The sequence below is a fragment of the Rahnella sp. JUb53 genome (genome assembly GCF_004346065.1).
Taxonomy (GTDB): Bacteria; Pseudomonadota; Gammaproteobacteria; order Enterobacterales; family Enterobacteriaceae; genus Rahnella; species Rahnella variigena.
The window spans coordinates 56,542-287,227 of the sequence record NZ_SLYT01000003.1 but is presented as its reverse complement, the minus strand read 5'-3'; the positions used below and the strand labels follow the sequence as shown (position 1 = coordinate 287,227).

Here is a 230,686-nt window from a genome sequence, read left to right as displayed (position 1 = left end):
GCTAACTCTTCCGGAGAGTCGCCACGTTCGCGGATTTGTTTCTTCTGATCTTCAGAACACAGGTATGCCCAGACGGTGTCATCAAGTTGCAGATAACGACAACCGGCATCATAAAACGCCTTAATCGCGTCACGGTAAACCTGCGCCAGATCGTCAAAGTAGTCTTTCAGATCCGGATACACTTCTTTACTGATCGCGTTACGGCCACCGCGGAAATGCATCACGCTCGGGCTTGGAATGGTCATTTTCGGCACTGCACTTCCGCTGATGCTTTTCAGGAAACGGAAATCTTCCAGCATCGGGTGTGAGCCGAAACCGAGTTTGCTGACGACTTTGATGCTGCGTGCTTTAGTCTGTACGCCGTTGAACTGGATCCCCTGCACCGCATCGTAACCTTCAACGCCTTCCAGACCTTCGAAGAAATCAAAGTGCCACCATGCGCGGCGGAATTCCCCGTCAGTGACCACTTGCAGACCGGCTTCACGCTGCAAATCCACCACCCGGCGGATTTCGGTATCTTCTACGGCACGCAGTTGCGCGGCATCAATTTCACCGGACTGAAATTGCTTACGGGCTTCTTTAATAGCGGCCGGGCGCAGGAAACTGCCAACGACGTCAGCGCGGAATGGAGGTGTTGTACGTTGCATGAAGAACTCCTTATGACATCCCGCCATTGGCGAAATGCGAATGATTCATTAAGTAAATAATTACCTTACGTTATATTTAGACATCTGGATGTCTAAACGTCTTTAACAGGATACTGTCATGCAGATGCTTCACGGGCAACAGAGGAATCTTCATGGGACGTGAATAAAATTCATGTTCACTTAGCGATGTTTCATGATGCTGAACAATATTTGCAGCCTTGCGATCTGTAGTAATAAATACTATAGTTTATTTTACCAGGGACGATGGCATGAACGGTTTACGTATTTTTGTTACAGAGGATTTTCACGACTTCATGACCGATAGCAAACTGTGGGAAAAGGATATCCTCAAGTCTGCACATGAACTGGCAAACGGACTTTTTGATGCAGATTTTTCTGGCAACATTTACAAGAAAAGAATTGCACCGACAGGAAGGTCGAAATCAGGGTTTGGCCGGGCACTGATTGCTTTCCGCTTTGACGAGCGAATCTTTTTTATGGCGGGATGGGAAAAGAAAAATGTCCCAAAATCAGGGCGTGAAATCTCAGAGCCTGCCTTAAGAGTGTTTAAATCACTGGCTCGCGAACTTTTAAATATTTCAGATATGCAGCTCTCTAAAGATTTAAATCTGGGACTGATAATCGAGGTAAAACAACATGACTGATGAACTTCTGCTCAAGGCACAGCGCATAGCTCAGCGTTTTCATGAGTCGGGCACCGTTTCACAAACCACGATGCGCGAAATTAACAACATTGTGGATGAAGCCGTACAGGAGGAAAGGCTGAGAGCCTTTGCAGAAAGCTCTGCCGAACGTATACGCGCGCTGCGGGAAAAAGAAAAAATCAGCCAGGGCGTGCTGGCCAGACTCATCAATATGTCGGCTAACAGCATTCAAAAATGGGAGCGGGATGAAACCAAACCCACCGGTGCTGCTCTGATCTTACTGATGCTGATCGAAGAAAAAGGTTTACAGATCATCTGCTAAAAGAAGCCACAGCGTGGGCTGTGGCTTCTTTTTATCCCTTCACATCGCTTTGGCTGGCCTGTTCCTGAGGAACAATCAGTTTCGGTGCCAGTGTAAATATAAAGCGGGTACCGACGCCGACTTCACTCATCACTTCAAGTTTGGCGTTGTGATGACTCAGGGCATGTTTGACGATGGCCAGCCCCAGACCGCTGCCGCCCGTCTGGCGCGAACGCGCTTTATCGACACGGTAGAAACGTTCAGTCAGGCGCGGCAGGTGTTGCGGCGCAATACCCGGCCCGTTATCACTGATCTGGAACTGTGCGCCATGCGGCGTTTGTTGCCAGCTGACTTCTATCCGCGTCCCCGCCGGGGTGTGGTTGACGGCGTTGTACACCAGATTCGACACCGCGCTGCGTAACTGATCTTCATTGCCAAAGACCTTCAGTTTCTCGTTTACACGGAACACCACTTCGTGACGGCCACCGCTTAAAGATTGCACTTCGCGCTCCAGCATGCCGAGCATTACCGGAATATCGACTTTCTCGTGCATATCGATATTTGCTGACGCTTCGATTTTCGACAATGTCAGCAGCTGCTTGACCAGCCCGTCCATGCGCCGCGTCTGCTCCTGCATGGTGTCCAGCGCTTTGGTACGAAACGGCTCTTCCAGCTTGGCGTCTTCCATCATTTCCAGATATCCCTGCAATACAGTCAGCGGGGTTCTCAGTTCATGACTGACGTTAGCGAAGAAGTTACGACGCGCACCTTCGAGCTGACGCATCTGGGTAACATCACGCGCCACCATCAGCAATTGCCCTTCGGAATAAGGCATAACGCGAAACTCGACGTAATGCTCGTTATTGAGTTGCAGATTCAGGGCACGGCTGAAATCACGGGTCTGGATCCAGGTACGAAACTCGGGATAACGCAGCAGGTTAAAGATGTGTTGTCCGTTATCTTCCGGCCAGCGGAAACCGAGCAAATCTTGCGCCAGCCCGTTACACCAGAAAATATTGCCCTCTTCCGTCGTCAGTACCACCGCATCGGGTAATGATTCGGCACCACTGCGGAAACGTTTAATGAGCTGACCTAATTCGCGACGGCGACGGCGGTTACGCATCTGCATCTGGTTTAGCCCGTAAAACAGAGGCTCCCAGCTCCAGCGGCCATTCGGCGGGGTTATGCTGCGGTCAAGCCACAGCCAGTGAGAGAGTTTGAGCTGGTTGTAATAATTCCAGCCCAGCGCCGCCAGCAGCGACGCAAAGAGGAGCCAGCCGAAATGGCCGACGAAGATACCGAGGATTAACGCGGGCAGGCAAAAGAGAAAGAATTCACCGGCCAATCGTTTCCATGACAAACGTTCTAGCACACAGATTCTCCGCTGTGGGGACTCAATAACGCGTTGAAAAACGGTATCCGGTTCCACGAACAGTCTGGATCATTCTGTCATGTCCACTGGTTTCCAGCGCTTTACGTAAACGACGAATATGCACGTCTACCGTGCGATCTTCCACATAAACGTTAGTGCCCCAGACGTTATTGAGCAACTGTTCGCGGCTGTAAACACGTTCGGAGTGGGTCATAAAGAAGTGCAATAATTTAAATTCGGTCGGCCCCATATCGAGCGCCTGCTCGTTGGCCATCACACGGTGAGACGACGGATCCAGGCTTAAACCCTGCATGTCGATCACTTCTTCCACCGCCATTGGCGAGATGCGTCGCATCACGGCTTTAATGCGGGCAACCAGTTCTTTTGGAGAAAACGGTTTGGTGATGTAATCATCGGCACCGACTTCCAGGCCGCGCACCCTGTCTTCTTCTTCACCGCGGGCGGTCAGCATCATGACCGGAATTTCGCGGGTCAGCGCTTCACGTTTGAGATGTTTGATAAACTGAATACCGGAACCGCCGGGTAACATCCAGTCGAGCAGGATAAGTTCAGGGTAAGGTTCTACCAGCTGGCCAACGGCTGAATCAAAATCTTCAGCTTCTACTGCCTGATAGCCATTCTGTTCCAGTACAAAACACACCATTTCACGGATTGGAGCTTCGTCTTCAACCACCAGTATACGTCTTGCCATCGTAGGTCCTGCCAATAGGTTAGCGATCTTTTATTTGATTGCGGGCGCCATTATGCGTCAGTTTTGTGACAGATTTATGAATAGAAAGGATGGTTCATTACAGTCAAATATGACAGAGACATTTCTTCTATTCAGCTGCCATCTCGCTGAAATTGGTCTGATTTATCGGGGACAGCGTCCCCCGCCGACGTTTATACTTTGCCCCATTGTCGTCATCCAGATCCATACGGGAGTCTCATGCGCCTGATCCACACGTCAGACTGGCACCTCGGCCAGTACTTTTTCACCAAAAGCCGCGCCGCCGAACATCAGGCATTTTTGCGCTGGCTGACCGGTCAGGTGCAGCAACATCAGGTAGATGTCGTGATTGTGGCAGGCGATATATTCGATACCGGTTCGCCGCCCAGCTATGCCCGAGAGCTTTACAACCGTTTCGTCGTCGAACTGCAACAAACCGGCTGTCAGCTGATTGTACTGGCCGGGAATCACGATTCTGTCGCCACGCTCAATGAATCGCGAGAACTGCTTTCCTGCCTGAATACGCGGGTGATTGCCACCGTCGGTGAAAACCTCTCAGAACAGATTCTGGTGCTCAACCAGCGTGACGGAAAACCTGGCGCGGTACTTTGCGCTATACCCTTTTTACGTCCGCGTGATTTGCTCGCCAGTCAGGCGGGACAATCCGGCAGCGACAAACAGCTGGCATTACAGGAAGCCATCGCCGCGCATTATGACGCATTGTGGCAGGCCGCGCAGACCAAACGGGACGAACTCGGCGTTTCGCTACCGATCATTGCCACCGGCCATCTGACCACGGTTGGCGTCAGCACCTCCGATTCCGTGCGCGACATCTATATAGGCACACTCGATGCCTTCCCCGCGCAGGCGTTTCCGCCGGTCGATTACGTGGCACTTGGTCATATTCACCGCGCACAGTGCGTCGCCAAAACCGAACATATCCGTTACAGCGGTTCGCCGATTGCGCTGAGTTTTGATGAACTGAGTAAAGCCAAAAGTGTGTACTTACTGGACTTTGAGGGCGCGACGCTCAACGCCATCGACACGCTGGAAATTCCCGTTTTCCAGCCCATGCAGATAATCAAAGGCTCGCTGGCAGAAATCGAAAAACAACTGGCGCAGTTCGAAGGCGGCGATCCGGCCAAACCGGTGTGGCTGGATATTGAAGTCGCCACGCAGGATTATCTCAGTGATATTCAGCGCCGCATTCAGGCTCTGACGGCAGATTTGCCAGTAGAAGTGGTGCTTTTACGCCGCAGTAAAGAACAGCGTATCAACAGCATTGAGCAACAGGAAAAAGAGACACTCAGCGAACTGAGCGTCAGTGACGTCTTTGAAAGACGGCTGGCACTGGAACCGGATCCTGACGAACCGCGTCAGGCGCGGATGCGCACGCTGTTTGCGCAGGTTGTTGAACAGGTCACCAGTGGTCAGAATGCGGAGGACAGCGCACAATGAAAATTCTCAGTTTGCGTTTAAAAAACCTGAACTCGCTGGAAGGCGAATGGAAAATTGATTTCACCGCTGAGCCTTTTGCCAGCAACGGATTGTTCGCCATCACCGGTCCGACCGGCGCGGGGAAAACCACCCTGCTCGATGCCATCTGTCTGGCGCTGTATCATCAGACGCCACGGCTGAACATCACGCCAAGCCAGAACGAGCTGATGACGCGCCACACCGCCGAATCGCTGGCCGAAGTGGAGTTTGAAGTCAAAGGCGTCGGTTATCGCGCGTTCTGGAGTCAGCGCCGCGCCAAAAACTCGCCGGACGGCAATCTGCAGGCACCGAAAGTAGAGCTGGCATTGCTGGCCGACGGCAAAATTCTGGCCGATAAAGTGCGCGATAAACTCGATGCCATCGCCACACTGACCGGGCTGGATTTCGGTCGCTTCACCAAATCCATGATGCTGTCTCAGGGGCAATTTGCCGCATTCCTGAATGCCGATGCCAATGACCGCGCCGAACTGCTGGAGGAACTGACCGGCACAGAAATTTACGGGCTGCTGTCTGAGCGAGTATTTGAGCAACATAAAGAAGCGCGGATAACGCTTGATGGTCTGCACCAGCGCATGGCCGGGATCGAACTGCTCAGCGAAGAACAGCGCCAGACGCTTGAAGCACAACTTGCTGAACTGAACGCGCAGGAAATCACGCTCAGTCAGCAGGCGCAACAGCGCCAGCAGGATCTGAACTGGCTGCAACAGTGGCAGCAGGTGCAGCAAAAACAGCAGCAATCTCAGCAACAACTGACCGCCGCCGAGCAGGAAAATCTGGCCGCCGCGCCGCAGTTACAGCAACTGGCGCGCAGCGAACCGGCAGAAAAACTGCGTCCGTTGCTCAACGATCGCCAGCGTTGTCAGGATGAATCGCAACGTCTTCAGCAGCAACTGGCGCACCTGACGCAGCAGCAGGAACAGCAAATCGCGCAAATGACGCCGCTGAATCTGGCTGTGGAGCAGTCGCAAACGGCACGTCAGAAACAGGCGGAAGAACAGCGTCAGACCCAAACGCTGATCGAAGAAAAAATCCTGCCGCTAGATGGCGAAATCACCCGTTTGCGTAAATCACTGACTGAAACACAGCAGTCTGTCACTGATGTGCAGAAACTTGTCAGTGAGCATAACGCGACGCTGGTGCAAATGACCGCCGAACGACAGAAGCTGGACGAAGAAAGCCGCCAGCATACGACCCGCCAGACAGCGCTGACCGGCGCACTCAACACTGCGCAACAGCGTCTGACTGAGCTGGAAAAACAGCACCCGCTGGCAGCATTGCAGAAACGACAATCCGAACTCACGCAGCTGCGTCCGGTGCGGCAACAGCTGTTTTCACTCGCGCAAATTTTCCCGCAGCTGAATCAGCGCGTGCAGCAACAGCAAAAAGATTTCGTTCAGTATCAGACGCAACTGGCTGAAGAAGAACAGCGTCTGGGCACCATCCGCCTGCAATGTCAGAAACAGCTGGAGCATCTCAACGACGTTAAGGCACTGCATAAACAGGAAATGCTGATCGTCAGCCTCGAAGCCGAACGTGCGAATCTGCAAAGCGGCAAAGCCTGCCCGCTGTGCGGTTCCACATCGCATCCGGCGATTGAACATTATCAGGAGGTCAAACCCTCTGAAACGGCGCAGCGCCTCGAGAAAATGCAACTGGAGTTCGATGCGGCAAAAGCCAGCGGTATCGAACTGGCAACAAAAATTAAAAGTCTGAAAGAACAGCAAACGCGGCTGCAAATCCAGCTGGAGCAAGACCAGCAGCAACTGAATGCGCATACCGCAAACTGGCAACAGCTCAGCGCACCGCTGAACCTGACGTTTACGCTACATGATACCGCCGACATCACTCAATGGCTGACTGCCCGCGATGAAGAAGAACAACAATCGCAGGCGCTGATTAGCCAGCACGAACAGCTGGCCCGGGCGCTGCAACAGGCGAAAGATGCCCTGAATGACGCACTGAACGCGCAGCAGAAAGTGCAGCAGCAAAGCGCATTGCTGACCGAACGCGTTACCCGGCTGGAAGAGACGCAGGCGAAATCTCAGCAAGACGTCGAACGGCTGCAAAAGTTGTTTGCAGAAGGCGAAAAAAACCTTTCAGAACTAACTGCTCAACGCCTTGAACTGTTCGGCAACCGCCAGGTGGCGCAGGTTCGCGAGCACTTACATCAGCAACAACAGGCGGCAGAAAAAGCGGTCAGTGACGCGCAAACCGCATTGCAAAAAGCGCAGGAACAGCGCGATCAGCTGGCCGGGCAACTGGCGAGCACGCAACAGCAACAGTTGCAGGCCACAGAACAACTGACGCAGGCGGAGCAGGCGTGGCAACAGGCGCTGAGTGCCAGCGGATTTGCCAATGAAGCCGCGGTGAAACTGGCGCTGCTGGATGACGCACTTCGTCAGCAGCTTCAGCAACGCAAAGAAAATCTGCAACAACAACTGGCGCAGGCGCAGGCGTTACTGGCGGATGCCGGTCAGCAGCTCGAAAAACATCGTCTTGCCCGCCCGGCTCATCTGAGTGAAACAGAAAGCGATCTTGACGTTCTGACAGCGCAGCAGGCAGAACTGACGCAACAGCTGAAAGCTTTACAGCAACGTCTGGGCGAAGTGAAAAACCAGCTGGAAAGTGACACATTACGCCACAGCGGACAACAGGCGCTGATAGCTCAGATTGCCCAGGCGCAGCTGACCTGCGATGACTGGGGTTATCTGAATCAGATGATTGGCTCCAGCGACGGCGCAAAATTCCGTAAATTCGCGCAGGGACTGACGCTCGACCATCTGGTGTATCTGGCGAACCTTCAGCTCGAAAAACTGCACGGGCGATATTTGTTGCAGCGCAAAACCAGCGATGCGCTGGAATTACAGGTGGTCGATACCTGGCAGGCGGACGCCGTGCGCGATACCCGCACCTTATCCGGCGGTGAAAGCTTCCTGGTCAGTCTGGCACTGGCGCTGGCGCTGTCTGACCTGGTCAGTGATAAAACCCGCATCGACTCGCTGTTTCTCGATGAAGGTTTTGGCACACTCGACGCCGATACGCTGGATACCGCGCTGGACGCGCTCGACAGCCTGAATGCCTCGGGCAAAACCATTGGCGTGATCAGCCATGTGGAAGCGATGAAAGACCGTATTCCGGTGCAAATCAAAGTGACTAAGGTGAACGGTCTGGGCGTCAGCCGCCTGAGCAGTGAATTTAAAGTCTGACAGATTATCCTGCGGAGCAACTGGCGGGTAAATTGCTAGCCATCTGCTCCGCAATGGATCCTGATTGTGAGCAACTGCGCAAAATTCGCACCAGCGCAGTGCGCTCATTGTTCCCAACCCGCTGAATTCCCGCTTATTCCCTCCTGCCGATAAACTGGCACGCCCTGTGCTTAACGTTATGTATACAAGTTGCAGTACAAGTTGCAGCGCCTGCATAACCGTTAAGGGAACCGCCCATGAATAACATCAAACCTGAAGTCGATAAAAAACGCCGCCAGCTGATGAAATGGCTCGCCATCACCGGCGGCGTCTCCACGCTTGGCGGTATGATCCCGACCTCGGTCTTTGCAGCTGATGACGATGAAATCCGCATTGGTTACTGGCCGATTGTCGGCGGTTTACCGTTATATGTGGCGCTGGAACAGGGCTTTTTTAAAGAAGCCGGACTGAATGTAAAAGGCGTTAAATTCGCCAGCGCACAGCAAATTGTCGAGGGGATGATTACCGGCAGGATCCAAGGGTGCGCTAACGGCACGGCCACAGGCGCGCTGGGTCTGGGGGCTATCACCTCACCGGATTTGTTCAAAATCATCTGCTCGAATCCGTCCAATCATCAGCTGGTTCTGGATGAATTTCTGGTGCCGCTGAACAGCACTGCGAAAGCGATCAGCGATCTGAAAGGTAAGAAGATCGCCTGCGGGCCGGGGATCCAGAACGTGACGATGGCGAAGATCATTCTGGAGAAAAATGGTTTCACTAATCCTTCAGTGATCGAACTGCCGGTCGGGCAGCACGCACCTGCGCTGGCCGCCGGACAAATTGACGGCGTGTATACACTCGAACCCACCGGCACCGTCGGGCGCATGAAAAACCTTTCCCGCACGCTGGAAACCGGCGTCATTTCTAAATACGTGCTCGGCAATGAAGACGCGCCCTGGTTCGGCGGCGCCGCGGCGCTGAACTCCAGTTTTATCGCCAGCAAACCGGAAGAAACCAAAAAGTTTATTGCCGCTTATCAGAAAGCGGTGGAATTCATTGCGGCACATCCTGACAAGGCTCGCGAAAACGTCGCCGGTTACACCAGCATAGAACCGGCACTGGTGAAAGAGGTGCCGCTGCCGGGCTTTGTGATGTATCCCGATTTAAAAGGCGACAACCTGCAATGGTTCCAGAAATTTTATGACGTCTTTACGGAAAGAAAAATCTTCAGCAAACCGGTCGATGTTGCTTCGCTGATTTATAAAGGATAAGGAGAAACAGGATGACTTCACGCTGGTCTTCAAGGTTACTGCCGCTGGTCGGCCCGGTGCTGCTGTTTTTATTCTGGCAACTGGCCGTCAGCGCAAAATGGCTGAACCCGGTGCTTCTGCCCTCGCCCGTCGAGACGATTGGCTACATGTTCCAGTCATTTTTCGATGCTTCCATGCGCACCGACATCGGCGCAACCCTTTACCGCACGCTGGTATCCTTTGCTTTTGCCGCAGTGATAGGCGTGCCGCTCGGCGTCATTTTAGGCAGCAATGAAAAGATCTATCGCAGCCTGGAATTTCTGATCGACTTCTTCCGCTCCACGCCGTCATCAGCGCTGATCCCGCTGTTTATGCTGATTTTCGGCATTACCGATGCTAATAAAATTGCCATCGCCGCCTTTGCCGCGGTGCTGGTTATCCTGTTTAACAGCGCGTACGGCGTGATGAATGCCAAGAAAACCCGGCTGATGGCGGCCAAAGTGATGGGAATTTCCCGCTGGCATATTTTTAAAGACATTCTGCTGATGGAAAGCCTGGCGCAAACCTTCGTTGGCCTGCGCACCGGTGTGTCAATTGCGCTGGTGATCGTGATCGTCGCTGAAATGTTCATCGGATCGGAAACCGGCCTCGGCCACCGGATCATCGATGCCCAGCAGGTGTTTAACATCAAAGACATGTACGCCTCAATCCTGATCACCGGCGCGCTGGGTTATCTGCTGAATCTGGCTTTTTTGCTGATCGAGAAAAAAACCGTCCACTGGAGTAGCAAAGCATGACGCAACCTCTCTCGCTGAACCCCGATTACAAAGGCCCGCAGTTGCCGCAGTACGCCACGCGCCCGGATACCCATGTGACGATCCGCGGACTGAGCAAGGCGTTTGCCGGACAGCCGCTGTATACCGATCTCAATCTCGACTTACCGCGTGGAAAGATCGTGTCGATCTTCGGCCCGAACGGCTGCGGTAAATCGACGTTAATGAACATGATCGCCGGGCTGATCCCGGTGGATAAAGGCGACATTCTGTTCGACGGCAAAACGCTGGCGCAGACCACCATCGGTTATGTGTTTCAGAACTACCGCGACGCGCTGTTTCCGTGGATGAGTGCCCGCGCCAATATCGCCTACCCGCTGATCCGACACGGCATGAGCAAAGCGGACGTCAATGCGCGGGTCGAAGAACTGACGCAAATGTTTGATATCCGCTTCGACCTGAAACGCTATCCGTATGAGCTTTCCGGCGGCCAGCAGCAAACCGTGTGCATCATGCGGGCGCTGGCGACGCGTCCGGAAGTGATGTTCCTCGACGAGCCTTTCTCGGCGCTGGATTTCGAGATGACGCTGTTTATCCGCGATAAATTGCAGGAAGTGCAGCTGGCGACTGGCGTCACCATGCTGATTGTGTCGCATGATCTCGAGGATGCAGTGTTTCTGGCGGATGAGATTTTACTGCTGACACGACGACCGACGCAGATTGCAGAAATTGTGCCGTTTGACCTGCCGCGTCCGCGTGGTTCTGAAATCATGAGCCACCCGGAATTTATCCGCGTGAAGGCGCACACGCTGGACGTATTTAAACGGGAGATGGCGCTTTAACTGCTGGATTATGAATGAGATCAGGGGCGCAAACTCTGCCCCCTGAAAATTGATGAAGAACTTACAACGCAAAACGCGATTGCGGCCACAGCCAGGCAGCGCCACGCACTCCGCTCGAATCACCGTGAACCGCTTTGAGCATTGGCGTTTCACATTCCCCGCCAAATACCCATTGTTTAACCAGCAGCGGCACGGTCTGATACAAACGATCCACATTACTCATGCCGCCACCGAAGACAATTACGTCCGGATCGAGAATATTCACTACGTTTGCCAGCGCCTTAGCCAGACGACGCTCATAACGACCCAGCGCCAGTTCCGCCGTTTCATCGCCCCGCTCAACCAGCGCAATAATCTCTGCGCCGTTTAAACGCTGACCGGAATGACGGAAGTAGTCTTCGGCAAATCCGGTGCCGGAAACAAACGTTTCGACGCAGCCTGATTTTCCGCAGTAGCACGGGACTTCGCGGGCAAACTGGATTTCTTCCTCATCCTGCCACGGCAGCGGATTGTGGCCCCACTCGCCTGCGTTGCCGTTGCCGCCCGCGTGCGCCACGCCGTTAAGCGCAATGCCGGAACCGCAGCCGGTGCCGATAATCACGGCGAATACGGTGTGACGGCCTGCACCTGCCCCGTCGGTGGCTTCGGAAACCGCCAGGCAATTGGCGTCGTTTGCAATATGCACTTCGCGTTTGAGCAACAGCGCCAGATCCTCATCCAGTTGCTGACCGTTCAGCCAGACCGAATTGGCATTCTTCACTTTGCCGGTAAACGGCGATAACGTGCCGGGGATCCCCAGCCCCACGCTGCCGCGCTGTCCGGTGCCTTTCTCGGCGTCCAGCACCAGCCCTTCAATCGCCTTGAGTGTGCGCTCGTAGTCATTTCTCGGCGTATCGACCCGTTTGCGAAACAGCTCTTTGCCTTCATCCGATAACGCAATGACTTCTATTTTTGTGCCGCCTAAATCAATGCCAATTCGCACGTTTTATTCTCCTTTTTATGTCCTGCAGGGTCAGTTTTTCTGAGTCTGTTCAGTTTAGAAGCCAGTGGCCTCTGTCACCAGAATAAGCTGTTATGCAATGTTACAGGCCACGGCGATTTCTTAACGACGACCGGCGCTCAATTGGTTATCATGCCGCCCTGCATTCATTTATTCAGCGTACCACGAGTGCGCCGGGACAGGGATAACGCCATGTTATGGTTTAAGAATTTGTTGGTTTACCGTTTGAGCCGTGAAGTTTCGTTATCTGCTGACGAAATGGAAAAACAGCTCAGTGCTTTCACCTTTACCCCGTGCGGCAGCCAGGATATGGCGAAAACCGGCTGGGTTTCACCGATGGGTTCTCACGGTGGCGACGCGCTGACTCACGTCAACGGCGGGCAGATCCTGATCTGCGCACGCAAAGAAGAAAAAATTCTGCCTTCTCCGGTTATCAAACAAGAGTTACAGGCCAAAATTGATCAGCTCGAAGGCGAACAGCACCGTAAGCTGAAAAAGACCGAAAAAGATTCCCTGAAAGATGAAGTGCTGCACAGCCTGATGCCGCGCGCATTCAGCCGCTTCAGCCAGACGTTCATGTGGATTGATACCGTTAACGGCCTGATCATGGTCGATGCCGCCAGCGCCAAGAAAGCCGAAGATATGCTGGCGCTGCTGCGTAAAAGCCTCGGTTCGCTGCCGGTGGTGCCGCTGACCATGGAAAGCCCGATCGAGCTGACGCTGACCGAATGGGTACGTTCAGGCGAAACGCCTGCCGGTTTCACCTTACAGGACGAAGCCGAGCTGAAAGCAATTCTGGAAGAAGGCGGCGTGATCCGCTGTAAAAAACAGGCGCTGGTCAGTGACGAAATCGCCACGCATATCGAAAATGGCAAACTGGTCACCAAGCTGGCCGTTGACTGGCAGGAACGTATCGCCGTGGTGCTGGCCGACGACGGCAGCATTAAACGCCTGAAATTCAGCGACGTTATTCGTGATCAAAATGAAGACATCGACCGCGAAGATTTCGCCGGACGTTTCGATGCTGATTTCGTGCTGATGACGGGTGAACTGGCGGCGCTTATCCAGAACCTGATCGAAGCATTGGGCGGCGAAGCACAACGCTAAGACCGGATGCAGAACGTAAAAAAGGCGCTCATGAGCGCCTTTTTGTTTGTACTGTGTCTGTATATTATTTGGTCAGGTATTTACACAAGTACGAAGTCGTTTCGCCGACCTGTAAGTTGAATTCACTTTTACCCGGAATATAGAAAGTTTCGCCTGGCTTAAACACCTGCCAGTCCGGAGATCCCGGGATCAGCACTTTCAGTGAGCCGCTGATGACGGTCATTTCTTCCGGCTTTGCGGTACCGAACGTGTATTCACCGACGGCCATCACGCCAACGCTGGCTGAACCCGTACTTTCGCTGTCGAAACCAATCGACTTCACTTTCCCGTCAAAATACTCATTATTTTTCAACATAGATTGGCCCTTTGCGATAATTTTCAGAGCCTTCATATTAGGGGCAGAAAGCGTCTTCTGTCACTGATTATTACCGCTTTATCTGCACCAGACGACACCGCCCGCAAAGCGGCGTCACTGATTTGATTTTACGGTCACACAGTGCCATTGTGGATAGCTGTATGCCCTGTCCGTCACATCCTCAGACCACCAGCTCCGCCGCCAGTTTTGCCATCAATACATTCGATAACACCACCGGAATATTCAGATGCTTTTTCAGCACATCCTCGTGATGCCGGTTAAAGCCGATGCAGTCGAGCACCACCACTTCCGCACCCTGTTCAGCCAGACGCATCGCGGCTTCCGTCAGGGTCTTGTCATCAGAAAGATACGGGCTGGCGACCGCAAAACACGGCGCTTTGGCTAATTTGCGCCACTTGTTGGCCTGTTCAACCACCTGGGATTCTACCGGTACCACAATGCCTGCGCGGTGCTGGCCGATAATCGAGCTAATCAGTGGCGGGATAATGCGGTCAGGTTCGAGAAGCAGGGCATTATTTGCGTGCAGATGGTTAAACTCGCCGGTACACAGCAGCAGAATGGTCATGCAGCCCAGCGCTTCGAGCACATCAATCTTTTCCTGTAAGCCTCGCTCTACGCGCGGCGCGGCAAGATTTACTTGCGAACCATCCAGCAAACGGGTGACCAGCACAGCGTCGCCTTCGGCAGGCGCATAGCGCTGCTCAATTTGCCCGGTGCTTAACCCGTCCAGTAAGCCAACATGCGTGACTGACCCGGCTGGCAGATGCGCCATCAGCAGCGGCATAATATCGCTGCGTGGCGCCTGTCCGATGGTTAACGTTGCAAAGGATGTCATCATGGTGTTACTTCCGGTTTTGCAGGTGACGCAAGCTTCCGTACAGCGACAACAGGAGTTGATATTCATCGGCATCAAAGAACTGACAGGTGCCGCGGCCAAACTCTTTCGCGACTTCAACGGCGAACTTCGCCGCCAGTGCGATATCCACTTCATGACTTGCGCCGGTGCCACAACCGGGCACCACAGATTCCGCTGTAATCGCCACACCGACAACCGGAACGCTGGTCGCCGTTGACGGTTGCAGAATGCTGTTCAGGTGATGTACACCATTGCCGTAAGGCGTGATGTCCTGCGTGGTGATCGGGAAAGTGACTGCCGGTTTGCCGCTGGTCATTTCCATAATGCGCAGTAAATCTTCGGAAACACGCAGGATGTAGCCCTCTTTCACCGTCGGCGAAATCGCGAATCCCTTGTGATTGATAATGCGGTTGCCTTTGGTGGTGTCGATAGAAAGTATCGCGTCCACGCCTTCAACCACTTCGTTATCATTCATGGTCACGTCATCAATCGGCGAATCCATAAAATCAACCGGATCGTGCGGACGGGTCGGCGCGTTCGGGCAAATGTGCGTCGTGATAATCACATCGCCTTCCAGCACATCACCTTTGCGCTGCATGTCGGCCAGCTTCAGTGCGCTGGTGACGGCGGCAATGGCGCCGTCGGCATCGGATACCAGCCCGATACGCGTCGGACGCGCACCGATGCCGCCCAGACGACCAATGATTCCGAGCGTGGGCGCAGTGCCGCCGCTGCTCTTCCCTTTGCTGCCCGGCACGGTAATGCGGACAAAATCGGTACCGCCTTTCGGGCCCTCCGCACGGTGTGTACTGGCGGTGATCCCCGGATAACGGGCGAATAAGTCCACAATGTCCTGGCCGCTGACATGTGCACTGTCAATCAGTTCGAATACGGTTAATGTCTGTTGCAAACTCATCACAAAATCCTCTTAAAACCCCGCAACCGGCGCATAAGGCGCAGTGGCAAAACGGTCGCGGGCGCTGTTCATCGTGGAACAGTCGGTGTGTCGTGCTGGCTGATTAAGCCCTGGTGTTGGTGCGGTACTCACTACTTTTTGGCGCTGAAAACCGAGGTGAAGAAGCTGTAAAGTGCGTCTCCGGCAATAAATCCTGCCGCCAGCACTTCCATTGGTGTACGCCCTTTTTCACCCCAGATTCGAATAATGATAATGCGCAGCACGATGCCGCAGACGACTGCCCAACCGGCCATCACGCTGTTGATCAGCAAACCGGTGGCGAGCAGTACGCCGAGCTGACGTTTCGGGCCGCCAATCAGCTGTATTAATGCGCCCGGAATGGCCCAGATCAGCAAACTGTGCGCAATTCCAGGCTGTGCGCCGGCCTGAATGGTTTTGGCATAAACCCGCGCAACTGGCGGTACTAAATCCTGCGCGAAGTAGCCGTAATGGGCGTACCAGACCACAGGAATGGCGATAATAAAGGCGAGTAAAGCGGCGAATAACTGGATACGGCGGCCATAAAGTTCGGCACGCAAATCTTTGCCGTAACCGCGCAGAATGAATCCGGCTTTCAGATCGAAGCCCATGTCGGCGAACGCCGGGCCGGTCGCGGCTGTAAAGCCGGTCAGCACGCACAGCGCCATAGGCGGGAAGCCAATCAGTATGCCGATAATCAACGTGATCAGCGCCACGGCAAAGGCCGGGAACCAGCCAGAATGCATCGCGGCAATTCCGACAATCAGCTCATGGAAGAACGCGGCAAAGGCGGCGTAAATCACAAATGCAATCAGCATGCTGACTGACATTTCGCTGTACAGCCCGCCCCCCAGCGCCAGCAGTGCGGCAATAGCGATATAGCCGAATGCGCCCAGCCCGAGTGCTTTGCGCACTTCTTTCGCTGGTTGGGTAAAAGTGGTTTTGGCGTCGGCGTTTTTAGCACGCACCACCTGAATCACCTGCAGCAGCGATACCAGCCCGGCACCGACCATCATGCCGTGCGGAATATACATCGCATTAAGATCTAAACCGGCAAGCGGCTGGGCATAAGCGCGGATAAGCAAACCGATGCCAAACATGCTCAGCGCCCAGATATTGCCGATAAACGCCGTGCCGAAGGCCGCCATCGGAATCTTAAGCATCGCGCCCGCCAGCCCGACCACCACACCCGCGACCAGCAACCACGCCTGACGCCCGCCGTTATCACCGGCTTTGATGGCTTCAGCGGCAGCAACGCCCGGTGGCCACGCATTACTGGCCGGGAACACTTTGGTATCAAACAGACGATAAAGCAGGTAGGCATCGAGCAACATCGCCACCGCTACGCCGGTAAACATCGGCATAATCAGTTGCGGCTGGCCCATGACATAAGGGATGGCGATCGGCATCAGCAAGCTGTTTGCCGCACCAAAGGTCGCGGAAGAAATCACAGTTTGCGCCAGATTCTGCGTGTGAACAGAACGGTAACGCTGAAAAGCCTGCATCGGGATGCGCGCCAGTAACATGGCAAACAGCGCACCGATAATCGACGTATTAGGCGTCACGCCCAATGTGGTAATCAGCTGAACTCCGATGATTGCGCCCAAAACAGACAGCAGGATCATCACGATGAGAGTGCCAATATCCTTTAGCGGATTTTCCTTATTATTTTTAGCAGGTTGATCTGACATAAGGCCCCTGGTGTTGGCAAATATTGAAAACTGCGATTTTCCGGGTCCGTTATTAGTCATTACTTTCGCGGTTAATTACCGCTCTGGTAAATGCCAATACTCATCACCCAATTTTTCGGCGAGTTGCCGGGTTACGGCAATCAGCCCTTCCCTGATCCCTTCCGGAATTTCTTTTCCCTGCGCGGGGGAAGGAAAAGATAAACACAACCCCACGAGTTCATTGCGATGCTTATTAAAAATGCTGGTCGCTAACGTACTTATTCCCAGCAGCGTTTCATTATTGGCAAAAGACACGCCGGTCAGTCGCACTTCAGCCAGGCGAGATAACAAAACGTCCAGACTTTTCGGTGCATTCACAGAATGCGCTTCATAGTTACCGCTAAAACGCTCACGGACTTCTTCATCGGAATAACGCGATAAAATGGCCCGGCCAATCGCCGTTTCATGCGCGGGTAAAAGGCTTCCCGCCGGAGTGACCACTTGCAAATAGGTTCTGCCGGGGAACATACGCATCACCATAATGTCACGCCCTTCCAGCATCGAGATGTAACCGGTACATTGCGTAAGCTGACTGAGTTGCGTCATATAAGGCGACGCCAAATCCACCAGCGGCGCCGATAAATAATGGCTTGAGACGGCCAGTAATAACTTTCCAATCTGATAAAGACGGCTGTCCGGATCACGCTCCAGCAACCCTTGCGTTTCCATGGTCATTAGCAAACGCGATACCGTGCTTTTAGGTAATTTTAAATTTTCGACGACATCACTGAATGACAAACCGGGATGTCCCTGTCGGACCCCCTTTTTGGAAAATAACTTCAGCACTGCTGCTGCATTTTCTAAAGTAGTCATAAGGAGGCAGTTCCGGTATATGGAACAGGGTTCCTGTTAAGTTAATTAAAAACTAAAGCTGATACGTGTCAGCGTCAAGCCGTTTATTTTCCACGCACAAGAAGAAAGATAAATGAATATGCTTAAAGAAATTCCTAAAGCCATTCAATTCACAGAAAGAGAGGTTGAATGCCGAGTAATAATGAGGTGACGGACGTAAAACTCAGCAGATAATTTTGATTAAATATTGCGCAAAATATAGAGTGCGATAGAGGCTTCAACAAGAATGATCGTCACTGACCATATCGCGGGCATCGCTTTCGCATGCTGGCTGAAGAAGTGTTTCAGGATTTTCATCATGGGTTCCGTTGCAGAAGTGGACGTAAAAATTAATAACCTGAGTGATTACTTTACGCCTGCACATCACTGCGTACAATACTTAAGCACCCGTGACATTCATCACAAAAATGGCCCGTTTAATTTACACCTTCCGCCACTTCAGGATTTTGGGGCATAAAAAAACGAGCCACAGGGGCTCGTCTTCAGAGTTGGTGGCGGAGGATTTAACGCGCGACCGGCAGTGCCAGCGCATCAAGAATTGCATTCACCACACCCGCAGGATCCAGCGTTCCGTCTACGACATGATGCGCAGCCTGCTGATAAAGGGCTTCGCGCTCATTCAGGACTTCCATCATTTCTTCGGTAATCGGTTTACCCGTCAGCGTAGGTCGCTGATCTTCCAGCGGGGCATCTTCCAGACGGTTGGCCAGCGTCGAAGCCGGCGAACGCAGATAGATAACCGTTCCTGCATCACGCATGAAATCGCGGTTTTCCTGCGCCAGCACCACGCCGCCACCGGTCGCAATCACCGTGAAGGGCGCGCAAATCGCTTTCAGCGTTTCAGTTTCACGGCAGCGGAAACCCTCCCAGCCTTCACGCTCAACGATGTCCGCCACGCTCATGCCAGAGGTGCGCAGCAATGTCAGATCGGTATCGACAAATTTATAGCCCAGTGCTTTCGCCAGAGCGCTGCCGACCGTCGTTTTACCCGCACCGCGCGCGCCTACCATGAAAATGGGTTGTGTCATTACCGCTATCCTTTATTCCCCGGGAGCCGTTAGCCCGCCTGATGAAAATCCATCATCAATATGAAGTGTGAACATCAAAAATGGTCATTGTACTGGCCTGAAAATGTACTCGCCAGATAGTACAACAAAAAAGCCTCACTGGCAGATTTTTATCACCTGCCGGTGAAGCTTCTGTAGCGTTTTATTTACGCTATGGTGCTCATCATACTGAAAAATCCTTGTTCCGCAAAGGCCTGCGGGCAGCTTTGCGATCCAGCTTCCATAAGTAACTGTATCAGCGAGGTTTACAGATATACACCAGCGCCGGCGGAAAATTCTTCACCACACGAATTTTTTTCCAGGTGAAGTAGCGTGACAGTAATTTCTCAGAGAGATGGCTGTACTGGAACAAAACAAGTACCCCGTCCTTTTCTTTCAACTGCTGGCGGGTAGCCTGCAAAATCCGGATGCTGGTTCGCACTGGCATCGACAGCAGCGGTAAACAGGAGAATACAGCGTCGTACTGCGTACTCATATGCTCAGCAGAATGCGCCATCACCTGCAAACGGGGATCGTCCATCTGGTTTAGCTTGCGGACAAACGCAGGCTGAATTTCAAATGCTTCGAGTTTCGCGTCAGCACGCATCCGGCTGAGAATGCGGCGGGTCAGCACCCCGTCGGCTGCGCCCAGTTCAGCTATCTCCAGCGACGTCGCCCAGTCAATCTGGCTAAGCATCGCATGGCACAACCACGGGGATGACGGCATCAGCGTCCCCATCGTTCTTGGTGAAGTAATAAAATTCTGTAAATAGAAAAATTGGTTCTGAATCGAGACCCCGGTGTTCTTGATTGTCATTCTTGCGGCATTCAGCATATTAACTCCTCCTGAGGACATAGACCCTTATATAACGCAAAAATTCTTACGAAATGATTAATAAGAGAAATTATTATCAAAAAGAAGAGGATAAATTAAAACACATGGGATGATTCTCAAAAGAAGCTATAAATGATGGTAATAAAAAGGCCAATGTCAGATGACATTGGCCTTCTCGCTACGGGAAATAACCTTAATCAGATTTTATAAAAAAGGCTTTCTATAAAAGCTGAGTTTATTTATACAACTCAACGCTTGCACGGTTCAGGCTTGAATCGCCCGGCGTACCCTGGCCGATGACACGGTAGTGTGTTGCACCTTTGTCGCTGGCGACCTGGTTCAGCTGGTCACGCATGCTGCCCGGGACGGTATTAGGTGCGCTCACTGAAACAACACCCAGGGACTGGAAATTACCACTTTGCGCCTGCATTTCTGAAATTGGCGTAGCAGCAAGAGCAGAGAATGAAGCAACGGTAATAGCAACAGCTGTGATTGCAGGTAAGAGTTTCATAATACGCACCTTTCTTTCGTTAGTTTAGTTAATTAATGGAGCGGAAGTTATCCGTTGAGTTAATTATCAGCGAAGCAATGAAAGGCGACGTAATCGAACGTAAAGAAATTTAACCTTTGTGGTAAAAATGAGGAGAGAATGCAAAGAAATATTTCTGCCGGTATAACTGCTGGAAAAATGAGGATATTTAATGGAGAAACTATGAAGAGATTTCAAAGTTATTTAAGAACGGGACAACATTCGCACAAATCGACGCCGCTATGCAATCACTGATATGATTATTTTTTATGAATTTTCTGTTGCTGTGATCTGATGCAAGGTCGGAACAGCAGAGTTCAGGCTCCGCGCGTGCGGAAAGCCTTTGCACAATGATAAAAGGGAGTATTTATGGCGGGTGGAAGTCTTCTGGCATTGATCGATGATATTGCATCGATTCTTGATGATGTCGCGGCGATGAGTAAAGTCGCCGCTAAAAAAACAGCCAGCGTGTTGGGCGACGATCTGGCGCTGAACGCACAGCAGGTTACCGGAGTAAAAGCCGACCGGGAATTACCGATCGTCTGGGCTGTCGCAAAAGGTTCCATGATCAATAAAGCGATTCTGGTTCCTCTGGCGTTACTGATCAGCGCCTTTATTCCCTGGGCGATCACACCTTTACTGATGATTGGCGGCGCCTATCTGTGTTACGAGGGTTTCGAAAAAGTCGCCCACAAATTCATGCCCGGTGACCATCACGAAGAAGAAAAACCGGCGTCGGCTGAGGTAAAAAATGAAGCCGATGCTAAAAAGCAGGAAAAAGAAAAGGTCAAAGGTGCCGTTCGCACTGACTTTATTCTCTCTGCTGAAATCATTGTGATCTCACTGGGGATTGTGTCATCAGCACCTTTCCTTAATCAGGTCACTGTGATGGTGCTGATTGCCGTGGCAATGACTATCGGTGTATATGGCCTGGTGGGAGCGATTGTGAAAATTGACGACGCCGGTTTGTACCTGAGTAAGCTGAACGGCGAAAGCGGCATGATGAATGCTGTACGCGCCTTCGGACGCGGTATTGTGAATCTCGCGCCCTGGCTGATGAAGATACTGTCGGTTGTCGGCACCATCGCGATGTTCCTGGTCGGCGGCAGCATTATCAGCCATGGTTTACCGTTCATGCACAGCCTGATTGAACCGCTGACACACGGCCATGAGAGTTGGGTTAATACGCTGATTACCGGCGCGACTGATTTGGTCGTTGGTCTGGTGGTGGGTGCCGCGGTACTGGCGCTGGTACTGCTGGGCAAGAAAATGTTTGGTAAGAAGTAAGAAGTAAGAAGTAAGAAGATAATTTCACGCCCTCCGTTCAACGGAGGGCGCATCACACCGCAATTATTTAGTTTTTCGACGCGACCAGCATCATAATATCGCTGGTAAATGAGCCGTCAGTTTGGATATCAAAGTGTTTTATCACATCCTCAGACATCACTTTTTGCAGCTCGCGGATAGCGACGGCGAAATGCTCCGGCGTGCGCATACGCGCTATCCAGCTGGTGAATTCCAGCGGCAGGCGGTCGGTAGTGACTTCGCGGGCAATCAGACCGGCTTCTGAAGCCATGTTCAGCCATTCACCTGGGGAATAGTTGCGGACATGAGAAGTATCGCGCAGCACTTCAATCGTTTGCAGATAAATATCCAGCAACGGGTGCCCCGGCGATACCACATCCATCATGATGAACTTTCCGCCCGGTTTCAGCACACGCGCCACTTCACGCAGCGCCTGCCCGACATCATGCCAGTGGTGTGCCGAATAACGGCTGATAATGATATCCGCGCTGCTGTCGTCAAACGGCAGTGACTCCGCAACGCCCTGCTGTACCGTAATGTTATTCAGCTCTTTATCTTTTGCCGCCTGCGCCACGACGTCCAGCATCTGCGCCGACAAATCGTAGGCAACCACATTTTTAACGACGCGGGCAGCCACAAAACTGGCGTGCCCCGCGCCACATCCCAGATCGACCACATGCGCATCCGGAAAAGGTGCCAGCAGCGTCGCCAGACGTTGCAGATCCGCGCCCTGTGAGTGAACGGCACTGGTCAGATAATCTTTTGCCTGCGAGCCAAACTGCTTATCAACGGCCTGAGTATGGGTGTTTTTAATGTTCATCATTGCTCCTGTCTGTCTTGTTTTTTTATTGATTTATTAGGGAAGAACGCGGTTTCAAATGACCTCAAAATCACTATAGGCATTGTTTTATACGGGTACAATATGAGCGTTTATACTGGTATAAGTAAGTTCCTGTCTAAGAACTCACGTTTAAGAGGATGTCATGATTGATATCGCAGAGTCGCTCAGTGGCCCCAGGGCGCTGGGAACCTTTTTACGCACACACCGCGAACGGGTGACGCCGGAAATGGTGGGTTTACCAGGCTCACCCCGTCGCAGAACCAGCGGGCTGAGGCGTGAGGAGCTGGCACAAATCAGCGGTATCAGCGCAACCTGGTATACGTGGATTGAACAGGGACGCGATGTGTCGATTTCAGCCGCCACGCTTGACCGGCTGGCGAAATCGCTGCGTATGGAGCCTGCCGCACGCGAGTATTTATTCAGCCTCGCATCGGTGAAAGACCCTGAAGCGTTGCCGTCTTCCGCCGCGCCGGACGCGGGCCTGAAAGATTACGTCAATCAGCTGACCTGCCCCGGTTATCTGCTCGACAGTTGCTGGAATGTGCTGGCGTGGAATCCGCAGGCGGGTGTGCTCTTCAGCGGCTGGCTGGGCGTGGATGAAAATCCTAATTTGCTGGATTTTATGTTTCTGCATCCGCTGGCGCGCCAGCTGGTGACAAACTGGCCGGAGCGCGCCAAGCGCGTGGTGGCAGAATTTCGGGCTGAAACCAGCCATTACCCTCATTCCGAAGCGGTCCGCCAGGCGGTGCAGCGGTTACGGGAACGCAGCGCCGAATTCAGCCAGTGGTGGACACAACAGGAAGTGCTGGCTCGCGAAGGTGGCGAGCGGCGCTTTAACCATCCGCTGAGCGGTGAAATTCGCTACCGGCAGCAGACATTTTTTCCGGCGGGATATGCCGAATGCAAGCTGGTGATGTTGCTGCCGGAAGAGTAAAGCGTTTAGCAGACAGCCTGCTGTTTTTCTGGCTTATTTTTTCTGACTTAACCGGTATTTTCGCCAATTGACAGACGGACACATGATATGTGAGGCTGACTTATTGGTCTCCTCAATAACAGGATAACGCCCATGCTGACACGCCAGATTTATCAGGATGAAGAAATAGAAATCCGCGTTGCTACGGAGCTGGAAGCCATCACCCACTTTGCCGCCGTTCAGGCCTCGGTGGCTGAAATTGGTGCCTGGGAAAGCTGGTGTACCGATAAATATTCCCCTGATGACAGCCGCAAATATCTCACCGACAGTGAGCAAAAGCGTCATCGCGGGGCAGAATTCAATTTCTGTGTTTTTGAACGCTCCGGCGGGAATCTGATTGGCAGCGTGGGCATCAACCGCATCGTTCAGGAATATAAGTTTTCCAATCTTGGCTATTGGATCCGCACCGGTTATACCGGCCGGGGACTGGCAACGCTGGCGGTCAAAGCCGCTGCGCGTTTTGCGTTTACTGAACTGGAGCTGACCCGTCTGGAAATCGTCGTGATGGACGGCAATGAAAGCAGCCGCAGGGTGGCAGAAAAAGCGGGCGCGACGTCCGAAGGTCTGCACCGCAACCGGCTTTATTATCACGGTCAGCCGCGTGACGCCTGGATGTATTCTTTGATCCCGGGCGATCTCTGAGGCTGGTTTCACAAAAAAGATAAGGCAACAGAACATGACTTTTTCTACCCATACCGTTTCTACACAATGGCTGGCAAAAAATCTGAACTCACCGGATGTCGTCATTATCGATTGTCGTAAATCCAAACCGGGCATTACGCCGCCGGTGGATTTTCATGGCAAATATCTTGAAGCGCACATTCCCAACGCGATTTATGTGGAAGTCGACAGCATTTCTGACTGCTCCACCGGTCTGCCGCATATGATGCCGACCGCAGAGGAATTCGCTGCCTCAATGAGCCGTTTGGGCGTTGCGGATACGCAAACCATCGTGCTGTATGATGAGGGCGATCTGTTCTCCGCGCCCCGCGTATGGTGGATGCTGACCAGCTTTGGCGCGAAAAGCGTACGCGTGCTGGATGGCGGCCTGAATGCGTGGATTGCTGAAGGGAAACCCACACAAAGCGGCGAGCACATCCGCGTCCCGACCACCTTTAACGCCAAACTGGTGCGTCCGGTCGTCGTCAGTGCGGAGCAGGTAAAAGACGCGCTTGGCAAGGTACAGATTATCGACGCCCGTTCTCTGGCGCGTTTTAAAGCCGAAGCGCCGGAACCGCGTCCAGGGCTGCATGGCGGCCATATTCCTGGCAGCCTCAGCGTTCCGTTTACCGAACTGACACAAGACGGGCATCTGAAATCGCCACCTGAGCTGAAAGCGACGTTCGAACGGCTGGGCGTTGATCTGAATAAACCGGTGATCACCAGTTGTGGTTCCGGTGTAACCGCAGCGGCGCTGGCGTTCGGACTGGATTCTCTGGGTGTTAAAGATGTGCAGCTTTACGACGGTTCATGGGCTGAATGGGGCGATGTGAACGAAGATTTCCCTATCGAAACGCACTGATTTATCGCTACTCAGATATCACTACCGGGCGCCCAGGCCCGGTTTTTATGCAATATTCAGAGCGTTATGACGTGGTCAGTTCGCGGACGCCAAACTCCTGAGCAATATTTTTCATCAATGTAATCACGCTATATGCCTGACGCGGCACTTCACTGAACTCTTCAATCAGCAACGGTTTAGCGACCGACTCATGCGAGATTTCATGCAATGCCTGACGCAAAATGGACAGATGTTCCGGAGACGTTTGTGACGAAGTGATCAGCGGCAAACCCGGCACGGCCGCCGTCTGGCCGATAATCACCAGACCGCTGAGCGCTGACGGATCGTGGCGGTGCAATAGCGCCAGCGTCACGCAGTCGATCGCCGCCAGATCTGCCCGGTTTTGCTGAACATAATGCAGGGATTCACGATGGCTGCCGGTTGCTGTGGCCTGAGAGAAAAATTTTCCTGCCTGCGCCAGGGGTGCCACCAGCGCCCGCAGGCTGTTGTATCCGGACTGAGAATCGGTGCTGTTGAACGCCAGCCGCCGGTGACGAAAATCAGGCAAATGCAGTTTTGCATCTTCATCACGCGCCAGCAAAAAACTGCGGTATCGATACCCGTCGCAGCCCGGCGCGCGGTAACTGAAAGTGCCGACCAGCTGAACATCCGGCAGGCTTTCTACCAGCGGAAAACCACAGGTCTGGCTCAGAAGCAAATCCGGCTGCTGCCAGTGCATCAATAAATTCTGCGGCCAGCTCAGCGATTGCGGTGTGGCAATCAGACCTGCGCGCTTCAGTTTTTCCCGCAGAACACCGGCAAAAGCTTCCACGTCCGGTACAGAAACAGCATACATCGGTAAAGACATCAGCATCATCTGGCCACTCCGTCAGGGGGTTTCCTGCTGATAATCATAGTCGCTGCGCGCGGTTTGCACCGGCTCACGAGTGCTGGCAAACGGATGCGCTTCTACACAAACCGGTTTCTGCGAATGTTGCCTGAACCATTGCCGGTAACCTTTCACCACAAACCCCTCGCTGCGCGCAATATAAGCTTCGCGTTCAGCAAAATACACCTGACGCAGTGCGAACCACGGCACGCCCGGCAAATCGTGATGTACCAGATGATAATTGAGATTAAGAAACAGCAGCCGCCAGATAAAACCGGCCTCATTTAGGGTTGAGCGTGCCTGTGGCGAATGTTCGGCGCGATGTTCATAAAAAGAACGGACTTTGGTCAGGCTCAGCGCCGGATAGCTCACCGCCAGAATGAAATATCCGGCAGACAGGCCGTGCAGCGACATCCAGTACAACAAACCTGTCAGCAAAACCCCGTGGAAATCCCACATGCCGACTGTGCGCCAGTCACCGCGCAATAACGCCGTCAGGGCGCCGGTCAGCGTGGCGGAAATATCCAGCAGTGGCCCGATCAGCATCCGTCCCGGCAGTGTGTTACGCAGACGAACAACGGCTTTCATCAGCGGCGACAAGCTTTCCCAGCTGGCGCGGCTGAAATAATAGGCCTCGGGGTCATCGCCCGGCAGCGTCAGATGTTCATTACGATGATGCTGTAAATGCGTGTCGCGGTATAAACCATAGGGATACCAGACCGCCAGCGGCAGCGTGCCGAGCAGCTGATTCAGCCAGGGTTTACGGGTCGGGTGCCCGTGAATGAGTTCGTGTTGCAGCGACATATACCAGGCCGTGAACCAGATAAGCGCAGGCGTGGCAATCCACGGACCGAGATCTTCCCAGAAATAGACCAGCGCAAACCAGCCGCTGTAAACCGTGGCGATCAGTGTCCAGGTGGGGATTTCCAACCGCCACCAGAAACGGGCGGAGCGGGAAGCAATCTCTGCCCGCTGACGGGCGCTAAGGTAAAACGAAGAGGACGCCATAATGTGCCAGAGTGAGGAAACTTTGGCACATTATCTGGCTGAGGAAAGCTGCCGCTAACTAACTTAAAACGCTATCTATTGCCAGTTAGCGGCTTAAGGCATCAGCCCTGTAAATCCTTTTGCACGGCCTGATTAAATTGCTCCATCGGGCAGAAACCTTGCTTATCAACGGTACAACCTTCGATTTGCAGCGTGACGCGTTCCGGTGGATTTTTCAGGCTCAGCGCTACATTGTTGCGCAACTGACGGGCGGTCGGATATACATACTCGATTTTCATCAGGTCTTTATCGGTCTTTTTATCGTGCCAGCGCTGGAAGACCACGGTCCCGTTGATTGGCGTACGTTCGTACTGACCCGGCAGCTGGTAATCCTGGGTTTTCAGTGCCGCAAGCAGTGACGCGATATTGGAATCATGCCCGACCAGCACCGCCAGTTTTGCCTGCTGCGCGGCTTTCTGATCGGCGGTCGTTGCCAGTTTCGGATCCAGCACACCGGAAATAAAGGTCAGCAACGGTTTAGCGGCGTTGGCAGCAATCGCCGGGGAGCCGAACAGCGTTTCGTGATAAAGGTTTTTGATATCCTCCAGTTTCTTCCACTGCTCCGGCGTCGTTATTTTCCCCCACGCCACGTCTTTCATCGGGTAACCCTCGTAGTATTGCAGCATAAACGCATCCGCCGCGCCGGTCGCCATTCGCAGCGGCCCCGTAATACCCGGTTCTTTACCCTGCGTCAGCACGACTTCTGATGGCTGCGAAGCCAGATCGCACTGCTGTTTTTCTTTGCAGGTTTTACTGTTTTTATAATCGAGGATACTTTCCAGCAGCTGGTAATTTGGCTTGAGGCGCTGATTCAGCCCCGCCAGACCGCCCTCGCCAGCATGCTGGTTAACAGAATTCAGCGCGTTGGTTTTGAAAGTATCGTTCACATCAGCGGTAATAATCGGGTTGAACACCGGATCCATTTTGCCGATTTCTACGCGATTAATAACTGAAACGTCGCAGCCCGGGAAAGCACCGGTGGAGAAATGTTTTGCGGTATCAATGGTGCGCGGCAAGCTGTTGGCATAAGTAAAGACCTGCGCACTTTCCGGGCAGCCGGTTGCAGGCAGCAATTTATCTTTCGCCAGCCATGCGCGGAAGTACTGGCCCATATGTTCAGAATTCTGGCCGCCTTTCGGCGTCAGCAACCCGCCTTCCGTTTTCCACACCGGCCAGGTGTGCGTCGTGGATTCGGCAAGCACGTCACCGTAATTGACCAGCGGCGCACGGATACCGTGACGGCTGAGCACCAGGACTTGCTGGAGTTCTAAATTATCAGACTGAGCCGCCTGAGCGGCAGGAAGCGAGAGGGGGAAAACGCAGGCAAGTGCAGATAACGCAAGATAACGGGATGCTTTTTTCACGAGTGATCCTCTTGATGAAGTGTTTTACAGATTCCCTGAAAACAAAAAATCACCGCAGAACCCAACAGATTGATTCTTGCGGTGAATTTTTAGCATAGTGGAATATTCATCAAAATTGGGGGATCAGGTTCACAACCTGTGCCCGGACTTTGTTCAGTCACAAAACTCATTCATAAAGAAAGCGCTTCAGAACTGATACCGCAGCCAGGCAAAGAAAACGTTGCCGTTATTGTAGGTTCCCGGAATATACGTCGCCTGAAAGGTCAGTTTGTTATAGCCGATGGAAGCCAGCGGTAACACGATCGGAATAGGAATATAGTTATAGTCGTCACGCGCCGTCACCGCCGCGGTATAACCTAAACCTAACCGAAAGTTTTTATCTTCTGCAGGTGTCCATATTTTTTCCCAGCCATAACCGCCGATCGGTTCCCATTTATTATGGGAGTCTTTAAACGCCATAAAATAAATGCCGTTCCAGTTGCCTTTTTCATCATAACGGGAAATACCATAACCCCCGCCCCATGGACGTTCGTTATAACGATCGGTTTTCTCTTTATCGTATGTCAGACGGTTATGCCAGGTGATCACCGGCAGATACAGATCCTGTGAATCAGAATCATTCCATGTCGTTGAGACTTTATCTGTAAAGTCTGACCACACGTTCGCAGCCAGCGATTTATACTGGATGGTATCCGGATCGCTGACCGGATTAATCCCGCTGTTATTTGCCCACACGGATGAGCTCATACCCAGCGTTAGTATCATACCTGCACAACCGATTACTTTCTTGATCATCATATCTGTAATAGCTCCCTGCGTCAGGAGAGTATCATAGACAAATAATGTCTTTATAAACTAAACAAAGAAGTAACAAAAAACGTCTGTTTATTCAATCTCATGAATTTAAAGTCTTTCCGTAATTCATTATAGGAATTATCCCTAAAATATGTAGGGTCTGTTTAGGCAATTAATTTACTTAAAAAACTCACCAATAAGAATAAACCGAAAAACATAACGGGGATTTTCTTAATACTTTCCCCTCACCTTACTCAGACGATTAAAACTGAAAACGGAACCAGCCGAACAGGACGTTCCCTTTGCTGTTGGTTCCCGGCACGTAGGTTGTCTGGAACGTCAGCCTTGAATAGCCTGCTGATACCAGCGGCAGCACCATGGGAAAAGGAATGTAATCATAATTGTCACGGGCTGAAACGGCGGTAATGTACCCTGCCCCTAAGCGGAATTCTTTATCATCAAGCGGCTGCCATATCTTTTCATAAGCGTAACCGGCAACAGGCTCCCATTTATTAAAAGAATCTTTAAAGGCCATCGCATAAATGCCGTGCCAGTTTCCTTTCTCATCATAACGCGAAATACCGTAACCTCCGCCCCACGGATGTTCGTTATATCCTTCGATTTGTTTTTTGCTGTGTGTATGCCGGTTATGACGAGTTAATACCGGAAGAAAGAGATCTTGCTGCTGCGGTGTATTCCACGTTTCAGCAATATTATTGGTGAATGAATCCCATAAGCCTTCATTATTTTCCTGCGGGGAAAAATTCTCCACCGTGGAATTACCAGGGTGATCCTGTGCCTGCACATTAAGGGATATTAATAATGAAAGCATAAAAATTGGGCAAGCGAGTGCTGCACGAATATTCGCGAAAATGATATTTTTCATTGGCGTATAAGCCCTGTTGAGTTGACCTGGGCATTATATGACGATGATTACATATAAATAGTTAATGATTAATTAAGCAACAATCAATTTAATGAATATTAAATGACATAACTATTAAAAAACAGAGAGTTAGCGTTACTTCCGTTGCGGTAAGTCAGACAAAAAAATCCGCAGGCTTTCGCACTGCGGATTTTTATTACTGGAGCTTATTTAGCATCAGCCAAGCTGTTTACGCGCATTACGGAACATGCGCATCCACGGGCTGTCTTCACCCCACTCTTCCGGATGCCAGGAGTTACTGACGGTACGGAAAACACGCTCAGGGTGCGGCATCATCACAGTAACGCGACCTGACAGGTTGGTCACAGCAGTGATCCCGTTCGGGGAGCCGTTCGGGTTCGCCGGATACGCTTCGGTTGCCTGACCGTTATTATCCACAAAGCGCAGCGCCACCAGATTGCTGTGCTCGATTTGTGCCAGATGCGCAGCGTCACGCACTTCCACATGGCCTTCGCCGTGGGAAACCGCGATTGGCATACGTGAGCCGGCCATCCCCTGCATGAACATCGACGGGCTGGCAGTCACTTCAACCAGGCTGAAACGCGCTTCAAAACGGTCTGACAGGTTACGCACGAAGCGTGGCCAATGTTCTGCGCCCGGGATCAGCTCTTTCAGGTTCGACATCATCTGACAGCCGTTACATACACCCAGCGCCAGCGTTTGCGGGCGGTGGAAGAATTCTTCGAACTCTTCACGCACGCGGTCGTTGAACAGCACTGACTTCGCCCAGCCTTCACCCGCGCCCAGCACATCACCGTAAGAGAATCCGCCGCACGCCACCAGCGTATGGAAATCCTGCAAATCACGGCGACCCGCCAGCAAATCACTCATGTGGACATCAACCGCATCGAAACCGGCACGATGGAAGGCCGCAGCCATTTCAACGTGGGAGTTCACGCCCTGCTCGCGCAGCACGGCAACTTTCGGACGCGCGCCCTTCGCGATGTAAGGTGCAGCCACGTCTTCGTCAGGGGCAAAGTTCAGTTTGACGTTCAGGCCCGGATCCAGATCGTTGGTTTTGGCCTGATGTTCCTGATCGGCACATTCAGGGTTGTCGCGCAAACGCTGCATCTGCCAGGTCGTTTCAGCCCACCAGGTACGCAGCGTGGTGCGGCTTTCGCTGTACACAGGCTTATCACCCGACGAAATGATGAAACGGTCACCGGTTTCGACGCTGCCGAGGTAATGCGTGCAGTCTGCCAGACCAAAATCAGCCAGCGTTTTCTCAACCGCCTCACGGTCAGATTTACGAACCTGGATCACCGCGCCCAGTTCTTCGTTAAACAATGCCGCCAGCGAATCAGTGCCCAGCGCTGCGATATCTGCGGTCAGACCGCAATGTCCCGCGAAGGCCATTTCAGCCAGCGTCACCAGCAGACCACCGTCGGAACGGTCGTGATAAGCCAGTAATTTCTGCTCAGACACCAGCGCCTGCATAGCGTTGAAGAAACCACCCAGTTGCTGTGCGCTGCGCACATCCGCTGGCGTATTGCCGAGCTGACGGTAAACCTGTGCCAGCGCCGTCGCGCCCAGTGCGTTATGACCGGCACCTAAATCGACCAGCAGCAACGCAGTGTCACCTTTATCGGTGCGCAGTTGCGGCGTCACGGTGTGGCGCACGTCTTCGACGCGGGCAAACGCGGTGATCACCAGTGACAGCGGTGACGTCATCTCACGTTGTTCATTACCTTCCTGCCAGCGGGTTTTCATCGACATGGAGTCTTTGCCCACCGGAATGGTGATACCCAGCGCCGGACAAAGTTCTTCACCCACCGCTTTTACTGCGGCATACAGACCCGCATCTTCGCCCGGGTGACCGGCCGCAGACATCCAGTTAGCAGAAAGCTTAACGCGTTTCAGGCTGCCGATTTCGACGGCGGCAATGTTAGTCAGCGCTTCGCCAACGGCCATGCGGCCAGAAGCGGCGAAATCCAGCAAGGCAATTGGCGCACGTTCGCCCAGTGACATCGCTTCGCCGTGATAGCTGTCGAGGCTGGCGGTGGTGACCGCACAGTCAGCGACCGGGATCTGCCACGGACCAACCATCTGGTCACGCGCCACCATGCCGGTGACGGTGCGGTCGCCGATGGTGATCAGGAAAGTTTTCTCTGCCACGGCTGGCAGGTGCAGAACGCGTTTTACCGCTTCTGCAATCTGAATGTTTTCCGCATTCAGGTCGTCGCCTTTCGCTTTCAGCGTGGTGACATCGCGGGTCATTTTCGGGGTTTTACCCAGCAGAACGTCCAGCGGCATATCAATTGGCTGGTTGTCGAAATGGCTGTCTTCCAGAGAAAGATGCATTTCTTCAGTCGCTTCACCAATCACGGCATAAGGTGCACGCTCACGCTGGCAGATAGCATCGAACTGTTCCAGCTGAGCCGGAGAAACAGCCAGTACATAGCGTTCCTGCGATTCGTTACACCAGACTTCCAGCGGGCTCATACCCGGTTCGTCGTTCAGGATGTCGCGCAGCTGGAAACAGCCACCACGGTTGCCATCGCTGACCAGTTCCGGCATGGCGTTGGATAAACCGCCGGCACCGACGTCATGGATAAACAGGATCGGGTTGGCTTCGCCCAGCTGCCAGCAACGGTCGATCACTTCCTGACAACGGCGTTCCATTTCCGGGTTGTCGCGCTGTACGGACGCAAAATCCAGATCCGCGTCAGACTGTCCCGATGCCATGGAAGAAGCCGCACCGCCGCCCAGACCGATATTCATCGCCGGACCACCCAGTACAATCAGTTTTGCGCCAACGGTGATTTCACCTTTCTGCACGTGATCCGCGCGGATGTTGCCAATACCACCGGCCAGCATGATCGGTTTGTGGTAACCGCGCAGCTCAGGGCCGTTGTGGCTGTTGACGTTTTCTTCGTAAGTACGGAAGTAGCCCAGCAGCGCCGGACGACCAAATTCGTTGTTAAAGGCTGCGCCGCCCAGCGGGCCGTCGGTCATGATATCCAGCGCAGTAACGATACGATCCGGCTTACCGAAATCTTCTTCCCACGGCTGTTCAAAGCCAGGAATGCGCAGGTTGGAAACAGAGAAACCAACCAGACCGGCTTTCGGTTTTGCGCCGCGCCCCGTTGCACCTTCGTCACGGATTTCACCGCCTGAACCGGTTGCCGCACCCGGCCATGGAGAGATCGCCGTCGGGTGGTTATGGGTTTCAACCTTCATCAGGATATGCGCCTGCTCCTGATGGAAATCGTACAAACCGTCTTTCGCATCGGCGTAGAAACGACCGACCTGCGAACCTTCCATCACGGCGGCGTTATCTTTATACGCGGACAGCACGTGATCAGGGGTCTGTTCGAAGGTGTTTTTAATCATCTTGAACAGGGATTTCGGCTGGGTTTCGCCGTCGATAATCCAGTCTGCGTTGAAGATTTTGTGGCGGCAGTGTTCTGAGTTGGCCTGTGCGAACATATACAATTCGATGTCTGTCGGGTTGCGCCCCAACGACGTAAAGGCTTCCATCAGGTAATCAATTTCATCCTGCGCCAGCGCCAGACCTAATTTGGTGTTGGCGGCTTCGAGTGCGCCACGGCCAACGCCGAGGATATCCACATGTTGCACCGGGGTTGGCTGATGCTGCGCGAACAGCGCGCTGGCGTCTTCCAGACGGGTAAACACGGTTTCCATCATGCGGTCATGCAGCAATGCGCCCAGTTCGTTCCACTGTGCTTCGGTCAGTTGCGGTGCCTGAACATAAAATGCCAGACCACGCTCAAGGCGCAGAACCTGTGACAAACCGCAATTGTGGGCGATGTCGGTAGCTTTGGAAGACCAGGGAGAAATGGTGCCCGGACGCGGGGTGACCAGCAATAAACGACCAGAAGGAGCGTGTTCAGCGAGAGAAGGACCGTATTTCAGGAGGCGTTGTAACTTGGTTTGTTCGTCCGAATTCAGCGGTGCGCTGACGTCGGCAAAGTGTACATATTCGGCGTAGATATCGCTGACCGGAAGACGTGCTTCCTGACAACGGGACAACAATTTGTTAATGCGAAAAGCCGACAAAGCGGGCGAACCACGCAGTATTTCCATAATCACAGATCTCTCGTCTTCGAAGACACTGACCACAGTGCTTCATTGGGCGCAACAGGGGGAAAACGCGGGCTATTATAAAGAAAGCTGGCGTCCGACGAAACCGTTTGCGTCGGGAAACTTCATATTCCTTTATAGCCTTACCGTTATCATGGCTATTATGAATAAAGTTGCAGACTGCCGTTTTGTTGAGCAAAATGCGTCAGCACTGGGGATATAACCATACTAACTGCACAGCATAGCGTAAAAAAACAAGAGCGCCGCAGCGAGATAACTATTTGACGCGACTAAAAATTAATTATGTTCTGATGGGGATCGCCGCCCTGTTACTGGCACTGGCCTTGTGGCCTGCCGTGCCGTGGCACAGAGGTGAAGGTGACCAGCTGGATCAGATAAAATCCCGTGGAGAATTGCGCGTCAGCACGCTCAATTCTCCACTGACTTTTATGGACTCCCCTGAAGGCAATCTGGGCTTCGATTATGAACTGGCTAAACGCTTCGCAGATTATCTGGGCGTGAAGCTGGTGATTTCTCAGCACACCACCATCGAGAGCATGTTCGACGATCTTGATCATGGTAAAACCGACATGCTGGCTTCCGGTCTGGTGTACAACAATGAGCGCCTGAAAAACTACCGCGCCGGCCCGGAATACTATTCCGTATCGCAGCAGCTGGTTTACCGGCAGGGTGCTGTGCGCCCGAAAAGTTTCGCCGACATCAAAGGCTCGCTGGTAGTGTCTGCTGGCAGTGCGCATATCGCCACGCTGGAAGCTGCCAGCCAAAAATATCCAGACCTCAACTGGACCACCACCGATAAATTGTCACCCCGCGACCTGTTGCAACAGGTTGAAAACGGCAAACTCGATTATACGCTGGGGGATTCGGTCACCATCGCCCTGATGCAGCGCGTCTATCCGCGCCTTGCGGTGGCCTTTGATGCCACAGACGATGAACCGGTCACCTGGTATTACCGCAAACAACCTGATGACGACAGCCTTGCTGCCGCTATGCTGGATTTCTTCAGTCAGATTTCAGAGGACGGTACGCTGGAAAAACTGGAGGAAAAATACCTCGGGCACGTGGGCGATTTCGATTATGTCGATACCCGTACTTTCCTGAACGCCATCGACACGACGCTGCCGGATTTGCAGCCGCTGTTTGAAAAATATGCTCAGAACATCGACTGGCGTTTGCTGGCCGCTATCGCTTATCAGGAATCTCACTGGGATCCGCTGGCGAAATCACCGACCGGTGTGCGTGGCGTAATGATGCTGACCCGCGCGACGGCTGGCGGGCTGAATGTCGATGACCGGACAGATGCCGAACAAAGTATCCGTGGCGGTGCGCAGTATCTGTCGCATCTGATGGATAAAATGCCGGGATCTATTCCGCAGGATGAACGGATCTGGTTTGCACTGGCGGCATATAATATGGGCTACGGCCATATGCTGGACGCCCGCAAGCTGACCGCACAGCAAAAGGGGAATCCGGACAGCTGGGCGGATGTGAAGCAACGGCTGCCGATGCTTAATCAGAAACGCTTCTTAAGCCGGACGACTTACGGTTATGCCCGCGGCACGCAGGCGTATAATTATGTGGAAAATATCCGCCGCTATCAGCTCAGTCTGGTGGGGTATCTGATGGAAAAAGAGAAGCAGCAGGCGCAGAAGGCGGCGCTACAGGCTCAGCTGGGTCAGGGATATCCGGTAGTGGATGCACAGGAAGCACTGGGGAAATAAGGCCTGAACAGCCTTATTCTTTAGGATTATCAGAAATGATGTCACCGGCCTGAGCTGCGCGCTCTGCCAGCCGCAGCGCTTTTTTCTGGCTGCGGCGAAAACGAAAGAACGCACTCAGCTGTTCAGAACAGGCATCAGCCAGAACGCCCGACGTGATTTCTACCTGATGATTCATGCCGGGATGGCGCAGAACATCCATCAGGGAACCCGCTGCACCGGTTTTGGCATCGGCTGCGCCATACACCACCCGACGGATCCGGCTGTGGACCATCGCGCCGGCGCACATCACGCAAGGCTCAAGAGTGACATACAGTATGGCATCCAGCAGTCGGTAGTTTTGCACCGCGCTGCCGCCCTGACGTAACGCCATGATTTCCGCGTGCGCCGTCGGATCATGATGTCCGATAGAACGGTTCCAGCCCTCGCCAATCACCTGATTGTCCAAAACCAGCACGGCGCCCACCGGCACTTCGCCCTCCTCCTGCGCCTTCAGCGCCAAAGTCATTGCGTATTGCATCCAGCGTTCGTCGTCATTTATTTCTGCTAATTCTGTCACTGCCACTTCAACCTCAGTCATTTTAATCCGCGCCATTATACCTTTGTTCGTGCCGCCCGCCCACGGGCCATAATCGATATCGCGCGTACAGTTCATCAGCGGTAACAGGAAGTATTACTTAATGATGATAACCCGCGGTTCTGATAGCAGAAATGGCTTATGCCAACAGATAATAACCTTACATTTCATAGTCATTAGATCAGGAAATTAGCCGGGTTAATCTGCGTATTCTTGCGCCAGATCAAATGATGTTACCGGTAACAACATTAAGGTTTCCTTGTACCTACCAAGAGCTGACAACAAGGAAAACAATTATGGCTACTGCAACTTTCTTTATCCCGTCCGTTAACGTTATTGGTTCTGGCGCGCTTAATGATGCGGCTACCGCTATCGCGCAGCATGGTTTCCGCCATGCCCTGATCGTCACGGATAAAGTGTTATTCGATATCGGCGTGGTTAAACAGGTTCAGGAATTACTGGCAAAAAGCGACGTGCAAAGCAGCGTTTATCATGGAACAAACCCTAACCCAACCACCCGCAATGTGCGTGAAGGGCTGGAGATCCTGAAAAAAGATGCCTGCGATTGCGTGATCTCACTTGGCGGCGGTTCACCGCATGACTGCGCCAAAGGTATCGCGTTGCTGGCCACTAACGGCGGCAACATCAACGATTACGAAGGCGTTGACCGTTCTGCTAAACCCCAGTTGCCGCTGATTTCTATCAACACGACTGCCGGTACGGCTTCAGAAATGACGCGTTTTTGCATCATTACCGATGAAGAACGCCATATCAAAATGGCTATCGTGGATAAAAACGTGACGCCGCTGATGTCAGTCAATGACCCGCATCTGATGGTCGGCATGCCAAAAGGGCTGACTGCTGCCACCGGGATGGATGCGCTGACTCACGCGATCGAAGCCTATGTATCCAGCGCGGCAAACCCGATAACGGATGCCTGTGCGCTGAAAGCGATTACCATGATTACCGACTCACTGCGCACTGCAGTGAAAGACGGTAAAAATATGCAGGCTCGCGAAGACATGGCTTACGCACAGTTTCTCGCCGGGATGGCATTTAACAATGCGTCGCTCGGTTATGTACACGCCATGGCGCACCAGTTAGGCGGTTTCTATAACCTGCCGCATGGCGTTTGTAATGCCGTCCTGCTGCCGTTTGTGCAGGAATACAACGCCCGCGTTGCCAGCCCGCGTCTGAAAGACGTTGCTGCCGCGATGCACATTGATGTTTCAGCGATGAGTGATGCAGAAGGTGCAAAAGCCTGTATCGATGCTATCCGTCAGCTGGCGCGTGATGTCGATATTCCTGCCGGATTACGCGACCTGAACGTGAAAGAAGAAGATTTTAATACACTGGCGACCAACGCCCTGAAAGATGCCTGCGCACTGACTAACCCGATTCAGGGTACGCATGCCGATGTGGTAGGGATTTTCAAAGCTGCGTTCTGATTACTAAAGAATATGCCCAAATAAAAACAGGCCAGAAATGGCCTGTTTTTTGTCTGAAACATCCTGCGGTATTTATTCCAGTTGCTGCAATTCGCCCTGCTTACTGACACGAAAACGGTGCTCGCAAAAGAACAACAGCGGGTTGTCCTGTTTGCTGTCGCTGTAACCACTGTAAAGTTTCAGCGGTGAGCCAATCCGGCTTTCGAGCTGTACAACTTTTTCCTCACCGAGACAGCGCAGAGGCAGCACCCAGCCGCCTTTACCCCGCGCGATACGGCTGCCCACCAGACGTACCTGCGGTAAAAACAGCGATGCGTTATAAACCTGCTGCACCAGGTTCTCAGGAGAACCGGTGATCAGCCACACTTCGGTATCATCGCTGTCCAGATATTCGCGCAACCGGCGTTGTACCACCGGAAACTCCACCACTTTTTCGCGAAACGCAGTCACGAATTGCAGCTCCAGCGCTTTCAGGCGTGCCTCACTGTGACCAAAGGTAATGGCCCACAGCAACAGACTCATCGGCCAGCGTGTTGCACGCCCCTGAAAGAATAGTCCTGCGCCAATCAGCGGCAATAAAGGCACCACCAGAACCAGGTTCTGCGGCATTTTTTTTAGCAAAAAACGCAGGAAGGTTCCGAACATGTCCTGCTGATGCAGCGTTCCATCCAGGTCAAAAAAGACCACCCGTCGATCAGGCTTCGTACTCAATCCATTACTCCTCGGGATCGTTAAACCCCATCAGCCAGGTAAAAATAAAACCAGCTAATACCGTAATGACTAAACCGGCCAGATACAACATCACTTTGCCAGAAATAATGGTCAGCGCCAGCGGCAACCCGGAAATACCAAACGTGATGACCGTAGCGACTTTCCAGTAACAGATTAGCGCGCCGCCCACGGCTCCGCCCAGACAGGCGCCAATAAATGGCCGGCCAAGCGGTAGCGTCACCCCGAAAATCAACGGCTCACCAATGCCCAGTATTCCCACCGGCAGCGCACCTTTAATCACTTTTTTCAGCCGTGCGTTACGCGTTTTCATGTAAACCGCAATCGCCGCGCCGACCTGTCCGACACCCGCCATCGCCAGAATGGGCAACAGCGGATTGGAACCGTGCGCCTGAATAAGCTCTACGTGGATAGGCACCAGCCCCTGATGAAGCCCGGAAAGCACCAGCGGCAGAAAGGCTCCGGCCAGCACTGCACCGACCAGTAATCCGCCTTTGTCGATAGCAATATTGACGCCGTGCGCGATGCCGTCAGAGATATAACCGCCGATCGGCTGGAGGATAACAATTGCCAGCGTCGCAGTGATCAGCGTGGTGATCAGCGGATTGAGGATCAGTTCGACCGATTCAGGCAGCCACTGGCGCAGCCGTTTTTCGAGCCAGCACATCAGCGCGACGACCAGCAAGACCGCAATCACCCCGCCACGCCCCGGCTGTAATGTTTCGCCAAACAGCGTAATTTGCGCCAGCGCCGGACTGGAAAGGATCCCCGCCATCACGCCGCCCATGGCCTGTGAACCGCCAAACACGCGGGCAGCATTCACACCGACCAGAATATTCATGATGGCAAATACAGCGCCGCCGAATATCGCCAGCAGGCCGAGAATATTAGGATAATCAGTCGCAATGGAACCGGCGATATCAGGCCGTTTGAGCAGATTAATAATGCCCATAATCAGACCTGAAGCGATAAATGCCGGGATCAGCGGAATGAAAACATCCGCCAGTTTTCGCAGCGCGCCACTCATCGGCGCTGAGTATTTGGCTTTGGCACTGGCTTTGTTGCGGGCTATATCACTTTCACCCGCCGCACTGGCTGTTCCCGCAGGGCTCAGCAACAGGCGCATGGCGTCCACGACTTTGGCTGCTGCCCCCGGCCCGACGATAAACTGATGCTGCTCGCCCTGCCTGAGATAACCTTTAATCCCCTCCAGCGTTTTCAGGCTGGTCAGATCCAGGCACGCATCGTCAAAAACTTCCACGCGTACACGGGTCATGCAGTTTTCCAGCTTGCTGATATTCCCTTCGCCGCCCACACCCTGCAAAATCTTAGAAGCCAGCAGGTGAGTTTTATCCATTGCTGTCGCCATGCTTTTCTCCTGATTTAGCCCGCCAGCGCGGCGCGAAGGTAGCCGTTATGTTGCTCCAGACGCGCTTTTGCCTGTGGTGCATCAATGCCCGCCAGTAACATGAGAATGGCCGGTTTCACTTCGAAATCAGTCTGAGAAAGCGCCAGTTCAGCATCACTGCGTGCCGCGCCGGTGGCTTCCACAACAATGCGGCAGGCACGATCGACTAGTTTGACGTTGGTCGCTTTCACGTCGACCATCAGGTTCTGATAGACCTTGCCGGTTTTCACCATCGCACCGGTAGAAATCATGTTCAGTACCAGCTTCTGCGCAGTACCGGATTTCAGACGAGTGGAACCGGTCAGCGCCTCGGGCCCGACAACGGGAGAAATGGCGATCGTCGCTTCCTGCGCAATCGGTGAATCCGGATTACAGGAAATCGCCACCGTGGCACAACCCAGTTCCGTGGCGTAGCGCAACGCGCCGATCACGTAAGGTGTGCGGCCGCTCGCCGCTAATCCGACAACGGTGTCATCCGCGCTCAGATGCAGATCCTTTAAATCTTCAACGCCCAGCGCTTCGCTGTCTTCGGCCCCTTCTACCGCTTTGAGTAATGCACCGGGACCACCGGCAATCAGGCCGATAACTATGCCGTGCGGCACGCCGAACGTTGGCGGACATTCCGATGCATCGAGAACGCCCAGACGCCCGCTGGTCCCCGCGCCGAGATAAATCAGACGACCGCCCGCTTTAAATGAGGCCGCGGCTTTATCGATCGCCTGCGCAATTTGCGGCAGAACTTTACTGATGGCCTCAGGAACTTTGCGGTCTTCCTGATTGAAACAGGTGGCTAATTCCAGTGAAGACATTTCATCTAAGTTGATCGTATCCGGATTACGGCTCTCGGAAACGAGTGCGCCTAAGTTAAGGGGGCTGTTCATGTTTTTCTCCTGAATTTTTAATTCAAATTTATTGCATAATACTTGAATATTTTATTCATCATTGCGAGGAATATTTGCTATTTTAGATAACATAATCCGCAAAACGTGACCTACGTATTCTGAGAAGCCGGGATAAGCCACCATGAGTTGTATGATCCGTATCCGCCAGCTGTATCCGACACTGGCACAAAATGACCGTAAACTGGCTGATTTTTTACTGGCTCAGCCAGAAAAAGCGCGTCATATGAGCTCACAAAAACTGGCCGAAATGGCGGGAGTCAGCCAGTCTGGCGTGGTGAAGTTCGCGCAAAAACTCGGTTATAAAGGCTTTCCTGCGCTGAAACTCGCCATGAGCGAATCCCTTGCATCCCCCAAAAACAGCGAACCTGTCACCGTACACAATCAGATCCTGAGCACCGACAGTCTGCACGTTGTGGGCGAGAAACTGCTGACAGAAAAACAATCGGCTTTGCGCGCAACGCTCGATATCAACAGCGAGCCCCGTTTGCAAATCGCATTGTCGATGCTGAGCAGTGCCCGAAAAATCATTCTGACGGGCATCGGGGCATCCGGACTGGTGGCTAAGGATCTGGCGTATAAACTGTTGAAAATTGGCGTCACAGCCATCGCAGAGTCGGACACACATGTGCTGATTGCTACAGCTCAGGCGCTTTCAAAAGAAGATTTATTGCTGGCGATTTCGTTCAGCGGTGAACGCAGCGAAATCAATCTGGCGGCACGGGTTGCCCGGGAAAGTGGCGCTAAGGTGCTGGCGATCACCGGGTTTTCACCCAATACCCTGCAACAACAGGCCGATCATTGTTTGTACACCGTCGCAGAATTACCGACCACACGCGGAGCCGCTTTGTCGGCCACAACGGCACAATATTCACTGACCGATCTGCTGTTTGTTGCGCTGGTTCAGCAGGATACCGAACATGCACCGGAGCGGATCCGCCACAGCGAAGAACTGGTCAAAAAGCTGGTTTGATCAGGATCATTCAGGGAGCGGAAAGGCACTGACGTAGACCCTGTGCCAGCGCAATTCTGCTATACTGCGCGCCCTGATGACTGAACGATATGAGAAAACGCCATGGCCCTGCTGATCACACACAAATGCATTAATTGCGATATGTGCGAACCGGAGTGCCCGAATCAGGCGATCTCGATGGGCAATGATATTTACGAAATTGACAGCGATCGTTGCACGGAATGTGTCGGTCATTACGACAAACCGACCTGTCAGAGCGTCTGCCCAATCGACAATACCATCATCATCAATCCGCAACACACCGAAACTAACGAACAGCTTTGGGATAAGTTTGTGGTATTGCATCACGCCGTTTAACTGACGGAATGATGCAACAAATCAGTTTTCAATAATAACCGTCGCACAGGCATAACGGCGCTCATCGGCAAGCGTAACATGCACGGATTTCACGCCCATTTCCGCCGCCATTTCTGCCGCGCGGGCATGAAAAACCAGCCCCGGCTTACCCAGCACATCATTGACGACTTCAAACTGCTCAAATGCCAGGCCGTTGCGAATACCGGTTCCCAGCGCTTTAGCTGCGGCTTCCTTGACGGCAAACCGCTTCGCCAGAAAACGAACCGGCTGCTGATGTTGCTGATAAACAGCCCATTCATTGGCGCATAAAATACGCTTCGCCAGCCGGTCGCCGCTGCGTTCAATCACTGCTTCGATACGGGAAATTTCAACAATGTCCGTACCTAAACCTAAAATGCTCATTACCGGCGGGCTTCTCTCATCAGATTTTTCATTTCACGTACTGCACCGGATAAGCCGTCGATAACCGCCTGACCGATGATAGCGTGGCCGATATTCAGCTCATGCATTTCCGGCAGTGCCGCGATCGGCTGCACGTTATGGTACGTCAGCCCGTGACCGGCGTTTACTTTCAAACCTTTGCCTGCTGCATAAGCTGCACCCTGCTTAATACGTTCCAGCTCAGCCTGACGCTCAAGATCAGTCTTCGCTTCCGCATACGCACCGGTATGAATTTCGATGTAAGGCGCACCGACCGCGACGGCAGCATCAATCTGGCGCAAATCCGGGTCGATAAACAGGGAAACCAGAATGCCCGCTTCGCTCAGACGGGAAACGGCAACGGTCATTTTATCTATCTGACCGGCGACATCCAGACCGCCTTCGGTAGTCACTTCCTCGCGTTTTTCCGGCACCAGGCAGCAGAAATGCGGCAAAACTTCGCAGGCAATCCCGACCATTTCATCGGTGACAGCCATTTCAAGATTCATGCGGGTTTGGATAGTCTGACGCAGTAGGCGCACGTCGCGGTCGGTGATATGACGGCGATCCTCACGCAGGTGGACGGTGATCCCATCAGCACCAGCCTGTTCAGCGATGAATGCCGCCTGAACCGGATCAGGGTAAGCCGTACCACGTGCATTACGCAGTGTCGCGATGTGATCAATGTTAACGCCCAACAGCAACTCAGCCATAACAGCTCCAGATTTGAGAATGAATTGATTTATGAGTGGATCAGAAAAGCTACTTTCTGCAGTTTACACCCTTGAGAGTAGCGACGTGTAGCCCGGAATCTGAATTAGCTGGAAGAATTGTCAGAAGGTGAGACAGGCTTTTTGACCTGAAACTGGCGAAATAGCTCACGACTTTTCAGGGGCTTGCCGCCGAGATAGGGTTTCAGTGCCATGCGGGTAAAACGTTTTGCAGCACGCAGCGTGGAAACATCCGGAAAATCCCGGCTGGCCAGCGCTTTCAAATCACGCCCGGTGAAGCTGGAATTATCAATGACCAGACTGGCGATAAAGCCTTTTTCTTCACGATAGCGGTAGGTCATGGTGTCGCTGACTTCTTCGCCACTGCCCGCGCAATGCAGGAAATCCACGCCATAGCCCAGATGGTGTAAAAGCGAGAGTTCAAACTGACGCAAAGCGTACTCAGGCGAACCACTGGCGCTGGCAAGATTTTGCAGACAATTAAGATAGTCGAAGAATAACGAAGAGTAATTAGCTTCCTGCTCAAGTACGCGGGAAACGAGTTCATTGACGTACAGGCCGCTGTAAAGCATCAGACCTGAAAGGGGAAGTGCCAGAGAAACCGGCTCGGCATTACGCAGGGTTTTGACTTCTCCCCGCCCGCTCCAGCGAACCAATAAAGGCGTAAAAGGCTGCAGGCAGCCTTTTAAATTGGACCGGCGGCCACGCGCACCTTTAGCCAGTATGCGTACCCGCCCTTGTCCCTCAGTGAATAAATCCAGCATGAGACTGGTTTCACTGTAAGGTCGCCCATGCAAAACAAATGCGCGTTGCCAGCCTTCCATAGGCGCGGACCTTATAAGTCGTCTACATAACCCAGGCTACGCAGCGCACGTTCGTCGTCTGCCCAGCCGGATTTGACCTTAACCCACAACTCAAGATGGACTTTCGCTTCAAACATGTTTTCCATGTCCTGGCGGGCTTCAATGCCAATCGTCTTGATTTTAGAGCCTTTGTTGCCGATAACCATTTTCTTCTGGCCTTCACGTTCTACCAGAATCAGGCCATTGATATCGTAACCGCCGCGTTCATTGCTGACGAAGCGTTCGATTTCTACGGTCACGGAATACGGCAATTCTTCGCCGAGGAAACGCATCAGTTTTTCACGGATGATTTCAGAGGCCATGAAGCGCTGTGAACGGTCAGTGATGTAATCTTCCGGGAAGTGGTGAACCGCTTCCGGCAGACGTTTGCGCACCAGAGCTGCAATGGTATCCACGTTGGTGCCTTTCTCTGCTGAGATAGGCACGATATCAACGAAGTTCATCTGCTCACTCAAGAATTGCAAATGTGGCAGCAATTTAGACTTATCGGTGACGTTATCAATCTTGTTGATTGCCAGCAGAACCGGTGATTTCAAATCACGCAGTTTGTTGACCACCATTTCGTCATCCGGAGTCCAGTGAGTGCCTTCAACCACGAAGATCACCAGTTCTACATCACCAATCGAGCTGCTTGCAGCGCGGTTCATCAGACGGTTAATGGCACGTTTTTCTTCGATGTGCAGCCCCGGGGTGTCCACGTAGATAGCCTGGTATGGCCCTTCGGTGTGGATACCCATGATGCGGTGACGCGTGGTTTGCGGTTTGCGGGAAGTAATGGAGATTTTCTGCCCCAATAATTCATTCAGCAAGGTAGATTTACCGACGTTAGGACGGCCTACGATTGCAACAAAACCACAGTAATTCTTTTCTTCGCTCATTCAAGCTCCAGCTGTATCAGCGCTTGTTCCGCTGCCGCCTGCTCGGCTTTACGGCGGCTTGAACCGGTTCCTACAACCGGCTGGTTCAAGCCACTGACCTGGCAGTGGATGGTAAACTCCTGATCGTGCGCTTCACCGCGAACCTGCACAACCAGATAAGAAGGCAACGGCAGATGACGACCTTGCAAAAACTCCTGTAAACGGGTTTTTGGGTCTTTCTGCTTATCACCGGGACTGATTTCGTCTAAACGACTACGGTACCAATCGAGAATCAGCTTTTCGACGGTCTGGATATCACTGTCCAGGAACACGCCGCCAATGAGTGCCTCCACCGTATCCGCAAGAATCGACTCGCGGCGGAAACCACCACTTTTCAATTCGCCCGGCCCTAAGCGTAAGCATTCGCCGAGATCGAATTCACGTGCCATTTCAGCTAACGTATTTCCACGTACCAGCGTGGCACGCATACGACTCATATCGCCCTCGTCTACACGAGGAAAACGATGGTACAGCGCGTTAGCTATTACATAACTAAGAATTGAGTCACCCAGGAACTCTAAACGCTCATTGTGTTTACTGCTTGCGCTGCGGTGAGTCAGTGCCTGCAATAAAAGCTCCTGCTGTTGAAAAGTGTAGCCCAGCTTCCGCTGAAGCCTGTTTATTACGATGGGATTCATGAGTTACCAATAGATCAAGAATGCGTCAAAAACTTCAGCATACGGAACAGGCCTGCTTCGCCCTAAGCCAATCCAAAGCTGTTTCGTTTGCAGTGGCTCCTCCTGTTCGTTTTAAATAAAAACGTAAAATCAGGGGAGCCAACTTTTATCGCCCGAAAGGATATTCTACAACGAGTGGAAATATAATGCTGCGCTAACGGGCACCATTAATTAATGAATTCCACCGATACGGCTTAAACGAACACCGGTAGGCCATTCACCTTCCTGTTTTTTAAAGCTCATCCAAATTGCAGACGCTTTACCCACTAAATTCTTTTCAGGTACAAAGCCCCAATAACGGCTGTCAGCGCTGTTATCACGGTTATCGCCCATCATGAAATAATGGCCGGCAGGAACGACCCATGTCCCCAGCGGTTGGCCCGGTTGCTGATAATACGCACCCAGTTGGTCACGCGCGCCCGGCACAGTCAGAATACGATGCGTGACATTGCCCAGCGTTTCATTACGCTGAACAAGACGGACACCGTCTTGCGGAACATTGCCTGTCGGTGGCGTTTCAAAGAAACCACTGCTGGCTTCGCCACCAGAAGACTGACCAAAAGTCTGCACGAAATCGCTGGCAACGCCGGTGTCATAAGTCACCGCCAAAGCCGTGTTGCAATTTTTGCCGCTGTCGCAGGCTGGCTGAACGGTCACCTGCTTGCTGAACGGATCGTAAGTCACCCGGTCGCCTGGCAAACCGACCAGACGTTTAATATAGTCCACGCTTGGATTAAGCGGATATTTAAATACCACCACATCGCCGCGTTTTGGTTCACCGGTCGGGATAAGCTTGGTCTGGGTAATAGGATCCTTCAGGCCATAAGCATATTTCTCAACCACAATGAAATCGCCAATAAGCAACGTTGGCATCATAGAGCCAGATGGGATCTGGAACGGTTCATAAATAAATGAACGCACCACAAACACAACTAACAATACCGGGAATACAGAAGCACAGGTTTCCACCCAGCCTGGCTGCTTCGCGACTTTGCTCAGCGTTGTATCGTCAACCGCCCCGCCCGTTTCAGCCTTAATTTTCGCAATTTTAGCCCGGCGTGCAGGTGCCAGCTTGAAGCGATCAAGGCACCAGATAATCCCTGAAACCAGCGTTGCAATCGCCAGGATCAGGGCAAACATGTTAGCCATGCATACTCCCTACAACTCAATGAGGATTTATTTGCTTTCTTTACCCACGTGAAGAATGGCCAGGAACGCTTCCTGCGGTAACTCAACGTTACCCACTTGTTTCATGCGTTTCTTACCGTCTTTCTGCTTCTGCAGAAGTTTCTTCTTACGGCTGACGTCACCGCCATAACATTTGGCGAGAACGTTTTTACGTAATTGCTTCACGGTGGAACGGGCAATGATGTGAGCACCAATTGCCGCCTGAATAGCAATGTCGAACTGCTGACGCGGGATCAGTTCCTGCATCTTCTCAACCAGCTGGCGTCCACGGAACTGTGAATTGCCACGGTGAGTAATCAGTGCCAGTGCATCCACACGGTCGCCGTTGATTAGAACATCAACACGCACCATGTCAGAAGTCTGAAAACGTTTGAAATTGTAATCGAGGGACGCATAGCCGCGCGATGTTGATTTCAGACGGTCGAAGAAATCGAGGACTACTTCAGCCATCGGAATTTCATACGTCAGCGCAACCTGATTGCCGTGATAGACCATATTGGTCTGCACGCCACGTTTCTCAATACACAAGGTGATCACGCTGCCCAGATATTCCTGCGGCATCAGCATGTGACACTCAGCAATTGGCTCGCGTAATTCCAGAATGTTATTCAGCGCCGGAAGCTTAGACGGGCTGTCGACATAGATGGTTTCGTTGCCGGTGGTCAGAACTTCGTACACAACGGTCGGTGCCGTGGTGATCAAGTCCAGATCGTATTCACGTTCCAGACGTTCCTGAATGATTTCCATGTGCAGCAGACCGAGGAAGCCACAACGGAAACCAAAGCCCAGCGCGGTAGAACTTTCCGGTTCATAGAACAGGGAAGCATCGTTGAGGCTCAATTTGCCTAACGCATCGCGGAAGTTTTCATAGTCATCGGAACTGACCGGGAACAGACCAGCATACACCTGAGGTTTCACTTTCTTGAAACCAGGCAAAGCCTTTTCTGCAGGCTGACGAGCCAGCGTCAGGGTATCGCCCACTGGTGCGCCAAGGATGTCTTTGATCGCACAAACCAGCCAGCCTACTTCGCCGCAGTTCAGAATGTCTTTATCAACACGTTTAGGCGTGAAGATACCCAGACGATCGGCGTTATACACCTGTCCGGTACTCATAACTTTGATTTTGTCGCCTTTTCTCATGGTGCCGTTTTTGATACGCACCAGAGAAACCACGCCAAGATAGTTATCGAACCAGGAGTCGATGATCAGAGCCTGCAATGGCGCATCAGGATCACCTTCCGGTGGCGGAACATCACGCACCAGACGCTCCAGAACTTCAGGCACACCCACACCGGTTTTAGCTGAACAACGGACTGCATCCGTCGCATCAATTCCCACGATGTCTTCAATTTCCTGAGCTGCGCGGTCAGGATCAGCAGCAGGCAAATCGATTTTGTTCAGAACCGGAACTACTTCCAGATCCATTTCCATCGCAGTGTAGCAGTTCGCCAGCGTCTGCGCTTCTACGCCCTGACCCGCATCCACAACCAGCAATGCGCCTTCACAGGCGGCCAGTGAGCGGGAAACTTCGTAGGAGAAGTCGACATGTCCGGGAGTATCGATAAAGTTCAGGTGGTAAATCTGCCCATCTTTCGCTTTGTAATCGAGCGTCACGCTTTGCGCTTTGATGGTGATACCGCGCTCGCGCTCAAGATCCATAGAATCGAGAACCTGCGCTTCCATTTCACGATCGGACAAGCCGCCGCAAATTTGAATAATACGGTCTGACAGCGTCGACTTACCGTGGTCAATGTGGGCAATAATGGAGAAATTTCGTATATGCTTCATTATAAAAGTTTTTCTACCTTGGTATTTCTGAATCATTCGCCATGAACATACAGCGACGGTTTGTAGGTTGGCTGTCTTTCGCCTAAGTCGCAGCATTCTACATGCCAGCACCGTGAAAACCTAGTATCGGTACATCCTAACTCCAGATTATGCGTGCTTTTTCTGAAGGAAATCCCCACATTTTCATTTGTTTTCATTCCCGGACTGTTCTTTCAGCGTCGCCCTGACTTTTTTTGGGCATTTCGTCTGTGTTTTTTAGACTCAGGCAGGTTTTAGGAAAATGCCCATATACAAAAACGCACTTGCACACCTAATATATTGTTATAAAAGAAATTACATTATTTCAATTCACAAAGTTTTAATTCTCATTCTTCCTATTCATTCGTTTTTTTATTATTAATTCAATCCGGTCACAAGGTTATCAATATGATCAATGAAGGGCGGCTGCTCAGTCAGCATGGCTTTGCCAAAGCCAACTCTTGGATCACTCTGGTCCTTTCAGTGCTTTTGCTGGTGGGCGGTGCCGTACAAATCGCTTTTTTCCTCGCCTTCGGCCATACCGCTGACGGGCTGCATAGCGTGGTGGTATCTGCCTTGCTGAGCATTGCGCTCGGTGTCGTGCTTATTTTATTGAGACGTTTGATTCGACCGAATCAGGTCTATCAGCTTCATGAAAATGGTATTTTGGTTATAAGCCAGCTAGATAAAAAGAACCGGTTTATTCCGTTCGACAGAATCTCGGATATATACCGTTTCAGAACGGGTAAATATACACGTCGCATTTTAAATACGATGATGTTCCGTGAGGAAAATAGCAAAACATGGCACCGGATCACGCCGAACATTGCTAATTCAGAACGGCTGATTGATGTTATTAAGAATGAACAACTGATGTTTCGTGGCCCCTGGGCTTTGAATACGCTAGCGCAGGGCGGAGACATTCTTTTTACCTGCATGGTAAATTCGCACTGCGGACTGAAACGCTTTATCGGTTCTAACCTTCTGACAATGAACGAGAAAAGGATCCGGTTGAGTGCATTAATGCTGACCACCGAAGAAGGAAAGACAATACCCGTTGAAGACATTCAGTTTATCAGCGGCGGGAGCAACAGCCCGTTAATCAGATTGCTTGATAAACACGGCCGGATTTTGTTCTCTGTTGCCTATACTTCACTCTCCAGTGCCGATCTTTTCATCGCCCTGATTGAGCATATGATTCAGAACCGTATCCCGGTCAGAAACTAAAAATGCCACTGGCTCGTCTGAGTCAGTGGCATTTGTTTTCGCATCGTTCCGGGTAGCACGAAAGAAGTCACATATTACGAAGGAAGCTCGTTATCCGCAGAATAACGGAATGCGTTCGGCGGTAATCCCACCTGCAAAACCACCGGCTGATAGCCCGATTTACCGTCGACTTTTGCCGCCAGTGCTTTGGCGATGATAAATCCCAGACCGCCGCCCAGCACGGCACCGATCACTGCGTACATGTCTGCTTTAAACAGAGCCTGCAGTATTCCGCCTCCGGCAATCACCCCAAACAGCGGTGTCATATAAACCAGAAATGCAGAGCGCAGCAAACTGCCCTCCGGTATTCCCAGTTCAACTTTCTGACCCGGCTCAAGGGGCTCAGCAAAACTGACCTGAAGATTATGGCCAGTCTGTGGTCCCAGTTCATTCAGCACCCGGGCACCACAACCTGAACGCGAATGGCAGCTACTGCAACCGGACTGCGTTTCACAGCGCAGTGATGCAATACCGTTTTGCCACGACACCACAGTGGCCCATTCTTTCATCATACAATCACCCGGATTTATTTAGCCAAAAGTCATTTGGCAGAGAAAACAATGCTTTCAGCAATACGTTTTGCTGTGGAAGGCGGCAATTCACCGACGACAGTAATCTCATTACCGTTACGAACTTCCGTTTGTACGGTTCTTCGCCCTTGTCTGATTAACTGCTCAGAGGGGCCGTTAGTGGTAGCACTGATATTGACAGAGAAGCTGAACAATCCGTCAGTATACAAACGGGATTCTATCGTGACTGGCATATTTGGCAAGCTTCTGCGACTGCTCGCCACTTCAGCTACCCCCGCCGGAAGCCATTTCACTTGCCATCCAAACTTAATCGGCTCAGAAGCAGGTAACGAAAGTACCGGCGGCAGATTGGCTTTCTCAAGATCAGCAAGAGCCACTATGACTTGATTACCATCATCAAAGCTGATGACCCTGAACTGTTCCAGCGTTTCGCCATCGCGATCTAATAAATCCACACGCATTGGCAACTTAGTCTGCTCATCAATCCAGATAACATAGCTGAACCTTGTGCCATCACGCGAAACCACGCGGATCACCTGGCTCAGACGGTCTGCGGCACGCGCGCGACCTACGGCGATGAAATCATAGTATTTTGACAGCTGGGAGAAATCGCTGAATACAATGGAGGGCAGGGAATCAACAATATGATCGCCATCCAGAGTAAAAGGCTGAAGCCCGGTCTCGAAGTAGCTGATGTCTTTTCCGCGCTGGACAATTTCACGGCGCGGACCATCCATCAGTACCAGTTGAGCGAGCGAGGATTGATTAGAAACAGCATGACGATAGCGAAAGGAATCAATCCCTTGCTTCGTGATGTTGATAAAACCCATTTCATAATTCAGCGACTGACTGGCTTTACCCATCCCTTGTAATAACGCCTCGGAAGTGGGATCTGCCGAGGCGATACTTGGAGTAAGCAGGCTGCCCGTCACTAAACAAGCGGCAAACCAAAATTGCTTCATTACTGCGTTTGCGTTCCTAAAGACTGAGTTCCTGGGACCTGAACAGCGGCTTGCTGTGGAGTAACAGGTTCGAGCTGAAGTTGCTCAGAATGCAAGCGGCGTTGCAGTTCGTAATCCTGCAACATAGCATTGATACGCTTACGTTGCTCCTGCACATTTTGTTGCCCGCTGGTGGTATTGCCTTCATTTGGCACGCCGAAGCTGACCGGAGAGGCTTTACCCATCATTGGCAAAGTATTAAATGCTGGCGTTTCCGGAGAAGCGCCCGACGCGTCAGGCTGGTTATAGTGCTGCACACCGACAATCACAGCCAGCGATACGCAAGCAGCTACGCCAACCTGAGTCAGCTGGCTCGCCCAAGGGCGCACCTTCTGCCAGAAAGGCATTTTTTGCCAGGTATGAGGCTGAGGCTGCGATTCTGTTGCGGAACCCGGCACCAGTTTAACCGGCTCGTTTGCCAGCGCTGCGGCCACACGGTCTGCGATATCCAGATGCACCACATTCCCAATATCACCGCGTAAGGTATCGCGGATCAAATGATAACTCTGCCAGTCTTGCTGAAGCTTGGAATCTGTTGACAAAGAACTCAACAGTTCAGAATCAATGGCTTCACCATCCATCAGAGCGGAAAGCTTTTCTTTCTGCATGCCTAAGTACCCTTCCTGTGTCCGTCATCTCTAACGCTGGATGAGCGGCTGAACCTTGTTATCAATTGCTTCCCGGGCACGGAATATACGGGATCTTACCGTACCCACCGGACAATCCATGATGGCGGCTATTTCTTCGTAGCTCAATCCATCTAACTCCCTTAAGGTGATCGCCATGCGAAGATCTTCAGGAAGTGCTTCAATAGTACGGAAAACTATCTGTCGTAATTCTTCAGACAACATTAAGTTCTCAGGGTTCGAAATTTCTTTCAGGGCACCGCCACTTTCGAAATTCTCGGCTTCGTTCGCATCGACATCACTGGATGGCGGACGACGCCCCTGAGCGACCAGATAATTTTTCGCTGTGTTGACTGCAATACGATACAGCCAGGTATAAAAAGCACTGTCGCCGCGGAAAGATTCCAGCGCACGATACGCTTTGATAAAAGATTCCTGAACCACATCAGGCACATCGCCTTGTGGCACGTAGCGGGATACAAGGCTCGCTACTTTATGCTGGTAACGAATAACCAGTAAATTGAACGATTTTTGATCACCCTTCTGGACCCGCTCAACCAGAACTTGATCGGCTAACTGCTCGCTCATCCGAGGTAAAATCTCCCCAAAACTATCTCCGCGCTTAGAATCGTACTGCCAGCTTTCATCATTATATTCCTGAGCAAGTACTGCTTGGAGTTCACATGGAACGATTAGTTCCACATCGCCATTGTTTTTTCTATTGAAGTCTTAAGCCCGTGGCTTTTGCACGGAGGTTTAGGCTAACATGAATTTCCCTCTTCTTCTGCAAACATCATACGTTATGCAACCTTCATCTGAATTTGTTAGCGATGTATTGATAATCGGAAGTGGCGCTGCGGGCCTTTCTCTGGCTTTGCGACTTGCAGACCACTGTCACGTCACTGTTCTCAGTAAAGGCCCCCTCAACGAAGGCTCTACGTTTTACGCCCAGGGCGGAATTGCCGCCGTTTTCGACGAAGCAGACAGCATTGCCTCACATGTTGATGACACATTAATTGCCGGCGCAGGCTTATGCGATAAAGAAGCTGTTGAATTTATCGCCAGCAATGCACGACATTGTGTGCAATGGTTGATCGACCAGGGCGTCCTGTTTGATACCGAAACCAACGCGAGCTCAGAAGAGCGTTATCATCTGACACGCGAAGGCGGTCACAGCCACCGTAGGATCCTGCATGCTGCTGATGCTACAGGTAAAGAAGTAGAGACTACGCTGGTTGGGAAAGCAAGGGCGCACGCCAATATTTGCGTGAAAGAACGCTATAATGCCGTTGATTTAATTACCTCAAGCAAACTTGGATTACCGGGCACCCAACGCGTGGTCGGTGCCTATGTCTGGAACCGCGACAAAGAGCATGTAGAAACACTGCGAGCCAAAGCCGTTGTTCTCGCCACAGGCGGTGCCGCTAAGGTGTATCAGTACACCACTAACCCGGATATCTCTTCAGGCGATGGCGTCGCCATGGCGTGGCGTGCAGGTTGTCGGGTTGCCAATCTGGAATTCAATCAGTTCCATCCGACCTGCCTCTATCATCCTCAGGCGCGTAACTTCCTGCTGACCGAAGCGCTGCGTGGCGAAGGTGCCCTGCTCAAACGTCCGGATGGCACGCGGTTTATGCCTGATTTCGATGAACGAGGCGAACTGGCGCCGCGTGATGTTGTTGCACGTGCTATCGACCATGAAATGAAACGTCTCGGTGCAGACTGCATGTATCTCGATATCAGCCATCGCCCGCCGGAATTCATTAAGCATCATTTCCCGATGATTGATGAAAAGCTGCAATCGCTGGGCATCGACCTGACCAGACAGCCCATTCCGATCGTGCCGGCTGCGCATTATACCTGCGGCGGCGTGATGGTAGATCAGCACGGTCGTACCGATCTCGATGGTTTGTATGCGATTGGCGAAGTCAGCTATACCGGTCTGCATGGCGCTAACCGTCTGGCTTCTAACTCACTGCTGGAATGTGTGGTGTACGGCTGGTCGGCAGCGGAAGACATTATTAAGCGCCTGCCTCATGCCAAGCTGGCAAAAAACATTCCGCAGTGGGATGAAAGCCGGGTGGACAATTCCGATGAACAGGTGGTTATCCAGCATAACTGGCATGAGCTGCGCCTGTTTATGTGGGACTACGTGGGAATTGTGCGTACAACGAAACGCCTGGAGCGCGCACTGCGCCGCATCATGACGCTGCAACAGGAAATTGACGAGTATTACGCCAACTTCCGTATTTCCAATAATCTGCTGGAATTGAGAAATCTGGTGCTGGTGGCTGAACTGATCGTCCGCAGTGCGCTGGAGCGTAAAGAAAGTCGTGGCCTGCATTACACGCTCGATTATCCTGATTTACAGGAAAATCCGCAGCCCACTATTTTGCAGCCATAGGTTTTACAGTGTTAGTTTCGAAAGAGTGCGAAGGAACGCACTTTTCGGCCCCTCACCCTTTGCCCCGTTAATAATTCAGATAGAAATCGGTGATCAGCGTGCAGAACTCTTCGCTGTAAACGCCTTCCGATTTCCGCAATGCCAGTTCCTCATCCGTGCGTTCAACAAATTGCCTTGATAATGTCAGCAGCAAACGGTTAAGCGGTTTTCCCGGCCGGTCTCGAACGGCCATGCGCCACGCACTGAACCAGCCGTTCTGGTGAGCCAGCGTTTCAAATGCCAGACCGATGTCATAGGGCAGAACAACGCTGAACAGCCCTTCCGGCGCAATCAGCATCTGCGCGCATTCAAGCAGCGCTTCATGTGTCAGGGTTTCTGTGTAACGGGCAGCATTACGGGCTTCATCGCGGCAGGCAACGGCCGATTCAAAATAAGGCGGATTGCTGACAATCAGATCATACTGAGCAGGATATTTTTGCGCGTACTCATTAATATCCTGCGCATGGACAGACAATCTATTCGCCCAGACTGATTCGCGGAAGTTTTCAGCTGCCTGTCCGGCGGCCGCAGGTTCCAGTTCTACGGCATCGATAACAGTGTTAGATTCGCTGCGCTGTGCCAGCATCATGGCAATCAGACCGCTGCCACAGCCAATATCAAGAACACGTCGTGCCTGAGTGACCGGCGCAGTCGCACCCAGCAGAACACCGTCTGTGCCAACTTTCATCGCGCAACGGTCATGTGCGACGAAAAACTGTTTAAAGGTAAAACCATTGCGCCGTAAAGGCTGTGCGGAACTGACTTCTTTTGTCACTCATTTCACCGTAATAACGCCAGCCAGCAGGGCCGGGAACGAAAACTGTCGTAGCATAGGGCAAAGAGAAGCAGAGTAAAAGCCACGCAAACCGCTTAAATAGGTGAAGATCGCGTCTAACACGTCTATAATCGGCGCCCCAAGTAGAGGTAGACCATGACTGTAACCACTTTTTCCGAACTCGAACTCGATGAACGCCTGATTGAAGCCCTTGGCGACAAAGGCTATAGCCGTCCTACTGTCATTCAGGCAGAGGCCATTCCGCCAGCAATGGACGGACGCGATGTGTTGGGTTCGGCTCCTACCGGCACCGGCAAAACAGCGGCGTTCCTGCTGCCTGCATTGCAGCATTTGCTGGATTTCCCGCGTAAGAAATCTGGTCCGCCACGAATTCTGATCCTCACGCCAACCCGTGAACTTGCTATGCAGGTTGCTGAACAGGCGCGTGAGTTAGCCAAACATACCGAACTGGATATCGCGACCATCACTGGCGGCGTGGCTTATATGAACCATGCCGAAGTGTTCAGCGAAAACCAGGACATTGTCGTTGCGACAACCGGACGTTTGCTGCAATACATTAAAGAAGAAAACTTCGACTGCCGCGCAATCGAGACGCTGATCCTCGACGAAGCCGACCGCATGCTGGACATGGGTTTTGCGCAGGACATCGAAACCATTTCTGCCGAAGCACGCTGGCGCAAACAGACGTTGCTGTTCTCCGCAACGCTGGAAGGGGAAGCCATCCGTGAATTCGCAGAACGCATTCTGACTGAGCCGGTAGAAATCGAAGCCGACCCGTCACGCCGCGAACGCAAAAAGATCCTGCAATGGTATTACCGTGCCGACGATCTGGTGCATAAAACCCAGATGCTGATCCATTTGCTGAAACAGGAAGATGTCACTAAATCGGTGATCTTCGTGCGTAAGCGCGAGCGTGTGCATGAACTGGTTGCCTGGTTACGCGAAGCAGGGATTAACTCCTGCTATCTCGAAGGCGAAATGGTACAGGTTAAACGTACCGAAGCCGTTAAACGTATGGTCGAAGATCGCGTTAACGTGCTGGTTGCCACCGACATCGCCGCGCGCGGTCTGGATATCAACGACATCAGCCACGTCTTCAACTTTGACCTGCCGCTGACCGCTGATATCTATCTGCACCGCATCGGCCGTACCGGTCGTGCTGGCCGCAAAGGCACCGCGATTTCCTTCGTGGAAGCGCATGACCATCTGCTGCTCGGTAAAATCGGTCGTTACCTGAATGAACCACTTAAAGCGCGCGTGCTGGAAGGCTTCCGTCCTAAGACCAAAGCACCTAGTGAAAAAGTGACCGGTAAGCCATCGAAGAAAGTGCTGGCGAAACGTAAAGAGAAGCAGAAAGCGGATCAGGAAAAATCGAAGGTGAAAGTGAAAGTTCGCCATCGTGACAGCAAAAACGTCGGCAAGCGCCGCGTTAAACCTGACGCAGCAAAAGACGCCTCCTAATCAGGCCTGATTTGATGCAAAGAAAAACCGCCCCTAAAGGCGGTTTTTTTATTCCTGCTATTACCTGAAAACTGAAACGCTCAGAGGCGATTACAGGCTTTCAGTGAAAGTACGGGTAATCACGTCACGCTGCTGTTCAGCAGTCAGTGAGTTGAAACGTACCGCATAGCCAGACACACGAATAGTCAGCTGTGGGTATTTCTCAGGATGTTTAACCGCATCTTCCAGCGTTTCACGACGCAGTACGTTAACGTTCAGGTGCTGACCACCTTCCACGCGCACGGTCGGCTGAACTTCCATTGGCACTTCACGGTATTCAAACTTGCCAAGATCGCTGACAGCCACAATCTGGTCTTCCGCAAAACCCGCTTTTGCACATACACAGCGAGCTTCTGCTTTTTCATCATCGAGCAGCCAGAAAGAGTTTTTCAGCGCTTCGTTGTCGGTTTTAGTAATTTGGATCCCGGTGATCATATGTTGCCTCCAAGTTGGCTACGATACTGTTAATTGATTGATGTCAGGCTGAATCACAACCTGTTTTCCTGTTGTCAGATATAACAGCAGAGCACCCCGCATTCTTTGATAAATATCAATCTTTTCCCTGTGGGTATTTCTCACCCTCGGCATATTTATGTTTTATATCAATTTTCTCAAGGCGCCTGATTAAATTATTTTTGTAAATTATCAACAAATTCTGCATAGAACGTTAAGTCGCAGATAAACATCAGCAAAAGCGCGTGCGGGTTTCACTCAGCAGAATGAGCAGGTAAGCTACTGCCAGTTTAAAATTACCTTCAAAAGGAGAGCGTCAATGTCTACTACTCTCACCTGGCATGACGTGATTGGTCAGGAAAAAGAACAATCCTATTTCGTTGATACATTGAAGTTTGTCGCGGCAGAACGCGCGGCAGGCAAAACCATTTATCCGCCACAGCAGGATGTGTTCAACGCCTTTCGTTCCGCTGAACTGGCAGACGTCAAAGTGGTGATCCTGGGTCAGGATCCTTACCATGGCCCCAACCAGGCTCACGGATTATCATTTTCTGTCCGTCCGGGTATCCCTGCCCCGCCTTCTTTAGTGAACATGTATAAAGAACTGGCCACCGACATTCCCGGCTTCGTACGACCGTCTCACGGCTATCTGCAAAGCTGGGCCGATCAGGGCGTGCTGCTGCTGAATACGGTTTTGACCGTCGAAGGGGGTCAGGCGCACTCACATGCCAAACTAGGCTGGGAAACCTTTACCGATAAAGTTATTGCCGCGCTGAACGAAAATCGTGAAGGAATTGTCTTTTTGCTGTGGGGCTCTCACGCGCAGAAGAAGGGTAATATTATCGACCGCAACCGCCATCATGTTTTGAAAGCGCCGCACCCTTCTCCGCTTTCTGCACATCGCGGTTTTCTGGGATGTAAACATTTCTCACAGGCGAATGTCTTACTGGAACAACAGGGTCTGGCACCGATTGACTGGGTGCCGGTATTGCCTGAACAGGCATAAATGCGACCTGAACAGGCATAAAAAAGAGGCACCCGCGAAGGTGCCTCTTTCGTTATATCAGTCTGCTAAACACAGAATCAGGCTTTTGCTTTGGAAACCGCAACCATTGCAGGGCGTAACAGACGGCCGTTCAGCGTGTAACCCTTTTGCATCACCATCATCACGTAATTAGGTTCCAGCTCTTCGGATTCCATCATCGTCATCGCCTGGTGCAGTTCCGGATTGAAAGGCACGTGGATATCGCTCACCACTTCCATACCGAACTTACGCACAGCATCCAGCAGAGATTTCAGGGTCAGCTCGACGCCTTCAATCAAACCTGCCAGTTCTGAATTGGATTTATCAGCCAGATCCAGAGCACGTTCCAGATTATCGATAACAGGCAGCAGCTCGCCGGAGAATTTCTCCAGAGCGAATTTATGCGCTTTCTCGATATCCAGTTCGGTGCGACGACGGATGTTTTCCACTTCCGCTTTAGCACGCAGCAGGCTGTCACGCTCGCGCTGCTGGAGTTCTTTCAGCTGTGCTTCCAGTTCAGCAATACGTTCATCGCGCGGGTCAACGACATCTGCCGCCTGGGTTTCCGCTTCCGCTTGCAGCTCTTGTTCCTGATTCAGTTCTTCAGAGACTTGCTCGTCAGGTGTCTTATGTTCTTTACTACTCATGAATCTCTCCGCGTTTTAGCATTAATCTTGCTACTTGGCTTATTATGGGGATCAAAACCGGGGTTTCAAGGTTTGGTTTTTAATGAAACCGGTCATAATGCAGGGGTCATCACACCCTGCTGAGGATAACCACAGCGATGAATAAAAAATTTGAGTGCATTGGGATTGTCGGACACCCTCGTCATCCTTCAGCACTTGCCACCCATGAAATGCTTTACCACTGGTTAATCTCAAAAGGTTATCAGGTCATTGTTGAGCGACAGGTGGCACAAGATTTAGCCCTTGAAAACGCCACGACCGGCAGTCTGGCAGAAATCGGTAAACTGGCCGATCTGGCCGTTGTTGTCGGCGGCGACGGTAACATGCTGGGCGCCGCACGCGTTCTGGCACGCTATGACATCAAAGTCATCGGCATCAACCGTGGCAATCTCGGTTTTCTGACCGATCTGGACCCGGATAACGCTTTGCAGCAACTCGATGACGTTCTGCAGGGCGAATACATCAGCGAACAACGTTTCCTGCTGGAGGCCATGGTACGCTGCAAAGACCAGCAATGTCGCGTGAGCACTGCTATCAATGAAGTCGTCCTTCATCCGGGAAAAGTCGCACACATGATTGAATTTGAAGTCTATATTGACGACAAATTCGCCTTCTCCCAACGTTCGGACGGTCTGATTATTTCGACACCAACCGGCTCTACCGCCTATTCGCTATCAGGTGGCGGTCCGATCCTGACGCCGACGTTAGAAGCTATTGCGCTGGTGCCGATGTTCCCGCACACACTTTCTGCGCGCCCGCTGGTTATTAACAGCAGCAGTACGATTTGTCTGCGGTTCTCACATATGAGCAATGACCTTGAAATCAGCTGTGACAGCCAGATTGCCCTGCCGATTCAACCGGGTGAAGAAGTGGTCATCCGCCGCAGCGAGTTCCACCTGAATCTGATCCACCCGAAAGACTACAGCTATTTCAATACATTAAGCACAAAACTCGGATGGTCAAAAAAACTCTTCTGATCAGATAAAAATAATTCGCCAGCCCCTTTACTGTATATAAAACCAGTTTATACTGTATGTAATTACAGGTCTGTTGTTATGTACAGGAAGGTGATCATGCTGGCGCAATTAACTATCAGTAACTTTGCCATTGTCCGCGAATTAGAAATCGATTTTCATGCCGGTATGACGGCAATCACCGGTGAAACCGGTGCCGGTAAGTCCATCGCTATTGATGCGCTCGGGCTTTGCCTTGGCAGTCGCGCAGACGGCAGCATGGTGCGCCTGGGTGCGAGTCGTGCCGATATCTGCGCCCGCTTCACTCTGGCTGATACACCTTCTGCAAAACACTGGCTGGCAGAAAACCAGCTCGACGAAGGGCAGGATTGCCTGCTGCGCCGTACCATCAGCAGCGATGGTCGTTCCCGCGGTTTCATTAACGGCACGCCCGTGCCTTTGTCACAGCTTCGCGAGCTGGGTCAGCATCTGATCCAAATTCACGGACAACACGCCCATCAGCTTTTACTCAAGCCTGAGCATCAGAAAGATCTGCTCGATGCTTATGCCGATCAGCCCCTGCTGTTGGCTGAAATGCGCAAAGCTTACCAAAACTGGCATCAGAGCTGCCGTCAGCTGGCACAATATCAGCAGCAAGTCAGCGAGCGCGAATCGCGCCGTCAGTTGTTGCAATATCAGTTGAAAGAACTGAACGAATTCGCCCCTCAGGCCGGTGAGTACGAACAAATCGATGAAGAATACAAACGTCTGGCAAACAGCGGACAGCTGCTTTCCCTGAGCCAAAGCGCGCTATATCTTCTGGCCGATGGCGAAGAGCAAAACATTGTCAGTTTGCTTTATACCGCACGTAATCAGCTGACTGAACTTGCTGAGCTCGACAGCAAAATGAACGATCTGATCGTCATGCTCGACGATGCCTCCATTCAGGTCAGCGAAGCCAGCGATGAACTGCGCCACTACAGTGAACGCCTGGAAATGGATCCAAACCGCTTATACGAACTGGAACAGCGCCTGTCCCGCCAGATGAATCTTGCACGCAAGCACCATGTCAGCGCAGAAGAACTGCCAGAATTGCATCGCCAGTTGCTTGAAGAACAGCAGGCACTGGATGATCAGGAAACCAATCAGGCAGAGCTGAGCGAAGCGGTACAGCGTCATTATCAGCAGGCAGTAGCGGTTGCTGAACAGCTGCATGAAAAACGCCAGTATTTCGCCGATGAACTTACACATCTGATTACGCAAAGCATGCAGGCACTTTCCATGCCGCACGGTAAATTCAAGATTCAGGTGCAGTTCGAACCAGAACACCTGAACATGGAGGGGGCTGACCGTCTGGAATTCCAGGTCACCACTAACCCGGGTCAGCCGCTTCAGGCGCTGGCCAAAGTAGCCTCCGGTGGTGAGCTTTCCCGTATTGCACTGGCGATCCAGGTTATTACGGCGCAAAAAATGGAAACTCCGGCGCTTATCTTCGATGAAGTTGACGTTGGCATCAGTGGACCAACGGCAGCCATTGTTGGCCGGTTGCTGCGCCAGTTAGGTGAATCCACGCAAGTTATGTGTGTGACTCACTTACCTCAGGTTGCAGGTTGCGGACATCAGCATTATTTTGTCAGCAAAGAAACCGACGGCGAAGTGACAGAAACGCAAATGAACCGGCTTGATAAAAAGGCGCGTTTGCAGGAACTGGCGCGTCTGCTGGGCGGAAGTGAAGTCACCCGAAACACGCTGGCCAATGCAAAAGAGCTGCTCGCTGCGTAAAAAGCTCAACTTTTTTACATTTAAGCGGTCATACAGGTGCCCCGCAAAGGTTTCAAACTGATGAAAGGTCTATTATCATCGGCATCTTATGCCCTAAAGGAATGTAATGACTATGCGCTGTAAAACGCTAACTGCCGCCGCTGTAGCTCTTGTAATGCTTACTGCGGGCTGTTCCACTCTGGAAAAGGTGGTTTATCGGCCTGATATCAACCAGGGGAATTACTTATCTCCTGCGGATGTTCAAAAAATTCATACCGGTATGACTAAACAACAAGTTGCTTATGTTCTTGGCACGCCGATGCTGCACGACCCGTTTGGCAGTGATGTTTGGTTCTACGTGTTCCGTCAGGAGCCAGGCCACGAAGGTGTAACACAGCAAACATTGACGCTGACCTTCAACCAGGCGGGTGAACTGACCAATATCGACAACAAACCGAAGTTGAGCGATCAAAAATAAATCGCCCCGGTGTGATGGTCTCTGGTAACTACCAAAAATCATCTTTCAGGGTAAAAAAATAAGGCGCCTGAGGCGCCTTATTTTTTAGAACGTTCGGCGCGAATCCGCCGTAACTCTTTCGGGTCAGCAATTAATGGCCGATAAATCTCAATACGATCTCCGTCACTCACCGTATCGGCAAGCTTTACCGGGCGGCTGTAGATACCCAGTTTATTCTGCTTCAAATCGATATCACTGCGTAACTCAAGCAAACCGGAAGCCTTGACCGCCTCCTCTACGCTACTCCCTTCTTCCAGTTTCACCGTGCGCAGGTACTGACGTTCCGGCAGTGCATAGACGACTTCAACGCGGATCTCAGACACTGTAAACCTCTTTTGCGCGCATCGTGAACGCCTGAACCATACTGCCTGCCAGTTCTTTAAAGATTTTTCCGAACGCTAACTCAATCAATTTATTGGTAAATTCGAAATCAAGGCTAAGCTGAACTTTACATGCGTCGGGGCTAAGTTCGATGAAATCCCATCCTCCGGTCAGTTTGCGGAAAGGACCATCAACCAGCTGCATATCAATGCGCTTATTGCTGATTAACGTATTTTTGGTTGTAAAAGTCTTACTGATGCCCGCTTTCGAAACATCAACGGCGGCGGTCATGGACGTATCGCTGTTTTCTAAAATGCGGCTGCCGGTACAACCGGGCAGAAACTGCGGATAAGCATCGACATCATTAACCAGGGTGTACATCTGCTCCACGCTGAAGGGTACAAGCGCAGAACGACTTATCTGTGGCATATCATTTTCCAGGTGTCATAAAACGTACAGATAATACCATTTATCCGCGCGGTAATAAAAACTACGAAGCACAGCTCGCCACAAACATGAAAAACACCCCACTCTGACAGCGTGGGGATTTCAATCGGCATCGCTTACAGTATAATAAGTATCACTATGACAAAGAAAAAAGCACATAAACCCGGTTCCGCGACTATCGCGATGAACAAACGCGCTCGCCATGAATATTTCATTGAAGATGAAATCGAGGCGGGGCTTGCTTTGCAGGGATGGGAAGTCAAATCGATGCGCGCTGGTAAAGCAAACATCTCTGACAGCTATGTCACATTCCGCGACGGTGAAGCCTATTTATTTGGCGCAACCATTCAACCTCTTAACGTGGCGTCGAGTCATATCGTCTGCGACCCTACCCGTACGAGAAAATTACTGCTGAAGAAGCGAGAATTAGAAACGCTTTTCGGAAAAGTCAGTCGTGATGGTTACACCGTCGTGGCGCTTTCCTTGTACTGGAAAAATGCCTGGTCAAAAGTGAAGATCGGTCTGGCTAAAGGTAAGAAAGAGCACGACAAGCGCGATGACATTAAAGATCGTGAATGGAAAGTAGACAAAGCACGTATCATGAAGAACTCAAACCGCTAAGTCTCTGGCTTAGCGTGTTCTTTTTCTGGTATACTGCATAACAGTACTTGGGGCTGATTCTGGATTCGACGGGATTTGCGAAGCCCAAGGAGCATGCCGAGGGGCGGTTTGCCTCGTAAAAAGCCGCAAAAAAATAGTCGCAAACGACGAAAACTACGCCCTAGCAGCTTAATACCCTGCTTAGAGCCCTCTCTCCCTAGCCTCCGCTCTTAGGACGGGGATCAAGAGAGGTCAAACCCAAAAGAGATCGCGTGGACACCTTGCCTGGGGTGAAAGCGTTAAACCCAATCAGGATAGTTTGTTAGTGGCGTGTCCATCCGCAGCTAACCGGCGAATGTAAAGATTGGACTAAGCATGTAGTGCCGACGGTGTAGTAATTTCGGACGGGGGTTCAAATCCCCCCAGCTCCACCAAATTCTTGGTTGATGGTTACCAGAGCCATCCAACGAAGTCCTGAAAGCCCGCAAGGCGTAAGCCCTGCGGGCTTTTTTGTATCTTTAATTTTCCCCGGGACCTCTGAAAAAGAGCCACCGATGTGAATTCGTTATTGAGCTGTTCCAAAATAATCGGAATGTCAGGATTTTCTTAGTCCTGCATCGACTTCACTGATTCCCATCGCGTATTTTGTACCCAATATGGTAGGGTTTCAGGCACATCGTCGAAGCTTTTAATAAAAAATCGTAAGTATTTTTAAGACTCATTTAAATTAAAATAAACAAGTGAAGTTCTATGGCTTTCATTATAAAAACAATAAGACACAAATACTTTTTAAAAACGACCGCATACTAGTCCTCCTGCATCCAAACCAATATGATTCAAGAGAAATAGCTATAACATCGTCTAATGGTAAAGTTTTACGCTTACCCGCTACCTCGCTCAAAACGGGTCTTTTCAGATCCACAATTTATGATTGAGTGAACCCCAAAACCGCCCCGTTTTGACTCACTACTGCCAAGATCAGGGCCTTTGAGGAGTCTGTCTTTGGCATCCAAAGAAGCTGATAGTGAGCTCAGTTTCTGCACCTATTATCAATAATTACATTTAATTATAATTGACATCAAAAACATTTATTTAAATGATGAATATATCTTTATTGTTTAAATACATATGGGTAAGTTTGATTTATTCGTTCTTAATATATAATTAAATACTATGCAGACAATGTAAATGATATAAAGGCGCGTATTTTTTTTGCATCCCTCGTGAATAACGAGTTTATGGACAAATTTGGAAGCTATTTATGCGCTTAAATAAATTAACTGCGGCAATCCTGTTTTCAGCTATTGGATTCCCGATAATTTCGTCAGCTGCCACCGTGGCGGGAAATGACGAGACGAACACCTTCTCAGGCCTCGATTACTCGATGATGATCACCAAAGATGGTGGTCACACCTGGACTGCGTATACCGAAGCATCGCAAAACAACTTCCCTGGTACTGTTTTAGCAGAAGTCGCGCCGAAACAAGAACTGGCTATTATCTCCGAAGACTACGATCCGAACCGCACCTATAAAGGCGGTGATACCGTTCGCTTCCTCGGATATTACTGGACTGCACAATGGTGGGTTGATCAGGGCATCAGCCCGGGCACTGATCCGGTTTGGAAATCCGGCGATGCGATTAATATCAAGCCTTACGCCACCTTCCAGTTCACGCCGTATACCGGCCAGAACGCAATCGATCTGCAGACCCGTGAAAAGGCCCGCGTGGCTGCTGAGCGTAAAGTGATTGGCTACTTCCCGGAATGGGGTGTGTATGAAGCACATAACTTCTTTACCCCGGATAAAGTTGACTACTCTGGCCTGACCCACCTGAACTACGGTTTTGCGGTGGTCAAAGACGGTGTAGTGACCATGCATGACACCGACAAAGCTCCGAGCCTGATCAAAGATCTGGATAAACGCACAGAAGCGGCCAACGTGGCGCATATGATTTCTGTCGGTGGCTGGAATAACTCTCAGGAAGGTGTCTTCGAAAACGCAACTGCTACGGATGCAGGTCTTGAGAAACTGGCCAACAGCATGGTCAGCTATATGGCGCAGTGGAATTTCGACGGCCTGGACATTGACTGGGAATACCCGGACACCGAAGCTGAAAAAGCGCAATTCACCAAGCTTATCCAGTCTCTACGCAGCAAGCTGGATGCACAGGGTCTGAAAGATGATAAGTACTATCAACTTTCTGCGGCAGTCACCACCAACCACAACAACATTCAGTACATCAACCCGGCTGTGACCGCGCCATTGCTGGATAGCGTAAACGTGATGGCGTATGACATCCACGGTGCTTTTGATCCATTAACCGGTCATAACGCACCACTGTATGAAAACAGCCATGATGAAGATAAAGAGCTGAACGTGGCCGACACCATGACTGCTTACGTCGAAACCTGGCAAGTACCAAAAGCCAAGCTGATGATGGGGATCCCTTATTACGGTCGTGGCTGGGGCCATGTCCCGGGTACGGAAATCGTTGCTGGTTTACCGGGCATGTTTAACACCGGTGCCGCGACAGTCAAAGGCGCATGGGACGACGGAGATCAATTAACAGGTACTAACCCTTGGTATGTGCTGAAGCAAAAACTGTCCAGCGGTGATTACACCCGTTACTGGGATTCAGAGTCACACGTTCCGTACCTGTATAGCGAAACTAAGCAAGAATTCCTGACCTATGACGATCCGCAGTCCATTCGCGAGAAAGTAGACTTCATCAATGCGCAAGGCTTTGGTGGCGCGATTCTGTGGGATATCAGCGGTGACACACCAGAACACGAGCTGGGTAATATCGTCAAGGCTCTTGTGACCACCCCGCTGCCGACACCAGATCCAACACCAGATCCAACACCAGATCCAAAACCAGTTATATCGGTCATTGGAAGCGTGAAAGACTTCAGTGTGGTCATCAAAAATGGCACGCCTTCAGTACACTTAACCTTAGATCGTGCTGCGCATGAAGCTAAGAATATGAACTACACCATTCAAATTAATAATAAATTCTATGGTAAAAGCCAGAATGGCGAATGTACTGATCATGCCATCAAAGATGTTAATGATGCCGCTAATACCGTGACTTGTTCATGGACGCCTACCTTAAATCAAGGCGACGAGCTTTATCTGTATAACTATTCGAATGGTGTCACTACGCCGATTGAAACAATTAAACTTGATAAAGAGCAGATGGCACGTGCGGAGATCGCAGGTGAATTGATCAGCTTTGACATGGCGATTCAGAACGGTCAACCAGCTCTGGTTCTTACCGAAACGGATAATGCATATCGTTCATATGGTAACTACACCATTCAACTTAACGGTAAATTTGTAGGTAAGAGTCAGAAAAGCAGTATTATGAACGGCAGTGTCGCTATTGATGATGCCAGTCAGACTGTAAAAGGAACCTGGAAACCTACCATGAGAGTGGGTGACGAAATCAAATTGTACCGCTACAAAGACGGCCTGCAGGTTGATATTGTGACTATGACATTAACCGATGAACTTCTCAGCAGCGGTGGTAACATCTATAAAGTATTCGATACTGAAACAACTCCGCAGCCAGAGCCAACTCCAGAGCCAACTCCAGAGCCGACTCCAGAGCCGACTCCAGAGCCAACACCTGTGACCGGTCTTAAAGCCACGCTGTTCCAGAACGGTGGTTATACTGGTGATAGCCTGGATATCACTGGTGACATCGCTTGCTTAACCGGTGTGAAGATGAAAAACGGTTTTGAAGCCAATGACGAAGTGTCGTCCGTGACAATACCAGAAAGTTCTTTGGGTATACGTTTATTCTCTGACTGCCAGTTCAAAGGAACTACGCACATATATAACTATGATAAAACTCAATCTAAATATGATATGACCCGGATAGGCATCGATATGAACAAAGCTGCATCATCTGTTCAGGTTGTTAAAGCGATTGGTTATACAGAAAGCTTTTATCGTGGCGACTGGGTAAACATTATGGGGGATACTCCATTGCTCGATGGGGGTTATGAATATTGGGAATATATGCCTAATTTCGGTGGTAAGATGTCTTCAGTAAAGGTTGCTGAGGGTTATACCGCACGCGTGTATGATAAACGTGACTATCAGGGGTCTTATATTGATGTGAAGTCAGGTGAAATGATCCCCGACCTTTCAAATAGGTCATTTGATAACAAAGCCCTTTCAATAAAATTCTTCATCGATAAAGCCAAGTAATCTTCAATGAACAGCCTTTGACAATGTCATATTAAGTCAAAGGTAAACCTTAAATCGCCTTTATCCCTTTGGATAAAGGCGATTTTTTTGCCTGTTAGCTTCAGACATCTTCAGATTTACCCTGTTGTTTTTAAAATGAAAAATAAAACTTCCCCTGCAACCTACCCCGTAAATCCCTCATTTGTTCTGCCCAAAAACCAATCGTCGTTATGTCTCACTGCTGCCCGTTTTGAACATAAGTTCGCCGCTTGACCACAATCAGTCCGGTCGTCATATTCAAAATAGAAAACACTCTTTGACCTTCGTCACAGCCTGGCGGGGTTTGTTTTTATTGAGTACCAGCGGAGAACACTTGTGAAAAAAATCACCTTACTGATCATCGCGACTTTAACGGCCACCGGCGGCTGACATAGGCAGAAACGGGCTTTCTAAAAACGCCTGAAGGCACGGGTTATGCTTTTGCAGGTGAGCCATTGACGGATACCAGTTACTTAGGTGAAGGCACGGCAATTGGCCTGCGCAAAGATGACCAGGCGCATCTCACACTGATTAATAATGCACTGGCAGAAATCTACAAAAACGGCACTTATCAGACGCTGGAAAAGAAATACTTCACCTTTGAAGTCTATAACAAAAAATCCTGATTGCTTTCCCGTCGCCGCAGGCATCTTGCTCTGCGGCCAACTTTTTGAATACCGCTTCCACTTATCAATAGCTGTTACTGAAAAAGCTAAAATCTTCCTCGCGCGTCTGCGCAATCCTCAGTTGTGCCCGTATCTTTTAGTCATCAGCAGCCATAAAGTCAGCACAGGTTGAAGTCAGAAACCGGATAAAGATTAAACAACAATAATCTCTGTCGACGTTTGCTGAAGCGCCTGCAGCACATTATTGCTGATACCCGCGTCAGTAATGATGGTGTCAATTTTTTCCATAGGCAGCACCAGGTTATATCCGCGTCGTCCAAATTTTGTGGAGTCGGTGACGACCACCACATGCTGAGCGGCCTCGGCCATAATTCCGCTGATGCTGTAGCCTTCATTAAAGGTAGTAATTCCGGTAGCCGCATCAAGACCATCAGCGCCGACAAACATCAGGTTAGCGACGATACCCTGCAACGCATATTCCGTGATATTGCCATGTAAGGAGCGGGTTTTATGCCGCAACGTTCCGCCGCAAACGACCAGTGTAATGTCTGGATTTTCAGACAAAACAAAAGCAGCAGGAAGATTATTGGTAATAACCGTGATGTCTCCTGATTTTACTAACTCCTCGGCCAGTAACATCGTGGTGCTACCACTGTCGAGGATCACGGTATCGCCGGGCTTAACCATGCCAGCCGCCGCCTGCGCGATACGTTTTTTGGGGTCACTGGCCTGAAGGTAGCGTTCTTCCAGTACCAATTCCCCCGGCTGTTTGTCGTGACCGGAAGCGTTCTTCGCCGTCCATCTTGCCGCACCACCATGAAAACGGCTAAGTGCGCCTTTTTGCTCCAGCAGACTCAAATCCGAACGAATGGTCACTTCTGAAACTTCGAAAGCACTCGAAAGATCAGCCACTAAAACACTGCCATTTTCATTCACTAACTCAATGATTTTATGGCGACGTTCATAAGTATTCATTATGAGTAATCCGAAAGGTCATATTCCCCACAGTGTAAACAAAAGCCCCCTCAATGAGGAGTAAAAATTCCCGGCGCTGTGAATCATAGCAACTCCGGATGTGTCTTGGCTGCATTCTCAGACTTTATCTTCTCATTTCCCGAGACACCACTTAAAACGAAAGAAAACGAATGCAATAAACTTACGAAACATTTCGATCACCATCACATAATGCGGAAAACGCTATTGTTTGCCTTTCGCAAAGGTACGATCCTCTTCGGAAACAAACGGAGGCAGAAAATGAAAGACATTATTGCTAAACACAAGACAAGCGAAAGAATTGGGATTTGCTCAGTGTGCTCTGCACATCCTCTGGTGATTGAAGCGGCGTTACGCGAAGACCTGCATACAGACCGCAAAGTGCTGATCGAAGCGACCTCAAACCAGGTCAATCAATTTGGCGGATACACCGGGATGCTGCCGATGGATTTTCGAGATTTCGTTCTCGCGATCGCCGAAAATATAGGATTCCCGATGCATCGTTTGATTTTAGGTGGGGATCACCTGGGACCAAACTGCTGGCAGAACGAAAGCGCTGAAAGTGCGATGGCAAAAGCCGAGGTGCTGATTGCCCGCTATGTCGAAGCGGGGTTCAGCAAAATTCATCTGGATGCGTCTATGTCATGCGCAGATGATCCTGTCCCTCTGGATCCACTTGTTGTGGCTCAACGCGCTGCGCGCTTATGTCAGGTCGCAGAAAGGGTAGCCACTCCACAGCAGAAAAAGCAGCTGACCTATGTCATTGGTACAGAAGTTCCTGTGCCCGGCGGTGAATCCTCCTCTATCGAGCAGGTTCATATCACGAAAGCCGCAGATGCCAAAGCCACACTCGATATGCACCATCAGGCATTTAGTGAGCTTGGGCTGAATGATGCAATAAACAGGATTATCGCCGTCGTGGTCCAGCCCGGCGTGGAATTCGATCATAGCCGTGTAATCCACTACCAGCCGGAGCTCGCCCGGGATCTGTCCGCGTATATTGCGACAACTCCGCTAATTTACGAGGCACATTCTACCGATTACCAGACCCGTGATTCCTACCGCAGCCTGGTGAACGATCACTTCGCCATCCTGAAAGTGGGGCCGGCGTTGACTTTTGCCTTACGGGAAGCCGTTTTCGCGCTGGCAAACATTGAACAGGTACTGATTGCGCCCGAGTCCCGCAGCCAGATCCTGACGGTTATAGATAGCGTTATGCTGGATGAGCCCGGTTACTGGAAAAAATATTACCATTCGACATTCAGCCTCTCGCTCATCGACCTGCATTTCAGCCTGTCCGATCGCATTCGCTATTACTGGCCTCACACCCGCATTAACCGGGCGATGGAAGTCTTAATCACCAACCTGCAATCAGTGGCAATCCCTCTGGGATTACTGAGCCAGTACCTCCCCGCTCAGTTTGAAAGGGTGATGAACGGCGAACTAGCCAGCGATCCGCACGAACTTATCATCGATAAAATCCAGGATGTTTTACGCGCTTATCATTTCGGCTGCACACCTGCGCAATCCCTTAAGGAAGGAGCCTGCCATGCATAACTGCGAGGTTTTCGTCAAAACCGGCATCAGTTTTGCGGATCATCACGAGGCGCTTACGCACATCGGTGAACGTATGGTGCAGGAAGGCATAGTGGAAACGACGTATCCGCAAGCCCTGGTAAACCGCGAAGCTGAATTCCCAACAGGCATCCAGCTGGAACACCATGCCGTCGCCATTCCCCACTGTGAAGCGACACATGCCCGCTGTCCGGCGATTTATCTCATCAGACCCGATACCGCAGTGGAATTTTTTCAGGCAGATGACGACGGAACCATTCCGGCCTCACTGATTATTGCCCTGATAGTCACTCATCCGGCAGAACAGCTGAAGTTACTACGCCAGTTATTCAGCCAGTTACAAGATCCCGTTTTTTGCGAAAGCTTGCTGACGGCGCCTGAAGAGCAGCTTTCCACGCTGTTTAGAAGCCGCATTTTTATCTCATCACCGGAGAAGCGTTCCGAAGCGTGCACCTGAGCGCATTCTCAACATTGAACCCGACGTCTTACCTAAAAAAATAATATCAAAAACAACCTATTGAGGAGTTTTACCGTGAAGCGAAAAATTATAGTCGCCTGTGGCGGAGCTGTTGCCACCTCTACGCTGGCAGCAGAAGAAATCAAAGAACTGTGTGAAGCACATGGCATACAAGTGGATCTCGTGCAGTGTCGCGTAACGGAGATCGAAACCTATATGGACGGTGCTCATCTGATTTGTACCACCGCCAAAGTCGACCGCACATTCGGCAGCATTCCGGTCGTTCACGGGATGCCGTTTATCTCAGGTGTAGGCATGGATACGTTGCGCCAGCAAATACTGACCCTGTTACAGGAGTAAGCCATGTTTACTGAAATAATGCGCTACATCCTCGACCTCGGGCCAACAGTCATGTTGCCCGGCGTCATCATCGTTTTCTCTCTGATACTGGGGATGAAACTGGGGGATTCTTTTAAATCAGCAATTCATATTGGCATAGGTTTTGTCGGGATCGGATTAGTCATCGGCCTGATGCTCGATTCCATCGGGCCAGCGGCAAAAGCCATGGCAGAGCACTTCGAAATCAACCTGCAGGTGGTTGATATTGGCTGGCCAGGTTCAGCCCCAATGACCTGGGCTTCACAAATTGCACTGGTTGCCATCCCGATTGCCATCGGTGTGAATATTGTGATGTTGCTGACCCGTATGACGCGTGTCGTCAATGTGGATATCTGGAACATCTGGCACATGACGTTCACTGGCGCCATGCTGCATCTCGCCACCGGCTCTTACTGGCTGGGGATTATGGGTGTCGTTATCCATGCGGCGTTTATCTACAAACTGGGTGACTGGTTTGCGAAAGATACCCGGGATTTCTTCAATCTTGAAGGCATTGCGATCCCGCATGGTTCTTCGGCCTATCTCGGCCCGATCGCTGTGCTGGTTGATACTGTTATCGGGAAAATCCCGGGGCTGAACAAAATTCACTTCAGCGCTGACGATGTGCAAAAGCGTTTCGGGCCGTTTGGTGAACCGGTGACTGTCGGTTTTGTGATGGGGTTGATTATTGGTTTCCTCGCCGGTTACGACGCAAAGGGCGTGCTGCAGCTGGCGGTGAAAACAGCGGCAGTGATGCTCCTGATGCCACGAGTGATCAAACCGATCATGGACGGCTTAACCCCCATTGCCCGCCATGCCCGTACCCGTTTGCAAGCCCGCTTTGGCGGACAGGAATTCCTGATTGGTCTGGATCCCGCGCTGCTGCTCGGGCACACCGCCGTGGTATCTGCCAGCCTGATCTTTATTCCGCTGACCATCCTGATTGCCGTACTGGTACCTGGCAATCAGGTCCTGCCGTTCGGGGACCTCGCCACTATCGGTTTCTTCGTTGCCATCGCCGTAGCGGTACATCAGGGTAACTTGTTCCGCACGCTTATCTCCGGCTGCATCATCATGAGCATCACGTTGTGGATTGCTACTCAGACTATTGATCTGCATACACAACTGGCTGCCAATGCTGGCGCACTTACCGCAGGGGGAAGAGTAGCATCTATGGATCAGGGCGGCTCACCTGTCACCTATCTGCTGATTCAGCTCTGCACACTGAAGAATATCGCAGGACTGAGCGTGATCGGCGTCGTCTATGCCATCGGGGTCTTCCTGACATGGCGTCGTGCCCGCCAGTTTACGCAGGCTGAAAAACAAGCAGTGATTGCACAGGCCAATTCTTAACTTCATCTCAGCGGGGGGGATCCCCCCGCTCAAGGAAACCGACTATGAAATCTGTTGTGGTACACACCGGCGGGAAGATGACAGTTGAAGATCGCCCGGTTCCGGAACTCAAAAGCTCCGGTGATGTGCTGGTTCGCATCGCCTATTCAGGTCTTTGCGGGTCAGATATCCCGCGTATCTTCGCAAACAGTTCGCATTATTATCCCATTACCCTCGGCCATGAATTTAGCGGTCATGTCGTCAGTATCGGGAAGGATATTCACGACCTACAGGAAGGTGATGCCGTGGCCTGCGTTCCTTTACTCCCATGCTTTGAATGTGAAGAGTGCAAGAAAGCCGCTTATTCGCAGTGCAAACACTATGACTTTATTGGCTCCCGCCGCGAGGGAGGACACGCTGAATATGCGGTAGTTTCCCGCAAAAACTTGTTCAAATTGCCAGGAAATGCCTCCCTTTTGCAGGGCGCTTTCCTCGAGCCCATTACGGTAGGTCTGCATGCCCTCAAACTGGCCGGTGGCTGTCAGGACAAAGAGGTCATTGTGATTGGCGCAGGCACCATCGGACAACTCATCATTCAGGCGGCCAGCGCTCTGGGAGCAAAATCGGTGACGGCTGTTGATATCAATCCTCAGCGTCTGGCTCTTGCGCTGGAAACCGGTGCCAGCCATGCCTTTAACAGCGCAACGCTGAGCGCAGACGACATTCGGCAGAAAACACAAGAACGACGCTTTAATCAGTTGATCGTAGAAACAGCAGGCACGCCGCAAACTGTTGCGCTTTCCCTCGATATTGCCGGCCCTAAAGCCCAGGTGGCGCTGGTCGGGACGTTACACAAGGATCTTACCCTGAACGTTTCTACCTTCAGCCATATCCTGCGCAAAGAACTGACGCTGCTGGGCAGCTGGATGAATTATTCCGCCCCCTGGCCGGGCAGTGAATGGCAGCAAGCCACGCAACTTTTTGCAGAGAAAAGGATAAATCTTGACGCGCTGATCGCAAGTATTGGAGCACCGGAAGACTTTGTCAGGGAAGTGACGGCACTCGCAGGAAAGCCGATGACAGGGAAAATTTTACTGGATATGACAGGGAGCTGAAACAATGTATCTGATTTCAAACAGGGAAATGCTGCTTGCCGCGCAGCGCGACAGTTATGCTGTGCCTGCTTTCAACGTCCACAATCTGGAGACAGTGCAGGTGGTAGCCGAAACCGCGGCGGCCATGAGTTCTCCGGTGATCCTTGCAGGAACACCGGGCACATTCAGTTATGCCGGAACAGATTACCTGATCTCGATATGCCACGAGGCTGCGCGAAGATACCGCATCCCACTGGCACTGCATCTGGATCATCATGAGGATCTGCGGGATATAGAAAGCAAAGTCCGTGCGGGGATCCGCTCCGTCATGATCGACGCCTCGCACTTCCCGCTGGCGGACAATATTAAACAGGTGAGCGAAGCCGTCAGGCTCTGTCATGGCTTTGATGTCAGTGTCGAAGCGGAATTAGGCCGCCTGGGCGGTCAGGAAGACGACCTGGTGGTGGAAGAAGGCGACAGCTACTTTACTGATCCGATAGTGGCGAAACACTTTGTTGAAGCGACGCGAATTGATTCGCTGGCTGTCGCCATTGGTTCTGCTCACGGCTTGTATCAGGGAGAACCCAAACTGGATTTCACCCGTCTTGGACAAATCCGCCAGCAGGTTGATATTCCGCTGGTTCTGCACGGTGCATCGGGGATTCCGGAGGAGATGATCTACCGGGCAATCGGTCTGGGGATCTGTAAAGTGAACGTCGCGACCGAGCTGAAAATTGCCTTTGCGGATGCTGTGAAAGCGTATTTTGCAGAACATCCGGACGCTAACGATCCGCGAAAATACATCGTGCCGGGAAAACTCGCGATGCAAAAAGTCGTGGAAGAAAAAATCCGGATTTGTGGCAGTGCCGGGCGATTATGACCCGCCTGTATTAACCAAGCGGGCCCGCGCCCGCTTTCAGGATTTTAGTAAAGTGCAGGTTGCAGCTGTCATTCCATTCTGATTTTATGGAAGTTCATTAATAGTAAAATGGGAACTGCTATGACCACCCTGAACCATTTTGGCCAACCCATCGGTGACGCCCTTCCCGACTGGCAGCCCCGCGAGCGCCCTGTGCATGTTCAGCTTGATGGCCTCTGGTGTCATCTTGAGCCTCTGTCCTGCGAACGCCACAGTGAGGATTTATTTAACGCCTGGCACAGCATTGATGACAATCGGGACTGGACCTATCTCGCCGTCGATCGCCCTGCAACGCAGGCAGATTGCGACGTGTTTATTTCCCAGCAGGAAAAAAGTGAAGATCCGCTGTTTTTCGCGGTGGTGGATAATGAAACACAGCGCGCCGTGGGCAGCGTTTCTCTGATGCGTATCGATGCCGTGAATGGCGTTGCCGAAATTGGCTGGGTGAACTGGTCACCGCTGATGAAACGCACACGTTTTGGCACTGAAGCCATTTACCTGCTGCAACGTTATCTGTTCGATACCCTGAAATATCGCCGCTGCGAATGGAAATGCCACAGCCTGAATGAGCCGTCAAAACTGGCCGCAAAACGCTTCGGGTTTGAGTATGAAGGTATGTTCCGTCAGGCCATCATCAATAAAGGCCACAACCGTGATACCTGCTGGTATTCGGTTCTTGACCACGAATGGCCAGCCTCAAAGGCAGCGTTTGATCGCTGGTTAAGTGCAGATAATTTCAATGCGGAAGGTCAGCAGAAACATCGTCTGGAAGAACTGCGCTGACAGGCATTGCCTGCGTTGTTTACTGACGCAGGCAGAACCGGTCCTTCAATGAAAACCGCTCAGGAATTTAGCGCAGACAATACCGTTACATCAGGCCACGCGTAGATAATATTAGGCGAACGCCACAGCGGACCTGCATCGGTATAGCGCCCTGATTCCAGCCCCCCCAGGGCACGGTAGAACCTAATTGCAGGCTCGTTGCCTTCTACAACTCCCAGCCCTGCACTTTTAAAACCTTCACCCGCCAGATGTGTTGCGGCTTTGGCAATCAGCAGTTTGCCAATCCCCTGACGCTTAAATGCAGGCGAAACATACAGGAATTTGATTTCGGCCATCTCGCCAAATTCAGGGTTTGAAGAAGCCGAAGCCAGACTGAATCCGGCTAATTTGCCGTCAACTTCCGCGATAAAAATGCCCTGACCGGCAGCAGGATGCGCAAATTTATCCTGCCAGAAAGATTTACGACGCGGAACATCAAGCGCGTTAAAGGCTTCCGGCGGTGCCAGTTCGCGATAAGTATCACGCCAGATGGCAACGTGTAATTCAGCCAGTGAATCAATATCTTTCGGTTCAGCAATCCGTATAGTGCAGGCTGGCACGGCATCCCTCTTCATCAAAATGTTCGGAAAATCATAATGTCAGCTGAGTATAGTCAGCCTTTCTCTTCCCGCGCCAGCAAACTGCGTTTTCGTTCCACACCCCAGCGGTAACCAGAAATATTACCGCCCGTTTTAACCACCCGATGACAGGGAATGGCGACTGCCAGCAGGTTTGCGGCGCAGGCTCCGGCAACAGCGCGGACTGATTTAGGCGAACCAATTTTAGTGGCAATCTCGGCATAACTGGCGGTATTTCCCGGTGGGATATCACGTAATGCCTGCCAGACGCGCTGCTGGAAAGCCGTTCCGCGAATATCCAGCGGCAAATCCAGCCCAATCTGAGGCACTTCGACAAAGCCAACAACCACAGCAATTCGCTGCTCGAAATCCGGATCGCCGCCCAGCAATTCCGCTTGTGGAAAACTGTTTTGCAGCTCATTGATCAACTTTTCAGGATCGTCGCCCAGTAAAATGGCGCAGATCCCCCGCTGACTTTCGGCAACCAGAATATCGCCCAGTGAAGATTTTCCGATGGCAAACCAGACGCGCACATCGCGGCCACCGGAGCGGAAATTTTGCGGCGTCATGCCCAGCGTGGCTGCGGACGTTTCGTAAAACCGGCCATCGGAAGGATATCCGGCCGCGTGGATCGCTTCGGTTATCGTTGCAGAATCAGCCAGCATTTCACGTACACGCCGGGCGCGCTGCGCCTGCTGATACTCTTTGGGCGTCACGCCGGTTTGCGCCTTAAACAGGCGATGAAAGTGATAAGCACTGATGCCTACTTCGGCGGCCAGCTGATTAAGCGTCAACATCCCGGCAGATCCTTCCAGCATGCGGCAGGCCTGAGCTACCCGCTGAGCGTGAAACTGCGCCAGTGAAATCAGTCCCTGACGGCAGCGTTTGCACGGGCGAAATCCTGCCTCTTCTGCGGCTTCGGCATCATCAAAATAGAGAATATTTTCCGGATTCGGCTGCCGTGACGGGCATGAAGGCGCGCAGTAAATACCGGTGGTTTTTACCGCGTAAACAAATTTGCCATCCGCGTTCGCATCACAGCTGATGACCGCCTGCCAGCGTGGATCCTTCACCGACTCAGAGGCTGAGTTTTCCGCTACCGTTTTGTTGATGACTTGTGTTTTACCTGACATTTTCTGCCTCACGTTTCCCGACTGGATGACTGTCAGCATAAGCCGCCATTATCCCTTGCACCCTCCGGCGCTTGCTTTCTCATTCAATGCCGGACTTTTAGCCTGCCACCGGCTTTAACGGCGTGTCGAGGATCATCTGATAAAAGGCCAGATCCAGCCAGCGGTCAAATTTAAATGCCGCCTGTTTAATGGTCCCGGTATGACTGAATCCATTTTTTTCGTGCAGGGCAATACTGCCGCTGTTGGCCGCGTCAATCGCGCCAATCAGCGTATGTACGCCACGTTCACGTGCGGCATCCACCAGTGCATTAAGCAAGATTTTACCCAACCCTTTGCCACGGTGATCTTTATGAATATAAATCGAATGTTCGACCGAATATTTATACGCAGGCCAGGCGCGGAACGTGCCGTAACTGGCAAAACCCAGCAGTACGCCCTGCGCGTCTTCCAGCCCGATCACCGGAAAGTTATGGGTCAGTTTAGTGGCAAACCAGGTTGTCATGCTGTCGATATGACGCGGTTTATAGTCATACAACGCGGTGGATGTCAGGATCGCATCATTAAAAATATCCAGAATAGCGACAGCGTGCTGGCGTTCGGTACAGGTGATCATTTTCATCAGTTCTTCCCCGGTGACTTCCGTTTGATGTTTAATTCCACTATAGTAGAATTAATTCCACAAAAGTAAACAACGGAACGGATCCCATGTCAATCGACCAACTGATCGCCACACGTTTGCAGTCTTTGCGTAAAACACAGGGTTTGAGCCTGGAACAACTGGCCAGCAGTTCAGGTGTCAGTAAAGCGATGATCTCCAAAATTGAACGGCAGGACAGCAGTCCGAGCGCCAGCCTTTTAGGTCGTCTGGCCGCCAGTCTGGGTGTTTCGCTCGCGCAGTTGCTGTCAGAAGATAACCAACAACCCGCGCCATTACGTCCGCTTGCACAGCAGGAAGTGTGGCAGGATCCGGATATCGGTTATCTGCGGCGTCAGGTGACGGCGCATGAGGAAAACGGCGGTCCGGAACTGGTGGAAATTACGCTGCCAGCCGCCGCGCGCGTCAGTTATCCGGGCTGGAGTCATCAGGCGTATAAACAACGTCTGTGGCTGGTGGAAGGGTCGCTGACTGTCGATTATGGCACGGAAAAGTATGTGCTATCGGCAGGCGATGCGCTGACGTTCGGCGTGGATTTGCCGATCACCTTCAGTAATCCCGGCACTGAGCCGTGCCGGTATTTGCTGGTCATGAGCGACAAATAGTTTCCACGCTTTCAGCAGCGCCAGTGCGCGGTCACGCTGATCAGAGATCTAACGTGCCGTCGATCAGCGTACATGTATCGCCGCCGATCCAGGGTTCGCCATCGACAAACGTCACGGTTACGCGGCCATCGCGCTGGAGTTTAGTCCCCTGCCGCACGCGATAAGTTTGTGCCATATGTTCTCCGTCAGGGAAATTCGCGGCTTTCAGCACCCGCGCCAGACAGGCATTGGCGCTGCCGGTGACCGGATCTTCTTTCAGCACGCCGTCCTCATCAATAATCGCACGCACTTCATAATCCGCCGGACCGTTTTTATCGTGCAAACCGTAAACCGCGATACCGTTAATGCCCAGTTGCGTTTGCAGCTGGCTGACAGCGGCGGCATCAGCGGTGATATTCAGACATTCCTGCGCGCTTTCCATCCGCACCACCAGCCAGATGATCCCCATATCGACGTTGACTGGCGTAACTTCTGCCTGAATCTTTCCGCCACGTAACGCCTTAGCCAGCAATTCCAGATGCTGAGCATCAAGCGGACTCTGTTTCGCTGGCGGCGCGGAAAAGGCCTGTCCGCCTTCTGCCAGCTGTTTCACCTGCACCAGCCCGACGCCACATTCCTGGACAAGATATCCCGGATTTTTCGGCTGCAACCCGCTTTGCAATAGCGCGTAAGCTGTGCCAAGCGTTGGGTGTCCGGCGAACGGCAGTTCTTTATCGGTAGTGAAAATCCTTACGCGATAATCGGCTTGTGGTGAAGCGGGTTTGAGCACAAACGCCGTTTCCGCAAGATTCGTCCAGCGGGCCATTGCAAACATCTCGGCGTCTGTCAGTCCTTCGGCATCGAGTATCACGGCCAGGGCGTTGCCTTTCAGCGGCTGGGCGGTGAACACATCGACTTGTTTAAAACGGCGCAGGCGGGTCATAGCAAATCCTTTTTAATCATTGAGTAAGGAACGGCGAAGTCACTGAGTTTAGGAATATTTCTATAAGTTATCGAGAACTATGTCAGTCGCGGGCGGCTGGCCTATGCTTAACAGAGCTTCCAAAATATCCTAAAAACACAAGGAACAGAAAGATGTCCGCGAAGGATTTGATAGGTATTGGTATTGGTCCCTTTAATTTAAGCCTCGCCGCGATGGCTAAAGATACCGGAAAACTCGACGCTGCTTTCTTCGACGCTAATCCGGAATTCAGCTGGCACCCCGGCATGTTGCTGCCGACAGCCACCATGCAAACCTATGTGTTGCAGGATCTGGTGACCACCGTCGCCCCGCGCAGCGAGTTTTCTTTCATCAATTATCTGGTGGAACAGAAGAAAATTTACCGCTTTCTGGCGACGGAACAACTGATCATCAGCCGCGATGAGTTTTCCGATTATCTGCGCTGGGCGTGCGACCGCATCCCTGACCTGCATTTTTCCGAGCCGGTTGAGCGCATTGATTTCGATGACAAGCGGCAGGAATTTATCGTGCAGAGTAAAACAGGCGAGCACCGTGCGCGCAATATTTGCCTCGGCACCGGCCATGCACCGTGGATCCCCAAACCGGCGCGGGCGGCGCTGGGCGAAAACTGTTTTCATGCGGCTGAGATTGAACTACGCGAACCGGATTTCACCGGCAAACGCGTGGCCGTCGTCGGTGGCGGACAAAGCGGCGCGGACATTATTCTTAACGCGCTGAGCGGCCACTGGGGCGAATTTGCCGAACTGAGCTGGATATCACGACGCCCGAATTTTCAGCCGCTGGATGAATCGATTTTCACCAATGAATATTTCACGCCGGAGTATGTGAATTACTTTTATACGCTGCCGGAAGACGTACGTGAGCAGGAAATCGCCACGCAAAAACTGCCTTCGGATGGCATCAGTTATCACACGCTGGAAGATATTTATAAGCAGCTGTATCACCGTTTCGATGTGCTGCATCAGCCGCGTAACGTGCGTTTATTGCCCCACCGCGCGCTCGATCATATCGTACGTAATGCGGGCGGTGATTTCAGTTTGCAGGCAAAACACGGGCTGGAAAAATGCGAGGAGCATTTCAGTGCCGATATCGTGATCCTGGCGACTGGCTATCGCCCCGGTTTACCGGATTATCTCGAGCCTTTGCTGGACCGCATCCCCTATGACCGCGAACAACATTTGCCGCTTCAGCCGAATTTCAACCTGCGCTGGGACGGCCCTGAGCAGAACCGCATTTACGCAGTGAATGCCGGTATTCACAGTCACGGCAGCGCCGAAGGGCAACTGACGCTGACCGCGTGGCGCTCGGCGAAAATCCTCAATCATTTGCTGGGCGAAGCGCACTACGATTTGCGGCCAGTGCCTTCACTGGTGCAATGGTGGTCGGACACGCCGGATGCGGGCAAGCGCGGTAAATAGCAGGCACAAAAAAGCGGAGCATCAGGCTCCGCTTTCCTTTTACTGACTTTCATTAAACAAATCAGACGTAAAAATAGATGGCCAAAAAGTGGCAGGCACTGCCGCCGAGCACGAACCCGTGCCAGATGGCGTGACCGAAACGAAAGCGTTTAGAGGCATAGAAAATAACGCCCAGCGTGTACACCACACCGCCCAGCGCCAGTAAGGCTACGCCACCCAGCGAAAGTGTAGTCGCCAGCTGGTAAATCACTATCAGCGACAGCCAGCCCATCGTCAGATAAGTGACCAGCGAAAGCACTTCAAAACGGTGAGCAAACGCCAGTTTAAAAATTACGCCGAACAGCGCCAGCCCCCAGATCACCGCCATCAGTCCTTTCGCCAGCGGGGAATTAAGCCCGACCAGCAGGAACGGCGTGTAGGTCCCGGCAATCAGTAAATAAATCGCGCAGTGGTCAAATTTTTTCAGCCAGTATTTGGCTTTCTGATGCGGTATCGCGTGATACAGCGTGGAGGCCAGATACAGCAAAATCATGCTGCCGCCGTACAAACTGTAGCTGGTGATTGCCATGGCGCTGGCGTTATCGCCAACTGCCTGAACCAGCAACAACACCAGCCCGACAATCCCAAAAACCAGACCAACGCCGTGACTCAGGCTGTTAGCAATTTCTTCAGCCCACGGATATCCCTGTGGTGATGGAGACAACTTACCCATACGTTGAGGATCCTCAAGACAAAAAAGTAAAAATCATTGTTTATAAAACGTTCCGACGGAATTAGCTTAACTGAGAACAATTCCAGTGTACATCTGTAAGCTTAAAATGAGTATTATCTGATGTAACAGTCTCTTAGCCGGATCATCATTTCACTCATCCTCGACTGTGAAGCCCTTCAATTCATTCGCTTTGTTTATAATTTACCAAAGTGACATTCAGACTACAGCGGGATTTTCCGCACCCAAAAACATGATTTTTTTATATCAAGCGACTAAGGTGTAGCGGAAAAATGAAAATAACGCCGTTTACCATGCCGTCAATATGACTAAGGTTTTAGTATGTCTGCAGCAACTACCCCGCTGAATTTTGGGGCAATGACCGAAGTTTTTCAGTTCCTGATGGAAATCGACAAGCTGAAAAGCGTGCAACGTCGCACCAAAGTGTTAGGCACTGAGCGTCAGGAAAACTCCGCAGAACACAGCTGGCATTTCGCCGTGGCAGCAATGTCTCTGGCCCCTTTCGCACCGGAAGGCGTTGATATCAATAAAGTCATCCGCATGGCGCTGATCCACGACATCGTCGAAATCGATGCCGGTGATGTGCTGGTTTACGATCTCGCTGCCCGCGCGGCGGTTCACGATCAGGAAATCATTGCAGCGAAACGCCTGTTCGGCCTGCTGCCTGTGCCCATGAGCACGCAGTTCCTGGATTTGTGGAATGAATATGAAGCGGGCGAAACCCCTGAAGCGCGCTTTGCGCTGGTGATCGACCGCGTGATGCCGATGGTCATGAACCTGAATAATCAGGGTCAGAGCTGGGTGGAAAACAATATCCGTCTCGAGCAGGTTCTGGCACGTAATGCCTTTATCGCCGATATCCATCCTGAACTGTGGCTGCATATCCGCACTCATCTGGATAATGCGCATCAGCAGGGCTGGCTGAAGTAATAAAACCCTTCCCCTCGTGAGAGGGGAAGGAGCAAAGAAAACCCTGCTTCAAACCACCACAACCCCCATTCTTTCACGTGCTTCTTCATACGTCGGCATTGATGCGGCTGCGCCTGCGCGTTCCACACATACAGAAGCATAAGCAGATGCGAATTGTGCGGCTTCGGGGAGTGTGGCGCCGGCGGCAAGCTGGGAGGCCAGCGCGCCGTTAAAGGCGTCGCCTGCGCCGGTGGTATCGACCGGGGTCGCCGGACAGGCCTGAATAATCTGCGTTTCGCCGTTCACCGAAAGCAATGCGCCCTGCGTGCCCAGCGTGATGATCAGCGCCTGGATCCCTTTGGCGTGCAGCGCGTGAGCAGCGCGTTCGGCGGAGGGAATATCGCAGACTTCAATGCCGGTCAGCAGCGTGCATTCTGTGGCATTGGGCGTGAGTAAATCCACCTGAGCCAGTAAATGGTCAGAAACGGGCTGGAACGGCGCGGGGTTGAGGATAATGTAAGTGCCGTTGTCCTTCGCGATACCGATCAGTTTTTCAATCGCTGGCAGGTTATTTTCCAGCTGTGTCAGCAGGATATCAGCGGCGGCGACGGCCGGACGGCACTGTTCGACTTCTTCGTCGGTGACCGTCAGGTTTGCGCCCGGATCAACGGCAATCATATTTTCGGCATCGGCTCCGGCGACATAAATCAACGCGTTGCCGGTCGGGCATTCGCTGGTGGAGAACAACGTGACGGCGTCGAAACCGGCGCTGTCGAGATGGCGGCGGGCAAACATGCCGAAATCATCGCGACCAACTTTACCGATGTAATGCACACGCGCACCGGCACGCAGTGCGGCGACCGCCTGGTTGGCGCCCTTGCCGCCCGCGCCCATCATGCTGTTGCGCGCAATCAGTGATTCTCCCGGTTTGGGGAAACGCGCCATGCCTGCCACGATATCGAGGTTGAAAGACCCAAATACGCATACCTTGCCTTTGTTCATGCCTCTCTCCTGAAGGAAAATGTTCCGGCTGCCAGAGCTGGCTGCGACGGAAAAACGCGCTGTGCGGCTAAACATGCGCCACGGCAACCGGTCTCGTCGGTGACGGCGCTGAAATGAATGGTCAGGCCGTTCGCCGGATACGGGCTGCGCAGATGACTGCGTAACTGCTGTTCCAGTTCGACCAGCGGGAAGTTCTCCATCGCCAGCACGCCACCGCCCAGCACCAGATATTCGGGATCCAGAATGTTCATTTCACTGGCGACGGTGCGCGCCAGTCGTGCCACAAATTCAGTTAAATCCACATGCCCGGCATGACGTACAAACAGGTCGGCGAACGGCGTTTGTGGCGCATGTTGCCGCGCCCAGCCGGTCAGCCAGTTGCCGGACGTCAGCGTCTCGACGCAGCCGGTTTTGCCGCAGGGACAAAGCAACGGATTCCCCGCCAGCGGAATGTGCCCCAGTTCACCCGCACCGCCGTGCGCGCCGTGGTAAAAATCGCCGTTGATCCACAAACTGTTGCCCAGCCCGGTGCCGAGATACAGCCCGACAGCAACATCCGGCAGCGCACTGTGCCGTGTTAAATCCCACCACATCAGATGGTTTACGTCTTTATCCATCGCCACCGGCAGGTGTAAACGTTGCAAGAGCATCGCCGCCACCGGCTGATTATCCAGTGCGGAGATAAACGGCAGCGACAGCACGGTTTGGCGATCGCGGGACAATACACCCGGCAGCCCGAGCATGACTTGCGCCACCTGATGATGCGGATCCTGTTCCTGCAAATACGCCGTGATCAGGTTTTCCAGCCCCTGTAACGGGTCAGTCTGCCCCGCCCAGCTTTGGGTCGGGGTTTTTTGGTAGCCGCGAAAATTTTGCTGGCTGTCCATCAGCATTAAACGGGTATTGGTGCCCCCGACATCCACTCCAAGAAAGTGCGGCATACGGCTCTCCTGCCCTCAGGCTGCGTGACGCGCCTGACGCATCTGATCGAGCATTTTGTCCCAGGCAACATCCAGATCGTTGTCCAGCGTGAACAGGCCGGAACTGCCGACGATCAGCACTTCCGCTCCCGCGCCCATCAGATCCTGATAGGTGCGCAGGTTGCAGGAGCCGTCGATTTCGATCAGATAGCGGTAGCCTTTTTGCTGTTTGAGGTCACGCAGTTGCGCGATTTTCCCCAGCATTTCAGGGATGAACGGCTGACCGGCATAGCCCGGATCGACGGTCATCACGGTGATTTTATCCAGCAGATGAATGTAGTGCTGGATGTATTCCACCGGTGTCGCGGGATTGAGCACCACGCCGACTTTTTTACCCAGCGAGCGGATCTGATTGATGATGCGGAACGCGTCGCGGTTAATGGTTTCTGCGTGCGGACAGATAAAATCGGCACCGGCTTTGGCTATTGGCTCGATAAAGTCAGCCGGGTTTTCCACCATCATATGCACGTCCAGAACCAGCGGCGTATGCGGGCGGATCTGCTCAATAAAGAACGGCGACAGCGTGATATTTTTGACGTAATGGCCGTCCATGATGTCGATGTGCAGCATATCGGCGCGGCGGTTCAGCACTTCAAGTTGCTGTTTAATGTCGATGAGGCTCATGCACATCAGCGACGGAGAAATTTTGTATTCCATGATGTTTTCCTAAGTCAGAGGCAATTTTAAAAAAGTGTTTAAGGTTGAGCCGCCCGCGCTTTGGCAGCGCTCATTCGCCCTGCCCTTTTTTGCAGATAACGGCTGCGGAAGAATTTCAGCGCCAGCACCACAATCAGTACCGCGCCCCACATCGCCAGGCTGAAATGCGGGCTGACGTTCATCAGATTCAGGCCGGTGGAAATCACCTGCAGGACAATCAGCGAGAGCACCACACCTGCGACTTTGCCGAAGCCGCCGTTGGGGTCGGTGCCGCCAAGAATGATGGCCAGCACCGTCAGCAACAGATACGAGTCGCCGTAGCCCATGCGCGCCGAGTTGAAACGCGCCATCATGATGAGTCCGGCAATCACGCATAACATGCTGGAAATCACGTAGATGGCAATCAGCACGCGGTGGGTATTGATGCCGCTGAAATGGGTGGCGTTGATGTTGCTGCCGCTCATGTAGATGTATTTACCGAGGCGTGTGCGTTCTAAAAACACCGCGATTAAGGCTGCGGTCAGCAGGAAGATAATCAGCGGAACCGGCACCCCGAGCAGGGTTTCCGCGCCGATAAAGCGCACGATATCCGGCATACCGCTGATCGCCGCGCCGCGTGAAAGGTAGATGCCGACGCCGTTCACCATGGTCATGGTCGCCAGCGTCACCAGAATCGGATGCGCGCCGACATACGCCACCAGCGCGCCGGTCAGCATGCCAATCACCAGCGCCAGAATCATTGCGCCGACCAATGCCAGCGTCAGCCAGACCGCCTGCATCGCCATGCTGGCATCCGGTGGCAGCCAGGTGAGAAACACCCACGCCATCAGTAAACTGGTCAGGTTGGCGGTGGCGATAATGCACAGGTTCAGGCCACCGCTGAGGATCGGGATAAACATCGCCAGCGTCAGTAAACCGAGTTCCGGCAGCTGGAAGGCGACGCTCATAAAGGTGGCGTCACTGAAGAAGCGCCCCGGCATCGCCAGGCTGAAGCCGATGATCACCACCAGCAATAACAGCGATAATCCCAATGTCGTGCTATCTATTTTCAGGGAAGCGATTTTCAGGCGAGGCCGCGCATCGGGCTTCGCTTTAAGACTCACATTTCTGCTTTTTGCGAACATAGCGGTTTTCCTCAGGCGAAGCCGACTTCGGTTTCTTTGCGTTTCTTGTAATGGGTGACGGTGATGGCCGCGACGATCACCACGCCGATGACGATGTTCATGAAATAGCTGGAAACGCCGATCAGATTGAGGCCATTTTTCAGCACGCCAATCAGGAACACGCCCATCAGAGTGCCGACCACGCTGCCTTTGCCGCCATTAAGGCTGGCACCGCCAAGTACTGCCGCTGCCAGCACATCCAGCTCGCCGCCGACCAGCGCATTCGGCACCACTTCACCGACGCGATACACCTGCACCAGGCCGCCAATCGCCGCCATCGCGCCGAGATATCCGTAAGCAAACAGATGCAATAACCCGACACGGATACCGATACGGCGCGCAGATTCCTGATCGCCTCCCACCGCAAACAACTGGCGTCCGAGATGGGTTTTGTTGAGCAGGATCCAGCTCAGCCCGGCGACCGACAGCATCACCACCACCGGCAAACCAATCTGATAATGCTGTTCGCCGACGCTGAACGGCAGCACGCGGATTGGCGTCGTCAGCCAGTCCGGCAGGTCATACAGACTGGTGCCGTTGGTCAGCCACATCAGCATGCCAAACAGCAGCGACTGCATACTGATGGTGACGATGATCGACACGATGCGCAGGCAGTAGATCAGAATGGCGTTGATCATCCCCAGCACCGTGCCGATGGCGACCGCCAGTAAAATGCTGCCGGTCGGGCTGCTCAGGCCGTAGTGGATCGCCAGCGTGGCGATGATGTACTGCACGACAGAAGCCACGGCAGCGAACGAAATATCGATACCGCCGGTGACCAGCACCACGAACAGGCCGAGGGCAAAAATGCCGCTGACGGCGTAGCTTTCAGTCAGATCCAGCAGGTTCTGCAAGGTCAGAAACTGATTGCTGAGTAAGGAAAAGGTGACAATCACCACCAGCAATACCCAGGCTAAATAACCTTCGTTGCTGGACGGGCGTAACCGGCTGAGCTTAAGCATTGACCGCCTCCGCAAGTTGTTGCTGGGTGATCGCGCCCGGCAGATATTCGCCAACCACCGTGCCCTCACTGAAATGCAGCACGCGGTCGCAGTTGAAATAGACTTCCGGCACTTCGTCGGAAATCAGCAGGATAGAAATCCCCTCCTCCGCCAGCTGGTGGATCAGCTGATAAATGCTGGCTTTCGCGCCGACATCGACGCCGACCGTTGGGGAATCAAGGATCAGGATTTTCGGCTGCGTCAGCACCCATTTCGCGAGCACGATCTTTTGCTGATTGCCGCCGGAAAGCGTGGAAATCGCCTGTTCAGGACTGGCGACTTTGACGCCGAGTTTTTCGATCCACTGCTGGATGATCTTGTTTTTACGGTATTCGTCGATCAGGTGAAAACGGCTGCGCAACTGATCCATGATCGCCAGCACGGTGTTGTCGCCGACGGATTGCTGCTGGATCAGGCCGAGCGTCAGGCGATCTTCCGAGACGTAACCGACGCCGGATTTGATCGCGTCTTCGTGGCTGCGAAAACGCACCGGTTTACTGTCGAGGTAGATTTTGCCGCTGTCCGGTTTAGTCATGCCAAACAGACTGAGCGCCAGTTCAGTACGGCCGGAACCGAGCAGGCCGCATAAACCGAGCACTTCGCCGGCGTGCAGTTTGAAACTGACATCGTGATACTGCCCTGCGCGGCTGAGTTTGTCGGTTTCCAGCATGATGCGTTCGTCATTCATGTTGGCGGCTTTCAGGCGGTAATCGAGTTTCAGGCCGGTCATCAGCTCGGTCAGGCGTTCGCTGCTGACTTCGGAGGCCGGGAACGTCCCGACTTTTTTACCGTCGCGGATAACCGTCACGCTGTCGGAAATCTCCAGCACTTCATCGAGACGATGGCTGACGAACACCACGCTGATGCCTTTGCTTTTCAGGTAATGCACAGTGCGCAGCAACTGATTCACTTCAGTTCGGGTCAGCGAGGCGGTCGGTTCATCCATAATCACTAATCGCGCATCGGCGACCAGCGCCCGGCAAATCGCCACCTGCTGACGCTGGGCAATCGGCAGTGCCGAAACTTTGCTGTCGAGATCGAGGGTGTAATTGAGTTCAGTCAGAATGCGTTGCGCGGTTTCCCGCAGACGTGACGGGCGATACCAGCCCATCAGCCCCTGTAAGTTGTGGTCGAAGGCGATGTTCTCGAACACGCTGAGGTTCGGGAACAACGACAAGTCCTGATAAATCACCTGCACGCCAAACTGCCGCGCCTGATCCGGAGACAGTTTGCTGAAACTCTGGCTGCCCTGCGAGGGCGAACTGAGCGTGATCTGGCAGCCGTTATCCGGCTGATAAACCCCCGAGATCACTTTGATCAACGTACTTTTTCCGCAGCCGTTGGTGCCCGCCAGGCAGTGAACTTCGCCCTGCATCAGCCGCAGGGAAATGTCGTTGAGCGCACGCTGCCCGCCAAAGGTCACCGACAGGTTTTGCACATCAATCAGCGGCGCGTTATCTGTTTGAATGATCTCGGAGATTGCCATGATTACAGCCCCATTTTGACCAGTTTCGGCAGGTTCGCTTTGTCCAGGCTTTCGGTTTCGTTGCCCAGAATGGTGCGCGTTGCCTCGTCGACTTTCACTTTGCCCATGCCTTCAATGGTCATGCCGTCAGTGATTTTTTCGCCTTTTTCCAGCTTCTCGGCGATGCGCACAAAGACTTCACCGGCGACCATCGGGTTCCAGATAAAGCCGCCTTTGATGGCGCCGGCTTTCACCAGACTTGCGCCCTGGCCCGGACTGAATGGTCCGAATACGCAGATGTCGTTAGTTTTGCCACGGTTAAGCACCGCGCGACCTGCGCCAATCGGGCCTTGTGAACCGATAGCCAGAATGCCTTTCATATTGGCGTCTTTGGACATCAGGTCGTTAGTGGTACGGATGCTGTCATCGAGGGATTCACCCACGCCAAATTTGTCGCCGACCAGATGCATATTCGGATAGTGTTCTTTCTGATAATTGATGGCGGCATCGGCCCATTTCTGATGCAGTGGCACGGTAAGACTTCCGACGTATACCGCGTAATCACCTTTCTCTTTCATGCACTGCGCCAGCGCGACCATGTGGTTAATGCCGTGCTGCGTGGCATCGACCATTTCGAAATCCCAGTCGGCATATTTCTGATCCGGTGATTCATGCACGATGACTTTGATCCCGGCGTCGTGAGCGCGTTTCAGTACCGGCTCCAGCACGCGGGCATCGTTCGGCACTACGCCGATCACATCCACTTTCTGGGCGATCAGATCTTCAATCGCACGCACCTGCAACGCCGGATCCGCGCTGGTCGGCCCGACCTGCCACGCGTCGATCCCGCGTTTGGCCGCTTCGCTTTTTATCCCGGCTTCCATCGCGTTGAACCAGGCGTTACCGCCGACTTTCACCACCACGCCCATGCGGATTTTGTCGGCGGCGTGCGCAGACAGGGACAACATGGCTGTGGCGAACAGGCAGGCAAGAACGGATTTCTTGATCATGTTTACTCTCCTGGTAGGTCAGTTATGTGCCGCAGCTAACGGGCCGTTGCGGCTGTTTTTAGTTTTTTTCTGTAGGGGTGACGGAGAAACTTCAATCACGTTAACGTTGCTCCAGGCCAGTTCCTGGCGGAATTCTTCATCCTCCAGATGGTCTGTTATCAGTGTGTCGATTTCCCGGTAGTGGCAGATCCGCGCAAAGGAGCGGCGGCCGAATTTGCTGGAGTCAGCCAGCAAAATTTTGTGCTCGGAGGAAAGCAGCATTTGCTGTTTCAGCCGCGCATGATGCTCGTTACTTTCACGGATGCCGCCTTCGTGGCTGATGCCGTGACAGGAGAAAAACAGTTTGTTGATGACGAACTCTTTCAGCATTTGCTCTGCCAGCACGCCGACGAAATCTTCGTATTTCGCCGAGTATTCACCGCCCAGTCCGATCACCCGCACGTTAGCTTTCACCGCCAGCGTCTGGATGATGTGAACCGAGTTGGTCAGCACCACCAGCTGAATGTCGGGCAACTGACGCGCCAGAAACCAACTGCTGGAACTGCTGTCGAGCAGCAAGCAATCGCCGGGATTGATCAGCTGTAATGCGCGTTTGGCGATGCGCGTTTTACTGTCCGGCGACTGATTACTGCGGTCACGGAAGGATTCACCCTGTTCAATCTGCGAAGGCACATAGGTTTTTTCGCCCGCCGAATGCTCCATAAACACCGCGCCGCCGTGGCTGCGTAACAGCACGCCGCGCTTTTCCAGCAGCGCCAGATCCCGCCGCGCGGTTTCCAGCGAGATGCGGCATAACTGCGCCACTTCCTGCACCAGGATGCGTCCGCGCTGGCTGAGAATTTCGGTGATATAACGATGTCGCTCTACTGGCAGCATGTGGTGATTCCTCTTTCCCGATGTCAAATAGGATACGCAGCCGGGTGTTTACGGAATGCGCAGTGCCTCAAAGGCGACTGTGCGCATTTTTTGCCACAATCGTCCTGTGATAGTTGTCACGAAAAGGTGAGAAAAGATGAAATGTTAAAGTTTGGATCTGTGGCGGGAACGGCATTAAATCGTCATTTGCGTTGCAACAAGACAGCAACAGATTTGCAAACGGTCACAATTCCTCGCGCAATCTGATGACCGTTAATGACCGATTGTGTGGAGTTGACCGTTTGAGGGGAGTTAACGGGGAGTTAACGGGGAGTTAACGAGGAGTGATCCCCGTTATCAGTGACTGATTCTGATTACCTGCCGCCTGCCAGCTCGAGAAAGCTGCCGGTGGCGTAAGAGGCGGAATCCGACAGCAGCCAGGAAATCGCCTGTGCGACTTCTTCCGGCTGACCGCCGCGCTGCATCGGCAGATTGGCTTTCACGCGATCGACACGCCCAGGCTCTCCGCCGCTGGCATGCATTTCGGTATAAATCAGGCCGGGACGCACGCAGTTTACGCGAATACCGTAAGCCGCCACTTCCAGCGCCAGACCGGTGGTCAGGGTATCCACCGCGCCTTTTGATGCCGCGTAATCGACATATTCGCCCGGTGCGCCCAGACGGGAGGCCGCTGAGGACACATTCACAATCGCCCCGCCCTTTCCGCCATGCCGATGCGACATGATTTTCACCGCCTCGCGGCAGCACAGGAAATACCCGGTCACGTTGGTAGACAGCACTTTATTGATACGTTCGGCGGAGAGATTTTCAATGGTGGTCTGCTGGAACAAAATCCCGGCATTATTCACCAGCGCGGTGATCGGGCCGAGTTCGGCGCTGAGCTGTTTGAACATCGCGACAACCTGCGCTTCATCGGCAATATCAGCCTTCAGCGCAATTGCTTTACCACCAGCCTGATGGATTTCATCGATAACAGATTGTGCTGCGGTTTCGTTATTCACGTAATTCACACCGACGGCGTAACCCTGCTGCGCAAGAAGCAGAGCCGTTGCACGGCCAATGCCGCGGCTGGCGCCGGTGACGAGAGCGATTTTCATTGAATACTCCAGTGGGGGAAGTGTGCAAAGTGTAGAAGAGGAAAATTCAACTGCAAAGTCAAGGTCGTGGGTTGCCACCCACACTGGCCTCAAGGGTGGCTTATCGCCTGCACGATCTTGAATTCAAAAGAAGATTGTCTTTTATCTTTTAGAAAAGCGCATTGGCGTGATCAAAAATGACACCGAATGAACGGTTCGAGACCGAAAGGCTCGAAGCCTGAAATGAGGGGATCGCGCAGCGATGGCATTTTGCGCCACTCACTATTTTAGTGGTGCATGTCCATCGTGAATGCGACAGCGCGGAGTGAAAAAACGCAGGATTGTTAAGGGGCGCGTTTACCCCCCTTAACCCGGTGTGGGCCGGCGCCCACGCCCTTGATTTTGACGTTAGCTGAGGCCGCAGATAATGGCGGCCTCAGTCAAAACGGGTCTTACTCGTAATCTGACATCGGTACACACGAACAGAACAAATTCCTGTCCCCGTACACGTCATCCAGACGTTTCACGGTCGGCCAGTATTTATTGTCGTAACCGGCCGGGAATACCGCCACTTCGCGGGTGTACGGATGGTTCCAGTCACTGACCAGCTCATTCTGCACGTGCGGCGCGTTCACCAGCGGGTTGTCTTCCAGCGGCCATTCGCCTTTCGCTACACGGTCGATTTCACTGCGAATTGCCAGCAGCGCATCAATGAAGCGATCCAGTTCCACTTTGCTTTCGGATTCGGTCGGCTCAACCATCAGCGTACCGGCAACCGGGAAGGACATGGTCGGCGCGTGGAATCCGTAATCGATGAGACGTTTGGCGATATCCATTTCACTGATACCGGTCGTCTCTTTCAGCGGACGAATATCCAGAATGCATTCGTGCGCCACACGGTCATCACGGCCGGTATACAGCACCGGATAGGCGTCTTTCAGACGGGTCGCAATGTAGTTGGCATTCAGAATTGCCACCTGGCTGGCTTGTTTCAGGCCTTCCGCGCCCATCATGCGGATGTACATCCAGCTGATTGGCAGGATGGAAGCGCTGCCGAACGGAGCCGCAGAAACTGCGCCGTTTTGGGTCAGCACGCCGTCAATCTGCACCACGCTGTGACCCGGAACGAACGGAGCCAGATGTGATTTCACACCAATTGGGCCCATGCCCGGACCGCCGCCGCCGTGAGGAATACAGAAGGTTTTATGCAGGTTAAGGTGCGAGACGTCAGCGCCGATGTAACCCGGAGTCGTAATGCCGACCTGTGCGTTCATGTTCGCGCCATCGAGGTAAACCTGACCGCCGTACTGATGCACAATCTGGCAAACTTCACGGATGGTTTCTTCGTAAACGCCGTGCGTTGACGGGTAAGTCACCATGATACAAGACAGTTCGTCGCCCGCTTTCGCGGCTTTCTCACGCAGGTCACTCAGGTCGATGTTGCCCTGTTTGTCACACGCGACCACCACAACGGTCATGCTCGCCATCTGCGCGGAAGCCGGGTTGGTACCGTGCGCTGAACTTGGGATCAGGCAGATGTGACGAGCACTTTCGTTACGGCTTTCGTGGTAACGACGAATCGCCAGCAGACCCGCATATTCACCCTGTGCGCCGGAGTTTGGCTGCATACACACAGCGTCGTAACCGGTGAGCTGAACCAGCCATTGTGACAGCTGACCAATCATTTGCTGATAACCGCCAGCCTGTTCTGTCGGGCAGAACGGGTGCAGTTCAGCGAATTCCGGCCAGGTAATCGGGATCATTTCTGCCGCAGCGTTCAGTTTCATGGTGCAGGAACCCAGCGGGATCATCGCCTGATTCAGCGCCAGATCCTTTTTCTCCAGACGGTGCATATAACGCATCATCTCGGTTTCGCTGTGGTACTGGTTGAATACCGGATGGGTCAGGATCGGATCCACACGCAGCATCGCCGCAGGAATAGAGTTGCTGTCGGTCGATGCGGCTTTGTCCAGTTTGTCTATATCCAGACCGTTATCGTCACCCAGCAGGGCGGCAAACAGAATCTGAACGTCTTCGCGGGACGTCGCTTCGTCCAGAGTGATACCGACTGCGCCGTGAATGTCAGTACGCAGGTTCAGACCGAAACTCAGCGCGCGTTCCAGCACGGCGGCTTTGTCTTTAACTTCAACGGTCAGCGTATCGAACCAGGTGTTATGACGCAGCGTCAGGCCGCCCTGTTTCAGGCCAGCGGCCAGAATGTCGGTCAGACGATGAATGCGTGACGCAATGCGTTTCAGGCCTTCAGGGCCGTGGAATACCGCATACAGGCTGGCAATGTTCGCCAGTAAAACCTGCGAGGTACAAATGTTGGAGTTGGCTTTTTCGCGGCGGATATGTTGCTCGCGGGTCTGCATCGCCATACGCAGTGCAGTTTTGCCTGCGGCATCACGGGAAACACCGATGATACGGCCCGGCATGGAACGTTTGAATTCGTCTACGCAGGCGAAGAAGGCCGCGTGCGGACCACCGTAGCCCATCGGCACACCAAAGCGTTGCGCAGAACCGAAGACCACGTCTGCGCCCTGCTTACCCGGTGCGGCCAGCAGCACCAGCGCCATAATATCCGCGGCAACGCTGGTAATAATTTTGCGGGATTTCAGTTCGCCCAGCAGCGCGGTGTAATCATGAACTTCGCCGGTAGTGCCAACCTGCTGCAACAGCACGCCGAACACGCCTTCCAGCTCGAGCACTTTTTCCGCTTTATCAACGATGATGTCAAAACCGAAGGTTTCCGCACGGGTGCGTACCACATCCAGCGTTTGCGGGTGCACGTCGTCCGCCACGAAGAAACGGTTAGCGTCTTTCAGTTTGCTGGCACGTTTTGCCAGCGCCATCGCTTCGGCGGCGGCAGTCGCTTCATCGAGCAAAGAAGCAGAAGCCAGATCCAGACCGGTCAGATCTAACGTCAGTTGCTGGAAGTTCAGCAATGCTTCAAGACGGCCCTGCGACACTTCCGGCTGATACGGCGTGTAAGCGGTATACCAGCCCGGATTTTCCAGCATATTGCGCAGGATAACCGGCGGCGTCAGCACCGCGCTGTAACCCATACCGATGTAGGATTTATAGCGCTGGTTCTGGCTGGCAATGGCTTTAAGCTCAGCCAGCGCCTGATGTTCCGTCACGGCATCGCCGACAGCTGGCGGGCCAGGTAACTGGATATCGACCGGAACGATCTGCTGGATCAGCGCGTTTAAGGAATCCGCACCGACCGTTTCCAGCATTTGCTGTTGCTGCTGAGAAGACGGACCGATATGGCGGCCGATAAAGGCTTCGCTGTGTTCGAGTTGGCTGAGAGTCTGAGTCATTTGCTACGCATTCCTGAAATCTGCTGGAGGTGTCTTGGGATACTGACAAAAGCTACGGGTCGGGATCTGCCCCGCAAGCGGGTTGCGGGGCGGGTAAACAGTGTTTAATCAGTCTTCAATGGATGCTGAATAGGCTTCTGCATCAAGCAGCTTAGCCAGTTCGCTTTCGTCTGACGCTTTAATCTGGAACAGGAAACCGGTGCCGTAGGGCTCGCTGTTTACCAGCTCCGGAGAACCTTCCAGTTCGCCGTTAACCGCAACGATTTCGCCGCTGATTGGAGAATAAATATCTGACGCCGCTTTGACGGATTCAGCTACGGCACAGTCTTCACCGGCAGCGACTTGGCGGCCGACTTCTGGCAGATCAACGAAAACCATGTCGCCCAGTAATTCCTGCGCGTGTTCGGTGATGCCTACGGTGTAAACGCCGTTGCCTTCTGAACGTACCCACTCGTGGGAAGAGGCGTATTTCAAATCTGCTGGAACATTGCTCATGTTACTTTCTCCAAAAAAGTGCTTAATTCAGCGTTAACTGGATAATTTTTATTACGAATTCTTTACTGCACCAGTGGTTTGCCGTTACGGACAAAACCTGGCTTAGTGACTTTTACCGGCATTTCGCGGTTACGGATTTGCACAATAGCGTTTTCGCCAATGCCCGCCGGAACGCGCGCCAGTGCAATACTGTAGCCCAGCGTCGGAGAGAATGAGCCGCTGGTGATCACGCCTTCCAGCGTGTTGCCCGCGCTGTCGGTGAATCGTACCGGCAGTTCGTTACGCAATACGCCTTTCTCGGTCATCACCAGGCCGACCAGCTGTTCAGTGCCCTGCTCGCGCTGTCTTTCCAGTGCGTCACGGCCAATAAAGTTACGGTCTTCCGGGAGCCAGGCGATGGTCCAGCTCATGTTGGCCGCCAGTGGTGACACGCCTTCGTCCATTTCCTGACCGTAGAGATTCATGCCAGCTTCCAGACGCAGCGTGTCGCGTGCGCCCAGACCGGCGGGTTTCACGCCTGCGGCCAGCAATTTCTGCCAGAAATCGGCCACCTGCTCTTGCGGCAGCGCGATTTCATAACCCGCTTCGCCGGTATAACCGGTGGTGGCGATAAACAGATCGCCCGCCTGAACGCCAAAGAACGGCTTCATGCCCGCGACCGCTTGTTTTTGTTCAGCGGTGAACAAGGTTTCCGCTTTTTCTTTCGCCTGCGGCCCCTGCACAGCGACCAGCGCCAGATCATCACGCACCGTCAGTTCAACAGCGTACGGTTCTGCATGCTGCGAAATCCATGCCAGATCTTTCTCACGAGTAGCGGAGTTAACCACCAGACGGAAATAATTTTCGTTGAGGAAGTAAACGATCAGGTCGTCTATCACGCCGCCGGACGCATTGAGCATGCCGGTGTACAGCGCTTTGCCGGGAACGGTGAGCTTGGCGACATCGTTCGCCAGAAGATAACGGAGGAATTCACGGGTACGGGCACCGTGGAGATCGACAATGGTCATGTGCGAGACGTCAAACATACCGGCATCCTGACGCACGATGTGGTGTTCATCCAGCTGAGAGCCATAATGCAAAGGCATCATCCAGCCGTGGAAATCGACCATACGCGCGCCGCACGCAACATGTTGTTCATAAAGCTGAGTCTGCTTAACCATCTTATTCCTCATTTGAATACAAATGCATAAACGGCACACCACGTAAAAGCCCAAAATCATTCGAGTCAGATCAAGGCGGCAACTGAGTGAATCCCCGGGAGCATACATAAGTATGTGACTGGGGTTCGCGAAGGAAGCCAACGCGGAGATAGCTCGAATGATGACGGGATTTTGCGTGGTGGCGCAAACGATACCCTCGCTCGAACTTACCACTGAATAAGCTCACTAACCATAAGTTAAAATATGCAGAGCGGGATAGATGTCAGTGATTTCACAAGGGCATTGTGCAGAGTTTTTGACTGGCAAACTGGGGTTTGTGACGCAAAATCTACAAATAAACATCAAAAGTGTCGATGTTATATAACGACAAGGCCGGATTTCTCACCATTTGCAGAATGAGAAATCCGGCCCCGGATTAGAAAATGTAATGGAAAAACTGAGCTGAAATTAGATTATTTCAATCGAAGTGAATCGTCCTGTAACCACTCAGGTAAATCATTCAGCCCCATCGCCTGACGCACCAGTTTCGGTTTCACGCCCGGAAGAGAATCCGCCAGCGTCAGGCCGATATCCCGCAACAGTTTTTTGGCAGGATTGTCACCGGCAAACAGTTCGCGGAAGCCCTGCATACCCGCCAGCATCAGCGCGGCGCTGTGTTTACGACGGCGCTCGTAACGGCGCAAATACATGTGCTGGCCGAAATCTTTGCCTTCTTTTTGCAGTCGTCTGATTTCAGATGCCAGTTCTGCGGCATCCATGAAACCTAAGTTGACGCCCTGACCGGCCAGCGGATGCACGGTATGCGCCGCATCGCCCACCAGCGCCAGACGTGGTCCGGCAAAGCTGCGGGCATAACGACCGGTCAGCGGGAAGGTCAGGCGCTCGCTTTCTACGGTACAAATACCCAGGCGCAGGTCAAAGGTACTGGCGAGGATTTTGTTGAACTCTTCAGGCTCCAGCGCGCTCAGGCGCTGCGCTTCATCCGGCGAAACTGACCAGACAATAGAAGATAAATGGGTATCGGCCAGCGGCAGAAATGCCAGAATGCCTTCACCGTGGAAGACCTGGCGTGCAACAGACTGGTGCGGCTCTTCAGTGCGGATGGTCGCAACCAGTGCATGATGGCGATAATCCCAGAATGTCAGCGGGATATCAGCGTGCTGACGCAGCCACGACTGCGCGCCGTCCGCGCCGACCACTAACCGTGCAGTGAGCTGACGATCATCATTGAGGGTGATAAACGCCTCGTTTTCGCCCCACGCCACATTTTTCAATGTGGCCGGCGCGAGCAAAGTGATGTCGGAAGATTGTTCTGCACGTTGCCATAAGGCGCGATGTATCACCTGGTTTTCAATGATGTGGCCGAGATGGCTGAAACCATACTCTTCGCCACGGAACGCGATTTTGCCGAAGCTGTCGCGATCCCAGACTTCCATCCCCTGATAGGCATTGGCGCGCTGAGCAATAATATTGTCCCAGACGCCGATATATTTCAGCAGACGTTCACTGGCAGCATTAATAGCTGAAACCCGTAAACCCGGCTGTTCCGGTAACGGTGAATCGAGATCGGGTTGCTGGTTTTCCAGCACCGCCACGCGCAGACCGCTGCCCTGTAAACCACACGCCAGCGCCAGGCCCACCATTCCGCCACCGGCGATAACCACATCAAAAGATTGCATAATTTTTCCTGTAAGGCTTAACGGTCAACCCAACCTAAAGTTCTGCGGGTGAACGCATCGCGCAACGGCGTAATGCCTTCCATCGCCAGTAAACCGAGATTACGTCCGACCATTAGCGGCAGCCAGCGGTTGGCAAAAAGGTGGATCAGGCCATCGGTCACGCCGACGGTTGCCTGTTGATCGGGCTGGCGGCGCTGCTGATAGTCACTCAGTACGCGGTAACTGCCGACATCGCTGCCATTCGCCGTCGCATTAGCCAGCGTTTCCGCCAGTGTCATGACATCACGCAGACCGAGATTAAACCCCTGTCCGGCAATCGGATGCAGCGTTTGTGCTGCATTGCCGACCAGTGCCAGACGATGGCTGATATGACTGTTGGCTTGCTGTAATTGCAGCGGATAGCTGAAACGTTTACCGGCCTGTTTTATAGTGCCCAGACGCCAGCCAAACGCTTTTTGCAGCTCGCTGAGGAACTGCGCTTCGCTCCAGTGATCAATCTCTTCTTTCGCTTCGCGCGGATGACACCAGACCAGCGAGCTGCGTCCATCGGACATTGGCAGCAGTGCCAGCGGCCCGTGTTTTGTGAAGCGCTCAAAAGCACGATTGTTGTGCGGCTCGCTGGTTGCCACGTTGGCAATGACAGCGATCTGACCATAATCCTCACGCTGCCAGCCAATGTTGCAGGCTTTTGCCAGCGAAGAATGTGAACCGTCAGCGGCGACAAGCAGCTGCGCGGTCAGCGTTTCACCGGTATCAAGCGTGACACTGGCAGAATCCTGCGAACGCGCGACATCCGTGACTTTCGCCGGGCAATGCAGCGTGACGCCGGGGGCATTTTTCAGCATGGCAAACAGCCGTTTGCCGACTTCATGCAACTCAACCACCTGCCCGAGCGCTTCGACGCCGTAATGCGCAGCATTGAGATTCACAAAAGCCGCATGACCGCGATCACTGACGTGAATATCACGTATTGGCGTGGCGATAGCTTTCAGGGCCGGCCAGATGCCAGCACGGGCCAACTGCTGGCAGGTTCCCTGCGCCAGCGCAATCGAGCGGGCATCAAAACCAGGATGTCCATGATGATCCGGTGCAGTGGCTTCCACCAGATGCACCGGCAAACTGCCCTGCGTCAGCGAGGAAATCGCCAGCGCCAGCGAGGCACCGGTCATTCCGCCGCCAACAATGACTATGCTCATATTATTTCTGTGCCGCCGCCATTAATGCTTCAATTTCATCGGCTTCTTTCACCACATCGCCGGTCAGAATTTCAATGCCGGTGGCGGTGATCAGAATGTCGTCTTCGATACGGATACCGATGCCACGGTAAGCTTCAGGTACGTCCGCGTCCGGCGCGATATACAGGCCAGGTTCAACGGTCAGTACCATGCCAGGTTCCAGCGTACGGCTGCGATCTGCCGAGCCGTAATGCCCCACGTCATGAACGTCCAGCCCCAGCCAGTGCGATAAACCGTGCATGAAGAACTGTTTGTGCGCCTGCTCAGCGTAAAGGGTTTCAACGTCGCCCTTCATCACGCCGAGTTTGATCAGGCCTTCAATCATCACGCGCACTGCGGCTTCGGTTGCGGCCTGAATGCTGCTGCCCGGCCCGAAGACTTCCAGCGCTTTGTATTCTGACGCCAGCACGATGTCGTAGATTTCGCGCTGCGCTTTGCTGAATTTGCCGTTCACCGGGAACGTACGGGTGATATCACCGGCATAGCCCTGATATTCACAACCGGCGTCGATCAGCACTAAATCGCCGTCACGCAGTTCGCATTCATTTTCGGTGTAATGCAGAATGCAGCCGTTTTCGCCGCCGCCCACGATGGTGTTGTAGGACGGATAACGCGCGCCGTGACGGTTAAATTCGTGATGAATTTCGCCTTCAAGCTGATATTCAAACATGCCCGGACGGCATTTTTCCATCGCACGGGTATGCGCCAGCGCGGTAATGTGTCCGGCACGGCGCATGATGGCGATTTCTTCCGCTGATTTGAACAGGCGCATGTCGTGCACCCATGGACGCCAGTCAATGACAGTCGCAGGAGCAGAGAAATTCTGGCGGAAGCCTTTGCGCAGTTTTTCCATGGCACGGTTTACGATTTCATCGGCATAGGCGTAATCGCCTTGCGCGTGATACACCACATCAAGGCCGTTGAGCAGCAGATGCAACTGGTCGTTGATGTCGTCAAAAGGCAGCGCTTTGGTCACGCCAAGTTTGGCGGGCGCGGCATCCTGACCTAAACGACGGCCAAACCAGATTTCAGCGGTGAGATCACGCACACGGTTAAACAGTACGCTGTGGTTATGATTTTCATCACTTTTCACCAGGATAAGCACCGCTTCCGGTTCATTGAAACCGGTGAAGTACCAGAAATCACTGCTCTGACGATACGGGTATTCACTGTCAGCACTGCGTGTTGCTTCCGGCGCAGAAAAAATTATCGCAGCGCTTCCCGGTGCCATCTTCGCTAACAGCGCCTGACGACGATTCTCAAACTCTTGCTGAGTCATCACCTTCTCCTGAAATCGTTTTAATGTGTGCAATGTTCGGTTAATGCCATCAACCATTAATGCAATGTACGGTGGTTTTCCGCAGCCGTCGGGCGGCTGTGACCAAATTCACCAAAGCAAAGAATCGCTGCGACGCGAACGTATTCGACAACTTCCTCTAAAGATTGCGCCAGTTGTTCCTGATCTTCATCTTCGTCGTAACCGAGTTGCGCGATGCTACGCAAATCATCGATAGCTTCACCGACTTCGCCTTTCACTTTAGCAAGTTTAGGCTGCATCATGCCCAGACCGAGCAGGAAATGGTTCACCCATCCGGCCAGCGCATCGGCACGCTCAAAGACGTGTTTCTCATCGTCAGGCATCAGCATTTTAAATTCAAAGCTGTCATCTTCGAGGGTATCTGACGTCACTTTGCGCAGTTGTTGCAGCAAATCTGCCAGCGTGTGCGGGAAGGCCATGCCTTCGTTCGTCAGGTCATGCACCATCGTCAGCCAGCTGCCGTCGCGATTGCCACCGCACAGCAAGCCACTGATCAAACCGTGCATTTCTGCTGCGGTCAAAGCAACCGATTGTTGTTTCAGGTTTTGATCCAACGAATCGTAAGTAGGGTAAGTATTCTCAATAGACATGCGCATTCGCCATCGTTGGTCGGTTAAGTTCGTGTTATGCTACCACCAAGGTCTGTCGTAGTACCAGATTAGCAGCCCGCGATGGGGTGGTATAAGGCATGAATGGCACGCCCTGAACAATCGGGCAGCAGTCAGCCGGTCATAGGGTTGTAACCTGGTATTGAGATAGTTATAGTGGCGCCCGCTTCCAACATCCTGCGCCAGGTCGTAGTGGTCACGTTGGGGCGGACGAATAAATCAGCAGGAAGGTGGCATGTCTGCACAACCGGTAGATATTCAAATTTTTGGTCGCTCTTTACGAGTGAATTGTCCGCCAGAACAACAGGAAGCACTGAATCTGGCAGCTGATGATCTTAATCAGCGGTTGCAAGATCTGAAAGTTCGCACTAGAGTCACCAATACAGAGCAACTGGTTTTCATCGCGGCATTAAACGTATGTCACGAACTTGCTCAGGAAAGGTTGAAAACGCGCGACTATGCATCCAATATGGAACAACGCATTCGGATGCTGCAACAAACCATCGAGCAAGCTTTGCTCGAACAAGGCCGGATCTCTGAACGTGAAGGGGCGCCTTTCGAATAACACACGTTGCTGACTGACTGGTCACAGGTCGTCAGAAACGGTAAAAAATTTCTCTGAGATGTTCGCCAGCGGGCCCGTCCCCTGAGCCGATAATTAGTACCAACAGAATGTGATGATCCGTAATCGGTGCGCATGCTCGGTCCGTCCGAGAAGCCTAAAGACTGCGACAGCACGTTCACCTTGAACCATGGGTTCAAGGGTTACAGCCTGCGACGGCATCTCGGAGATTCCCCTTTCTTTTCGGTACATCCCTTTCTGGTGTTTGTATCTATGCCCTACACTCCTCATTTCGCTTCAGCCCGACAAATTATCCGCACTGAAATTCGCCAACGCAGAAACTCTTTGACCGCTGAGCAGCAAACGCATTTTGCCCATCAGGCCGCAGAACGTGTCGCCACGCATCCTGAGATTCAATCCGCAAAAAACATTTCCGTCTTTCTGTCTTTTGATGGCGAGCTGGATACAGCCCCCCTGATCGACCGCTTATGGCGCGAAGGTAAGCAACTTTGCCTGCCGGTACTACACCCTTTCTCTGCGGGTAATCTGCTTTTTCTGCGTTATACGCCCGAAACACCGCTGGTCCGCAATCGCCTCAAAATCCTTGAGCCGCAGCTGGACGTCGCACAGGTCATTCCTTTATTACAGCTGAATATCATCCTGACGCCACTGGTCGCCTTCGACAGCACCGGGCACCGTTTAGGGATGGGTGGCGGCTTTTATGACCGTACTCTGGAAAACTGGCAGGAAGGCGGGCCGTATCCGATAGGTCTGGCGCACGATTGCCAGCATGTGGATGCGTTGCCGACAGAACACTGGGATGTGCCGTTACCTGAAGTAATTACGCCAGGTAAAGTATGGACATGGTAATGCCAGACAATAAAACATCGCTGTAAAGCGCAGATACACCATAAGCTGCAAGCAACATTTAGTATGTTGTAACTAAGCAGGTTATCTTTACGCCAAACCACACATCATCCCCACTAACACTCTGAAATAAAACACATCTCTTTATTTATACATACCGTTACACGCCGATACCAATCACTCACGGACAGCGCTGTTCGTCACGCCTATTATTCTCTCACCGGCCCCGCAGTGGGGTGGACACATAAACCAAAAATTCTTAAGGAATTACACATGAAAAAAGTATTAGCTCTGGTTGTAGCCGCTGCAATGGGCCTGTCTTCAGTTGCTTTCGCTGCTGAAACCACCGCAACTCCAGCACCAGCTGCAACAGCAACTACCGCTGCTCCGGCTCATGCGACCAAACACAAAGCACACAAAAAACCTGTGCAAAAAGCCCAGGCTGCCAAGAAACACAAAAAAGCAGCTAAGAAAGCGCCAGTAGCTCAAAAAGCCCAGGCTGCCAAAAAACACGTGAAACATGCTAAGAAAGCTGCACCAGTAGCTCAGAAAGCCCAGGCTGCTAAAAAACACGTGAAACATGCCAAGAAAGCTGCACCGGTAGCTCAGAAAGCCCAGGCTGCTAAAAAACACGTGAAACATGCCAAGAAAGCTGCTCCGGTAGCTCAGAAAGCTCAGGCTGCTAAAAAACACGTGAAACATGCTAAGAAAGCTGCTCCGGCTGCAAAAGCAACGCCAGCAGCATAAGAAGTAACGAAGAAGTCTTCGTGAGTATTACTGCTCACTCTTATCAAGACTGTTAATTTAACACCCGGCTCGCCGGGTGTTTTTTTCTCCGGTTTTTATTCTGAGGTACTGACAGATGACACTGCGCCGCTACCAGTTTGAAATCACCCTGTCATCATTGATCCTTTGTGGTCTGGTCGCCCTCTCCTTTTACTTCTGAATGCTTTTTACTTCTGAGTGCTTTTTACTTCTGAATGCTTTTTACTTCTGAATGATAAGTCATCCCGGTAAGATCCCCTCCCGACATTCTTCACTTTCCTGATATCCCTTCTTTATTTCTCTGAAACCAGAAAGCAAAAAACCGCCTTTCGGCGGCTTTAATATTTACGACTGATGTAATCAGTACAGCAAACGTGCGCGGATGGTGCCCGGAATGGCCTTCATCAGTTGCAGCGCGGTAGTCAGCGTATTGATATCCGTTTCTGCATCAATTACCACATAACCGATTTCAGGGCTGGTTTGCAGGTACTGCGCAGCAATGTTGATACCCTGTTCCGCAAAAATCTGGTTGATGCTGGTCAGCACACCCGGACGATTTTCGTGGATATGCAGCAGACGGCTGGCTTTCTCGGTATGCGCCGGCAGAGAGGCTTCAGGGAAGTTAACCGCTGACAGCGTTGAACCATTGTCAGAGTACTTCGCCAGTTTGCCTGCGACTTCCAGACCGATACCTTCCTGCGCTTCCATTGTCGAACCGCCGATGTGCGGCGTCAGCAATACGTTGTCGAATTCACACAGCGGAGAATTGAACGGGTCGCTGTTAGTCGCCGGTTCTTCCGGGAAGACGTCGATAGCCGCACCGGAAAGATGTTTGTTACGCAGCGCATTGCACAGCGCAGGAATGTCGATGACCGTACCACGTGAGGCGTTGATCAGCAGTGCGCCCGGCTTCATCTGCGCCAGCTGCACTTCAGAAATCATGTCTTTGGTTCCTGCTGTTTCCGGCACATGCAGCGTGACGACGTCGCTGGTATTGAGCAATTCTTCCAGTGTGGCAATTGGCTGCGCGTTGCCTAAAGGCAGTTTGCTTTCGATGTCATAATAGAAGACACGCATCCCCAGGCTTTCCGCCAGAATCCCCAGCTGCGTACCAATGTGGCCGTAACCGATGATACCCAGACGTTTACCGCGCGCTTCAAACGAGCCGACAGCCAGTTTGTTCCAGATACCGCGGTGCGCCTTGGCGTTAGCTTCAGGAATGCCACGCATCATCAGCAGCATTTCGCCCAGCACCATTTCGGCAACCGAACGGGTATTGGAGAACGGTGCGTTGAAGACCGGAATACCGCGACGGGTCGCCGCTTTCAGATCAACCTGATTGGTCCCGATACAGAAACACCCAACAGCCACCAGTTTTTCGGCTGCCTGGAACACTTCTTCAGTCAGCTGAGTACGCGATCGGAGTCCAACAAAGTGCGCATCACGGATCGATTCTTTCAGCGACTCCGTATCTAAAGCACCTTTGTGAAATTCAATATTGGTGTAGCCCGCGGCGCGGAGTGTATCAACCGCACTTTGGTGGACGCCTTCCACTAACAAAAATTTAATCTTGTCTTTCTCAAGTGATACTTTTGCCATTTCCCGACCCTATATTTTTCTGGCTGAAATCGAACTGCTAGGTGACTGCTCACAGTCAACATAACAAAAAATCCGCCATCATCAATACAAACGATTGCCTGACAGGCAGCAGAAGGCTCACCTCGCCAGAGGGTTTTCAGCATTTCGTGCTGGTTAGATTTTATGGAGCCAGACGTTCAGGAGGAGAATTTCAGGAATGTGACATAAGTCACCAAATTAAGGCTTTTGAAGAAAAGATGATTCAGCCAGAAAATTATCATCTTCATAACATTGTGTTATGACAGGAGTGTGTCTGGCTGCTTTTATCTGAGCAGCCAGATCTTCTGCTTATCGCTGGATTATTTCAGCTTAACAGTTTTAACGCCTTCAGAAGTCCCGACCAGCGCCACGTCAGCACCACGGTTAGCAAACAGGCCGACGGTCACGACACCGGCGATCCCGTTGATCTTATTTTCCAGCGCGATGGCATCCATAATGCTCAGGTTATGCACGTCGAGGATCACGTTGCCGTTGTCGGTCAGGACATTCTGACGGTACTCCGGCAGGCCACCGAGTTTCACCAGTTCACGCGCGACATAAGAGCGGGCCATCGGGATCACTTCTACCGGCAGCGGGAATTTACCCAGCACATCAACCTGCTTGGAAGCATCCACGATACAGATGAATTTTTTGGCAATCGCCGCAATGATTTTTTCGCGGGTCAGCGCTGCACCGCCGCCTTTGATCATCTGCATTGCGCCGTTGATTTCATCCGCGCCATCAACATACACATCCAGCGAGTCCACTTCGTTGCTGTCGAAAACGTGGATGCCTAAGCTTTTCAGTTTTGCGGTAGAGGCGTCTGAGCTGGAAACCGCGCCTTCAATCTGGCCTTTGATGGAACCCAGTGCGTCAATGAAATGTGCGGCGGTAGATCCGGTACCGACACCGACAATGGTGCCCGGCGTGACGTAATCCAGTGCGGCCCAGCCAACTGCTTTTTTCAATTCTTCCTGCGTCATAATGGCTTCTCTGTCTGATAACACGAAAGTGGCGTGAATGATTCGATGTAACGAATAGTGCCGGTGATTATAAAGCATGTCCCGCCAATATGGATAAACATCACCGCAGCCAGATCACACTTATTAAGTGCAATTGTGCAGCAAACACAAAGATTTTCCTCACCACAAATCCTGACAATCTGTGGCATAGTGTTCGGATAAAATTAAATCTAAGGGACAGAACTCCGATGAAACGCCCGGACTATAGAACGCTGCAGGCACTGGACGCGGTGATCCGCGAGCGCGGTTTTGAGCGCGCCGCACAGAAGCTTTGCATCACTCAATCGGCGGTCTCTCAGCGCATTAAACAACTGGAAAATTTGTTCGGCCAGCCTTTGCTGGTGCGTACCGTGCCGCCTCGTCCGACCGAGCAGGGTCAGAAATTACTGGCATTACTGCATCAGGTGGAATTGCTGGAAGAAGAGTGGCTGGGCAGTGACAGCAATAATGAAAGCAATGATACGCCGCTGCTGCTTTCGCTGGCGGTGAACGCCGACAGTCTGGCGACCTGGTTGTTACCGGCGCTGAAATCGGTGCTGGTCGATTCACCTATCCGTCTAAATTTGCAGGTGGAAGATGAAACTCGCACGCAGGAACGTCTGCGTCGTGGCGAAGTGGTCGGTGCGGTGAGTATTCAGCCACAGCCGCTGCCGAGTTGTCTGGTGGATCAGCTGGGTGCGCTCGACTATCTGTTTGTCGGCTCAAGGCCCTTTGCGGACCGCTACTTCCCGAACGGCGTGACACGCTCTGCTTTGCTGAAAGCGCCTGCAGTGGCGTTTGACCATCTGGACGATATGCATCAGGCGTTCCTGCAACAGAACTTCGATTTGTCGCCGGGCAGCGTACCGTGCCACATCGTTAACTCGTCGGAAGCCTTTGTGCAGCTGGCCCGTCAGGGCACCACCTGCTGCATGATCCCGCATCTGCAAATCGAGAAAGAACTGGAAAGCGGCGAACTGATCGACCTGACACCCGGCCTGTTCCAGCGCCGTATGCTTTACTGGCACCGTTTTGCGCCCGAAAGCCGCATGATGCGTAAAGTCACTGACGCGCTGATCGCCCACGGTCATCAGGTGTTGCGTCAGGACTGATGAAAATATCCGGTATGGAAAGCGGTGCTTAACCGCTTTTCTCCCGGACCATTTCGATCAATGCCCGCAAAGCCGCAGGTACATGACGGTTTCCCGAGAAATACAGAAACAAACCAGGGACAGGCGGACACCAGTCTTCCAGCACCGCGATTAAGCGCCCCTCTTTCAGCGCTACCCGCGCATAATCTTCCGGAACATACGCAATCCCCAGCCCGTCCTCTGCGGCCTCAACCATCAGTTGTGTATTGTCCAGCGTCAGATTTCCGGGCACATCAATTGCCACTTCCTCTGCGCGTTTTTGAAATTCCCAACGATAGCGTTTGCCGCTGGGCAGACGCTGCCGCAAACACTGATGACGAGCAAGGTCATCCGGCGTTTCAGGGGCCGGATACACAGCAAGATAATCCGGTGATGCTACGGCCAGAAATCGTAAATCGGGGCTGAGCCGCACAGCGATCATGTCCCGTGGAACCGCTTCTCCCAGCCGGATCCCCGCATCAAAACCCTGCCCGACAATATCCACCAGCTTTCCTTCCGCCACCAGATCCAGCGTCACACCGGGATAACGCGTCATGAACTCTGGCACAATATTCCGCAACAACAGGCGGATAGCGCCTTCGCTGCCGTTAATGCGCAGTTCACCGGTCAGTCGCCCCTGCTCACCCGCGACATCCTCCAGCGCGGCATCCAGCCCGCTCATTAGCGGATCGATGCGTTTCAGCAAGCGTTCGCCCGTTTCAGTCAGCGACACACTGCGCGTAGTGCGGTGCAAAAGGCGTGCGCCAAGGCGATCTTCCAGCCCGCGCATAACGTGGCTGAGCGACGATCGCGTGATGCCCAAAAGATCGGCGGCGCGGCGGAAACTCCCGTGTTCGGCGATAGCCATAAAGGCCCGGAGTTCTGCCAGAGTCGGTTTGTTCATGGATGGCGTGTTCATTGGTGGTTAATGTTCACCTGTTCATGCAGTTTATTGGGTATTAACGCACCAATAGTATTGCCCTACCCTGAATGTCTGGCAACGTCTGTAATTGAGGAATTTGAGAATGACAAAGACATGGTTTATTACCGGAACATCCACCGGCCTCGGACGCCTGCTCACCGGGCAGCTGCTTCTGCGCGGCGACAGGGTGATCGCCACATTACGCAAACCGGGCGCGCTTGACGACTTGCTGGCAAGTTATGGAGATCGGCTGCAAATCCTCATGCTCGATATCACCGATACATCGGCTATCCGAACCGCCGTCGGCGCTGCATTTGCCAAAGCCGGACGTATAGATGTGGTGGTCAGTAATGCCGGTTACGGCCTGTTTGGCGCAGGTGAAGAAGTCAGTGACGGGCAAATCGAAAGACAGATCGCCACCAATCTGGTGGGTTCTATCCAGCTTATCCGCGCCGTTTTGCCACACCTGCGCGCACAAGGAGGCGGCCGGATTGTGCAGGTTTCATCAGAAGGCGGGCAGATCGCTTATCCGAATTTCAGCCTATATCATGCAACAAAATGGGGAATTGAAGGATTTGTCGAATCGGTGGCGCAGGAGGTGAGACCGTTTGGTATCGACTTCCTGATTATTGAACCGGGCCCGACCAGTACGGAATTTGGCGCAGGTCTGGATCACGCCGAGCCGATGGACTGCTATGAAACCACGCCTGCCGGTGAAGTACGCCGTGCGATTGCATCCGGTGATTTCGCCATTAAAGGCGACGCGCTGAACACCGTCAGGGCGATGATCGCCGCTGCCGATGAAGTGAATCCGCCGCTGCGTCTCGCGCTCGGCAGCACGGCTTATGTGTCGGTCAGTCAGGCACTGACAGAAAGATTACGGGTACTGGAGGCACAAAAAGACGTAACGTTTTCAGCAGATAAATAGCCGTAACCGGTGGCATTAAATTCAGAAAACAAAAAACCCGCCGGAGCGGGTTTTTCATTTTCACGGCGTCAGGTTTACTGAGCCGGTGCTGGTGCTGGTGCTGGTGCTGGTGCTGGTGCCTGCGGCTGCAATTCGAACACCACATCGACCTGATCGTCGAAGTGAATACTCTGCTGCTCATAGGTCTGCGCGACATCGCTCTGCCCTGCGGCTTCGGCGGTTTTATACATACGCGCCACCGGCATTGGCTGGTAGTTAGCCACGTGATAACGAATGCTGTAAACCGGCCCCAGTTTGGTATTGAAGCCTTCAGCCAGTGATTTCGCCTGCTGAGTAGCGTTTTCGATGGCTTTCTGACGCGCTTCATCACGGAATTTATCCGGATTAGCCACGCCCAGTTCAACCGCACGCACTTCATTCAGACCTGATTTCAGTGCGCCATCCAGCAATTCGTTCAGTTTATCCAGCTGACGCAAAGTCACCTGCACCTGACGCACAGCACGGTAGCCTTTCAGCTGTGAGGTGCCGTCTTTCAGGTAATTGTATTCCGGCTGAGTACGCAGGTTGGCCGCATTGATATCTTTTTTCTCAATGCCGTTTTTTTGCAGGAACGCATAATAGGCCGCTACGCGTTCATCAGCCTGTTTCTTGGCGCTGGCTGAATCATTCGCCGACACGCTGACTTCAATCGCCAGCGTCGCGATATCCGGCGTCGCATCAACACTCGCCGTGCCTGACGTCACCACGTGCGGTCCGGCAGGTAATTCCGCCGCCTGCAACGCCAAAGGTAATGTCCCTAATCCCAACATCGCTGCTACAGCTAATGCTTTCAGTTTCACAGTGCCTCCATTAATCATCAAAGATCTGGCAATAGATAGGTCAAAACAATCTGCGAAACCGTAGCATAATCCGTTACAACTGAAACTAAGATTAGTGACAAAAGCTGATTTAAGGCTGAAAACTTAAAGCACACCGGTCTGGCGAGCCAGTTGTACGGCAATGCCCCACATGATCACGCCAACGATAAAATTGATGACCCGCTGCACTTTGCCGGTATTCAGCCACGGCGCCAGCATCGCGGCGAGGATGGCCAGCCCGAAGAACCATATTACCGATGCACTGACCGCACCGAGCGCAAACCACGAACGCTCATCAGGGCTCAGACTGCCCCCCAGACTGCCGAGTACCACGAAAGTATCGAGATATACGTGCGGATTTAGCCAGGTGACCGCCAGCATGCTGACGACAATTTTCCAGCGGCTTTGCTTCGCCACTTCGGCCTGCGCCAGTTCAGGATTTTTGCTGAATGCGGTGCGAAATGCGCCCCAGCCATACCACAGTAAAAACGCCACTCCACCCCAGCTCACCAGTAACAGTAATGTCGGAGATTGACTCAGCAGCGCGCTGCCGCCAAAGATGCCGCCGCAGATCAGCGCGATATCGCTCAGCGCGCACAATCCGGCAATCATCAGGTGATACTGACGGCGGATGCCCTGATTCATTACAAACGCATTCTGCGGGCCAATCGGTAAAATCATTGCGGCGCTCATCGCCAGTCCTTGCAGGAAAATAGCCAGCACGGAGAACTCCTTCGAGAGTTGATAACAGAGGGTTGATGACAAAGTGTTAATAACTAAGATTGCGCGCAGTGTAAGGGCTTTGCTGGCATAAGAGGAAATGGATATTTCTAATCGCTCATTAGGCTGGCTTATCAGCGACGAGCTGAAACGTCAGGCATGAAAAAGGCGCCCGCAGGCGCCTGAGAAAATCGGAATCTGGCAGGAATGTGTTATTCGAACGAGCGACGTTCTTCCTGCTGGTTGCCTGCCGCATTCGCGACCTGATAAAGGTGAACATCCATCTGCGGATAGGCAATGTTGATGTTGTTTTTATCCAGTGCGCGTTTGAACGACTCAAGCAGATCCCACTTCACGTTCTGCGCATCACCGTTGCTGGTCCATGCGTACACGATGAAATTCAGGGTTGAGGCTGCCATTTCGTTCAGACGAACCACAACGTCTTTATCTTTCAAAACACGCGGATCGGCACTGACGATCTCGGTGAGGAGTTGCTTTACCAGATCGATGTCAGAGTCATAACCCACGCCAATGGTCAGGTCGATACGGCTGGTCGGTTCGCGGGAATTGTTGATGATGTTACCGGCGATGATTTTACCGTTCGGTACCACAATGATTTTGTTGTCCGGCGTACGCAGGGTAGTCGAGAAAATTTGTACCTGAGTGACAGTACCCGCCACACCACCAAGGTCAACATATTCACCGGCCCGGAACGGACGGAAGATCACCAGCAAAACGCCTGCTGCAAAGTTAGACAGTGAACCCTGCAATGCCAGACCGACGGCCAGACCGGCGGCACCGATAACCGCAATCACGGACGTGGTTTGCACGCCGATCCGTCCCAGAACCGCAATCAGAGTGAACGCAATAATCGCGTAACGCACCATGGCGGAAAGGAAGTCGGAAACCGTAATATCAATGCCACGAACTTTTAAGACCCGGCTAACGGCACCGGAAACGATGCGGGCGATAATCATACCGACAATCAGAATGAAAATAGCGGCCACAATATTCACAGCGTAATGAAGCAGTAAGGCCTGGTTTCTCACCAACCAGTTGCCAGCATTATTAATGCTGCCTACAACGTTCAAATCATCCATTTAAAGTACCCCAAAATTACACCCTGACGGGCTGCAAGAAACCAAAGCCGCCCGACGATGCGGGCAGCAAGTGTGCTTTAAGGTTAACTAACAATGCGATGAAGTGCCAATCCTGTAGGAAAGACTTCAGATAAATTAAGAATTTGCGTGACTGTTTTTCAGCGACTCGGGCGTTTTGAAGGCCTGCAATGGCCCGCGACCACTCAGCGTAAAGGCTGAGATTATCGTGAAGGTCAGTGCGACCAAGCCCAGGATCAGATACGTTCCGTGGAAACCGATACGGTCATACATATTGCCCGCGAACACCGACATAAAGATGATTGCCACCTGTTTGAAGAAGCAGAACGTCACCAGATAAATCGTCGCAGAGAAGCGCACCTCAAATACGGACGTAATGTATTTAAAACAACCGACAATCAGGAACGGCACCTCGAACATATGCAGAGTTTTCAGTACCACCACTTCCAGCGGTGATGACGCGAAAGACGAGCCGATGATGCGTACAGACATAATTGTCCCGGCCAGCAGCAGCGCATTCTTGCCACCAATGCGGTTCACAATCAGCGGCGCGAAGAACATGATACAGGCGTTAAGCAGTTCGCCCATGGTGGTCACATAACCAAAGACGCGCGTCCCTTCAGAAGATGATGTGAAGAACGAGGTAAAGAAGTTGGCAAACTGCTGGTCAAACACGTCGTACGTGCAGGAAACGCCGATGACGTACAACGCCAGGAACCACAGTTTTTTATCTTTCAGCAGTTCGACGGCCAGTTTGAGATTGAACGGTTTGCTGTTCGCGCCCAGTTCGTTAGCCACGCGGGCGCTGGAGGTGACTTCAGGTTTGGCGATCAGCAACAGAATCGCGAGGATCACCGCACAGCCGGAACCAAGCCAGAACACGAACTCATTGTTGATGGTGAACATGATACCGACTACCGACGCACACAGCGCCCAGCCGACACAGCCAAACATGCGGGCACGACCAAATTCAAAGCTGCTGCGGCGGCTGACTTTCTCAATATAGGCTTCAATGGCAGGCGCACCGGCGTTATAAATCAGGCCAAGGTAAATCCCGCCAACGACCGAACCGAGATAAATATTAATTTTCAGTAACGGGCCAAACACGTAGATAAAGAAGGGCGCGAACAGGATCAGCATACCGGTGATGATCCACAGCAGATGCTTTTTCAGCCCCAGTTTATCGGCGAGTAAACCGAACACCGGCTGGAATAACAGCGAGAACAGCGAAATGCTGGCGAAGATAATGCCGGTGTCGCTTTTGCTGATCTGGTTAATATCATGCAGCCAGATCGGGAAAAACGGGAAGTAGGCACCCATGATGAAAAAGTAAAAGAAGAAGAACAGCCCGAACATCCAAAAGTTAGTATTTTTCAGGTAATACATAAGCAGTTTCCTTACGTCTGAATATCGCGCCGCCGGGGATTAACACGGCGGCGCAGGCTGTCAGGCACGTTTCATGGTGAACGAATAATGATACTGACCGGCTGTCAGCAGGAAATCCGGGCTGACGCTCGGGCTCCACGAATCATCGCCGCCGACGCCCATATGGAAGCCGTCGATGTTCAGCCAGGTGCCCTCTTCTTCACGCAATAAATGACGATGACTGGTCTCCATCAGCTGTTGCAGGCTGTAGCGGCTAAGACCAAAGTGGAAATTACCGCGCAGTTTCCATCCGGCATATTCCAGCTCATGGGTATCCCCGCGCAGGCCGTTTTCGGTCGGAAAAACGTATGGGGTATAGAGTTCGCCAAGTGGCAAAGTCCATCGCCCATGTTGTGCGGCCAGACGGCGATCCGGGTAGTTTTCGTGTGGCCCCAGCCCCAGCCAGCTGACGTTTTCTGCTGTTTCTGCCAGCTGACAGGTCAGGCCAATGCGCCCCGGCGACGGTACGTTTGCTGCCACACGCACATCGGCACTGATATGCAACTCACCCTGATTATCGATGCGGAAAATTTTGCGGCTCAGCAGGCGCATTTCCTCGCCCGCCATAAACGCGTGCGTGGTAATAATCACCACGCCGTCCTGCAACTGATCGGCGGAGATATTCAGCAGACGCGATTCCAGCTGATACATGCCGGCGGCTTTCCAGCGCTCCACCCAGGCATTCGGATCGATACGTGTGACTTCGCTGACGCCGATATCGTTATCCACCGGCGCACGGACAAACTGGTCGCGCAGTGCGCTAAGCAGGCGCGGCGTTTTGCCATCAAACCACTGTTCCAGCTGGCCGGTTTGCTGACTAAAATGCCAGCGTTGCGCGCCGTGTACTACGGAAATCAGGTCGCCCTGCTGATCCAGAACCGGCGCAGCGGCGGAGATTTTCTCCGGCACCGGCAAGGTCAGCGGCTGCGGCAGTTGCCATTGATCCCATGCGCTGCGATGCCCCGCTTCTGACCACGCAGTTGCCTGCGGCTGGTGTACTGCGACGTTCAGCCACAAATCACCTTCTGCCTGCGGGATATCGCCCAGCTCTAACGTTTGTTTACCGCATGGCGCGATATTCAGTACCGTTTCGCCCTGCGAGATGACTTCGCCGTCACGTTCAATGCGCCAGACTAACTGTTCGTTATCACTGTGACGGAACAGGTATTCACTGTGAATTTCCAGCGTCAGCGGCGAGGTGCCGGTCAGGGAGAACTGGAAGAATTGCTGGGCGCGCTGCGCTTCGAACAAGGACGGATGCGGCGTCCGGTCGGCAAATACCAGACCATTCATGCAGAACTGACGATCGTTTGGCGTATCGCCAAAATCGCCGCCGTAAGCCATATAACGTTCGCCGTCTTCGCCGGTACGCAGCAGACTCTGATCGACCCAGTCCCAGACAAAACCGCCCTGCAAGCGCGGGAACTGACGGAAGGCTTTCCAGTATTTATCGAAACCGCCGAAGCTGTTACCCATCGCATGAGCGTATTCGCAGAGGATCAGCGGACGTGTTTCATCCGGCATGCTGATCCATTTTTTAATCGACCATTTTGGTACCGCCGGGAACGGCTGATCTTGCTCAACGCGGGAATACATCGGGCAGATAATGTCAGTTGCAGCACTGTTAGCGCCGCCGCCTTCGTACTGCACAGGACGGGTCGGATCGACAGATTTGATCCAGCGGTACAGCGCGTCGTGGTTTGCGCCATGCCCGGATTCGTTGCCCAGTGACCAGATGATGATGCACGGATGATTGCGGTCGCGCTGAACCATACGTGTAACGCGTTCGCTGAAAGCGTTGAACCATACCGGATCGTCCGACAAACGGTTCATCGGTTGCATGCCGTGGGTTTCGATATTGGCTTCATCGACCACATACAGACCGTATTCGTCACACAGCTTGTACCACAGCGGATGGTTCGGATAATGCGAGCAGCGCACGGCGTTAAAGTTGTGCTGTTTCATCAGCACAATGTCACGGCGCATGGTGGCTTCATCCATCACCTGACCGTTCTCAGGATGATGTTCGTGGCGGTTGGTGCCGCGGATCAATACCGGCTGACCGTTCACTTTCAGCAGCCCGTTGCTGATTTCCACCTGACGGAAACCGACGTCACAGGCTTCGGCTTCTATAAGCTGGCCTTGCGGAGAAATAAGGGAAATCACGGCACGATACAGCGCCGGTTGTTCTGCGCTCCATAAAACCGGCTGGCTGACCGGCAGGCGCAGCGTAGTGCGGTCATATGCCGCCCCGCGCTCATCGATAATGTCGCTGCCTAGCGGTTGCTGATGTTCTGCGACCGGTTTATCGCCCTGCCATAACTGGACGCGCACCTGATAATCAGCTGCATTTTCCTGCGGCACGGCGGCACTGACCTGCACTTCCAGCTCGGCCTGCGTGAAGCCATGGAACAGATGCGTGCGCAGCTGGTAATCCGTAATCTGCTCCACCGGTTTATGCATCAACGTGACATCACGGAAGATGCCGCTCATGCGCCACATATCCTGATCTTCCAGATAGCTGCCATCGCTCCAGCGCAGCACCATCACCGCCAGACGGTTTTCACCCGAGTGCAGCACATGACTGAGATCGAATTCCGCCGGTAAACGGCTGTCCTGCGAATAGCCGATCCACTGACCGTTGCACCACAAATAGAACGCTGAATTGACGCCGTTAAACACGATGCGCGTCTGTCCGTTGCTCAGCCAGTCTTTATCCACAGAAACTGTGAGCGAGTAACAACCCGTAGGATTTTCTTCAGGCACAAACGGCGGATTGACAGGGATCGGATACTGTACGTTGGTATAAATCGGTGCGTCATAACCTGCCAGTTGCCAGTTGGATGGCACCTGTACGGGATCTGCATCCGCCAGATCCTGCTTTAGCCATTGCTCCGGGACCGCTTCCGGACGGGTGAAATAGCTGAATACCCATTCCCCGTTCAGGCTGCGTACTTTTTCTGATGGCTGATTTTCTCTGGCTTCCTGAGCATTACGCCAGCTGCTGAATGGCGGATGCGCAGGTAATCTGTTGCACTGCGTCGAGGCAGGTTTTTCCCAGTCACGGCGGGCCAGAACAGTGGCCAGCGATGATAACTTATCTTCCGCTGATGAATTCATAATTTCTCCCCGGTAAATTGTTATGCGCTCACAATAATATAAACATGCGTAACCGAAGAGAGTAAGTAAAGCGCAGGGATGCGGGAAAGGGACGCGGATCACAAAATCCGCGCCATGGACAATTAAATGAGGAACGGACTAAAAGAAGATCAGAGCGCGCTGAGCTGACGGGCGATGCGGATCAGTTCCTGCGACAACGCTTCCTGTGACACATTTTCTGCGCCAGGTCGGGCGGTGGTGTGGCGCTCAACCAGGGACGTGGGCAGCAACAGCGAGTCGCTGTGGTGATCGCCGTGATTATGCAGATGATCCACCAGCCGGTTGACGCTCTCGTGACCGAGCAGACGGAAATCCTGTTTAATGGTGGTCAGCGGCGGGAAGAAAAAGGCGCTGTCTTCGGTATCGTCATAGCCAATTACCGAGATTTGTTCCGGCACCCGCAGGCCAAACTCGTGCACAGCGCGCAAGACGCCGAGCGCCATCTGGTCATTGGCGACCAGAATCGCCGTCGGGCGCACCGGCTGATTGAGCAGTAATAACGCCTGCTGATAACCCGACGCTGCGCTCCAGTCGCCGTGCTGAACCGCACAGGGCGTAATATCGTGCGTCGCCAGCGTATTCAGCCAGCCTTCATAACGCAGGCGCGCTGAGATGGATTCAAGCGGGCCAGTCAGCACCGCGATCTGCTGATGGCCGAGCGCCAGCAAATGCTCTACGCCCTGCTTCGCCCCGCAGTGCGGATCGAACAGAATTTTAAAGACGTCAGCTTCTGGATCCACATCCAGAAACAGCGCCGGTAAATTGCCACAAAGCTGTGCGATTGAAGCCGCATCATCATTCGACAGCGGCACATTAATCAGCACGCCGTCCACCCGCTGCGACATCAGTTCGTTCACCGCCGTGCGACAGGCGGCCAGACTCAGGTTATCAATCATCGAAATCACGACGTTGAAACCTAACTGGTTTGCGCGGGTTTTCATCGCCGATGCGATTTGTGATGGGGCATGCAGCGCCAGTTCGGTGGTCGCCAGTCCGAGGGTGAAGCTTTGTTTACCCGCCAGTTGCTGGGCAACGCGGTTCGGAACGTAATTGAGCGCAGCCATCGCCTGTTCGACTTTGTTACGCGTTCTTACCGACACGTGCGCTGCCTGATTCAGTACGCGCGAAACGGTCTGATAGGACACACCCGCGTGGCGCGCGACATCATCAAGGGTGACAGATTTTGGCTTCATGGCTTTCTACCTTCAGACTTCATGTTAAGGACAGCTTAAATCGCCTTCTTCGCAGTGCAGAATGTCATTAATTTCTTTGGTGCGCTGCTCGGTTTTCTGTTGCAGACAGCCGGAATAGATCATCGGCTGAACAGAACCCCCGTCAACGCCGGAAGACATAAACGCGCAGTCGTTGTCACGAAATGCAATCCAGCTGCGCTGGGCTGCTTTGAATTTGGTTTGCTGCTCCGGTGAAAGCTGCGCCATTTTTTGTTTGTAGGCCTGATTTAACAACGCATCACTGCGTTTGAAATCCTGTCCGGCACAGATGTTCATATCCATCTGCGTCGTGGCATTTTTACAGTCGGTTTCAGCAGCATGAACAAAAGAAGTCAGGGCAAATAACGCGAACAACGCTATGCGCATAATTTTCTCCGCCAGGGGCGTTTCCGTTAACAGGACTGACATTGTGAAGATAAAACGGGCAATAAAAAAGGGGCCGAAGCCCCTTTGACGATTATCCTCACATTCCGGTGGTCAAGCACCGGAAGCGTAAGAATTACAGTACGTCGATTGCGTTCAGTTCTTTGAATGCCAGTTCCAGGCGAGTCACCATGGAAGACTGTGCAGCACGCAGCCATACGCGCGGGTCATAGAATTTCTTGTTAGGTTTGTCCGCGCCTTCCGGGTTACCCAACTGACCTTGCAGGTAAGCTTCGTTTTTCTTGTAGAACTGCAGGATACCGTCCCAGTTAGCCCACTGGGTGTCGGTGTCGATGTTCATTTTGATAACACCGTAGCCTACAGATTCTTTGATTTCTGCTGCAGTAGAACCGGAACCGCCGTGGAAGACGAAGTTCAGGCTGTTGTGTGGCAGGTTGTGTTTCTTGCACACGTATTCCTGAGAATCACGCAGGATCGTTGGAGTCAGTTTAACGTTACCTGGTTTGTAAACACCGTGTACGTTACCGAATGACGCAGCGATAGTGAAACGCGGGCTGATAGCGTTCAGTTTTTCGTATGCGTAATCAACGTCTTGCGGCTGAGTGTACAGTGCAGATGCGTCCATATGGCTGTTGTCCACGCCATCTTCTTCACCGCCGGTGCAACCCAGTTCGATTTCCAGAGTCATGTCGATTTTTGCCATGCGAGCTAAGTACTTGCTGCAAATTTCGATGTTTTCTTCCAGGGATTCTTCAGACAGGTCGATCATGTGTGAAGAGAACAGTGGCTTACCGGTTTTAGCGAAGTGAGCTTCACCCGCGTCCAGCAGACCGTCGATCCATGGCAGCAGTTTTTTCGCGCAGTGGTCGGTGTGCAGGATGACTGGCACGCCGTAATGTTCTGCCATCTGATGTACGTGGTGTGCGCCAGAGATTGCACCCAGAATTGCCGCGCCTTGTGGCACGTCAGTTTTCAGGCCTTTACCTGCGATGAACGCAGCGCCACCGTTAGAGAACTGAACGATAACCGGTGAACGGACTTTCGCAGCAGCTTCGAGAACGGCGTTGATAGAGTCGGTGCCTACGCAGTTAACCGCTGGCAGAGCAAATTTGTTTTCTTTAGCAATAGCGAAAACTTTCTGTACATCATCACCAGTGATAACGCCTGGTTTTACGAAATCAAAAATTTTAGACATAGTTCTTTGTCCTGTATTCGTCGGCCGTAGATGGATTGAATCGGTTTGCTATGTCGCGCGAGTTCCACTGTGCAGCCCCTCGCGCGGCAAAGAAGAACAGGAAGCCGTAAGCTTCCCGCTCAGGGTTCATTACTTCTTAGCACGCTCTTCCAGCATCACAACCGCTGGCAGTGCTTTCCCTTCAACGAATTCCAGGAATGCGCCACCGCCAGTGGAGATATAGGAAATTTTGTCAGCGATACCGAACAGGTCGATAGCCGCCAGAGTGTCGCCGCCGCCTGCGATAGAGAATGCTTCGCTGTCAGCAATGGCCTGCGCCACAATCTCGGTCCCTTTACGGAAGTTAGGGAACTCGAACACGCCTACAGGACCATTCCAAAGAATGGTTTTAGCGTTTTTAATGATCTCAGCCAGGCGGTATGCAGACTCATCGCCCATGTCGAGAATTTGTTCGTCATCTTTGATGTCTTTAACAGACTTCACAGTTGCAACGGCTGTTTCAGAGAACTCAGTTGCCACGCGAACATCTGTAGGAACAGGAATGTCGCAGGTTTCCAGCAATTTGCTTGCGGTACCGACCAGATCTGCTTCGTACAGGGATTTACCGACGTTGTTGCCTTGAGCAGCCACGAAGGTGTTCGCGATACCACCGCCAACGATCAGCTGGTCAGCGATTTTGGACAGGGAATCCAGAACAGTCAGTTTGGTAGAAACTTTAGAACCGCCAACGATAGCTACCATCGGACGAGCCGGGTTACCCAGTGCTTTACCCAGTGCTTCCAGTTCTGCAGACAGCAGCGGACCGGCACACGCGATTGGCGCAAATTTGCCCACGCCGTGAGTAGAAGCTTGCGCGCGGTGCGCAGTACCGAATGCGTCCATCACATAGATGTCACACAGGGCAGCATATTTTTTGGACAGTGCTTCGTCGTCTTTCTTTTCGCCTTTGTTGAAGCGAACGTTTTCCAGAACAACCAGCTCGCCTTCTGCAACTTCAACGCCATCAAGGTAATCTTTGGCCAGACGCACTGGAGATTTCAGATGTTCTTTCAGGTAGTTAACAACCGGCAGCAGAGAAAACTCTTCGTTATATTCGCCTTCAGTCGGACGACCCAGATGCGAGGTAACCATCACGCGTGCGCCTTGTTTCAGGGCAATTTCGATGGTTGGTAAAGAAGCGCGGATACGTGCATCTGACGTTACTTTGCCATCTTTAACTGGCACGTTCAGATCAGCACGGATCAGTACGCGTTTACCCGCTAAATCCAGATCGCTCATCTTAATAACAGACATGGTGAATCCTCTCGTTGATTCTCTTTAAAGTTGCTTGAAGGCAATTTCGGCCAGAAGGCCGGAACAGCCGTACTAGAAACCGCTAGCGGACATTGCCAATGTTGTATCCAACATTCGGTTGGCAAAACCCCACTCGTTATCGCACCAGACAAGTGTCTTAATCAGGTGCTGTCCACTTACCCGCGTCTGCGTTCCATCTACGATGGCGCTGTGGGGATCGTGGTTAAAATCTGTCGAGACTAATGGTAGTTCGGTATAGTCAACTATACCACGAAAAGCACCTGTTGCGGCCTTTTGCAGCAGCTGGTTCACCTCGTCTACCGTCACAGAACCCTCGACAAATACGCTCAGATCAATGGCTGTGACATTGATTGTCGGCACGCGCACCGAGATCGCCTCAAAGCGATCGCAGAATTTAGGCATGATGCGTGTGATCCCTGCGGCCAGTTTGGTATCGACAGGAATGATGGACTGGCTGGCAGCGCGCGTACGGCGTAAATCCGCGTGGTACGCGTCGATGACCGGCTGGTCATTCATCGAAGAATGGATGGTCGTTACCGTGCCCGACTCAATGCCGAAAGCATCGTCGAGCAGCTTGATCACAGGGATAATACAGTTGGTGGTGCAGGACGCATTGGACACAATGCGGTGCTGACGTTCGAGCAAATCGTGGTTCACACCGTAAACCACTGTGGCGTCAAGATCATGACCGCCGGGATGCGCGAACAGAATTTTTTTGGCGCCGGCCGCAAGCTGGGCTTCACCGTCTTCGCGACTGCCGTAAACGCCGGTGCAATCGAGCACCACGTCAATACTCAGTTCGCCCCAGGGCAACTGGCTGGCATCAGGCTGGTGAAGTAAACGGATGGAGTCATCGCCGACGTAAAGGTTTTCACCTTCCTGACGGACATCCCAGGCGAAGCGCCCGTGGCTGGAGTCGTATTTGAGCAGATGCGCCATGCCTTCAGGGCTGGCGATTTCATTGATGGCAATGACGGAGATTTCCGCCCGACGCCCGGATTCGTATAACGCGCGCAATACGCTACGGCCAATGCGACCAAAGCCATTAATTGCAATACGTATTGGCATACATCTCCCTGTTACACGGTTGTTACTCAATTTCAGTAACACCTATAGTAATGCAGCGTGCGTTTACGGTGAATCACCATCGTCATCTGTCAGCACGATGCGTGCAGCAGAAAAATTTCAGTTTCCGGCACGATAACAACCTGGTGACGATGTTAAGCTCAAATAGCCCGACTGAAACGGTTCAGCTGAGAATAAACCAAACCATGAATAAAAGGAATAATTCGTCAGCCGCAGAGGCATTAATCGCGCCGAACGCTTAAAAAAACATCAGCCAATTCCGTGTATTCACAGTGATTTTACTTTTTCATCACCTTTTCGACAGTGATTATTCTCAAAAACCGACGGATTGAAACAGCGTCAGAATGCAGGGAGTTTAGCTGAGTCCGCAGCGGAAGGGTTTGACCTGCGTCATTTCGCGCGAAACTGAGAACCGGCGCATGAAATTGCAGGCGAAAAAAAAGCACCCGAAGGTGCTTTTAAGAAGCTTTTAAGAAAGCGGAATTACTTCAGTAACGCCTGTGCCTGAGCAACAACGTTATCAACAGTGAAACCGAACTCTTTGAACAGCAGATCTGCCGGAGCTGATTCGCCGAAGCTATGCATACCGACGATAGCGCCGTTCAGGCCAACATACTTGAACCAGTAATCCGCGATACCCGCTTCAACAGCAACACGGGCTGTCACGGCTTTCGGCAACACAGATTCACGGTAAGCCGCGTCTTGTTTGTCGAAGGCGTCAGTTGAAGGCATGGAAACCACACGCACTTTGGTGCCCGCAGCCGCCAGTTTATCAGCCGCTTCCACGGTGATACCGACTTCAGAACCGGTCGCGATCAGGATCACTTCTGGTGTGCCGTCGCAATCTTTCAGCACATAACCGCCGCGCGCCACGTTTGCTAATTGCTCAGCGGTACGTGGTTGCTGGGTCAGGTTCTGACGGGAGAAGATCAGGGTAACCGGGCCGTCGTTACGCTCAATTGCGTATTTCCATGCCACAGCAGATTCAACCTGATCCGCAGGACGCCAGGTGCTCATGTTCGGCGTAACACGCAGGCTGGCGATTTGCTCAACCGGCTGGTGCGTCGGGCCGTCTTCGCCCAGACCGATGGAGTCATGGGTGTAAACGAACACGTTGCGGATTTTCATCAGCGCAGCCATACGCACGGCGTTACGCGCATATTCCACAAACATCAGGAAGGTCGCAGAGTACGGCAGGAAACCGCCGTGCAGCGCGATACCGTTGGTGATGGCGGTCATACCGAATTCACGCACGCCGTAATGGATGTAGTTACCCGCCTGATCGTCGCCGATAGACTTAGAACCAGACCACATTGTCAGGTTGCTTGGTGCCAGGTCAGCAGAGCCGCCCAGGAATTCTGGCAACACTCTACCGAAGGCTTCCAGCGCGTTCTGGGATGCTTTACGGCTGGCGATGTTTGCAGGGTTTGCCTGCAGCTGTTCGATGAATTTCTGTGCTTCGGTTTCCCAGTTCGCTGGCAGCTCGCCGTTCACACGACGTTTGAACTCTTTTGCCAGTTCCGGATGCGCTTTAGCGTAAGCATCAAACTTGTCGTTCCACGCAGCTTCTTTCGCTTTACCGGCTTCTTTCGCATCCCACTGTGCATAGATATCTTGCGGGATTTCAAACGCAGCGTATTTCCAGCCCAGCGCTTCGCGGGTTGCAGCGACTTCAGCAGCACCCAGCGCAGCACCGTGTACATCGTGTGTACCGGCTTTGTTCGGTGAACCGAAACCGATCACGGTTTTGCACATCAGCAGGGATGGCTTATCAGTCACTTTATGTGCTTCTTCGATAGCCGCTTTGATGGCGTCAGGATTGTGACCATCAACACCGCGGACTACGTGCCAGCCGTAAGCTTCGAAACGTTTAGCCGTATCATCGGTGAACCAGCCTTCTACGTGGCCGTCGATGGAGATACCGTTGTCATCATAAAACGCGGTCAGTTTGCCGAGTTTCATGGTACCGGCCAGAGAACACACTTCGTGAGAAATGCCTTCCATCATGCAGCCATCGCCCAGGAATGCATAAGTCTGGTGATCGACGATGTCGTGGCCTGGTTTGTTGAACTGTGCTGCCAGCGTGCGTTCTGCGATAGCAAAACCGACGGCGTTAGCGATGCCCTGCCCCAGCGGACCGGTGGTGGTTTCAACGCCAGCGGTATAACCGTATTCCGGGTGGCCCGGGGTTTTAGAGTGCAGCTGACGGAAGTTTGCCAGTTCGCTCATCGGCAGATCATAGCCAGTGAGGTGCAACAGGCTGTAAATCAGCATTGAACCATGACCATTGGACAGCACGAAGCGGTCGCGGTCTGCCCAGTGAGGGTTTGTCGGGTTATGGTTCAGGTAATCGCGCCACAGCACTTCGGCAATATCTGCCATGCCCATAGGGGCGCCAGGGTGGCCGGAATTCGCTTTCTGCACGGCATCCATACTAAGTGCGCGAATAGCGTTCGCAAGCTCTTTACGAGAGGACATGTTCTACTCCAGGTCGGATTAAAAAAGCAGTCAAGAAATTCATTTTCTCAGACTCGGCATTAAAACGGCAATCTCTAATCACTCTCGTGATTAAGTTCACAAAATCCGCTTTTAAATCAGTGCGTTTTTTCGGACTTACACTATAGATCGGGGGCTGCTAAAAACCTACCTTAACGCTATCCTTACAGTCAGGGTCTTTTTGTGACTGCTTTTCAACCTTTGCTTATCTTCTCTGGGAATCTGAACTGATGAAATTTCGTCCTGTTATGTTGAGTCTTTTTGCCGCGTCGCTGGTCAGCGGTTGTGCCAACGTCAATACCGATACCTTAATGCAGTCCGGCGCGCAGGCTTATCAGGCGTATACGCTGAGCGATGCCGACGTCAAAACGCTGAGCGTGCAGTCTTGTGAAGAGATGGATAAAAAAGCACAGATTGCTCCCGACGACAGTGAATACGCACAGCGCCTGAAAAAAATCTCGGCAGCACTGGGCGATAACATCAACGGCACACCCGCCAACTACAAGGTGTATCTGACCAAAGACGTCAACGCCTGGGCGATGGCCAACGGCTGTATCCGCGTTTACAGCGGCCTGATGGATATGATGAACGACAATGAAGTGGAAGGCGTGCTCGGCCATGAAATGGGACACGTGGCACTCGGCCATACCCGCAAAGCCATGCAGGTGGCTTACAGCGCGACAGCGGCGCGCTCTGCGATTTCGTCACTCGGCGGTGTCAGCGCCACCCTGTCACAATCACAGCTGGCTGATTTAGGAGAGAAATATGTCAACGCGCAGTTCTCGCAGAAACAGGAATCAGAAGCGGACGATTACTCGTTTGATTTGCTGAAAAAACGCGGCATTGATCCGACAGGTCTGGCAACCAGTTTCGAGAAGCTGGCAAAACTCGATCAGGGAAGCAGCATCGGCTGGTTTGACGATCACCCTTCTTCAGAAGCACGCGCGAAACATATTCGCGAACGTATTGCTGCCGGGAAATAATTCATCAAAGGAGAGATGCACCTGACGTTGCCTCTCTCCTGATTTCGGTAATAACGCTGATTAATAGAACATGTACTTTCGGATGAACGCTCTGATGCCCTTTTAATGCTTAAATGGCGTTATTACTATTTTGCGGGCTTTTTAGCTGTACGCCAGGATTGTTAATGGTATTGCCATTCCCCGCTGCGACTGCTTTCAGTATTCCATTGCTGTTTCGGTGGGAAGTTTCTCGGCTACCGGCACTTTTGTTGTTAACTACGAGTAATTACAGGGATTAAAAACATGTAATTATAAAAACGCCCGAATAAACTCGGGCGTTGCATAGTCATTTATTACACTTTATAAATGCTTATTCATCTTCTTCCAGATACGTATAACCGTATAAACCGGATTCAAACTCTTCGACGAACTGCGCCTGCAGTTCTGCATCCAGATCGGTTTCTTTGACCTGATCGCGGAAACGAGCCAGCAACACATTCGGATCCAGTTGCACGTACTCCAGCATGTCCGCCACGGTATCGCCTTCGTCGGACTGCTGCACTTCAATGCTGCCGTCAGGGAACACAAATACATCTACCGCGGCGGTATCACCGAACAGGTTGTGCATGTTGCCGAGAATTTCCTGATACGCGCCGACCATAAAGAAGCCCAGCACCGGCGGATTCTCTGGATCGTACGGCGGCATTGGCATGGTCGTGGCTACGCCGTCACCGTCGATGTAATGATCGATAGTGCCGTCGGAATCACAGGTAATGTCCAGCAGCACCGCGCGGCCTACCGGCGGCTTATCCAGACCTTCCAGCGGCAGAACCGGGAACAGCTGATCGATACCCCACGCATCCGGCATAGACTGGAACAGCGAGAAGTTGACGTACAGTTTGTCCGCCATACGTTCCTGCAATTCGTCGATGATCGGACGGTGTGCGCGGTTGCTTGGATCCAGCTGATCCTGAATTTTGTTACAGATATTCAGGTAGATGTCTTCCGCCCAGGCGCGCTGCGTCAGATCCAAAATCCCGTGCGCATATTGCGAATGGACGTCGTGCAAATCCATCTGGCTGTCATGCAGCCATTCACGCAGAGAACGGCGGTTTTCCGGATCGTGCATTTCGTTCCAGGTATCCCACATGCTGCCCAGTGCGCGCGGCGCATCATTTTCCGGGGCAACCGGCTCTTTGAATTCGTTGCGCTCAACGCCAATCACGTTGGAAACCAGCACGGTATGGTGCGCCGTCACGGCGCGGCCAGACTCGGTGATCACGGTCGGGTGCGGCAGGCCATGCTCATTACAGGCGTCGCCGATACCCCAGATGACGTTGTTGGCGTATTCATTCAGGCCATAGTTCACCGAGCAGTCAGACTGCGAACGGGTGCCTTCATAATCCACACCCAAACCGCCGCCGACGTCGAAGCACTGAATGTTGACGCCCAGCTTGTGCAGTTCAACGTAGAAACGCGCGGACTCACGCACACCGGTGGAAATATCGCGGATATTCGCCAGCTGTGAACCCAGATGGAAATGCAGCAATTGCAGGCTTTCCAGACGCCCTGCTTCACGCAGCATTTCGACCAGTTGCAGAACCTGAGACGCCGCCAGACCGAATTTAGATTTCTCGCCGCCGCTGGACTGCCATTTGCCGGAGCCCTGCGAAGACAGACGTGCGCGCACGCCCAGACGCGGGATCACGTTCAGGCGTTCGGCTTCTTCCAGCACCAGTTTAATCTCAGTCATCTTCTCGATAACCAGATACACCTTGTGACCGAGCTTTTCACCGATCAGCGCCAGACGAATATATTCGCGGTCTTTGTAGCCGTTACAGACGATCACGGAACGGGTCATCCCGGCGTGCGCCAGAACGGCCATCAGCTCAGCTTTTGAGCCCGCTTCCAGACCCAGCGGTTCACCGGATTCCACCAGCGATTCGATCACGCGGCGGTGCTGGTTAACCTTAATCGGGTAAACCAGGAAGTAGTCACCCTCGTAGCCGAACGATTCGCGCGCACGTTTGAACGCGGCGTTGATCGAACGCAGACGGTGCTGCAAAATTTGTGGGAAACAGAACAGTGCCGGCAGACGCTGACCGTCCTGCTCACGCATGTCTTTCACCAGTTGTGCCAAATCAACACGGGCAGAAGGCACGTCAGGATCCGGGCAGACACTGATGTGGCCCAGTTCGTTGACGTCATAATAATTGTTACCCCAATAGGCAACGTTGTAAGTGCGCAGCATCTTGCTGGCATCACGATCGTTCACGGCAACCTCCTGCATGGAGCGCAAAGAAACAGTATCGCCCGCATGTGACGGACGGTGAGACTGGATGTCATCAGACATAGGTAAATCCTCTTTCTATACTGACAACATGGCCAGCCACTATCGCAGTAACAACAGGTGAGAACAACCCGCAAGGCTGGCTTTCAGACAGGATAAAACCCTGCGAGCCACAGCCACGGGACTGTTTTCCACTCATATCATTGTAAAACACGTTTTTAGACTCCGTGTAACGAGTCGGGAGAAATCAGGGATAGATGCCCCGGGAGATTGCAGGCTACATCAGTATTGTGTCGGGATTGCGATGTTCACGCAGGCCTGAGGTTACTGAGTAGCATACCGATGTCGGCGACTGACCTGTCTGTCGTCAGGCTTTCTGAAACATCGCAAAGAAGACAGACGCTTTTCTGAATGAAAGTCTGAAAGAAGTGCTGCAGAACGCAATGAAGGCTGCAGGGGATGCTGTTGAAATGTTACAAGCGGTAAAAAGTGGGTCATTAAACTAACCACCTCCACACGTGCCACGCATCACCCGCGGGCATTCGAGCTGAGAAAACAGTAATTACTGGAATACGCTGCTTCTGCAGGGCCTGCAGAAAAATGCATAGCGCGCGCCGTTTATACCGGCAACCCGCTGTAATTGCAAAATGAAAATGAGGTGTAAATAGTTTCAGACCGTGAATATCACTGCAAACCCGCACAATAACGCCCACTCTGTCACAAAAATGACTGGCATTCAGAACGTCTGCTATCCTAAAATAGCCGTCCAGATGTTAATCCGTCCGCACGCATGGGTGGTTTAACGCGCAAACTGCTTCAAGGCTTTGCCTAATGGGGACATGCAGGACGCATTGCGACAATGTCGAGCTCAGCTCCTCATCTGCCCGTCACCCCAGTGCTATGCAGTGATATCTAACCCGTCGTATGTAAGGTAAAGAACATAATGGCTAAACACCTCTTCACGTCCGAATCCGTTTCGGAAGGACATCCAGACAAAATTGCTGACCAGATTTCAGATGCTGTCCTGGACGCAATCTTAGAGCAAGACCCAAAAGCACGTGTTGCATGTGAAACTTATGTCAAAACCGGCATGGTCCTGGTTGGCGGTGAAATCACCACCAGCGCATGGGTCGACGTTGAAGAAATCACGCGTCAGACTGTTCGCGAAATTGGCTATATCCATTCTGACATGGGTTTCGATGCCAATTCCTGCGCAGTGCTGAGCGCTATCGGCAAACAATCGCCGGACATCAATCAGGGCGTTGACCGTACTGATCCGCTGGAACAAGGTGCGGGCGACCAGGGTCTGATGTTTGGTTATGCGACCAACGAAACCGACGTGCTGATGCCAGCACCGGTAACTTACGCACACCGTCTGGTGCAGCGTCAGGCAGAAGTGCGCAAATCAGGCACCCTGCCATGGTTGCGTCCGGATGCGAAAAGCCAGGTCACTTTCCAGTATGACGAAGGTAAAATCGTCGGCATCGATGCAGTGGTGTTGTCTACTCAGCATTCTGAAGACATCTCGCTGAAAGATCTGCAGGAAGCGGTGATGGAAGAAATCATCAAACCTGTGTTGCCGGCAGAATGGCTGAACGCCGGTACCAAATACCACATCAACCCAACTGGCCGTTTCGTTATCGGTGGCCCGATGGGTGACTGCGGTCTGACCGGTCGTAAAATCATCGTGGACACCTACGGCGGTATGGCCCGTCACGGTGGCGGTGCGTTCTCCGGTAAAGATCCGTCTAAAGTTGACCGTTCAGCAGCCTACGCGGCACGTTATGTGGCGAAAAACATCGTCGCTGCCGGTCTGGCTGACCGCTGTGAAATCCAGGTGTCTTACGCTATCGGCGTGGCTGAACCGACTTCCATCATGGTGGAAACTTTCGGTACCGGTAAAGTTTCCAACGAACAGCTGACCCTGCTGGTACGCGAGTTCTTCGACCTGCGTCCATACGGTTTGATCCAGATGATGGACCTGCTGCACCCTATCTATAAAGAAACCGCAGCCTACGGTCACTTTGGTCGCGAACATTTCCCTTGGGAAAAAACCGACAGAGCAGCTCAGTTGCGCGAAGCCGCGGGTTTATAAGAAGCCCACGCGACATAAAACCTCTCAAACCCCGCCGCAAGCGGGGTTTTTTATTGCCCCGCGTTTCCCTTTAATTTCTCATTCCTTTCTCTTTTATCATTCTGACCCCCAAACGTCTTACAACGACAAGTAAAGTGAGATGTTATATCTCAATGATTTTAATGATTAATTTTCACCCCCCCTTTATATGCATTTTACTTAATACATCATGTAGATTTGCGTCACATTGAATGTTATCGTCCTCTTTTATTTAACATCCACGATAATAAAAACAAAATTTCTGATAAAAAACCTTCTTAATCAGCAGGGTGAGAATTCCGCTAAATGTTATATTTATGTTGACTGTCATTTATATTCAAACGAATAACACAAATAGCTAATTTGCATACCATTGACCTGAACATTCATTGAATCTATTATTCACCCCATCGAAAGCGTCCAGACAAATATTTACTCAAAGGGAATTAACGAAATCTTCTTCAGGATAGCGACTTATTACACATTGAGAAAATGACAATGCCATCAACCAAATTAAAATCATTAATAATGATTTTAGCGGTCTCCCCATTACTTTTATCAGCATCATCATTTGCAGGAATAAGCGTCTATCCTATTTCGGTCCCGATGCAAAAAAGTGGTGGCGCACAAATTAGCGTAACGACAAACTCCGCTACCACGGAATATGTAAAAACGACCGTAAAGAAAATTAATAACCCGGCAACGCCACAGGAAAATGAAACGACAATCAGTCAGTCCTCAGGAAACGGTATTGTTGTTACCCCGGAGAAATTCGGACTTGCTCCCGGCACCACCCGAATTATACGTATGATAAATATTCAGCCACCGCAAACAGAAGAGGCATACCGTGTTTATTTTGAGGGTGTGCCGGGGCTGAATAATAACAGCGATAAAAAGGATCAGAAACAACCGGCTAAGCTCGGCATCAGCATGATCTGGGGCGTACTGGTTACCGTCCCGCCAGCTGTACCGCGACTGGACTTCACGCTGGACCCGGTGAGCCGCGTGGTCAACAATACCGGCAATATACATCTGAAGATTAACAGTATCGGTTTATGCCCTCAGCAACTTACTGATGATGGATGTAAATGGAGCAAACCGGTTAAAAATAGCATTTACCCAAATCAGCACGCCACATTAGATCCTGCCCTGTTTAAGGGGGATGACTATAGCGTGGTGAAGGTGAAGTATTCCAACTGGACAGATAAATCCGCTGGCGTAAAAGAATTCAGTGCAAAATAGACATTCTATTTTTCACAAGTAATAAAGAATAACTCTCGTTATAAACCCTGCATATTGATATGCACCTCTCTATTAAGGAAGTAAAATGAAATCATTTATCAAACCATTGATGGCTACTGCAATTATGGGCCTGGCTATTAACGCTTATGCTGTTCAGAAAGATATTACTGTTACTGCAAACGTGGATGCCACTCTGGATATGACCACTGACACGGGTGATGTATTACCCTCTACGATGGAAATGGGTTATATGCCTGGCGTGGGTCTGGAACCTGTTACCCAGATGACCAAAATCTATTCTAACGATGCAGAGAAAGATGTGAATATCAGCCTTGCGGGTGATCCTCAATTAATGGATACCGTCGGCGTGAATCAAAATATCGCATTAACCGTAAAATACGGTGATCTGATTCTGTCTCAGGCACCGAAAGTTATGACAGCCTCTCATTTGTTCCCTACGGGTGACACGACCAATGGTTCCATCATTCAGCCACTGAAGATCAGCCAGTCCACTCAGGTGCCCGTTGCTTCCGGTAGCTACAGCGGCGTTGTCAGCGTTGTACTGACTCAGGCAACTGAAACGCCATAAGCGTTCACCCCGCCAAAATGACTCCTCATCGGCCTGTAAATCAGGCCGATTCTTTTCCCCCTATCAGATTTTTGAATAAAGGAAAAATAATGAAACCCAATCTGAAAGTGTCCCTTTGCTTTCTGGCAATTCATTTTGCTTTATTCAGCAATCTTGCTTTAGCTGGCTCTGACGTACCTCCCGGCTTTGAAGAGCTGGTCTCAGGTCAGAACGTCTGGCTTAACGTCAACCTGCTGGGTCAGTCGGCCGGATTATTTGAAGCCAACGTTACGCTGGAAACCGTCCAGTTCAAAGACCCGCAGTCGGTGCTTAAAGCCTTAAATCTGCCACTGAAAGCCGGTACGCCGGAATATCAGCAGATGCTGGCGGCATTATCCGCCCCGCTTCCACGACACGGCAACCTGGCATGTGGCAGCAACGCCAATGCCAAAGGTTGCGGTTATCTGGAAACTGATTCTCTGGCTCTGATTTATGATGAAAATAACAGCGCAGCGGACGTTTTCGTCAGTAAAAAACTGGTGCCGGAATCCGGCGGTAAGACCCTTTATTACACCCCGACCGCACAGACTGAAAATGCGTTAATTCATCAGCAAACCCTGAACATCGCGGCGCAGGATGAATATCAGAGCCTGTCATTACAGGGCTCCGGCGCACTCGGCGTGCTGACCAATGGCTATGTCGGTTTTGACTGGTCACTCGATTCATACAAAAGTGACGACAGCGACAGCCAGACGGTTTCCGTCGATGACCTCTATTTCCGCCAGAGTTTAGGCAAACGCCATTATGTGCAGGCCGGACGGATGGACTCACGTGATCTCTCCAGCAATCTTGGCGGCAATATCAGTTTCTCGCTGTTGCCGCTCAATGCGATCGATGGTGTGCGTGCCGGGAGCTCCCTGAGCTACCTGAATCTTGATGAAGCCAGCAAGGGTTCCCCGCTGGTGGTACTGCTTTCCAGTAAATCCCGCGTGGATGCTTATCGTGGCAATCAGTTGCTCGGCACGTTCTACCTCAATAACGGTTCAAATACGCTGGATACCGGCAACTTCCCGAGCGGAAGTTATGCCGTCACCCTGCGAATTTATGAGAATAACCAGCTCGTGCGCACAGAGACTCAGCCGTTTACCAAAACCGGCGGGATCAATGACGGGCACATGCAATGGTTTATACAGGCCGGTGAAACAGCAGATAACAAAGTCATCAGCTCTACTGATGACGAAGACAATGACAGCACGTCGCGCAAACCTGTGATGCAAGCCGGGGCGCGTCTGCCGGTATTTGCCGAACTGATGGCCACCGCGGGCGTCGCGAATACTGATAATGAGAATTACGGTGAAGCGGGTCTGCAATGGACGCACGGTTTTAACGGCAAACTGATCGACGGCGTACTGGATATGCAGGCCAACGTTTTCAGCGGCACCGACGGTTCGAAAGGTAACGTGGAGCAAATCAGCTACAACGACGGCTTTTCCATGAGTGTCTATCGCAATGCCGCCTACGGTAAAAGCTGTACCAGTGCCGATGTCGTGGAAAATGATTACGCGGATATTGGCTGCTACGAATCCGTTAACGCCACACTTTCCGTGCCGGTCAAAGGCTGGTCCGCCTCGCTCGGCTATACGTACAACAAAAATACCAGCCTCTCGCCCGACTCGTCGTCATACGATCCTTCAAAGCCTTTTGAAGACAATATGATCAATAACACCGAATCGCAGAGCACCTCCAACACCTTGCAACTCAGCCTGAACAAAAGTTTCAACTGGAAGCAAATGAACATCACCACGCGATTCGGCGGTTACCGCCGTCAGAGCAGCAGCGACAGCGATAGCGACAAAGGTGTTTACGTGGGCTTCTCCCTGTCACGCAATACGCCAAAAGATGCGCAGCTTCACAGCAGCACTACCTCCCTTAGCACGGATTATCAGGGCAGCCAGAATGGTGATGCACAGATGACGTACAACGCCAGCCAGAACTGGGACTGGGGCAGCAATAACGATCGTGAACTGGGTATTGATGTGGGTGGCACGGATACCGATAACGCTAACGCGTCGGTTCACGGCCGTCTCAATGGCCAGTATGGCAATGGCGAACTGACCGTTTCCGACAGCTATGACAATGAGCAAAAAACGCATCAGGGCGCGGTGACCGGCAGCTACAGCTCTTCCGTTGCCGTCTCCAAATCCGGCTTCTTCTGGGGGCCGGGCGGTACGGGTTCACCGGGCGCAGCCGTGGCAGTAAAAGTCAAAGGCAGCGAAGAAGAAGATCCGGATGCAGCGGATGACGCGCTGATCGACGTTTCAGTACAGGGCGGCGGCGCGGCCCACATGAAACAGAACAGCAAAGCACTGTTCCCGGTCACCGGTTTTGAAGAAGGCAAAGTCTCGGTCAATGAAAGCCGTGATGTCAGCACCGGCAGCCAGGCCAGCATTACTCAGGGCGCAGGGAGTCAGAATTTATTCCTCCTGCCGGGGAAAATGAAACTGCGTGAAGTGACGATGGAATCGCATTACACCTATGTCGGCCAGTTGGTGACGGCGACAGGTGAACCCTTGAATACCGGCACGATGCTCAATGCCAATGCCTTCAGCAGTTCGGAAGATGGCGGCTTTACTGCAGAGATGACCTCATTAGCGAAAACGCTGTATGTCAAAAACGGCGAGCAAAATTACCAGTGTGCGGTCACCGTACAATCAAGCCGCGATGTGGTGCGCTATGTGGGTAAAACATTGTGCAAACCGGTACAGCCTGCTGATTTACCTGTAAATATTCGGAAAGTAAAATGAAATTAGCTTCAAATTTAATCTGCATGCTGCTCTTGATGAGCGCCCAGCTAGTGATACCGTCATTTACTTATGCTGCTGCGGTTGAACCCACTGGACGCGATACGACGGTTAGCACCAGTTATGATCTTTCTTCATCGCCATCGAATTTTAATATTTGGACGCATGAAACGGGGGGATATGACCCCGATAATCCAGGATTGTGGGGCAGGAATAACTGGCGTTGTTTATCCAACACGTCACCTTCTACCGGACAGTGCAAAAGCGGTGAAGCCAAAAGCTCACAGGGTGACTGGGGTGCGGGAGGAACGACCACTATCCCGACCCTGTTCACGGAAAAAAGAACAGGACTTCAGGCCGTTATAAACCTTGAAGGCTATCATATTGGCGCAGCAGGTAAAATTCAGGTCACTGCTGCTGATAGTGGCGGCTCCGGTTCTGAAGAGTTTTTAAATATTTATATCACCGCAGCTGAGTTAAAAAAAATACCTGTCGGCGGGATTTGGGAAGGCACACTGGCTCTTGATTTATGGCAATGGTCGCCCGGAAAAAAATTGGCCAGATGGACGGGTCACATCACTCTCCACGTCACCGACAATAATAACCAGCAAATCTATTTACCTGAATTTGGCGAAGCCGCACCGCGCGTGGACCTTAACATGCGCCCGTTGCCGGGAACCGGGGGTAACCAAACGCAAATGAATGGGGCTGCTACTATAGATATGTGTTTATACGACGGTTATGGCTCGAACAGTACCAGTTTCACCCTGAAATTTGACGATCAACAACAGGGTACGAAGGAACGCAATAACGCCTATTTTTCCATTTATTCTGACCAGGGTGACGTCAATCAGGACTCAGGCAGGATTGATTATTATGTACGAATGCAGGCACCCGACGGTAAATACATGAGTATGATACGCGGTGAGGATGTGGTGATACCGGATATTCAGACAGCACACATCAGGCCGGTGCATCTGCCCGGGATACCGCAGGCGGTTTTGTGTATCCCGGCGCCGCTGGAACTCAGCACCAAAACCATTGATATCAACAGCAAACAAGCCGGACATTATACCGGACACCTGATTGTGAACTTTACCTCGCAACTTTAGGGCGCTCTCTAAATGGATAGAAAAGAAACGTACTTTTTCGTCACTCTATTACTCCTGTTTAGCGCCCTGACAATAACGCCAGCGAAGGCTCAACGGATTGAACCCACTGGCCGTGAAACTCCGGTTACGGCTACATTTGATAAATCCAGCGCGCCTTCGCAAATTGACATCTGGAAAGATGAAAGCGGGGGCATCGATTCTGATAATGATTCGTTATGGGGCAGGAACACCTGGGTATGTTTGTCCTCCTCAGACCCTGCCACCGGGCAGTGCAGGACATCGGTCACAGGGGTGCAAGATGGCAATACTACTATCCCTATTGTCTTTACTGAGCAAAGAAGTCACCTGACACAAGTCATTAACCTGACGGGATATCACAATATCAGTGTCTCAATCGCTAACGGTTGCTGGAGTGCAGGAGTTATAGGTGGCCCTTATCAGGTTTATGCCGCCATGGAAAAGAATTGCGGCGGTGTCCAGAATAACGATGAATCGTTATTAACTGTTTACGTGACCAGTCAGGAGATGCAAAAACTCCCTTTCGGGGGTATCTGGAAAGCGGAATTAAAAATGAGCTTAATGCAATGGAGCCCGACGATTAAGCTCGCAGACTGGAACGCCCATATCACCCTCAATGTCACCGATACCAATAATCAGCAAATCTACTTACCAGAATTTGGCGAAGCCGCACCGCGCGTGGACCTTAACATGCGCCCGCTGCCCGGCACTGGCGGTAATCAGACGCAAATGAATGGCGCGGTAACGATAGATATGTGTTTATACGACGGTTATGGTTCGAACAGTACCAGTTTCACCCTGAAATTTGACGATCAACAGCAGGGTACGAAGGAACGCAATAACGCCTATTTTTCCATTTATTCTGACCACGGTGACGTCAATCAGGACTCAGGCAGGATTGATTATTATGTGCGGATGCAGGCACCCGACGGTAAATACATGAGTATGATACGCGGTGAGGATGTGGTGATACCGGATATTCAGACAGCACACATCAGGCCGGTGCATCTGCCCGGGATCCCGCAGGCGGTTTTATGTATCCCGGCGCCGCTGGAACTCAGCACCAAAACCATTGATATCAACAGCAAACAAGCAGGGCATTATACCGGACACCTGATCGTGAACTTTACTCCGCAACTTTAGACGATTCTCAGGACAACGGATTGCACCTCATCAACGTCTCCACGTAAGGATTTTTATGCGCAGGTCACAGACACAATGGCCGGTCTCCGGTCTGAAAATACTCCCGCTAATGATGCTGGCGATGCCTGCCTTGTGTTTTGCCAATATCACCGTTTCACCGATGAAAGTGACGCTTAATGAGAGACATGCAACGACGCTGGTCATCAGTTCGAAAAGCGAAACGACGCAATATATTCAGGGAAAAATCACCGAAGTTCACAATCCGGGCACTGCTGAAGAAAACGAAACGCCCGCACCGCAAGGCGCGCAAAATAGCCTGGTGGTTTCACCGCTGAAGTTTGGCTTGCCTGCCGGTAACAGCCAGCAGGTGAGGATCGTCGGTCTGGGTGAAAGCAATGAAGAAAAAATCTATCGCGTTCATTTTCAGTCGATGACACCGGAAGAATTTAAAAATACGGAGAGTAATAAAAACTTCACCAGCGAACTGAGCCTGACCATTGTCTGGGGCGTGGTAGTGATGGTGCCGCCCGCAAAACCGGTCGCCAGATTGGGCTGGGATGCTTCCGCTCAGCAAATCACCAATACGGGAAATATTCATCTGTTAGTGAATCGTATCGGACTGTGTGACAGCGACAAACCGGCGGCGAGCTGTCAGTGGAAAACCCTGAAAAAAAACGTCTATCCGGGCAAGCCATACCCTCCGGCCTTAACATTTTCTGCTTCAGCATCGTCTGAAAAAGTTCGAATCGAGTATTTCAACGATTACACTCAAAAGCAGGAAGTGGAGAATTTTCCGTTTAAGTAATTGCCATAATGAAAACGGTTACAGGACATAACTTGTTATAAATTAATTGGTTATTTGTATATGTAAAAGTTTGAAACACTGTATTGATTGATATAAATCAATTTTCGGGCTATTACTCTGCGGCACATCCCCTTCCTGTTACGCTATCCGTTTGAAACCCTTCAAAAACAAGACACCCAATCACACCTATAAGTGTAAACGATTACAACACTGTGAGCGGGTTCACGTTAAGCTGTGCGCAGGGTAAATAACATAACAGCCTAAGCATTATTACAAACTCAAAACGATTGCATTATTTTGGAGACCGGATGAACAACTCAACTTCGACCAAAGGAAAACGCTCGAATAAAAGCGTCACTTTCTTTGTCTGTTTTCTCGCTGCACTTGCCGGACTGCTGTTCGGCTTAGATATCGGCGTTATCGCTGGTGCCCTGCCCTTTATCAGCCATGACTTCCAGATCACAAACCATCAACAGGAATGGGTTGTCAGTTCCATGATGTTTGGTGCCGCCGTCGGTGCTGTCGGCAGTGGCTGGCTGAACTTCCGCCTGGGACGTAAATACAGCCTGATGATCGGCGCGGTTTTGTTCGTTATCGGTTCCCTGTGTTCCGCCTTTGCACCCAATGCAGAAATCCTGATTGTTGCCCGCGTTTTGCTGGGTCTGGCAGTCGGTATCGCGTCTTACACCGCACCGATTTACCTGTCAGAAATCGCACCGGAAAAAATTCGTGGCAGCATGATTTCCATGTATCAGCTGATGATCACCATCGGTATTCTGGCGGCGTATCTGTCTGATACCGCGTTCAGCTATACCGGCGCATGGCGCTGGATGCTGGGTATCATCACCATTCCTGCGCTGCTGCTGCTGATTGGTGTCTTCTTCCTGCCGGACAGCCCGCGCTGGCTGGCCGCACGTGGCGATGATGGCAAAGCGCGCCGCGTCCTGGAAAAACTGCGTGATTCCAGCGAGCAGGCAAAACATGAACTGGATGAAATCCGTGAAAGCCTGAAAGTTAAACAAAGCGGCTGGGGACTGTTTGTTAACAACAAAAACTTCCGTCGTGCGGTTTACCTCGGCATTCTGTTACAGGTGATGCAGCAGTTCACCGGTATGAACGTCATCATGTATTACGCACCAAAAATCTTCGGTATCGCCGGTTTCGCCAGCACCTCTCAGCAGATGTGGGGCACGGTTATTGTCGGTCTGGTCAACGTTCTGGCGACCTTCATTGCCATCGGTCTGGTTGACCGCTGGGGCCGTAAACCAACGCTGAAACTGGGCTTCCTGGTGATGGCCGTCGGTATGGGCGTGCTGGGTACCATGCTGCATATCGGTGTCGAATCCGATGCGGCGAAATACTTCTCTATTGCTATGCTGCTGATGTTTATCGTCGGTTTTGCCATGAGTGCCGGTCCGCTGATCTGGGTACTGTGTTCTGAAATTCAGCCGCTGAAAGGCCGTGATTTTGGTATCACTGTGTCCACCGCGACTAACTGGATCGCCAACATGATTGTCGGTGCGACCTTCCTGACCATGCTCGACAGCCTCGGCAACGCCAACACCTTCTGGGTGTACGCCGCGCTGAACGTGGTCTTCATCTTCATCACCATTGCGCTGATCCCTGAGACTAAAAACGTCTCTCTGGAACACATCGAACGCAACCTGATGAAAGGCGAAGCCCTGCGCGACATCGGTAAGTAAGTTAGCAATAAATAAGTTCGCCATTCCTCCCCTGCAAAGGGGAGGAATTCCATATTGCATCTCTCCCCCACCAGATTTATCCTTCGCCAGATGAAAACCTCACGTCTCCCCATCGCCCTGCAACAAGCCGTTATGCGCTGTCTGCGGGAAAAACTCCGGATGGCAAATCAGTTTTTTGGCACCGATTACACGGAGCCGGAAATCACTTATCAGCAACGCGGCACCAGCGCGGGCAGCGCGTACCTGCAACACTGGCAAATCCGGCTGAACCCGGTATTGCTGATGGAAAACCAGCAGCCGTTTATCGATGAAGTGATACCGCACGAACTGGCGCACCTGCTGGTATATCGCAGGTTTGGCCGGGCACCTGCGCCGCACGGCAAAGAGTGGCGCTGGATGATGGAACATGTTCTGGGCGTTTCAGCGAGCAGAACGCACAAGTTCGAAGTCGCCTCCGTGCAAAGCAAAACCTATCCGTATTTATGCGCCTGCCGTGACCATCAGCTGACCGTGCGTCGTCATAATAAAGTGATGCGCAAAGAGTCAGAATACCGCTGCCGCCATTGTGGCGAGCTGTTACGGTTCAATGCTAAAGGCACCACTAACTGCTGATTTTTCAATCACTCATCACGGCAAAGTCTCATTGTCACAGCCCGTGGTATCCGTTACCCTTCCGGCCTTTTAGTCTCAGGTCTTTCAGAAACATGTTTCGTAAAACGTTCTTATCTTTTCTGTTTATCGGTGCGCTGGCACCGCTGAGCGCCTTGAGCCAGTCTGGTCATGCCATCAATAATTTCTCTCAGGCCAAAGCCGCAGCGGTAAAAATTAATCAGGGTGCGCCGACCTTCTATTGCGGCTGTAACATCAGCTGGCAGGGCAAGAAAGGCACGCCGGATCTGCAATCCTGCGGCTATCAGGTTCGTAAAAGTGAACAGCGCGCCAGCCGGATTGAGTGGGAACATGTGGTTCCTGCGTGGCAGTTTGGTCATCAGATGCAGTGCTGGCAGGATGGCGGACGTAAAAATTGTGCGAAAAACGCGGATTATCGTCAGGTAGAAACCGACCTGCACAACCTGCAGCCCGCGATTGGCGAAGTGAATGGCGACCGTAATAATTTTATGTACAGCCAATGGAATGGTGGTGAAGGCCAGTATGGCCGCTGCGAAATGAAAGTCGACTTCAAGGCCAAGGCCGCTGAGCCGCCAGCCCGTGCCCGCGGTGCCATCGCACGCACCTATTTCTACATGCGCGATCAGTACAAACTGAATCTGTCCCGTCAGCAAACCCAGCTCTTTACCGCCTGGGATCGCCAGTATCCGGTCACTTCATGGGAATGTGAGCGTGATAACCGCATCGCCAGCGTACAGGGCAATCACAACCCTTACGTTCAGCAAGCTTGCGCGCAACGAAAAAGCTAACTTAGTATTAGCATGTCATCAGAGCACATTAGCTCGCGACAACGCGGGCTAATCACGCCAAAATAGCCCTCCAGAAAAGACTTTAAGGACAGCAGCCACACATGCGCATACCCCGCATTTATCATCCGGAAACCCTGACCGCTCACAGCGAAATTGCGCTGAGCGAAGATGCCGCCAACCATGTCGGACGCGTTCTGCGGATGCAGCCCGGTCAGGCGATCCAGTTATTTGATGGCAGCAATCAGGTTTTCGACGCCAGCATCACGCAGGTTGATAAGAAAAGTGTGCGTGTCAGCCTGAGCGAAGGCGTGCTGTCAGACAACGAATCCCCGCTGAATCTGCATCTCGGCCAGGTGATTTCACGCGGCGAGAAGATGGAATTCACCATTCAGAAATCTATCGAACTGGGCGTGAACACCATTACTCCGCTGTTCTCTGAGCGTTGCGGCGTCAAACTTGACGGCGAACGCCTGGAGAAAAAATTGCAGCAATGGCAGAAAATTGCCATCGCGGCCTGCGAACAGTGCGGACGTAACCGCATTCCTGAAATTCGCCCGGTGATGCAGCTCGAAGCATGGTGTGCCGAACAGGACGACAGCCTGAAGCTGAACCTGCATCCGCGCGCCAGCCACAGTATTAACACCCTGCCGCTACCGGTGAGCCACGTCCGCTTACTGATCGGCCCGGAAGGCGGTTTATCCGCTGACGAAATTGCAATGACCTCCGGCTACGGATTTACTGATATCCTGCTGGGACCCCGTGTTCTGCGTACAGAAACCACAGCACTCACCGCGATAACGGCCTTACAGGTTCGTTTCGGCGATCTGGGTTAAGAGGAGACCAAATGATCAAGCTTGGCATCGTGATGGACCCGATTTCTTCCATCAACATCAAAAAAGACACCAGTTTCGCTATGCTGCTGGAAGCGCAGAGTCGTGGCTACGAGCTGCACTACATGGAAATGAATTCCCTGTATCTGCGCGGCGGCGAAGGCCGTGCGACCACCAAAAAACTCAGCGTGAAGCAGGATTACGACGGCTGGTATGAGTTCGGCACTGAGCAGGATATCGCCCTGCAGGAACTGGATGTCATCCTGATGCGTAAGGATCCTCCGTTCGATACTGAATTCATTTACGCTACCTATATCCTTGAACGCGCGGAAGAAAAAGGCACGCTGATTGTTAACAAACCGCAGAGCCTGCGTGACTGTAATGAAAAGCTTTTCACGGCGTGGTTCCCGGAACTGACGCCGGATACGCTGGTGACCCGCAATGCGGCTCAGCTCAAAGCGTTCCATAAAGAACACACTGACGTGATCCTCAAGCCGCTCGACGGCATGGGTGGCGCTTCAATCTTCCGTCTGAAACCAGAAGACGCGAACGTTTCGGTGGTGATTGAAACCCTGACCGAACACGGCAGCCGTTTCTGTATGGCGCAAAATTATCTGCCCGCCATTAAGGACGGCGACAAACGCGTTCTGGTGGTCGACGGCGAGCCTGTGCCTTACTGCCTGGCGCGTATTCCGGCGCAGGGCGAAACCCGTGGTAATCTGGCCGCCGGTGGCCGTGGCGAAGCCCGTCCGCTGAGCGAAAGTGACTGGGCGATAGCCCGCACTGTCGCGCCAATCCTGAAGCAAAAAGGCCTGATTTTTGTCGGTCTGGATATTATCGGCGACCGCCTGACTGAAATTAACGTCACCAGCCCGACCTGTGCGCGTGAAATCGAAGCGGCATTCCCGATTTCCGTCACCGGCATGCTGATGGATGCTATCGAAAAGCGTCTGGCTGCCCGATAAACTACCTGGCCGCATAATCTGATGGGTTGTTCAGCAATGCTGGATAACCCACTTTTTTTGCTGCGGATGACGTACTACACTGCCCTCTTAGCTGCATTTCAATTTTCTGAGGTTAAACATCCTGCTTACCATGAATCTACAACATCACTTTCTAATTGCGATGCCTGGCCTGGATGAACCCCAGTTCAAACGTTCGGTCGTCTATATCTGCGAACACAATGAAGACGGCGCTATGGGTCTGGTGATCAACAAACTGGTCGAAGATTTCACCGTTGAAAACGTCCTCGACAAACTGGACATCACACCCGAGCCTCGCGACCCGAACATCCGCCTCGACCGCCCGGTGTTTTCAGGTGGTCCGCTGGCTGACGACCGTGGTTTTATTCTCCACACGCCGCGTGAAGGGTTTGGCTCCAGTATCCGTATTTCGGACAGCACCATGATCACCACGTCTAAAGACGTGCTGGAAACGCTGGGCACACCCGACCAGCCGAAAGATGTGCTGGTGGCGCTCGGGTACGCCGCATGGGAACAAGGCCAGCTGGAAAAAGAGCTGCTGGAAAATTCCTGGCTGACCATTGAAGCCAGCAATGACATTTTATTCCGCACCCCGATTGCTGACCGCTGGCGTGAAGCCGCGAAAATGATCGGCGTTGACGTCGGCCAGCTTGCCACCCATGCAGGGCATGCATAATGGCTAACCGCACGGTTTTTGCTTTCGATTTCGGTACCAAAAGCATCGGTCTGGCCATCGGTCAGGAAGTCACCGGCACCGCCCGCCCGCTGACGTCGTTTAAAGCGCAGGACGGGACGCCGGACTGGCAGAAAATCGAAAAGCTGCTGAAAGAATGGCTGCCGGATCTGGTGGTTGTAGGTCTGCCGCTGAACATGGACGGCACAGAGCAACCGCTGACCGCCCGTGCGCGCAAATTTGCCAACCGTCTGCATGGCCGTTTTGGCGTGCAGGTTGAACTGCACGACGAACGTCTGAGCACCGTTGAAGCCCGTGCTGATTTGTTCGATCGCGGCGGCTTCCGCGCGCTGGACAAAGGCAGCGTGGATGCCGCTTCTGCGGTGATCATTCTGGAAAGCTGGTTTGAGAAGCAATGGAGTCAGTCCTGATCTGCCGCCAGTAATCCTGCGCTTTGCCGCTGCTGGCGGCTTTGGGCAAACGTCTGCATTCCGGCCTGTGCGCCGGTTTGCAGGATATCTGCCAGCTGATGCGTTTTTCCTTCGCGGATCATATTGCACACCGCCGGTGTTGACGTCAGCACTTCGAACAGCGCCACTCTTACCGTTTTTTCATCAGTATTCCCCTCCCCTCCTTTCGGTTTTTGCGCCACCAGTTTCTGCGCGACGACAGCCCTGAGACTGCCCGCCAGCTGTGCCCGTACAAAGGCTTTTTCTTCTGCCGGAAAGACATCAATCAGCCGGTCGATAGCCTGTGTGGCATTGCGCGTATGCAGCGTCGCCAGCACCAGATGCCCGGTTTCTGCCGCCGTCAGCGCCAGCCTGATACTATCGGTGTCGCGCAATTCTCCCAGCAGTAACACGTCAGGATCCTCACGCAACGCGCCGCGTACCGCTTCACTGAATGAACGGGTATGCAGCCCCAGTTCTCGCTGCTGGATAAGGCAATGCCTGCTGATGTGGATAAGCTCAATCGGATCTTCCAGCGTAATAATGTGCCGCGTCGTATGGCGGTTGAGGTAATCAATCATTGCCGCCAGCGTGGTGGACTTCCCGCTCCCCGTTGCTCCGGTGACCAGGATCAGGCCGTCTTCCAGCGTAATGATTTGCTGCAAGATATCCGGTGCCAGCAGCGTTGCCAGTTCAGGACAACGGGCGGGAACCGGCCTCAGCGCCGCAGACAAACCATGCAGTTGCTGAAACACGTTAAGGCGCATCCGCACGCCTTCCGCCAGCGTCAGCGCTTTATCGAATTGCCCGGCCAGTTGCAAAGTCGTCTGTTCTGCGACATTCAGCCACTGGCTGACGAGCTTTTGCATCTGCGATGCGTCGATCAGCGGCAGGTCCTCACAGCGGCATAATTCCCCTCCGATACGCAGCACAGGCCGATTGCCGGTACAAAGGTGCAGATCGGAGGCATTTTGCTTTACACTACGCCCCACTAATCCATCAATATCTATGTTGAAATCCTCCTGAGTCCCTATGAGCATTAGTCAGCAAAACGCTATTGAGCAGAACTTACACAATGTCCGCGAAAAAATCGCAGCCGCTGCACACCTTTGCGGCAGGCATTCAGAAGAAATTACCTTGCTTGCAGTGAGTAAAACTAAACCTGCGAGCGCTGTCGAAGAAGCGATTACCGCCGGGCAGTTAGCATTCGGCGAAAACTACGTGCAGGAAGGCGTGGATAAGATTGCCCACTTTGCCGGACATCAGCCTGCGCTGACCTGGCATTTCATCGGGCCGTTGCAGTCGAATAAAAGCCGTCTGGTCGCGGAGAACTTCGACTGGTGTCATACCATTGACCGCCTGAAAATCGCCCAGCGCCTGAACGAGCAACGTCCGGCGGGTTTAGCGCCGTTACAGGTGCTGATTCAGGTGAATATCAGCGACGAAGCCAGTAAATCTGGTATTGCTGTGGGTGAAATCAACGAACTGGCGATGCAGATTATGGCGATGTCTAACCTGACGCTGCGCGGTCTGATGGCCATTCCGGCCGCAGAAACCGACTATGCGCGCCAGCTGGAAGTCTTCGGTCAGATGCGTGAAGCCCTGAAAGCTTTACAGAGCATTTGTCCGCAGGCAGATACGTTATCGATGGGCATGACCGATGATATGCCCGCTGCGATTGCCGCCGGAAGCACCATGGTTCGTATCGGTACCGCTATTTTCGGTGCCCGTGATTACAGCGCAAAACAGTAACCGCTATCTGTCGGTATACTGCTTTACTATTGATCGGCTCAGTTCAGCCCCCATTAAAAGCAAGGAGCATGAATGCAACATCGCAAAATATGTTTTATCGGTGCCGGTAACATGGCGGGCGCCATCATTTCAGGCCTGGTTGAAAGTGGTTATCCGGCCAATATGATCAGCGTTTGTGCCCCTTCCACCTCCCATCGCGATGCGCTGGCCGCAAAATATGGCGTACAGAGCAGCAGTGATAACAACGCCTGTGCGAAAGCCGCAGATGTCGTTGTATTGTCTGTAAAACCGCAGATGATGGCGGATGTATGTAAAGCACTGCAAAAAGACGTGGATTTTAGCGACAAGCTGGTACTGTCGATTGCCGCAGGCGTCAGCGTGGCGCGCTTCTGCGAGTTGCTGGGCGATAATCTCAACATCGTGCGCATCATGCCTAACACGCCTTCGCTGGTCGGCCAGGGCATGAGCGGCTTGTATGCACCTGATCAGGTTTCGCAGACAGATCGTGATTACAGCGGCGAACTGATGACTGCCGTGGGCAAAATCTGCTGGGTTGATACCGAAGAAGGTATCAACCACGTGATTGCCGCCGCAGGCAGCGCACCGGCGTATTTCTTCCTTTTTATGGAAGCAATGCAGGCCGAAGCGCAGCGTCTGGGTTTCAGTGCTGAAACCGCGCGGATGCTGGTTGAACAAGCCGCCAGCGGTGCCAGCGCACTGGTTGCGGCCAGCCCGGACACGCCATTGTCACAACTTCGTGAGAATGTGACGTCCAAAGGCGGCACGACCTTTGAAGCTCTGAAAGTGTTCACCGACCGACAATTACCGGAGATCGTTTCCGAGGCCATGCAGGCCGCCATTACCCGCGCGCAGGAAATGGAAAAACTGTTCTAATAAGAGCAAATAATAAAATAACACTGCCCAAAATCATTCGTGTTGCGTCAAGGCGGCAACTGAGTCAAATCGCCGGGAGCATACATCAGTATGTGACCGGGGTTTGCGAAGGCAGCCAACGCAGAAGCAGCGCGAAGGATGAAGGGCATAGGAGAATTATGTTAACGCTGACTTTTCTGGTTAAAACCCTCATAGATCTCTACGTGATGGTTCTGCTGCTGCGCATCTGGATGCAATGGGCACGTACAGATTTTTATAACCCGTTTTCACAGTTCGTGGTGAAGATTACTCAGCCGATTATCGGACCACTTCGCCGGATTATTCCGCCGCTGGGCCCGATTGACAGCGCAAGCCTGCTGCTGGCTTTCATTCTTTGCACCATTAAATTCCCACTGCTGTTACTTATCCAAAGCGGCGCTATCTTCTTTGGTCTGAGCAGTCTGCTGATTGGCCTGATAGGGCTGGTCAAAGCCGCGGGTTATCTGGTGTTCTGGCTGGTCATTATCCGCTCGCTGATGAGCTGGGTGAGCCAGGGCCGCGGACCAATGGATTATCTGCTGATGCAACTGACTGAGCCGCTGATGGCGCCAATCCGCCGCATACTCCCGGCAATGGGCGGCATTGATTTCTCAGCGATGGTCGTAATCCTGATCCTGTATATGCTGAATTATCTCGGAATGGATCTGTTGGGTGCGCTGTGGTTCCAGCTTTAAGCCCGGCGTACTGGCAATCTGACGCGCTGGTTTTGCGGCTGGTTATCCAGCCCAAAGCCAGCCGTGACAGCCTTGTCGGTTTGCATGGCGACGAACTGAAAGTCGCCATCACCGCCCCGCCGGTAGACGGACAGGCCAACACACATCTGGTGAAATTTCTCTCAAAACAGTTTAAAGTCGCCAAAAGTCAGATAAGCATCGAAAAGGGCGAGCTGGGCCGCCATAAACAAGTCCGCATTATCCATCCGCAAAATATCCCGACTGAGGTCGCGGTACTGCTCGCAGAATAACGTTTAAGTCAGGACTCTCCCATGCAGAAAGTCGTATTAGCTACCGGCAACGCCGGTAAAGTGCGTGAACTCGCACATCTTCTGGCCGAATTCGGGCTGGACGTGGTGGCACAAACCGAACTCGGCGTTGAATCCGCCGAGGAAACCGGCCTGACGTTCATTGAGAATGCCATCCTTAAAGCCCGCCACGCGGCGGCTGTCACCGGTTTACCTGCTGTGGCAGATGACTCTGGTCTGGCGGTTGATTTCCTCGGGGGGGCGCCGGGGATTTACTCCGCGCGCTACGCAGGCGTTGATGTCTCTGATCAGCAGAATCTCGATAAACTGCTGGTCGCGCTGAAGGACGTTCCACAGGGCCAGCGTAAAGCACAGTTCCACTGCGTGCTGGTCTATATGCGCCATGCTGAAGACCCGACGCCGCTGGTGTGCCACGGCAGCTGGGCGGGTGAAATCACCTTTGCCCAGGCAGGTGAAGGCGGCTTTGGTTATGACCCGATTTTCTATGTTCCTGAGCTGAGTAAAACCGCCGCAGAACTGAGCCGTGAAGAAAAAAGTGCGGTGTCGCACCGGGGACAGGCATTGAAACTGTTGTTTGCCGCGATGAAAGAGGCAGTACAGAAGAATGCGTAAGTTACCGCCGCTGAGTCTCTACATTCATATTCCGTGGTGCGTGCAAAAATGCCCTTACTGCGATTTCAACTCGCACGCGTTAAAGGGCGAAGTGCCGCATGACGATTATGTCGCACATCTGCTGGCAGATTTAGATGCGGATCTGCATCTGGTGGGCGGACGCAGCGTAGGGACCATTTTTATCGGCGGCGGAACCCCAAGCCTGCTGAGCAGCGACGCAATGCAGAATCTGCTCGATGGCGTGCGTGCGCGGTTGCCGCTCGATGCTCACGCTGAAATTACCATGGAAGCCAACCCCGGTACCGTCGAAGCAGACCGCTTCAGCGGCTACCAGCGCGCGGGGGTAAACCGTATTTCCATCGGCGTGCAAAGTTTTGATGCACAGAAACTGGAGCGTCTGGGGCGTATTCACGGCCCTGACGAAGCCAAACGTGCGGCACATCTGGCGACTGGCCTGAACCTGCGCAGCTTCAATCTGGATCTGATGCATGGTTTGCCGGATCAGACACTGGAAGAAGCGCTGGACGATTTGCGTCAGGCAATCGCACTCAATCCGCCGCATTTGTCCTGGTATCAGCTCACTATCGAACCAAATACGATGTATGCCTCGCGTCCGCCTAAACTGCCGGATGATGACGCGCTGTGGGATATTTTCGAGCAAGGCGATCAGTTGCTGACCGCAGCCGGATACCAGCAATACGAAACCTCGGCGTATGCCAAACCGGGCTATCAGTGTCAGCACAACCTGAACTACTGGCGCTTCGGGGATTATCTCGGCATCGGTTGTGGCGCGCATGGCAAACTGACGCAGCCAGACGGGCAAATCCTGCGTACCGTCAAAACCAAACACCCTCGCGGTTACATGCAGGGTCGTTATATGGATAAACAGCATCCGGTGGAAACCGAAGATTTGCCGTTTGAATTCTTCATGAACCGCTTCCGCCTGCTGGAAGCCGCGCCGCGTGAAGAGTTTGGTCTGTATACCGGGCTGGATGAATCGGTGATCCGCGCACAGTTAGACGAAGCGATCGCCAAAGAATATCTGGTCGAAACCGACACGCACTGGCAGATCACCAGCAAAGGAAAGCTGTTCCTGAATTCGCTGCTGGAGCTGTTTTTGGCGGAGTAAGGTTTAGGGGCAAAAAAAAACCGCGTAATCGCGGTTTTTTTGTATCTGTCATTTGGCAGCTTACTGTTTCAAATCTGCCAGCAAGGTTTTGTGCTGAGTATCCAGATTGGTCACGCGCTTACAGACGTCATCGCCAAAAGCTTTAAACTCTTTTTCCTGCTTGTTCCACTCTTCCTGAACGGCCTGTTGTAAACCGCCGAGATTACCCATCATCGCCTGCAGTGGATTTCCGCCACTCGCAGCCTGTTTGAGTCCCATCTCGTTGATGCTGTCCTGCATGACGCCGCCCATGGTTTGTTCCATCAGCTTCTGGCCATTTTGCTTCACCTGATCCACTGCTTTATGATGGAAAGTCAGGCCATCAGTGCGGTGTTCGATAATCAGGTTCATCTGCTCTTTCAGCTGCTTATCGAGCTTAACCAGGCGGTTACGCACGTTGCTGTCACTGCCCAGTTTTTCGACGATCACACGGTCAACCGCAACCCGGCCTTTTTCAAGATGCGCCGTCGCGCCCTGGTCAATCCACGGCAGGTCACGGCGTAAACCGGCCTGATAGTCGATGGCTTCCTGACGCTGTCTGGCGCTCAGGGTCATGTCTTTTCCGTTGAGGGTCACGTTACCGTTTGGTGTGATCAGCAGATCACCGCTGTTACCGACAACCTGAACGGTCTGCGGCTTGATGATCACGTCATCCTTAGGCTGGACGGCACACTGATAATCAGCCTGTGCGCTCCACGCGCTCAGCGCCAGTAACGCAGCAAGTCCGGTTTTTACCACTCCACTTTTTACTAACATGTACTCTCCCTTAAGACAGCAAACTCAAAAAATTGAACGGCCAATACGTTGCGCCAGTAATTCTAAGGCAGCAATACCTGCCAAAGAGTTCCCTGCCGCATCAAGTTCCGGTGACCAAACCGCAATGCACATCTCGCCAGGCACCACGGCAATGATGCCACCGCCGACGCCAGATTTACCCGGCATACCGACGCGGTAAGCGAATTCACCCGCGCCGTCGTACATGCCGCTGGTGACCATCATCGCATTAATCTGCCGCGCCTGACGGGCATCGATGAGCGGTGTCTCGCTGCCCAGCGGATGCCCTTTATTGGCAAGATAAACAAACGTCCGTGCCAGTTCTTCACAGCTCATGCGCAATGCACAGTAGTGAAAGTAGGTATGCAAAACGGTGATGACGTCGTTGTCGAAATTACCGAAAGACTTCATCAGATAAGCAATCGCCGCGTTGCGGTCAGAATGCTCGAACTCTGAACGGGCAACGTGCCGATCGTAGTTGAGATCTGGCGATCCGGCCAGCTGACGCACCACTTCCAGCATTCTCTGTTTCGGTGCGGAGAGCCGGGTTTGCAGCATATCGCAGACCACCAGCGCGCCCGGATTGATAAACGGATTACGCGGTTTTCCCTGTTCAAGCTCAAGCTGAACCAGCGAATTGAACGGCTGACCGGACGGCTCTTTGCCGACGCGCTGCCAGATTTCGCTTTCCTGATAACGGGTCAGCGCCAGCGTCAGGCTGAGCACTTTTGAGATCGACTGGATCGAGAAACGCATATCGGCATCACCGGCACGAAAGATCTCCCCTTTCGTGGTACACACGGCAATCCCTAAATGATCGGGGCTGACTTCCGCCAGCGCAGGAATATAATCGGCAACGTTGCCACGGCCAATCAGCGGCCTGACCTGCGCCAGAATATCTTGCAGCAAACTGTTATCGAGTTCGGTACCCAACGTCCTGCCTCCAGATGTAACAAAGGTGCCGGAAGGCACCTTTCAAAGATTCAGAATTTATCTGACCGGTGGAATCAGTCCCACCAGATATCGAATAACTCAGAAACTTCCACGTCTTCCATTTTCTGGTCTTCTAACCATTTTTTGACCTGCGCGCGCTGTTCATCAGTGCAGTGACCGATGTCCTGACGGCAAACCAGACCTTCCCATTGCAGATAGCCACTGCCATCGAAAGCCAGTTTGTTTGGCTCGATCACACCGTCGATGAATTTATCCAGGGATTCATCAATGGTTTCTACCGCGGTACCTTCCGGGAAACGCCATTTTACAGAGAAGCCCAGTTCCTGGAACTCGGCAATGTGTAACTTCTTACGTAAACGACGACTGCGATTTGTAGCCATTATTGCTTCCTCTCAAACATCAGATCCCACACGCCGTGGCCTAAACGCTGGCCACGCATTTCGAACTTGGTCACCGGGCGCGATTCAGGACGCGGGACATAATTACCTTCCTGCGACAGATTCGCCCAGCTTTCTAAACGGGTCATCACTTCGAGCATGTGCTCCGCATACGGCTCCCAGTCGGTTGCCATGTGGAATACACCGCCCACTTTTAGTTTCTTGCGCAGCTTCTCGACGAACTCAGGCTGCACGATACGGCGCTTATTATGGCGCGCTTTGTGCCACGGGTCAGGAAAGAATAGCTGCACCATATCGAGCGAGCCATCCGGAATCATTTTTTCCAGCACTTCAACCGCATCGTGACACATCACGCGCAGGTTGCTGACGCCCTCTTCGTGCGCCGTTGCCAGACACGCGCCAACACCCGGTGAGTGTACTTCAATCCCGATAAAGTTCTGGTCAGGATTCTGTTGCGCCATGGTGACGAGCGATGTGCCCATGCCGAAACCGATTTCCAGTACCACAGGTGCAGAGCGACCAAATAAGGCATCAATATCCAGGGATTCGGCCTGAAACTCCACGCCCATCACCGGCCAGAAGTTGTCCAGCGCGAATTGCTGACCTTTAGTCAGACGGCCCTGACGGCGGACAAAACTACGGATACGGCGCATCGCGCGACCGTTCTCGTCGAACTCCGGTGAAATGACGTCGTTTTTCATGGTGTTTCCACTCCGATTGGCAAGACGCGGTACCCGCGCGCGGATGCCTGTGCTTTGGTCACTAAATATAAGGAAAGGCGCATTATCCAAACTTACTCCCGATTAGCAAGGCTTGCGGGCAGGAAATCCGTCAATACAGTGCGGAAAGTTCCGGTTTACAGCCAGACGGGAACTGTGATGTGATCAGCCCCGTCTTTTAACCCTGCCGGACTGTAATTCACCCATGATGGAAGCCCAACGTTTCTCACCTCTGGTGCTCGACTGGTATCAGCGCTATGGCCGCAAAACGCTGCCGTGGCAAATCGCAAAAACACCTTATAAAGTCTGGCTTTCAGAAGTGATGTTGCAGCAAACGCAGGTAACGACTGTTATCCCGTATTTTGAACGTTTTATGCAACGCTTCCCGACGGTGTCTGATCTCGCTGCTGCGCCGCTCGATGAAGTTCTTCATCTGTGGACCGGGCTGGGTTATTACGCCCGTGCGCGTAACCTGCATAAAGCGGCGCAGACCATCGCCAGCCAGCACGGCGGCGTATTTCCGACTACCTTTGATGAAATTCTCGCGTTGCCGGGCATTGGCCGTTCCACCGCCGGCGCGGTTTTGTCGCTGGCATTGAATCAGCACTTCCCTATTTTAGACGGGAATGTGAAGCGCGTGCTGGCCCGCTGCTATGCTGTTAACGGCTGGCCGGGCGAGAAGAAAACCGAAAACAAACTGTGGACGATAAGCGAAGACGTCACGCCCGCCGAAGGTGTTGCTCAGTTTAATCAGGCAATGATGGATTTAGGCGCGATGGTTTGCACCCGCAGCAAGCCAAAATGCGAGCTGTGCCCGGTGAAATCCGGCTGTGAAGCTTATGCGCATCACAGCTGGGCGAATTATCCCGGTAAAAAACCTAAGAAAACCCTGCCGGAAAAGACCGCGTTTATGCTGATGATCCAGCAGGAAGATAAAGTCTGGCTGGAACAGCGTCCGCCGGTCGGCTTGTGGGGCGGATTGTTCTGCTTCCCGCAATTTACCACCGAAGATGAACTGGCTATTGGTCTGAAAAAATACGGTGTTACGCAAAATCAGTTGCAGCAGCAGACCGCTTTTCGTCACACTTTCAGCCATTTCCATCTGGATATCGTCCCGATGTGGTTAAATCTGCGTTCTTCCGCGGGTTGCATGGATGAAGGTGCGGGTCTCTGGTATAACTTAGCGCAACCACAATCCGTCGGGCTGGCCGCGCCGGTAGAGCGTCTGTTGACGCAACTGGCTAAAGAACCGACCCAAAAGAACGATCGATAAGGAATTAGCATGAGCAGAACGATTTTTTGTACTTTTCTCAAGCGCGATGCTGAAGGGCAAGACTTCCAGCTGTACCCTGGCGAGATTGGCAAACGTATCTTCAATGAGATTTCGAAAGAAGCCTGGTCGCAGTGGATGGCCAAACAAACCATGCTGATCAACGAAAAGAAACTCAGCATGATGAATCCGGAAGACCGCAAACTGCTGGAACAGGAAATGGTCAACTTCCTGTTCGAAGGTCAGGACGTGCATATCGAAGGCTATACCCCGCCGTCAAAATAATCATTTATAACAATGGTTAAAACATTAAGGCAGGTACTCCGGGTGCCTGCTTCTTTCATCAGAAACGGTTTGTAAGATGAAGAAAATTTTAGCTTTGCTGGTTATCGCGCCCATGTTGATCTCCTGCTCCGGCAGCAAGAAAGACCAGTTCAACGAAGCTTATGTGAAAGACACCAACGGATTCGATATTTTGATGGGGCAGTTCGCCCATAACATCGAAAATATCTGGGGTATGAACGAAGTGCTGATCGCGGGTCCGAAAGACTACGTGAAATATAGCGATCAGTATTACACCCGCAGCCACATCAACTTTGATGCGGGTACCATCACCCTTGAGACTATTTCTGGCACGGATCCGGCGGCCAGCCTGCGTCAGGCCATTATCAGTACCTTGCTGGTGGGCGACGATCCGGGCAATGTTGACCTTTATTCCGACGCCAATGATATCCAGATCAGCCGTGAACCGATGTTGTACGGTCAGGTTCTCGACAACACCGGCCAGCCAATCCGCTGGGAAGGCCGTGCAGCAAGCTTTGCTGATTATCTGATTCAGAACAAACTGATGCGCCGTCAGTCCGGTCTGCACGTGATTTATTCCGTGACGATCCAGATGGTGCCGAACCACCTGAACAAACGTGCGCATAAATATCTGCCGATGATCCGTGAAGCATCAGCTAAATATGGCGTCGATCAGTCTCTGATCCTGGCGATCATGCAAACCGAATCAGCCTTTAACCCGTATGCGGTGAGTAATGCCGATGCGCTGGGCCTGATGCAGGTTGTGCAGCATACCGCGGGTGTCGATGTGTTTAAATCTGAAGGAAAATGGGGCAAGCCAAGCCGCAGCTATCTGTTTGATCCGCAGAATAATATCAATACCGGCACGGCTTATCTTGCGATGCTGCAAAACGTGTATCTGGGGAACATCAACAACCCGACATCACGTCGCTATGCTGTGATTACTGCTTATAACGGCGGTGCAGGCAGTGTTCTGCGCGTGTTCTCACAGAACAAAACACAGGCGTTTAACATCATCAACAATATGGCGCCGGGCGATGTGTACACCACTCTGACGACCAAACATCCGTCGGCAGAATCCCGCCGCTATCTGTACAAAGTGAACAATACTCAGCGCAGTTACCGCCGCGTAGATTAACGTTTATCGTCCCGGCTTCTCAGGCGTGAGGCGCCGGGACGAATATCTTAACTGTGAGTCTGTAAACCCTCTGTCTGCAGACTTTGTGTCTGAAATTTTCCGTCACCCAGATCACTGACAATATGATTCATACGCTCTTCCGTCAGCTGATAGTAACGGATAGAGAAAGCCGTAATCAGATAGAAAATAGCCGGTAAGACGGTGAATAAAATCAGGACACCGCGTACCGCTTCCGCCGATTGTTGTTCCACGCCCGCCTGATAACCAAACCACGCCAGCCCCCAGCCTGTCAGCGCGCCACCAATCGCCACGCCGAGTTTAATCACAAAGATATTCGCCGCGATGTTCATCCCAGTAATTCGGCGCTGGGTTTTCCACTCCCCATAATTATTGGCATCCGTGATCATTGACCATTGCAGCGGGGCATTTATCCCCTGTAATAAATTAAGGGCAATATGAACAATAAAGGCAGGGATCCAGTAATCGGTTGGCAGCACAAAGAAAAGTAATCCTGCGAATGCACTTAATATATTAACCCAGATGGACGCGCGGATTTTACACATCCACGAACCCAGTTTTTTCGCAAATAAACTGCCGATAACAGCCGCAACGGTAGTCGCCATCATGAAAATGGAAATAATGCCGCTTCCCTGATGCAGAACATATTGCACGAAATACACCAGCAAACTGCCGCGAACCACCACGCCACATAACATGGCAAGGTTATAAACTGAGAGGATCCGCCACTGATCGTTTTGCATAAGCACACGCACATCGCGAAGAATATTCATGTTCTCTTCTTTCACCGGTGTAATACGTTCCCGCGTGGTGAGGAAACAGACAAAGAACATTACGCAGCCAATGACACCAAAGATGCCCATCGCCCACTGCATACCAGTTGCGCGGTCTCCCGGTGAGATAAAATCAGCTAACGGCAGGATTAGCGCCGTCCCCATCGCCCCCCCGACTGGCGCAATAGCGAAACGCCACGATTGCAGGGAAAGATTATCCTGCGGGTCGGCAGTAATTGCGGCACCTAAAGAACAGTAAGGAATATTAATCGCCGTGTACATTAAGGTCATAAATATATAAGCGAAAACCGCATAAACAATTTTACCGGTCTGTTCAAAATCTGGCGTGGAATAAACCAGAACACAACTAACGGCAAAGGGAACACAAATAATCAGTAGCCAGGGCCGAAATCTTCCCCAGCGACTTTTGGTCTGATCGGCAATCGCGCCCATAATAGGATCAGTGATCGCATCAAGTACCCTGACCACTAAGAATAGGGTTCCCATTACCGCTGGCGGCAAACCATAAATATTCGTATAGAAATAGGCAAGAATAGCGACAGAGGAATCAAAAACAATGTGGCTTGCCGCATCACCTAATCCAAAACCCAGCTTTTCTTTCGCACTGATCCTTTCAGTTAATGCTGACATGCAGTCACCTTTATTAAGATGGAATTCTGCATTAGTTATAATTCCAGAAAATCACTCTGAGTATTGTGATTTCTCATTTACGTTTTATGCTTTTAATCAACTGTGACGCAGGTATCTATACCCTGGCTGAATAAGAGGATTATTTTCGACCTGCATCACATATCCGAATGCAGGGTGATTGTCGCGATTGATCAATAAAACGATCCAATAAAAAACCCATCCGGAGATGGGTTTTTATGCGGGCTATTGTGCGAGAACATACCCCATCACGCGTTTCCAGCCGACCGGTTTTTTCTCGATATATACGCCCTGCAATTCCGGCGAGAAGCCCGGTAACAGATTGATCCCTTCTTCCAGCGCCATAAAGTAACGCTGAACTGCCCCGCCCCACAATTCGCCGGGCACCACGCACAGCACGCCCGGAGGATACGGCAGCGCGCCTTCTGCGGCGATGCGCCCTTCCGCATCACCAATCGCCACCAGCTCGATGTTATCGCGGATAAACTCGTTATGCGCGTCCTGTGGATTCATCACCACTTTCGGGAAGCTCTTCTCGCGGAACATCTCTTTTTGCAGCTCTTTCACATCAAAACTGACGTACAGGTTATGCATTTCCTGACAGAGCTGACGGATGGTGTAATTGCGGTAACGGTCTTCGTTTTTACGATACACCGTCGGCAGCACTTCGCTGAGCGGCGCATCTTCTTCGATGTACTGCTCAAAACGCACCAGCTCTTCCACCAGCAACTGCATTTTGGCCGGCGTTTCGGCAGGCGTCAGCAGGAACAGGATCGAGTTCAGGTCGCATTTCTCCGGCACGATGCCGTTCTCGCGCAGATAGTTGGCCAGAATGGTCGCCGGAATACCGAACTCAGTGTATTTACCGCTGGACGCATCAATGCCCGGCGTAGTCAGCAGCAGCTTGCACGGATCAACGAAATACTGCTTTTCGGCATAACCCTCGAAGGCATGCCAGCGTTCTCCCGGCACAAAATCAAAGAAGCGAACGTCGTTAGCCATCTCATTGGTTTCGTGATCCTGCCAGCGCTTTCCGCCGACCACTGGTGGCACAAACGGCAAAATCATCGAGCATTGATCCAGCAGCATTTTGCGGGTTTCGATGCCCAGCTTCACGCACTCCATCCACATGTGTTTTCCGCTGCCACCGGCATGAATACGCGCATTCACGTCCAGTGCGGCAAACAGCGGATAAAACGGGCTGGTTGAGGCGTGCATCATAAAGGCATTGTTGAGCTTTTTATGGCTGCAATGACGCTTCTGGCCCTTAATGTGATTGTCTTTTTTATGGATCTGCGAAGTCTGCGAGAATCCGGCCTGCTGCTTATGCACCGACTGTGTGACTATAATCCCCGGATCGTTTTCGTTAAGCTCCAGCAGCAACGGCGAACATTCTTTCATCATCGGGATGAATTGCTCGTAACCGACCCATGCGGAATCAAACAGAATGTAATCGCACAGATGACCGATTTTATCGACCACCTGGCGCGCGTTATAAACCGTGCCGTCGTAGGTGCCGAGCTGGATGATGGCCAGGCGGAACGGGCGTTTCTCGTTGGCGCGAACCGGTGCCACTTCTTTGATCTGTTTACGCAGATAAGTTTCGTCGAAACAGGCCGCATCGATGCCGCCAATAAACCCAAACGGGTTACGTGCTGTTTCGAGATACACCGGCGTCGCACCCGCTTGCAACAGCGCGCCATGATGATTTGATTTGTGGTTATTACGGTCGAACAGCACCAGATCGTCACGGGTCAGCAGCGCGTTAGTCACGACTTTATTGGCGGCAGATGTCCCGTTAAGCACGAAATAGGTTTTATCTGCACTGAAGACTTTAGCGGCATACTTTTGAGCATCTTTCGCCGAGCCTTCGTGGATCAGCAAATCGCCAAGTTTGACGTCCGCATTACACATGTCAGAGCGGAAGATATTCGGGCCGTAGAAATCATAAAACTGACGCCCTGCCGGATGACGACGGAAAAACTCGCCGCCCTGATGGCCCGGACAAGCGAACGTGGCGTTCTCCATCTCGACATACTTTTTCAGCGTGTCGAAAAACGGCGGGAACAACGCCTCTTCATAGGCCTGCGCGGCAGATTCGATTTGTGCCGCGTAAAACGCCTGGTTGGCGTCCGATAGCGTGATCACGCCTTTCAGCAAAGGCAAAAATTCCGGCGACACCTGCTCCGTTCCCTGCACTGCAACAAACGCGGGAATACCGAATCCCAGCGTTTCAATCTCCGCCAGCCTGCCGTGGTTCAGGTCACCCACGGAAATGATGATGGCCGCTACGTCCGCGTAATCGGCGCGGCGCAGGTCAACGACCAGACGAGCAGTCTGGAGATAAGGGGCGACAGAAGCGCTTGCTGCAAGTTTTAAGTGTTTCATTCAGACTCTCAAACGGTTAAGTAAGAGGGTGTGCCAGATGGCACGGCAATGAGCAGGTTCTTACGTCATAAAGCAATTGCGCGCAGAGTCCGGCCCGGCAAATGACGTTAGCTAAGCGAGATATCGAGTGCGACAGGACAATGCCGGTGAGGCAAAGTGGTGACAAATCGAGTTTCAGGCCCGGCCACGTCTGATAGACAACAGTAAAATCAGAGAATTGCCCTGTGGATGACGCTCTGTTTTTAATAATGCCTAACAGCGGACAAACGGTAGCCTTACCGCATGAAAGAGACTGCAAAAGGAGAAAAGCTGAAATCGTGGTGTTTACAGCACCCGGAGATCATCATCAGATTTTTTATGCACTTATAAAAAGCGCGATGTGATAAACCAGCCATGCCGCAACCCTCTTGAGCTGTCGCGTGAAAACGGGAACAGAGTTGTTTAATAAATCGGCGCAATAATGGCATCTTTTAGACCCCCGTTCAACCCTGTAAATTGCGCGAATTTCTTACAAAATACGACACCGCCCGGCATGGGATTTTGCCTGTGAATGTCAGGCAAACCGCAGATTCCGGCAGTTAAATCGACAAATCGTCGTAAAAAGCATCATTCAGGTGACGAACACCACCGTTGTCACAAAAAGCCGTTGACGACACATGCCCAATACGGTTTAATGCGCCCCGTTGCCCGGATAGCTCAGTCGGTAGAGCAAGGGATTGAAAATCCCTGTGTCCTTGGTTCGATTCCGAGTCCGGGCACCATATTTAAAGAAACCAGCCTAACGGCTGGTTTTTTGCTTTCAGCGGTACGGACTCTCCATCGAACTTCGTTCGATGACTCGCCTTAGCAGGCTCGCCCTGCGGGCCAACGGCAAAGCCGTTGTTCAAACGCCTGCGGCGTTAGTCCGAGTCCGGGCACCCTATTTAAAGAAACCAGCCTAACGGCTGGTTTTTTGCTTTCTGTGCTACTGAAACTTCAAGCCCGGTTAGAAAGCAAAAAAAGCCGGAGAATGTCAGCGCATTCTCCGGCTTTTTCGTAGTGATTCAAAAACAGCGACGGGCGTTATCCGTACAATTTCAGCCGGTGACACTGCTTTTTATGATGAATACGCAAGTGAGGATGATTTGTATGCAAACCATCAATGGCAGATTCAGTATTGAGAGTGCTAATAAACGATGCGTTTACGTTCATTAAAATCATGCCATTTTGTTTTGATATATTCGTCCAGTTCATTATGAAATCTTTCCCCGGAAAACTTTAATGCATTTTCACGACAGTCCAGAGGAAGTATTGAGTCCTTAATGGTATCGAAGTGATGCACGGCCTTTATCAGAGACGCCGCTGTTTGTTCTGCGAAAAAGACCCCTGTTGCATGCTTTTCACCGTAAGGTCTGATGGTCTCCAGAACGCCGCCTTTGCCAAAGGCAATAACCGGCGTTCCGCTGGCCTGCGCTTCGACAGGCGTGATCCCAAAATCTTCTTCCGCAGCGAAAACAAAAGCCTTTGCGCGTCGCATATAGTCTTGCATCACATCGTCAGGCTGATAGCCCAGTATTTCAATGTTACTGCCCGCTTTGGCCTTGATTTTGCCCATTTCAGAGCCGTCACCGATCACCACCAGCTTCTTATCCGGCATCTGACTGAATGCTTCCACAATCAGATCGATACGTTTATAGGGCACCATGCGCGAAGCGGTAAAATAGAAATCCTCTTTGTTCTCCTGCAACGTAAAACGCTCTACATCGACAGGTGGATAAATAACATCCGCGTCGCGGCCATAGACTTTCTTAATCCGGCGGGCAATAAACTGGGAATTGGCAATAAAATGATCCACCCCATTAGCCGTCCGGTAATCCCACATCCTGATTTTATGCAGGAACCAGCGGGCAAGATTGCCTTTCAGCCCCTTATTCAGCCCTGCCTCACGCAGATACTGGTGCTGAAAATCCCAGGCATAGCGGATCGGAGAATGCACATAGCTGATGTGCAACTGGTCAGGACCGGTCAGCACGCCCTTGGCGACCGCATGACTGCTGGAAAGCACTATGTCATGTCCGGTCACATCAAGTTGTTCGATAGCCAGCGGCATTAAAGGCAGATACTGCTGATATTTCTTTTTAGCAAAAGGTAAGCGCTGAATAAAAGACGTCGTCGCTTTTTTACCGTAGAATTTTTTGCGGGATTCATCAGAAAGAAAATCAACAACAGAATAGATATCAGCGTCCGGGTATAATTTAATAAATTCCGCAATGACTTTTTCGGACCCGGCAAATGTCACCAGCCAGTCAGCAACAATCCCCACACTCACATTATGTGACATAATCTAAACCTTATAAAATTAAAATGGGCAAAATAAACCCATAGCGAGTTATTACCACTCACTTAAATAAGATATTTTCAATAATTACATGCTACGAAGAATGGAAAGGATTTTCCTGGTTTGTTCCTGCATTAATTTTGTATCAGCACGGGATTCCACATTCAATCTGACAACCGGTTCAGTATTAGAACTGCGGAGATTGAAACGCCATTCATCAAACTCCAGACTTATTCCGTCCGTATGGTCGATGTTCACCGCCTCTCCTTCATACATCGCTAATACACGGGCAATAGACTCTTCCGGCTGTTGCAGGTAACTGTTTATTTCACCTGAGGCAGGGTAAGCGGTGATCCGGTCATTAATCAGTTGCCTCAGGGACTTACCTTTAACATGCAGTAATTCAGCGACCAGCAACCACGGGATCATGCCACTGTCACAATAATAGAAATCGCGGAAGTAATGATGGGCGCTCATCTCGCCGCCATAGACCGCATCTTCCTGACGCATACGCTCTTTAATAAACGCATGACCGGTTTTAGACATCACAGGCACTCCGCCCGCACCGGTGACAATATCAATGGTATTCCAGCTCAGACGCGGGTCATGAATGATACGTGAGCTGGGATATTTCTCGAGGAACGCATCGGCCAGCAGACCCACTATGTAATACCCTTCGATGAAATAACCGGCATCATCAAACAGAAAACACCGGTCAAAATCACCATCAAACGCGATCCCCATATCTGCCTGGTGTTTAATGATGGCATCGGTAGTGTCCTGGCGGCACTCAGGCAATAACGGGTTAGGGATACCGTTAGGGAATGTGCCGTCGGCCTCGTGGTGAATTTTGATAAATTCTACCGGTGCTCCGGCAGCAATAAAACGCTGCTCGATAGCATCCACAACGTGACCGGCAGCGCCGTTCCCCGAGTTAAACACCAGTTTCAGCGGACGCGAGAAATTCTCAATATTGATATAGCTGAGCAACTTATCCACATACGCATCAAGCACAGAGGCTTTCTCATAAGTGCCACGTGTGGCCTTTTCTGCTGGTGCGAAATTATTAGCTTCGGCCAGCGCCTGAATCTCGCGTAAACCGGAATCACCACTGATTGGACGGGAGTCCTGGCGAACCAGTTTCATGCCGTTGTAATTCATTGGATTATGGCTGGCGGTGACTTCAATACCACCATCAAGGCTGAGATAAGAAGTCGCAAAATAGATTTCTTCCGTGCCGGTCACGCCAATATCAACAACATCAGTACCCGCATCCTGTAAACCCTTCGCCATAGCAAGTTTCAATGCTTCACTGGTTAAACGAACATCACCGCCTAATACCATTTTCTTCGGCTTTAAATATTCGCCGTAAGCTCGTCCTATGCGATAAGCGATATCTTCGTTTAATTCAACACCTAATTCACCGCGAATATCGTACGCTTTAAAGCAAGATAATGTATCTGACATATTTCACCCCAAAATTAACAGCGACCATAGTGATCTTTTATACGAATAATATCGTCATCTTCCAGATATGAGCCTGATTGTATTTCCAGAAGTTCAAGAGGTATTTTCCCGGGATTCTCTAATCTGTGATGAGCACCAATGGGTATAAATGTGGATTCATTTTCAGTCAGCAGATAATCTTTATCCTCAAGAATAACTCTGGCTGTACCCGAAAGAATGACCCAGTGTTCAGCCCGGTGATGGTGCATTTGTAATGAGAACTGTCCGCCTGGTTTAACCGTTATTCGATTCACATGATAACGGGGCGCCGTCACAATATTATCGTTCCGACCCCATGGACGATAAGATTCGCGATGTACGCGATATTCCCGACGTTTATGACTTTTTAGATATTCAACGACTTTTTTAACGTCCTGCACCTGGTTTTTATCAATCACTAAAACGGCATCTTTAGTATTAACAATCACCAGATTGTCTACACCAATAGCGGCCACCAATTTCTCGTCAGTATTGATATAACAATTCGTCGCATTATGAGTAAATACATCGCCACTGAGGGCATTACCCTCGATGCTTTTATTATTCACTTCCCAAAGAGCCGACCAGGAACCCACATCATTCCAGCCCGCATCTAACGGAACGACAATCGCATCAGTGGTTTTTTCCATCACCGCATAATCAACAGACTCATCGGGACATGAAATAAATGATTCTTTATCAACACGAATAAAATCTTGCTGCTCATCGGCCTGTGAGGTTTCAATCGCTTTAAGACAGGCATCAACAATGTCCGGCCTGAATTTCGTCATCTCTTGCAGAAAACGCTTTGCGCGGAACAAAAACATACCGCTGTTCCAGTAATACTCACCGCTTTCCAGATATTGCATCGCGGTAGCAAGATCCGGCTTCTCGACAAAACGCTGCACCCGAAAAACAGGATCGGTAACGGTGCTTAATTCCATCCCCCGTTGTATATATCCGTATCCGGTTTCCGGACCAGTCGGCACGATACCGAAGGTCACCAGCTTCCCCTGTTCCGCGAACGGAATAGCACTCTGTACGGCCTGGTGAAAGGCCACAGGAGACTCGATAACATGGTCGGCAGCCAGCACCAGCAAAAGCGGGTCTACACCGTTGTCGATAGTACTGAGCGCAGCCAGCGTAATCGCAGGCGCCGTATTGCGCCCGACAGGCTCGAGGATAATATTATCTTTGAGCTGATTTATTTGCCGCAGTTGTTCGGCAACGAGAAAACGATGCTCTTCATTACAAATAACCAGTGGCACAGAAACATCCAGCCCTTTTAAGCGGCTGACGGTTTCCTGCAACATTGAATTATCGCCATGAAGACGAAGAAATTGTTTTGGATAAAGCTCACGAGACATCGGCCACAAACGGCTACCGGTACCGCCAGCCATGATTACTGGAAGGATCATAATATTCGTCTCAGGAAAAAAGTGAGATAAGATTCAATCATTAAAAAAACAATTCAGTGCACAGAGGAATAACTGAATTATCATTCAGAATGAGCACTGAAAAATTTCGAATGATTTATGCTTTAATTTTAAAAATCGTTTTAAGGGCAAAATAGAGCAATGCCGGAGAAATTCTAATCATGAGTATTGAGAAAAATTTTTTATAATTAATATGAGGTTTTAATCTGAATAAACATGAAGCATTGATGCGTTTTTGGATTTCTGTAACTTCATTTACAGGAGCACCAAATTTAATTGCATTAATAAAAACCATCAAAGCCACAATATACTCATGCTTTATTATTCTCAGCTTGTCTGATTCTGAGATAACTAAAGGCTTTACCAGTGACTTGGTCATTTCCAGGTATTGCAGTCTGTCTAGTGCTTTTCGGTAGGATTTTTTTGTCAATGAGGAAACATGCTGTACATAATGATACTTGGGTTCACTGCCAAATGAGATGTCAGCACCATTGAGAAACATCGTCATAATGACAAGATAGTCTTCAAAAACAGGTAACGTAGTGTCAAAATGAACATTCAGGAAAAGATCCCGTTTGAATATTTTATGCCAAAGGAAACCTGTTATTTCATTTTCCAGCATAGAAAAAACAGCATCTTTACCCTTCAGAATCTTATTGGGAGAAAATTGATTTATCGTACCGCTTTGGACACCCTCAGGTGTTTCAGAGTAGTATAAGCACTGGCCTATATCCGTATTATTACTTACTACAATGTTCATTAAATAACTTATCGCATCATGCTCAAAGTAGTCATCAGAATCTAAAAAACAAATAAAGTCCCCTTTTGCATGCTCCACTAACTTGTTCCGTGTAAAAGAAACTCCTTCATTTTTAACATTATGAGAAATGCTACGACGGATATGAGCGTGCTCAATAAAAAAACTCTCAACAATTGCCACTGAAGAATCGTTCGAAAAATCATCGACAATAACTACTTCTATATTAGGATAGGTTTGAGTGGCAACAGACTCCAGGGCCTTCCTGATATACCTTTCAGAGTTGAAAAGAGGAATAAGTATGCTAACTAATGCTGATTGAGTTTCCATAAAATCATCTAGCCCCTCTTAAATATCTTTCCCGCCAGTGAAAGTATCATTGCTTTTCTACTCTTAGAAGTGATAGTAAAAATAAGAATAAAATAGGATATCGCACCAACGGAAATTTTCACTGCTATTCCAGCCCAGGATTCATTTAATAATGTAAACTCCTGCATACCCATCAGAATAATACACATTCCCCCGGCGCATATAATGGGAACAATAATCTCTCTTATGTATTGTCTGAATGTTAAATTCAAAAGTGTTAATGCACACCATGCAGAAACAGGATAAAGAAGTATTGTACGGATTGAAAATACCAGTGCAGTGGCAATCAAACCATATCGAACAAAAATATAGAATGCCAACACATTACTTATTGCATAAAGCAGTGTTAATCTGGCTTGCCATTCGGGTTTATCACGGGCAAACATGACGGAATGATTGTAATATCCAATCGATGTAACAAAACCTACAGCACTGACAATTTGCATTATGGGGACAGATGGCATCCATTTCTGTCCCAGTAGCAGAAAAGTAATATCATGGGATAATGCACTAAGACCAACAAAAGCAGGCGCTGTTACCAGAACCGTAAAATAGGTAGCTTGCAGATACTTTTTACCAAATTCATTCAAATCATTTTTATATCTGGTAAACGCGGGTAATGAAACCCGCATTAATGCGGATGAGAGAACGGTGTTCAGGGTGTTTACGATGCGTTTACCCGCCGAATAAACACCGGCACCCGCTGTTCCAAGAAAGTAGGTAATAAAGAAAACATCACTATTTTGATTGGCGAAGTTAGTAATATTGCTCAGAGCCACATGCTTAGAAAACCCTACAGACCCGCGAATGGAATCCTTTGAAATTTTCATTTTTGGCTTCCAGGGCGTCGTCACCCACAGCACGACCAGAGAAATCAGTGAAGTGACAACTTGCTGAACCACCAGACTCGTAACAGCATAACCTTTACAGGCAAGCACCACCCCGACAGCACCCCCGATAGAGATAGAGCAGATTGACCTTATCGCTAAAGGGCGGAACATCATATTATGCGTTAACCAGGCTTCGTGTGTCCGGCTCAATCCGCTGACGACAATAATAATGCCTGTTCCCCGGATGACATTGGCCAGCTCCGGTACTTTCATGTACGCCTCAATAACCGGGGCGAATAAGAAAACAATCAAGAATGCGGGTACAGATAAAGAGAAACATAAAAAAAACGCAGAATTATAATCGACAGGGGTCGGTGATTTCATTCTCACGATCGATGTCGCAATACTATCGAATATAACATTGCGAAAAAACTGCGTAACAAGCAAAGATACACTGAGCATGCCGTATATACTGGGTGTCAGCAACTTCGCTAATATTATGAATATGATAAACGTTATCACTTGTGAGACGGTATTATCCAGAACAGACCAGATAGCGCCAGAAATTATACTCGGCTTCTGGTTTCTCGCTTGAGCGTTCAATTTAACGTCCTTAGAATATCATTTGCATTTTGAAAGCCTGTCGATACCGTTTAATAAGCGCTCTACATTATTGGTAAATTTAATATCTTCGCTTAGAAAGCCCGGTCTGGACTTCGCATGAAGAAGCATGCTGGATGCCTGATCAATAAATCTGTTATTCAAATTCAGATTAAAACGCTCTTCAACTGTCCTGATAGCTTTGTTTGGAATTCGATGCAACGCTAACTGAGTTAACTGCTGATACTTCTCCCACCACTTTTTGTTCTTTAACTCTCGCTGTTTTCTGAAATACTTAACAGCGAACTCTACATCTGAATCAGGTAAGAAATACTTTTCTCCATAGGTACACAGAGATTTATCGCGTAAATATTCACGCAGGGAACTGCTTCCCAGAACAATTGGCCGGTAAGGAGTATTTATTGTCTGAGTCCAGTCCAACCATTTGAATGTATTGATCTGCGAAGAAGTAATTAAGGGAACCCAGGGTACGCGCAGAGCGTCAGCAATAATGGCCGCATGCATAGCATCCGCCAGCACCAGTTTTGCATGTCTGATTTTTTGGATAACCGTCTTTGCATCCGATTGAGGATTCACGAACTCAATCCCAGCATGCTGGCACACCTTTTCCCATTGCCCTGTGACAAGCGCGTGATGATGAGGAACAAAAATTACCCCTTTGCGTTCAGCATCTGAGAGTGGTGTAAACTCTGCGAGCGTGTTTAAAAGGGCAGCGCCATCAGTAATAAATTTGTCTTTCGGCAATCCTAAAATCTCAGCACTGAGCGGACCCCGAACGCAGAGTGTTTCCCAAGAGCTGTCGCCAAAGTTGACTGGCGGATAGCCATAACCGACACCACTCGAGAAGACTATCCATTTTTTAGCCGGAGGCATGGCAGAAGTAATAATGGTGCCAATCCCTGATACCCTGACATTTTCGTTATCATCAAAAAAGCCGGGAAGCAATGCATCCCAGATCCATGCGTTAAGGTCGTCCCCAAAATTCCCATGCGCGGATTTATAATAGTAAATTTTCAATTTATCACCGGTTAATATTTAATGGCTGATTCGATAGAATAGAAAACATTCTTGAATATGACTTATCCTGATCATATTCATTGTCAATTTTCAATTTTGCATTCTGACAAATATCAGTTAAAACACTGGGGTCTTTTATAATGTCTTCGACGATGTTTGCAATACCTTCGGCATCATGTTCTTTGACCAGAAATCCAGATATTCCATTTTCTATCAATTCAGGGATCCCGCTGTGAAAAGTTGAAATGACCGGAATACCCATAGCCATGGCCTCCATCAATGCCACCGGTATTCCTTCCATATCGCCATCCGCCGCTGTCACTGAGGGTAATAAAAAAATGTCCGACGTATTTAAGCAGTCAGTAACAGTTTCCTGCGTCTGCGCGCCTGAGAAGAACACCTGATCGTTCAATTCAAGTTCAGAAACCTGTAACTCAAGCTCAGTGCGTAACGGACCATCACCGATAATGGTGTAGCGAAAGTGAATATTTCTTTCATTCAAAATAGAACATGCAGTGATGGCAACTGATATTCCTTTTTTTTCTGTAAGCCTTGCGATAGAGAGTAAACGAACGGGATTACCCAAAACGGGTCGGGGTAGAAACGAGAACTTATCAATACTGATGCCCATCCTGACAACATGAACATTGTCTTCATGTCCTGAAACGGCTTTAATTTTATTAGCCCATAACTGACTTACTGGGAGGATGAATTCTGCATTATCAAAAAGATTTTTATAATCATTTTTAAAAACATCAAGAGTACGCGTTTGTGAAATGTCATTACCATGAAACACTGCAGCTAATTTACCTTTAAGAAAACCAAGCTTCCTCAGTTGATTTGCCAATACCGCGGTGGTACCAAAGTGAGAGACAATAATATCAGCTTCTAAGGGAGGTTTGTTTTTTGATAATATAAGCGGGAGCATTAAGGTTTTGGCATAATATCCATATTTAGAGACATTCATACTCTTAATAGCACAAGAGGAAAGAACACAAGGGAGCAGTCCTTTAAGCCGCGCTAAAACCCTGGAGATCTTACCTTTTGGTTCTCGTTCAAGTAAATATCGCGTTTTATTTATCAAATTAAATTTTTTGATAACATGGTGTTCAGCATCCAGCTCACCGGGAAAAACGGAAACGATGCTTACGTCGCAACCCTTGTTAATGAAATACGCTATTTGGTTGAGGATAAACGTCTCAGAAAGCACAGGGAATTTATATACAAAAAACAAAATCCTCATATAACCTCTTCACTCCCGTTAATTAACAACATAAATACTGATTAATAATACGTTATAAACTTCACCATCATTTGTGATTATCTTTATTAAGTAACTCAGAAATGACAGGAGCGACTAGCTTAGGCGAGAGATCATTGTTCAGGAGGCCAAAATTGTAATCCCTCTTGCTCTTGTCTTTGCCATCATCAATGAGGTCATAAATCCAGACACCTTTTATGTATGAACGAGACTTTGCATCCTCAATATAATTTTTTATATAATCGGCCGATTCTTGCTGGCTCATCCCCCCAGGTCCGGTATAATTTGTCACCCCAATTTCAGTAATATATACGGGAAAATCCTTCCCTGCTATTTTTTGGCTATCAGCGTAAAACTCATCAATAAAATCTAAATTACCTTTTGTCGTTCTTAAGTCCCGGCGACCATTCAGATACGAATAAGTGTGGATTGAAATCCCATCGGCATAATCCAGAATCCCCAATTTTAGTAACTGCTCAAACCAAACTACATCCGCAATATTCAGATATTTGGCTCTTTGCTCCAGGGGATTGAATCCGCCAGCTAAGATTATTGCATTAGGATCGATACTTTTTATTGCCTTGCTGGTTGCCTTAACGAGATTAAAATAGACCTCAGCAGAAGGTATATTGTCACGATAACGGGTCATTCCAGTACCAATAGTCCATTCATTCCAGATTTCGTAATATTTAACTTTTCCCTTAAATCTTGACGCAACCCAACTTGCATATCTAACGAAATCATCAATCGACTCCTGATTTCGTGGATAATCACCGTTGTTATACAATTTATTTCCATAATCAAGGATCAAGATAGGATTGAGACCGTTACTCTGGGCATTTAAAAATGCAGCGTCAGTTTTTTTTATATTATCACTTACTGAAAGAATGCCTTTAGTTCTTTCAACGTTTGACCACGAATAGTCCTCACGAAATGATGTAAACCCCATATTTTTGATTTTTTCTAAATAGATACTACTTTCCCCACGATAACCTTGAAAGTGCGTTCCTGCTCCGATAATTGTACACATTCCGTATGACGAGTGAATGAATATAAACACACAACAGATTTTTATATAAATCATTATCCTGTTCATTATCTACCTTACTAAAATAGCCTATGAGGTGCAGTTTACTTTTTTAAGTTATTCAAACAATTCGTTATCAGACCAGCCGTTTTTTCCCAGGTAAATTTTTTTGCCTGAATGAAACCTTTTTCTATTAGTTCCTTTTTCAAATCTGGATTGTAATAAAGGTTGCCTATTGCCAGCGCAATCTCCTCAGTGTTTTCAGGATCCACAAGGATTGCTGCATCACCTGCGACTTCTGGTAAAGAGGTCGTCGTGGACGTTATCACCGCGGTACCACTGGACATTGCTTCAATGACAGGAAGACCAAATCCTTCGTAAAGTGAAGGAAATAATAAAAAAAGTGATTCTGTGTATAATGATGCCAGTTCGCTGTTCCCTACGCGCCCTTTAAAAATAACTCTATCCTGCAAGTTTTTACGTTTGATTTCATTCTCAAGGCTTTCATCCGGATCCCCTGTGAAAACTAATTTTACTGATGGCGGAATGTTAGCCATGTGAAAAGCTGATAATATTCTCGATTCGTTTTTATGTTTCTTTCTGTTACTGACAACTAAAATGTATTCACCTTCAGAGTTAGTTACCCTACTCTCTGTATTTAAAAACTCCTCCGACACACCATTCCCAACCACCAGAACTCTGGAACTACTTATTCCTGCCCATTCACAAATTCTTCTTTTTGAAAAATTCGACACTGTCAGAACTTTAAGCGATTTCTTACAAGCTCTTTTCATCACAAATTCATAATATATTTTCTTAAGAAAACTACTATTATGTTCTATATCTATATGATTTAAGTCGTGAATAGTAATGACACTTCTGTTTAAAAATAATAACGGACAGTTATATCCCGGTGAAAAGTATACTCCACGTTTGAATGCCAGATATAAAGTGATAAAAAAAACATCAAAAGGACTTGTTGGTTTCAAACCATTTTTTATTTTTAGAAATCCCTTATTGCGTACCGATACTTCATTTGCGAATCGTCCGATCCCATGCTCACCAATCCAGCGTGCATCAAAAATTATTCTTGCCATTCTTATCCCCATTCATTTCAATCAGCATTTCTAACATGTTTTATAGACTCTTGAATTGATCAAAAAACCCATGGAAAGCGCCATAAATGGATACTCCGGAGCCGTCATTGATAATCCAAATAAACATAAAACTATCAGCAACAATGATAAATACCTGCAAGCATTCCCATTATTAAATACAGTAGATTGATAAAAAGCCCAAAATAATAAAATGAACCCCAACAGATAACCACCAGAACCAATAAGATAAAGATACATACTATCACCCGGATTATAGGCACCTGTACCTAATTTTGAACCCACTCCAATCGTTCCCACTCCACCACCAAAGAAAAGGTTTCCATTATTGATGATAGTCTTGACACCTTCAGGCCAGGTATTAGTCAGTCGATCATTCAACGATGCTAATAGCATAACCTGCATCGGATCCTTGCTTACATTAAAATGATAGTTAGTGCTTCCTATCGTAAATACTGCAAACATAAATGCACAGGTTAATGTAATTCGCCATATAACTTTGACAGGGATAACTTTCACCAGAATGTAGAGAAGAAGAATAATATGGAGTAAAAAAATTGTTTTGGATATGGTTAACAAAGCCACTAGCGCACTAAAAACAAACGAAATAATAATTAAGGTTTTACTTTTGCTGGTTGAGACAATATATAGAAGAAGAATTAATACGTTGGCGGATGCCTGTAAAGAACTCTTAAAAAAACCTGCGTATCGTGTATAACCACCGCTGCTGCCTATCTGAGATGAAGACACGTCCATCCCGGCAATTTCATATGACACATTATACCAGGGGTAGTTGAAAAACACGTTACAAATAACACCTAAGCATGACAATAGAAAGATAAATACTATTATACGGTTTGTTTTTTTCTCTTTAATATTTGACATGATTATTCTTGCCCCGTGATAACCCAGAAACAGAGGAAGAACAGCCCAAATACCGACAAATATTGCTGCCGGTTGAGATGATATCATGCTTATAAAAATCAAATAGAATATAGTTACTGAAGCAATTATTCCATTTACAGTTACTTTTCTATAATACAAAACCAATATTATCGCGCAGGCCTGGGTCAGTAAAATAAAGAGCTTCGGTATGGAAAATAAAAACTCCGCACCAGCCATATGAAAAACCATCCGAAGTGGTCCTGCAAAGCACTCAAAAACGATAAAAAGTAATAAAGTTAGTCCAATGAGATTTTTCTCTACCCCCTTCATTGTCATTTTATGCACCCGATTTGCCGTTATATACACGAAGATATTGGTCAGCTATTTCCCTGGGTTTAAACCGCTCAATAAGTGAAGAATCGATGGCTTTTATCTCAGCGGTTGCTATTTTATCGCCGAAGTCACGTTCAATATTATCAGTAATAATGATGTTAGGCAGGAGCATGGATAACTCTGTCATTGCCCCAACCGGGTTAGTGAGAACCAATTTATCAGCCAGTACGCATTCAACCACAGTACGCCCAAAGGGTTCATTCCACCTGACAGGAAGAACGACAGCATCAACCTGATTCAGAAAATCGGCCAGTTTCATAAAACCTTTCAGGGTCACATCAGATTTATTTGCCAACTCAATTAATGATTTCTGATCTTCATTATTGACGAAGTTACCGGCAGCAATGAATGAATATTTTCTTTTATACTGACCCGCTACATTACAGAAGATATCAAACCCTTTTTCTGTTGATAGCCTGCCAATAAACCCTATCCTTCTAATATCTATAACTTTATCTGACTCTATTTTTGAGACAGCATTGTAAATAACATGATGACCCGCTTTTTTGAAAAAGGCGTTATCATGATGTTGCTTTTGGATAAATTGACTAATGCCGACATACTCATCAACATTTCGGCCATATATTTTCTTTATTGCAGACCAAAATATAATACTTTTATCTTTTATATTCATCGTCTTACCATGACTAAACATTGTGCTATTAGGATGAAAAAGATAATAGTCTCTTGAGGTATGTATGAGCCTGACCTTGCATTTTTTTACAGCCTTCCACAAAAGCACTGAAAATCCTGATATATTATTTGTATGAACAATGTCAGGGGCAAATGCTTTTATTTCTTTTAAAACCTTAAAATACATTTTCACATTTAAATAATCAAACAGATGCCAGATTGCCTTCTTTAAAAAGCTTTTATTTTCTTTGGAAAATGGCCAATAGACATTGGATAACGGTAACTTAATGATCTCAACTCCATTAAGCATAGTCACTTCCCTTTCATTCCCTTCCGTAAGACTCACCACTCTCACTATATGTCCTTGCAGCACGAGTTCTTCGGCAAGGAGTTGAACGGAAACTTCGGCGCCACCAATTCTGTAGGGGAAATACAATGTGTTGAATATCATAATTTTCATTTTATTTCCCATTTCTTTGAAGGTGCTGCATATTTATTAACAGGGTCATTTATTTAATGATGAGTATTCCGTCTGAGAAACTTGTCTCCCAGACGGGGATCTAAAATCTATTTTTCTTTGTTATCGGCGTAAGAGTAATCATATTGGCTATAACCGTAACCATAATAGCTACTCGCCTTTTTAAGCACGCCATTGAGAATACAACCTTTTATTTGCACACCCACTTGCTCAAAACGCCTGATACTGACCTCTACTTCTTTAACCGTGTTTGTCCCATAACGAGCAACCAGCAATGATGTGCCGGCGCAACGACCAATAATGGCTGCATCTGTTACGGCTAAAACAGGCGGTGTATCGATAATAACCAAATCATAGTTATCTGAAGCCCAATCAAGCATTGAACTTAAGCGTTTATGCATCAGTAATTCTGAAGGGTTAGGCGGTAACTTTCCTCTTGGGATGAAATCAATGCCGATCTCCGGTACATGTTTCTCTATCTCGTTAATATTTATTTTTCCGGAAAGAATATCCGATAACCCCTGTTCTCCTGTAAATCTGAAAAGTTTATGTGAATACCCTTTTCGCATGTCTGCATCAATAAACAGGACTTTTTTTCCTGACTGCGCAATGACCGCTGCCAGGTTACTGGCAATAAATGTTTTACCCGCGTTTTGGGTTGAACCGGAGATCATCAAAATATTATTTCTTGCTTCCATCATGGCAAAATGCAAGCTCGTTCGCAGACTACGGATGGCTTCAATGGCTAAGTCTGCTGGGTTTTCTACTGCCAGGAATTTGATTTCAGACTGCCTTTTTCTCCCCCCACTTCTATTTGTTCTCTCTGGTTTATTTTTCTTATTTAACCACTCGGAAAGCGGGACACTGGCATAAACGCTGACGCCAACTTCTTCCAGCTGCTCCGGAGATTCAATTCCGCGACGCACAAAAACTTTCAGTAAAACGAGTGAAAAAGAAACAAATAGACCCGCAATAATACCGATCAAAACCACCAGGGTTTTTCTTGGTTTCACCGGTTTAGGTTGTGTTATTGCGTTGTCGATAATACGAACATTACCGATTGCACTTGATTTGGCGATACTGAGTTCTTGCTGACGATTGAGCAACTGCATATAAATAGCCCGTCCAGAGTCCACATCCCGACTCAAACGCTCTACTTCTTGCTGAGTTGCCGGCATTGCCGTCACACGTTTATTTAGGCTATCTCGCTCATGCACCAAGGTCTGACGTTTTTCCATCAGGGCCTTATACGTCGGGTGGCTTTTAGTATAAAGCTGCGAAATCTCGGCCTCGCGAAACGTCAGTTCATTCAGCTGGCTGTCTACATTAACGATTTGCTCAAGTACTGATTTCGCTTCAAGTGATAGATCAACCGAATCTTTCTGGCGGCGGTACACATTAAGTTTATCCTCAGCATCGTTCAGTTCGCTGCGTACAAGTGGTAACTGCTGATTCAAAAACTCCAGGCTTTTCGCATCTTGCGCAGCCTGACGGGCAATATTTTGGTTCAGATAGTTTTGGCTAATATCATTAAGGACTGACGTTGCCAGCGCCCTGTCATCACTATTGAATGACAGATTAAGGATCCCCGTATCTTTACCTTGTTCGTCGACAGTAAGCGCATTGTTTAAACCGTTGATAGCCTCTAATCGCGTTATATAGTTGACCGTGAATTGTGTTCCGGGATCAGCATCCATACTCCGGACGTTCAGGGCAATGCCATGTTGTGTAATTAAGGTCCCCACTTCTCCATCCAGTTTGAAATCATCACCTTCGATCTGGAAACGGTGTTTATCAATAACTGTCAGCGTAATGTTCGGCACATCATTACTGGTTTTAGGGATATACAGACGACTGATGCTCAGTTTTCCCGGGATCTCGCCGGTCATCCTTGCCCAGCCTCGCCCAAATACCGGAAAGTAATTCTGAGTAATCACAGCCTGTAAATTAAGATCATCAACGGTTTTGCCTAAGATCATTCTGGATTGCAACAGTGCAATCTCAGGTTCTGAAACAGGCTGAGAATCCGGTAACATCTGGCTAATGCTATCAAGGATAGCGTTACCCTTTTTTTGTTCAATCTGTATCATCGCTGTTGCCTGGTAAACAGGTGTGGCGAATAAGGCATAAGTAACAGCCAACAGGGTGATGACAATGGTCAGAATAATAATCAGTTTACGGTGATCGAGAATTTCCCCATAAAGGCGTCCCAAATCGATTTCGTCAGAGTCTGGTGTTGCGGTTTTTTTAGAAATAGCTGATGACATGCGATGATTTCCTGAGAGATTAGGCGGTGAGCTTCTGTGCCCAGCGTTGACAGGCCTGATCAATAAGCTGATAAACGGATTCGAAGGCTTCCTGGCTTTTGCGGTAGGGATCCGGAATTTCCCGATGTTCTGACCAGTGTCCCAGTAGCATGATTTTGCCTCTGGCCTGAGGAGCCATTTTGCTGATGTGTTCCAGGTGGCTATTTTCCATCACCAAAATAAGGTCGAACTCGCCGGCCATCGAAGACCGAAACTGCGTGCCTTTATGCCCTTCTAACGACACTCCGTGGCGCCCGGAAATAATCACAGCATTATCATCAGCCGGGTGATTGACCATGGCCATCAGTCCAGCGGAACGGATCATTTTTTCAGGAAGATATTGCTTAATGATCCGTTCGGCCATTGGCGAGCGGCATATATTGCCGGTGCACACTACAAGCACTGAAGAGAACATGGTTAGTTCCACTGGTTGATGTAACGTGTGCCTTCAATCATGTCATGCACACCCGCAATGGTCGGGACTATCTGAGATATCACACGATTCCAGCGAACCAGCGGCGCCGTTGTGACATAAACGATATCGTAAGGTTGCAGCTGAAATTCAGTGCTCATCACCATCGCTGAGGCATCTTTCGCATTTAACTGATAGATGTCGGCGATTTTGCTTTTATTGCTGCCTTTAAGCGGACGAATGACAAATATCCCGGAGGCATCTGACATACTTTGTGAGATACCGTCTGAGTTACCCAGCGCTTCAGCCAGCGTCATTCCGCTGCGATCCATTTTCAATGTGCTTTGTTTAGTGACTTCTCCCATCACAAACACTTTAAGATCGTCGTTACGCGGTACGAACAGAATGTCACCGGGATACAGCAAGCGGTTCTGTGTCAGATCGCCTTTCTGCATCAGAGCATGCAGGGAAATCTGCGTGTTCTGACCTTTATGGTTCAGCACAACGTTTCGCCAGTCCGCATCCGGCGCTAATCCCCCTGCCGCATTGATGGCGTCAATGACAGTAAGAGGAATATTAGTGACGGGTTGCTGACCGGATTTTATAACTTCCCCGGTGGTATAAATTTTTTGCGAACGGAACGCGGCAATACTGACGTCAACTTGCGGGCTTTCAATATAAGCGGCCAGACGGGTACTGATTTCCTGACGAACCTGGGTGACCGTTTTAGCGGTGACTTTTAATTTACCAATATAGGGATAGAAAATCGTACCGTCTGAATTAACCCAGTTACCGGTATCACTGGCACTTCGGTACTGACCTGCCGGTGTCGTCAGTTCAGGATGGTCCCAGACGGTCACCATCAGTACGTCGCCGATACCGATATGATATTCATAATCTTTAAGTTGCTGATCTAACTGCGGATTAGGGCGGGCTATCACCGATTGCGGTCGTAAATTATCAATGAGTGCTGGTGTCAGGGGATAAATATTAACCAGCTTATCGATATCATAATGATTATCGGATTGTTCAACGACTTCTTTCCCTGCTGTTTTTAAACTCTGTCCGGGAACAAGGGTGCATCCACTTAATAACCCCAACACGGTTATCATCAGAGAAATATTCAAAAATCTATTTTTCATTATTTCACATCATCTGTATTTCAGGTTTAATATCTGCCTATCAGAGAGAATCCCTATTCCCAATCTGGCAGTCGCAGTTTCTCATTCCTGTGTGTAGATATTAACAAAAGCATCAAAACACTTTCATGCCGGACCGCTTCAATCCGTTTTATACGGTATGAATAACTGAGGTCAGGAAAGTATTAAAAATTATTTTTCACATGTATTTAGTTGACGAACTTATGTCTTATAAAGACATCTGGTGCAGAGTAATTTATTAAAAAATCATCACGAGATTGTAGTTATCAGTCTAATAAGCCCCCTCCCTTCGGAGCACAACACTCACGGTTTTAAATAAAATGGCGATGTCATTCCACATTGACCAGTTTTTGACATACCAGGCATCAAGATAAACACGGGTTGAGTAATCGACTTCACTGCGTCCGCTCACCTGCCAAAGCCCGGTCATTCCCGGTTTGCTGAGCAGGTAATATTCAACTTCATCGCAATAACGCTCCAGTTCCGCACTAACAACAGGACGCGGTCCTACCAGACTCATTTCACCCTTTAAAACGTTAAAGAGCTGCGGCAACTCATCAAGACTGGTCCGGCGCAGAAAATGGCCGATAGCCGTTATGCGCGGGTCATATTTCAGCTTGAACGTCAGGTCCCATTCATGTCGCGCTTCTGCATTATTTTCCAGCAACTCTTCCAGCACATCCTTCGAGTTAATTATCATCGAGCGGAATTTCAGACATTTAAAGGGTTTACCATTTTGACCAATACGCTCATGACCATAAATTGCGGGCCCGCCATCTTTTCTCACTTTACGGCAGATGTAGAGCAGCAGCGGCGACAACAGCATGATGATCGCCAGCGAACCGACGATATCAAATAAGCGTTTCGCCAACCGCGAGGAGCACTTAGCCAGGTTCTGATGCACGCGGAAAATCATCACTTCCTGGCTGAATATAAATGACATATCGGTGTTATCCAGCGGCATACCGCGAAGCGTGGGGATGACAGAAACGGACCGGTAACCATTAATCATAAATACCCGCAACCATGCATTTCGGATGTTGCTCTGATGCGACTCTACGGCCACGATAAACTGCGTCTTTTTATCGACATTAGTGCGTACCCAGTTTTCGTCCGAAGGCATAACCGGCACGCCTTCTATCGTATCTCCGGGCTGGTCACCGTGTTCACTGGAAATAAATTTGAGAACCCGCAGCCCGAGGTTTCTGTCACTTTTAATGGCGTTATACCCTTCACGCGCATTATTGCCGCTGCCAATAATGATTGCATCACGTTCCCAAAGCCCGAGAGAATCCAGCACACGCTTGGTCATCATTCGTGCAAATGGCACCAGAATAAGTACAAGAGTCCAGGTCAGTACCCAGAGATAACGAGAGAAATACCATTTAGCGAAGGCGATCACTGCGATTTCGATAAGTGCAAAAATAAGCAGAGTGCGCAGGATTTCTTTCAGTTCAAACCAGAATGTTTTGCGATAGTAATAATGTCTTAGTCGCAGGTGAAACCACGCCACACAGCAAATGGCTAATAAGCTGTGCAGCACAATCCAGCCGGAAGTCTGTGCAGCGGGGATCCGTTGCTCAAAATTCGTCATGACCTGACTCAGTATCCCTTTAGCCAAATACAGAGAAAGGGTGAAGCTAAGAAAATCTGATAAAGCGAGTAATAAATTTGACCAAAGGTTCCTGGTGAGAAATGTCATATGCACCTCACAACAATTAACGATAATAATCTTCCCTCACGCAATTGCCTGAAGGAATTTTATGTTGATGAATAATAATGCGTTAGCTGCATGAGTCGGCATAGAATGTTTTAGTGATTAATAAAATACATGACATTTTCTGACGCAGAGTCAAGCACTGATGCTGTTAATTTCTATGGAATAATCCGAAGAGTAAATTTCATACATTTTTAATACAAACATAACTCACTGTTTTTGGCTATGCTACCGCCCCTGGTTTACGGCCACCAATTTGCCAAAACATCACCAAGCTAATATTTAACGCAGTTAATCCTCACCGACATACTAAGGGTGATTAACGCGGGTGGATCTATATTAAATTTGCAACTGGTGAATAACGTCCTGTTCACCAATACATTACTTAATATTCTCTTTATTAAACCAAAAAGACTGAACAAATCTTTCTGGTCCGAGGGGGTCTGTCGTTTTCTGAGTGAAAGGGTTCCCTGGTGTTGCCAATTTAACTGCCAATTCTGTTTCCCACTGCGTGTTTATGCAAAAAAAACAAAGCTGAACTGCTGTTGGCGTCAACGCCTATTTTTCTTAAGGAATTGCACTTATGTACACTTACCGTCTTGACACTGAGTTTGAGAATATTTGATATGCTTGTCACCGACAGACCAGACATCATCATCACTAAAACCTTCTCTTCCATCCTGGTAATATTGTAATTAAAAGCCTCTTTGTTAAGCGTCGTGCCCTGAAGCTGGATAAACTGTTCTACTGAAGCCACAACGACAGGCAATTCGTTTTTTTTCTTAAGAAACTTAAATTCTTTCTTAAGCAAAAGTTCAAGCATCAACATATCGACCGCAGAGGACATTATAAGGATCCTTTCCGGGTCCAATACGCTCAGATTTTCTCGCAAAAACTCATAACATCTGTGGAACCCGCCGCCTGATGGATCAATGATCAGATAATCTTTTGCATACAAGTTCACCTCATCGCAGTGGTCATAAGAAATGACTTCATTAACGTAAGGTAACTTACTGGAGATTATTTCTTTCAACGCCAATTTTGTATACTGGCACTCACTCCAAATTATTACCCGAGGCATTGAACCGCCTAATTGTGAGGTTTTAAAAACGCTTAAATTCTGCCCCGTAAAACCGGGAAAGAATAAAGCACTCTCAGAGAGATATACGGAAAACGAATATTAAAATTCTTTCTATATCCTATTTAAATCTTTTCAGTAGCCGTATGTAGAGTAATACGCAGCGGAAACTCTTCAAATCGTTTTTCTCGCTCATAATTGCAATCAACAATAGGTTTAACCGATCGATTTACACATTCTTATCGTTAAATCCATCAATTTTTACTAGGCAGATTCCTAATAAATTCCGAAAAACACCTTTAAAATGTGAGGAACACGACGATTTTTGATATATTTCAACAAGAAACTAAGAATAGTCTCATTAACAATCCACCCCATAGAATGTGTTTCATCCGCAGAATAATTCACCTAAAAGTTTACGTTAAAACAGAATATTTCTCTTTTTTAAAGGTGATTTAAGTTTCATTTATTTACCGATAATAAACATGAAAACATAAGAATTGAGTGATTTTCTGAAAAACTTATTATGTGGAACTGATCTATTGGTTTTTTATATACATTTATGCTTGTAAATTAACATTTGTAATTCATCAGGCTATACCTCAGAGTATTCTTACACGATGTGCAAATAGTCTTATTGCTTTAATTTGAAACAATCATCACCCCTGATTTGTTTTTTATCCAATAATGTGACCAAGAGTATTCTTATTTTAACTCCCGCTTTTCGTAACATTTACGTATCAAAAGAGAGAGATTTCCCTTTACGCTATTCATCTGCCAGACAGGGTGCAGGAATATGTAAAATTTTTTTTCCAAAAGGATATCCATTGGGAAAATAAATGCCTTAATCCGGGCAAAAAAAACCAGCCTTTCGGCTGGTTTCAGGTTTAGCAGCGGATATCTGATGACCATGCGGTTTGTTAACTCACTTTCCGCCAGCTGCGGGTCAGTACTTTTTCTATCTCGACAATCACGAAGAGCGCGATACCGATCAGCAGACCAATGATCCAGTAGAAGAACGGCAGCGGTCGCGTGCCGAACAGCGTGTTCATCAGCGGAACGTAGATAATGATCGCCTGCAGCGCGAACAGCACCACGGTGACAATCCAGATCCCTTTGTTTTGCAGCAAACCGCGGTTGAGTGAGAAGTTATCCGAATCGCGGCAGTTAATCATGTACACCCACTGCGCGGTCACCAGCGTCTGCAACAGCACCGTACGGATGAATTCAGGTTCATAACCGCGCGGTTGCAACCAGGCTTCCAGCATGAAGGCGCTGATTGAAATCAGCAGCCCGACAAAGGCCACACGCCAGATGGCGTATTTATCCATGACGTGTGCGCTGACATTACGCGGCGGACGGCGCATCACACGGCTTTCAGCCTTCTCGAATGCCAGGCCGAAGGAGAGCGTGGCGGACGTTGCCATGTTCATCCACAAAATTTGCACCGGCGTTAACGGCAGCAGATTCCCCATCAGAATGGCGATGATAATCAGCAACCCCTGCGCCAGGTTGGTCGGCATAATAAACAGAATAGTTTTCTTCAGGTTATCGTAAACCCGCCGCCCTTCCCTGACCGCGTTAGCGATAGTGGCAAAGTTGTCATCCACCAGGATCATATCAGCGGATTCTTTGGTCACCTCGGTGCCTTTAATGCCCATGGCAATCCCGACGTTGGCCTGTTTCAACGCAGGCGCGTCGTTCACGCCGTCGCCGGTCATCCCGACAATTTCACCGGTCTCCTGCAACGCTTTTACCAGACGCAGTTTATGCTCCGGGCTGGTACGGGCAAAAATGTCGAACTGAACGGCCGCCGTTCTCAGCTGCGCGTCATCCATATGTTCCAGCTCATAACCGGTGATGGAATTTTCGCTGTTACCGATCCCGAGCATTTTACCGATCGCCATCGCCGTTTCCTGATGGTCACCGGTGATCATCTTGACGCGTATCCCCGCCTGCTGACATTCGCCAATCGCCACAATCGCCTCCGGACGCGGCGGATCCATCATGCCCGCAATGCCGATCAGTACCATACCGTGACTGAGTTCAGGATGATCGAGTGCTGCTACCGGCTGATCGACAGGCTTCCAGGCCGCGGCCACCATGCGCAGCCCTTCGCTGGCATATTGCGTGATCGCCGACTCCCAGTACGCATGATCCAGCGGCACCGCACCTTGCGGCGTCTGCTGAAACTGACAGAGTTTGAGCAACACATCCGGCGCACCGGTCAGCATGATCTGCGACTCACCGTTTTTCTCGCCCGCCACCGCCATATATTTGTAGAGCGAATCAAACGGAATTTTACTGCTGAGATTAAACGCCAGCTCCGGCAAATGCGCTTTGGCCGCCAGCACTTTCAGTGCTCCTTCGGTCGGGCCACCGGTAATCCCCCAGTGACCCTGAGCATCCTGTTTGAGCGTACTGTCGTTACAGATATCGACGGTACGCAGGAACTGAGTCAGCAAAGGCGAAGAATCCGCAGGCAGCGGCGACGCCGAACCGGCAATCGTGAAGCTGCCCATAGGTTCGTAACTGTTGCCTTCCACCGTCCAGATGTTATCCGCCAGGATCACGGCTTTGACGGTCATTTCGTTCATGGTCAGCGTGCCGGTTTTATCCGAACAAATCACCGACATCGCGCCCAGCGTTTCCACGGTGGGTAGCTTGCGGATAATGGCTTTGGAGCGCGCCATCGCCTGCACGCCGAGCGAAAGAATGATCGAGATGATCGCCGGTAAGCCTTCAGGTACCGCCGCGACTGCCAGGCTTATCACCGACAGCAGCAGTTCACCGAACGGGATATCGCGCAGCAGATAACCGAAAATCAGCAGCGCCACCATCATGAACACAATGATGACGAAAATGGATTTACCCAGTTTGTCTATCTGCACCAGCAGCGGCGTTTTATTGTCTTCAATGGAGGACAACATTTCATTGATATGGCCAAGCTCGGTCTGGCCGCCGGTGGCAAATACCACGCCGCTGGCGGTACCGGAACTGACCGTAGTGCCTGAAAATGCAAGGTTTTTGCGGTCGCCAATCGACTTCTCACCTTCCAGCGAATCGGTTTTTTTCGATACCACCGTGGATTCGCCGGTCAGAATGGCTTCCTCAACCCGCAGGTTATGCACATCTATCAGACGTAAATCGGCAGGAATTTTGTCACCGGGACGCAGCAGTACAATGTCGCCCGGCACAATTTCATCGGTTGCTACGGTGACCTGCTGTCCGCCGCGTAATACCAGCGCCTCACTGGAAAGCATATTCTGAATACTTTTCAATGATTTCTCGGCATTATTTTCCTGAATAAAACCAATTAAGGCGTTGATCACCGCCACGCCTAATATCACCAGTGTGTCGACCCAATGTCCCATTATTGCGGTGACAACGGCAGCGGCGAGTAAAATATAAATCAGGATGTCTTTAAAGTGAGAGATAAACTTAATAAATAAAGACTTACCTTCTTTCTGCGGAAGAACATTCGGTCCGTAATGTTTTAGTTTATTTTGTGCGTCTTCGGGGGAAAGCCCGGCTGGCCCTGACTGCAACCCCGCCAGACTTTCTTCTACAGTTTGCTGATACCACAGTTTTTCTGTGGTCGTTTTATTCACAGCAAGTGGCGCTGGATTATTCATAATGCCTGACTCCTTGACCCCTGAAATGGTTCATGAATGAAGCGGGTAATGAATGAATTGTCGTGATGTTTTCTGGCAAGATGCGTAAAGCTGTATAAACTATAATATACCGACTTAAATAGTGTTAATTCCTTGCTTTAAAAAAACAATTAAATAAACAAAAACAATAAGTAGCTTAATAGTCTTACTAAAAATACGTCATAGCAGAAAATAGCGGAGCCTGTGTATCAAAGGCCTGCACTATTCTGCCGGGAATAAATTTTTCGCATGTGGTTTGCATGAGGGGAAGTATTTTGAATATCCGCTTTTCTCCCGCTCTGATCCTCCTTTTACTTTTAAGCGCCTGCGATCAGAAAACCGCAGACGCCCCCGTTCCGCCACGTCAGGTTAAAATCGCTACCGCTGAAGCGGCCAGTCCGCTGAGTACCCGCGTTTTTCCGGCACGCATTCTGGCTGGCGATAATACTGATATCGCATTTAAGCGCGCAGGCCAGTTGCAGACGCTGGAAGTGCGGGAAGGCGAAGCAGTGAAACAGGGGCAAATCCTCGCCCGGCTGACTAACAACGATGCCCGTCAGCGTCTCAACGATCGCCAGAGCGCCGCCACGCTGGCACAGCGTCAGTTCGAACGATATCAGACGCTGGCACGGCGCAACGTGGTGTCGCAGGCGGAACTCGAAGTGCATAAAGCCAGCCGGGATTCGGCCAGAGCTGCGCTGAAAATCGCACAGGAAGAACTGAATGATTTGAACCTGACCGCACCGTTCAGCGGGGTGATCGCCCGGCTTTCTGTACGCAATCATCAGGTCGTCGCCGCCGGTCAGCCGGTCGCGACGATCAGCCGCTCCGATCTGTTAGATGTGATTTTCAGCGTACCGGAAAACCTGTTTACCAGCCTCGATATGCGTAATGCCAGTTACCAGCCACGGGTACGCATTAACAACCTTCCTGACCGCGAATTCACCGCCACTTATAAAGAACACACCGCCAGCAGCGAAGCCAATTCGCTCACCTGGCAGGTGACGCTGATCATGCCACGCCCGGAAAACTTCCCGGCCGTCGCCGGTTTAAGCGGCACGGTGACCATCAATCCGGCCAATCTCGCGACGGCAACCCCCGTGGATACGCTGGTGGTGCCGGTCGAAGCGGTATTTAACCCGGACAGCAGCCAGCGCAATGAGGCACACGTCTGGGTCATTGCCGGTGAAGGCGACACATTACATGTCGAAGACCGCAAAGTGACCGTCGGCGAACTGACCTCTCAGGGCATCGAAATTAAATCCGGCCTGCAAAAAGGAGACAGAGTGGTCGCGGCGGGCGTGAGCGAATTACACGCCCAGCAACCGGTTCGCATCTGGGTCAGGGAACGGGGTCTGTGATGAGCATTAACGACAGCTTTATTAATAATCCCACGCGCGTCTGGCTGGTGATCCTGCTGCTCGGCGTGGGCGGACTGATTGCGTTGTTCAATATCGGGCGGCTGGAAGATCCGGCGTTCACCATCAAAACTGCCGTGGTTTCCGTACAGTATCCCGGCGCATCTTCCCAGCAGGTTGAGGAAGAAGTCACGCTGCCGCTGGAAAACGCCCTGCAACGCCTGCCTTATGTCGATAACATTTCCTCGATTTCCGCCGTCGGCTTATCGCAAATCACCGTCAATATCGACTCCCGCTATCACTCCTCCGAACTGCCGCAAATCTGGGATGAACTGCGCCGACGCGTCAATGACGCCACGCTGCAATTTCCGCCTGGTGTCAGCCCGCCGTTCGTGAACGATGATTTCGGCGATGTGTACGGCTATTTTTTCTCGATTTATGGCGACAACTTTACCAATCCCGAACTGCGTAAATATGCAGAACAATTGCGCAGGGAACTGGTGCTGGTGCCCGGCGTCGGTAAGGTCGCCATCGGCGGTGTCCTGCCTGAACAGGTCTATATCGAGATTTCCCGCGCCAAAATGGCAGCATACGGCGTGACCTTGCCGCGTCTGGCCGATGTGCTGAACCGGCAGAATCTGGTATCCGACGCGGGCAGCATGACCGTCGGCAGCGAGTCGATCCGACTGCATCCGACCGGTGGTTTTCAGAATATTGATGAACTGAATAATGTGCTGATCAGCCCCGCCGGAACCACGCACAGCATTTACCTGCGTGATATCGCCACGGTGTCGCAGGGCGTAAGCGATCATCCGGGCAATATTTACCACGCGAATGGCCGCGATGCGCTGACCATCGGTGTCTCGTATATTCCCGGCGTGAATGTCATGAATATTGGCCATGCGATTGAAGCCCGCATGCAGCAGTTGTCCGCCGATAAACCGGCCGGGATCCAGCTGAAAGTATTTTATGATCAGGCCTCTGAAGTGAAGAAATCCGTCGACGGATTCATCATTAACTTCCTGATGGCGCTGGCGATTGTGGTCGGCGTACTGCTGATTTTTATGGGGCTGCGCAGCGGGATCATCATTGCCGTGTCGCTGGCGCTGAACGTGCTCGGTACGCTGCTTATCATGTATTTGTTCGGCATCGAGCTGCAGCGTATTTCGCTCGGTGCGCTGATTATCGCGCTCAGTATGCTGGTGGATAATGCGATTGTGGTGGTGGAAGGCGTGCTCATTTCCCGTCAGCAGGGTAATCCGCTGATGAATGCCATTTCGCACATCATTAAACGTTCTGCCCTGCCTTTACTGGGCGCCACCGTGATTGCCATTCTGGCGTTTGCACCCATCGGCCTCTCGCAGGATTCGACCGGGGAATACTGTAAATCGCTGTTCCAGGTATTACTGATATCGCTGATGCTCAGTTGGGTGACTGCTCTCACGCTGACGCCGGTGCTGGTGAAATGGGCATTCGCCAACATGAAAGTGGCAGAGAAAAAAACGGATGAGCAGGCCGATGATCCCTACGGCGGCTGGATATTTCGTGTTTACCGGCGCGTGCTGTCGGCGCTGCTGGTACGCCAGACTCTCACGCTGGTTGTTCTCGCCGCGCTGCTGGCGGCATCAGTCTGGGGATTCGGCTTTGTGCGCCAGAACTTTTTCCCGTCGTCTAATACGCCAATTTTCTTCGTCGATTTGTGGATGCCTTATGGCACCGATATCAATCACACCGCGCGTATTGCGGGAGAAATCGAAAAAGAGATCAATCATCAGGAAGGCGTGGAAAACACCGTGACCACCGTCGGTCAGGGCGGGATGCGCTTTATTCTCACCTACAACGGCGAACGCCAGTATTCCAACTATGCGCAGATTATGGTGCGTATGGACGATCAGCGGAAAATCGCCGCACTGACCCGCCGCACCGAAAAGAACATTCGTGACCATTATCCCGAGGTCAATGCCAGCCTGAAACGCATCATGTTTGGCCCGTCCGGCGGCAGCGCGATTGAAGTGCGCATCAAAGGATCCGATCCCGATACGCTTCGCCAGATCGCCAGTCAGGTCGATAAAATTATTCTCGAGGACGGCGCAGCCGACGGCGTGCGCAACGACTGGCAGGATCGCAGCAAAATGGTGCGCCCGGTGTTCTCGCCTTATCTTGGACGCGAACTGGGCGTTGACCGGGGTGACGTCGACAGCGCATTACAGATGAATTTCAGCGGCAGCACCGTCGGCATATTCCGTGACGGTTCGACGTTGATGCCGGTTGTATTGCGTCCCCCGTCAGCGGAACGGCTGGATGTCGATCACATGGCCAATATCATGGTCTGGAGCCAGACGCGCCAGCAGTTTATTCCGCTAAGTAACGTGGTCAGTGATTTCAGGGTCGAATGGGAAGACCCGCTGATCATGCGGCGCGACCGCTCTCGGGTGCTGACCGTGCTGACCGATCCGGATCCGGCCAGTGGCGAGACTTCCGGCGATATGCTGGCGCGTATCCGGCCGCAGGTTGAGGCGCTGACCTTGCCGCACGGCTACAGCATAGAATGGGGCGGCGACGCGGAAAACTCCGCTGAAGCGCAGCAGGGATTATTCACCACGCTGCCGATTGGTTTCCTGATGATGTTTATCATCACCGTACTGATGTTCAGTTCGGTGAAAAACGCCATCGCCATCTGGCTGACCGTGCCACTGGCGCTGATCGGCGTGACATTTGGCTTCCTGCTGACCGGCATTCCGTTTGGATTTATGGCGCTGATCGGCCTGCTCAGCCTGAGCGGCATGCTGATCCGCAACGGCATCGTTTTGGTCGAGGAAATCGGCCAGCAGAAAAAAGAGAAGAGTCAGACCGAAGCGATTATCTACGCCGCCACGTCGCGTCTGCGCCCTATCCTGCTGACCGCTTTCACCACGGTGCTCGGCCTCGCGCCGTTATTGCTTGATGTCTTTTTCCAGAGCATGGCGGTTGTTATCATGTTCGGGCTGGGATTCGCCACCGTGTTGACGCTGCTCGCGCTGCCGGTGATTTACAACTGTTTCCATCGTGAAGGACAACGACGTACACAATGAACACCACGGGACTGAATATTATTAAAACGCTCGGCTGCCTGACCGCCGTGACTTTTTTTACCGTTTATAACACTTACGACAATTACAATTATAACTACGACAGCATTCTGGCTTTTCTGACCTTTATTTCGACCATCGCCACGCCGCTGTTTTTTGTGGTTACCGGTTATATGGATGCCGGTTCGCAGCACACAACAGAATGGCAGATGAAGAAAATTCGCAGCATATTAACCCTCTTCATCTTCTGGTTTTCGATTTATTATTTATGGGGGCCTTACCAGAAAGGCTATCTTATCCAGCCGTGGTTCATCTTTTCGCTGGTCATTATTTACACCTTCCACCCGCTGGTGGAATGGCTGGCTAAAAGACGCGTCATTCTCGCCTCGCTGATTGCCGGTCTGCTGATTTTTTCGTTTGCGTATGATCTGCTGGCCATCTATTACACGGAACACAAAGCCTTTTCGACGCCCGCACAGTTCCGCATCTGGACCTGGGTGCTTTATTATCTGACCGGGCAGTTGTTGTATGATCCGGTGATTTCCGCGATGTATGGCCGCCCGCGGGTGGCAAAAATTGCTGCCATCGCCATTCCGTTTGTGTATATTTTCACCTGGTTTTATGAAAAGCATTTCTTCTTTTCACTCTTCAATATGGAGCGCAACAGCTTTATTCTGACCGGATCGCAGGTCTATATTCTGGTGGTATTGATTATTATCGCGGCCAATGGCGTCAAACAGGACGCCACGCGGTTGCCGGTCAGTCAAATGGTCAGTTCGCTGGGGAAAACCATGACCGGCGTTTATATTCTCCACTACACCTTTTTCAATTTATTAATCCAGTGGATCCCGATCAATTCCCTGACCGCAAAACTGTTCGTCATCCTGCTGACGTTCCTGCTTTCAGTGCTGTCTTCAATGTTGCTGCTAAAGAACAGTGTGACGAAGAAACTGATTACGTTTTAAGAGGGCGGTCTGAGGCAGGGATCAAATATGATCCCTGCAAATGGGGGGAACCTTATTAAGGAAATTAATTATCCCGTTTTTATCTGCCAGTGATTTTATCAGTCACCTTATACAGAAAGTATAGTAATACGAGCCACACTCCGATGCTGAAATATTTCATCAGCCAGGTTTCGACAATTATAATGCAAATTAGCGGGCCAATAACGATCAGCGGGCCAACAAGCCCTTCAAAAGCATGATGAATAGTGAAGGTAAAGATTTTAGAGAAAATACGGAGTAAGGAGCGGATATAGCCTATAAAAAAATTATTATGCAGCATTACGTTTTTCCCCCGCCTGACCCATAATTTTTATGAATATGAACTCACCGTTTATAAGGCCATATACAGAATCAGGGGACAGAATAATCCCGGCAATCCGCGTGGCGATATCTTCAATGTCAGCCATGTCATCCCTTAGCTATTAATAATTCCCGCGCAAATTGTAGGTCATTAATAACTCAGCAGCCAGACTCTTTATTGTATATACCTGCCGCGCAGTACCTCCGGGATCACAGATTGATCATTAACACAAAACCTCAACTCTGCTCCGACACCAGCACCGCCATGGTGTCTGGTTCCAGTGCGCGGAAGATGTGTTCCACGTCGGCAGGATAGGAAATGTAATCACCGGCATTCAGCTCCACCGGCGAATCCACCAGCCCGACGAGGGCACGCCCTTGCGTGATAATGATGTGTTCGACCGATCCCTGCGGATGCGGGCTGGAAACGCGATCCGCGCCCGGCTGGGTGGTCAGCAGATAAATATCCCGGCGCGAACCCGGCGGACACGTCGCCAGCAAAACGGCTTTATAATCCGCCAGTTCAGCAACCACTGTCGGGCCTTCGCCACGGCGGATCACCTGCATCTTGTTGATTTCCGGTTCCATCAGGCGCGCGAAAGGAATATTGAGGGCCACGCACAGCGCCCACAGGGTTTCCAGACTCGGATTACCGTTGCCCGCTTCCAGCTGCGACAGCGTTGATTTGGCGATGCCAGCACGACGCGCGACTTCTGCCAGTGATATACCCGCCCGCTGACGTTCACGAACCAGACCTTTAGAGATAACGCTGATAGGTTGCGACATGATCCTGCCTGTTTTATATAACGAACGATCGTTCGACTTGAAGAACGATTCAGATGCGTTCATTATAATGGGAAATCGTTCGTTATGGGATTGAATTATGTCTGCGCGTTTCTTTTCACCGCTGGGAAGTGATGTGGTGAAAGCCATCTTCCTGGTCTGCCTGGCCGATGGTCTGGTGGGGATTTCGTATGGTTCGCTGGCCGTCGCGGGCGGCTTTCCGCTGTGGGTGCCGCTGATGCTCTCACTGCTGGTACTGGCCGGTGCGTCTGAGTTTTTATTTATCGCCATCGTCGGCGGCGGGGGCAGTCCGTTCGCCGCGGCCGCAGCCGGATTACTGGTCAATGCGCGCCATTTACCGTTCGGGATTGCGGTAAAGGATCTGGTCGGCAGCAAGGGCATGAGCTGGCTCGGTTGCCACATCATGAATGATGAAAGCGTGGTGTTTGGCATCTCCCAGCCTACTCATGAAAAACGCAAAAAAGCCTACTGGTTATGCGGTGCGGGTATTGCGCTGTTCTGGCCGGTCAGCGTGATTGCCGGTGCGTACATCGGCCAGTTCATTCCCGATATCAAAGCCATTGGCCTCGACGCAGTATTCCCGGCCATTTTGCTGGCACTGATTTTCCCGGCATTGCGCAGCCGCCGGACGCGCATTCCCGCTTCCTGTGGTGCGCTGATTTCCGTCGCCGCCGTGCCGTTTGTGCCTGCCGGTATGCCGGTGCTGTTTTCCCTGCTCGGATTACTAACGTGGAGGAACCGGAAATGATCTCTCACAGCCTGATGATTGCCGGTATTGCGGTGCTGGCCGCCGGAACGTTCCTGATGCGTGTGGCCGGTTACCGTCTCGGTTCGCGTCTTAATTTCTCACCGGCGACGCAGACGATGCTTTCCGATTCTGCGACCACCTTATTGCTCGCCGTTGCGGCGACATCGGCGCTGTTTGAAGGCCAGCATTTTGCCGGATACGCACGGATTATTGGCGTCGGCGTTGCGCTGTTTTTAGCGTGGCGAAAAGCGCCGCTGATTGTGATTATTATCGCGGCCGCCGCCGTTACGGCGCTGATGCGCTGGCTGGGTGTTCACTAGCAGAAACAAAAATGGCTCCTGCGAAGGAGCCATTTTCATATCAGTCAGGCGTTACGCCACGTCTTCGTATTGCGGTACCGGATTGCGGAAACTTTTGGTCATGCAGGCCAGATAAATGAAGCCGATTGCGCCCCAGATCAGCCCCAGCACCATCGACCCTTCTTCCAGATTCACCCACAACGCGCCCACCGTCAGCGCACCGCACAATGGCAAGAGCAGATACTGGATGTGGTCCATCACGGTTTTATTGCGCTTCTCACGGATCCAGAATTGCGAAATCACCGACAGGTTCACGAAGGTAAACGCCACCAGCGCACCAAAGTTAATCAGCGCGGTTGCCGTCACCAGGTCAAAGTTAATCGCCATCAGGGCAATTGCGCCCACCAGCAGCACGTTAAAAGACGGCGTGCGCCATTTCGGATGGATATAACCGAAGAAACGTTTCGGGAACACGCCGTCGCGCCCCATCACATACATCAGACGGGAAACGCCCGCGTGCGCCGCCATACCAGAAGCCAGCACGGTGATACTGGAGAAAATCAGTGCGCCAAACTGGAACGCCCTGCCCGCCACCTGCAACATAATTTCAGGTTGTGACGCGTCCGGGTCTTTAAAGCTGGAGATGTCCGGGAAATAGAGTTGCAGGAAATACGTCGCCGCAATAAAGATCACGCCGCCGATTAATGCCGTCAGGAATATTGCCCGTGGGATAACCCGTTCTGCGTCTTTGGTTTCTTCCGACAAATTACTGATGCCGTCAAAGCCGGTAAAGGAGAAACACAGAATGGTCGCGCCGGTAATCATCGGCACGGTATGCGCGTTTTCACCCCAGAAAGGCTTAGTGCTGGCGAGCGTGCCGTAGCCGGTGCCGTGATCAACGCCATAAATCACCATACCGGTGATCACCGTAATCAGCACAATCTGCAAGACCACTACCAGCGTATTAATGTTGGCGACGGTTTTAATACTGCGCAAATTCGACAGCGTCATAAATCCGACCAGCACCACCACAAATATCCACGACGGCACCGAAGGCACCAGCGCTTCAAAATAGATTTTGGCCAGCAGGATATTAATCATTGGCGCGAATAAGTAATCGAGCAGCGACGACCATCCGACCATAAAGCCGACCACCGGATGAATCGCTTTTTGCGCGTAAGTATACGCCGAGCCCGCAGAAGGATAGCGGCGCACCAGCTTGCCGTAGCTCAGCGCGGTAAACAGGACGGCGATCAGCGCAAACGCATACGCCGTTGGCACATGGCCGTCAGTCAGGCCGGAGACAATACCGAACGTATCGAACAGTGTCATGGGTTGCATATAGGCCAGGCCTATCATGACAACCGGAATCAGCGTAAGACTTTTACGCAATTCCACGCGGGAGGCGGTACCCGTAACGACGTTATCCGACATGATGTGTAATTCCCATGATGGAAAACGCGGCATAGTGAGAGTGCTGCACCATTAATGTTTCCTTGCGACATGACTGTCGGTATCTGAAAGTAAATATCTATCCGGTACTAAGCCCGGCCTCTGTTTTGAAAGTTTTCTTGTGCGAAGAGTCCTTCGCCAATGAAGAAATAACGGTTAATCCCCGATTTGCGGGGCGCATATTTTGCCCTATTACGTAATGAAATGACAAGGCGGGGAGGAATAAAGACAGGCATTAAATAAAATAAGCAGTAAAAACTGGCACGTATTGTCAAAGCGGGTTTCAGCGAGTTTTAGAAATTGTTCTCATCATGTGAAACAAAGATAAAATGCGGTTATTAATAATCGAATTCTGGCGCTTAAATATAACCTTCAGGCCTGTTATTTAACATTCAGACGGTTACCGTCCGATCCTCGTGTATGCATCTGTACAGGACAACTCGTACTTATGGGCAAAATCTGAAAAATTCGTCCACGGAAGCCTTTTTAGATCAAACTGTTTGTAAACACCGGAGGGGTAGTGCTTCACAGGCAGCCGGTCGTGAGGTCCGCTGGCATGGCATACAGGGAGCGGTGCCGTGATGAAAGTCATTCACTTTTGTTGTTAACAGTTTGTGCTATAAATTCTGCATAAGAAAAACAAAACGTGTCAATTTTTCGCACAGCAATGATCTACGGGGTGGAATGTGTCTCTTTCTATTTCTGAATGGACGATGGCTAACGACATTGAGTGCTCGCATCTGACCGCGAGTAATTCCTCATTTCCGCGTCATACTCACGATGAATACGTCATCAGTGCCAATCTGACCGGCACGGAAGAAATCTGGCTGCACGGCAAAACCGGGCTGGTGCGCGGCGGCGACATCACGATTTATAATCCGGCTACCATTCAGTCTTCCCGGTTTGGCGATGACAAAGTCGAATTCCTCAGCGTGCATATTCCACAGTCATTACTGCGTCAGGTTTCGGTTGATCAGAATCTGCGTTCAGACCACTGCGCGCCGGTGCTCAAAGAAGGCGTACTGAATAATCCAGAGCTGTTTTCCGCGCTGTGCCATTACAAACGCACACTCAATGATGACGATCAGGAACAAAATTTACTGTGGTTGCTCGGCGCGTTGCTGGAAGAACCAGCCAGAGAACAGGAACAATCCCTGCGCCCTGTACAGCTCGCTCTGGATTTTATGCGCGACCATCTGACGCGAAAAATTCATCTTGATACGCTGGCTCAGGTCAGCGGGCTGAGTAAGTTCCATTTTGTGCGGCTGTTCCGCCAGCACATCGGCATGCCGCCGCTGCAATACCATATGCAGTTACGTTTACTGGAAGCCCGCAATCAGTTGCGTAAAAACGACAATGCGCTGGATGTGGCGATCCGCCTGGGCTTTTACGATCAAAGCCATTTCATTAATACTTTCCGTAAAATGATGGGGATCACTCCCCATCTTTATTCGCTGTCCCTCAACGCTTCGCAGCAGATGAATCCGTCGCTTACACGATAAATTCACGATAGCCGGTGATCACTACATACAGCGCGAAGTACGAGAAAATCACCGCAGAGGCCATGTAAGAATACCGCAGCATTTTGGTGCCGAGCATTTTCCCGCCCAGACTGCCGACCGAGCAAATTACGACCGTCCAGAATACGCCGGCAATGAAAAAGCCACTCAGAAACCATGAAGCATCTGCCGTCCCGCCTTGTCCCATCCGCGAAATCAGCGCCCCGCCGACGGCGGCAAACCACAAAATTGCCGTCGGTGAGGACATCGCCAGAACAATGCCGCGTCCGAAATTTCGCAATACCGATCGCTGCGGAACGTTATCCCCGGCATTCAGATTTTCCGCGGGAGCCAGTGCGGCGCGGATCATTTTGTAGGTAAACCACATCAGCATCAGCGAGCCGCCGACCCACAATACCCAGCGCACGCTCTGGTATTGCAGCAAAATCGTCATGCCTGCCAGCGCCAGCACGGCGTAAATCAAATCACCGATACAGGTGCCGATACCCAGCCAGAAGCCGTGAAAATAGCCGCGTTGCATCGCCAGCGTCATCATGGCGATATTGGCAATCCCGATGTCCAGACACAGCGACAGGCTGAGCAAAAATCCATTTGAAAACGGCATCATAACGGGACTCTCTTGATTAACTGGTTGTATTCGATCATGTCATTGGTCGTGCCCAGCCGCGCCATCAGGATCTCAACATCTTCAGGGTTGGTATGCGGACAATGTTGCAGCATGAAGGCCTGCGCGCGCTCTGTATCGCCACCCAGCAGTTCTTCGCTCATCAGACGGGTGAGATTTGCCATCTGGGTAAAGAACAGCTCCGGATGGAAATCAATCGAGTCGGCTTTCAGCTCAACACAACCGTGCTCACGCAGATAATTGAACTGGATCCACGCTGCACCGGCATCGGGATAACTTGAGGGGCCGCGGCGCAGATAGCGCAGCATTTCGAGGAAATAAATGCGCGCCAGCACCGTGCGGTCGAGCTGCAATCCGTCAGTGACCTGCGGCGTCAGACACATCAGCAGACCGAACTGATCCGCCAGCGCTTCCTGCACCATCATTGATCCCCAGCGATCAATTTTGCTGAGTTTCGGGAAGACGTTTTCATTACGCACCAGCGAATGCCCCAGGTCATGCCCGCGGAACCAGGCAATCAGATAGCGCTGGCACACCTGGCTTTCCGGCAACGCGTCTTCCGCCCAGCCCATTTTCACCGCTTCGGTCCGCGAAAACAGTTCGAACAGTTGCAGGTAAGTATTGGCAAAGACCACCGTGCGCTTCACCGGCGAATACTTCAGTCCTTCGTCCTCCGGGAAGAAATACGCAAAGTGTTTCGGATACGTGTTGGCCTCACCCGCGATGCCAAACAGATTGATAATTTTGTAGGCACAGCCCGGCATCGCGAGTAAATCCGCGGCGATTTCCTTTTGCAGATACAGCAGGCTTTCCGGGAACAGGTTGTCCATCACGTCGGAAATTTCCTGTAAAACCGGCGCGGGCTCGCCAAACCATGAGGAATAAAAACTTTGTCTGGATTTACCGACCCACGTCGAGGTGTTGCCAATGCCCAGCACCAGTTGCTGTTCATTCAGACCGGCAATTTGCGGCAAAACTGTTTTTCCGCAACTGTCATCCGCCAGAATTTCCGCCCGTAAAAACAGTCCACGCCGGGTATCAGGATCGTCAAACATCGGTGCCAGACGGAAACACTGAATCGACATCTCTTCCCGCAGCGCGTCCAGCAAACGGCTTTCACAGGCTGCTTCCAGCTGATTAATGGCTTCCGTCAGGCGCAGGCAATAGTGAATAGTTTGCAGAGCTTTGGGATGTAAATTTTCCGGAGCATCCAGATCCATCATTGAAACCTGATATGCCGCAGCAGCTGGCCAAAATGACGTAGTAAACATAGTTTCAGACCCTTGAGCGCAATAGAGTAAACCTACTACATCATTCCGCTGTAATCGGGTATTGGAAGAAATTGCGCATAAGTCAGAACGTGTGAGTTTGCCCCCGGCGACTACAGTTAAGGTATCCGTGTTTTTTGCCAGGTGCCTGACATCATGAGTTTATCTTTGCGCCATTATCTGCGCGTGCGTGGCCGTTTACTGATCTCGATAATTGCCGGTGTGGTGTGCTTTTTTTCTCTTCCGTCGCATCTGGGGATTTTACAGCGGCTGATGACCGGCTGGAACGTGCTGGCGTGGCTGTACCTGTTTTTCCTGTGGTTTCGTATGTTGCGCACCGAAGCAAAAGATATTCCGCATATCGCCAAAACCCAGGATGAAAGCGCGACGCTGGTGCTGACGCTGGTCACGCTGACCTGTCTTGTCAGTATTCTGGCGATCCTGATGGAGCTCGGTTCGCTCAAAGAGCTTACGGGAACCGCAAAAACGCTGCATATTCTGCTGACCGCGACCACGCTGATTGCCTCGTGGGCCCTTCTGCCGACGTCGTTCGCCATGCATTACGCTCATCACCATTATCTGCGACGGACAAAAGACGTGACGCCGATGATTTTCCCGGAAAAACCTGCCGAACCCGGTTACTGGGATTTCCTCTATTTCTCTTTCACCATCGCCGTCGCCTCACAAACCGCTGACGTTGCCACCGGCACCACCGACATGCGCCAGATTGCCCTGCTGCAGTCCGTCATTTCCTTTGTCTTTAATCTGGCGATTTTAGGTTTTTCAATTAACGTCGGGGCGGGCTTGCTGAGCTAGAGAGTGAAGTAATGCGCTGCTATTCATAGGATTTTCCGCAGAGTTGACTATAAGTGGAGAATAAGTGAAAAAACGCTGAATTTAGACTTCTATACGTCTAAAACTTAGTGTAGGTTTTTACAATATTTTCCCAATCTGGTTACGTTTAAGGAAACTCCATTTATGCGCACTTCGTTTGTTGCTGTGACACTCCTTGCTGCCACACTGTTTTCTGCTGCCTCGTTTGCCGGTGCAACGCTTGATCGCGTGACGAAAACGGGCGTACTGCGCAATGCCATCGTCAACGACTATCCGCCTTTCGGTTTTATTGATGACAATAATCAGCTGGCCGGTTTTGACGTGGATGTGGCGAAAGCCGTGGCGCAGCGCATGGGCGTAAAACTTGAAATCATCGCGCCGGGCTGGGAAACCATTGTCGGCGGTAAATGGCAGGGGCGCTGGGATACCTGTATCTGCTCGATGACGCCAAACACTGAGCGCGCCAAAGTGCTGGATTTCCCGACGCCGTACTACAATTCGCCAGCAGTTCTGGTGGTGAATAAGAAAGATGACCGCTTTAAATCAGCCGCCGATCTGAGCAATAAAAAGATTGGCGTCGGCATCGGTTCTTCCTACGAAACTTACCTGCAAAAAACCCTGGTGATCCCGGGCAGCAAGCCGATCGCTTTCCCGTTCGATAACGTCCAGGTCATTCCAAGCGATGAAGAAGTGGCGTTCCAGAACCTGGCACTCGGGCCGGGCGTTCGCCTCGACGGCGTGGTTTCAGATCTGGCCACCGCTAACGCCCGCATCAAGCGGGCGCCGGTGTTTAAAATTGTCACCGAACTGTACGCAGAACCTAACTGGGTCGCGACCGATAAAGGCGACGCAGAGTGGGATAAGAAAGTGGCGGACACCATTAAATCGCTGCGTGACGACGGCACGCTGGCGAAAATCTCTCAGCACTGGCTGGGTGAAGATATTACGCACGAGGTACCGTGATGCCGCAAATCCCGGACAGCCAGCCAAAGGTGGAAACGCCGGAGCGCTGGCACCATGCACACGCGTTTACTTTTAAAACCGGGCTGACCTGGCTGATTTTGCTCAGCCTGCTGCTCGGCGCGTTCAGCAAAATGGGGCTCGACTGGAGCCTGATCGGCCAGAAACTGCCCTTCCTGCTGGGTCTGCGTCTTTCGCCGGACGGCTTTATTCAGGGCGCGGCGCTGACCATTATGATCACCGCCTGTTCGATGTTTTTCTGTCTGCTGATAGGACTTATCACCGCGCTCGGGCGGATGTCGGACAATGCGCTGGCCTTTGGTTGTGCGACGTTTTATGCCTCGTTGTTTCGCGGTACGCCGCTGCTGGTGCAGGTACTGATTATCTATCTGGCATTGCCGCAGGTCGGGATTGTGCTCGGCGCGCTCAGTTCCGGCATTATTGCGTTGTCGATGAACTACGGCGCGTATCTGGCGGAAACTATCCGCAGCGGCGTGCTCTCGGTACCACGCGGCCAGCAGGAAGCCGCGCTGGCGCTCGGCGTGTCGCGCTGGACGGTGGCGGTTCATGTGACGGCACCGCAGGCGCTGCGCATTATTATTCCGCCCGCCGGTTCGATGTTTATTTCGATGCTGAAAGATTCCTCATTAGTCTCGCTGATGGGACTGTGGGAACTGAACTTTCTGGCGCAATCCTACGGGCGCAGCACGTACCGTTATATGGAAATGCTGGCGACGGCGGCGGCGATATACTGGATTATGTCGATTGTGCTGGAACTGCTGCAAAGCCGCCTTGAGCGCCGTTTTGCACAAGGTCAGCGTCGCTGATGTTTTAAATTCTTATCAACGGATACGCTATGTCTTTTCCTGAAGATTTTCGTTTAATCAGCTATCTCTCGCGTCTCGAACACGCCGTGCGTTTTCCGCTGTCATCGTCTTATCCGGAATCGATGAGCATCGATACGTTATTTGAACTGGCCGGAAAACAATATCGCGCGCCGTTCATGCAAACCGTGCTGGATTACCCGCCACTGCGCGGAACACCCGAACTGCTCGACGCCATCGCCTCGACCTATAAAAATGTCACCGCGCAGGACGTCATCAGTTTTGCCGGTGCCGACGAAGCGATTTATGCCAGCTTTCAGATGCTGCTCAAGTCCGGCGATCACGCGGTAGTGATCACCCCGAATTATCAGTCGCTGGAAAGCGTGCCGTTATCGCTGTGCGACGTCACCGGCGTGGCGCTCGATGCGGATAACAACTGGGCGCTGGATACCGGTAAAGTCCGCGACGCACTGCGCCCCAATACCAAAGTGCTGGTGATTAACTTCCCGCATAATCCGACCGGTGCGCTTATCAGCCGTCAGCAACTTAATGAGCTGATCGACCTGTGCCGTGAGCGCGGGATCTGGATCTTCTCAGACGAAGTGTACCGGCTGACCGAGTTCGATCCGGCCGATCGTCTGCCGCAACTGGCCGATGTCTACGAGCGCGGGATCTCCCTGAATGTAACGTCAAAGGCTTACGGATTGCCGGGCCTGCGCATCGGCTGGGTGGCGTGTCAGGATAAATCGTGGATGCTGGAACTGGAGCGCATGAAACAGTACCTGTCTATCTGCAACTCAATGCCCGGAGAGTTTCTCACTACCGTGGCACTCAATGCCCGTGCGCCCATACTAGAACGGGTGATGGAGCGCTCGCGCCGTCAGCTCGCGTCGCTTACTGCATTTCTGGCGAAATACCCGCATCTGTTCCGGCTCAGCGTGCCGAAGGCCGGTGTGCTGGCGTTTCCACGTTATACCGGTGCAGAGGGCGCTGAAGCTTTCGCCACGCAGCTGGTTGAAGAAGCCGGTGTGATGGTGATCCCTTCTGTCGCCTACGCGTCAGAACTGAATACCGTGCCGGAAGATTTCCTGCGTATCGGTTTTGGTCGAGAAAATCTTGATGAAGCGCTGGCCGAAATGGGCAGATGGCTGGACAAAAGCGGCCGGTGAAGGGATGAAAAAAATGGGCGCGGAAATCGCACCCATTTTAGTTTTCCCCGGTGAACGGAAACCGGACTTACTGTAGATTTGCCAATGAATTACACGTTACTTACAGGCTTTGATCTCTTTCCACTGTGACCATTCGCCGGTGAATGACGGGTTACCTGGCTCATTGTCCTGAGTCCAGTAATTCGCGAGATACTCCTTACCTTTCCAGTTAACACTTTCTCCGCCGTTATACACTTTACCGGCATCCCAGTTATCAGCGCAGCCGGTGCTGGTGCCTGCATCAGGGAGCGGCAATACTTTCGGTGTGACTGTCAGAACATACGTCGCCACACTGCTTTTCTTACTGTCGGAGACGGTCAGGGTGAAGTTGAAGCTTTGTTTGCTGGTCACCACCGGTGCAACAAAACTCAGCGACTTACGATCGTTACCGGCAAGCGTAGTGCCGTTCGGCAGCAGCCAGCTGTAAGTCAGTTTATCGCCGTCAGCATCGGTGGATTCAGCCGCATTAAGCGTTACATTCGCCTGGCTTTCCACATCACCAATCGGGCCGGAGAGTTTTGCCACAGGCGCTGAATTGCCGTCAGCCGGGGCTGGCGTCGGTTCAGGTGTTGGTGCAGGCGTCGGTTCAGGAGCAGGCGTCACCGCTTCCTCTTTACCGGCATCATCTACCACTTTCACGTTAAAGTAGTGTTGCACGCAGCGTTTGTAATCACCCTCTTTAAACGCGGAGAACGGTGTCTGATAACCGACCAGCTGACAGGAATACGTCAGACCGGTTGGCGTTTCTGCTGACCATCCCCAGTCTTGTTCCCAGTATTGCGGCAATGCGCCTGCGCCACCTTCATCGAACTGTTTCATGTTTTTACAGCCCAGCACTTCGTTTGCCGGAACCGGGACTTTCAGGTATTCCGCTTCGCTTTTGTAATATGAAATACGGTTCAGACCCTGGGCGATTTCCTGTGCGCCACCGCACTCAACACCGCCGTTGATGATCTGAATAGTTACGCCGAATCCCGGCACCAGACCGTTGGCTTTATCACGATCGTTTGGCTGCCAGGTACCGTCGATCACGTGCAGCATGCTTGGCTTCGGTGCCTGCGGCGTGACGTAGAAGAACACCGCACTGGCAAGGTTCAGCCAGGTATCAGCCACCAGCTCCGGTTTATCGAGCAGGGTTCTGACCGTGCCGAACATCGCATCAGAGAACGGCCCGTAGTTGTAGTTGTAAGAAAGCTGTTTGGCCCCGCGACCGAAGTAACTGACAAAATCGCCATCGGCATCTTTACCGCAAGGCCAGGTTTGTCCCTGCCAGACGTTTGGATTACATTCGCCGTTATAGCCGCCTTTTTGCCCTTCTTTCCAGCCCATTTCACGCAGATAAACCAACCCCTGACGCCACTCGGCTTCCGGACGCCAGTTTTCGTGCCCGCCCGTTTCCTGTGCAAAGTGTGCAAACATGGTGGCAAGACCTTTGCGGCAAATGGCATCAGAATCACGACCATCGGTATACGTACCGCACACCGCCGGGAACTTACCGATGGCTTGCAGGAATTTGGTGTAGGTATAGCTCGGGTCACGCAGCGGGAAGATATAGTCCCACTTATCGCTGCCCAGAATGCTTTCCACCCGCTTGACGTTAGCCGGGTTATCGCTGCGGCCTGGGGCGATTTTATCAACAGAATCGTTGTCCAGCGTACGGATCGACGCTTTCACTTCCTGCATCAGCGGATTTTGAGTCAGGCTGTTCTCTTTTTTGATCAGGTCACTTTCTTTGATGACATAGGGCTCTGACGTATCGGCTGCCAGCGCCGGTGCCATGCCGGACATCAGACAGGAAAGGGTTATAAGCTGTAAAAGGGCTTTATCTTTGGTTCTGCGCATAAGGATAACCTTATATATTGAGTCGAAGTTAAATGCTGAAAAATAATTTCCGCATGATATTAACTGGCCAGAGTCTCTGTAATACCTCCCTGCCCTGTTACTCAAAAGGTTATTCTCCCAATCACATTTCTGCTAATAAAAACAAAGTCATAAACATCATAAAAACAGGATGATATTTATTAAATTACGGCTTACAAACTTACGTCAAAAATAAAAATGCGGACCGACTCACTGGAATCGATCCGCATATTTGTCACTCAATGTGAAATTTCATTGATTCCCTTCGTTTACCGCTGAGCAAACGTAAATTTTTCCGCCAACCTCTTCACCCGGTCACCCGCTATCATTAATAACGGTCCACCGAGCACGCCTCCCATCCCGGAGGTCAGCAAAATCATATTAAAACCCATATCCCTTTCAATAAAAACAATGCTTAACAGAAAACCGGTGAAACACGACACGACAATTTGCGCAAAGCACTTATAAATATCCTCAACAGTAGGTTTAGTTTTGCAGCACATAATAAAACGCACCAACCCACCCCATGACGACATCACTAATATGGACACTAATAATTCAAATTCGATAAATACTACTTCTTTAGCATGAAAACTGATCATGATGAAAACCTCATAGATTAATTAAGTACAATTAGATAACTGCGACAATCATAATCCGGTTCGCATCAAGGCGATAATCACTTAACGTCAATAATTAATTTTAATCATCTTGTGCAGTATATTTATTAAAAAGCACTCATTAAAAAATAAAAATATCTCATCGTAAAACTCTTTAACCGCATTTATTGCCACATCTTTCAAACAGGCTCAACGGCTTTCAACTGAGAAAGTACCATATGTACATAACGTCTTTTGCTGCTGTTGGACAAGTAATGCATGTAAACAGGCGACTGTTTGATAGAAATTTCTTTCGGTAAATCAAAGTACTTTAGCTTACAGTTTCGCTCCCTGATAAAATAGTCTGCCAGCATACGAGGCAGGACCGTCAGCATATCACTGCGTTCCAGTGCGCTGATGATACCGTTGATAGAAGAAGAGCGGTAAATGACCTTGACCAGGCCCGCATAAGGCGCATCAATGGTCAGAGAGGTGCCAAGAAGGTTGGTGAAATCAGTATAAACACCGTCATTATAAACGGCGTGAGGTAATGCATAGTAGTGCAACAACGCCAGTTCTTTTTGATTGGATAATAAACTGTTGGCACCGCACAAGATAACGAAGTTATCCATGGCATCCATCTTTACCGACGTGATTTTTTCATGTTGCAGGACATGATGCGAAATCACCACATCAATATTGGCATGCAACAAACTCTTTACCATTTCATCACTCTTAATATTATTCGTACTGGAAAACTCAACTTTCACTGCTTTGCCGGAGTCGTTCTTATACATCCTGTTAAAATAATAATCCTCAAGTACATCAGGACACATCACGCGCAATATTGGACAGGATGGCCCCTCCGTTTTTGTCGACTGGAGGACATCTTCAATAATTGTAATCGCATTAACAAAGGAATCATGAATATCCAGCGCGGTGGCGGTGGGTTTCAGACCAGTAGCCGTACGGTAGAACAAATCCTCCCCAAGATGCCGCCTGAGTTTGTTTATCGACAAACTTATTGCTGAGGGTGTAAGGCTCAGATTTTCTGCCGCTTTTGAGATATTCCCTGAAACAATGACTTCGTTCATTATCTTAATTAGGTTGTAATCGAAATTAATCGCACTTGGCTCATTCATTATTGACTCTCCAGATAATGGGATAGTTTTCTGCAAAATAAATAATACAACTCTTTATGCATTTAACTGTCAGAAAAATCCACCTTTAATATTGATAAGCATTATGATTTGCATACGCATTCACCGAAGATTCCGACAAAATTAGAGATTTATCCGCCCCTTCATCCAGCCATAAACGAATGATTCGTTGGCAGTTCGCCCTTCAGCCAGTTCCAGGTAACGTTGCCCCTGACTGCAATTGAGGGAGGTGACAAGTACCCCGGCGCCTTCCGTACCGCGTTTCTCGATGAAATGCGATAACGCCTTTAAGGTGCCGGGGCCAATTTTGCCGTCAACGGTGATATCGGCATAATGGGCCTCCTCCTGATTAAACACATTCAGCCAGCGTTGCAACCATTTGATGCCGACCACCGGCCCCATATTAGTCCCGGTATCGCACAGTTCCAGCGCCAGCACGGGTGCGATGGCATAGACTTTGTCAAAACCCGGCTGATACCAGTAATTTTTCTCCAGGATCAGGTAGGCATCTTCTTTCGTGAAATCGACCATTTTCCCGGTGTAGCCATAACTGCGGGCGGTCTTTTCGGTAATACCCCAGTGGGTCGGGCCGCCGGTATCATTCGGGTGGTCAACATACCCGCCTTCGTTTTTTAGTACAGAATTGATCACTGGATTGGTAAACATAAGGTATTCCTCCGGCAACGATTAAAGTTGAAGCGTCAGGAACAACGCGGTACCGAGCAATAAAACTGAGACGATAAAACCAAACGCCAGCAGCCAAGGTCTGACTTTTTTGACGGGTGGGACCTTATCTTCCATGATTTCGACGGTGGCTGAGGTACTGACACGGATGCCTGATTTCGGCACGGTAATAAAAAATTCATCCAGCCCGGCAAATTTAAGATCACGACGAATTAAATAAAGAGTCTGAGTGAGGCTGGCATCGCTGGTGAATTTACTGCGACTCCCCCACAATGCTTGTGAGATTGCCTCTTTTTCGATGACTTCATCCTGGGCATGTTCAATTATATAACTCAGACAGCGAGCTCTCATTGACGTCAGTTTAATATTTACATCACTGTGGAGTTTTTTAAATTCCTTTGTTTTTTCATTAAACACATATTCACTATTTATCAGGTAAACAGCCATCATCCTCTCCCCTCCATTATTACAGCCATCTGAAAACCCCCACGTAATCTTTGCCGATGATTAAGCGTATCTACTTTTATTAATTTCTCCACAGGCAATAGGATTAATATTAAGTATTTTAGTTAAGATGTGACTCATAGAGAAAAAAACGGGGGGTATTAAGTAAAACTCAAAAAGAACTTAATTCTCAATCAACTACAACACACCACTCAAGCAACTGAATAGCAATGTTTTTATTTGCCAATTTGTGATATGTAATTTTGCCATCAGTGCGATTAATGACGACAGCAAAATAAACCAACACACACCATTTAAAAAGTAATCACATTTTTTATATTAGTCACTTTTATTTATATCTCAATGTGATTTGCTGGTTTTTAATTCCGCAACGATTATATCCACCAGCAGCAAACGGCTGTTGATGTATTCAATTAAACTTTAGGAAACTATTATGCCTACCAGCAGAATTATTCAGACCGATGAATTGACCAAAGCCTCTTATACTAAAGACGGTTTTGAACCGGCCACAGAAACAGAGAAATACAGCTATACCTCTGCACGTGTGACTAAACCGGTTTATAACAAATACAATACGGCGAATAAGCCTAAAGTATTTGGCTATTATACCGACTGGTCACAATATGATGGTCGTTTACAAAACCCTGAAATAGAAGCAGATAAAAGGGGGCGTGGTTTTGATTTGGCAAACATTCCACCAACCGCTTACGACAAAATCATTTTTGGTTTCGTCGGCATTGTCGGCGACCAGGGTGAGAAAGCGATTACTGTCGCCAATGCCGCACAGCAACTGGGCAAAACCACCCACCAGGCGACGTTCCTGGATCCGTGGGGCGATTTTGCGTCTTCGACTAACAACAATCTGGATAATCCGGGCTGGGTTGAACTTTCTCCGGCTAGCGCGACGCAAGCCAATGTGAAAGGTTTGGTTGGCGGCTTACGCGACCTGCAAAAACGCGCAAAAGCGGTCGGCCATGATCTGGTGCTTTCCATGAGTATTGGTGGCTGGACATTAAGTAACGGCTTCCACAACATGGCGAAAACAGCAGAAGGGCGTCAAATTTTTGCCAAAAGCGTCGCAAATCTGTTTACCCGTTTCCCAATGTTCAGCGAAGTGGATATCGACTGGGAATATCCGGGGAATACCGGGAATAACAACCCGTATGATGATAATGATGGCGCGAACTACGCATTGCTGATTGCTGAAATCACCAAAGAAATGGCGGCTATCAAGCGCTCTGATGTGAAAATCAGCATCGCCAGCTCCGCTGTCGTGGCCATTCTGGAAAAATCCAATGTTCCTGCCCTGCTGGCCGCCGGTCTGCATGGCGTCAACCTGATGACGTATGACTTCTTCGGCACGCCGTGGGCGGAAAAACTGACGCACCACACCAATCTGCATGCACTGGTTGAAGGCGGCTGGGGCATCGACACCATCATTGATTACCTGCTGGCAAAAGGCTTCCCGGCTGATCGCATGAACGTTGGCTATGCGGCTTATTCCCGCAATGCGCAGAATGCGGTACTGGAAAGCTATTCTCCGTTAGAAGGGACTTATACCCCTGATGCAGGCAAAACCACTGTCGGAACATTCGAAAGCGGCACCACCGAATGGTACGACCTGGTGAATAACTATCTGGATCTGGAAAATCAGTCAGGCCGCAACGGTTTTGATGTGTACACCGACCAGGTAGCGGATGCCGATTACCTTTACAACAAAAATTCCGGCCTGTTTATGTCGATTGATACCCCGCGTACCGTGCGGGAAAAAGGTCGTTATGTGGTTGAAAAAGGCCTGGGTGCGCTGTTTACCTGGACTATCGATCAGGACAACGGCCTGCTGGTGAATGCCGCACGTGAAGGCCTTGGTTGCACTATTCAAAATCAGGTTATCGACATGGCGCCGCTGTATTTTGAAGGGGTTAACATCAGTGGTCAGGTACCGGATGATGAAGTCCCAGCAGAAAGTAATGTGGCACCAACCGGTGATATTGCCCTGCAGGTGTTCAGCGGCGCGAAAGTGCGTCTGAGTGCAGCGGGTTCTGCCGACCGCGACAACGACAAGCTGACGTATAAATGGACCGCGCCAGCTGCCATTGCGCTGTCTTCTTATAGTGCTGTGTCCGCAGACTTCACCGCGCCTGAGCTGGTCAGTAAAGCTGACTTCAGCTTCAGTCTGGTCGTGACTGATGAGCATGGTGAGAAATCATCGTCCAAATCTATCACCGTGACCGTTCTGGGCAATGCAGCTGTTGAACCAGAACCAACCCCTGAACCGACGCCGGAACCGACACCAGAGCCAACGCCGGAACCGACTCCTGAACCAACACCAGAGCCGACACCAACCCCATCTCCGGCCGGCAAATATGCCACCTGGGAATCCAGCAAGGTGTACAACACGGGTGATAAAGTCAGCCTGAACGGTAAAGATTATCAGGCCAACTACTGGACGCAGGGCGACCAGCCGGGCAAAGCCGAATTTACCGGCGAATGGTCACAGTGGAAGCAAATCTGAACCTCGTCAGACCTGAGATAAATCTCGTCAGACTTGAGATAAATCTCTTCTGACCTGTAATAAACCTTTTTTGACCTGTATAAAAAGTACCACGGGGCCTTGTGCCCCGTTTTTTTTACTCAGGAGTGTGTTCACCAAGCACCTGCTTTTCAGTAAGAAAATCTATAAACACCCGCACTTTCGGCAGCATATGACGGCTGCTTGGCCACACCACGGAAAACTTCCCACCCTCTTTCAGATAATCTTGCAGCACCGCCACCAGTTCACCGGATTCAAGATAAGGCCGTACGATAAATTCCGGCACATAGGCCAGCCCCAGTCCCTGCAAGGTGGCCTGCAAAATCGATTCCAGATTATTGCTGCTCAGCGCCAGCGGCAGTTCAGGTGGCGTCACGCCGGTCATCTCCCATTCCTGCCACTGTCCGTTGCCCGGAAACCGGTAGCGCAGACAGGCGTGCTGATAAAGATCGTCAGGTCTTAGCGGCGCCGGATGGCTGGCGAAATACGCCGGACTTCCTACAATGGCAAACCGGAACGGCCCGAGGCGGCGTGACATCATTTGTGAACTGTTCAGTTCGCCGCTGCGGATGGCGATATCAAAGCCTTCGTCGATGACATCTGCCATCCGGTCGCTGAAATCCAGATCCAGTTCGACGTCGGGATAACGCTGACGAAATTCCGGCAGATGCGGCAACAACATGCGGTATCCAATAGCGGGCGCGGTAATGCGTAATTTTCCGCGTGGCACAGCAGAAATTCGCACCAGTTCCTGCTCCGCCTCTTCCAGTTGCGAAACGATTTGCTGGCAGCGTTCGAAAAATAGCTGGCCTTCATCGGTCAGGCTGATGCGCCGCGTGCTACGGTTGAATAGCCGCACGCTGAGTTTTTCCTCCAGCCGCGCCACACTTTTGCCAACCGCCGAGGCTGAAATCCCCATGCGCTCCGCCGCCGCCGCAAAACTCTGACTTTGCGCCGCGCGGACGAAGGCCAGCAGGCCGTTGAGGTTCTCCATTTTCCCTTCCCGATTATTAGAGCGTTTTAGTCCTTAATCATCGGACTTATGGCCTGTTTCCGCAAGATTGCAGACATTTTATCATCATCTTTATTCTCAATTGTCGGAAGCAGCCATGAACTCATTAACAGCCCTCTCAACGGGCAGCCTGCGCGTTTTGTTTACCGTATGTCTGGCGGCGGTGATTTTGCCGCTTAATTTTGTCAGCGGCGCAGTGGCAACGCCCGCTATTGCCCGCGAACTCGGCGGCAGTGCGCAGGCGCTGAGCTGGATAACCAATTCATTTATGCTCACTTTCGGCTGCTTTCTGATGGCCGCCGGTGCGCTGGCCGATGAACTGGGGCGTAAAAAAGTGTTCATCAGCGGTGTCTCGCTGTTTGCGTTGCTGTCGTTATTGCAGGCTTTCAGCAGCAATTTGCTGTGGATTGATCTGCTGCGCGCCGCACAAGGCATCGCGGCGGCGGGCGCACTGGCGGGCGGTGCGGCGGCTCTGGCACAGGAATTCGACGGCGCAGCGCGTACCCGGGCTTTCAGCCTGATGGGCAGCAGTTTTGGCATCGGGCTGGCCTTCGGTCCGTTCCTCGCGGGCGTGCTCATCGCCCACTTCGGCTGGCGTGCGGTGTTTTTCTCCGCGACGGTGATTGCAGCTCTGGCGCTGGTGAGCGGTGCCAGTAAAATGCGCGAAACCCGTAATCCTCAGGCGACGGGTATCGACTGGCCGGGTACCGTCTCCTTCACCGCCATGCTGGCATTGCTGACCTGGGCACTGATGGAAATCCCGCAATCCGGTCTGCAAAGCGTCCGGGTACTATCGCTGCTGGCGGGTGCGGCGCTGTTACTGGCCGTTTTTGTCATGGTTGAGCGTCGCGTATACAACCCGATGCTCGACTTATCGCTGTTCCGCTATATCCGTTTTATTGGCGTGCAGGCGCTGCCGCTGGCGACCGGTTTCTGTTTTGTGGTGCTGCTGGTGATTTTGCCAATGCTGTTTATCGGCGTAGAAAATCTTAGCGAAGAACGGGCCGGGCTCATGATGATGGCGCTTTCGGTGCCGATGCTGGTGGTTCCGCTGCTGGCGGCATGGCTTACACGCCGGGTGTCCGCAGGCGTGTTATGCACCTCGGGTTTGGTGATTGCCGCCGCCGGATTAGGCTGGTTAAGTCAGGCGGTACTGGCGCAGGATATGACCGCGATGATTGCGCCGATGGTAATGATCGGCATCGGTACCGGTCTGCCGTGGGGACTGATGGATGGATTGTCTGTAAGCGTCGTTCCCAAAGAACGGGCGGGCATGGCGACCGGGATTTTCAGCACCACGCGGGTGGCCGGAGAAGGCGTCTCACTGGCAATCGTCGGTGCCATTCTTTCGGCATTAACGCATACCGCGCTGACGGCAAATTTTGCAGGCAGCGCGATCAGTGTTCAGGCGGTGAGTTCCCCGGCAATCAGTCAGGCGGCGCTGCGGCTGGCGACCGGTAATCTCGCCGTGGCGCAACAGCTTATTCCACAGGCCAGCACGGCGCAGCTTCAGCAGATTTATGCCGCTTCACTGCATCCGTTACTGTTATGTCTGATGGCGATTACGCTGTTCTCTGCGCTGGTGGTGCTGCTGGCGCTGCGCGGGAATCATCAGGATGGATCCGATCCTGTACCTGCCGGATGTCAGAAGGATCTGTCGCCGTAATCCGCTTCCAGCACCGGTTTCAGCCGGGCATAAATTTCCTCAATCTCTGCCGGAATATCCACTTCTGCGATAAAGCCCGCCCCGCGCGGGCCATAACCGCCAGGGGCGTTACGCAGGCGCGGGATTTCACCGAGCAGCAGCGACACAAACCGTGGCAAGGACCACAGGCTGTGATGCCCTTCTCCGGCAAAACGCAGTCCGCTGCCATCACGTTCCAGCTGAGGCACCAGCACCGGCCAGTTAACAAATGTCACTTCAGGGCGATCGCGCCAGACGTGGCGGAAACTGGCATCGGTGCGCAGCTGCATCAGCGGATCCTGCACCAGAGTGATGTGTGTGGAGCGATCACCGGCCAGATCCAGCACCCGTCGGGCCTGTAAGGCATTGTCGCCACAGTTGGTTGAGGCGGTTTCCAGCAAAATCTGCTTTTGCGGCGCGGCGCAGCACTGAACGCCGATATCGTTCAGCACTTCGGCCTCACTGCGACCTGATGTATGGATGTGCCGGTAGCGCACATGCGTCTGCACCGCCTGATACAGCAAGTCTGTGGAATGCCCGATGCCTCCGGCAATCAGCAAACGGGAAATCCGCCCCTGCGCCAGCGCCTGAAACGCCGCTTCGGCAGTCGGCAAAATCGCGTTGCCCAGCAGGATCATCAGAGACGGTTCACCTTCCGGTCCCTTTCCTGACGTCTGATCAAAGGCCAGAAAATGCGCCAGCCGGTTCATGTCTTGAATCACATCATCTGAAAACATCAGTAGCTCCGTTGAACTATCACGAGAAGCACATTGATAACATTACAAAATCAATGGTTAAAAAACCTCATCGTTTAGTGGTCTTAACGCAATCATTAACAACACAAAAAATAAATAAACAGGATTAAAAATGGATAATTTTGAATTTATAGAATTTTTATCCTTATTAACCAGAATGCTGAAAAGATCCCCTTAAGGTAAATTTATTAACTTATATTTAACCATAACGGCGTTTTTCATCATGCGCATAAAGTCAGGGCTCCGTTCCATTGTGAAGGGAAAACATAACACCCGGCCTGAACGCTGTTAATTACCGGCTTTTTTTGCAGTTTTTTAGCGTTAATTATTGACCACCAGAGGATTTCCACATGCAACGCCGTTGCATGAATACACAACTGTGTAAGCGGTTATTGGGAGTCATCATGGGCGAAAAAAAATCATTATTACTGGCCGGTCTTGCTGCTGCAACGCTGATCTTAGCGGCGGGTGTTCAGGCAGCCGGTACCTTAACAGGGCAGGTAGGCGTTCAGCTGACCATCAGCACCGGTTGTACTGTCGGTAACGGCACATCAACGGGAGGGACCAACCAGTGGGGTACCCTGAACTTTGGTAACTACGCTGATCTGACCAGCGTGATCAACGGGACAGTATTTGGTGCCAATGGCACCGGTGCCGTCACCATCACCTGTAGCACCGGACTGACACCGACGCTGTCACTGAACGGCGGACTGGCGGCAACCGGCGGGCTGCGGACCATGACATCCAGCGGCAACAGCATTCCTTACCGCCTCTATTCTGACACTGCACGTACCACAGAAATCGCCATCAATACGCCGATTACTCTGACGACGGGCACCACTGCGCAAAATATCCCGATTTATGGTCGTGTGCTGCCTGCTGACCAGACCAGCACCACACCGGCTGCGGGGACGTATAACGATACCGTTGTTGCCACTCTTTCCTGGTAAGGCTGTTTTCCATCAGAGCCGGTTTCGGCTCTGACTGGCTTTTGTTTCAAGGAAGGAAAGATCATGGACATCAAGGTACTGCTGCTATTGCCGGCTGCCCTGCTGGTGTCAATGCAGTTGCGCATTCCATTCAGCCAGGCGGCAACGATAGGCATCAGCGCCACGTTGCTGCCCGCCTGCAATGCGGGAACCACGACGTCCGGCAGCACCAGTTTCGGTACGCTGAATTTTGGCAACTATGCGTCGCTCACCAGCGCAATTAACGCCACCAGCGCGCAACTGGCGGGGTCGATTCGCGTGAATTGCGTGAACGGGCTGACGTATAAAATCGTCATGGATGGCGGCAGCAGTGGCGTTGTTACCGCCCGCAGGATGGTCAATACCACAAACAGCGCACTGACCTTGCAATACAACCTTTACACCACGGCGGCGCGTACCACCGTCTGGGATAACGTGACCGGTGTGAGCGGAACCGGTAATGGCGCGGATCAGTGGAGCACGGTCTATGGCCGCGTTCCTGCTCAGACCACGCCTGCTGCCGGTGTTTATCAGGATACGGTGAATGTCACCGTATCCTGGTAGAGGTTTTTATGCCTGGCCGTTTGCTGGTGCCACAGGTGCTGCTCATATTGCTGCCGCTGATGTCGTTGCCGCTGATGCCGCTGATAATGTGCAGTTCAGCGCGCGCCGCGACAGCCACCGCCACATTTACCGTCACGGCTACGCTCACCAATGGCTGCGTTTTCGGCAGCTCACTGTCCAGCCCGACCACCAATCTCGGCACCCTCAATTTCGGCTCATTTCCTTCCGTTCCCACCAATGTCGATGTGGTCAGCACCTCAGGTGCAGGCTCGGTGGTGGTCACCTGCACGCCGGGCACCACGGTGGCGATTGGTATGGATTACGGCATTCACGGCGGCTCCGCCGCACAACGTTACATGGCCAACAGCGGTGCCACCGCGACGCTTGGCTATCAGCTTTATCAGAACGCCGCACGCACCGTGGTTTGGGGAACCGGCGCGCAGGCGATGACCATCAGCAGCTTTCCCTCAACAACACAAACTTACCCGGTCTATGGCCGGTTGTTTTCTTTCACGACGTCACCCACTGCGGGCACTTACACCGACACGGTAACCGTGACTCTCACTTATTGAATCATCAGGATATGAGCTATGACGACGATGTTCTCACGCATGATGGCTGCCACCACTCTGGCTATGGCTTTGTTTTCCGGTACGGCGGTTCAGGCCGCCAGTTCGGTGCTGGTGTGGCCGGTCTATCAGATTATCGAATCCGATCAGAACGGATCGGCCCTGTGGCTGGAAAACCGTGGCGCAGAGCCGGTGTCTTTACAGGTGCGCGTGCTGGCCTGGAAGCAGGAGAATTTTAACGAGAAATACGCCGATCAAACCAACGTGGTCGCCAGTCCGCCGTTCGCCACCGTGCCGCCGGGCCAGCGCCAGCTGATCCGTTTGATCCGCAACACGCCGGTGCCCGCGAATACCGAACAGGCGTACCGCATTATCATCGATGAAATTCCGTCTCCGCTGAACAGTGCCGGTGAAGGCAAAGACAAGGCGGTAGTCGGGCTGCAATTGCAGATGCGTTATCTTCTGCCGCTGTTTATGGATGGCGGCAGTTTATGGACCAACGATCGCCCTGATATGAAACGCGATGAGTCAACGGCGACCCGCCCGATCCTCACCTGGCGTTCGGTATCCGAAGGCGGCAAAACCTATTTGCAGGTGCGCAATACCGGCATTGTCCATGCGCGTCTGAGCAACGTGTTCTGGTCATCCACAGGCAATCAGAAGCAAGGCGTCAAAACCATGGTCGGCGGTTTTATGGGGTATGTATTGCCGGGGCAGCAGATGCGCTGGCCGGTGCCGGCGGGCGTCACGCCGGGCGCACAGCTCAATGCGCAAATTGCTGATAACACCAAACCGATTGTCATTCCACGCGGCGAATAACAGCAGGAGCCGCCACGGATGCCAAAAAGACCGCTTCCCGGTGCAGGTTGTCAGCGTGTGCTGATTTTCCGTGGAAGCCTGTGCCTGTTGTATCTGAGCGCCTTCGGCGTGCAGGCACAGGAATATTCTTCACTGCCCGATGCCCCGCGAGCGGCACCGGTGGTGACCGACGCCATGTTTTATCTGTCGATTGTGGTCAACGGCCAGACAGATAATCAGGTGGTGCCGGTGACGTATCGCAATAATGCCTATTTCGTGGAAGCCGGTGTACTGGCAAAAAATCACATCCACATTAACGGTCAGCAGGGGCTGATCAATGTCGGCGAATTGCCGGACGTTAAAGCAAAATACGATTCGGCCACCCAGCAACTGGTGTTAACCGTGCCGGACGCCTGGCTGCCGAACCAGAAGGTCAGTGGTGATCCGCTGATGAATTACACGCCGTCGCAAAGCAGCACCGGCCTGCTGTTTAACTATGACTCGTATTACACCGACCCGCCCGGCGGTTCTAAATCTATCGCCACCTGGATGGAGCAACGGTTATTCAGCAGCCTCGGGTTGCTCACTAATACCGGCACTTACCGCTATAACATCGACGGTTCGGGCAATAACGAAAATGGCGGCAGCACCGCGCAGGACGGCTATCTGCGTTACGACACTTTCTGGCGCTTTACCGACGAGAAGAACCTGATCAGCTATCAGGTCGGGGATTTCGTCAGTGACTCCCTGACCTGGAGTAACTCGGCGCGCATGGGCGGTTTGCGTATCAGCCGCAACTTTGCCGTTCGCCCGGATCTGGTGACTTATCCGCTGTTGCAGTACAGCGGCACGGCAGCGGTACCGAGCACCGTTGACCTGTTCCTCAATGGCTACAAGGCCAGCAGTAATAACCTGAATTCCGGGCCATTTACGCTGACCAACGTGCCGTATATCAACGGTGCCGGTGAAGCGACGATTGTCACCACCGATGCGGTCGGACGTCAGGTTTCCACCAGCGTGCCGTTCTACGTTTCTAACACCCTGCTGCGTAAAAACCTCAGTGATTTCGATTTCTCGCTCGGGGCGGTGCGCAATAATTATGGCGTCACTAACGGCGATTATTCGGATGCCGCATTCAGCGGTATTTATCGTTACGGGCTGAGCGATTATCTGACGCTGTCCGGTCATACCGAAATCGTACAAGGTCTGGCGCTGGGAGGATTAGGGGCAGATGTGGCAGTGGGAACCTGGGGAACGCTGAGCGTTTCCGGCAGCCAGAGTAAAGCCGACCATCCGCCGGTCAGCAGTGATAATCAGACAGTTACGCAGGATAATGACAACAACGGGCAGAGGCCGGGCATCCCGAATTCCAGCGGCGAAATCGACAATCCGCTCGGTGAGAATATCACTGACAAAAAGGATGGCAGCCAGTACACGCTGGGTTATTCCTACTATTCGACGGTGTTCAGCCTCTCGGCGCTGCGTTCAAAACGCACGGTGGGTTATCAGGATCTGACGTCTTACACCAGCGACACGCGATTAAGTCGTCAGGCGGATCAGGTGACGTTCAGTACCTCGCCGTTCGGGCCGTCGAACGGCACGATGGGCATCGGCTATTACGACGTCGAAGCCTATGACAATTCGCATACGCGCCTGGTGAATTTCTCCTACAGCCGCTCGCTGTGGGGACAAAGCAGCATGTTTTTATCTCTCAACAAAACGCTGGGCGACAGCGGCTATAGCGCGCAGCTGCAATTTATCATTCCGATTGGCACCAATATCAACATGAATGCCGGTGTGCAGCGTGACAATGCAGGCAATTATCAGGAGCAAATCGGCGCCAGCAAAGCCACGCCAACCGACGGCGGACTCGGCTGGAATCTGGCCTACAGCGGCGGCAACAATCCGTATCAGCAGGCTGATGCCACCTGGAAATCACGCTTCGCCACGATTCAGGGCGGCTTCTACGGCAATCAGGGCGATTACACCAACTGGGCTGACTTAAGCGGTTCAATCGTGTTTATGGCCAATGACTGGTTCCTTTCTGACAAGATTAATGACGCCTTTATCGTGGTCGATACCGACCATTACGCCGACGTTCCGGTACTTTTCGAGAATCAGAAAATGGGCAAAACCGACAAGAAAGGCCATCTGCTGATCCCGACCGTCAGCTCGTATTACCCGGCCAAAGTGGAAATCGATACCCTGCCGCTGCCCGCCGACGTGGTTGCGAATAACGTCAATGACCGCATCGCGGTGAAACAAGGCAGCGGCGTGGTGGTGAAATTCAGCGTGGAGAAAGTGCTGTCGGCCAATATCACCCTGCACGACGCTGCCGGACAACCGCTCAAGCTGGGCACACTGGTTACAGAGCAAAATACGCAGCAAACCACCATCACCGGTTACGACGGGCTGGTGTACTTCTCGCATCTGAAGGAAAACAACGTGCTGACTATCCAGCAGGAAGATCATTCAGTCTGTCGGGTCAGCTTCACGCTGGATCCTGATCGCCACAGCATAGAGCAGGTGGGGCCGCTGTCATGTCCGGGTGGCAAAACAGGCGCATCAGCAGGAGATAAATCATGAGAATGTTCAGGCAGTGGATACGTCAGGGATTGCTGCTGATGCTGTTGGCGGGCGTGTCATCGCAGGCTTTTGCCGGCTGTACCACGGCGGCCACCACCATCACGCTCGGTACCCAAAACTCGTTTGCGGTCAGCACTTCACCGCTGGTGACTTCTGGCAGCAGCGGCTTAAGCTGCACAGGCCCCTTACTGAGTATCGCCGGCACCAACACGATAACCGCGACCATTGGTGCCACACTTCATCCCAGCGGCACGCAGCCCCGCCTTTACAGCGCGGCAACCGGCCAGTATCTGCCTTACAACCTGTGTAAGGACAGCAGCTGCGGCACGGTCTATAACCAGGGCGATGTGATCAGCTGGAGCAGCACGACAGCCCTGGGATTACTGGGATTGTTCTCCGGGCCGAATGGCACGTTACCGCTGTATGTGATGCCACAAACGCTGTCCAATCTGGCGGCCGGTACCTATACGGATACCATTCCTATCGCCTGGAGATGGAACATCTGCTCGGTGGCCGTTGGCACGTTGTTGTGTATCGCCGATACCGGCAATGTCAGCGGTTCCGTCAACCTGACGCTTAACGTCACCAATTTTTGCTACATCGACAGCGCGCCGAACGTAGGTTTTGGCAGCGCTGCCCTGCCTTCCGGCCTGACTACGGTGGTTGCCAATACCATCAGCGTGCGTTGTACGCTTAACGCCAGTTATTCCGTTAATCTCACCAGCAGCGTAGCGGCATCCGGCCAGTACCGGCAGATGGCCTCCACCGTCGGCGGCACCACCAGTTATCTGCAATATCAGATATTTAAAGGCGACAGCACGGTGTGGACGGCGGCAACTAACAGCAGCGCGACCGGTACCGGCACATCACAATCGTTTCCGTATACGGCTTCCGTGAATTTGTCGCAAAGTAATCAGCCCGCCGGAAACTACAGCGATACGGTGACAGTAACCGTGACGTATTAACGAGGGAGGAAACAGAACCGGTGCAGCGAATGCGCACCGGTTTTGGAACAGAAAATCTTAAAGTGCTTTCAGCGTTTTGACGGTGGCATCCACATCAATTTCATCTTCCGTAAACACATAAGTGCTGTTCTGGAAGGTGGTGATCAGCAGCTTTTTCATGGTGCGCGTTTCTGCTTTCTTCTCTTCTTCCTGCGGGCGGATGCGGTTCATCAGCAGGCCCACGGACAGCACGGCGTTTTCTTTGTCGATCTTCGACTCTGCCGGTACTTCTTCGTTAAACGCCAGGAAGGACTTGATGCTGGTGATTTTGATGCGCTCACCGGCAATAAAGATGTATTTGCTCTCCGGCTCGACTTTCACCGCAAAGGCGGAAAGACCTTTGTTATTGGTGGTCGGCTCGAAAGTGACTACAGCATCTTTTTTAATCAGCTCAGGGTTTGCAACTTTAATCACATGGAAATAACGGTTATCGCCGTTTTCATCTTTGATAAAACCGAAACCTTTATCTTCAAACCAGGTTGTGATTACGCCGTTCATCGCTTACCGCCTAAGTAATTATCTATTCAACATGTCAGTTTTTGCAGGGCGGCAGTGTAAAGCAGAATGAGGATAAAGTCCTGTGCTTTACTGCCCGATGCCCTCACTTTATATCGCTTTTCGGAACGTCAGATTAAATCGGTAGGATCCGGTCAGCGGATGCTCGCCCGCTTTCAGCGGCAACACGCCATGATAACGCAGCCGCGACGGGCCGCCCCACACCACAATATCGCCATGCGTTAACTGCACACGCTGTGTTTTATCGCTGCGCTCCATGCCGCCAAACTGAAAAACAGCCGGTAAACCCAGCGAGACAGAAACAATCGGCTGGCCGAAATCGTGCTCGTCTTTGTCCTGATGCAGGCTCATTTTGGCACCGGGCTGATAACGGTTGATGAGGCAGGCGTCCGGCTCAAATCCCGGGAATCCCGCCTGTTCTGCCGCTTTCACCGCCATAGCGCGAAACAGTTCCGGCATCGGCGGCCATTGCTGATGGCTTTCCGGCGACGTCGCCTGATAACGGTATCCGGCTTTATCTGTCACCCAGCCGACATCCCCGCAGTTGGTCATCGCCACCGACATCGCATAACCGCCGGGCGTCGCGCGATACTGAAAAGGTACCAGTCCGGCAATACGATCGATTTCCGCCAGCAACGCCACATCGTCTTGCAGCGCAGCACCGCGTAAAACTACCGCGCCGGGACACAAGTCTTCACGCCAGTTCGGGTGAAAATCCGGGTGATCGAAAAGATCCAAATTCATAAGCGCCTCCGTTCATGCGTATCGGTTAAGTATAACGGATGTGGCCAGACAGTCATGGACGCTGCCAGCGCGCGGCCAAAAAGTCGAGCAGCGCCTTCGCCGCCGGACCGGTACGCCGGTTGGGTCGCACACAATAAACACCGGTTTCCCGCCCTGTCCATTGTGGCAATACCTGCACTAAATCCCCTGCGGCAATCGCCGCCGCCATGGTGACCGCGGAATGAAACGCGATACCTTGACCATCAATACACAGCCGACGCGCGGCATCGGCGTTATCCACTTTGACCGATCCTTTTGGCGCCAGTATTCGCTCTTCTCCATTCGACTCTCTGGCATTCGATCCTTCAGCATTCAAAAATAGCCGCCAGAGCACACCATCCTGACTGGCGGAAGAGACAATGCACTCATGCTCGTGGAGATCTTCCGCGCTCAACGGCGTGCCGCGTTTTTTCAGATAAGCCGGAGCCGCCACCAGGATCCGCCGGTTATCCAGCATCTTGTGTGCAATCAGAGAAGAATCCTTCAGGCGACCAATCCGGAACGCCAGCATGATGCCTTCTGACACCAGATCAACGTAGTCATCGGTCAGACGCAGATCCAGTTGCACCTGTGGACAGGTCGCCAGAAACTCGCTCAGATAAGGCACGATATGGGTATGACCGAACGCCACCGGCGCGCTCACGACCAGCACGCCATAAGGCAGCGTCTGTTCATCACGCACCATTCCGGCAGCATTATTGAGCTGCAACAGCGCCTGATGGCATTCGGCGTAATAGCGTTTGCCGGTTTCCGTCAGCGACATCGCCCGCGTGGTGCGGTTCAGCAGCGTGGTGCTCAGTTCCTGTTCCAGCATTTTAATAAAACGACTGACAGAAGAAGGAGTAATGCCCAGCGCGCTGGCGGCACGGACAAAACTATGATGTTCAACCACCGCGACAAAGGTTTGTACCAGATGCAGGGACGGCGCGTTCATTATTGCTCTCAGCGAATGAATGAATGTTATTTCCGGCTATTATCAGGAAAATTAAGCATGATTAGAATGATTCTTTTTTGAGGAACCCTTCCATGAAAACGCCATCTGCCACCTTATTTCGTGAACTGCATCTGCAACAAACTCCGCTGAAATTACCCAATGCCTGGGACGCAGGCAGCGCGCGCCTGATTGAAAGTCTGGGGGCGACAGCCATTGCCACCACCAGCGCGGGCGTCGCCTGGTCACTGGGCTATCGAGATGGCAACCTGTTGCCCGTTGAGGAATATGTCGCACGCGCGGCATCGATTTCTCGGGTGATTTCAGTGCCGTTGTCTGCGGATATCGAAGGCGGTTACAGCGATATTCCGGCGACGGTGGCGCTAACCGTCTCACGATTTATGGATACGGGCGTGGTGGGTATCAATATTGAGGACGGCGCAGGCGATCCGCATGTGTTGTGCCGGAAAATTGAAGCCATCAGAACCGCCAGCGCCCGCTGCGGTGTAGATCTTTATATCAACGTGCGCACCGACGTTTACGCACGCAATTTGGTGCCTGCTGGCGAAAAAGCAGCGGAGGTCATCACGCGGGCTCAGGCTTACCGCGACGCCGGAGCCGACGGCATTTTTGTCATCGGGCTGGCGGAGGCAGAAGAAATACGCGCCATTGCTGACAGCACGGATCTGCTGCTCAATGTGGCAGTCTGGCCGGGACTGCCGCCGGTCAGCGAGCTTGCAGGCATTGGCGTACGCCGCCTGAGCGCCGGTTCCTGGTTGCCGCAAACGTTATGGGCGCACAACGCGCAGTTAGTCAGCGGGTTCCTGCAACACGACGAAATGACGCCTATGCTGGAAAATGCCGCGCCATATTCAGAAATTAATGCGATGTTTTAATGACTCAGATACCGCCTGAACCGGAGAGATAAATGAATTCCACAGCCAGCCCCGAGAATGTCACGCAACCGCGCCCGGCAGTTCTGCATATTCTATGCGGGAAAATAGCCTCGGGAAAATCCACCCTGTCCCAACATCTGGCCAGCGCGCCTTGCACCGTCGTGCTTAATGAAGACCCGTGGCTTGCTCATCTTTATCAGGATGAGATGCACTCTGTGGCGGATTATGTCCGCTGCTCGGCCAGACTCAGACAAGCCATTGCCCCGCATGTGATTTCACTGCTCAGGGCCGGTGTCTCGGTCGTGCTGGATTTTCCGGCTAATACGGTGTCGAACCGTCAGTGGATGATGAGTCTTATCACGGGATCGGGCGCAGACCATCAGCTGCATTATCTGAACGTACCGGAAGAAGTGTGTAAAGCCCGGCTGCGGGCGCGGAACCAGGCCGGAACACATCAGTTTAGCGTCACCGATGAGCAGTTTGAGCTGATATCCCGTCACTTTGTCGCACCGGAACCGGAAGAAGGTTTTCACGTGATCACACACGATTAAGCTTCCACCTCTGACCGTCCCGGAACAGGATTATTGTCGGGGCGTATCGTTTCAGCTAAGGTGCTCTGACAGGCCGCAAGGTCATAAAGAATATCTGAAAGGAGAACGAAATGAGTCGGGAAATCAATAAAGACACGCAGTTGTGTATGTCCCTTTCCGGTCGTCCGGGAAATTTCGGCACGCGTTTTCATAATTACCTCTATCAGGCGTTAGACCTGAATTTTGTCTACAAAGCTTTCTCTACCAAAGATATCGAAGCCGCGGTGAAAGGCGTCCGCGCACTGGGCATTCGTGGCTGTGCCGTGTCGATGCCGTTCAAGGAAGCCTGCATCCCTTTCCTCGATGAACTGGATCCTTCCGCCACCGCCATTCAGTCCGTGAATACCATCGTCAATGACGACGGCTTCCTGCGCGCGTACAACACCGACTATATTGCGGTCGCCAAATTGCTCGACAGCTATCAGGTACCACGCGACGCCGTTTTTGCCCTGCGCGGCAGCGGCGGTATGGGCAAAGCGGTGGTCGCGGCCATCCGTGATGCCGGATTCAAAAAGGGCTATATCATTGCCCGCAACGAAGCCAATGGTCGTGCGCTGGCAGAAGAATATGGCTATGAATGGAAAGCCGAAGTGGATGATTTACCGGTGGATATGGTGGTGAACGTCACGCCAATCGGTATGCCCGGCGCCGCAGAAGCAGATTCTCTGGCGTTTGAAAAGCAGGTCATCGACCGCGCCAGCACCGTTTTCGACGTGGTCGTCGCGCCGGGTGGAACACCGCTCATCCGCTATGGTCGCGAACAGGGTAAAAAAATCATTACCGGTGAGGAAGTCGCCGCATTACAAGCCGTCGAGCAGTTTGTGCTGTACACCGGCAAACGCCCGTCTGATGAGCTGATTGAAAAGGCAGCGGCGCACGCACGGGGCTGATTTCCCGTCAGAACGTAAAAAGCCTCTCATATGAGAGGTTTTTTTATCCTTAATAATATCCAGGTTACGTAGTATCAATATTTAAATAAAATTAATCCTCGCTGAAATTTCGCATACATTAATGTGCTTTTATTATGAATCAATGATAAGTTCATCTTTCGTCAGATTAAAACCTCAACCACTCGTTATTTATTTCAATAATTCATATTTATTAAAATAGCCATTCAAATAAGGCGTACTGACTACTTTCTCATTACCATGGGAATTACTTAATTAAATAATACAGGATCATTTAATAATCTTGATGAATAACAGGATGGTCGCTACGTTTATTAAAACTCATTCACGACAAAAAAGAATAAGGAAATCATCATGACAGACAGCACAGAAAAAAAGAGACCACCGCGCCCGCCGGTCTGGCTGGCGACCGGCTGCATTGGCGTGCCCACGGATGCGGGGCCGTCGATGTACGTGACTAAATGTGCGGTTCCGCGCCCCATGCCCTGCATTGTGATTTTGGTTCACGGCGTTAACGATGTGGGAGAAGCCTATCAGAATCAGGAAAAAGGCATTATCGCGGGGCTGAATCAGCGATTAGGCCGCAATGATCTGACGTGTCACGAATGGTCAGAGAAAGAATTCCAAATCAGGGACGCAGACGGAAAGCAGCAGACATGTACTGACACCGATAACAAACAGCAGGAAGTATTATCGGATGTGGCCTCCCCCGTTATTCCGTTTTACTGGGGCTACAAACCGGTAGACCACGCAACCTATATGGCCGATCAGGAAGACTATATAAAGCAAATGCAAAAGACTTACCGCAGCCCTGAAACGCCGCTGCCGTATGACGCTTTTCAGGAATATGACGAATGGATAATAAAAAGGCATGACAGAAAAAACATTGATAATTACGCCAACGTGTTAGACCCGAACTTTGCCAAAGGCGGCGGCACCTTTGCCAACGCCACAACCAATATCCCGGATATGTTCGGACCAGGCGCGAACGGGGCGATGATGGGTATTCCCAAAGCCATGAGCCAGAACAACGCGCCAGACCGCACACACCCCATCTATGATAATCCGCACCGGATTTATCAGGCATTTGCCGCGCACCGGCTGGCCGATCTGATTTTAACAATTCGCAGAAAAAGCCCCACAACTGCAAAAGATGTGATCAATATCGTCGCCCACAGTCAGGGAACAATCATCACCATGTTAGCCAATATGATGGTTAAAGCAGCGGGGGAGGATCCGGCGGACTGCGTGATCTTCAATCATTCGCCCTATTCGCTTGAAAACCGGAGCATGGAAATGGGCTTGCCGGGTAATCAGCAAACCACCGCCGCCCGCGAAAAAACATTTAAAAACTTCTGCGCACTCATGCGCACAAACGCAAGGTATCAGGACGGCGGCGATGGCCTGCACAGCGAAGCGGATACCCAAAAGCTTTACGATACGATTTGCATTAAAAAGGCCGGGCCGTGGTATCAGGATCCGCGCCACCGGCGTAATAATTTCGGCAAAGTCTATAACTACTTTTGCCCGAATGATCAGACCGTATCCCTTGAACCGATACAGGGTTTCGGCTGGCGTGGCGTCCCCGACAAGATAGCCAACACCATCCCTAATCTGCGCCAGCGGGTATTCGCGCAGAATGAATTAGTGGGCGTGAAAGCGTCCGGCCCGTACCGGTTTGCGGAGCCCATAACGCAGGGTAAAGGCGTTTATACCGGCGCGGCGCAATGGTTTGCAAACGCTACATACTCGTTTAATGATGTGACGGTGACGGGAGAAGAACTGCCGGAGCCATTTATTTTTGAATTGCAGGGGCAACGCCACCAGGGGGGCGAAAAATACCGTTCAAAAATGAGCGGGCCGGATATTGAGATCGCCAGCGCCAATCTTGCCAGTCAAACCACAATATCAGAACGGCGGGAGGTTCCCCCCTATGATCCTTTTGTTCAGATGCAGGCGGGACACTCTTTAACAATGAATGAATGCCGTATTCTGAGCGGCTATTTATATCCGGCAGGGCAAGCCGTTATAGAAAATGCAGCGATCATTGATGTTAACGGGGAAAAATATTTTTCATACCATCGGACAAAAACACCGGAAGAAATCAAAAAAGAAATCGACAAGGCACAATCCACGGTATTAAGTCAGCATTCCTCTATTGTCATGAGTGATAAAGCGCCAGCTATGACAATGGCTTACGATCTGGCTATCGGTCAGTGTAAATCTCACGTTATTGAAGACGGAGAATTCTGGCGGGGTTTGTTGCACCGTGCAGACTGGCGGCGGGAATATAACCCTAACGATAATGCCGCAGAATATTACCGCAGCGGAAAATTAAACAAAGATTTAATTAAAAAATTTATGAACAAACCCGACGAATTTTTGCCGAAGGGAGAATTTGAGGTAGTTAATGATTACGGGCCGCGCACCCGTATTCATGCGACTCGATATCCTGCAATACATAATCAGGAAATCCCTGTTTACCAGTGGCCGATGCCCCCCACGCTGACTGCAAAGGAATTAAAAAGAACATGAAAACACACCCACGTATTGCTGCCGGTCTGGCGGCGCTTTTACTGGTTGCCGGATGTTATGGGCGTACCAGCGAAAAACCGGCGCAAATCATTTACCGTTTTGACGATCATCGCTATCTGGAATTAGTGGGTTATTATTGCCAGGGGGCTTTAAATTATGTCGATACAAAACGCGGAATAAAATCAGAACTTTATAGCCAATTTTATCAGGCTTTTGGTAGTAAATTTATTCACCCATCTGATAAATATATCGCGATCCCATCTTGGGAGGTTGGAGGTTTTACAGTATCAAAAGACTATGGGCAAACATGGCAGGTTGCACCAATAAGTGATGGCAGACCAAACCGAAAAGAAGTAATTTCATTCACTGTCGTTAATAATCGCGGATATATGCTGGCAAAAGACGGGCGTTTATTCGTGAGTTCAGCGCCATTTGATGATCCGCGCATTCTTCCAGGCGGACCAGGGATAGATTATTTCGTCGAGGGTGAACGCGGCACCATCAGGCCACAATCGCCGGGGCGGGCGTGGGGAATGGAATTCCTGTCGAAAGAGGTTTTGAAAGGTTCGACAATGGAATTACATTCAAACTGGGATAATTTCCCGCAAAAAGTACCCGAGGTAAAAAATTATCAGGGATGGGATCATATGAAATGTAATCCAGGTTTGGGGCTTGAGGAAAAATGAAATAATAAGGGGAAGTCGTCTCTCGGTTGTGAGGTTATATGATCCCTGATAATAGTGGAGAATATCTGGAGATATTCTCCACCCGAATTAAAGCAAACGGTTTCCAGCCGCTTAACGCACCAGACACGGCCTTTTTGGATCAAACTTCCAGTCCGGCACCAGGAACTGCATGCCCTGCGCATCGTCGCGTGCGCCGAGACCCATACCTTTGTAAAGCTCGTGCGCTTTCATCACCTGATCCATATCCAGCTCAACGCCCAGCCCCGGCTGTTCCGGCACGCGAACTTTACCGCCTTTGATCTGCAACGGTTCTTTGGTCAGGCGCTGATTGCCTTCCTGCCAGATCCAGTGCGTGTCGATAGCCGTGATTTTACCCGGTGCCGCAGCCGCAACCTGCGTGAACATTGCCAGCGAGATATCAAAGTGGTTATTGGAGTGCGAGCCCCAGGTCAGGCCCCATTCGTGGCACATCTGCGCCACACGCACGGAACCCTGCATGGTCCAGAAATGCGGATCCGCCAGCGGAATATCCACCGATTTCAGCTGAATGGTATGTCCCATCTGACGCCAGTCCGTGGCGATCATATTGGTGGCTGTCGGCAAACCGGTCGCCTGACGGAACTCCGCCATCACTTCACGCCCGGAGAACCCCTGCTCTGCCCCGCACGGATCTTCCGCATAGGCCAGCACGCCGCGCAGTTGTTTACCCAGCGCAATGGCTTCATTCAGCGACCAGGCCCCGTTGGGATCAAGCGTGATGCGCGCCTGCGGGAATTGCTGCGCCAGCGCCGTCACGGCTTCAGCTTCTTCGCTGCCCGCCAGCACACCGCCTTTGAGTTTGAAATCATTAAAGCCGTATTTCTCATACGCGGCTTCGGCCAGACGTACCACCGCCGCCGGTGTCAGCGCTTCTTCGTGGCGCAAACGGTACCAGTCGCAACTGTCACCCGGCTGGCTCTGATAGCCCAGCGAGGTCTTATTGCGGTCGCCAACGTAGAACAGATAACCGAGCATTTCGACTTCATCGCGCTGCTGTCCGTCACCCAGCAAGGATGCGACGGTCACGCCAAGGTGCTTGCCGAGCAAGTCCAGCATAGCGGCTTCAATAGCAGTCACTACGTGGATAGTAGTACGCAAATCAAACGTCTGTAATCCGCGACCTGAAGCATCGCGATCGGCGAATTTCTCCCGCACAGCGGTCATCACGTTCTTGTATTCGCCCAGCGTTTTGCCGATCACCAGCAGTGAGGAATCATCCAGCGTCTGGCGGATCTTCTCGCCACCCGGTACTTCGCCGACGCCGGTATTGCCGCTGCTGTCTTTGAGGATCAGAATGTTACGGGTGAAAAATGGCGCGTGCGCACCGCTGAGATTGAGCAACATGCTGTCGTGTCCGGCAACCGGGATCACCTGCATGGAAACAATTTTTGGTGTAGATGAAGCACTCATACTCACTCCTTATTGATTCAGATTCCGTAATCAGCGGCCCATTGCCGGGCGCTTACGATCGAATGTCCAGCCGGGGATCAGGTACTGCATCGCAATGGCATCATTGCGCGCCCCGGACGGCAGTTTTTTATGCAGTTCATGCGCGCGACGGATCTGATCCATGTCGATCTCCACACCCAGTCCCGGCTTTTCAGGTACTTTGATTTTTCCGTTCACAATTTGCAGCGGCTCTTTGGTCAGGCGCTGATTGCCTTCCTGCCAGATCCAGTGCGTATCAATGGCCGTCGGTTTGCCCGGTACGGCCGCGCCAACATGGGTAAACATCGCCAGCGAAATATCGAAATGATTATTCGAATGGCAGCCCCACGTCAGGCCCCATTCGTCACAAAGTTGCGCCACGCGCACCGCGCCGTGCATAGTCCAGAAATGCGGATCCGCCAGCGGAATATCCACCGACTGCAACATGACCGCGTGCTGCATCTCGCGCCAGTTGGTGGCGATCATGTTGGTCGCAACGGGCAAGCCTGTCGCACGGCGGAATTCAGCCATCACTTCACGGCCTGAAAAACCCTGCTCTGCGCCGCACGGATCTTCGGCATAACTGAGGATCCCGTGCAGGTCTTTGCACAGATCGATCGCCTCATCCAGCAGCCACGCGCCGTTCGGGTCGACGGTAATTCGTGCATCCGGGAAACGTTTTGCCAGCGCTTTAACCGCGTCGATCTCCTGCTCCCCCGGCAGCACGCCACCTTTGAGTTTGAAATCTTTAAAACCGTAGCGGTCCTGCGCGGCTTCCGCCAGTCGTACCACGGCCTCGCTGTTCATCGCTTCCTGATGGCGCAGGTGATACCAGTCGTGAACGCCTCGCGCGCCTTCCTGATACGCCAGATCGGTTTTGTTCCGGTCACCGATGTAGAACAGGTAACCGAGCACCGTCACTTCATCACGCTGTTTGCCCGGCCCGAGCAGTTCACACACCGGCACGCCGAGGAATTTACCCATCAGATCCAGCAACGCGGCTTCCAGCGCGGCGACCGCGTTAACCCGCAGTTCAAAGGTCCATGCGCCTTTGCCAAAGGAATCAAAATCCGACGACTGATTGCCGACATGGATCTGATGCACCAGCCGGTTCATGCGCGCCACTTCCTGGCCTTGCACCTGAGGAATGGCTTCCACCAGCGTGTTGTAAATGACTTCTCCGCCCGGCGCTTCACCCACGCCGGTATTCCCGGCGCTGTCTTTGAGGATCACGATATTGCGGGTGAAGTAAGCGCCATGCGCGCCGCCAATATTCATCAGCATGCTGTCGTGGCCTGCCACCGGAATAACCTGCATGTCAGTGATAACCGGTGAGGATTGTGTATTCATCATGGTTTCCTTTGACTCAGAAGGCACGTAACTGAATACGTTCGATTTTTCCGACGATAAACACATAGCTGACAACCGCCAGCAACGCGTGGATCCCGACATAAATCAGCGCACCGTTGAATGACCCTGTGCTGCCAATAATGTAGCCGATGGCAATCGGGGTGATGATGCCGGAGACGTTACCGAACATATTGAACAAGCCGCCGCTCAGCCCGCTGATCTCTTTCGGTGCGGTGTCGGCCATCACAGCCCAGCCCAATGCGCCCAGCCCTTTGCCGAAGAAGGCGAAGGCCATAATGCCGACTACCATCCATTCGGTATCGACGTAGTTGCAGAAAATCATCGACATCGACAGCAGCATGCCGACCACGATCGGCGCTTTGCGGGACAGCGTAAGGTTGTTGGTTCTGCGCATCAGCCAGTCAGAAATGATCCCGCCCAGTACGCCGCCGAGGAATCCGCAAATCGCAGGCACCGAGGCCACCATGCCCGCTTTGAGGATCGACATGCCGCGCGCCTGTACCAGATACACCGGGAACCAGGTGATGAAGAAGTAGGTCAGCGCATTGATGCAATACTGGCCGATGTAGATGCCAATCATCATGCGGGATTTCAGTAATTGCTTAAGCTGGAAGGCTTTTTCACCTTTAACAGCCGCTTTACTGGTGGTCTTCTGATCCATATTGATCAGCGCGCCACCGGCTTCCATGTAATCAAGCTCGGCCTGATTCACTCCCGGATGATCTTTCGGATCGTGGATCACTTTTAGCCAGATGAAACTCAGGATGATCCCGAGTCCGCCCATGAAGAAGAAGACGTGTGACCAGCCCACTTCGTGGGTCAGCCAGCCCATGATCGGGGCGAAAATCACGGTCGCAAAATACTGCGCAGAGTTAAAAATGGAGACGGCGGTTCCGCGTTCCTGAGCCGGGAACCACGCGGCGACGATCCGGCTGTTGCCGGGGAAAGAAGGTGCTTCTGCCAGCCCGACCAGGAAGCGTAATGCGAAGAGAGAAACCACAATGCCAAAGCCGCTGAATATATCGACGAAGCCCTGCAGCAGGGTAAACAGAGACCAGATAAAAATACTGTAGAAATAAACTTTTTTGGAGCCGAATTTATCCAGCAACCAGCCGCCGGGTATTTGTCCGATAACATAGGCCCATGAAAATGCCGAGAAAATATAGCCCATCCCGACAGAATCCAGCCCGATATCTTTGGCCATCGCCGAACCGGCAATGGATAACGTGGCACGGTCGCCATAATTAAATGAGGTGACAATAAATAACATCACCACTATCCAGTAGCGCGCGTTAGTTCTTTTTTTGACGGCACTGGCTGCTGAAACGGTAGTTTCCATGGTGTTCTCCGGAATTAATGACAACGCCTCTAAACAGAGATAAAAGTCATTCCAGTCACAGAACTGTAGGGTTCAGAGAGGAAGGAACGCAGCCAGTATATGAACAACATTCCTTTTACTCATTGGGCAATACAACAGGCTTGAACCGCGCTTTGCATTTATCCTGAGGCAAATGCCCAGCGCGGTGCGAGTTGTTTCACAAAAAATGAAACAGCTGTGATGGCTGTCACAACTGATCGTTATCTAATTGCAGCGCGACATACAGCAATAAACGATCGTCGAAATTACCCAGATCCAGACCGGTTAATTCCGAGATACGGTTAAGCCGATATTCCAGCGTATTGCGATGGATATATAACGCTTTGGAGGTGGCAGTCGGCTGCACATTATTATGGAACCAGGATGTCAGCGTGCGGCGCAGTAATCCGTTGCCGTCCGTTGCTTTTAGCCGTGCCAGCGGACGAACCAGCTCGTCGGCCTGCCAGCCACCGCGCAAACTGTCGAGCAGTACGGGCAGGATCAAATCCTGATAGAAGTAACAGCGCTGTTCGGGCATCCTCTGCTTGCCGACAGTCATGGTGGTGCGCGCGGTCCGGTAGGAACGGGCAATGCTGCCGGGACCGGTGAAAAAGTTGCCCAGCGATATGCGTACACGCAGGCGGCCAGTTTCCGTCATGCGGGAAAGCAGGTGATCGATACGCTGGCGGTGTCCGTCCGCATCCCAGCGATCGTAGCTGTTCAGAGCCGGTTTCAGCACCACCATTTCGGTGAGGGAAACAATGGCGATCAGGTTGTCGCGCTCCGGCGTGGTGAGCAATGTTTGCAGCTGTTGCAGCTCGGCCATGGCGGAATCGACGCCGAGCTGTCCGCTGTCAACTTCAACCACGGCCGCCACGCGCGGACGGTTCAGGTCAATGCCCAGACGCTGCGCCCATTCCATCAGCGCCGGAGACAGCTCGTCCACGCGGATAAGATTGAGCACCAGTTCTTCACGCAGACGGCTGTCCTGCGCCAGCATGTGCAGTAAACGCGCCTGCTCGAGCATCATTTCGGCGGTCATACACACCAGTTCGCCATATTGCCGTAGCTGGGAAGGATTACCGG

Annotated in this window: 207 protein-coding genes, 1 tRNA gene and 2 other RNA genes (2 of these 210 running past the window's edge); 91 read left to right on the top strand and 119 right to left on the bottom strand. The window is 51.4% G+C overall.

Features of this window, described 5'->3' with window-relative positions; genetic code table 11:
• Positions 1-647: the 5' portion of a cobalamin-independent methionine synthase II family protein gene (locus tag EC840_RS09075; RefSeq protein ID WP_132965036.1), read on the bottom strand. The gene continues 457 nt to the left of window position 1, outside the view; 647 of the gene's 1,104 nt are visible here — the first part of the coding sequence; its start codon is at positions 645-647; the stop codon falls past the left edge of the window.
• 269 nt (positions 648-916) lie between these two features.
• On the opposite strand from EC840_RS09075, the gene EC840_RS09070 reads away from it, so the two are divergent.
• Together EC840_RS09070 and EC840_RS09065 are read left to right on the top strand one after the other, a co-directional pair.
• Complete coding sequence (locus EC840_RS09070) at positions 917-1,312, top strand: type II toxin-antitoxin system RelE/ParE family toxin (RefSeq protein WP_132965034.1); 396 nt, start codon at positions 917-919, stop codon at positions 1,310-1,312.
• Positions 1,305-1,634, top strand: a complete 330-nt coding sequence (locus EC840_RS09065; RefSeq protein WP_113876161.1) for a helix-turn-helix domain-containing protein — start codon at positions 1,305-1,307, stop codon at positions 1,632-1,634. The genes EC840_RS09070 and EC840_RS09065 overlap by 8 nt, the downstream gene beginning before the upstream one ends.
• 31 nt (positions 1,635-1,665) lie before the next feature.
• On the opposite strand, the gene phoR is transcribed toward EC840_RS09065, so the two are convergent.
• A complete protein-coding gene (gene phoR / locus EC840_RS09060) occupies positions 1,666-2,985 on the bottom strand; it encodes a phosphate regulon sensor histidine kinase PhoR (RefSeq protein WP_113876162.1) in 1,320 nt (439 codons plus the stop codon).
• Positions 2,986-3,007: 22 nt separating this feature from the next.
• Positions 3,008-3,697, bottom strand: a complete 690-nt coding sequence (gene phoB, locus EC840_RS09055) for a phosphate response regulator transcription factor PhoB (protein WP_112287479.1) — start codon at positions 3,695-3,697, stop codon at positions 3,008-3,010.
• A 237-nt stretch (positions 3,698-3,934) separates the two neighbouring features.
• Here phoB and sbcD point away from each other — a divergent pair, with 237 nt between their 5' ends.
• The 5 genes from sbcD (at position 3,935) to EC840_RS09030 (ending at position 11,262) form a co-directional block, all read left to right on the top strand.
• Positions 3,935-5,173 (top strand): exonuclease subunit SbcD, encoded by a 1,239-nt coding sequence (gene sbcD / locus EC840_RS09050; protein WP_132965032.1) that lies wholly within the window; start codon positions 3,935-3,937, stop codon positions 5,171-5,173.
• Entirely contained in the window at positions 5,170-8,418 is a 3,249-nt protein-coding gene (sbcC, locus tag EC840_RS09045; RefSeq protein ID WP_132965030.1) for an exonuclease subunit SbcC, read from the top strand. Before sbcD ends, sbcC begins: the two co-directional genes overlap by 4 nt.
• A 236-nt stretch (positions 8,419-8,654) precedes the next feature.
• Positions 8,655-9,668: an ABC transporter substrate-binding protein gene (locus EC840_RS09040; RefSeq protein WP_132965028.1), complete on the top strand. Its 1,014-nt coding sequence runs from the start codon at positions 8,655-8,657 to the stop codon at positions 9,666-9,668.
• Between the two features lie 11 nt (positions 9,669-9,679).
• On the top strand, positions 9,680-10,444 hold the full coding sequence (locus EC840_RS09035; protein WP_113876165.1) for an ABC transporter permease: 765 nt from the start codon (positions 9,680-9,682) through the stop codon (positions 10,442-10,444).
• Positions 10,441-11,262 (top strand): ABC transporter ATP-binding protein, encoded by an 822-nt coding sequence (locus tag EC840_RS09030; protein ID WP_232829820.1) that lies wholly within the window; start codon positions 10,441-10,443, stop codon positions 11,260-11,262. The genes EC840_RS09035 and EC840_RS09030 overlap by 4 nt, the downstream gene beginning before the upstream one ends.
• A 61-nt stretch (positions 11,263-11,323) precedes the next feature.
• Here EC840_RS09030 and mak read toward each other — a convergent pair whose 3' ends face one another.
• Positions 11,324-12,244 carry a fructokinase gene (gene mak, locus EC840_RS09025; protein ID WP_112287474.1) on the bottom strand — a complete coding sequence of 307 codons (921 nt, stop codon included), beginning with the start codon at positions 12,242-12,244 and terminating at the stop codon, positions 11,324-11,326.
• Between the two features lie 210 nt (positions 12,245-12,454).
• Between mak and rdgC the strand changes: the two genes are divergently transcribed.
• Entirely contained in the window at positions 12,455-13,369 is a 915-nt protein-coding gene (rdgC, locus tag EC840_RS09020) for a recombination-associated protein RdgC (protein ID WP_112287473.1), read from the top strand.
• A 64-nt stretch (positions 13,370-13,433) separates the two neighbouring features.
• Here the strand turns inward: rdgC and ppnP are convergent, their stop codons facing one another.
• The 8 genes from ppnP to EC840_RS08980 all read right to left on the bottom strand — a co-directional run bounded on the left by ppnP (position 13,434) and on the right by EC840_RS08980 (position 20,509).
• Positions 13,434-13,724, bottom strand: a complete 291-nt coding sequence (ppnP, locus tag EC840_RS09015; protein WP_013576688.1) for a pyrimidine/purine nucleoside phosphorylase — start codon at positions 13,722-13,724, stop codon at positions 13,434-13,436.
• A 181-nt stretch (positions 13,725-13,905) separates the two neighbouring features.
• Entirely contained in the window at positions 13,906-14,583 is a 678-nt protein-coding gene (locus EC840_RS09010) for an AroM family protein (RefSeq protein WP_132965026.1), read from the bottom strand.
• Between the two features lie 4 nt (positions 14,584-14,587).
• Entirely contained in the window at positions 14,588-15,517 is a 930-nt protein-coding gene (locus EC840_RS09005) for a DUF1177 domain-containing protein (protein ID WP_112288214.1), read from the bottom strand.
• Between the two features lie 131 nt (positions 15,518-15,648).
• Positions 15,649-17,226: an OPT/YSL family transporter gene (locus EC840_RS09000; RefSeq protein ID WP_132965024.1), complete on the bottom strand. Its 1,578-nt coding sequence runs from the start codon at positions 17,224-17,226 to the stop codon at positions 15,649-15,651.
• A gap of 75 nt (positions 17,227-17,301) precedes the next feature.
• Positions 17,302-18,078, bottom strand: coding sequence for an IclR family transcriptional regulator (locus EC840_RS08995; protein WP_132965022.1), 777 nt, complete (start codon positions 18,076-18,078; stop codon positions 17,302-17,304).
• A 542-nt stretch (positions 18,079-18,620) separates the two neighbouring features.
• A complete protein-coding gene (aroL, locus tag EC840_RS08990; protein WP_132965020.1) occupies positions 18,621-19,145 on the bottom strand; it encodes a shikimate kinase AroL in 525 nt (174 codons plus the stop codon).
• 274 nt (positions 19,146-19,419) lie between these two features.
• Positions 19,420-19,998, bottom strand: a complete 579-nt coding sequence (locus EC840_RS08985; protein ID WP_112288210.1) for a methyltransferase — start codon at positions 19,996-19,998, stop codon at positions 19,420-19,422.
• Between the two features lie 235 nt (positions 19,999-20,233).
• Entirely contained in the window at positions 20,234-20,509 is a 276-nt protein-coding gene (locus tag EC840_RS08980; RefSeq protein ID WP_112288209.1) for a DUF1471 domain-containing protein, read from the bottom strand.
• Between the two features lie 387 nt (positions 20,510-20,896).
• Between EC840_RS08980 and EC840_RS08975 the strand changes: the two genes are divergently transcribed.
• A complete protein-coding gene (locus EC840_RS08975) occupies positions 20,897-21,814 on the top strand; it encodes a DUF808 domain-containing protein (protein ID WP_112288208.1) in 918 nt (305 codons plus the stop codon).
• Between the two features lie 67 nt (positions 21,815-21,881).
• Here EC840_RS08975 and EC840_RS08970 read toward each other — a convergent pair whose 3' ends face one another.
• Positions 21,882-22,652, bottom strand: a complete 771-nt coding sequence (locus EC840_RS08970; RefSeq protein ID WP_132965018.1) for a class I SAM-dependent methyltransferase — start codon at positions 22,650-22,652, stop codon at positions 21,882-21,884.
• A 163-nt stretch (positions 22,653-22,815) separates the two neighbouring features.
• Between EC840_RS08970 and EC840_RS08965 the strand changes: the two genes are divergently transcribed.
• From EC840_RS08965 to sseA, 3 genes are all read left to right on the top strand, one after another.
• Positions 22,816-23,607, top strand: coding sequence for a helix-turn-helix transcriptional regulator (locus EC840_RS08965; RefSeq protein WP_113876174.1), 792 nt, complete (start codon positions 22,816-22,818; stop codon positions 23,605-23,607).
• 132 nt (positions 23,608-23,739) lie between these two features.
• Positions 23,740-24,288, top strand: coding sequence for a GNAT family N-acetyltransferase (locus tag EC840_RS08960; RefSeq protein ID WP_113876175.1), 549 nt, complete (start codon positions 23,740-23,742; stop codon positions 24,286-24,288).
• Between the two features lie 34 nt (positions 24,289-24,322).
• Positions 24,323-25,168, top strand: a complete 846-nt coding sequence (sseA, locus tag EC840_RS08955; protein ID WP_129638295.1) for a 3-mercaptopyruvate sulfurtransferase — start codon at positions 24,323-24,325, stop codon at positions 25,166-25,168.
• Positions 25,169-25,232: 64 nt separating this feature from the next.
• Here the strand turns inward: sseA and EC840_RS08950 are convergent, their stop codons facing one another.
• The 6 genes from EC840_RS08950 to purL form a co-directional block, all read right to left on the bottom strand.
• Positions 25,233-26,024 (bottom strand): PhnD/SsuA/transferrin family substrate-binding protein, encoded by a 792-nt coding sequence (locus EC840_RS08950; RefSeq protein ID WP_132965016.1) that lies wholly within the window; start codon positions 26,022-26,024, stop codon positions 25,233-25,235.
• 12 nt (positions 26,025-26,036) lie between these two features.
• The gene (locus EC840_RS08945; protein ID WP_132965014.1) at positions 26,037-27,044 is read right to left on the bottom strand and encodes a fatty acid desaturase; all 1,008 of its coding nucleotides are present in this window, start codon (positions 27,042-27,044) and stop codon (positions 26,037-26,039) included.
• Positions 27,045-27,145: 101 nt separating this feature from the next.
• Positions 27,146-28,447 carry a bifunctional glucose-1-phosphatase/inositol phosphatase gene (agp, locus tag EC840_RS08940; RefSeq protein WP_112288201.1) on the bottom strand — a complete coding sequence of 434 codons (1,302 nt, stop codon included), beginning with the start codon at positions 28,445-28,447 and terminating at the stop codon, positions 27,146-27,148.
• A 186-nt stretch (positions 28,448-28,633) separates the two neighbouring features.
• A complete protein-coding gene (pagP, locus tag EC840_RS08935) occupies positions 28,634-29,245 on the bottom strand; it encodes a lipid IV(A) palmitoyltransferase PagP (protein WP_112288200.1) in 612 nt (203 codons plus the stop codon).
• A gap of 259 nt (positions 29,246-29,504) precedes the next feature.
• Positions 29,505-30,128: a lipid IV(A) palmitoyltransferase PagP gene (pagP, locus tag EC840_RS08930; RefSeq protein ID WP_132965012.1), complete on the bottom strand. Its 624-nt coding sequence runs from the start codon at positions 30,126-30,128 to the stop codon at positions 29,505-29,507.
• Between the two features lie 216 nt (positions 30,129-30,344).
• Entirely contained in the window at positions 30,345-34,238 is a 3,894-nt protein-coding gene (purL, locus tag EC840_RS08925; RefSeq protein WP_207914751.1) for a phosphoribosylformylglycinamidine synthase, read from the bottom strand.
• 275 nt (positions 34,239-34,513) lie between these two features.
• Between purL and mltF the strand changes: the two genes are divergently transcribed.
• Complete coding sequence (gene mltF / locus EC840_RS08920) at positions 34,514-35,974, top strand: membrane-bound lytic murein transglycosylase MltF (protein ID WP_129638292.1); 1,461 nt, start codon at positions 34,514-34,516, stop codon at positions 35,972-35,974.
• A 13-nt stretch (positions 35,975-35,987) separates the two neighbouring features.
• On the opposite strand, the gene tadA is transcribed toward mltF, so the two are convergent.
• Complete coding sequence (gene tadA / locus EC840_RS08915) at positions 35,988-36,551, bottom strand: tRNA adenosine(34) deaminase TadA (protein ID WP_112288219.1); 564 nt, start codon at positions 36,549-36,551, stop codon at positions 35,988-35,990.
• A 293-nt stretch (positions 36,552-36,844) separates the two neighbouring features.
• Between tadA and yiaY the strand changes: the two genes are divergently transcribed.
• The gene (gene yiaY / locus EC840_RS08910) at positions 36,845-37,996 is read left to right on the top strand and encodes an L-threonine dehydrogenase (protein ID WP_113876181.1); all 1,152 of its coding nucleotides are present in this window, start codon (positions 36,845-36,847) and stop codon (positions 37,994-37,996) included.
• Positions 37,997-38,068: 72 nt separating this feature from the next.
• On the opposite strand, the gene yfhb is transcribed toward yiaY, so the two are convergent.
• From yfhb to murQ, 3 genes are read right to left on the bottom strand one after another with little or no spacing between them, the layout of a single operon-like run.
• Positions 38,069-38,707 carry a phosphatidylglycerophosphatase C gene (gene yfhb, locus EC840_RS08905; protein ID WP_113876182.1) on the bottom strand — a complete coding sequence of 213 codons (639 nt, stop codon included), beginning with the start codon at positions 38,705-38,707 and terminating at the stop codon, positions 38,069-38,071.
• 4 nt (positions 38,708-38,711) lie between these two features.
• The gene (locus tag EC840_RS08900) at positions 38,712-40,082 is read right to left on the bottom strand and encodes a PTS transporter subunit EIIC (protein ID WP_129639411.1); all 1,371 of its coding nucleotides are present in this window, start codon (positions 40,080-40,082) and stop codon (positions 38,712-38,714) included.
• A 26-nt stretch (positions 40,083-40,108) separates the two neighbouring features.
• On the bottom strand, positions 40,109-41,014 hold the full coding sequence (gene murQ, locus EC840_RS08895; RefSeq protein WP_132965009.1) for an N-acetylmuramic acid 6-phosphate etherase: 906 nt from the start codon (positions 41,012-41,014) through the stop codon (positions 40,109-40,111).
• Positions 41,015-41,156: 142 nt separating this feature from the next.
• On the opposite strand from murQ, the gene EC840_RS08890 reads away from it, so the two are divergent.
• Positions 41,157-42,005 carry a MurR/RpiR family transcriptional regulator gene (locus EC840_RS08890; protein ID WP_113876184.1) on the top strand — a complete coding sequence of 283 codons (849 nt, stop codon included), beginning with the start codon at positions 41,157-41,159 and terminating at the stop codon, positions 42,003-42,005.
• Positions 42,006-42,107: 102 nt separating this feature from the next.
• The gene (locus EC840_RS08885) at positions 42,108-42,362 is read left to right on the top strand and encodes a YfhL family 4Fe-4S dicluster ferredoxin (protein ID WP_113876185.1); all 255 of its coding nucleotides are present in this window, start codon (positions 42,108-42,110) and stop codon (positions 42,360-42,362) included.
• 21 nt (positions 42,363-42,383) lie between these two features.
• On the opposite strand, the gene acpS is transcribed toward EC840_RS08885, so the two are convergent.
• From acpS to lepA, 7 genes are all read right to left on the bottom strand, one after another.
• Complete coding sequence (gene acpS, locus EC840_RS08880) at positions 42,384-42,764, bottom strand: holo-ACP synthase (protein WP_112288191.1); 381 nt, start codon at positions 42,762-42,764, stop codon at positions 42,384-42,386.
• The gene (gene pdxJ, locus EC840_RS08875) at positions 42,764-43,495 is read right to left on the bottom strand and encodes a pyridoxine 5'-phosphate synthase (RefSeq protein WP_112288190.1); all 732 of its coding nucleotides are present in this window, start codon (positions 43,493-43,495) and stop codon (positions 42,764-42,766) included. Before pdxJ ends, acpS begins: the two co-directional genes overlap by 1 nt.
• A gap of 104 nt (positions 43,496-43,599) precedes the next feature.
• Positions 43,600-44,337 carry a DNA repair protein RecO gene (recO, locus tag EC840_RS08870; protein WP_113876186.1) on the bottom strand — a complete coding sequence of 246 codons (738 nt, stop codon included), beginning with the start codon at positions 44,335-44,337 and terminating at the stop codon, positions 43,600-43,602.
• 11 nt (positions 44,338-44,348) lie between these two features.
• On the bottom strand, positions 44,349-45,254 hold the full coding sequence (gene era / locus EC840_RS08865; RefSeq protein ID WP_112288188.1) for a GTPase Era: 906 nt from the start codon (positions 45,252-45,254) through the stop codon (positions 44,349-44,351).
• A complete protein-coding gene (gene rnc, locus EC840_RS08860; RefSeq protein WP_013576719.1) occupies positions 45,251-45,931 on the bottom strand; it encodes a ribonuclease III in 681 nt (226 codons plus the stop codon). Before rnc ends, era begins: the two co-directional genes overlap by 4 nt.
• Before the next feature lie 210 nt (positions 45,932-46,141).
• Entirely contained in the window at positions 46,142-47,119 is a 978-nt protein-coding gene (gene lepB, locus EC840_RS08855; protein WP_112288187.1) for a signal peptidase I, read from the bottom strand.
• 27 nt (positions 47,120-47,146) lie between these two features.
• Positions 47,147-48,946 (bottom strand): translation elongation factor 4, encoded by a 1,800-nt coding sequence (gene lepA / locus EC840_RS08850; RefSeq protein ID WP_113876187.1) that lies wholly within the window; start codon positions 48,944-48,946, stop codon positions 47,147-47,149.
• A 426-nt stretch (positions 48,947-49,372) separates the two neighbouring features.
• Here lepA and EC840_RS08845 point away from each other — a divergent pair, with 426 nt between their 5' ends.
• Positions 49,373-50,191 carry a DUF6585 family protein gene (locus tag EC840_RS08845; protein ID WP_113876188.1) on the top strand — a complete coding sequence of 273 codons (819 nt, stop codon included), beginning with the start codon at positions 49,373-49,375 and terminating at the stop codon, positions 50,189-50,191.
• Positions 50,192-50,265: 74 nt separating this feature from the next.
• Here the strand turns inward: EC840_RS08845 and rseC are convergent, their stop codons facing one another.
• From rseC to rpoE, 4 genes are read right to left on the bottom strand one after another with little or no spacing between them, the layout of a single operon-like run.
• Positions 50,266-50,742, bottom strand: coding sequence for a SoxR-reducing system protein RseC (gene rseC, locus EC840_RS08840; protein WP_132965007.1), 477 nt, complete (start codon positions 50,740-50,742; stop codon positions 50,266-50,268).
• Between the two features lie 29 nt (positions 50,743-50,771).
• Positions 50,772-51,722, bottom strand: a complete 951-nt coding sequence (gene rseB, locus EC840_RS08835; RefSeq protein ID WP_113876190.1) for a sigma-E factor regulatory protein RseB — start codon at positions 51,720-51,722, stop codon at positions 50,772-50,774.
• Entirely contained in the window at positions 51,722-52,369 is a 648-nt protein-coding gene (rseA, locus tag EC840_RS08830) for an anti-sigma-E factor RseA (RefSeq protein ID WP_112288182.1), read from the bottom strand. The genes rseB and rseA overlap by 1 nt, the downstream gene beginning before the upstream one ends.
• 30 nt (positions 52,370-52,399) lie before the next feature.
• Positions 52,400-52,975 carry an RNA polymerase sigma factor RpoE gene (rpoE, locus tag EC840_RS08825; RefSeq protein ID WP_037040184.1) on the bottom strand — a complete coding sequence of 192 codons (576 nt, stop codon included), beginning with the start codon at positions 52,973-52,975 and terminating at the stop codon, positions 52,400-52,402.
• 214 nt (positions 52,976-53,189) lie between these two features.
• On the opposite strand from rpoE, the gene nadB reads away from it, so the two are divergent.
• Positions 53,190-54,791 carry an L-aspartate oxidase gene (gene nadB, locus EC840_RS08820; protein WP_192878624.1) on the top strand — a complete coding sequence of 534 codons (1,602 nt, stop codon included), beginning with the start codon at positions 53,190-53,192 and terminating at the stop codon, positions 54,789-54,791.
• Positions 54,792-54,858: 67 nt separating this feature from the next.
• Here the strand turns inward: nadB and EC840_RS08815 are convergent, their stop codons facing one another.
• Complete coding sequence (locus EC840_RS08815; protein WP_207914750.1) at positions 54,859-55,518, bottom strand: methyltransferase; 660 nt, start codon at positions 55,516-55,518, stop codon at positions 54,859-54,861.
• Positions 55,519-55,761: 243 nt separating this feature from the next.
• Here EC840_RS08815 and srmB point away from each other — a divergent pair, with 243 nt between their 5' ends.
• Positions 55,762-57,087: an ATP-dependent RNA helicase SrmB gene (gene srmB, locus EC840_RS08810; RefSeq protein WP_132965003.1), complete on the top strand. Its 1,326-nt coding sequence runs from the start codon at positions 55,762-55,764 to the stop codon at positions 57,085-57,087.
• A 90-nt stretch (positions 57,088-57,177) separates the two neighbouring features.
• On the opposite strand, the gene grcA is transcribed toward srmB, so the two are convergent.
• Positions 57,178-57,561: an autonomous glycyl radical cofactor GrcA gene (gene grcA, locus EC840_RS08805; protein ID WP_112288177.1), complete on the bottom strand. Its 384-nt coding sequence runs from the start codon at positions 57,559-57,561 to the stop codon at positions 57,178-57,180.
• A 337-nt stretch (positions 57,562-57,898) separates the two neighbouring features.
• On the opposite strand from grcA, the gene ung reads away from it, so the two are divergent.
• The gene (gene ung, locus EC840_RS08800) at positions 57,899-58,585 is read left to right on the top strand and encodes a uracil-DNA glycosylase (protein ID WP_129638289.1); all 687 of its coding nucleotides are present in this window, start codon (positions 57,899-57,901) and stop codon (positions 58,583-58,585) included.
• Positions 58,586-58,662: 77 nt separating this feature from the next.
• On the opposite strand, the gene grpE is transcribed toward ung, so the two are convergent.
• A complete protein-coding gene (grpE, locus tag EC840_RS08795; protein ID WP_113876194.1) occupies positions 58,663-59,250 on the bottom strand; it encodes a nucleotide exchange factor GrpE in 588 nt (195 codons plus the stop codon).
• A gap of 137 nt (positions 59,251-59,387) precedes the next feature.
• On the opposite strand from grpE, the gene nadK reads away from it, so the two are divergent.
• The 3 genes from nadK (at position 59,388) to bamE (ending at position 62,481) form a co-directional block, all read left to right on the top strand.
• The gene (gene nadK, locus EC840_RS08790) at positions 59,388-60,266 is read left to right on the top strand and encodes an NAD(+) kinase (protein ID WP_112288174.1); all 879 of its coding nucleotides are present in this window, start codon (positions 59,388-59,390) and stop codon (positions 60,264-60,266) included.
• 96 nt (positions 60,267-60,362) lie between these two features.
• Positions 60,363-62,024: a DNA repair protein RecN gene (recN, locus tag EC840_RS08785; RefSeq protein ID WP_165353133.1), complete on the top strand. Its 1,662-nt coding sequence runs from the start codon at positions 60,363-60,365 to the stop codon at positions 62,022-62,024.
• 112 nt (positions 62,025-62,136) lie between these two features.
• Positions 62,137-62,481, top strand: a complete 345-nt coding sequence (gene bamE, locus EC840_RS08780) for an outer membrane protein assembly factor BamE (RefSeq protein ID WP_112288172.1) — start codon at positions 62,137-62,139, stop codon at positions 62,479-62,481.
• Between the two features lie 77 nt (positions 62,482-62,558).
• On the opposite strand, the gene EC840_RS08775 is transcribed toward bamE, so the two are convergent.
• Positions 62,559-62,843 carry an RnfH family protein gene (locus tag EC840_RS08775; RefSeq protein WP_113876196.1) on the bottom strand — a complete coding sequence of 95 codons (285 nt, stop codon included), beginning with the start codon at positions 62,841-62,843 and terminating at the stop codon, positions 62,559-62,561.
• Positions 62,836-63,270 carry a type II toxin-antitoxin system RatA family toxin gene (locus EC840_RS08770; protein ID WP_113876197.1) on the bottom strand — a complete coding sequence of 145 codons (435 nt, stop codon included), beginning with the start codon at positions 63,268-63,270 and terminating at the stop codon, positions 62,836-62,838. The genes EC840_RS08775 and EC840_RS08770 overlap by 8 nt, the downstream gene beginning before the upstream one ends.
• Positions 63,271-63,426: 156 nt before the next feature.
• Here EC840_RS08770 and smpB point away from each other — a divergent pair, with 156 nt between their 5' ends.
• The 4 genes from smpB (at position 63,427) to EC840_RS08750 (ending at position 68,748) form a co-directional block, all read left to right on the top strand.
• Positions 63,427-63,909, top strand: a complete 483-nt coding sequence (gene smpB / locus EC840_RS08765; RefSeq protein WP_112288217.1) for an SsrA-binding protein SmpB — start codon at positions 63,427-63,429, stop codon at positions 63,907-63,909.
• Between the two features lie 49 nt (positions 63,910-63,958).
• Positions 63,959-64,322, top strand: a transfer-messenger RNA (tmRNA) gene (ssrA, locus tag EC840_RS08760).
• An 827-nt stretch (positions 64,323-65,149) separates the two neighbouring features.
• Positions 65,150-68,104: a glycosyl hydrolase family 18 protein gene (locus tag EC840_RS08755; RefSeq protein ID WP_132965001.1), complete on the top strand. Its 2,955-nt coding sequence runs from the start codon at positions 65,150-65,152 to the stop codon at positions 68,102-68,104.
• Positions 68,105-68,577: 473 nt separating this feature from the next.
• The gene (locus EC840_RS08750) at positions 68,578-68,748 is read left to right on the top strand and encodes a transporter substrate-binding domain-containing protein (RefSeq protein ID WP_243701047.1); all 171 of its coding nucleotides are present in this window, start codon (positions 68,578-68,580) and stop codon (positions 68,746-68,748) included.
• Positions 68,749-68,940: 192 nt separating this feature from the next.
• Here the strand turns inward: EC840_RS08750 and EC840_RS08745 are convergent, their stop codons facing one another.
• Complete coding sequence (locus EC840_RS08745; protein WP_112288169.1) at positions 68,941-69,723, bottom strand: DeoR/GlpR family DNA-binding transcription regulator; 783 nt, start codon at positions 69,721-69,723, stop codon at positions 68,941-68,943.
• Between the two features lie 279 nt (positions 69,724-70,002).
• Between EC840_RS08745 and gatZ the strand changes: the two genes are divergently transcribed.
• From gatZ to EC840_RS08710, 7 genes are all read left to right on the top strand, one after another.
• Positions 70,003-71,298: a tagatose-bisphosphate aldolase subunit GatZ gene (gatZ, locus tag EC840_RS08740; protein WP_132964999.1), complete on the top strand. Its 1,296-nt coding sequence runs from the start codon at positions 70,003-70,005 to the stop codon at positions 71,296-71,298.
• Positions 71,291-71,773 (top strand): PTS galactitol transporter subunit IIA, encoded by a 483-nt coding sequence (gene gatA, locus EC840_RS08735; protein WP_129637948.1) that lies wholly within the window; start codon positions 71,291-71,293, stop codon positions 71,771-71,773. The genes gatZ and gatA overlap by 8 nt, the downstream gene beginning before the upstream one ends.
• A gap of 75 nt (positions 71,774-71,848) precedes the next feature.
• The gene (gene gatB, locus EC840_RS08730) at positions 71,849-72,133 is read left to right on the top strand and encodes a PTS galactitol transporter subunit IIB (RefSeq protein WP_129637947.1); all 285 of its coding nucleotides are present in this window, start codon (positions 71,849-71,851) and stop codon (positions 72,131-72,133) included.
• A gap of 3 nt (positions 72,134-72,136) precedes the next feature.
• Entirely contained in the window at positions 72,137-73,504 is a 1,368-nt protein-coding gene (locus EC840_RS08725) for a PTS galactitol transporter subunit IIC (RefSeq protein ID WP_132964997.1), read from the top strand.
• A gap of 44 nt (positions 73,505-73,548) precedes the next feature.
• The gene (gatD, locus tag EC840_RS08720; RefSeq protein WP_129637946.1) at positions 73,549-74,598 is read left to right on the top strand and encodes a galactitol-1-phosphate 5-dehydrogenase; all 1,050 of its coding nucleotides are present in this window, start codon (positions 73,549-73,551) and stop codon (positions 74,596-74,598) included.
• Positions 74,599-74,602: 4 nt separating this feature from the next.
• Complete coding sequence (locus EC840_RS08715; protein WP_132964995.1) at positions 74,603-75,457, top strand: tagatose bisphosphate family class II aldolase; 855 nt, start codon at positions 74,603-74,605, stop codon at positions 75,455-75,457.
• 120 nt (positions 75,458-75,577) lie between these two features.
• Complete coding sequence (locus tag EC840_RS08710) at positions 75,578-76,279, top strand: GNAT family protein (RefSeq protein WP_113876231.1); 702 nt, start codon at positions 75,578-75,580, stop codon at positions 76,277-76,279.
• 59 nt (positions 76,280-76,338) lie between these two features.
• Here the strand turns inward: EC840_RS08710 and EC840_RS08705 are convergent, their stop codons facing one another.
• The 3 genes from EC840_RS08705 to EC840_RS08695 form a co-directional block, all read right to left on the bottom strand.
• The gene (locus tag EC840_RS08705; protein WP_112288161.1) at positions 76,339-76,878 is read right to left on the bottom strand and encodes a GNAT family N-acetyltransferase; all 540 of its coding nucleotides are present in this window, start codon (positions 76,876-76,878) and stop codon (positions 76,339-76,341) included.
• Between the two features lie 53 nt (positions 76,879-76,931).
• Positions 76,932-78,029, bottom strand: a complete 1,098-nt coding sequence (gene ada / locus EC840_RS08700; RefSeq protein ID WP_132964993.1) for a bifunctional DNA-binding transcriptional regulator/O6-methylguanine-DNA methyltransferase Ada — start codon at positions 78,027-78,029, stop codon at positions 76,932-76,934.
• Positions 78,030-78,126: 97 nt separating this feature from the next.
• Positions 78,127-78,648, bottom strand: coding sequence for a GNAT family N-acetyltransferase (locus EC840_RS08695; RefSeq protein WP_132964991.1), 522 nt, complete (start codon positions 78,646-78,648; stop codon positions 78,127-78,129).
• A gap of 86 nt (positions 78,649-78,734) precedes the next feature.
• Here EC840_RS08695 and EC840_RS08690 point away from each other — a divergent pair, with 86 nt between their 5' ends.
• Positions 78,735-79,289 carry a helix-turn-helix domain-containing protein gene (locus EC840_RS08690; RefSeq protein ID WP_132964989.1) on the top strand — a complete coding sequence of 185 codons (555 nt, stop codon included), beginning with the start codon at positions 78,735-78,737 and terminating at the stop codon, positions 79,287-79,289.
• Positions 79,290-79,329: 40 nt separating this feature from the next.
• Here EC840_RS08690 and EC840_RS08685 read toward each other — a convergent pair whose 3' ends face one another.
• A complete protein-coding gene (locus EC840_RS08685) occupies positions 79,330-80,211 on the bottom strand; it encodes a PhzF family phenazine biosynthesis protein (protein ID WP_132964988.1) in 882 nt (293 codons plus the stop codon).
• A gap of 152 nt (positions 80,212-80,363) precedes the next feature.
• Between EC840_RS08685 and EC840_RS08680 the strand changes: the two genes are divergently transcribed.
• The gene (locus EC840_RS08680; protein WP_113876235.1) at positions 80,364-81,668 is read left to right on the top strand and encodes a SidA/IucD/PvdA family monooxygenase; all 1,305 of its coding nucleotides are present in this window, start codon (positions 80,364-80,366) and stop codon (positions 81,666-81,668) included.
• Positions 81,669-81,729: 61 nt separating this feature from the next.
• Here the strand turns inward: EC840_RS08680 and EC840_RS08675 are convergent, their stop codons facing one another.
• Positions 81,730-82,380, bottom strand: a complete 651-nt coding sequence (locus EC840_RS08675) for a hemolysin III family protein (protein ID WP_120160928.1) — start codon at positions 82,378-82,380, stop codon at positions 81,730-81,732.
• Positions 82,381-82,719: 339 nt separating this feature from the next.
• Here EC840_RS08675 and EC840_RS08670 point away from each other — a divergent pair, with 339 nt between their 5' ends.
• On the top strand, positions 82,720-83,328 hold the full coding sequence (locus tag EC840_RS08670; protein ID WP_112288155.1) for an HD domain-containing protein: 609 nt from the start codon (positions 82,720-82,722) through the stop codon (positions 83,326-83,328).
• Between the two features lie 48 nt (positions 83,329-83,376).
• Here EC840_RS08670 and rbsK read toward each other — a convergent pair whose 3' ends face one another.
• From rbsK to EC840_RS08590, 16 genes are all read right to left on the bottom strand, one after another.
• On the bottom strand, positions 83,377-84,309 hold the full coding sequence (gene rbsK / locus EC840_RS08665) for a ribokinase (RefSeq protein ID WP_112288402.1): 933 nt from the start codon (positions 84,307-84,309) through the stop codon (positions 83,377-83,379).
• On the bottom strand, positions 84,306-85,250 hold the full coding sequence (alsK, locus tag EC840_RS08660; RefSeq protein WP_132964985.1) for an allose kinase: 945 nt from the start codon (positions 85,248-85,250) through the stop codon (positions 84,306-84,308). Before alsK ends, rbsK begins: the two co-directional genes overlap by 4 nt.
• Before the next feature lie 15 nt (positions 85,251-85,265).
• On the bottom strand, positions 85,266-85,946 hold the full coding sequence (alsE, locus tag EC840_RS08655) for a D-allulose 6-phosphate 3-epimerase (RefSeq protein WP_112288404.1): 681 nt from the start codon (positions 85,944-85,946) through the stop codon (positions 85,266-85,268).
• A gap of 38 nt (positions 85,947-85,984) precedes the next feature.
• The gene (locus tag EC840_RS08650) at positions 85,985-87,070 is read right to left on the bottom strand and encodes an ABC transporter permease (RefSeq protein ID WP_113878381.1); all 1,086 of its coding nucleotides are present in this window, start codon (positions 87,068-87,070) and stop codon (positions 85,985-85,987) included.
• An 11-nt stretch (positions 87,071-87,081) separates the two neighbouring features.
• Positions 87,082-88,071: an ABC transporter permease gene (locus tag EC840_RS08645; protein WP_132964983.1), complete on the bottom strand. Its 990-nt coding sequence runs from the start codon at positions 88,069-88,071 to the stop codon at positions 87,082-87,084.
• Positions 88,064-89,596 (bottom strand): sugar ABC transporter ATP-binding protein, encoded by a 1,533-nt coding sequence (locus EC840_RS08640; RefSeq protein ID WP_112288407.1) that lies wholly within the window; start codon positions 89,594-89,596, stop codon positions 88,064-88,066. The genes EC840_RS08645 and EC840_RS08640 overlap by 8 nt, the downstream gene beginning before the upstream one ends.
• A gap of 2 nt (positions 89,597-89,598) precedes the next feature.
• Positions 89,599-90,582 carry a substrate-binding domain-containing protein gene (locus EC840_RS08635; RefSeq protein WP_132965218.1) on the bottom strand — a complete coding sequence of 328 codons (984 nt, stop codon included), beginning with the start codon at positions 90,580-90,582 and terminating at the stop codon, positions 89,599-89,601.
• Between the two features lie 21 nt (positions 90,583-90,603).
• Complete coding sequence (locus tag EC840_RS08630; protein ID WP_112288408.1) at positions 90,604-91,461, bottom strand: DeoR/GlpR family DNA-binding transcription regulator; 858 nt, start codon at positions 91,459-91,461, stop codon at positions 90,604-90,606.
• 353 nt (positions 91,462-91,814) lie between these two features.
• A complete protein-coding gene (locus tag EC840_RS08625) occupies positions 91,815-92,558 on the bottom strand; it encodes an SDR family oxidoreductase (RefSeq protein ID WP_132964981.1) in 744 nt (247 codons plus the stop codon).
• A 431-nt stretch (positions 92,559-92,989) separates the two neighbouring features.
• Positions 92,990-95,863: an aminomethyl-transferring glycine dehydrogenase gene (gene gcvP, locus EC840_RS08620; RefSeq protein ID WP_132964979.1), complete on the bottom strand. Its 2,874-nt coding sequence runs from the start codon at positions 95,861-95,863 to the stop codon at positions 92,990-92,992.
• 108 nt (positions 95,864-95,971) lie between these two features.
• The gene (gene gcvH / locus EC840_RS08615) at positions 95,972-96,358 is read right to left on the bottom strand and encodes a glycine cleavage system protein GcvH (RefSeq protein ID WP_129637938.1); all 387 of its coding nucleotides are present in this window, start codon (positions 96,356-96,358) and stop codon (positions 95,972-95,974) included.
• Between the two features lie 62 nt (positions 96,359-96,420).
• Positions 96,421-97,518 carry a glycine cleavage system aminomethyltransferase GcvT gene (gene gcvT, locus EC840_RS08610; RefSeq protein ID WP_132964978.1) on the bottom strand — a complete coding sequence of 366 codons (1,098 nt, stop codon included), beginning with the start codon at positions 97,516-97,518 and terminating at the stop codon, positions 96,421-96,423.
• Between the two features lie 452 nt (positions 97,519-97,970).
• A complete protein-coding gene (ubiI, locus tag EC840_RS08605; protein WP_113878251.1) occupies positions 97,971-99,197 on the bottom strand; it encodes an FAD-dependent 2-octaprenylphenol hydroxylase in 1,227 nt (408 codons plus the stop codon).
• 17 nt (positions 99,198-99,214) lie between these two features.
• Complete coding sequence (gene ubiH / locus EC840_RS08600) at positions 99,215-100,393, bottom strand: 2-octaprenyl-6-methoxyphenyl hydroxylase (protein WP_129637936.1); 1,179 nt, start codon at positions 100,391-100,393, stop codon at positions 99,215-99,217.
• A 1-nt stretch (position 100,394) separates the two neighbouring features.
• Positions 100,395-101,711 carry a Xaa-Pro aminopeptidase gene (gene pepP / locus EC840_RS08595; RefSeq protein WP_112290633.1) on the bottom strand — a complete coding sequence of 439 codons (1,317 nt, stop codon included), beginning with the start codon at positions 101,709-101,711 and terminating at the stop codon, positions 100,395-100,397.
• Between the two features lie 56 nt (positions 101,712-101,767).
• Positions 101,768-102,340 (bottom strand): YecA family protein, encoded by a 573-nt coding sequence (locus tag EC840_RS08590; protein WP_120506533.1) that lies wholly within the window; start codon positions 102,338-102,340, stop codon positions 101,768-101,770.
• A 253-nt stretch (positions 102,341-102,593) separates the two neighbouring features.
• Between EC840_RS08590 and zapA the strand changes: the two genes are divergently transcribed.
• The 4 genes from zapA to asr all read left to right on the top strand — a co-directional run bounded on the left by zapA (position 102,594) and on the right by asr (position 104,534).
• Complete coding sequence (gene zapA, locus EC840_RS08585; RefSeq protein ID WP_112290630.1) at positions 102,594-102,923, top strand: cell division protein ZapA; 330 nt, start codon at positions 102,594-102,596, stop codon at positions 102,921-102,923.
• A 47-nt stretch (positions 102,924-102,970) separates the two neighbouring features.
• Positions 102,971-103,154, top strand: a non-coding RNA gene (gene ssrS / locus EC840_RS08580) — 6S RNA.
• A gap of 39 nt (positions 103,155-103,193) precedes the next feature.
• Positions 103,194-103,790, top strand: coding sequence for a 5-formyltetrahydrofolate cyclo-ligase (locus EC840_RS08575; RefSeq protein WP_132964976.1), 597 nt, complete (start codon positions 103,194-103,196; stop codon positions 103,788-103,790).
• A 270-nt stretch (positions 103,791-104,060) separates the two neighbouring features.
• The gene (asr, locus tag EC840_RS08570; protein WP_113878248.1) at positions 104,061-104,534 is read left to right on the top strand and encodes an acid resistance repetitive basic protein Asr; all 474 of its coding nucleotides are present in this window, start codon (positions 104,061-104,063) and stop codon (positions 104,532-104,534) included.
• A gap of 378 nt (positions 104,535-104,912) precedes the next feature.
• Here the strand turns inward: asr and serA are convergent, their stop codons facing one another.
• Together serA and rpiA are read right to left on the bottom strand one after the other, a co-directional pair.
• A complete protein-coding gene (gene serA, locus EC840_RS08565; RefSeq protein ID WP_112288973.1) occupies positions 104,913-106,151 on the bottom strand; it encodes a phosphoglycerate dehydrogenase in 1,239 nt (412 codons plus the stop codon).
• Positions 106,152-106,489: 338 nt separating this feature from the next.
• Positions 106,490-107,152, bottom strand: a complete 663-nt coding sequence (gene rpiA / locus EC840_RS08560) for a ribose-5-phosphate isomerase RpiA (RefSeq protein WP_112288974.1) — start codon at positions 107,150-107,152, stop codon at positions 106,490-106,492.
• Positions 107,153-107,379: 227 nt separating this feature from the next.
• Between rpiA and EC840_RS08555 the strand changes: the two genes are divergently transcribed.
• Positions 107,380-108,282, top strand: a complete 903-nt coding sequence (locus EC840_RS08555; protein ID WP_112288975.1) for a LysR family transcriptional regulator ArgP — start codon at positions 107,380-107,382, stop codon at positions 108,280-108,282.
• A 28-nt stretch (positions 108,283-108,310) separates the two neighbouring features.
• Here the strand turns inward: EC840_RS08555 and EC840_RS08550 are convergent, their stop codons facing one another.
• Entirely contained in the window at positions 108,311-109,204 is an 894-nt protein-coding gene (locus tag EC840_RS08550; protein ID WP_129637934.1) for a LysR family transcriptional regulator, read from the bottom strand.
• 121 nt (positions 109,205-109,325) lie between these two features.
• On the opposite strand from EC840_RS08550, the gene EC840_RS08545 reads away from it, so the two are divergent.
• Entirely contained in the window at positions 109,326-110,150 is an 825-nt protein-coding gene (locus EC840_RS08545) for an SDR family oxidoreductase (protein ID WP_132964974.1), read from the top strand.
• A gap of 74 nt (positions 110,151-110,224) precedes the next feature.
• On the opposite strand, the gene EC840_RS08540 is transcribed toward EC840_RS08545, so the two are convergent.
• The 11 genes from EC840_RS08540 to tkt form a co-directional block, all read right to left on the bottom strand.
• Positions 110,225-110,989: an oxidative stress defense protein gene (locus EC840_RS08540; RefSeq protein WP_132964972.1), complete on the bottom strand. Its 765-nt coding sequence runs from the start codon at positions 110,987-110,989 to the stop codon at positions 110,225-110,227.
• Positions 110,990-111,112: 123 nt separating this feature from the next.
• Complete coding sequence (gene argO, locus EC840_RS08535; RefSeq protein WP_113878242.1) at positions 111,113-111,730, bottom strand: arginine exporter ArgO; 618 nt, start codon at positions 111,728-111,730, stop codon at positions 111,113-111,115.
• A 209-nt stretch (positions 111,731-111,939) separates the two neighbouring features.
• Positions 111,940-112,827: a small-conductance mechanosensitive channel MscS gene (gene mscS / locus EC840_RS08530; RefSeq protein WP_112288979.1), complete on the bottom strand. Its 888-nt coding sequence runs from the start codon at positions 112,825-112,827 to the stop codon at positions 111,940-111,942.
• 135 nt (positions 112,828-112,962) lie between these two features.
• Positions 112,963-114,231, bottom strand: coding sequence for an MFS transporter (locus tag EC840_RS08525; protein ID WP_112288980.1), 1,269 nt, complete (start codon positions 114,229-114,231; stop codon positions 112,963-112,965).
• Positions 114,232-114,291: 60 nt separating this feature from the next.
• The gene (locus EC840_RS08520; protein ID WP_132964970.1) at positions 114,292-117,390 is read right to left on the bottom strand and encodes a beta-galactosidase; all 3,099 of its coding nucleotides are present in this window, start codon (positions 117,388-117,390) and stop codon (positions 114,292-114,294) included.
• A gap of 149 nt (positions 117,391-117,539) precedes the next feature.
• Positions 117,540-118,622 (bottom strand): LacI family DNA-binding transcriptional regulator, encoded by a 1,083-nt coding sequence (locus EC840_RS08515; protein WP_132964968.1) that lies wholly within the window; start codon positions 118,620-118,622, stop codon positions 117,540-117,542.
• 24 nt (positions 118,623-118,646) lie between these two features.
• Positions 118,647-119,027, bottom strand: coding sequence for a lysozyme inhibitor LprI family protein (locus tag EC840_RS08510; protein ID WP_112288983.1), 381 nt, complete (start codon positions 119,025-119,027; stop codon positions 118,647-118,649).
• A gap of 133 nt (positions 119,028-119,160) precedes the next feature.
• Positions 119,161-120,240, bottom strand: a complete 1,080-nt coding sequence (fbaA, locus tag EC840_RS08505; protein WP_112288984.1) for a class II fructose-bisphosphate aldolase — start codon at positions 120,238-120,240, stop codon at positions 119,161-119,163.
• A 129-nt stretch (positions 120,241-120,369) separates the two neighbouring features.
• Positions 120,370-121,533, bottom strand: a complete 1,164-nt coding sequence (gene pgk / locus EC840_RS08500) for a phosphoglycerate kinase (protein ID WP_113878239.1) — start codon at positions 121,531-121,533, stop codon at positions 120,370-120,372.
• A gap of 72 nt (positions 121,534-121,605) precedes the next feature.
• On the bottom strand, positions 121,606-122,622 hold the full coding sequence (epd, locus tag EC840_RS08495; protein WP_112288986.1) for an erythrose-4-phosphate dehydrogenase: 1,017 nt from the start codon (positions 122,620-122,622) through the stop codon (positions 121,606-121,608).
• Between the two features lie 501 nt (positions 122,623-123,123).
• Positions 123,124-125,118 carry a transketolase gene (gene tkt, locus EC840_RS08490; protein WP_132964966.1) on the bottom strand — a complete coding sequence of 665 codons (1,995 nt, stop codon included), beginning with the start codon at positions 125,116-125,118 and terminating at the stop codon, positions 123,124-123,126.
• 248 nt (positions 125,119-125,366) lie between these two features.
• Between tkt and EC840_RS08485 the strand changes: the two genes are divergently transcribed.
• Positions 125,367-126,119, top strand: a complete 753-nt coding sequence (locus EC840_RS08485) for a M48 family metallopeptidase (protein WP_129637929.1) — start codon at positions 125,367-125,369, stop codon at positions 126,117-126,119.
• A gap of 349 nt (positions 126,120-126,468) precedes the next feature.
• Here EC840_RS08485 and speA read toward each other — a convergent pair whose 3' ends face one another.
• Positions 126,469-128,451 (bottom strand): biosynthetic arginine decarboxylase, encoded by a 1,983-nt coding sequence (gene speA, locus EC840_RS08480; RefSeq protein WP_113878236.1) that lies wholly within the window; start codon positions 128,449-128,451, stop codon positions 126,469-126,471.
• Positions 128,452-129,331: 880 nt separating this feature from the next.
• On the opposite strand from speA, the gene metK reads away from it, so the two are divergent.
• The 14 genes from metK (at position 129,332) to ruvX (ending at position 144,228) form a co-directional block, all read left to right on the top strand.
• The gene (metK, locus tag EC840_RS08475; RefSeq protein ID WP_112288996.1) at positions 129,332-130,483 is read left to right on the top strand and encodes a methionine adenosyltransferase; all 1,152 of its coding nucleotides are present in this window, start codon (positions 129,332-129,334) and stop codon (positions 130,481-130,483) included.
• A gap of 516 nt (positions 130,484-130,999) precedes the next feature.
• The gene (locus tag EC840_RS08470; RefSeq protein ID WP_132964964.1) at positions 131,000-131,743 is read left to right on the top strand and encodes a fimbria/pilus periplasmic chaperone; all 744 of its coding nucleotides are present in this window, start codon (positions 131,000-131,002) and stop codon (positions 131,741-131,743) included.
• 85 nt (positions 131,744-131,828) lie between these two features.
• Positions 131,829-132,332: a fimbrial protein gene (locus EC840_RS08465; RefSeq protein ID WP_129637926.1), complete on the top strand. Its 504-nt coding sequence runs from the start codon at positions 131,829-131,831 to the stop codon at positions 132,330-132,332.
• 89 nt (positions 132,333-132,421) lie between these two features.
• Complete coding sequence (locus tag EC840_RS08460) at positions 132,422-135,115, top strand: TcfC E-set like domain-containing protein (protein WP_132964962.1); 2,694 nt, start codon at positions 132,422-132,424, stop codon at positions 135,113-135,115.
• Positions 135,112-136,224, top strand: a complete 1,113-nt coding sequence (locus EC840_RS08455; RefSeq protein WP_132964960.1) for a CfaE/CblD family pilus tip adhesin — start codon at positions 135,112-135,114, stop codon at positions 136,222-136,224. Before EC840_RS08460 ends, EC840_RS08455 begins: the two co-directional genes overlap by 4 nt.
• Before the next feature lie 12 nt (positions 136,225-136,236).
• Entirely contained in the window at positions 136,237-137,385 is a 1,149-nt protein-coding gene (locus EC840_RS08450; RefSeq protein WP_129637923.1) for a CfaE/CblD family pilus tip adhesin, read from the top strand.
• A gap of 55 nt (positions 137,386-137,440) precedes the next feature.
• Positions 137,441-138,190, top strand: a complete 750-nt coding sequence (locus EC840_RS08445; RefSeq protein ID WP_129637922.1) for a fimbria/pilus periplasmic chaperone — start codon at positions 137,441-137,443, stop codon at positions 138,188-138,190.
• A gap of 308 nt (positions 138,191-138,498) precedes the next feature.
• Positions 138,499-139,893: a sugar porter family MFS transporter gene (locus EC840_RS08440; protein WP_113878353.1), complete on the top strand. Its 1,395-nt coding sequence runs from the start codon at positions 138,499-138,501 to the stop codon at positions 139,891-139,893.
• Between the two features lie 90 nt (positions 139,894-139,983).
• Positions 139,984-140,505, top strand: coding sequence for a SprT family zinc-dependent metalloprotease (locus tag EC840_RS08435; protein WP_132964958.1), 522 nt, complete (start codon positions 139,984-139,986; stop codon positions 140,503-140,505).
• Positions 140,506-140,597: 92 nt separating this feature from the next.
• Positions 140,598-141,311, top strand: coding sequence for a deoxyribonuclease I (endA, locus tag EC840_RS08430; protein WP_120161005.1), 714 nt, complete (start codon positions 140,598-140,600; stop codon positions 141,309-141,311).
• Between the two features lie 101 nt (positions 141,312-141,412).
• Positions 141,413-142,144: a 16S rRNA (uracil(1498)-N(3))-methyltransferase gene (gene rsmE / locus EC840_RS08425; protein ID WP_112289006.1), complete on the top strand. Its 732-nt coding sequence runs from the start codon at positions 141,413-141,415 to the stop codon at positions 142,142-142,144.
• Positions 142,145-142,155: 11 nt separating this feature from the next.
• Entirely contained in the window at positions 142,156-143,106 is a 951-nt protein-coding gene (gene gshB / locus EC840_RS08420; RefSeq protein WP_112289007.1) for a glutathione synthase, read from the top strand.
• Positions 143,107-143,236: 130 nt separating this feature from the next.
• On the top strand, positions 143,237-143,800 hold the full coding sequence (locus tag EC840_RS08415; RefSeq protein ID WP_112289008.1) for a YqgE/AlgH family protein: 564 nt from the start codon (positions 143,237-143,239) through the stop codon (positions 143,798-143,800).
• The gene (ruvX, locus tag EC840_RS08410; RefSeq protein ID WP_013576828.1) at positions 143,800-144,228 is read left to right on the top strand and encodes a Holliday junction resolvase RuvX; all 429 of its coding nucleotides are present in this window, start codon (positions 143,800-143,802) and stop codon (positions 144,226-144,228) included. Before EC840_RS08415 ends, ruvX begins: the two co-directional genes overlap by 1 nt.
• Here ruvX and EC840_RS08405 read toward each other — a convergent pair.
• Complete coding sequence (locus EC840_RS08405) at positions 144,219-145,256, bottom strand: type IV pilus twitching motility protein PilT (RefSeq protein ID WP_132965216.1); 1,038 nt, start codon at positions 145,254-145,256, stop codon at positions 144,219-144,221. The genes ruvX and EC840_RS08405 overlap by 10 nt on opposite strands.
• Before the next feature lie 22 nt (positions 145,257-145,278).
• On the opposite strand from EC840_RS08405, the gene EC840_RS08400 reads away from it, so the two are divergent.
• The 6 genes from EC840_RS08400 to hemW all read left to right on the top strand — a co-directional run bounded on the left by EC840_RS08400 (position 145,279) and on the right by hemW (position 149,654).
• Entirely contained in the window at positions 145,279-145,998 is a 720-nt protein-coding gene (locus EC840_RS08400) for a YggS family pyridoxal phosphate-dependent enzyme (protein ID WP_132964956.1), read from the top strand.
• 72 nt (positions 145,999-146,070) lie between these two features.
• Positions 146,071-146,892, top strand: coding sequence for a pyrroline-5-carboxylate reductase (gene proC, locus EC840_RS08395; RefSeq protein WP_132964954.1), 822 nt, complete (start codon positions 146,071-146,073; stop codon positions 146,890-146,892).
• 158 nt (positions 146,893-147,050) lie between these two features.
• A complete protein-coding gene (locus EC840_RS08390) occupies positions 147,051-147,605 on the top strand; it encodes a YggT family protein (protein WP_013576832.1) in 555 nt (184 codons plus the stop codon).
• Positions 147,590-147,895, top strand: a complete 306-nt coding sequence (gene yggU, locus EC840_RS08385; protein WP_112289012.1) for a DUF167 family protein YggU — start codon at positions 147,590-147,592, stop codon at positions 147,893-147,895. Before EC840_RS08390 ends, yggU begins: the two co-directional genes overlap by 16 nt.
• A 21-nt stretch (positions 147,896-147,916) precedes the next feature.
• Entirely contained in the window at positions 147,917-148,525 is a 609-nt protein-coding gene (locus EC840_RS08380) for an XTP/dITP diphosphatase (RefSeq protein WP_132964952.1), read from the top strand.
• Positions 148,518-149,654, top strand: a complete 1,137-nt coding sequence (hemW, locus tag EC840_RS08375; RefSeq protein ID WP_112289014.1) for a radical SAM family heme chaperone HemW — start codon at positions 148,518-148,520, stop codon at positions 149,652-149,654. Before EC840_RS08380 ends, hemW begins: the two co-directional genes overlap by 8 nt.
• Before the next feature lie 60 nt (positions 149,655-149,714).
• Here hemW and EC840_RS08370 read toward each other — a convergent pair whose 3' ends face one another.
• The 4 genes from EC840_RS08370 to trmB all read right to left on the bottom strand — a co-directional run bounded on the left by EC840_RS08370 (position 149,715) and on the right by trmB (position 152,520).
• Positions 149,715-150,449: a DUF2884 domain-containing protein gene (locus tag EC840_RS08370; RefSeq protein WP_120161018.1), complete on the bottom strand. Its 735-nt coding sequence runs from the start codon at positions 150,447-150,449 to the stop codon at positions 149,715-149,717.
• 24 nt (positions 150,450-150,473) lie between these two features.
• Positions 150,474-151,400 carry a glutaminase B gene (gene glsB / locus EC840_RS08365; protein ID WP_132964950.1) on the bottom strand — a complete coding sequence of 309 codons (927 nt, stop codon included), beginning with the start codon at positions 151,398-151,400 and terminating at the stop codon, positions 150,474-150,476.
• Between the two features lie 74 nt (positions 151,401-151,474).
• Positions 151,475-151,801 carry a YggL family protein gene (locus EC840_RS08360; protein WP_095924788.1) on the bottom strand — a complete coding sequence of 109 codons (327 nt, stop codon included), beginning with the start codon at positions 151,799-151,801 and terminating at the stop codon, positions 151,475-151,477.
• Entirely contained in the window at positions 151,801-152,520 is a 720-nt protein-coding gene (trmB, locus tag EC840_RS08355; protein WP_113878340.1) for a tRNA (guanosine(46)-N7)-methyltransferase TrmB, read from the bottom strand. Before trmB ends, EC840_RS08360 begins: the two co-directional genes overlap by 1 nt.
• A gap of 223 nt (positions 152,521-152,743) precedes the next feature.
• Here trmB and mutY point away from each other — a divergent pair, with 223 nt between their 5' ends.
• From mutY to mltC, 3 genes are all read left to right on the top strand, one after another.
• A complete protein-coding gene (gene mutY / locus EC840_RS08350; protein ID WP_132964948.1) occupies positions 152,744-153,811 on the top strand; it encodes an A/G-specific adenine glycosylase in 1,068 nt (355 codons plus the stop codon).
• A gap of 9 nt (positions 153,812-153,820) precedes the next feature.
• Entirely contained in the window at positions 153,821-154,093 is a 273-nt protein-coding gene (locus tag EC840_RS08345) for an oxidative damage protection protein (RefSeq protein ID WP_112289019.1), read from the top strand.
• 76 nt (positions 154,094-154,169) lie between these two features.
• The gene (gene mltC, locus EC840_RS08340) at positions 154,170-155,249 is read left to right on the top strand and encodes a membrane-bound lytic murein transglycosylase MltC (protein ID WP_112289020.1); all 1,080 of its coding nucleotides are present in this window, start codon (positions 154,170-154,172) and stop codon (positions 155,247-155,249) included.
• A 47-nt stretch (positions 155,250-155,296) separates the two neighbouring features.
• On the opposite strand, the gene EC840_RS08335 is transcribed toward mltC, so the two are convergent.
• Together EC840_RS08335 and speF are read right to left on the bottom strand one after the other, a co-directional pair.
• Positions 155,297-156,691 carry a glycoside-pentoside-hexuronide (GPH):cation symporter gene (locus EC840_RS08335; RefSeq protein ID WP_113878339.1) on the bottom strand — a complete coding sequence of 465 codons (1,395 nt, stop codon included), beginning with the start codon at positions 156,689-156,691 and terminating at the stop codon, positions 155,297-155,299.
• A gap of 243 nt (positions 156,692-156,934) precedes the next feature.
• Entirely contained in the window at positions 156,935-159,097 is a 2,163-nt protein-coding gene (gene speF, locus EC840_RS08330) for an ornithine decarboxylase SpeF (protein WP_132964946.1), read from the bottom strand.
• 685 nt (positions 159,098-159,782) lie between these two features.
• Here speF and EC840_RS08325 point away from each other — a divergent pair.
• Positions 159,783-159,858 (top strand) — tRNA-Phe (locus EC840_RS08325).
• A 404-nt stretch (positions 159,859-160,262) separates the two neighbouring features.
• On the opposite strand, the gene EC840_RS08320 is transcribed toward EC840_RS08325, so the two are convergent.
• From EC840_RS08320 to EC840_RS08240, 17 genes are all read right to left on the bottom strand, one after another.
• Positions 160,263-161,417 carry a glycosyltransferase family 4 protein gene (locus EC840_RS08320; RefSeq protein WP_132964944.1) on the bottom strand — a complete coding sequence of 385 codons (1,155 nt, stop codon included), beginning with the start codon at positions 161,415-161,417 and terminating at the stop codon, positions 160,263-160,265.
• A gap of 84 nt (positions 161,418-161,501) precedes the next feature.
• The gene (gene cpsG, locus EC840_RS08315) at positions 161,502-162,881 is read right to left on the bottom strand and encodes a phosphomannomutase CpsG (protein WP_132964942.1); all 1,380 of its coding nucleotides are present in this window, start codon (positions 162,879-162,881) and stop codon (positions 161,502-161,504) included.
• Between the two features lie 14 nt (positions 162,882-162,895).
• Entirely contained in the window at positions 162,896-164,317 is a 1,422-nt protein-coding gene (locus tag EC840_RS08310) for a mannose-1-phosphate guanylyltransferase/mannose-6-phosphate isomerase (RefSeq protein ID WP_132964940.1), read from the bottom strand.
• Positions 164,318-164,432: 115 nt separating this feature from the next.
• Complete coding sequence (locus tag EC840_RS08305; RefSeq protein WP_132964938.1) at positions 164,433-165,422, bottom strand: glycosyltransferase family 2 protein; 990 nt, start codon at positions 165,420-165,422, stop codon at positions 164,433-164,435.
• A gap of 8 nt (positions 165,423-165,430) precedes the next feature.
• Positions 165,431-166,894 carry a lipopolysaccharide biosynthesis protein gene (locus tag EC840_RS08300; protein ID WP_132964936.1) on the bottom strand — a complete coding sequence of 488 codons (1,464 nt, stop codon included), beginning with the start codon at positions 166,892-166,894 and terminating at the stop codon, positions 165,431-165,433.
• Between the two features lie 18 nt (positions 166,895-166,912).
• Positions 166,913-167,929 (bottom strand): polysaccharide pyruvyl transferase family protein, encoded by a 1,017-nt coding sequence (locus tag EC840_RS08295; RefSeq protein WP_132964934.1) that lies wholly within the window; start codon positions 167,927-167,929, stop codon positions 166,913-166,915.
• Between the two features lie 4 nt (positions 167,930-167,933).
• Entirely contained in the window at positions 167,934-169,172 is a 1,239-nt protein-coding gene (locus tag EC840_RS08290) for a glycosyltransferase (protein ID WP_132964932.1), read from the bottom strand.
• A gap of 67 nt (positions 169,173-169,239) precedes the next feature.
• Positions 169,240-170,274, bottom strand: a complete 1,035-nt coding sequence (locus EC840_RS08285; protein WP_165929017.1) for a cellulase family glycosylhydrolase — start codon at positions 170,272-170,274, stop codon at positions 169,240-169,242.
• A gap of 47 nt (positions 170,275-170,321) precedes the next feature.
• On the bottom strand, positions 170,322-171,314 hold the full coding sequence (locus tag EC840_RS08280) for a glycosyltransferase family 1 protein (protein WP_243701046.1): 993 nt from the start codon (positions 171,312-171,314) through the stop codon (positions 170,322-170,324).
• Between the two features lie 30 nt (positions 171,315-171,344).
• A complete protein-coding gene (locus tag EC840_RS08275; RefSeq protein WP_132964927.1) occupies positions 171,345-172,553 on the bottom strand; it encodes a hypothetical protein in 1,209 nt (402 codons plus the stop codon).
• A 1-nt stretch (position 172,554) separates the two neighbouring features.
• A complete protein-coding gene (locus tag EC840_RS08270) occupies positions 172,555-173,703 on the bottom strand; it encodes a glycosyltransferase family 4 protein (RefSeq protein ID WP_165929016.1) in 1,149 nt (382 codons plus the stop codon).
• A gap of 107 nt (positions 173,704-173,810) precedes the next feature.
• Positions 173,811-175,988 (bottom strand): polysaccharide biosynthesis tyrosine autokinase, encoded by a 2,178-nt coding sequence (locus EC840_RS08265; RefSeq protein ID WP_132964923.1) that lies wholly within the window; start codon positions 175,986-175,988, stop codon positions 173,811-173,813.
• 19 nt (positions 175,989-176,007) lie between these two features.
• Complete coding sequence (locus EC840_RS08260) at positions 176,008-176,442, bottom strand: low molecular weight phosphotyrosine protein phosphatase (protein WP_132964921.1); 435 nt, start codon at positions 176,440-176,442, stop codon at positions 176,008-176,010.
• A 2-nt stretch (positions 176,443-176,444) separates the two neighbouring features.
• The gene (locus EC840_RS08255) at positions 176,445-177,581 is read right to left on the bottom strand and encodes a polysaccharide export protein (RefSeq protein WP_132964919.1); all 1,137 of its coding nucleotides are present in this window, start codon (positions 177,579-177,581) and stop codon (positions 176,445-176,447) included.
• Between the two features lie 289 nt (positions 177,582-177,870).
• Positions 177,871-179,301, bottom strand: a complete 1,431-nt coding sequence (gene wbaP / locus EC840_RS08250; protein ID WP_129637899.1) for an undecaprenyl-phosphate galactose phosphotransferase WbaP — start codon at positions 179,299-179,301, stop codon at positions 177,871-177,873.
• A 499-nt stretch (positions 179,302-179,800) separates the two neighbouring features.
• Positions 179,801-180,397 (bottom strand): helix-turn-helix transcriptional regulator, encoded by a 597-nt coding sequence (locus EC840_RS08245; protein ID WP_113878148.1) that lies wholly within the window; start codon positions 180,395-180,397, stop codon positions 179,801-179,803.
• A gap of 917 nt (positions 180,398-181,314) precedes the next feature.
• Positions 181,315-184,029, bottom strand: coding sequence for a cation-transporting P-type ATPase (locus EC840_RS08240; RefSeq protein ID WP_129637898.1), 2,715 nt, complete (start codon positions 184,027-184,029; stop codon positions 181,315-181,317).
• Between the two features lie 293 nt (positions 184,030-184,322).
• Between EC840_RS08240 and EC840_RS08235 the strand changes: the two genes are divergently transcribed.
• From EC840_RS08235 to EC840_RS08225, 3 genes are read left to right on the top strand one after another with little or no spacing between them, the layout of a single operon-like run.
• Entirely contained in the window at positions 184,323-185,408 is a 1,086-nt protein-coding gene (locus tag EC840_RS08235; RefSeq protein ID WP_112287798.1) for an efflux RND transporter periplasmic adaptor subunit, read from the top strand.
• Positions 185,408-188,476 carry an efflux RND transporter permease subunit gene (locus EC840_RS08230; RefSeq protein ID WP_132964917.1) on the top strand — a complete coding sequence of 1,023 codons (3,069 nt, stop codon included), beginning with the start codon at positions 185,408-185,410 and terminating at the stop codon, positions 188,474-188,476. The genes EC840_RS08235 and EC840_RS08230 overlap by 1 nt, the downstream gene beginning before the upstream one ends.
• The gene (locus tag EC840_RS08225; protein ID WP_112287796.1) at positions 188,473-189,438 is read left to right on the top strand and encodes an acyltransferase family protein; all 966 of its coding nucleotides are present in this window, start codon (positions 188,473-188,475) and stop codon (positions 189,436-189,438) included. Before EC840_RS08230 ends, EC840_RS08225 begins: the two co-directional genes overlap by 4 nt.
• Before the next feature lie 308 nt (positions 189,439-189,746).
• Here EC840_RS08225 and EC840_RS25270 read toward each other — a convergent pair whose 3' ends face one another.
• A complete protein-coding gene (locus EC840_RS25270; protein WP_165353114.1) occupies positions 189,747-189,884 on the bottom strand; it encodes a hypothetical protein in 138 nt (45 codons plus the stop codon).
• Positions 189,885-190,014: 130 nt separating this feature from the next.
• Complete coding sequence (locus tag EC840_RS08215; protein ID WP_113878142.1) at positions 190,015-190,563, bottom strand: XRE family transcriptional regulator; 549 nt, start codon at positions 190,561-190,563, stop codon at positions 190,015-190,017.
• 97 nt (positions 190,564-190,660) lie between these two features.
• Here EC840_RS08215 and EC840_RS08210 point away from each other — a divergent pair, with 97 nt between their 5' ends.
• Positions 190,661-191,329 (top strand): AzlC family ABC transporter permease, encoded by a 669-nt coding sequence (locus EC840_RS08210; protein WP_112287793.1) that lies wholly within the window; start codon positions 190,661-190,663, stop codon positions 191,327-191,329.
• Entirely contained in the window at positions 191,326-191,649 is a 324-nt protein-coding gene (locus EC840_RS08205; protein ID WP_132964913.1) for an AzlD domain-containing protein, read from the top strand. Before EC840_RS08210 ends, EC840_RS08205 begins: the two co-directional genes overlap by 4 nt.
• Positions 191,650-191,700: 51 nt before the next feature.
• Here the strand turns inward: EC840_RS08205 and EC840_RS08200 are convergent, their stop codons facing one another.
• Entirely contained in the window at positions 191,701-193,062 is a 1,362-nt protein-coding gene (locus tag EC840_RS08200; RefSeq protein WP_112287800.1) for an APC family permease, read from the bottom strand.
• Positions 193,063-193,766: 704 nt separating this feature from the next.
• Between EC840_RS08200 and EC840_RS08195 the strand changes: the two genes are divergently transcribed.
• The gene (locus EC840_RS08195) at positions 193,767-194,582 is read left to right on the top strand and encodes an AraC family transcriptional regulator (RefSeq protein ID WP_112287792.1); all 816 of its coding nucleotides are present in this window, start codon (positions 193,767-193,769) and stop codon (positions 194,580-194,582) included.
• Here the strand turns inward: EC840_RS08195 and EC840_RS08190 are convergent.
• Together EC840_RS08190 and EC840_RS08185 are read right to left on the bottom strand one after the other, a co-directional pair.
• Positions 194,572-195,207 carry a LysE family transporter gene (locus EC840_RS08190; protein WP_112287791.1) on the bottom strand — a complete coding sequence of 212 codons (636 nt, stop codon included), beginning with the start codon at positions 195,205-195,207 and terminating at the stop codon, positions 194,572-194,574. The genes EC840_RS08195 and EC840_RS08190 overlap by 11 nt on opposite strands.
• On the bottom strand, positions 195,204-196,496 hold the full coding sequence (locus EC840_RS08185; RefSeq protein WP_112287790.1) for a hypothetical protein: 1,293 nt from the start codon (positions 196,494-196,496) through the stop codon (positions 195,204-195,206). The genes EC840_RS08190 and EC840_RS08185 overlap by 4 nt, the downstream gene beginning before the upstream one ends.
• Positions 196,497-196,649: 153 nt before the next feature.
• On the opposite strand from EC840_RS08185, the gene EC840_RS08180 reads away from it, so the two are divergent.
• From EC840_RS08180 to EC840_RS08165, 4 genes are all read left to right on the top strand, one after another.
• Positions 196,650-197,309, top strand: coding sequence for a DUF1345 domain-containing protein (locus tag EC840_RS08180; protein ID WP_129637891.1), 660 nt, complete (start codon positions 196,650-196,652; stop codon positions 197,307-197,309).
• Positions 197,310-197,471: 162 nt separating this feature from the next.
• Positions 197,472-198,290, top strand: coding sequence for a transporter substrate-binding domain-containing protein (locus EC840_RS08175; RefSeq protein ID WP_129637890.1), 819 nt, complete (start codon positions 197,472-197,474; stop codon positions 198,288-198,290).
• Entirely contained in the window at positions 198,290-199,114 is an 825-nt protein-coding gene (locus EC840_RS08170) for an amino acid ABC transporter permease (RefSeq protein WP_129637889.1), read from the top strand. The genes EC840_RS08175 and EC840_RS08170 overlap by 1 nt, the downstream gene beginning before the upstream one ends.
• A gap of 29 nt (positions 199,115-199,143) precedes the next feature.
• Positions 199,144-200,280 (top strand): pyridoxal phosphate-dependent aminotransferase, encoded by a 1,137-nt coding sequence (locus tag EC840_RS08165; protein WP_132964911.1) that lies wholly within the window; start codon positions 199,144-199,146, stop codon positions 200,278-200,280.
• Between the two features lie 96 nt (positions 200,281-200,376).
• Here EC840_RS08165 and EC840_RS08160 read toward each other — a convergent pair whose 3' ends face one another.
• The 5 genes from EC840_RS08160 to EC840_RS08140 all read right to left on the bottom strand — a co-directional run bounded on the left by EC840_RS08160 (position 200,377) and on the right by EC840_RS08140 (position 205,069).
• A complete protein-coding gene (locus EC840_RS08160) occupies positions 200,377-202,161 on the bottom strand; it encodes a chitinase (RefSeq protein WP_129637887.1) in 1,785 nt (594 codons plus the stop codon).
• Between the two features lie 287 nt (positions 202,162-202,448).
• Positions 202,449-202,781 (bottom strand): phage holin family protein, encoded by a 333-nt coding sequence (locus EC840_RS08155; RefSeq protein ID WP_112287784.1) that lies wholly within the window; start codon positions 202,779-202,781, stop codon positions 202,449-202,451.
• Positions 202,782-202,978: 197 nt separating this feature from the next.
• Positions 202,979-203,920: a LysR family transcriptional regulator gene (locus EC840_RS08150; protein ID WP_112287783.1), complete on the bottom strand. Its 942-nt coding sequence runs from the start codon at positions 203,918-203,920 to the stop codon at positions 202,979-202,981.
• Between the two features lie 141 nt (positions 203,921-204,061).
• Positions 204,062-204,604, bottom strand: coding sequence for a glycosyl hydrolase 108 family protein (locus EC840_RS08145; protein WP_129637886.1), 543 nt, complete (start codon positions 204,602-204,604; stop codon positions 204,062-204,064).
• A gap of 21 nt (positions 204,605-204,625) precedes the next feature.
• The gene (locus tag EC840_RS08140) at positions 204,626-205,069 is read right to left on the bottom strand and encodes a winged helix-turn-helix domain-containing protein (protein ID WP_243701045.1); all 444 of its coding nucleotides are present in this window, start codon (positions 205,067-205,069) and stop codon (positions 204,626-204,628) included.
• 451 nt (positions 205,070-205,520) lie between these two features.
• Between EC840_RS08140 and EC840_RS08135 the strand changes: the two genes are divergently transcribed.
• The gene (locus EC840_RS08135; RefSeq protein WP_129637884.1) at positions 205,521-207,602 is read left to right on the top strand and encodes a glycosyl hydrolase family 18 protein; all 2,082 of its coding nucleotides are present in this window, start codon (positions 205,521-205,523) and stop codon (positions 207,600-207,602) included.
• 115 nt (positions 207,603-207,717) lie between these two features.
• Here EC840_RS08135 and EC840_RS08130 read toward each other — a convergent pair whose 3' ends face one another.
• Positions 207,718-208,614: a LysR substrate-binding domain-containing protein gene (locus EC840_RS08130; protein WP_129637883.1), complete on the bottom strand. Its 897-nt coding sequence runs from the start codon at positions 208,612-208,614 to the stop codon at positions 207,718-207,720.
• Between the two features lie 115 nt (positions 208,615-208,729).
• Between EC840_RS08130 and EC840_RS08125 the strand changes: the two genes are divergently transcribed.
• The gene (locus tag EC840_RS08125) at positions 208,730-210,298 is read left to right on the top strand and encodes an MFS transporter (protein ID WP_132964909.1); all 1,569 of its coding nucleotides are present in this window, start codon (positions 208,730-208,732) and stop codon (positions 210,296-210,298) included.
• Here EC840_RS08125 and EC840_RS08120 read toward each other — a convergent pair.
• Entirely contained in the window at positions 210,277-211,053 is a 777-nt protein-coding gene (locus tag EC840_RS08120) for a YdcF family protein (RefSeq protein ID WP_132964907.1), read from the bottom strand. The genes EC840_RS08125 and EC840_RS08120 overlap by 22 nt on opposite strands.
• 368 nt (positions 211,054-211,421) lie before the next feature.
• Here EC840_RS08120 and EC840_RS08115 point away from each other — a divergent pair, with 368 nt between their 5' ends.
• The 6 genes from EC840_RS08115 (at position 211,422) to EC840_RS08090 (ending at position 217,521) form a co-directional block, all read left to right on the top strand.
• Entirely contained in the window at positions 211,422-212,021 is a 600-nt protein-coding gene (locus EC840_RS08115; protein ID WP_232829834.1) for a spore coat U domain-containing protein, read from the top strand.
• Between the two features lie 63 nt (positions 212,022-212,084).
• Positions 212,085-212,603 (top strand): spore coat U domain-containing protein, encoded by a 519-nt coding sequence (locus EC840_RS08110; RefSeq protein WP_112287776.1) that lies wholly within the window; start codon positions 212,085-212,087, stop codon positions 212,601-212,603.
• Positions 212,604-212,662: 59 nt separating this feature from the next.
• Positions 212,663-213,175 carry a spore coat U domain-containing protein gene (locus tag EC840_RS08105; RefSeq protein WP_240783332.1) on the top strand — a complete coding sequence of 171 codons (513 nt, stop codon included), beginning with the start codon at positions 212,663-212,665 and terminating at the stop codon, positions 213,173-213,175.
• Between the two features lie 18 nt (positions 213,176-213,193).
• A complete protein-coding gene (locus EC840_RS08100) occupies positions 213,194-213,991 on the top strand; it encodes a molecular chaperone (RefSeq protein ID WP_240783274.1) in 798 nt (265 codons plus the stop codon).
• 18 nt (positions 213,992-214,009) lie between these two features.
• Positions 214,010-216,556 (top strand): fimbria/pilus outer membrane usher protein, encoded by a 2,547-nt coding sequence (locus EC840_RS08095; protein ID WP_132964905.1) that lies wholly within the window; start codon positions 214,010-214,012, stop codon positions 216,554-216,556.
• Positions 216,553-217,521: a spore coat protein U domain-containing protein gene (locus EC840_RS08090; RefSeq protein ID WP_132964903.1), complete on the top strand. Its 969-nt coding sequence runs from the start codon at positions 216,553-216,555 to the stop codon at positions 217,519-217,521. The genes EC840_RS08095 and EC840_RS08090 overlap by 4 nt, the downstream gene beginning before the upstream one ends.
• Before the next feature lie 57 nt (positions 217,522-217,578).
• Here the strand turns inward: EC840_RS08090 and EC840_RS08085 are convergent, their stop codons facing one another.
• The 3 genes from EC840_RS08085 to EC840_RS08075 form a co-directional block, all read right to left on the bottom strand.
• Positions 217,579-218,058, bottom strand: coding sequence for a cold shock domain-containing protein (locus EC840_RS08085; RefSeq protein ID WP_113878123.1), 480 nt, complete (start codon positions 218,056-218,058; stop codon positions 217,579-217,581).
• 108 nt (positions 218,059-218,166) lie between these two features.
• Entirely contained in the window at positions 218,167-218,820 is a 654-nt protein-coding gene (gene alkB / locus EC840_RS08080; protein WP_112287772.1) for a DNA oxidative demethylase AlkB, read from the bottom strand.
• A 52-nt stretch (positions 218,821-218,872) separates the two neighbouring features.
• Positions 218,873-219,793: a LysR family transcriptional regulator gene (locus tag EC840_RS08075; RefSeq protein WP_112287771.1), complete on the bottom strand. Its 921-nt coding sequence runs from the start codon at positions 219,791-219,793 to the stop codon at positions 218,873-218,875.
• 92 nt (positions 219,794-219,885) lie between these two features.
• On the opposite strand from EC840_RS08075, the gene EC840_RS08070 reads away from it, so the two are divergent.
• The 5 genes from EC840_RS08070 (at position 219,886) to EC840_RS08050 (ending at position 225,405) form a co-directional block, all read left to right on the top strand.
• Complete coding sequence (locus EC840_RS08070) at positions 219,886-220,686, top strand: isocitrate lyase/phosphoenolpyruvate mutase family protein (protein ID WP_132964901.1); 801 nt, start codon at positions 219,886-219,888, stop codon at positions 220,684-220,686.
• A 32-nt stretch (positions 220,687-220,718) separates the two neighbouring features.
• Complete coding sequence (locus EC840_RS08065; RefSeq protein ID WP_132964899.1) at positions 220,719-221,237, top strand: ATP-binding protein; 519 nt, start codon at positions 220,719-220,721, stop codon at positions 221,235-221,237.
• A gap of 110 nt (positions 221,238-221,347) precedes the next feature.
• Positions 221,348-222,166, top strand: coding sequence for a shikimate 5-dehydrogenase (locus EC840_RS08060; protein WP_112287768.1), 819 nt, complete (start codon positions 221,348-221,350; stop codon positions 222,164-222,166).
• Positions 222,167-222,538: 372 nt separating this feature from the next.
• Positions 222,539-224,719, top strand: coding sequence for a DUF3274 domain-containing protein (locus EC840_RS08055; protein WP_132964898.1), 2,181 nt, complete (start codon positions 222,539-222,541; stop codon positions 224,717-224,719).
• Complete coding sequence (locus EC840_RS08050) at positions 224,716-225,405, top strand: hypothetical protein (protein WP_113876400.1); 690 nt, start codon at positions 224,716-224,718, stop codon at positions 225,403-225,405. The genes EC840_RS08055 and EC840_RS08050 overlap by 4 nt, the downstream gene beginning before the upstream one ends.
• Before the next feature lie 111 nt (positions 225,406-225,516).
• Here EC840_RS08050 and gudD read toward each other — a convergent pair whose 3' ends face one another.
• The 4 genes from gudD to EC840_RS08030 form a co-directional block, all read right to left on the bottom strand.
• Positions 225,517-226,854: a glucarate dehydratase gene (gudD, locus tag EC840_RS08045; protein WP_113876399.1), complete on the bottom strand. Its 1,338-nt coding sequence runs from the start codon at positions 226,852-226,854 to the stop codon at positions 225,517-225,519.
• Between the two features lie 30 nt (positions 226,855-226,884).
• A complete protein-coding gene (locus tag EC840_RS08040) occupies positions 226,885-228,225 on the bottom strand; it encodes an enolase C-terminal domain-like protein (RefSeq protein WP_207914747.1) in 1,341 nt (446 codons plus the stop codon).
• A 13-nt stretch (positions 228,226-228,238) separates the two neighbouring features.
• On the bottom strand, positions 228,239-229,582 hold the full coding sequence (locus EC840_RS08035; RefSeq protein ID WP_112287824.1) for an MFS transporter: 1,344 nt from the start codon (positions 229,580-229,582) through the stop codon (positions 228,239-228,241).
• Positions 229,583-229,808: 226 nt separating this feature from the next.
• Positions 229,809-230,686, bottom strand: partial view of a CdaR family transcriptional regulator gene (locus tag EC840_RS08030; RefSeq protein ID WP_112287823.1) — the 3' portion only. The gene runs 283 nt beyond the window's last position; only the last 878 of its 1,161 coding nucleotides appear in the window; the start codon falls outside the window, past its right edge — the gene reads right to left on this strand; its stop codon occupies positions 229,809-229,811.

Coding starts and splice junctions, on each gene's coding strand:
- EC840_RS08200 (WP_112287800.1), bottom strand. CDS start 193,062: ATGTCGGATAACGTCGTTACGGGTACCGCCTCCCGCGTGGAATTGCGT.
- EC840_RS08945 (WP_132965014.1), bottom strand. CDS start 27,044: ATGGCGTCCTCTTCGTTTTACCTTAGCGCCCGTCAGCGGGCAGAGATT.
- rbsK (WP_112288402.1), bottom strand. CDS start 84,309: ATGAACAAAGGCAAGGTATGCGTATTTGGGTCTTTCAACCTCGATATC.
- EC840_RS08960 (WP_113876175.1), top strand. CDS start 23,740: ATGCTGACACGCCAGATTTATCAGGATGAAGAAATAGAAATCCGCGTT.
- lepA (WP_113876187.1), bottom strand. CDS start 48,946: ATGAAGCATATACGAAATTTCTCCATTATTGCCCACATTGACCACGGT.
- EC840_RS08210 (WP_112287793.1), top strand. CDS start 190,661: ATGTCTGCGCGTTTCTTTTCACCGCTGGGAAGTGATGTGGTGAAAGCC.
- nadB (WP_192878624.1), top strand. CDS start 53,190: ATGCAACCTTCATCTGAATTTGTTAGCGATGTATTGATAATCGGAAGT.
- ung (WP_129638289.1), top strand. CDS start 57,899: ATGTCTACTACTCTCACCTGGCATGACGTGATTGGTCAGGAAAAAGAA.
- EC840_RS08275 (WP_132964927.1), bottom strand. CDS start 172,553: ATGACAATGAAGGGGGTAGAGAAAAATCTCATTGGACTAACTTTATTA.
- EC840_RS08240 (WP_129637898.1), bottom strand. CDS start 184,029: ATGAATAATCCAGCGCCACTTGCTGTGAATAAAACGACCACAGAAAAA.
- pagP (WP_112288200.1), bottom strand. CDS start 29,245: ATGATGATCAAGAAAGTAATCGGTTGTGCAGGTATGATACTAACGCTG.
- bamE (WP_112288172.1), top strand. CDS start 62,137: ATGCGCTGTAAAACGCTAACTGCCGCCGCTGTAGCTCTTGTAATGCTT.
- EC840_RS09040 (WP_132965028.1), top strand. CDS start 8,655: ATGAATAACATCAAACCTGAAGTCGATAAAAAACGCCGCCAGCTGATG.
- asr (WP_113878248.1), top strand. CDS start 104,061: ATGAAAAAAGTATTAGCTCTGGTTGTAGCCGCTGCAATGGGCCTGTCT.
- gshB (WP_112289007.1), top strand. CDS start 142,156: ATGATCAAGCTTGGCATCGTGATGGACCCGATTTCTTCCATCAACATC.
- EC840_RS08090 (WP_132964903.1), top strand. CDS start 216,553: ATGAGAATGTTCAGGCAGTGGATACGTCAGGGATTGCTGCTGATGCTG.
- EC840_RS08100 (WP_240783274.1), top strand. CDS start 213,194: ATGACGACGATGTTCTCACGCATGATGGCTGCCACCACTCTGGCTATG.
- gatZ (WP_132964999.1), top strand. CDS start 70,003: ATGAAAGACATTATTGCTAAACACAAGACAAGCGAAAGAATTGGGATT.
- EC840_RS08575 (WP_132964976.1), top strand. CDS start 103,194: ATGCCCTACACTCCTCATTTCGCTTCAGCCCGACAAATTATCCGCACT.
- EC840_RS08770 (WP_113876197.1), bottom strand. CDS start 63,270: ATGCCACAGATAAGTCGTTCTGCGCTTGTACCCTTCAGCGTGGAGCAG.
- EC840_RS08525 (WP_112288980.1), bottom strand. CDS start 114,231: ATGTATTACCTGAAAAATACTAACTTTTGGATGTTCGGGCTGTTCTTC.
- murQ (WP_132965009.1), bottom strand. CDS start 41,014: ATGAACAGCCCCCTTAACTTAGGCGCACTCGTTTCCGAGAGCCGTAAT.
- EC840_RS08155 (WP_112287784.1), bottom strand. CDS start 202,781: ATGATCAGTTTTCATGCTAAAGAAGTAGTATTTATCGAATTTGAATTA.
- EC840_RS08145 (WP_129637886.1), bottom strand. CDS start 204,604: ATGTTTACCAATCCAGTGATCAATTCTGTACTAAAAAACGAAGGCGGG.
- gcvH (WP_129637938.1), bottom strand. CDS start 96,358: ATGAGCAATGTTCCAGCAGATTTGAAATACGCCTCTTCCCACGAGTGG.
- yiaY (WP_113876181.1), top strand. CDS start 36,845: ATGGCTACTGCAACTTTCTTTATCCCGTCCGTTAACGTTATTGGTTCT.
- EC840_RS08380 (WP_132964952.1), top strand. CDS start 147,917: ATGCAGAAAGTCGTATTAGCTACCGGCAACGCCGGTAAAGTGCGTGAA.
- EC840_RS08640 (WP_112288407.1), bottom strand. CDS start 89,596: ATGGCAATCTCCGAGATCATTCAAACAGATAACGCGCCGCTGATTGAT.
- EC840_RS08230 (WP_132964917.1), top strand. CDS start 185,408: ATGAGCATTAACGACAGCTTTATTAATAATCCCACGCGCGTCTGGCTG.
- EC840_RS08130 (WP_129637883.1), bottom strand. CDS start 208,614: ATGGAGAACCTCAACGGCCTGCTGGCCTTCGTCCGCGCGGCGCAAAGT.
- gatA (WP_129637948.1), top strand. CDS start 71,291: ATGCATAACTGCGAGGTTTTCGTCAAAACCGGCATCAGTTTTGCGGAT.
- EC840_RS08690 (WP_132964989.1), top strand. CDS start 78,735: ATGTCAATCGACCAACTGATCGCCACACGTTTGCAGTCTTTGCGTAAA.
- EC840_RS09035 (WP_113876165.1), top strand. CDS start 9,680: ATGACTTCACGCTGGTCTTCAAGGTTACTGCCGCTGGTCGGCCCGGTG.
- EC840_RS08590 (WP_120506533.1), bottom strand. CDS start 102,340: ATGTCTATTGAGAATACTTACCCTACTTACGATTCGTTGGATCAAAAC.
- EC840_RS08440 (WP_113878353.1), top strand. CDS start 138,499: ATGAACAACTCAACTTCGACCAAAGGAAAACGCTCGAATAAAAGCGTC.
- recO (WP_113876186.1), bottom strand. CDS start 44,337: ATGGAAGGCTGGCAACGCGCATTTGTTTTGCATGGGCGACCTTACAGT.
- EC840_RS08115 (WP_232829834.1), top strand. CDS start 211,422: ATGCAACGCCGTTGCATGAATACACAACTGTGTAAGCGGTTATTGGGA.
- gudD (WP_113876399.1), bottom strand. CDS start 226,854: ATGAGTGCTTCATCTACACCAAAAATTGTTTCCATGCAGGTGATCCCG.
- EC840_RS08075 (WP_112287771.1), bottom strand. CDS start 219,793: ATGAACGCGCCGTCCCTGCATCTGGTACAAACCTTTGTCGCGGTGGTT.
- pagP (WP_132965012.1), bottom strand. CDS start 30,128: ATGAAAAATATCATTTTCGCGAATATTCGTGCAGCACTCGCTTGCCCA.
- EC840_RS08680 (WP_113876235.1), top strand. CDS start 80,364: ATGTCCGCGAAGGATTTGATAGGTATTGGTATTGGTCCCTTTAATTTA.
- trmB (WP_113878340.1), bottom strand. CDS start 152,520: ATGAAAAACGACGTCATTTCACCGGAGTTCGACGAGAACGGTCGCGCG.
- EC840_RS08645 (WP_132964983.1), bottom strand. CDS start 88,071: ATGCTTAAGCTCAGCCGGTTACGCCCGTCCAGCAACGAAGGTTATTTA.
- EC840_RS08890 (WP_113876184.1), top strand. CDS start 41,157: ATGAGTTGTATGATCCGTATCCGCCAGCTGTATCCGACACTGGCACAA.
- EC840_RS08390 (WP_013576832.1), top strand. CDS start 147,051: ATGTTAACGCTGACTTTTCTGGTTAAAACCCTCATAGATCTCTACGTG.
- speF (WP_132964946.1), bottom strand. CDS start 159,097: ATGAAACACTTAAAACTTGCAGCAAGCGCTTCTGTCGCCCCTTATCTC.
- recN (WP_165353133.1), top strand. CDS start 60,363: ATGCTGGCGCAATTAACTATCAGTAACTTTGCCATTGTCCGCGAATTA.
- EC840_RS08270 (WP_165929016.1), bottom strand. CDS start 173,703: ATGAAAATTATGATATTCAACACATTGTATTTCCCCTACAGAATTGGT.
- EC840_RS08465 (WP_129637926.1), top strand. CDS start 131,829: ATGAAATCATTTATCAAACCATTGATGGCTACTGCAATTATGGGCCTG.
- zapA (WP_112290630.1), top strand. CDS start 102,594: ATGTCTGCACAACCGGTAGATATTCAAATTTTTGGTCGCTCTTTACGA.
- EC840_RS08125 (WP_132964909.1), top strand. CDS start 208,730: ATGAACTCATTAACAGCCCTCTCAACGGGCAGCCTGCGCGTTTTGTTT.
- EC840_RS25270 (WP_165353114.1), bottom strand. CDS start 189,884: ATGGCTGACATTGAAGATATCGCCACGCGGATTGCCGGGATTATTCTG.
- EC840_RS08170 (WP_129637889.1), top strand. CDS start 198,290: ATGCCGCAAATCCCGGACAGCCAGCCAAAGGTGGAAACGCCGGAGCGC.
- EC840_RS08055 (WP_132964898.1), top strand. CDS start 222,539: ATGACAGACAGCACAGAAAAAAAGAGACCACCGCGCCCGCCGGTCTGG.
- rseA (WP_112288182.1), bottom strand. CDS start 52,369: ATGCAGAAAGAAAAGCTTTCCGCTCTGATGGATGGTGAAGCCATTGAT.
- srmB (WP_132965003.1), top strand. CDS start 55,762: ATGACTGTAACCACTTTTTCCGAACTCGAACTCGATGAACGCCTGATT.
- EC840_RS08185 (WP_112287790.1), bottom strand. CDS start 196,496: ATGTTTACTACGTCATTTTGGCCAGCTGCTGCGGCATATCAGGTTTCA.
- tkt (WP_132964966.1), bottom strand. CDS start 125,118: ATGTCCTCTCGTAAAGAGCTTGCGAACGCTATTCGCGCACTTAGTATG.
- grcA (WP_112288177.1), bottom strand. CDS start 57,561: ATGATCACCGGGATCCAAATTACTAAAACCGACAACGAAGCGCTGAAA.
- EC840_RS08485 (WP_129637929.1), top strand. CDS start 125,367: ATGAAATTTCGTCCTGTTATGTTGAGTCTTTTTGCCGCGTCGCTGGTC.
- serA (WP_112288973.1), bottom strand. CDS start 106,151: ATGGCAAAAGTATCACTTGAGAAAGACAAGATTAAATTTTTGTTAGTG.
- ada (WP_132964993.1), bottom strand. CDS start 78,029: ATGTCAGGTAAAACACAAGTCATCAACAAAACGGTAGCGGAAAACTCA.
- proC (WP_132964954.1), top strand. CDS start 146,071: ATGCAACATCGCAAAATATGTTTTATCGGTGCCGGTAACATGGCGGGC.
- rnc (WP_013576719.1), bottom strand. CDS start 45,931: ATGAATCCCATCGTAATAAACAGGCTTCAGCGGAAGCTGGGCTACACT.
- EC840_RS08725 (WP_132964997.1), top strand. CDS start 72,137: ATGTTTACTGAAATAATGCGCTACATCCTCGACCTCGGGCCAACAGTC.
- EC840_RS08470 (WP_132964964.1), top strand. CDS start 131,000: ATGCCATCAACCAAATTAAAATCATTAATAATGATTTTAGCGGTCTCC.
- EC840_RS08400 (WP_132964956.1), top strand. CDS start 145,279: ATGAGCATTAGTCAGCAAAACGCTATTGAGCAGAACTTACACAATGTC.
- rpoE (WP_037040184.1), bottom strand. CDS start 52,975: ATGAGCGAGCAGTTAGCCGATCAAGTTCTGGTTGAGCGGGTCCAGAAG.
- smpB (WP_112288217.1), top strand. CDS start 63,427: ATGACAAAGAAAAAAGCACATAAACCCGGTTCCGCGACTATCGCGATG.
- EC840_RS08815 (WP_207914750.1), bottom strand. CDS start 55,518: ATGAAAGTTGGCACAGACGGTGTTCTGCTGGGTGCGACTGCGCCGGTC.
- EC840_RS08060 (WP_112287768.1), top strand. CDS start 221,348: ATGAGTCGGGAAATCAATAAAGACACGCAGTTGTGTATGTCCCTTTCC.
- ubiH (WP_129637936.1), bottom strand. CDS start 100,393: ATGAGCATAGTCATTGTTGGCGGCGGAATGACCGGTGCCTCGCTGGCG.
- EC840_RS08245 (WP_113878148.1), bottom strand. CDS start 180,397: ATGCCTCGGGTAATAATTTGGAGTGAGTGCCAGTATACAAAATTGGCG.
- EC840_RS08710 (WP_113876231.1), top strand. CDS start 75,578: ATGACCACCCTGAACCATTTTGGCCAACCCATCGGTGACGCCCTTCCC.
- EC840_RS08285 (WP_165929017.1), bottom strand. CDS start 170,274: ATGATTTATATAAAAATCTGTTGTGTGTTTATATTCATTCACTCGTCA.
- EC840_RS08175 (WP_129637890.1), top strand. CDS start 197,472: ATGCGCACTTCGTTTGTTGCTGTGACACTCCTTGCTGCCACACTGTTT.
- tadA (WP_112288219.1), bottom strand. CDS start 36,551: ATGACTGAGGTTGAAGTGGCAGTGACAGAATTAGCAGAAATAAATGAC.
- rpiA (WP_112288974.1), bottom strand. CDS start 107,152: ATGACGCAGGAAGAATTGAAAAAAGCAGTTGGCTGGGCCGCACTGGAT.
- mscS (WP_112288979.1), bottom strand. CDS start 112,827: ATGGATGATTTGAACGTTGTAGGCAGCATTAATAATGCTGGCAACTGG.
- EC840_RS08965 (WP_113876174.1), top strand. CDS start 22,816: ATGATTGATATCGCAGAGTCGCTCAGTGGCCCCAGGGCGCTGGGAACC.
- EC840_RS08745 (WP_112288169.1), bottom strand. CDS start 69,723: ATGAATACTTATGAACGTCGCCATAAAATCATTGAGTTAGTGAATGAA.
- EC840_RS08215 (WP_113878142.1), bottom strand. CDS start 190,563: ATGTCGCAACCTATCAGCGTTATCTCTAAAGGTCTGGTTCGTGAACGT.
- EC840_RS08065 (WP_132964899.1), top strand. CDS start 220,719: ATGAATTCCACAGCCAGCCCCGAGAATGTCACGCAACCGCGCCCGGCA.
- sseA (WP_129638295.1), top strand. CDS start 24,323: ATGACTTTTTCTACCCATACCGTTTCTACACAATGGCTGGCAAAAAAT.
- EC840_RS08985 (WP_112288210.1), bottom strand. CDS start 19,998: ATGCTGAATGCCGCAAGAATGACAATCAAGAACACCGGGGTCTCGATT.
- EC840_RS08260 (WP_132964921.1), bottom strand. CDS start 176,442: ATGTTCTCTTCAGTGCTTGTAGTGTGCACCGGCAATATATGCCGCTCG.
- mltC (WP_112289020.1), top strand. CDS start 154,170: ATGAAGAAAATTTTAGCTTTGCTGGTTATCGCGCCCATGTTGATCTCC.
- EC840_RS08280 (WP_243701046.1), bottom strand. CDS start 171,314: ATGGCAAGAATAATTTTTGATGCACGCTGGATTGGTGAGCATGGGATC.
- wbaP (WP_129637899.1), bottom strand. CDS start 179,301: ATGACATTTCTCACCAGGAACCTTTGGTCAAATTTATTACTCGCTTTA.
- alsK (WP_132964985.1), bottom strand. CDS start 85,250: ATGCCGCACTTTCTTGGAGTGGATGTCGGGGGCACCAATACCCGTTTA.
- EC840_RS08995 (WP_132965022.1), bottom strand. CDS start 18,078: ATGACTACTTTAGAAAATGCAGCAGCAGTGCTGAAGTTATTTTCCAAA.
- EC840_RS08095 (WP_132964905.1), top strand. CDS start 214,010: ATGCCAAAAAGACCGCTTCCCGGTGCAGGTTGTCAGCGTGTGCTGATT.
- EC840_RS08695 (WP_132964991.1), bottom strand. CDS start 78,648: ATGAAAATGATCACCTGTACCGAACGCCAGCACGCTGTCGCTATTCTG.
- EC840_RS08630 (WP_112288408.1), bottom strand. CDS start 91,461: ATGCTGCCAGTAGAGCGACATCGTTATATCACCGAAATTCTCAGCCAG.
- alkB (WP_112287772.1), bottom strand. CDS start 218,820: ATGAATTTGGATCTTTTCGATCACCCGGATTTTCACCCGAACTGGCGT.
- sbcC (WP_132965030.1), top strand. CDS start 5,170: ATGAAAATTCTCAGTTTGCGTTTAAAAAACCTGAACTCGCTGGAAGGC.
- lepB (WP_112288187.1), bottom strand. CDS start 47,119: ATGGCTAACATGTTTGCCCTGATCCTGGCGATTGCAACGCTGGTTTCA.
- ubiI (WP_113878251.1), bottom strand. CDS start 99,197: ATGCAATCTTTTGATGTGGTTATCGCCGGTGGCGGAATGGTGGGCCTG.
- EC840_RS09065 (WP_113876161.1), top strand. CDS start 1,305: ATGACTGATGAACTTCTGCTCAAGGCACAGCGCATAGCTCAGCGTTTT.
- EC840_RS08335 (WP_113878339.1), bottom strand. CDS start 156,691: ATGTCAGCATTAACTGAAAGGATCAGTGCGAAAGAAAAGCTGGGTTTT.
- EC840_RS09010 (WP_132965026.1), bottom strand. CDS start 14,583: ATGATGACATCCTTTGCAACGTTAACCATCGGACAGGCGCCACGCAGC.
- EC840_RS08755 (WP_132965001.1), top strand. CDS start 65,150: ATGCGCTTAAATAAATTAACTGCGGCAATCCTGTTTTCAGCTATTGGA.
- EC840_RS08165 (WP_132964911.1), top strand. CDS start 199,144: ATGTCTTTTCCTGAAGATTTTCGTTTAATCAGCTATCTCTCGCGTCTC.
- rseB (WP_113876190.1), bottom strand. CDS start 51,722: ATGAAGCAATTTTGGTTTGCCGCTTGTTTAGTGACGGGCAGCCTGCTT.
- EC840_RS08360 (WP_095924788.1), bottom strand. CDS start 151,801: ATGGCTACAAATCGCAGTCGTCGTTTACGTAAGAAGTTACACATTGCC.
- EC840_RS08040 (WP_207914747.1), bottom strand. CDS start 228,225: ATGATGAATACACAATCCTCACCGGTTATCACTGACATGCAGGTTATT.
- EC840_RS08190 (WP_112287791.1), bottom strand. CDS start 195,207: ATGATGCCGTTTTCAAATGGATTTTTGCTCAGCCTGTCGCTGTGTCTG.
- EC840_RS08070 (WP_132964901.1), top strand. CDS start 219,886: ATGAAAACGCCATCTGCCACCTTATTTCGTGAACTGCATCTGCAACAA.
- speA (WP_113878236.1), bottom strand. CDS start 128,451: ATGTCTGATGACATCCAGTCTCACCGTCCGTCACATGCGGGCGATACT.
- EC840_RS08135 (WP_129637884.1), top strand. CDS start 205,521: ATGCCTACCAGCAGAATTATTCAGACCGATGAATTGACCAAAGCCTCT.
- EC840_RS08140 (WP_243701045.1), bottom strand. CDS start 205,069: ATGGCTGTTTACCTGATAAATAGTGAATATGTGTTTAATGAAAAAACA.
- era (WP_112288188.1), bottom strand. CDS start 45,254: ATGAGCGAAGAAAAGAATTACTGTGGTTTTGTTGCAATCGTAGGCCGT.
- pgk (WP_113878239.1), bottom strand. CDS start 121,533: ATGTCTGTTATTAAGATGAGCGATCTGGATTTAGCGGGTAAACGCGTA.
- EC840_RS09005 (WP_112288214.1), bottom strand. CDS start 15,517: ATGAGTTTGCAACAGACATTAACCGTATTCGAACTGATTGACAGTGCA.
- EC840_RS08545 (WP_132964974.1), top strand. CDS start 109,326: ATGACAAAGACATGGTTTATTACCGGAACATCCACCGGCCTCGGACGC.
- phoB (WP_112287479.1), bottom strand. CDS start 3,697: ATGGCAAGACGTATACTGGTGGTTGAAGACGAAGCTCCAATCCGTGAA.
- EC840_RS08685 (WP_132964988.1), bottom strand. CDS start 80,211: ATGACCCGCCTGCGCCGTTTTAAACAAGTCGATGTGTTCACCGCCCAG.
- EC840_RS08370 (WP_120161018.1), bottom strand. CDS start 150,449: ATGTTAGTAAAAAGTGGAGTGGTAAAAACCGGACTTGCTGCGTTACTG.
- EC840_RS08085 (WP_113878123.1), bottom strand. CDS start 218,058: ATGAACGGCGTAATCACAACCTGGTTTGAAGATAAAGGTTTCGGTTTT.
- EC840_RS08980 (WP_112288209.1), bottom strand. CDS start 20,509: ATGAAACTCTTACCTGCAATCACAGCTGTTGCTATTACCGTTGCTTCA.
- EC840_RS08290 (WP_132964932.1), bottom strand. CDS start 169,172: ATGAGGATTTTGTTTTTTGTATATAAATTCCCTGTGCTTTCTGAGACG.
- EC840_RS08435 (WP_132964958.1), top strand. CDS start 139,984: ATGAAAACCTCACGTCTCCCCATCGCCCTGCAACAAGCCGTTATGCGC.
- EC840_RS08305 (WP_132964938.1), bottom strand. CDS start 165,422: ATGGAAACTCAATCAGCATTAGTTAGCATACTTATTCCTCTTTTCAAC.
- EC840_RS08110 (WP_112287776.1), top strand. CDS start 212,085: ATGGACATCAAGGTACTGCTGCTATTGCCGGCTGCCCTGCTGGTGTCA.
- grpE (WP_113876194.1), bottom strand. CDS start 59,250: ATGAGTAGTAAAGAACATAAGACACCTGACGAGCAAGTCTCTGAAGAA.
- rdgC (WP_112287473.1), top strand. CDS start 12,455: ATGTTATGGTTTAAGAATTTGTTGGTTTACCGTTTGAGCCGTGAAGTT.
- epd (WP_112288986.1), bottom strand. CDS start 122,622: ATGCCAATACGTATTGCAATTAATGGCTTTGGTCGCATTGGCCGTAGC.
- EC840_RS08675 (WP_120160928.1), bottom strand. CDS start 82,380: ATGGGTAAGTTGTCTCCATCACCACAGGGATATCCGTGGGCTGAAGAA.
- EC840_RS08885 (WP_113876185.1), top strand. CDS start 42,108: ATGGCCCTGCTGATCACACACAAATGCATTAATTGCGATATGTGCGAA.
- EC840_RS08310 (WP_132964940.1), bottom strand. CDS start 164,317: ATGATCCTTCCAGTAATCATGGCTGGCGGTACCGGTAGCCGTTTGTGG.
- EC840_RS08845 (WP_113876188.1), top strand. CDS start 49,373: ATGATCAATGAAGGGCGGCTGCTCAGTCAGCATGGCTTTGCCAAAGCC.
- EC840_RS08160 (WP_129637887.1), bottom strand. CDS start 202,161: ATGCGCAGAACCAAAGATAAAGCCCTTTTACAGCTTATAACCCTTTCC.
- EC840_RS08415 (WP_112289008.1), top strand. CDS start 143,237: ATGAATCTACAACATCACTTTCTAATTGCGATGCCTGGCCTGGATGAA.
- rsmE (WP_112289006.1), top strand. CDS start 141,413: ATGCGCATACCCCGCATTTATCATCCGGAAACCCTGACCGCTCACAGC.
- EC840_RS08670 (WP_112288155.1), top strand. CDS start 82,720: ATGTCTGCAGCAACTACCCCGCTGAATTTTGGGGCAATGACCGAAGTT.
- acpS (WP_112288191.1), bottom strand. CDS start 42,764: ATGAGCATTTTAGGTTTAGGTACGGACATTGTTGAAATTTCCCGTATC.
- alsE (WP_112288404.1), bottom strand. CDS start 85,946: ATGGAATACAAAATTTCTCCGTCGCTGATGTGCATGAGCCTCATCGAC.
- metK (WP_112288996.1), top strand. CDS start 129,332: ATGGCTAAACACCTCTTCACGTCCGAATCCGTTTCGGAAGGACATCCA.
- EC840_RS08650 (WP_113878381.1), bottom strand. CDS start 87,070: ATGTTCGCAAAAAGCAGAAATGTGAGTCTTAAAGCGAAGCCCGATGCG.
- ruvX (WP_013576828.1), top strand. CDS start 143,800: ATGGCTAACCGCACGGTTTTTGCTTTCGATTTCGGTACCAAAAGCATC.
- EC840_RS08555 (WP_112288975.1), top strand. CDS start 107,380: ATGAAACGCCCGGACTATAGAACGCTGCAGGCACTGGACGCGGTGATC.
- cpsG (WP_132964942.1), bottom strand. CDS start 162,881: ATGTCAGATACATTATCTTGCTTTAAAGCGTACGATATTCGCGGTGAA.
- EC840_RS08255 (WP_132964919.1), bottom strand. CDS start 177,581: ATGAAAAATAGATTTTTGAATATTTCTCTGATGATAACCGTGTTGGGG.
- EC840_RS09030 (WP_232829820.1), top strand. CDS start 10,441: ATGACGCAACCTCTCTCGCTGAACCCCGATTACAAAGGCCCGCAGTTG.
- EC840_RS08180 (WP_129637891.1), top strand. CDS start 196,650: ATGAGTTTATCTTTGCGCCATTATCTGCGCGTGCGTGGCCGTTTACTG.
- rseC (WP_132965007.1), bottom strand. CDS start 50,742: ATGATGAAAGAATGGGCCACTGTGGTGTCGTGGCAAAACGGTATTGCA.
- EC840_RS08050 (WP_113876400.1), top strand. CDS start 224,716: ATGAAAACACACCCACGTATTGCTGCCGGTCTGGCGGCGCTTTTACTG.
- fbaA (WP_112288984.1), bottom strand. CDS start 120,240: ATGTCTAAAATTTTTGATTTCGTAAAACCAGGCGTTATCACTGGTGAT.
- sbcD (WP_132965032.1), top strand. CDS start 3,935: ATGCGCCTGATCCACACGTCAGACTGGCACCTCGGCCAGTACTTTTTC.
- EC840_RS08035 (WP_112287824.1), bottom strand. CDS start 229,582: ATGGAAACTACCGTTTCAGCAGCCAGTGCCGTCAAAAAAAGAACTAAC.
- EC840_RS08150 (WP_112287783.1), bottom strand. CDS start 203,920: ATGAATGAGCCAAGTGCGATTAATTTCGATTACAACCTAATTAAGATA.
- EC840_RS08205 (WP_132964913.1), top strand. CDS start 191,326: ATGATCTCTCACAGCCTGATGATTGCCGGTATTGCGGTGCTGGCCGCC.
- pdxJ (WP_112288190.1), bottom strand. CDS start 43,495: ATGGCTGAGTTGCTGTTGGGCGTTAACATTGATCACATCGCGACACTG.
- EC840_RS08715 (WP_132964995.1), top strand. CDS start 74,603: ATGTATCTGATTTCAAACAGGGAAATGCTGCTTGCCGCGCAGCGCGAC.
- EC840_RS08975 (WP_112288208.1), top strand. CDS start 20,897: ATGGCGGGTGGAAGTCTTCTGGCATTGATCGATGATATTGCATCGATT.
- aroL (WP_132965020.1), bottom strand. CDS start 19,145: ATGACACAACCCATTTTCATGGTAGGCGCGCGCGGTGCGGGTAAAACG.
- gcvT (WP_132964978.1), bottom strand. CDS start 97,518: ATGGTTAAGCAGACTCAGCTTTATGAACAACATGTTGCGTGCGGCGCG.
- EC840_RS08455 (WP_132964960.1), top strand. CDS start 135,112: ATGAAATTAGCTTCAAATTTAATCTGCATGCTGCTCTTGATGAGCGCC.
- EC840_RS08510 (WP_112288983.1), bottom strand. CDS start 119,027: ATGCGCATAGCGTTGTTCGCGTTATTTGCCCTGACTTCTTTTGTTCAT.
- EC840_RS08520 (WP_132964970.1), bottom strand. CDS start 117,390: ATGAATTCATCAGCGGAAGATAAGTTATCATCGCTGGCCACTGTTCTG.
- EC840_RS08225 (WP_112287796.1), top strand. CDS start 188,473: ATGAACACCACGGGACTGAATATTATTAAAACGCTCGGCTGCCTGACC.
- EC840_RS09000 (WP_132965024.1), bottom strand. CDS start 17,226: ATGTCAGATCAACCTGCTAAAAATAATAAGGAAAATCCGCTAAAGGAT.
- EC840_RS08460 (WP_132964962.1), top strand. CDS start 132,422: ATGAAACCCAATCTGAAAGTGTCCCTTTGCTTTCTGGCAATTCATTTT.
- EC840_RS08120 (WP_132964907.1), bottom strand. CDS start 211,053: ATGTTTTCAGATGATGTGATTCAAGACATGAACCGGCTGGCGCATTTT.
- mutY (WP_132964948.1), top strand. CDS start 152,744: ATGATGGAAGCCCAACGTTTCTCACCTCTGGTGCTCGACTGGTATCAG.
- EC840_RS08900 (WP_129639411.1), bottom strand. CDS start 40,082: ATGGATAAAACTCACCTGCTGGCTTCTAAGATTTTGCAGGGTGTGGGC.
- EC840_RS08105 (WP_240783332.1), top strand. CDS start 212,663: ATGTCGTTGCCGCTGATGCCGCTGATAATGTGCAGTTCAGCGCGCGCC.
- gcvP (WP_132964979.1), bottom strand. CDS start 95,863: ATGACTCAGACTCTCAGCCAACTCGAACACAGCGAAGCCTTTATCGGC.
- EC840_RS08265 (WP_132964923.1), bottom strand. CDS start 175,988: ATGTCATCAGCTATTTCTAAAAAAACCGCAACACCAGACTCTGACGAA.
- EC840_RS08445 (WP_129637922.1), top strand. CDS start 137,441: ATGCGCAGGTCACAGACACAATGGCCGGTCTCCGGTCTGAAAATACTC.
- EC840_RS08320 (WP_132964944.1), bottom strand. CDS start 161,417: ATGTCACATAATGTGAGTGTGGGGATTGTTGCTGACTGGCTGGTGACA.
- nadK (WP_112288174.1), top strand. CDS start 59,388: ATGAATAAAAAATTTGAGTGCATTGGGATTGTCGGACACCCTCGTCAT.
- hemW (WP_112289014.1), top strand. CDS start 148,518: ATGCGTAAGTTACCGCCGCTGAGTCTCTACATTCATATTCCGTGGTGC.
- endA (WP_120161005.1), top strand. CDS start 140,598: ATGTTTCGTAAAACGTTCTTATCTTTTCTGTTTATCGGTGCGCTGGCA.
- EC840_RS08515 (WP_132964968.1), bottom strand. CDS start 118,622: ATGAAGCCAAAATCTGTCACCCTTGATGATGTCGCGCGCCACGCGGGT.
- EC840_RS08625 (WP_132964981.1), bottom strand. CDS start 92,558: ATGAAAATCGCTCTCGTCACCGGCGCCAGCCGCGGCATTGGCCGTGCA.
- EC840_RS08550 (WP_129637934.1), bottom strand. CDS start 109,204: ATGAACAAACCGACTCTGGCAGAACTCCGGGCCTTTATGGCTATCGCC.
- EC840_RS08450 (WP_129637923.1), top strand. CDS start 136,237: ATGGATAGAAAAGAAACGTACTTTTTCGTCACTCTATTACTCCTGTTT.
- EC840_RS09070 (WP_132965034.1), top strand. CDS start 917: ATGAACGGTTTACGTATTTTTGTTACAGAGGATTTTCACGACTTCATG.
- EC840_RS08950 (WP_132965016.1), bottom strand. CDS start 26,024: ATGATGCTGATGTCTTTACCGATGTATGCTGTTTCTGTACCGGACGTG.
- EC840_RS08970 (WP_132965018.1), bottom strand. CDS start 22,652: ATGAACATTAAAAACACCCATACTCAGGCCGTTGATAAGCAGTTTGGC.
- ppnP (WP_013576688.1), bottom strand. CDS start 13,724: ATGTTGAAAAATAATGAGTATTTTGACGGGAAAGTGAAGTCGATTGGT.
- pepP (WP_112290633.1), bottom strand. CDS start 101,711: ATGACTCAGCAAGAGTTTGAGAATCGTCGTCAGGCGCTGTTAGCGAAG.
- EC840_RS08345 (WP_112289019.1), top strand. CDS start 153,821: ATGAGCAGAACGATTTTTTGTACTTTTCTCAAGCGCGATGCTGAAGGG.
- gatD (WP_129637946.1), top strand. CDS start 73,549: ATGAAATCTGTTGTGGTACACACCGGCGGGAAGATGACAGTTGAAGAT.